Source organism: Streptomyces sp. NPDC045470 (assembly GCF_040646595.1).
GTDB lineage: Bacteria > Actinomycetota > Actinomycetes > Streptomycetales > Streptomycetaceae > Streptomyces.
Window position 1 is genome coordinate 1 of record NZ_JBEZAN010000009.1, and the last position, 230,686, is coordinate 230,686.

The 230,686-nt window shown below is 71.8% G+C and carries 177 protein-coding genes and 10 pseudogenes (1 of these 187 cut by a window edge); 73 read left to right on the forward strand and 114 right to left on the reverse strand.

The genetic code is table 11. The features are described 5' to 3' along the window. Positions 1-171 precede the first annotated feature (171 nt). The 3 genes from AB0A97_RS23975 to AB0A97_RS23985 form a co-directional block, all read right to left on the reverse strand. The gene (locus tag AB0A97_RS23975; protein ID WP_361153405.1) at positions 172-705 is read right to left on the reverse strand and encodes a GNAT family N-acetyltransferase; all 534 of its coding nucleotides are present in this window, start codon (positions 703-705) and stop codon (positions 172-174) included. Between the two features lie 685 nt (positions 706-1,390). Then, positions 1,391-1,981 (reverse strand): lytic polysaccharide monooxygenase auxiliary activity family 9 protein, encoded by a 591-nt coding sequence (locus AB0A97_RS23980; protein ID WP_361153407.1) that lies wholly within the window; start codon positions 1,979-1,981, stop codon positions 1,391-1,393. 171 nt (positions 1,982-2,152) lie between these two features. After that, entirely contained in the window at positions 2,153-2,398 is a 246-nt protein-coding gene (locus tag AB0A97_RS23985; RefSeq protein ID WP_361153410.1) for a hypothetical protein, read from the reverse strand. Positions 2,399-2,991: 593 nt separating this feature from the next. Between AB0A97_RS23985 and AB0A97_RS23990 the strand changes: the two genes are divergently transcribed. Further along, positions 2,992-4,056 (forward strand): winged helix-turn-helix domain-containing protein, encoded by a 1,065-nt coding sequence (locus AB0A97_RS23990; RefSeq protein ID WP_361153413.1) that lies wholly within the window; start codon positions 2,992-2,994, stop codon positions 4,054-4,056. Here the strand turns inward: AB0A97_RS23990 and AB0A97_RS23995 are convergent. The 3 genes from AB0A97_RS23995 to AB0A97_RS24005 form a co-directional block, all read right to left on the reverse strand. Continuing rightward, positions 4,022-4,879, reverse strand: a complete 858-nt coding sequence (locus tag AB0A97_RS23995; protein ID WP_361153415.1) for a hypothetical protein — start codon at positions 4,877-4,879, stop codon at positions 4,022-4,024. The genes AB0A97_RS23990 and AB0A97_RS23995 overlap by 35 nt on opposite strands. A gap of 88 nt (positions 4,880-4,967) precedes the next feature. Then, positions 4,968-5,405 carry a hypothetical protein gene (locus AB0A97_RS24000; protein WP_361153417.1) on the reverse strand — a complete coding sequence of 146 codons (438 nt, stop codon included), beginning with the start codon at positions 5,403-5,405 and terminating at the stop codon, positions 4,968-4,970. Between the two features lie 433 nt (positions 5,406-5,838). Beyond that, on the reverse strand, positions 5,839-5,988 hold the full coding sequence (locus AB0A97_RS24005; RefSeq protein ID WP_361153419.1) for a hypothetical protein: 150 nt from the start codon (positions 5,986-5,988) through the stop codon (positions 5,839-5,841). 83 nt (positions 5,989-6,071) lie between these two features. Here AB0A97_RS24005 and AB0A97_RS24010 point away from each other — a divergent pair, with 83 nt between their 5' ends. Further along, complete coding sequence (locus tag AB0A97_RS24010) at positions 6,072-6,674, forward strand: TetR/AcrR family transcriptional regulator (protein ID WP_361153420.1); 603 nt, start codon at positions 6,072-6,074, stop codon at positions 6,672-6,674. Positions 6,675-7,035: 361 nt separating this feature from the next. On the opposite strand, the gene AB0A97_RS24015 is transcribed toward AB0A97_RS24010, so the two are convergent. After that, positions 7,036-8,412: an amidase gene (locus tag AB0A97_RS24015; RefSeq protein WP_361153423.1), complete on the reverse strand. Its 1,377-nt coding sequence runs from the start codon at positions 8,410-8,412 to the stop codon at positions 7,036-7,038. 363 nt (positions 8,413-8,775) lie between these two features. Next, entirely contained in the window at positions 8,776-9,660 is an 885-nt protein-coding gene (locus AB0A97_RS24020) for a helix-turn-helix transcriptional regulator (protein ID WP_361153425.1), read from the reverse strand. A gap of 337 nt (positions 9,661-9,997) precedes the next feature. Here AB0A97_RS24020 and AB0A97_RS24025 point away from each other — a divergent pair, with 337 nt between their 5' ends. After that, positions 9,998-10,696 carry a type 1 glutamine amidotransferase domain-containing protein gene (locus tag AB0A97_RS24025; RefSeq protein ID WP_361153428.1) on the forward strand — a complete coding sequence of 233 codons (699 nt, stop codon included), beginning with the start codon at positions 9,998-10,000 and terminating at the stop codon, positions 10,694-10,696. 960 nt (positions 10,697-11,656) lie between these two features. On the opposite strand, the gene AB0A97_RS24030 is transcribed toward AB0A97_RS24025, so the two are convergent. Continuing rightward, complete coding sequence (locus tag AB0A97_RS24030) at positions 11,657-11,809, reverse strand: hypothetical protein (RefSeq protein ID WP_361153430.1); 153 nt, start codon at positions 11,807-11,809, stop codon at positions 11,657-11,659. 132 nt (positions 11,810-11,941) lie between these two features. On the opposite strand from AB0A97_RS24030, the gene AB0A97_RS24035 reads away from it, so the two are divergent. From AB0A97_RS24035 to AB0A97_RS24045, 3 genes are all read left to right on the forward strand, one after another. Continuing rightward, entirely contained in the window at positions 11,942-12,439 is a 498-nt protein-coding gene (locus AB0A97_RS24035) for a helix-turn-helix domain-containing protein (RefSeq protein WP_361153433.1), read from the forward strand. 94 nt (positions 12,440-12,533) lie between these two features. Further along, positions 12,534-13,382: an alpha/beta hydrolase gene (locus tag AB0A97_RS24040; RefSeq protein WP_361153435.1), complete on the forward strand. Its 849-nt coding sequence runs from the start codon at positions 12,534-12,536 to the stop codon at positions 13,380-13,382. A 16-nt stretch (positions 13,383-13,398) separates the two neighbouring features. Next, a complete protein-coding gene (locus tag AB0A97_RS24045) occupies positions 13,399-13,797 on the forward strand; it encodes a nuclear transport factor 2 family protein (protein ID WP_361153439.1) in 399 nt (132 codons plus the stop codon). A 482-nt stretch (positions 13,798-14,279) separates the two neighbouring features. Here the strand turns inward: AB0A97_RS24045 and AB0A97_RS24050 are convergent, their stop codons facing one another. After that, positions 14,280-14,837: an XRE family transcriptional regulator gene (locus AB0A97_RS24050; RefSeq protein ID WP_361153442.1), complete on the reverse strand. Its 558-nt coding sequence runs from the start codon at positions 14,835-14,837 to the stop codon at positions 14,280-14,282. A 12-nt stretch (positions 14,838-14,849) separates the two neighbouring features. Continuing rightward, the gene (locus AB0A97_RS24055) at positions 14,850-17,096 is read right to left on the reverse strand and encodes a helix-turn-helix transcriptional regulator (RefSeq protein ID WP_361153444.1); all 2,247 of its coding nucleotides are present in this window, start codon (positions 17,094-17,096) and stop codon (positions 14,850-14,852) included. A gap of 251 nt (positions 17,097-17,347) precedes the next feature. On the opposite strand from AB0A97_RS24055, the gene AB0A97_RS24060 reads away from it, so the two are divergent. Both AB0A97_RS24060 and AB0A97_RS24065 read left to right on the forward strand, forming a co-directional pair. Then, positions 17,348-17,668 carry a Ku protein gene (locus tag AB0A97_RS24060; protein WP_361153447.1) on the forward strand — a complete coding sequence of 107 codons (321 nt, stop codon included), beginning with the start codon at positions 17,348-17,350 and terminating at the stop codon, positions 17,666-17,668. A 212-nt stretch (positions 17,669-17,880) separates the two neighbouring features. Then, positions 17,881-18,465 (forward strand): hypothetical protein, encoded by a 585-nt coding sequence (locus AB0A97_RS24065; protein ID WP_361153450.1) that lies wholly within the window; start codon positions 17,881-17,883, stop codon positions 18,463-18,465. Positions 18,466-19,117: 652 nt separating this feature from the next. Here AB0A97_RS24065 and AB0A97_RS24070 read toward each other — a convergent pair. From AB0A97_RS24070 to AB0A97_RS24080, 3 genes are all read right to left on the reverse strand, one after another. Beyond that, entirely contained in the window at positions 19,118-19,522 is a 405-nt protein-coding gene (locus tag AB0A97_RS24070; RefSeq protein WP_361153452.1) for an ester cyclase, read from the reverse strand. Between the two features lie 35 nt (positions 19,523-19,557). Further along, positions 19,558-20,196 (reverse strand): TetR/AcrR family transcriptional regulator, encoded by a 639-nt coding sequence (locus AB0A97_RS24075; RefSeq protein WP_361153455.1) that lies wholly within the window; start codon positions 20,194-20,196, stop codon positions 19,558-19,560. A gap of 250 nt (positions 20,197-20,446) precedes the next feature. Further along, positions 20,447-21,292 (reverse strand): LysR family transcriptional regulator, encoded by an 846-nt coding sequence (locus tag AB0A97_RS24080; RefSeq protein WP_361153458.1) that lies wholly within the window; start codon positions 21,290-21,292, stop codon positions 20,447-20,449. Between the two features lie 137 nt (positions 21,293-21,429). On the opposite strand from AB0A97_RS24080, the gene AB0A97_RS24085 reads away from it, so the two are divergent. Together AB0A97_RS24085 and AB0A97_RS24090 are read left to right on the forward strand one after the other, a co-directional pair. Then, the gene (locus AB0A97_RS24085) at positions 21,430-22,428 is read left to right on the forward strand and encodes an MDR family oxidoreductase (RefSeq protein ID WP_361153461.1); all 999 of its coding nucleotides are present in this window, start codon (positions 21,430-21,432) and stop codon (positions 22,426-22,428) included. Positions 22,429-22,454: 26 nt separating this feature from the next. Continuing rightward, on the forward strand, positions 22,455-23,909 hold the full coding sequence (locus AB0A97_RS24090) for a CoA transferase (protein ID WP_361153463.1): 1,455 nt from the start codon (positions 22,455-22,457) through the stop codon (positions 23,907-23,909). Positions 23,910-24,098: 189 nt separating this feature from the next. Here AB0A97_RS24090 and AB0A97_RS24095 read toward each other — a convergent pair. The 3 genes and pseudogenes from AB0A97_RS24095 to AB0A97_RS24105 all read right to left on the reverse strand — a co-directional run. Continuing rightward, a pseudogene (locus AB0A97_RS24095) lies at positions 24,099-24,368 on the reverse strand (antibiotic biosynthesis monooxygenase family protein); the annotation flags it as partial. Between the two features lie 136 nt (positions 24,369-24,504). Next, complete coding sequence (locus AB0A97_RS24100) at positions 24,505-26,001, reverse strand: ATP-binding protein (protein WP_361153466.1); 1,497 nt, start codon at positions 25,999-26,001, stop codon at positions 24,505-24,507. Between the two features lie 127 nt (positions 26,002-26,128). Then, positions 26,129-26,821 (reverse strand): response regulator transcription factor, encoded by a 693-nt coding sequence (locus AB0A97_RS24105; protein WP_361153468.1) that lies wholly within the window; start codon positions 26,819-26,821, stop codon positions 26,129-26,131. A 526-nt stretch (positions 26,822-27,347) separates the two neighbouring features. Between AB0A97_RS24105 and AB0A97_RS24110 the strand changes: the two genes are divergently transcribed. Continuing rightward, positions 27,348-28,622 (forward strand): glycosyltransferase family 4 protein, encoded by a 1,275-nt coding sequence (locus AB0A97_RS24110; RefSeq protein WP_361153471.1) that lies wholly within the window; start codon positions 27,348-27,350, stop codon positions 28,620-28,622. 106 nt (positions 28,623-28,728) lie between these two features. On the opposite strand, the gene AB0A97_RS24115 is transcribed toward AB0A97_RS24110, so the two are convergent. Then, positions 28,729-29,634, reverse strand: coding sequence for a LysR family transcriptional regulator (locus AB0A97_RS24115; protein WP_361153473.1), 906 nt, complete (start codon positions 29,632-29,634; stop codon positions 28,729-28,731). Between the two features lie 83 nt (positions 29,635-29,717). Here AB0A97_RS24115 and AB0A97_RS24120 point away from each other — a divergent pair, with 83 nt between their 5' ends. After that, entirely contained in the window at positions 29,718-30,443 is a 726-nt protein-coding gene (locus AB0A97_RS24120; RefSeq protein ID WP_361153476.1) for an SDR family oxidoreductase, read from the forward strand. Between the two features lie 102 nt (positions 30,444-30,545). Here AB0A97_RS24120 and AB0A97_RS24125 read toward each other — a convergent pair whose 3' ends face one another. Further along, on the reverse strand, positions 30,546-31,715 hold the full coding sequence (locus AB0A97_RS24125) for a 4-hydroxybenzoate 3-monooxygenase (protein WP_361153479.1): 1,170 nt from the start codon (positions 31,713-31,715) through the stop codon (positions 30,546-30,548). A 275-nt stretch (positions 31,716-31,990) separates the two neighbouring features. Continuing rightward, positions 31,991-32,689, reverse strand: coding sequence for an AraC family transcriptional regulator (locus AB0A97_RS24130; RefSeq protein ID WP_361153481.1), 699 nt, complete (start codon positions 32,687-32,689; stop codon positions 31,991-31,993). 251 nt (positions 32,690-32,940) lie between these two features. Between AB0A97_RS24130 and AB0A97_RS24135 the strand changes: the two genes are divergently transcribed. Continuing rightward, entirely contained in the window at positions 32,941-33,408 is a 468-nt protein-coding gene (locus tag AB0A97_RS24135) for a hypothetical protein (RefSeq protein ID WP_361153484.1), read from the forward strand. Positions 33,409-33,596: 188 nt separating this feature from the next. Here the strand turns inward: AB0A97_RS24135 and AB0A97_RS24140 are convergent, their stop codons facing one another. Continuing rightward, positions 33,597-34,100, reverse strand: coding sequence for a hypothetical protein (locus AB0A97_RS24140; protein ID WP_361153486.1), 504 nt, complete (start codon positions 34,098-34,100; stop codon positions 33,597-33,599). After that, positions 34,097-34,840 (reverse strand): alpha/beta fold hydrolase, encoded by a 744-nt coding sequence (locus AB0A97_RS24145; RefSeq protein WP_361153977.1) that lies wholly within the window; start codon positions 34,838-34,840, stop codon positions 34,097-34,099. Before AB0A97_RS24145 ends, AB0A97_RS24140 begins: the two co-directional genes overlap by 4 nt. A 170-nt stretch (positions 34,841-35,010) precedes the next feature. On the opposite strand from AB0A97_RS24145, the gene AB0A97_RS24150 reads away from it, so the two are divergent. Continuing rightward, a complete protein-coding gene (locus AB0A97_RS24150) occupies positions 35,011-35,736 on the forward strand; it encodes a GNAT family N-acetyltransferase (RefSeq protein ID WP_361153980.1) in 726 nt (241 codons plus the stop codon). Here AB0A97_RS24150 and AB0A97_RS24155 read toward each other — a convergent pair. The 3 genes from AB0A97_RS24155 to AB0A97_RS24165 form a co-directional block, all read right to left on the reverse strand. After that, positions 35,696-36,592 carry a methyltransferase domain-containing protein gene (locus tag AB0A97_RS24155; protein WP_361153489.1) on the reverse strand — a complete coding sequence of 299 codons (897 nt, stop codon included), beginning with the start codon at positions 36,590-36,592 and terminating at the stop codon, positions 35,696-35,698. The two genes, AB0A97_RS24150 and AB0A97_RS24155, sit on opposite strands and share 41 nt — an antisense overlap. Beyond that, positions 36,570-36,695 (reverse strand): hypothetical protein, encoded by a 126-nt coding sequence (locus AB0A97_RS24160; protein ID WP_361153491.1) that lies wholly within the window; start codon positions 36,693-36,695, stop codon positions 36,570-36,572. Before AB0A97_RS24160 ends, AB0A97_RS24155 begins: the two co-directional genes overlap by 23 nt. 202 nt (positions 36,696-36,897) lie before the next feature. Beyond that, entirely contained in the window at positions 36,898-37,458 is a 561-nt protein-coding gene (locus tag AB0A97_RS24165) for a TetR/AcrR family transcriptional regulator (RefSeq protein ID WP_361153494.1), read from the reverse strand. A 93-nt stretch (positions 37,459-37,551) separates the two neighbouring features. Here AB0A97_RS24165 and AB0A97_RS24170 point away from each other — a divergent pair, with 93 nt between their 5' ends. Then, positions 37,552-39,084: an MDR family MFS transporter gene (locus tag AB0A97_RS24170; RefSeq protein ID WP_361153497.1), complete on the forward strand. Its 1,533-nt coding sequence runs from the start codon at positions 37,552-37,554 to the stop codon at positions 39,082-39,084. A gap of 40 nt (positions 39,085-39,124) precedes the next feature. Here AB0A97_RS24170 and AB0A97_RS24175 read toward each other — a convergent pair whose 3' ends face one another. From AB0A97_RS24175 to AB0A97_RS24190, 4 genes are read right to left on the reverse strand one after another with little or no spacing between them, the layout of a single operon-like run. After that, on the reverse strand, positions 39,125-39,865 hold the full coding sequence (locus tag AB0A97_RS24175; protein ID WP_361153500.1) for a glycosyltransferase: 741 nt from the start codon (positions 39,863-39,865) through the stop codon (positions 39,125-39,127). Further along, positions 39,862-40,491 carry an SAM-dependent methyltransferase gene (locus AB0A97_RS24180; RefSeq protein WP_361153502.1) on the reverse strand — a complete coding sequence of 210 codons (630 nt, stop codon included), beginning with the start codon at positions 40,489-40,491 and terminating at the stop codon, positions 39,862-39,864. The genes AB0A97_RS24175 and AB0A97_RS24180 overlap by 4 nt, the downstream gene beginning before the upstream one ends. Continuing rightward, positions 40,488-41,279, reverse strand: coding sequence for a PIG-L family deacetylase (locus AB0A97_RS24185; protein ID WP_361153505.1), 792 nt, complete (start codon positions 41,277-41,279; stop codon positions 40,488-40,490). The genes AB0A97_RS24180 and AB0A97_RS24185 overlap by 4 nt, the downstream gene beginning before the upstream one ends. Next, positions 41,276-42,277, reverse strand: a complete 1,002-nt coding sequence (locus AB0A97_RS24190) for an acyl-CoA dehydrogenase family protein (protein ID WP_361153508.1) — start codon at positions 42,275-42,277, stop codon at positions 41,276-41,278. Before AB0A97_RS24190 ends, AB0A97_RS24185 begins: the two co-directional genes overlap by 4 nt. Before the next feature lie 640 nt (positions 42,278-42,917). On the opposite strand from AB0A97_RS24190, the gene AB0A97_RS24195 reads away from it, so the two are divergent. From AB0A97_RS24195 to AB0A97_RS24225, 7 genes are all read left to right on the forward strand, one after another. Next, positions 42,918-43,826: a hypothetical protein gene (locus tag AB0A97_RS24195; RefSeq protein ID WP_361153510.1), complete on the forward strand. Its 909-nt coding sequence runs from the start codon at positions 42,918-42,920 to the stop codon at positions 43,824-43,826. Between the two features lie 129 nt (positions 43,827-43,955). Continuing rightward, a complete protein-coding gene (locus tag AB0A97_RS24200; protein WP_361153513.1) occupies positions 43,956-44,447 on the forward strand; it encodes a hypothetical protein in 492 nt (163 codons plus the stop codon). A 71-nt stretch (positions 44,448-44,518) separates the two neighbouring features. Continuing rightward, positions 44,519-45,508: a hypothetical protein gene (locus tag AB0A97_RS24205; RefSeq protein ID WP_361153516.1), complete on the forward strand. Its 990-nt coding sequence runs from the start codon at positions 44,519-44,521 to the stop codon at positions 45,506-45,508. 95 nt (positions 45,509-45,603) lie between these two features. Then, positions 45,604-46,548, forward strand: coding sequence for a TIGR03619 family F420-dependent LLM class oxidoreductase (locus AB0A97_RS24210; protein WP_361153519.1), 945 nt, complete (start codon positions 45,604-45,606; stop codon positions 46,546-46,548). 268 nt (positions 46,549-46,816) lie between these two features. Continuing rightward, positions 46,817-48,517, forward strand: coding sequence for an amidohydrolase (locus AB0A97_RS24215; RefSeq protein ID WP_361153522.1), 1,701 nt, complete (start codon positions 46,817-46,819; stop codon positions 48,515-48,517). Further along, positions 48,504-48,857, forward strand: coding sequence for a hypothetical protein (locus tag AB0A97_RS24220; RefSeq protein ID WP_361153525.1), 354 nt, complete (start codon positions 48,504-48,506; stop codon positions 48,855-48,857). The genes AB0A97_RS24215 and AB0A97_RS24220 overlap by 14 nt, the downstream gene beginning before the upstream one ends. 32 nt (positions 48,858-48,889) lie before the next feature. Then, positions 48,890-50,395 (forward strand): sodium:solute symporter family protein, encoded by a 1,506-nt coding sequence (locus AB0A97_RS24225; RefSeq protein ID WP_361153527.1) that lies wholly within the window; start codon positions 48,890-48,892, stop codon positions 50,393-50,395. A 91-nt stretch (positions 50,396-50,486) separates the two neighbouring features. Here the strand turns inward: AB0A97_RS24225 and AB0A97_RS24230 are convergent, their stop codons facing one another. The 3 genes from AB0A97_RS24230 to AB0A97_RS24240 all read right to left on the reverse strand — a co-directional run bounded on the left by AB0A97_RS24230 (position 50,487) and on the right by AB0A97_RS24240 (position 54,008). Continuing rightward, on the reverse strand, positions 50,487-51,368 hold the full coding sequence (locus AB0A97_RS24230) for a fumarylacetoacetate hydrolase family protein (protein WP_361153529.1): 882 nt from the start codon (positions 51,366-51,368) through the stop codon (positions 50,487-50,489). 119 nt (positions 51,369-51,487) lie between these two features. Continuing rightward, positions 51,488-52,375: a catechol 1,2-dioxygenase gene (locus tag AB0A97_RS24235; RefSeq protein ID WP_361153531.1), complete on the reverse strand. Its 888-nt coding sequence runs from the start codon at positions 52,373-52,375 to the stop codon at positions 51,488-51,490. Further along, on the reverse strand, positions 52,368-54,008 hold the full coding sequence (locus tag AB0A97_RS24240) for an aldehyde dehydrogenase (protein WP_361153534.1): 1,641 nt from the start codon (positions 54,006-54,008) through the stop codon (positions 52,368-52,370). The genes AB0A97_RS24235 and AB0A97_RS24240 overlap by 8 nt, the downstream gene beginning before the upstream one ends. Before the next feature lie 164 nt (positions 54,009-54,172). Here AB0A97_RS24240 and AB0A97_RS24245 point away from each other — a divergent pair. Together AB0A97_RS24245 and AB0A97_RS24250 are read left to right on the forward strand one after the other, a co-directional pair. Beyond that, positions 54,173-55,214 (forward strand): annotated as a pseudogene (locus AB0A97_RS24245) (aldehyde dehydrogenase family protein); the annotation flags it as partial. Beyond that, positions 55,202-56,012 (forward strand): annotated as a pseudogene (locus AB0A97_RS24250) (type 1 glutamine amidotransferase). The pseudogenes AB0A97_RS24245 and AB0A97_RS24250, both read left to right, overlap by 13 nt. A gap of 7 nt (positions 56,013-56,019) precedes the next feature. Here AB0A97_RS24250 and AB0A97_RS24255 read toward each other — a convergent pair. Beyond that, positions 56,020-56,595: a MarR family transcriptional regulator gene (locus AB0A97_RS24255; RefSeq protein WP_361153537.1), complete on the reverse strand. Its 576-nt coding sequence runs from the start codon at positions 56,593-56,595 to the stop codon at positions 56,020-56,022. A gap of 269 nt (positions 56,596-56,864) precedes the next feature. Here AB0A97_RS24255 and AB0A97_RS24260 point away from each other — a divergent pair, with 269 nt between their 5' ends. Then, a complete protein-coding gene (locus tag AB0A97_RS24260; protein WP_361153540.1) occupies positions 56,865-57,842 on the forward strand; it encodes an SDR family oxidoreductase in 978 nt (325 codons plus the stop codon). Between the two features lie 102 nt (positions 57,843-57,944). Here AB0A97_RS24260 and AB0A97_RS24265 read toward each other — a convergent pair whose 3' ends face one another. Next, positions 57,945-58,805: an acetoacetate decarboxylase family protein gene (locus AB0A97_RS24265; protein ID WP_361153983.1), complete on the reverse strand. Its 861-nt coding sequence runs from the start codon at positions 58,803-58,805 to the stop codon at positions 57,945-57,947. A gap of 257 nt (positions 58,806-59,062) precedes the next feature. Between AB0A97_RS24265 and AB0A97_RS24270 the strand changes: the two genes are divergently transcribed. From AB0A97_RS24270 to AB0A97_RS24280, 3 genes are all read left to right on the forward strand, one after another. Beyond that, complete coding sequence (locus AB0A97_RS24270) at positions 59,063-60,430, forward strand: glutamine synthetase family protein (RefSeq protein ID WP_361153543.1); 1,368 nt, start codon at positions 59,063-59,065, stop codon at positions 60,428-60,430. A gap of 66 nt (positions 60,431-60,496) precedes the next feature. Continuing rightward, the gene (locus AB0A97_RS24275; RefSeq protein WP_361153546.1) at positions 60,497-61,783 is read left to right on the forward strand and encodes a cytochrome P450; all 1,287 of its coding nucleotides are present in this window, start codon (positions 60,497-60,499) and stop codon (positions 61,781-61,783) included. 145 nt (positions 61,784-61,928) lie between these two features. Continuing rightward, entirely contained in the window at positions 61,929-63,020 is a 1,092-nt protein-coding gene (locus tag AB0A97_RS24280) for a DUF5954 family protein (RefSeq protein ID WP_361153549.1), read from the forward strand. Between the two features lie 91 nt (positions 63,021-63,111). Here AB0A97_RS24280 and AB0A97_RS24285 read toward each other — a convergent pair whose 3' ends face one another. The 7 genes from AB0A97_RS24285 to AB0A97_RS24315 form a co-directional block, all read right to left on the reverse strand. Beyond that, on the reverse strand, positions 63,112-64,017 hold the full coding sequence (locus tag AB0A97_RS24285; RefSeq protein ID WP_361153552.1) for a LysR family transcriptional regulator: 906 nt from the start codon (positions 64,015-64,017) through the stop codon (positions 63,112-63,114). A gap of 320 nt (positions 64,018-64,337) precedes the next feature. Then, complete coding sequence (locus AB0A97_RS24290; protein ID WP_361153554.1) at positions 64,338-65,021, reverse strand: type 1 glutamine amidotransferase domain-containing protein; 684 nt, start codon at positions 65,019-65,021, stop codon at positions 64,338-64,340. Positions 65,022-65,385: 364 nt separating this feature from the next. Then, positions 65,386-66,096, reverse strand: coding sequence for a type 1 glutamine amidotransferase domain-containing protein (locus AB0A97_RS24295; protein ID WP_361153556.1), 711 nt, complete (start codon positions 66,094-66,096; stop codon positions 65,386-65,388). After that, positions 66,087-67,298 (reverse strand): MFS transporter, encoded by a 1,212-nt coding sequence (locus tag AB0A97_RS24300; protein WP_361153559.1) that lies wholly within the window; start codon positions 67,296-67,298, stop codon positions 66,087-66,089. The genes AB0A97_RS24295 and AB0A97_RS24300 overlap by 10 nt, the downstream gene beginning before the upstream one ends. 303 nt (positions 67,299-67,601) lie before the next feature. Further along, positions 67,602-68,399, reverse strand: coding sequence for an HAD family hydrolase (locus AB0A97_RS24305; protein ID WP_361153561.1), 798 nt, complete (start codon positions 68,397-68,399; stop codon positions 67,602-67,604). Then, complete coding sequence (locus AB0A97_RS24310) at positions 68,399-68,950, reverse strand: type 1 glutamine amidotransferase domain-containing protein (RefSeq protein ID WP_361153564.1); 552 nt, start codon at positions 68,948-68,950, stop codon at positions 68,399-68,401. Before AB0A97_RS24310 ends, AB0A97_RS24305 begins: the two co-directional genes overlap by 1 nt. Before the next feature lie 84 nt (positions 68,951-69,034). Then, positions 69,035-69,844 carry a cupin domain-containing protein gene (locus AB0A97_RS24315; protein WP_361153566.1) on the reverse strand — a complete coding sequence of 270 codons (810 nt, stop codon included), beginning with the start codon at positions 69,842-69,844 and terminating at the stop codon, positions 69,035-69,037. A 561-nt stretch (positions 69,845-70,405) separates the two neighbouring features. Between AB0A97_RS24315 and dnaE the strand changes: the two genes are divergently transcribed. Further along, positions 70,406-74,005, forward strand: a complete 3,600-nt coding sequence (gene dnaE, locus AB0A97_RS24320; protein ID WP_361153569.1) for a DNA polymerase III subunit alpha — start codon at positions 70,406-70,408, stop codon at positions 74,003-74,005. Between the two features lie 62 nt (positions 74,006-74,067). Here dnaE and AB0A97_RS24325 read toward each other — a convergent pair whose 3' ends face one another. Genes AB0A97_RS24325 through AB0A97_RS24335 form a run of 3 tightly spaced genes read right to left on the reverse strand, consistent with a single transcriptional unit; the run spans position 74,068 to position 75,865 of the window. Continuing rightward, the gene (locus AB0A97_RS24325; RefSeq protein ID WP_361153571.1) at positions 74,068-74,718 is read right to left on the reverse strand and encodes a response regulator transcription factor; all 651 of its coding nucleotides are present in this window, start codon (positions 74,716-74,718) and stop codon (positions 74,068-74,070) included. Continuing rightward, positions 74,715-75,098, reverse strand: coding sequence for an ATP-binding protein (locus AB0A97_RS24330; protein WP_361153574.1), 384 nt, complete (start codon positions 75,096-75,098; stop codon positions 74,715-74,717). Before AB0A97_RS24330 ends, AB0A97_RS24325 begins: the two co-directional genes overlap by 4 nt. A 5-nt stretch (positions 75,099-75,103) precedes the next feature. After that, entirely contained in the window at positions 75,104-75,865 is a 762-nt protein-coding gene (locus AB0A97_RS24335) for a histidine kinase (protein WP_361153576.1), read from the reverse strand. 255 nt (positions 75,866-76,120) lie between these two features. Between AB0A97_RS24335 and AB0A97_RS24340 the strand changes: the two genes are divergently transcribed. The 3 genes and pseudogenes from AB0A97_RS24340 to AB0A97_RS24350 form a co-directional block, all read left to right on the forward strand. Further along, positions 76,121-76,738 (forward strand): hypothetical protein, encoded by a 618-nt coding sequence (locus tag AB0A97_RS24340; RefSeq protein WP_361153579.1) that lies wholly within the window; start codon positions 76,121-76,123, stop codon positions 76,736-76,738. A 363-nt stretch (positions 76,739-77,101) separates the two neighbouring features. After that, positions 77,102-78,208, forward strand: a complete 1,107-nt coding sequence (locus tag AB0A97_RS24345) for a tryptophan dimethylallyltransferase family protein (protein ID WP_361153581.1) — start codon at positions 77,102-77,104, stop codon at positions 78,206-78,208. Positions 78,209-78,213: 5 nt separating this feature from the next. Next, positions 78,214-79,371, forward strand: a pseudogene (locus AB0A97_RS24350) (pyridoxal phosphate-dependent aminotransferase); the annotation flags it as partial. 107 nt (positions 79,372-79,478) lie between these two features. Here the strand turns inward: AB0A97_RS24350 and AB0A97_RS24355 are convergent. From AB0A97_RS24355 to AB0A97_RS24375, 5 genes are all read right to left on the reverse strand, one after another. After that, positions 79,479-80,960: a cytochrome P450 gene (locus AB0A97_RS24355; RefSeq protein WP_361153583.1), complete on the reverse strand. Its 1,482-nt coding sequence runs from the start codon at positions 80,958-80,960 to the stop codon at positions 79,479-79,481. Continuing rightward, the gene (locus AB0A97_RS24360; RefSeq protein ID WP_361153586.1) at positions 80,957-81,580 is read right to left on the reverse strand and encodes an ATP/GTP-binding protein; all 624 of its coding nucleotides are present in this window, start codon (positions 81,578-81,580) and stop codon (positions 80,957-80,959) included. The genes AB0A97_RS24355 and AB0A97_RS24360 overlap by 4 nt, the downstream gene beginning before the upstream one ends. Then, on the reverse strand, positions 81,561-81,932 hold the full coding sequence (locus tag AB0A97_RS24365; protein WP_361153589.1) for a DUF742 domain-containing protein: 372 nt from the start codon (positions 81,930-81,932) through the stop codon (positions 81,561-81,563). Before AB0A97_RS24365 ends, AB0A97_RS24360 begins: the two co-directional genes overlap by 20 nt. Next, entirely contained in the window at positions 81,929-82,315 is a 387-nt protein-coding gene (locus AB0A97_RS24370; RefSeq protein WP_361153986.1) for a roadblock/LC7 domain-containing protein, read from the reverse strand. Before AB0A97_RS24370 ends, AB0A97_RS24365 begins: the two co-directional genes overlap by 4 nt. A gap of 66 nt (positions 82,316-82,381) precedes the next feature. Then, complete coding sequence (locus AB0A97_RS24375) at positions 82,382-83,902, reverse strand: ATP-binding protein (protein WP_361153592.1); 1,521 nt, start codon at positions 83,900-83,902, stop codon at positions 82,382-82,384. A gap of 657 nt (positions 83,903-84,559) precedes the next feature. Here AB0A97_RS24375 and bla point away from each other — a divergent pair. Further along, positions 84,560-85,480: a class A beta-lactamase gene (gene bla, locus AB0A97_RS24380; RefSeq protein ID WP_361153989.1), complete on the forward strand. Its 921-nt coding sequence runs from the start codon at positions 84,560-84,562 to the stop codon at positions 85,478-85,480. Here the strand turns inward: bla and AB0A97_RS24385 are convergent, their stop codons facing one another. The 10 genes and pseudogenes from AB0A97_RS24385 to AB0A97_RS24430 form a co-directional block, all read right to left on the reverse strand. After that, a complete protein-coding gene (locus AB0A97_RS24385) occupies positions 85,481-86,173 on the reverse strand; it encodes a nitroreductase (protein WP_361153992.1) in 693 nt (230 codons plus the stop codon). 54 nt (positions 86,174-86,227) lie between these two features. Then, positions 86,228-86,812 carry a TetR/AcrR family transcriptional regulator gene (locus AB0A97_RS24390; protein ID WP_361153595.1) on the reverse strand — a complete coding sequence of 195 codons (585 nt, stop codon included), beginning with the start codon at positions 86,810-86,812 and terminating at the stop codon, positions 86,228-86,230. A gap of 238 nt (positions 86,813-87,050) precedes the next feature. Further along, the gene (locus tag AB0A97_RS24395) at positions 87,051-88,319 is read right to left on the reverse strand and encodes an acyltransferase (RefSeq protein ID WP_361153598.1); all 1,269 of its coding nucleotides are present in this window, start codon (positions 88,317-88,319) and stop codon (positions 87,051-87,053) included. Positions 88,320-88,612: 293 nt separating this feature from the next. Next, entirely contained in the window at positions 88,613-89,530 is a 918-nt protein-coding gene (locus tag AB0A97_RS24400) for an SGNH/GDSL hydrolase family protein (RefSeq protein ID WP_361153601.1), read from the reverse strand. A gap of 125 nt (positions 89,531-89,655) precedes the next feature. Next, the gene (locus AB0A97_RS24405; protein WP_361153604.1) at positions 89,656-90,687 is read right to left on the reverse strand and encodes an epoxide hydrolase family protein; all 1,032 of its coding nucleotides are present in this window, start codon (positions 90,685-90,687) and stop codon (positions 89,656-89,658) included. 171 nt (positions 90,688-90,858) lie between these two features. Beyond that, positions 90,859-91,527 (reverse strand): TetR family transcriptional regulator, encoded by a 669-nt coding sequence (locus tag AB0A97_RS24410; RefSeq protein ID WP_361153607.1) that lies wholly within the window; start codon positions 91,525-91,527, stop codon positions 90,859-90,861. A gap of 452 nt (positions 91,528-91,979) precedes the next feature. Further along, entirely contained in the window at positions 91,980-92,717 is a 738-nt protein-coding gene (locus AB0A97_RS24415) for a phosphotransferase (RefSeq protein WP_361153610.1), read from the reverse strand. Between the two features lie 91 nt (positions 92,718-92,808). Beyond that, positions 92,809-93,401, reverse strand: a pseudogene (locus AB0A97_RS24420) (nucleotidyltransferase family protein); the annotation flags it as partial. A gap of 42 nt (positions 93,402-93,443) precedes the next feature. After that, complete coding sequence (locus AB0A97_RS24425) at positions 93,444-94,460, reverse strand: ParB N-terminal domain-containing protein (RefSeq protein WP_361153613.1); 1,017 nt, start codon at positions 94,458-94,460, stop codon at positions 93,444-93,446. Between the two features lie 781 nt (positions 94,461-95,241). Further along, positions 95,242-96,909, reverse strand: coding sequence for a sigma-70 family RNA polymerase sigma factor (locus AB0A97_RS24430; RefSeq protein WP_361153616.1), 1,668 nt, complete (start codon positions 96,907-96,909; stop codon positions 95,242-95,244). Positions 96,910-97,236: 327 nt separating this feature from the next. On the opposite strand from AB0A97_RS24430, the gene AB0A97_RS24435 reads away from it, so the two are divergent. After that, positions 97,237-98,172 carry a D-alanyl-D-alanine carboxypeptidase gene (locus AB0A97_RS24435; RefSeq protein ID WP_361153619.1) on the forward strand — a complete coding sequence of 312 codons (936 nt, stop codon included), beginning with the start codon at positions 97,237-97,239 and terminating at the stop codon, positions 98,170-98,172. A 326-nt stretch (positions 98,173-98,498) separates the two neighbouring features. Continuing rightward, complete coding sequence (locus tag AB0A97_RS24440) at positions 98,499-99,389, forward strand: CPBP family intramembrane glutamic endopeptidase (RefSeq protein WP_361153622.1); 891 nt, start codon at positions 98,499-98,501, stop codon at positions 99,387-99,389. Between the two features lie 43 nt (positions 99,390-99,432). Here the strand turns inward: AB0A97_RS24440 and AB0A97_RS24445 are convergent, their stop codons facing one another. Both AB0A97_RS24445 and hemC read right to left on the reverse strand, forming a co-directional pair. Beyond that, positions 99,433-99,987 carry a hypothetical protein gene (locus AB0A97_RS24445; protein ID WP_361153625.1) on the reverse strand — a complete coding sequence of 185 codons (555 nt, stop codon included), beginning with the start codon at positions 99,985-99,987 and terminating at the stop codon, positions 99,433-99,435. A gap of 128 nt (positions 99,988-100,115) precedes the next feature. Next, the gene (hemC, locus tag AB0A97_RS24450) at positions 100,116-101,051 is read right to left on the reverse strand and encodes a hydroxymethylbilane synthase (RefSeq protein ID WP_361153627.1); all 936 of its coding nucleotides are present in this window, start codon (positions 101,049-101,051) and stop codon (positions 100,116-100,118) included. Between the two features lie 352 nt (positions 101,052-101,403). On the opposite strand from hemC, the gene AB0A97_RS24455 reads away from it, so the two are divergent. Both AB0A97_RS24455 and AB0A97_RS24460 read left to right on the forward strand, forming a co-directional pair. Further along, entirely contained in the window at positions 101,404-102,120 is a 717-nt protein-coding gene (locus AB0A97_RS24455; protein WP_361153630.1) for an aminotransferase class IV, read from the forward strand. Between the two features lie 162 nt (positions 102,121-102,282). Then, positions 102,283-102,552, forward strand: a complete 270-nt coding sequence (locus AB0A97_RS24460; protein WP_361153632.1) for a hypothetical protein — start codon at positions 102,283-102,285, stop codon at positions 102,550-102,552. Between the two features lie 309 nt (positions 102,553-102,861). Here AB0A97_RS24460 and AB0A97_RS24465 read toward each other — a convergent pair whose 3' ends face one another. The 6 genes from AB0A97_RS24465 to AB0A97_RS24490 form a co-directional block, all read right to left on the reverse strand. After that, the gene (locus tag AB0A97_RS24465; RefSeq protein ID WP_361153635.1) at positions 102,862-103,311 is read right to left on the reverse strand and encodes a nitroreductase family deazaflavin-dependent oxidoreductase; all 450 of its coding nucleotides are present in this window, start codon (positions 103,309-103,311) and stop codon (positions 102,862-102,864) included. Between the two features lie 153 nt (positions 103,312-103,464). Beyond that, positions 103,465-104,340 (reverse strand): ABC transporter permease, encoded by an 876-nt coding sequence (locus AB0A97_RS24470; protein ID WP_361153638.1) that lies wholly within the window; start codon positions 104,338-104,340, stop codon positions 103,465-103,467. After that, on the reverse strand, positions 104,337-105,194 hold the full coding sequence (locus AB0A97_RS24475; protein ID WP_361153995.1) for an ABC transporter ATP-binding protein: 858 nt from the start codon (positions 105,192-105,194) through the stop codon (positions 104,337-104,339). The genes AB0A97_RS24470 and AB0A97_RS24475 overlap by 4 nt, the downstream gene beginning before the upstream one ends. 38 nt (positions 105,195-105,232) lie before the next feature. Further along, complete coding sequence (locus AB0A97_RS24480; RefSeq protein WP_361153641.1) at positions 105,233-105,643, reverse strand: transcriptional regulator; 411 nt, start codon at positions 105,641-105,643, stop codon at positions 105,233-105,235. Then, positions 105,640-106,125, reverse strand: a complete 486-nt coding sequence (locus AB0A97_RS24485) for a hypothetical protein (protein WP_361153644.1) — start codon at positions 106,123-106,125, stop codon at positions 105,640-105,642. The genes AB0A97_RS24480 and AB0A97_RS24485 overlap by 4 nt, the downstream gene beginning before the upstream one ends. A 664-nt stretch (positions 106,126-106,789) precedes the next feature. Then, entirely contained in the window at positions 106,790-108,277 is a 1,488-nt protein-coding gene (locus AB0A97_RS24490; RefSeq protein WP_361153646.1) for a PLP-dependent aminotransferase family protein, read from the reverse strand. Positions 108,278-108,708: 431 nt separating this feature from the next. Here AB0A97_RS24490 and AB0A97_RS24495 point away from each other — a divergent pair, with 431 nt between their 5' ends. Together AB0A97_RS24495 and AB0A97_RS24500 are read left to right on the forward strand one after the other, a co-directional pair. Beyond that, entirely contained in the window at positions 108,709-109,245 is a 537-nt protein-coding gene (locus AB0A97_RS24495; protein ID WP_361153649.1) for a hypothetical protein, read from the forward strand. Positions 109,246-109,354: 109 nt separating this feature from the next. Then, the gene (locus AB0A97_RS24500) at positions 109,355-110,326 is read left to right on the forward strand and encodes an NADP-dependent oxidoreductase (protein WP_361153651.1); all 972 of its coding nucleotides are present in this window, start codon (positions 109,355-109,357) and stop codon (positions 110,324-110,326) included. Between the two features lie 406 nt (positions 110,327-110,732). On the opposite strand, the gene AB0A97_RS24505 is transcribed toward AB0A97_RS24500, so the two are convergent. From AB0A97_RS24505 to AB0A97_RS24520, 4 genes are all read right to left on the reverse strand, one after another. After that, positions 110,733-111,158 (reverse strand): cold shock domain-containing protein, encoded by a 426-nt coding sequence (locus AB0A97_RS24505; RefSeq protein WP_361153654.1) that lies wholly within the window; start codon positions 111,156-111,158, stop codon positions 110,733-110,735. Between the two features lie 305 nt (positions 111,159-111,463). Beyond that, positions 111,464-119,527 (reverse strand): MupA/Atu3671 family FMN-dependent luciferase-like monooxygenase, encoded by an 8,064-nt coding sequence (locus AB0A97_RS24510; protein ID WP_361153657.1) that lies wholly within the window; start codon positions 119,525-119,527, stop codon positions 111,464-111,466. After that, positions 119,524-122,934, reverse strand: coding sequence for a beta-ketoacyl synthase N-terminal-like domain-containing protein (locus AB0A97_RS24515; protein WP_361153660.1), 3,411 nt, complete (start codon positions 122,932-122,934; stop codon positions 119,524-119,526). The genes AB0A97_RS24510 and AB0A97_RS24515 overlap by 4 nt, the downstream gene beginning before the upstream one ends. Further along, on the reverse strand, positions 122,931-124,217 hold the full coding sequence (locus tag AB0A97_RS24520) for an MFS transporter (RefSeq protein WP_361153662.1): 1,287 nt from the start codon (positions 124,215-124,217) through the stop codon (positions 122,931-122,933). Before AB0A97_RS24520 ends, AB0A97_RS24515 begins: the two co-directional genes overlap by 4 nt. Positions 124,218-124,680: 463 nt before the next feature. Here AB0A97_RS24520 and AB0A97_RS24525 point away from each other — a divergent pair, with 463 nt between their 5' ends. The 6 genes and pseudogenes from AB0A97_RS24525 to AB0A97_RS24550 all read left to right on the forward strand — a co-directional run bounded on the left by AB0A97_RS24525 (position 124,681) and on the right by AB0A97_RS24550 (position 130,860). Continuing rightward, positions 124,681-124,902 (forward strand): helix-turn-helix transcriptional regulator, encoded by a 222-nt coding sequence (locus tag AB0A97_RS24525; protein WP_030021569.1) that lies wholly within the window; start codon positions 124,681-124,683, stop codon positions 124,900-124,902. 517 nt (positions 124,903-125,419) lie between these two features. Continuing rightward, positions 125,420-126,643 carry a polyprenyl synthetase family protein gene (locus AB0A97_RS24530; RefSeq protein WP_361153664.1) on the forward strand — a complete coding sequence of 408 codons (1,224 nt, stop codon included), beginning with the start codon at positions 125,420-125,422 and terminating at the stop codon, positions 126,641-126,643. Then, positions 126,640-128,229 (forward strand): phytoene desaturase family protein, encoded by a 1,590-nt coding sequence (gene crtI, locus AB0A97_RS24535; RefSeq protein WP_361153667.1) that lies wholly within the window; start codon positions 126,640-126,642, stop codon positions 128,227-128,229. The genes AB0A97_RS24530 and crtI overlap by 4 nt, the downstream gene beginning before the upstream one ends. Next, positions 128,226-129,146, forward strand: a pseudogene (locus AB0A97_RS24540) (phytoene/squalene synthase family protein); the annotation flags it as partial. The gene crtI and the pseudogene AB0A97_RS24540, both read left to right, overlap by 4 nt. A gap of 39 nt (positions 129,147-129,185) precedes the next feature. Beyond that, the gene (locus tag AB0A97_RS24545; protein ID WP_361153997.1) at positions 129,186-130,193 is read left to right on the forward strand and encodes a DUF5914 domain-containing protein; all 1,008 of its coding nucleotides are present in this window, start codon (positions 129,186-129,188) and stop codon (positions 130,191-130,193) included. A gap of 106 nt (positions 130,194-130,299) precedes the next feature. Then, on the forward strand, positions 130,300-130,860 hold the full coding sequence (locus AB0A97_RS24550; RefSeq protein WP_361153670.1) for an isochorismatase family cysteine hydrolase: 561 nt from the start codon (positions 130,300-130,302) through the stop codon (positions 130,858-130,860). Between the two features lie 54 nt (positions 130,861-130,914). On the opposite strand, the gene AB0A97_RS24555 is transcribed toward AB0A97_RS24550, so the two are convergent. From AB0A97_RS24555 to ligD, 4 genes are all read right to left on the reverse strand, one after another. Next, positions 130,915-132,531, reverse strand: coding sequence for an FAD-dependent oxidoreductase (locus tag AB0A97_RS24555; RefSeq protein ID WP_361153672.1), 1,617 nt, complete (start codon positions 132,529-132,531; stop codon positions 130,915-130,917). Further along, positions 132,512-133,819 carry a lycopene cyclase family protein gene (locus AB0A97_RS24560; protein ID WP_361153675.1) on the reverse strand — a complete coding sequence of 436 codons (1,308 nt, stop codon included), beginning with the start codon at positions 133,817-133,819 and terminating at the stop codon, positions 132,512-132,514. The genes AB0A97_RS24555 and AB0A97_RS24560 overlap by 20 nt, the downstream gene beginning before the upstream one ends. Positions 133,820-134,332: 513 nt before the next feature. Next, complete coding sequence (gene snpA / locus AB0A97_RS24565) at positions 134,333-134,998, reverse strand: snapalysin (RefSeq protein ID WP_361153678.1); 666 nt, start codon at positions 134,996-134,998, stop codon at positions 134,333-134,335. A 275-nt stretch (positions 134,999-135,273) separates the two neighbouring features. Beyond that, positions 135,274-136,161, reverse strand: a complete 888-nt coding sequence (ligD, locus tag AB0A97_RS24570) for a non-homologous end-joining DNA ligase (protein WP_361153681.1) — start codon at positions 136,159-136,161, stop codon at positions 135,274-135,276. Positions 136,162-136,202: 41 nt separating this feature from the next. On the opposite strand from ligD, the gene AB0A97_RS24575 reads away from it, so the two are divergent. Together AB0A97_RS24575 and AB0A97_RS24580 are read left to right on the forward strand one after the other, a co-directional pair. Beyond that, positions 136,203-137,309 (forward strand): Ku protein, encoded by a 1,107-nt coding sequence (locus tag AB0A97_RS24575; protein WP_361153684.1) that lies wholly within the window; start codon positions 136,203-136,205, stop codon positions 137,307-137,309. A gap of 66 nt (positions 137,310-137,375) precedes the next feature. Continuing rightward, positions 137,376-137,753, forward strand: a complete 378-nt coding sequence (locus AB0A97_RS24580) for an RNA-binding S4 domain-containing protein (RefSeq protein WP_361153686.1) — start codon at positions 137,376-137,378, stop codon at positions 137,751-137,753. A 77-nt stretch (positions 137,754-137,830) separates the two neighbouring features. Here the strand turns inward: AB0A97_RS24580 and AB0A97_RS24585 are convergent, their stop codons facing one another. The 3 genes from AB0A97_RS24585 to AB0A97_RS24595 all read right to left on the reverse strand — a co-directional run bounded on the left by AB0A97_RS24585 (position 137,831) and on the right by AB0A97_RS24595 (position 140,684). After that, positions 137,831-138,244, reverse strand: a complete 414-nt coding sequence (locus AB0A97_RS24585) for a YchJ family metal-binding protein (RefSeq protein WP_361153689.1) — start codon at positions 138,242-138,244, stop codon at positions 137,831-137,833. Between the two features lie 96 nt (positions 138,245-138,340). Next, complete coding sequence (locus AB0A97_RS24590; RefSeq protein ID WP_361153692.1) at positions 138,341-139,309, reverse strand: SGNH/GDSL hydrolase family protein; 969 nt, start codon at positions 139,307-139,309, stop codon at positions 138,341-138,343. A gap of 106 nt (positions 139,310-139,415) precedes the next feature. Next, complete coding sequence (locus AB0A97_RS24595; RefSeq protein WP_361153694.1) at positions 139,416-140,684, reverse strand: serine hydrolase domain-containing protein; 1,269 nt, start codon at positions 140,682-140,684, stop codon at positions 139,416-139,418. Positions 140,685-141,124: 440 nt separating this feature from the next. On the opposite strand from AB0A97_RS24595, the gene AB0A97_RS24600 reads away from it, so the two are divergent. Beyond that, positions 141,125-141,325 (forward strand): hypothetical protein, encoded by a 201-nt coding sequence (locus tag AB0A97_RS24600; RefSeq protein WP_361153697.1) that lies wholly within the window; start codon positions 141,125-141,127, stop codon positions 141,323-141,325. 25 nt (positions 141,326-141,350) lie between these two features. Here AB0A97_RS24600 and AB0A97_RS24605 read toward each other — a convergent pair whose 3' ends face one another. Continuing rightward, positions 141,351-141,701, reverse strand: a complete 351-nt coding sequence (locus AB0A97_RS24605) for a hypothetical protein (RefSeq protein WP_361153699.1) — start codon at positions 141,699-141,701, stop codon at positions 141,351-141,353. Positions 141,702-141,884: 183 nt separating this feature from the next. Here AB0A97_RS24605 and AB0A97_RS24610 point away from each other — a divergent pair, with 183 nt between their 5' ends. Continuing rightward, positions 141,885-142,082: a hypothetical protein gene (locus AB0A97_RS24610; RefSeq protein WP_361153702.1), complete on the forward strand. Its 198-nt coding sequence runs from the start codon at positions 141,885-141,887 to the stop codon at positions 142,080-142,082. 87 nt (positions 142,083-142,169) lie between these two features. Here AB0A97_RS24610 and AB0A97_RS24615 read toward each other — a convergent pair whose 3' ends face one another. From AB0A97_RS24615 to AB0A97_RS24650, 8 genes are all read right to left on the reverse strand, one after another. Then, positions 142,170-142,391 (reverse strand): MbtH family protein, encoded by a 222-nt coding sequence (locus AB0A97_RS24615; RefSeq protein ID WP_361153705.1) that lies wholly within the window; start codon positions 142,389-142,391, stop codon positions 142,170-142,172. Further along, complete coding sequence (locus tag AB0A97_RS24620; RefSeq protein ID WP_361153707.1) at positions 142,388-163,942, reverse strand: non-ribosomal peptide synthase/polyketide synthase; 21,555 nt, start codon at positions 163,940-163,942, stop codon at positions 142,388-142,390. The genes AB0A97_RS24615 and AB0A97_RS24620 overlap by 4 nt, the downstream gene beginning before the upstream one ends. Before the next feature lie 91 nt (positions 163,943-164,033). Then, positions 164,034-164,861 (reverse strand): 2OG-Fe(II) oxygenase, encoded by an 828-nt coding sequence (locus tag AB0A97_RS24625; protein ID WP_361153709.1) that lies wholly within the window; start codon positions 164,859-164,861, stop codon positions 164,034-164,036. Positions 164,862-165,218: 357 nt separating this feature from the next. Further along, entirely contained in the window at positions 165,219-166,847 is a 1,629-nt protein-coding gene (locus AB0A97_RS24630) for an ABC transporter substrate-binding protein (protein ID WP_361153711.1), read from the reverse strand. A gap of 14 nt (positions 166,848-166,861) precedes the next feature. After that, positions 166,862-169,000 carry a hypothetical protein gene (locus AB0A97_RS24635; protein ID WP_361153713.1) on the reverse strand — a complete coding sequence of 713 codons (2,139 nt, stop codon included), beginning with the start codon at positions 168,998-169,000 and terminating at the stop codon, positions 166,862-166,864. A gap of 119 nt (positions 169,001-169,119) precedes the next feature. Continuing rightward, positions 169,120-169,605, reverse strand: coding sequence for a DNA-binding protein (locus AB0A97_RS24640; protein WP_361153715.1), 486 nt, complete (start codon positions 169,603-169,605; stop codon positions 169,120-169,122). 283 nt (positions 169,606-169,888) lie between these two features. After that, positions 169,889-171,847 carry a PAS domain S-box protein gene (locus AB0A97_RS24645; protein ID WP_361153718.1) on the reverse strand — a complete coding sequence of 653 codons (1,959 nt, stop codon included), beginning with the start codon at positions 171,845-171,847 and terminating at the stop codon, positions 169,889-169,891. Positions 171,848-172,111: 264 nt separating this feature from the next. Beyond that, positions 172,112-172,342 (reverse strand): cold shock domain-containing protein, encoded by a 231-nt coding sequence (locus tag AB0A97_RS24650; protein ID WP_361153720.1) that lies wholly within the window; start codon positions 172,340-172,342, stop codon positions 172,112-172,114. Between the two features lie 1,367 nt (positions 172,343-173,709). Between AB0A97_RS24650 and AB0A97_RS24655 the strand changes: the two genes are divergently transcribed. After that, positions 173,710-173,943 carry a cytochrome P450 gene (locus AB0A97_RS24655; RefSeq protein ID WP_361153723.1) on the forward strand — a complete coding sequence of 78 codons (234 nt, stop codon included), beginning with the start codon at positions 173,710-173,712 and terminating at the stop codon, positions 173,941-173,943. Between the two features lie 46 nt (positions 173,944-173,989). Here the strand turns inward: AB0A97_RS24655 and AB0A97_RS24660 are convergent, their stop codons facing one another. Next, entirely contained in the window at positions 173,990-174,559 is a 570-nt protein-coding gene (locus AB0A97_RS24660; protein WP_361153726.1) for a TetR/AcrR family transcriptional regulator, read from the reverse strand. A gap of 178 nt (positions 174,560-174,737) precedes the next feature. Between AB0A97_RS24660 and AB0A97_RS24665 the strand changes: the two genes are divergently transcribed. Then, positions 174,738-175,739, forward strand: coding sequence for an alpha/beta hydrolase (locus tag AB0A97_RS24665; protein ID WP_361153729.1), 1,002 nt, complete (start codon positions 174,738-174,740; stop codon positions 175,737-175,739). A 579-nt stretch (positions 175,740-176,318) separates the two neighbouring features. Here AB0A97_RS24665 and aac(3) read toward each other — a convergent pair. Further along, on the reverse strand, positions 176,319-177,185 hold the full coding sequence (gene aac(3), locus AB0A97_RS24670) for an aminoglycoside 3-N-acetyltransferase (RefSeq protein ID WP_361153732.1): 867 nt from the start codon (positions 177,183-177,185) through the stop codon (positions 176,319-176,321). A 77-nt stretch (positions 177,186-177,262) separates the two neighbouring features. Then, positions 177,263-178,174 carry a DMT family transporter gene (locus AB0A97_RS24675; RefSeq protein ID WP_361153734.1) on the reverse strand — a complete coding sequence of 304 codons (912 nt, stop codon included), beginning with the start codon at positions 178,172-178,174 and terminating at the stop codon, positions 177,263-177,265. Positions 178,175-178,509: 335 nt separating this feature from the next. Here AB0A97_RS24675 and AB0A97_RS24680 point away from each other — a divergent pair, with 335 nt between their 5' ends. Together AB0A97_RS24680 and AB0A97_RS24685 are read left to right on the forward strand one after the other, a co-directional pair. Then, entirely contained in the window at positions 178,510-178,704 is a 195-nt protein-coding gene (locus AB0A97_RS24680; RefSeq protein ID WP_030019622.1) for a hypothetical protein, read from the forward strand. 100 nt (positions 178,705-178,804) lie between these two features. Beyond that, complete coding sequence (locus AB0A97_RS24685) at positions 178,805-180,589, forward strand: ABC transporter ATP-binding protein (RefSeq protein ID WP_361153737.1); 1,785 nt, start codon at positions 178,805-178,807, stop codon at positions 180,587-180,589. Positions 180,590-180,991: 402 nt separating this feature from the next. On the opposite strand, the gene AB0A97_RS24690 is transcribed toward AB0A97_RS24685, so the two are convergent. Continuing rightward, complete coding sequence (locus AB0A97_RS24690; RefSeq protein WP_361153739.1) at positions 180,992-182,494, reverse strand: PLP-dependent aminotransferase family protein; 1,503 nt, start codon at positions 182,492-182,494, stop codon at positions 180,992-180,994. Between the two features lie 127 nt (positions 182,495-182,621). Here AB0A97_RS24690 and AB0A97_RS24695 point away from each other — a divergent pair, with 127 nt between their 5' ends. The 4 genes from AB0A97_RS24695 to AB0A97_RS24710 all read left to right on the forward strand — a co-directional run bounded on the left by AB0A97_RS24695 (position 182,622) and on the right by AB0A97_RS24710 (position 186,238). After that, entirely contained in the window at positions 182,622-183,332 is a 711-nt protein-coding gene (locus AB0A97_RS24695; RefSeq protein ID WP_361154000.1) for a hypothetical protein, read from the forward strand. 183 nt (positions 183,333-183,515) lie between these two features. Beyond that, on the forward strand, positions 183,516-184,442 hold the full coding sequence (locus AB0A97_RS24700) for an LLM class F420-dependent oxidoreductase (protein WP_361153742.1): 927 nt from the start codon (positions 183,516-183,518) through the stop codon (positions 184,440-184,442). 197 nt (positions 184,443-184,639) lie between these two features. Continuing rightward, complete coding sequence (locus tag AB0A97_RS24705) at positions 184,640-185,461, forward strand: glycerophosphodiester phosphodiesterase family protein (protein WP_361153744.1); 822 nt, start codon at positions 184,640-184,642, stop codon at positions 185,459-185,461. A 393-nt stretch (positions 185,462-185,854) separates the two neighbouring features. Next, positions 185,855-186,238: an RNA polymerase-binding protein RbpA gene (locus tag AB0A97_RS24710; RefSeq protein WP_031000331.1), complete on the forward strand. Its 384-nt coding sequence runs from the start codon at positions 185,855-185,857 to the stop codon at positions 186,236-186,238. A gap of 425 nt (positions 186,239-186,663) precedes the next feature. On the opposite strand, the gene fxsA is transcribed toward AB0A97_RS24710, so the two are convergent. Beyond that, on the reverse strand, positions 186,664-187,257 hold the full coding sequence (gene fxsA, locus AB0A97_RS24715) for an FxsA family membrane protein (RefSeq protein WP_361153747.1): 594 nt from the start codon (positions 187,255-187,257) through the stop codon (positions 186,664-186,666). A gap of 58 nt (positions 187,258-187,315) precedes the next feature. Beyond that, the gene (locus tag AB0A97_RS24720; protein ID WP_361153749.1) at positions 187,316-187,654 is read right to left on the reverse strand and encodes a VOC family protein; all 339 of its coding nucleotides are present in this window, start codon (positions 187,652-187,654) and stop codon (positions 187,316-187,318) included. A 182-nt stretch (positions 187,655-187,836) separates the two neighbouring features. On the opposite strand from AB0A97_RS24720, the gene AB0A97_RS24725 reads away from it, so the two are divergent. Next, a complete protein-coding gene (locus AB0A97_RS24725) occupies positions 187,837-188,094 on the forward strand; it encodes a hypothetical protein (RefSeq protein WP_361153753.1) in 258 nt (85 codons plus the stop codon). Positions 188,095-188,185: 91 nt separating this feature from the next. On the opposite strand, the gene AB0A97_RS24730 is transcribed toward AB0A97_RS24725, so the two are convergent. From AB0A97_RS24730 to AB0A97_RS24750, 5 genes are all read right to left on the reverse strand, one after another. Then, positions 188,186-189,151 (reverse strand): LLM class F420-dependent oxidoreductase, encoded by a 966-nt coding sequence (locus AB0A97_RS24730; protein ID WP_361153755.1) that lies wholly within the window; start codon positions 189,149-189,151, stop codon positions 188,186-188,188. Positions 189,152-189,345: 194 nt separating this feature from the next. Then, positions 189,346-190,104, reverse strand: a complete 759-nt coding sequence (locus tag AB0A97_RS24735) for a polyprenol monophosphomannose synthase (protein ID WP_361153757.1) — start codon at positions 190,102-190,104, stop codon at positions 189,346-189,348. After that, a complete protein-coding gene (gene lnt / locus AB0A97_RS24740) occupies positions 190,101-191,714 on the reverse strand; it encodes an apolipoprotein N-acyltransferase (RefSeq protein WP_361153760.1) in 1,614 nt (537 codons plus the stop codon). The genes AB0A97_RS24735 and lnt overlap by 4 nt, the downstream gene beginning before the upstream one ends. 620 nt (positions 191,715-192,334) lie before the next feature. After that, positions 192,335-193,975: an amidohydrolase gene (locus AB0A97_RS24745; protein WP_361153763.1), complete on the reverse strand. Its 1,641-nt coding sequence runs from the start codon at positions 193,973-193,975 to the stop codon at positions 192,335-192,337. A gap of 175 nt (positions 193,976-194,150) precedes the next feature. After that, positions 194,151-194,591 carry an Lrp/AsnC family transcriptional regulator gene (locus tag AB0A97_RS24750; RefSeq protein ID WP_026170119.1) on the reverse strand — a complete coding sequence of 147 codons (441 nt, stop codon included), beginning with the start codon at positions 194,589-194,591 and terminating at the stop codon, positions 194,151-194,153. Between the two features lie 207 nt (positions 194,592-194,798). On the opposite strand from AB0A97_RS24750, the gene AB0A97_RS24755 reads away from it, so the two are divergent. After that, on the forward strand, positions 194,799-195,221 hold the full coding sequence (locus AB0A97_RS24755) for a hypothetical protein (protein WP_361153765.1): 423 nt from the start codon (positions 194,799-194,801) through the stop codon (positions 195,219-195,221). 100 nt (positions 195,222-195,321) lie between these two features. Here AB0A97_RS24755 and AB0A97_RS24760 read toward each other — a convergent pair whose 3' ends face one another. Together AB0A97_RS24760 and AB0A97_RS24765 are read right to left on the reverse strand one after the other, a co-directional pair. Beyond that, on the reverse strand, positions 195,322-196,428 hold the full coding sequence (locus AB0A97_RS24760; protein WP_361153767.1) for a phosphotransferase family protein: 1,107 nt from the start codon (positions 196,426-196,428) through the stop codon (positions 195,322-195,324). Further along, positions 196,425-197,615 (reverse strand): hypothetical protein, encoded by a 1,191-nt coding sequence (locus AB0A97_RS24765; protein ID WP_361153769.1) that lies wholly within the window; start codon positions 197,613-197,615, stop codon positions 196,425-196,427. The genes AB0A97_RS24760 and AB0A97_RS24765 overlap by 4 nt, the downstream gene beginning before the upstream one ends. A gap of 312 nt (positions 197,616-197,927) precedes the next feature. Between AB0A97_RS24765 and AB0A97_RS24770 the strand changes: the two genes are divergently transcribed. Continuing rightward, a complete protein-coding gene (locus AB0A97_RS24770) occupies positions 197,928-199,127 on the forward strand; it encodes a pyridoxal-phosphate dependent enzyme (protein ID WP_361153770.1) in 1,200 nt (399 codons plus the stop codon). 110 nt (positions 199,128-199,237) lie between these two features. On the opposite strand, the gene AB0A97_RS24775 is transcribed toward AB0A97_RS24770, so the two are convergent. After that, positions 199,238-200,410: an acyl-CoA dehydrogenase family protein gene (locus tag AB0A97_RS24775; protein ID WP_361153772.1), complete on the reverse strand. Its 1,173-nt coding sequence runs from the start codon at positions 200,408-200,410 to the stop codon at positions 199,238-199,240. 529 nt (positions 200,411-200,939) lie between these two features. Between AB0A97_RS24775 and AB0A97_RS24780 the strand changes: the two genes are divergently transcribed. Then, positions 200,940-202,211, forward strand: a complete 1,272-nt coding sequence (locus AB0A97_RS24780; RefSeq protein ID WP_361153775.1) for a glycoside hydrolase family 18 protein — start codon at positions 200,940-200,942, stop codon at positions 202,209-202,211. Between the two features lie 774 nt (positions 202,212-202,985). Here the strand turns inward: AB0A97_RS24780 and AB0A97_RS24785 are convergent. The 4 genes and pseudogenes from AB0A97_RS24785 to AB0A97_RS24800 all read right to left on the reverse strand — a co-directional run bounded on the left by AB0A97_RS24785 (position 202,986) and on the right by AB0A97_RS24800 (position 209,370). Further along, complete coding sequence (locus AB0A97_RS24785) at positions 202,986-203,330, reverse strand: hypothetical protein (RefSeq protein ID WP_361153777.1); 345 nt, start codon at positions 203,328-203,330, stop codon at positions 202,986-202,988. A 266-nt stretch (positions 203,331-203,596) separates the two neighbouring features. Further along, a pseudogene (locus AB0A97_RS24790) lies at positions 203,597-206,197 on the reverse strand (PA14 domain-containing protein); the annotation flags it as partial. 279 nt (positions 206,198-206,476) lie between these two features. Further along, positions 206,477-208,135 carry a hypothetical protein gene (locus tag AB0A97_RS24795; protein WP_361153780.1) on the reverse strand — a complete coding sequence of 553 codons (1,659 nt, stop codon included), beginning with the start codon at positions 208,133-208,135 and terminating at the stop codon, positions 206,477-206,479. A gap of 575 nt (positions 208,136-208,710) precedes the next feature. After that, positions 208,711-209,370, reverse strand: a complete 660-nt coding sequence (locus AB0A97_RS24800; protein WP_361153783.1) for a TetR/AcrR family transcriptional regulator — start codon at positions 209,368-209,370, stop codon at positions 208,711-208,713. A gap of 165 nt (positions 209,371-209,535) precedes the next feature. Here AB0A97_RS24800 and AB0A97_RS24805 point away from each other — a divergent pair, with 165 nt between their 5' ends. The 10 genes from AB0A97_RS24805 to AB0A97_RS24850 all read left to right on the forward strand — a co-directional run bounded on the left by AB0A97_RS24805 (position 209,536) and on the right by AB0A97_RS24850 (position 222,204). Continuing rightward, a complete protein-coding gene (locus AB0A97_RS24805; RefSeq protein WP_361153785.1) occupies positions 209,536-210,150 on the forward strand; it encodes a DUF6230 family protein in 615 nt (204 codons plus the stop codon). Further along, positions 210,141-211,217, forward strand: coding sequence for a DUF6114 domain-containing protein (locus AB0A97_RS24810; protein ID WP_361153788.1), 1,077 nt, complete (start codon positions 210,141-210,143; stop codon positions 211,215-211,217). Before AB0A97_RS24805 ends, AB0A97_RS24810 begins: the two co-directional genes overlap by 10 nt. Continuing rightward, complete coding sequence (locus AB0A97_RS24815; RefSeq protein WP_361153790.1) at positions 211,214-212,131, forward strand: hypothetical protein; 918 nt, start codon at positions 211,214-211,216, stop codon at positions 212,129-212,131. Before AB0A97_RS24810 ends, AB0A97_RS24815 begins: the two co-directional genes overlap by 4 nt. Before the next feature lie 139 nt (positions 212,132-212,270). Beyond that, positions 212,271-213,668 (forward strand): GAF domain-containing protein, encoded by a 1,398-nt coding sequence (locus AB0A97_RS24820; RefSeq protein WP_361153793.1) that lies wholly within the window; start codon positions 212,271-212,273, stop codon positions 213,666-213,668. Next, positions 213,629-215,152 carry an aldehyde dehydrogenase gene (adh, locus tag AB0A97_RS24825; protein ID WP_361153796.1) on the forward strand — a complete coding sequence of 508 codons (1,524 nt, stop codon included), beginning with the start codon at positions 213,629-213,631 and terminating at the stop codon, positions 215,150-215,152. The genes AB0A97_RS24820 and adh overlap by 40 nt, the downstream gene beginning before the upstream one ends. A 2,486-nt stretch (positions 215,153-217,638) precedes the next feature. Beyond that, positions 217,639-217,749, forward strand: coding sequence for a keywimysin-related RiPP (locus AB0A97_RS24830; protein ID WP_361153799.1), 111 nt, complete (start codon positions 217,639-217,641; stop codon positions 217,747-217,749). A 27-nt stretch (positions 217,750-217,776) separates the two neighbouring features. Then, entirely contained in the window at positions 217,777-219,633 is a 1,857-nt protein-coding gene (locus tag AB0A97_RS24835; protein WP_361153801.1) for a lasso peptide isopeptide bond-forming cyclase, read from the forward strand. A 38-nt stretch (positions 219,634-219,671) separates the two neighbouring features. Continuing rightward, the gene (locus AB0A97_RS24840) at positions 219,672-219,926 is read left to right on the forward strand and encodes a lasso peptide biosynthesis PqqD family chaperone (RefSeq protein ID WP_361153803.1); all 255 of its coding nucleotides are present in this window, start codon (positions 219,672-219,674) and stop codon (positions 219,924-219,926) included. Next, on the forward strand, positions 219,923-220,357 hold the full coding sequence (locus AB0A97_RS24845; RefSeq protein ID WP_361153805.1) for a lasso peptide biosynthesis B2 protein: 435 nt from the start codon (positions 219,923-219,925) through the stop codon (positions 220,355-220,357). The genes AB0A97_RS24840 and AB0A97_RS24845 overlap by 4 nt, the downstream gene beginning before the upstream one ends. A 74-nt stretch (positions 220,358-220,431) precedes the next feature. Beyond that, positions 220,432-222,204, forward strand: a complete 1,773-nt coding sequence (locus AB0A97_RS24850) for an ABC transporter ATP-binding protein (RefSeq protein WP_361154003.1) — start codon at positions 220,432-220,434, stop codon at positions 222,202-222,204. Between the two features lie 234 nt (positions 222,205-222,438). Here the strand turns inward: AB0A97_RS24850 and AB0A97_RS24855 are convergent, their stop codons facing one another. From AB0A97_RS24855 to AB0A97_RS24890, 8 genes and pseudogenes are all read right to left on the reverse strand, one after another. Further along, positions 222,439-223,599, reverse strand: a complete 1,161-nt coding sequence (locus tag AB0A97_RS24855; protein ID WP_361153808.1) for an IS4 family transposase — start codon at positions 223,597-223,599, stop codon at positions 222,439-222,441. A 102-nt stretch (positions 223,600-223,701) separates the two neighbouring features. Next, complete coding sequence (locus tag AB0A97_RS24860; RefSeq protein WP_361153811.1) at positions 223,702-224,247, reverse strand: transposase; 546 nt, start codon at positions 224,245-224,247, stop codon at positions 223,702-223,704. A 73-nt stretch (positions 224,248-224,320) separates the two neighbouring features. Continuing rightward, positions 224,321-224,777: pseudogene (locus AB0A97_RS24865) on the reverse strand (DUF6328 family protein); the annotation flags it as partial. 132 nt (positions 224,778-224,909) lie between these two features. Then, the gene (locus AB0A97_RS24870; RefSeq protein WP_361154006.1) at positions 224,910-225,992 is read right to left on the reverse strand and encodes an acyl-CoA desaturase; all 1,083 of its coding nucleotides are present in this window, start codon (positions 225,990-225,992) and stop codon (positions 224,910-224,912) included. Positions 225,993-226,014: 22 nt separating this feature from the next. Next, positions 226,015-227,109 carry a ferredoxin reductase gene (locus AB0A97_RS24875; protein ID WP_361153814.1) on the reverse strand — a complete coding sequence of 365 codons (1,095 nt, stop codon included), beginning with the start codon at positions 227,107-227,109 and terminating at the stop codon, positions 226,015-226,017. Positions 227,110-227,765: 656 nt separating this feature from the next. Continuing rightward, positions 227,766-227,888: pseudogene (locus AB0A97_RS24880) on the reverse strand (leucine zipper domain-containing protein); the annotation flags it as partial. A gap of 533 nt (positions 227,889-228,421) precedes the next feature. Beyond that, the gene (locus AB0A97_RS24885; RefSeq protein ID WP_361153816.1) at positions 228,422-229,306 is read right to left on the reverse strand and encodes an alanine dehydrogenase; all 885 of its coding nucleotides are present in this window, start codon (positions 229,304-229,306) and stop codon (positions 228,422-228,424) included. 243 nt (positions 229,307-229,549) lie between these two features. Beyond that, positions 229,550-229,867 carry a hypothetical protein gene (locus tag AB0A97_RS24890; RefSeq protein ID WP_361153819.1) on the reverse strand — a complete coding sequence of 106 codons (318 nt, stop codon included), beginning with the start codon at positions 229,865-229,867 and terminating at the stop codon, positions 229,550-229,552. Between the two features lie 113 nt (positions 229,868-229,980). On the opposite strand from AB0A97_RS24890, the pseudogene AB0A97_RS24895 reads away from it, so the two are divergent. Next, positions 229,981-230,280, forward strand: a pseudogene (locus tag AB0A97_RS24895) (TetR/AcrR family transcriptional regulator C-terminal ligand-binding domain-containing protein); the annotation flags it as partial. 61 nt (positions 230,281-230,341) lie between these two features. Then, positions 230,342-230,491, forward strand: coding sequence for a hypothetical protein (locus AB0A97_RS24900; RefSeq protein WP_361153821.1), 150 nt, complete (start codon positions 230,342-230,344; stop codon positions 230,489-230,491). Between the two features lie 41 nt (positions 230,492-230,532). Here the strand turns inward: AB0A97_RS24900 and AB0A97_RS24905 are convergent, their stop codons facing one another. Then, positions 230,533-230,686 carry the 3' portion of a CsbD family protein gene (locus AB0A97_RS24905; protein ID WP_361153824.1) on the reverse strand. Its footprint extends 20 nt past the window's final position, so 154 of the gene's 174 nt are visible here — the last part of the coding sequence; its start codon lies beyond the right edge, outside the window; the stop codon is at positions 230,533-230,535.

Genomic DNA, 230,686 nt, shown 5'->3' on the forward strand with positions numbered 1-230,686 from the left:
CCCGATACGACAAGACCGCCACCATCTACCTCGCCGGACTCCACCTCGCCGCCATCTTCATCTGGTCGGCGAGATGATCCGAAGGAAAGGCCCTAGACAGGCAGCAACAGAGCCGCGGCCACCTGGACGGGGCCCGGGCATCGTCGGCCAAGCCGTTGGCCGAGAGCCGGTTCATGCCTGGAACTCGGTGAGGTCGATGGTGTGAACGCGCAGCGGACGGCCGTGGAGCGGATGTGCCGTCTCGCGTTCCAGCTCCATGCCGAGCTTGCGGAGGACGTTTTCGGAGGCGTCGTCGCCCACTTGGCTGATGCTGATGACACGGTCGAGTCCACGGTCCTGGAGCGCGAACTCCAGCGTGGCGTGGGCGGCTTCGGACGCGTACCCCTGGCCCCAGAACTGCGATCCGAGCCGCCAGCTGATCGCCACGGCGGGCAGCACCTGCGGCAGGAACCCGGGTACGGACAGGCCCGTGAAGCCGGCCAGTTCGCCCGAGGCCAGCAGCTCAACGGCGAAGAGTCCAAAACCCTCCTCGTCCCACTCCTCCTCCCAGCGCTCAATGGCCTCAGCCGTGTCGTCCAGGCCGCGCACCGAACCGTCGTCGATCCATCGCATGACCCGCGGGTCCGCGTTGATGTCCGCCATGGGCGCGAGGTCGTCGTCGTGCCACCGACGAAGCAGGAGGCGGGGGGTGCGGATCTCGGTCATGGCACCATTCTGCCGAAGGCCTGCGCCGCACTGGTAATCGGCACTCCCCCGTACCACCGCCGACCGCATACCTCCGGCGACACCGCCACGCCCCTACTGTCCCGCCCCGCCGCGCTCAGGGTTGGTGGCCGTTCAAGCACCGATGCAGAACTGTGCGCTGGCCGGGGATGTTTTCAATCAGCTGGTCTCTCGGGAGTCGGCCCGCCTGTGAGCACCAGGCAAAGCGATCGCAGTGAGTGCGTGCCCGGCCGTTGCGGCGCCTCGGCCCCCCGTGGGGGACGCGGCCCGGGCGGCAGGAAGCGACAGCACGACGCCGCTGGCCGGCATCCGGGGCGCCCGGCTGAGCCCGCCGGGCCGCCCCAGCGGCCCGGACTCCAGATGCGCCGCAACCGGGAAGGCTGCGGCGCACCGCCCTGTCCGGCTGCCGCCCAGGCCTTCGGCCTCACGAACGGCCCCGCCAAGTCGGCACCGTCCGCCCTGGTGCGCACGGCTCGGAGCTCGCCGCCGCGGACGCCCGGCACGTTCCCGGCGGGCTACTCCGGCAGAGGCCCCACTGCTGCCCGATTGCGCCTGCTCCGTCCCGGGCCCGCGCCGAAGGCCCGGCCACCGGCCTGTGACTGTTCTTCTCCCGGTCCAGGGAGGGCGCGCAGGCGGGGGCGATGTGCGTGCCCCGGCCGGGGGCGGGTCAGAAGCGCACGTCGGAGCAGGCGTAGAAGGCGTTTCCGGTGTCGGCGATGGTCCAGACGCCGAGGATGAGGTGCCGGCCGGTTTTCTGGGGCAGGACGCCGGCGTGGGTGACCGTGGAGCCGGGCAGGCGGCCGCCGAAGGGCACCGTGAGGAAGGGCTGCGGGTCCAGGTCGGCTCTGGTCAAAGGCTTGGTGGGGTCCCAGCCGTCCTTGGTGATGTAGTAGCGGAAGTCGGTGGTGGCGTGGCGGGCGGTGATCCGCCAGATGAAATTGTGACTCTGGCCTGCGGGCAGCTTGGTGGCGGGCCAGGTCCCGCCTCGCGGGTCGTCCAGTTCGGAGAAGCGTCCGATGCCGCCCGCGCAGATGCGCCCGTCGGCAGGTCCGCGCGCGGGGAACCCCTTGGACCCCTCCACGCTCGGCGGCTCCCACTGAATCTGCCCGCAGCCTCGGACGGTGCCGTTGCCGCACAGTTGCTGGCGGCTGACGGGCGAGTCGGTGTAGCCGTGGCCCTGAGCACTGCCGCTGGTGGCCAGCAGGGCTGTCCCGGCAAGGCCGAGGCCGAGGAGTAACGAGGTGAGCTTTCTGCGCATGATGGGCGCTCCCGTGGTCCGAGGCTGCGGATGGGACGGGCGCGTACCCCGACTGCCCTGCCGGGGCGAACGGTGAGGACGAGGCGGCAGTACGGAAGCAACCGGAGGACGCACATCCGATGCGGTCTAGACCAAGTTCGAGGCTAGCCCCACGCTTTGAACATGTCCATATCAATGGCGGCCGACGGTCCTGTAGCGCACCGTCGCCCAGCCGGCGACGAAAACAGCCCGGTCCCACGGTCTGCCGCCCAGCGGCCGCTCGATCGAAGTACCACCGGGCGGACCGGTGCCGATTTCCGCGGTGATGCCGTCCAGCACCTCCCGCGCAAGCAGCTCGCCGAGGGCCAGGAGGCCGGCGCGGGCCTGCGCGCCGAACGCGATCCGTTCGCGCTCACCCGGCGGTGCCCCCGCTCCCACTCCTGCAGCGTGTGCGCCTCCGCCGTCCCGCCCGCGGCCTGCCGCACCTGCTCATCACCGCGGTGTCGGCCGCCCCGATCGCGATCCCCGCCACAGGCCCAGCACATGCACCCGCTCACGCAACGCCACACCCTTGAGCGCCTGGTCGAACTCCTCACGCATCGCGGCGGGCAGGGCTCGTCGAATCCCGGCCTCACTCCGGGGCCGCTGCGGCCCCGGCGGCGGCTCTGCCGGCTGTGCGCTCACGCTTCCTCCGGTCACCGGTCGACAGGCCGGCCTCACCGGTCGACAAGCCGGCCGACTCGCCACCGCCTGGCCCACTGCCACGCCAGCGGCACCGCCGCCCCCGCGAAGAGCCGTCCACGGCACGCTGTCCCGCCGGCGACGGCCGGTCTTCCCGGACCTGTGCCTGACCACGACGACCACGACACGCGGACGCACAACGAGACAGGGCCCGGGGACCAGACCGCGACAGAGCCAGCCAGCCGACTTCAGGAGCCCGGGCAGACGGATGCCGCAGGGTTCCCCGGAGGCCAGCAGGCGTCACCAGGTACGTCGACCAGCCAGTGAGCCGGCCGTTAGGCTACGCAGACATGGGGCTCACGGGGGTGCAGATGATTCACGTCAGCGCAAACGCCGGCCTGCTCGCCGACACCCGGTTCGCGTTGTCGCCTCTGCTGGAGGCCGCCGTCACCATGCACCACCGGCACGCACCACAGCCACCGCATCATCTTCCTCCGTGGGCGAGAACCGCCCGCGACCCCGCCGTCTGGGACCGCCTTCCGCTGCTGTCGCAGATTTTCACCTCCCCCCGCTTCAGCACGACGGACTTCTTCTGCATGGATCTGCCGATCACGGCCCACCCCGACATCGACGCGGAATTGCACCATATGGCCACCGCTCCCGCCGGGCGTATCACCAAGCAGTTGTACGGCCTGCTTCGGCTGACGGTGCCACCCGGGCCTCGGGCTGACGAAGTGGTGCACCGGGCAGTCGACGACTTCCTCGTTTCCGGAGAACGTTCCTGTGCGCAGCGCATCGCCGAGGAGGTGTCCCGGTTCTGGCGTCTGTGCCTGGCTCCGTACTGGCCGGTGATAGAGGAGCGGACTCGGGCGGACATCTCGCACCGTGCCGCCATCAGCGCCAACGAAGGGCTGCGGGCCGGTCTTTCCTCGTTACATCCCGCGGTGTCGTACGCGCATGCCGCGATACGCATCGACAGTGCGGCTGAGACGGTGGTGGAGGGGTATGAGCGGTTCACCCTTGTGCCCTCCGTCTCCGCGAACCGCTGCTTCCTGGGCAGCGATCACCGCCCGGGGCGAGGGGCTTATCTCATCTATCCCGCACGTGAGACGGGCTCTCAGCGGACGCACGCGCCGAGCCAGGAGTCGTTGGGCAACGTGCTCGGGCATACCCGCCTGGCCCTGCTGGCGAGTATGGCTCGGCCGCGCACCACCACCGAGCTGGCCGAACAGCATCGCCTCAGCCCGTCGACCGTCTCGTACCACCTCTCCCGGATGTATGAGGCGGGTCTCTTGGTTCGCACGCCCGACGGCGGCAACGTCTTCTATCACCGCACCGGCGAGGCAGAGCGGCTGCTGGCCGGCCGCGGCGAGCAGAATGTCACCCGCGTCCCAGGGCCCGCCGGGCAGCTCTGAGCCACTGGTCCTTCTCGGCTTTCCACGCCCGGAATTCTCCGGGGTGGCGCCGGATGACGTCACGTTGCATACGCGTTTCCGCATCGGCCCAGACGGCCACGAGTCCGGTCTCCTCTTTGCAGCGGACATCTGACCGTGCCACGCTGATCTCCCTTGGGGAAGGCCGCGTCGAGGTTCCCCACCCGGCGTCGCCCATGGCCTTGAGGGGGGAGGTGTAGCGAAACCCCTTCTTCTTCATGCACGCACTCCACTCACCGAATACGCGCAGGACCGCACGGTCGCGCCGGGAAGCGCCGAACACCTCACGGGCCCGCCGGTTGAACAAGGACTGGTCAGCCTGGGGGACGTTTCGGAGCAGGGCCTCGTGCGCCTGCTTCCAGCACCCGCCCGCGCCGTCCTTGCCGAAGGCCGCCAACTGTTCCCGGTCCGGGAGCCTTTGCCGCGCCTGCCAAGCGGCTTCACGGCGAGCCAGCTCCGGTGGTCTCGGGGGAAGGTGATAGCCGAAACGGTCGGCGACTTCGGATTCGATGAGACCGTAACGCCGTCGGTTCGGCGGGTCCAGGTCGAGGCCGCTCGGTCTGGGCAGAGCGTTCCAGCCCATTCCGCGTTCGCCCATGCAGTCGCGGATCATGACGTCTTCGGCGGCTTCGATGGTATGTATGTCCGGAGTGGTCATCGCGTAGGCGTCGAAGGGCAAGATCAGTCGCCGTGCCTCTACCCCGACGGCAGGAGCCGAAAAGGTGCCCGCCTCTTTGTGCACCGGCGCTTTCGGCGGGGCCGACGAGCATCCGGCGGCCAGCACCAGGAGGGCGAGAGCGGCCATGGCGTAACGGGATGACACGGAATTCCTCCGGCGTTCGTGCGACATGAGCGGGGCGCCGGCTTCAGCCGGCGCCCCGCCCCGTGCCCTGTTACCTGAACTGGACGCAGCTGGCCTTGTTGTCGAAGTCGTTGTTCGTGAAGTCGTCGTCGTCGCTGTGCGGCCTGGCGGAGTACTTCTGGCCGCCGCAACCGTGCCCGTCCTCAGCGCCGTCGTACACGTCGACCCAGCGGTCCGTGTTGTTGTTCATCGAGCTCGCGCCGTTGTTGATCGTCCGGCCTGCGTGGGCACCGCCGATCCACTTGTTGTTCGCGAGGTTCCCGTCACTCTTTCGGAACGGGTAGTACCCGTTTTGGCGGTTGTCGTCCTTGAAGAGGTAGAACTTGGCTGCCCGTATACCGACCTCGGTCTCCCCGGAACCGGCGGTAGGTGCGGCTCCAGCCTGTGCCGTGCCGAGGCCGAGGACACTCACGGCGCTGAGCGAAGCGGTGCCGAGCAGGAGAAAGAGCTTGCGTTTCATCTGTGCCATCTCCGAATTCCTGTGCCGACACTCAGATCCAGCCCAGGGGCCGGGTCCGGTGGCAGCAGCGTGATCTGCGACAAGCAGAATTCAAGTGCGCGGCAAGCGGCTGGTACAGGAAATTCGAGGAGATTCGAATAGGCTGGGGAAGTCCGTGTCCGTACGGCGGCATCGCCTTCCGGCCGAAGGCGTGACGTATAGGGTGATGTCCGCCGGGCGACAGCTCCCCCGGCGTCCGGGGGCCCGGAGGGCCAGCGCGCGCAGCTTGGGCCGCGGTGGCCGGGGCGGGCGCAGGGCCGCTGGCGTCGATCACCTGCCGGTGATCTCTCCTCCGGCCGCCACGTTTTGGTGTTCGGCTCGGGAGCAGTGGTCCGATCCGCGCCCCCGCTGCACATCGGTCATGGGCAGACCAGAGCACCGATCAGGTGGCCGGAGAAAAGCTTCAGGCGGCGATGTGGGCTGCGAGCCGCTCGGCGGCTGTCCGGGGCTCGCGGCCGAGGAGTTCGGCCATCAGAGGATCGGCTTCGGCGAAGTAGCCCGCGCGGGCCGCCTGGTACCAGGTGAGGATGAGTCGGGCCGTCTGCTCCGGCACACCGACCGCGATCTGGTCGGCGACCCACTGCTCGTCGTCCAGGACGATGCGCTTGACAGTGCGACCGGTGAGGTCGGAGGGCCATGGCCGGCGCGACGCCTCCGCAATCCCGGCTGCGCGCCGACGCGCGGCGCAATTCCGCACAGATCCGCTCTGCCGCGATCGGCGCCTTCCAGGGGCAGGGTCTGACGGTGCCGCTGGAGAAGGTCGCCAAGGCCGCGGGGGTGAGCAAGGCCACGATCTTCAACCGGTTCGGCGGGCGGATCGGCCTTATCGAAGCCGTCATCGAAGAGGTCGTGGCGAGTGAGTTGTCCGCCGTCATCGAGCGCACTCGGAGCATCGACGACGTCGGCGAGCGGATCACGTACTACCTCACCGCGATCCGCGATCTCCAGTACCGCCAGCCTGCCTTCAACGACGTCCTGCTGCAGACCTATCCGCACTCGCAGCAGCTCATGAAGATCTGCCGGGTCGGAAGCGAGGCCAACGAAGAGCTCATCGTGGCGGCACGAGCCTCCGGTGCGCTGCGGCCGGAGTTCACGGCGGGCGACCTCCACGCACTCGTCGTCGACAACGCCCTCGCCCTCAAGCACGGCAAGCGGCCTCCCCGGGACGACTACGACCGCCGCACCATGTACCCCTTGGACGGAATCCGAGGGCACTCCCCCGGTTCTGACGGACGATGACTGCGCCCTTGCCCTGGTGTCGCGCGTCGCCCTGCGGGCTCGTCTCGCTCCGGCGCAGCGCGATAACCGTGCGGCCGGGTCACGGATGGATGATCCACAAGAAAGACCCCAGGGGCCCAGGGCCCGTTCAGCGCGGAGTCGGTGCGGCGTTGGTGCGAAGTGGGTGCGTCCGTCTGCCGACCACCTGAACGGCGAGTACGGCGACCTCGGCTCCGACTACGTCTTCGTCATCCTCTGGGGCCGCCTGCACAACCGCCCGCCGGCCTGCACCGCCAGTCGCCGACCAGCGTCTCCTGGCGAGGTCCGGCAAACCGCAGCGATCCCGGGATATCGGGATGAAACGCTGAGACGAAACGATCTCTCAGAAGGCGGGGCGGCGGCCTCGGACGGGGCTGACCTCCTCCAGGCGCTCCGCGAGGTCGAGGAGGAGGTCCTCGGCCCACCATCGGCTGACGAGCTGGACGCCGAGAGGCAGGCCGTCATCCGTGGCCCCGAAGGGGAGCACGACGGCCGGCAGGCCAGTCAGATTGAACGGTACGGTCGCGCGCATCACCGCGCGTGCCGGCAGGGAGACACCGTCCACGTCGAGGCGGCTGCGGCCATGAGGCGGCGCGGGAAAAGGCGTTACGGGACACAGCAGGACGTCGTGGTCGGCGAACCATGCGGCGAATCGTGTGCGCAGTTGCTCCACCTCGTCTTCGGCGGCGATGTAATCGGCCAGGGGAACCTCGGCGGATTCCAGCGTGGCCGCGATGACCGGGTGCACCTCCGTCTCACGGCCAGCGGTGACGGCGCGCAGGGCGGGCCGTATCTCCGCGGGGAACAGCGTCGCCGACAGCAGGGTGCAGTCCCGCTCGGCGAGCCATGAAAGCTCGCTCTCCCGGACGTCGTGCCCGAACTCGGTCAGCGCCGTGGCCGCCGCGGCGACCGTAGCGGCGACCTGCTGGTCGACCGCGCCGAACGCCGCGGCGGTCCAGCCGATGCGCAGCCGGCCCCGGCCGCGGGTACGGCCCGCGGCGGGCAGCGCCACGGCGTAGGGGTCGCTGCCGTCGGGCCCTTCCATGAGGGAGAGTGCCAGGCGCAGGTCGCGCACGCTGCGGGCCATGGGGCCGGCGTGCCACCAGCGGCGCGGCACGGCGGGAAAGTGCCCGGTCATCGGCAGCCTGCCGTGGGTGGGTTTGAGCGAGGCGATCCCTGTGTCGGCGGCGGGCCCGCGCACGGAGATGGCGACGTCGCTCCCGATGCCGAGCGGTGAGAGCCCGCTCGCGATGGCTGCCGACTCGCCGCCGCTGGAGCCGCCGGGAGTGCGCTGCGGATCGTAGGGATTCAGGGTCCTGCCGGTCAGGCGGTTGTCCGTCTCGGTCCAGTAGGACATCTCCGGCAGGTTGGTCTTGGCCAGCAGGACGCCGCCGGCTTGCCGAAGGCGGGCCACCAGGGTGGCATCGGTATCGGGCACCCGGTCGGCGAAGAGCCTCGACCCCCAGGTGGTGGGGGCCCCTGCGGTGTCGAAGGAGTCCTTGACCGTGAAGGGGACTCCGCTGAGCGGGCCGCCGGCCGGTCGCTCTGCGGCGTGCAGAGCCTGCTCACCGAGCACGGTCACGAAGGCGTTCACTCGGTCTGCCACCGCCTCGATCCGGTCGAGATGGGCGGCCACCACCTCGACGGCGCTCACCGTGCCCGCTGAGATCAGGCTCGCGAGGCCGACCGCGTCATGCCATACGAGATCGCTCGGCTCCATCGGCTCCAGGGTCCTTTCCTCGGCGACAGGCTTCCCGAGCCTGTCTGTTCAACTCACCCTATGAGAAGCGGCCTCACACCATTTCGGACCTCGTGCGCGGGGTCCCGGCGGGGCAGGGCGGTTGGGGAAGCACCCTGTCCAATGATCCGTGTGTGAAGGCCGGGCAGGCCACGCCTGATGCCCCGGTTGAGGGAACTGGAGGTGTTGCCCTACGGGTGCTCCGTGGACGCGACGAGCAGGCCGCCACCACGGCGAATCGGCTGCCTGGCCGACCGGGGCGCGGACCAGCGAGGCTGTGCATCACTTCCGCCGGCACCGGACTCACGTGGGACGAAGCCGCCGGGTACGGGACGAAAACCCGTGTCAATCGCGCTCTTGGGCTGTGCCGGCCCGGGGTGTTCCGGTGCCGGTGAGGGACCACATGGCCAGGAGGTCGAGTGCTTGTCCGGACGACGAGCCGGGTTCCGCGGTGTAGACGAAGAAGGTGGTGTCGGGGTCTCCCGGCAGGGTCAGCGTCTCGTACTCCACGGTCAGTTCACCGACCAGGGCATGGCGGAGGCGTTTGGAACCGTGGGTGCGCTGGTGGACCCGGTGCTTTTCCCACCAGTGGTCGAATTCCGTGCTTTTTCCGCGCAGCTCTGCGATGAGGTCGCTCGTGGCCTGGTCCTCCGTGTCTCGTCCCGCCTCCAGGCGCAGGCTTTCCACGGCGGCCCGTGCCTGGTCCTCCCAGTCGACGAACAAGGACCGGGGTTCCTCGCTGAGGAACATCCAGCGTGCGTAGTTGCGGTGTCGGACGGGCATCTGGTCGAAGTCGGTGAACAGGGCCTTGGCCATCCGGGTGGCCGCCAGGACGTCGCTGCGGCGGCCGAGGACCAGGACCGGTTCGCCGTCGAATGCGTCGACGAGTTGGTGCAGGCCGGGGCGGAGCCTTTGCACGCTCGGGCTTTGACGCCGTGACGGCGCGGTCGTCACTCCGACGAGGGTGTGAAGGTAGGTGCGTCCCGCCTCGTCGAGGCCCAGGGCGCGGCAGAGCGCGTCCACGACGCCGGGCGACGGGGCGATCGGGCGTCCTTGTTCGAGCCGGGCGTAGTAGTCGGTCGACACACCCGCCAGGCGGGCGACCTCTTCACGGCGCAGGCCCGGAACACGCCGCGTACGACTGTCCGGCGGTAGACCAGCCTGCTCGGGGTCCACTTGACTGCGCGCCTTCCGCAGAAAGCTCCCCAGCTCACGGTTGTTGTTGGCCATGCCACGCAGTATCGCAAGTGTGGGTGTTTCCCGCGTGGGCCTGTGAGTCCTAGTCTGCCGGGTCCGCTGTTGCGCAGGGCCTGCCAGGGGCGTCTGCGGAAGCCGGCGGCAGGCCATGCTGGAGGTACGTCCTGCTGGCGGGTGGCGGAGGACGGAGTGCGGCACGCGCACGGCACCAAGGGGCGGTCATGGCGTTCCCCGGACGGGCGGCCGATGAGCGGGATCACGGTCGGCGCTGCTTTGCACCTGTCGCCATTGCGTCATGCCTGGCCACTGATTTTCCCGGAGCAGGTTGCCGCCTGCTCCGGATGTCTCTTCACGGAAAAGGAACTCGTTCATGAGCAAGGGCAAGATTCTCATCGTCATGTCGGCCGCCAGCGTCTGGGAACGCACCGACGGATCGCAGTACCCGACGGGTTACTGGGCGGAGGAGCTGGCTGCTCCGCACGAGAAGTTCGTGGAGGCCGGTTACACGGTCGACTTCGCTTCTCCGGGTGGGGTGCTGCAGCCACTGGACGAGCACAGCGCCGACCCGGCGGTCGCGGGGAAGGAATGCGGCCGCCACGTGGCGCACGCCCAGAAGGCGCTGGAGGAGTTCGGCCCGCTGCTGAAGCTCGGCGAGGTCGGCATGGACGACTACGTCGCGGTGGTGCTGCCCGGCGGCCACGGCCCGGTCGTCGACCTCTTCCAGGACGCCGACCTGGGCCGTCTGCTGGCCGAGGCGGACAAGGACGGAAAGCTCATCGGCGCGGTCTGCCACGGTCCGGCCGCGCTGCTCAGCGCCAAGGACGAGGACGGCAACTGGCTCTTCGCCGGCCGCAGGATGACGGCGTTCACCGACGAGGAGGAGCAGTTGTTCGGCACCGCCGAGGGGGCTCCGTGGCTGCTGGCCTCCCGTCTGCGGGAGCTGGGCGCGGACCACGTCGAAGGGGCGGCATACCAGCAGCACAACATCACCGACGGCAACCTCTTCACCGGCCAGAACCCCGCCTCCAGTGCCAGGCTGGCCGAAGACATGATCGCCGCGCTGCGCTGATACACCTGCGCATCTGTCCACGGCCCGTCGGCAGCGGCGTACGGACGCACGCAGGGTGGGCCCTCCCCTTCGGTGCGAGGGCCCGCTCTTCGTGCGCTTCCGGTGAACGAGCCATACAGCGCCCCGCAGGTGGGTGAGTTCCGTGGAGACAGTCCCGCCGCACGACGTCCTCGGCCGTGTGGAGAAGGGGCTGCTCCTCGCCGGCCGGTGGCGGCCGGCCACGGTAGAGGCCATTCTCGCGGTGCACGACCTTGCCACGGGCCGGACACTGTGCGAGGTGGTGGCCGATGCCGCCCTGGCTGACGGGGCAGTCGTCCTCAACGCCGCACACGCGGTCCAGCGGCCAGGCCGGCTGGGCGGCAGTGCTTCCCCTCCGCCGGGGTTGAGATCCTGCGAGGTGGCGGGCGGCCTCCGGACCTGCCGCCACTTCACCCGCAGCGCACGGCGGTTGTACGGCGCCGGTGCCAGGCCCCCGGTCAGGGCCACCCCGATGTTGTACGGCGCATGACCGGCCATCAGCACCGCCTCCATGACTACCCGCGGCCGGTTCCCGTGAAGTGTGTCTTGGCTCCGGCGCCCTGTCTCTGACCACGGTGCACGGTGGCCGTGAGTGGTCCTCTGGCTGATGGTCCCAGAGGCGGACGGTTTCGCCGACCTTGAGCGGCTTGTCAATCTCCACCGAAGCGGACCTCCAGTTCCTGGCCGCGACGTCTCAGGTGGAGCTGGGGGCGTCGACCGGCCCCGCGTACACCGATCGGCTCCAGGCCGGGGCAAGGGGCGGAGGCGACCGAGAATCTGCATCTGCGCCGGCCCAGGCCCCTCCTGTCCGCGCTCGCCCAGCTCATCGTCGCCGCCGGCGTGGCCGGACTGCCACCGAGCAGGACGCCACCGCCTCCGCCGACACCGGGCCCACAGTGGTCCTGCCGCTACCCGTCCACCCCTACCGGCACAACTCCTGCCTCAACCCGACCTCCGGGCCTGTCGGGCGGAGGCGTAGGCGGCCGACGCGTCCGCAGCGGCCCGCACGCCCACGGCGACGGCGGCGGCTATCAGCGCGGACGCGGCCGCGCTCAGCCTGTCGGCGACCTGCCTGCCGGTGAAGAGGTGGTGCATGGCGCCGCCAGGCAGCGCACCGGGCGCGATGGCGGAGGAGGAGGCGACAACGACGAGCCGACGCTACAGGTAGTAACATCGTGGAACTACTTCTGATTTGAAACCACACCGGATCACCGAAGAGGAGAAGCCGTGCCCGACCACGGGAGCCGCGTCAACTTCCAGCACGGGCAGGAGTTCCTGGCCGCCATCTCCGAGCGCTGGAACTATCAGATCCTCAGGGAGGTGTTCTTCGGCGTTGGCCGCTTCGGTGAACTCAAGCGAGCTCTGGGAATCTCGGCGAACATCCTCACCGCACGACTCAACAGCCTCACCGAGCTGGGCCTGCTCACCAAGCGCGCCTACCGACCCGACAAGCCGTGGTACGAGTACGCGCTCACCGACAGCGCCCGCGAGCTCGTCGTCCCCGCCATCGCGGCCGTCACACGCTGGGCTGAGACCCACGCGACCGACACCGACACCACGGACCACCCGCTCATGCACACGACGTGCGGCAACCCGACCAATCCGTACCTAGCGTGCAGCAGCTGTCACCAGCCGGTCGAGGCCTCGACCCTGCGCCCGACGGCCGCCGAGGAGGACAGTGCCGGCCGGCGGGGAGAGCCGGCTCCCACGGCGCCGAGCGACTGAGAACCTCACCCCGGGACCTCGTAGTAGCGTTTTGCAACTAGTAGCGTTACGGTACTAGTTGCTGAACGTCTCCCGGTCACGGAGAGGACCGATCATGACCACGAATTGGCTTGAAGGAGTTACCGAGCGGCTGATCCCCACCTCGCTGGGCCTGATCAACGTGCGCGTCGGCGGCCGTCGGGACGGCCCCGCCATGGTGTGCTGGCCGAGCCTGATGATGGACGGCACCATGTGGCAGTACCAGTACGAGCACTTCGCCCCGACCCACCGCGTCATACTCATCGACAGCCCTGGACACGGCAGGTCCGACGCACTGCGCAAGATCATCGACCTCAAGGACTGCTCCGACGCGCTCGTCGAGATCCTCGACGCGCTCGGCGTCGACAAGTGCCTCCTGGTGGGCAACAGTTGGGGCGGCATGCTCGCCGGCGTCTTTCCGTCCCACCACCCGCACCGGGCTGCGGCGGCGGTCGGTATCAACTGCACCGCCTCCCTGCCCACGACGGTCGAGAGCCTCTGGGCCAGCGCGCTGTCCACCTTCCTCGCGCTGCACGCGAAAATGCCGCCGCTGGCCGCCAAGGCGGCCAAAGCAGCCTTCGCCGGCCCCACCGCCGAGGCCACCAACCCGGAGTTCATGGAGTTCACCGAGTTCGTTCTGCGCAACGACCCGAAGTCGGTCGCATGGGCGCTGCGCAGCATCCTCATAGGACGCAAGGACGAGCATCGCCGCCTGAACACCATCAGGAACGTGCCCGTCCTGATCATCGCCGGTGAGGAGGACAGCCAGTTCCCGGTCCACGTGGTGCGGAAGATGGCGGACGCCATCGAGGGCAGCACCTTCCGTGTGCTCCAGCACACCGGCCACCTCGCCGCTCGCGAGAACCCCGAAGGTGTCAACGCCGAGGTCGCCGCCTTCCTCGCTTCCCTGCCCGCAGCAGCCTGATCAGGAGACCAGCCACATGGCAGACACCACAACCGCGACGGCCGTACCCGACTGGGTCCTGAAGTTCATGGACGCCATCGACACCCTGGAGTTCGGTGAGGGTTTCGCGCCGCTGACCGAGGACACCGACATGTTCTTCGGCACCGAGCACATCCACGGCGTCGAGGCCATCAAGGCGTTCTTCGTCAAGCTCGACGAGCCACTGCACATCAACCACGAGGTCCTGGAGTACTGGGCCGCGGGCAACGGCGTCCGCCTGCTGCGCGGCGAAGCCACCATGGCCAAGAAGAGCGCGCCGGACCAGGTGGTGCGCGCCCCGTTCATGCACATCTTCTATCTCGACCAGGAAGCGCCGGTCCGCGTCCGCACACTCCGCATCACCGCGGGCCCGCTGCAGACCGACGCGGTGATGTGACCATGCCCCGGGGCCCGACAGAGAGTGCCCGGGCCCCGGCACCGAGGACGGACAGAGCGAGCGCTGTCCGCCCTCGCTGCGCATCAACCCACCCAGCGGGACGTAGACCGCGCGCGACGCCAGACGCAGGCCGTCCCGTCCAGCTCCCGGCGGGTGTCCACGTAGGCCCCGCACCTTCACACCGGCCTGGCCGGGCACCCGGCACGGTCGCGGCGGGCCGCTGGACCACCACAGCGCGCACAAAGCCTGGACGGCCGCGGCCACAGCCTTCTCGCCGCTGCGCGCCCGGCACCCCTTTCCCGACGAGGTCGCCCGAGCCCTGGCCGACGAGGCCAACCTCGCCCAGCTCACGGGGAAGGACGACTACGCCACCCAGCTCACCCCAGCCGTCGGCGCCGCCCGCTCCAGTCGCCAACTCGCGCGCTCACTCGCCAACTCGCGCGCCCAGTCACGGGGCTCGCAGGCTGTTCGGGGCGCGGCTGCTACAGGTCGAACTCCAGGTGCTCGATGTCCGTGAACCGGACTTCTTCCAGGCTTCCGGCGCGGCGGCCGCCGTCCTGGAAGTACACCTCCTTGAGCGCTTCGGCCGCGATCTCCTGGAGACGGGCGTCACCGGCCCCGGCCTCCTGGGCCTCGAAGAGGCGGGCGGCGTAGACGGGCGGCAGGGCGACGGTCAGGTGCCGGATGCGGTCCTGGTCGGTCGATCCGATCGGCGCGGTGTAGCCCATGCGGGCGCGGGCGTCGATGACGATGCCGCCCGTGCTCGCCGCCTGCGCCTTGGCCTTCGCCCGGATCTGCGGCTGCCACCGCTTCTTCACCTCGCGCTCCAGGCGCGCGGCGAGGTCCGGGCGGGGCTTTTTGATCTGGTCCTTCACGTACCGTTCGACGGTGCGCTGGGAGACCCGCAGCAGTTGGGCGACCGCCTTCGTGCCCTTGAGCTGCTTGACCAGGTATCGCATCTGCGCGCCCGCGCTCTTGGGCGCCGGGCGGGTGAACGCCTTCTGCACCGCCTTCTCCAGGCCGTCCCCGATCAGGCTCATCGTGGCCCTCTCCTACTCTCCGTTGTCGACATCGGTGACGGTGCCGTCCTTGATGTACCGGGCCAGGTTGAGCTCCGGCGCGTTGAACCGGTCCCGGACCTCCTCGCCCCACAGGACGGACTGGGTGCCCTCGTGCTTGACCAGGCCGGGGTTGATGCCGAGCTTGAAGCCGCCGGGCAGCGGCTTGCCCTCCCGGTAGGGCAGGAAGTCCAGCGGGCTCTCGCCGTTGACCGCGTAGACGACGCAGTCGGACAGGATCGCGACCGGGTACTGCCCGGTGAACGCCGCGTGCTTGATGATCTTGCGATGCAGGTTGATCCGGGTGCGGGAGATGACGGCCGCGCGGATGTCCGGCCGCCAGGTCGGGCGGGACAGGGCGCGCCACGGCTCGCCCGGCCGCCAGCCCTCGCCGCGGGGCCGCTCGCGGAGCTTGCCCAGGCCGCCCTTGACCGTCGCCTTGATCGCCATGGTGACGATCGCCAGCTCCGGGTCGCGGGCCTTGTAGCCGTCCATCGCGGCGAGGAAGTCGGCCGGGGCGAGGCCGGCGTCGACGCCGAGGTCGGCCATCGTGGCGAGGTAGGCGTCACGGAGCCGGTTGTACCAGCCGTCCAGGTAACGGCCGTTCTCGTAGCGCACCCACGCCTCGATCGGGCGCACCTCGTAGCCGAGTTCCACCGCGTACGCGACGGTGGGCGTCGCGTACCAGGCCGGGCCCTCGGGTCGCTCGCCCTTCGGCGTGAACGGGGAGGGCAGCAGGCTGCCGTCCAGCTCCACCCACTCCTTGCCGGCCTTCACCTTCGACATGTCGACATGGCTCAGGTCGACCAGCCACGAGCCGGGCAGTTTCGCATCGAACGCCGGATTCGTGACGTGCGTCGCCTCGCCGAGACCGACGTTCAGGCCGTTGGCTCCGGCGGCGAAGGCCATGTTCACGTCCAGGCCCACGAGGTTGCGGCGCAGGCACTCCTCGTCGGTCATCGGCCGCGCCCAGTCGTATGCCTCCTCGAACAGCTTTTCGCCTGGGCCGCGGACGTGGAACCGGGGCAGGTCCTTGAGGACCGGATGGCCGTCGGGGGCCTCGCACGGCGCCGGGTCGACCGGGTCCTTGCCCAGCGAACCGGGGGTCTTGTCGTCGGCCTGCCGCAGCAAACCGGTCTCCTCGTCGCGCACGGCGTAGGTGGGCGGGTGCAGGGCGGTCATCAGCTCCAGGCCGGTGACGGCGGTGGAACCGCGCGGCGTCATCACCCGGGACGCGTACGCGCCCAGCACCCGGGCGAGCTCGGCCGGCGGAAGCTGCCCGGCCGGGCCCCAGTGCCGGGTGTCCAGCGCGTTCCACGACGGGATGCACAGCTGCACGCAGGCCCGCTCCGAGCCCTGCGCGGGGCGGTAGATCCGCGCCCACGGCCCGAACCCGCGCTTCGTCAACTTCCACTGCGCGCGGGCCAACTGCTTGACGACCTTGTGGCCCTCCGGGATCCGCCCGGCGTGGCGCTCCTCCTCCGTGAGGGCGACGGGCAGGCCGTACCGCTCCAGCGCGGGTTCGGTGAGCACGATCAGCGGGTCGGCCGGCTTGCCCGGACCGGACAGCTTCGGCTGCCCGAGCTTCGCCTCCTTGAGTGTCCAGTCCACCAGAGACGGCAGGGACTTCGCGGGCACCTCCAGGACCAGGCCGCCGACGCAGTACGCCAGCACCTTCCCGCCCTCGACGTCGACGACCGCCAGCGGGCCGTTCTCGAAACGCGGGTCGATCTCCCCCGCCGGGGCCGGGGCCGCGGCCGTCTTCTTCGCACTCGGGCGGCGCGACGTCGACGATGTCGGCCTGGTGGTGTGCGCCGGATGCGGCGCGGCCGCCGGAGCAGCGGCGACGGGAGCGGAGGCAGGGGCCTGGATGTTCTCGGTCACGGTCATGTCCGCAGCGTCGGGTGCCTGGCCCGTGGACAGGGTCTGCGCCTTTGCCGGGGCGGGTGCGGTGGTGAACGTAGCCGACTCCGCAGCGTCCTGAATGGGCGCAGTGGCCTCGGCGGGGTAAAGCTCCGCGAGCTTGTCCAGCAGCCGGGCGTAGGCGTCGCGCTCCGGCGGGCGGGGCTCGGTCTTGCCGGACTCCCAGCCGGACACCGTGGCCCGGCGCACCTTCAGCGCGGTGGCCACTTCGTCGATCGTCAGGCCGTGCGCGGCACGCAGCCGCTTGCGCTCCGCCGGTAGCGGCAGCTTGGCGCGAGACGCGAGCAGGGCGTCGACCGCGTCGAACAACTCGGACATGGAACACCTCCTGGCCGACACCCTACCCATGAAGCGTACGAATCGCGTACGTTGGGCGTACGAAACGCGTATGCAGCGCGTGCGACTTGCGTTCGGAGAGTGGAAACGCGCGCAGCGGAGACGGCACGGTGCATCCGGGGACGCGTTCGTCGGCACCTGCGGACGGGCAGGGACTGAGCCGTGAACCGGCTGGCGTGCGCGTAGGCCGGGCCCGGCCTGGGCTGAAAGCCCAGCGAGAGGGCAGATCAGCTATGCCGCACTCGCTCTGGCAGGGCGCCTTGAGCTTCGGTCTGGTCACCGTGCCGACCTCCCTGCACGCCGCCACCGACCGCGGGCCGTCCGTCTCCTTCGTCCGCGTGCACAAGACCGATGGCGGACGCGTACGCTACCAGCCCACCTGCTCCCTGGAAGGTGAGGCCGAGGCGCCGACGGAAGTGGCCGGCCGCGGGTGTGGCACCGGTGAGCGCGTCGCCCCGATCACCGACGACGACCTTCAGCAGTTGCCACTGCCGCCCGCACGCTGGTCCGCGAGCCGACAGGAAGCCGAAGGAGTTCTGCCGTCGGCTGGGTGAGCGGGTGGACCGGCCATGACTGGGGCCTTCTGGCTGGGGTCGACCATGGCGGGCCGCTGACGTCTTGGGCGGGGCAGCATCATGCGCCTGCGCCGCAACGCGGGCGGCCCGCCCGAATACAACAGCGCCCCCGGTGACTGTGCCGGAACACCGCCCCGCCACTATGGCCGGACACAGGTGCACGACCTGCTCAACACCGCGGAGACAGTTGTATGACGACCACCACCTCGACCACGACGGCCGCGCGCGCCGTGACCGACACGCTCCAGCCCCGCAACGTCCTCGTGGTGGGCATGTCGGGCATCGGCCTGGCGGCCGCGGGCGACTGGACCGGCCTGCTGTGGGGCCTGCTCGGCGCGCTGTGCGCAGGGCTCATACCGGCCGGGTACATCGAGTGGCAGCGCAAGCGCGGTACCTGGGGTGACCGGCACGTCGTCGACCGTACGAAGCGCGGCCCCATCTTCCTGGTGATCCTGGCGTCCGTCGGGCTCGGGGCGCTCGTCATGGTCCTCGGCCACGCCCCGTCCGGCATCCTCGTGGCCATGCTCGCCCTGTGGGTCATGACCGTGGTCCTCCTGGCCGTCAACACGGTCTGGAAGATTTCCGTGGACTCCGCCGTCGCCGCCGCGGTCCCCGCCCTGCTCGCCGTCGTGCACTCGCCCTGGTGGCTGCTGGCCTACCTGCTCACCATCGCGGTGTGCTGGTCCCGGGTCGCGCTGACGTACCACACCGTCGCGCAGACCGTGGCCGGCGCGTCCTGCGGCGCGGTGACCGCCGCGGGGTTTCTCCTGGTCTGACCCGGCAGACAGCGGCGCCCCGGATCAAGAGGTCCGGGGCGCTGTGGCGTCCGGGCCGGCGCAGTGTGGCGGACGCACCGTCACAGGCACTCCCTTCCCGCTGGTCGCCCAGCCCCCGTCCTGGGGGTGGTCTTTTCTCCGCAGTAGGGGCAGGGCAGGCCTGAAGGGGAGCCGCGGCCGGAGGGCACGAACCCGAGCCGGGCTGTATGGGGAAGGTGATGGGCTTGCCCGTGGACGCACTCTCGCAGCACACCGGGACGCCAGCCGGCCACTCGGTGAACCGCCACGGGACGACAGCCGAGCTGACTCCGGACCTCTCCGCCAGAGGGGGAGGCGTGGGGCCCTTGGCTCCGGCAGTGCCGTGGTCCAGGCCTGGGCCCGGGTTCACGGCGGCAAGGGCAACGACAAGCTGTGGGGCATCAGGAGGGATTGAGGCGCAACTTGCATGCCGCGCTTGCCGACCGGGGCCGGGAATCCCGAGTCGGTGGCGCCGGGCGGTGCGCAGCGCGGGCCAGGCTGGTGATGCCGGGTACGTGCTGCTCGTACGCCGCGCGCAGCGCCGCCTCCTGGTCGTTGCCTGGCGGGGCCTGGGGTGCCGCGGCAGTCGTCGTACATGTCGCGTGTTGTGGGCGGTGGCGCCGCGGCCGAGGTGTCAGACGGCGCCGAGCGCGGTCATCATGCCGAGGCCGTCCGAGACGACCCAGTACTCCGTGAAGCGGCCGTCGGCGGCGCGGAAGATGTCCTGCCCGGCGAAGGAGATGCGGGCGCCGGCCGGGGCGGTGGCACCCGGGATGCCGCCGCGGTATGTGCCGTGGAAGGTCCAGTGTGCCGCCACCAGGCCGTCGCCGACGACCGGACCGACATCCATGGTGACCTTGATGTCGTCGAAGTAGTCGTACGACTGGCGGACCTGGTCGGCCATTCCCTGCGGGCCGTGCACGTCGAAGGCGGGCCAGTGGCCGACGATGCCGGGGGCGAAGATCTCCTCGGCGGCGGAGAAGTCTCCGTGCCACAGGTCGCGGAGCCAGCGACGGTAGAGCACAGCGAGGGTGTCCATGTCTTCATTTTGCGTACGTGTACGCGCAGGGTCAATCACCGGCCTCGGCCAGCGCTCGCCGTCAGGGCGGTCACCAGCACGGCGAGGTCGTCGCCGAAGTGGTCGCGGCGGTCCGCGGACCGCCAGTACGAGCGCAGCGCGGCCACCGTGGGGTACTGGGCGGGGTCCGCCTCGGCGGGCACGCTCACCTGGTACGGAGCGCGGTCCGCGGGGCGGTCGGCGTGCTGGGTGAGGTCGCCGAGGAGGAAATTCCAGACGATCCGGTTGGCGGTGGCCGCCTCCTCCAGCGACAGGCCGCAGGCGTGCCAGGCGGTGTAGATCTCCTCCAGGAGCCACAGGACCGAGGGGGCCATCAGGTCGCCCCGTCCCAGCACGTCCACGATCCAGGGTCGGGCCGCCAGTTCGTCGTGCTGCCAGGTCAGCAGGGCGAGGAGGCGGGCGCGGGGCTCGTCGGGCAGTGCGGGCCGGGGCAGGCCGGCCACGATGCGGTCCAGGAGGAGGACCAGGAGTTCGTCCTTGTCCCGTACGTGCCGGTAGATGCTCATCGGGGCGCTGCCCAGCGCCTCGGCGACCCGGCGCATGGTCAGCGCCCGGCTGCCTTCCCTGGTGACGATGTCCAGGGCTGCCTCGATGACGCGGTCGCGGGAGAGCCGGGGCGGCCGACCGCGGCGCACCGCCCGTGGGCCGTTAGCCTTCTCCCGCCCTGCGCCCCCGCCCGTGCCTGTATCTGCTGTGCTGTGCTCACTCACGGAAACAGTCTGGCATCGCGGGAATCCGGGCCCGGGGGCTGGCGACGGCCGCGCCGCATGCTCCACTCCCTACGCCGACGGGCCGGGCCCGGCGAGGGCAACGGCCCGCACTGCCGACGCTCCGCCCCGCCACTCCCCCACAGCATGAACCACCGCTCCCCGCCCCTTGCGAGTCTCAGGCAGGAGCATGGGCAAGTTCGCGGAAGCGCCGCAGGAGTGGGTCGCCCGTGCGCCGGGTCGGCCACAGCAGGTGGAGGGCGACCTGGGGGGCGTTCCGCAGGGGCAGGTAGGTGACGCGGGCGTGGGTGTGGGTCCGGGCGGCTGAGGTGGTGGTGGAGCCGATGCCGCGGCCGGCGGCGATGATGGCGAGCCATTCGTCGTAGCTGCCGCATTCGACCACCTGCGCCGGCCGGTTCTCCGGCGGCCAGTCGTCCGGGCTCGTCGCGCCGCTGACGGTGTTGACGACCAGGGGGTGCGCGGACAGCTCCGACCAGTCCAGCTCGCCGCCGGCCGTGAGCGGTGATCCGGCGGCCACCGCGGCCAGCCGGTCCTCCTGGAACAGCGGTGCGCCGGTGACGCCGGAGGCATGGACGTCGCCGCGTACCAGTGCGGCGTCGACATCGCCCGAGTGCAGGGCGGCGACGATGTCGTCGCGCCGCAGGAGGGTCGCCCTCGCGCCCGTGGCGGTTTCGAAGGCGGCCAGCAGGTCGCTGGTCCACGGGTCGGGCAAGGCCCACTGGAAGCCGATCCGCAGCCCGGCATGCCCGCCCGCGGCGGCCAGGGCCGCGTCGAGGTCGCGGAGTACACCACGCAGCCGCTCGTACAACTCCCCGCCCGTTTCGGTGAGTTCGACGCCGTTCGGGGTGCGGTCCAGCAACCGTGTCCCGACCGTCTCCTCCAGTTGCCGGACCGTACGGGACAGCGCCGGCTGGGTGATCAGCAGCTCGTGGCTGGCGGCCGTGAACGTACGCCGTTCCGCGACCGTGACGAACGCGCGCAGATGCCGCAGCTCTACCTCCATACCCCGCAGCCTAAAGGGCCCTCAGCCGCTATGCCCAGCGCGCATAGCCAGGCAGCGACAGGCATTTCCCTCACGGATCGCGGCTTCCTACCGTGGAAATCGAAGGACGACCGACCAGGAGAGGACGGGGACACGGCATGACGTCATTCACCGGCTGGATCGTGCGGGACACTGCGGACGGGCCGCGTGCGACGTACGAACAGCTCGACACCGAGATGCTGGACGATCTCGACACGAGCGTGCGGGTGCACTACTCCAGCATCAACTACAAGGACGCTCTCGCTCTGCAAGGCCGGCCCGGCGTGGTCCGCCGCCATCCGCTCGTCGCCGGCATCGACGTCACCGGGGAAGTGCTCGCCTCCCGGCACCCCCGTTGGCGGGAAGGTGACCTGGTCACCCTGGACGGCGCCGGGCTCGGTGAAGAATTGCACGGCGGGCTGGCCGGCTTGGCCGTGGTCAACGGCGACGACCTCGTCCGCGTACCCGACCCGTTCAGCCCGCGGCAGGCCGCGGCGATCGGCACGGCCGGGTTCACCGCGGCTCTGAGCCTCCTCGCGCTCGAACGGTACGGTGCGGGTCCCGAGAACGGGCCGGTGCTGGTGACCGGTGCCGGTGGCGGCGTCGGCTCGATCGCCGTGGCCTTGCTCGCCGGAGCCGGTTACGAGGTCATCGCCGCCACCGGACGTCGCGACGCGCTCGGCGGGCATCTCACGGCACTGGGAGCTGCCCGCATCGTCGACCGGGCGGAACTCACCTCTCCCGGCCGGCCGCTGGGCAAACAGCGCTGGGCAGGCGTGATCGACGCGGCCGGAGGAAGTGTCCTCGCCGGTGCGCTGGCCGGCCTGCAGCACTCCGGCGTCGCCACCACCTGCGGACTCGCCGCGGGCGCCGAATACCCCGGCAACGTCCTGCCGTTCATCCTGCGCGGCATCTGCCTTGTCGGCATCGACTCGGTCCGCACCCCCGTCAGCCGTCGCGAAGCGGCCTGGCAATGCCTTGCGCGCCACCTGCGCCCCGCGCTCCTCGACACCGTCACCCGCGTCGTCCCCCTCCCCCACGCCCAGGAAGCGGCCGCCGAACTCCTCGCCGGGAACGGCACCGGCCGCATCGTGGTCGACGCGACCCGGCAGGCCTGAGCACGCCGGTAAGGAAGGAGGAACACATGGACGCCGTCAACCCCAGGAATGCAGGCGCGTACGACGAACTCATGGCGCTGCGCGACGGCCCACGACCGGCCGTCGGCGAGGTCACGATCACCGGGTCGGACCCACTCTTCGTTTCACCGTTCCGGATCGGTGGGGCGCTCGCCGACGCGCTGGCCGCCCGCGCGGTCGCGGCCAACGATCTGTGGGAGTTGCGCACCGGCCGCCGCCAGAGGATCGCGGTCGACGTGCGCGCCGCGGCCGCGACCGCCCTCGGCGGCGAGGACATGACGCTCGTACGCGGCGCCGACGGCGAGTACCGGCCCGCGCCGCCGTCTCCCGACGTCGAGCACATGGTCGCGCTCACACAGCCCTGGCGGACCGCCGACGACCGCTGGTTCCTGCCGCACTTCAACCTTCCGCACCTCGAACGGCGGGTGCTGGACGTGCTGCGCTGCGAACCCACGCCCGCGTCGGTCCGGGCCGCGGTCCGCAGGTGGAAGGCGGACGATCTTGAGGAGGCCGTCGCTGCCGCCGAAGCGTGCGGCGGGGTGGTGCGCACGCCGGAGGAATGGCGGGCGCACCCGCACGGCCTCCACCTCGCTTCGCGTCCGGTCGTGGAGATCTCCAAGATCGGAGACAGCCCCGCCGAGCCCCTGCCCGGCGGGGCTCGCGCCGCCGAGCCGTTGTCCGGAGTCCGGGTGCTCGACCTCACCCGGATCCTCGCCGGTCCCACGGCCGCCATCAGCCTGGCCGAGCACGGGGCCGACGTACTGATGGTGACGGCACCGCAGCTGCCGCAGGTGACGCCCTTCGTCCGCGACACCAGCCACGGCAAGCGCAGTACCTACCTGGATTACACCAAGGCGGAGGAAGCCGTCCGGCTGCGCGCGCTGGCCGCGGCAGCGGATGTCTTCGTGGAGGGGTACCGGCCACATCGTATGGCGGCGCACGGCTTTGGCCCCGACGACCTCGCGCGGCTCCGCCCGGGGATGGTGTATGTGAGCGTCAACTGCTTCGGTCCGGGCGGCCCTTTCGGGATGCGCGCGGGGTGGGACCAGGTCGCGCAGGCAGTCACCGGAGCCTGCACCCTTCAGGGAGACGCGGCGAACGGCGGCCGGCCGCAGCTGACACCGGTGTACCTCTGCGACTTCCTCACCGGATTCCTGGGCGGTTACGGTGCCCTGCTCGCCCTCGCCCGGCGTGCGCGCGAGGGCGGCTCGTATCACGTACAGGTCTCGCTCTGTCAGTCCGCGACGCTCCTGCAACGCCAGGGCCTGGTCGAGGACTTCACCGAGGCTCCGGGCCGCCTGACCGCTGACGAGTTCGAGCGTTACGCCGTAACCGAAGAGGGGACCGCCTACGGCGATCTCAAGAGTCTCGGTCCCGTCATCCGGATGAGCGAAACCGCGCCACGCTGGTCGAAGGCCACACCTCGGCTCGGCAGTTCGCGGCCGGAGTGGCTGCCACGTTGAGGAGGAGGCAGCGCCACTCCCCCGGCGGCTCGGCACGTCGCGGCCGGCGCGCGTGATGAGGCGTCGTTGCCTGCCGAGGTGGTCCAGTCCGGACACCGGTGTCTCAGGCCCGGGGTCTCGCTCGTTGAGCGCGTCGAACTTGCGCACCTCGTTGCGTATGCGCGGGCTCCACTCGGCGAAGAGCGCCCTGACCTCCGGCGTGCTCAGGTGCCGGTCGAGCGCCTCTTGGGACGTCCATTGCTCCAGCACCGTGACGGTTCCGGTCGCCGCGTCCTCCACGCAGAACGAGATCAGCACGTTTCCCGGGTTCGCCGCGGCGATCGGGTACGTCGCCTGCGCCTCGGTGATGAACGTTTCGACGTCACCGGCAGGGACGAAGACCCGGCCGGCCAGGATGACGGCCGTCCGAGCAGTCGGCTCCGTACCCGCGATGGCAGCCTTTTCCTGAAGCGGATCCACTGTTCTCTTCCACCCCTTCGCGTGTGGTACAGCGAGCCCTGGACCGGCTCTGAAGACGCAAGGTAAGCCCTGACGTCGACGTCAGGGGCAAGGGCGGGCTCTTCGACGGAAGTCTGCGGCTGCTTGGTGGGGGCGATCAGCCGGCGTCGTGGGTGGCGGGGAGGTGGAGGGTGAAGGTGGTGCCGGGGCGGGGGTGGTGGGTGTGGGCGGTGAGGGTGCCGTGATGACGGTGGGCGATGTCGCGGGCGATGGCCAGGCCCAGGCCGCTCCCGCCGGTGTCGCGGCCGCGGGCCTCGTCGAGGCGGGTGAAGCGTTCGAAGACCCGTTCCAGGTCTTCGGGGGCGAGTGGGGTGCCGTCGTTGTGTACGGAGATGTCCCATCCGTGCTCGTGCGGGGTGACGGTGAGCGTGACGCGGTCGGCGGCGTGCCGGTGGGCGTTGTCGAGGAGGTTGCGCAGGAGTCGGTGGAGTTGGAGGGCGTCTCCTCGTGCGGGTGCTTCCTCGGGGAAGGGCCCGAGCACGACCGGCTGGCCGCGGTGACCGTATTCGTGCGCGAGTTCGTGGGCGAGTTCGACCAGGTCGACGACTTCCCCGGGGCCGGGGGTGTCGGGGCGGGCGAGGTAGAGGAGGTCGTCGGTGATGCGGCGGAGCCGGTCGGTGGCCCTGAGAGCGTCGTGGACGGCGTCGGTGAGGTGTTCGGGGTGGGCGAGGGCGATTTCGAGCTGGGTGTGCAGGGCCGTGAGGGGTGAGCGGAGTTCGTGGGAGGCGTCGGCGACGAAACGGCGCTGCCGGTCGGCGGCTTCTTCGAGGTGGTTCAAGGTCGTGTTGGTGGTCTCGGCCAGAGCGCGGATCCGGTCGCGGGCGACCGGGACGGGAACCCGCCGGTCCAGGTCGGTGGTGTCGGTGATGTCCGCCACTTGCGCGCGGATGGCCTCGACGGGCCTGAGGGAGCGGCGTGTGGTGATCCAGGCCGTGGCCGCCACGACCAGGGCCGCGGCCGGGACGCCGGCTTTCAGGGGGGTGTCGAGGGTGGCGACAGCCGCGTCGGCGTCGTCGGGCGGGACCAGGTGGTAGACGGTGCGCCGACACCTGCCGGGCGCGTCGGCCGGGTCGGTGCAGCGGTGGTCGGGGAGGGTGTAACGGGCGGCTACGGCGGTCAGGTCCCGGTGGAGCAGGCGATCGATGCGCTGGCGGACCCGCATCCGGACGGTCTCGGCAGCGGGATCGTCTCCCTGGGGAAGGGCAGGTTCGATCTGGGCGGGCCACTTCTGCGCGAGGCGGCGGGTCCGCTCGGCGCTGAGGGTGACGGTACGGGACCAGTTGGAGCCGGCGTCGGGCGGGGCGGGCGGCAGGAGTTCGGCGAGGCCGTCCAGGGTGACGGCGATGCCGACAGCAGGGCGTAGACGACCGCTGTCGTCGACCTCGATCTTGGGCCAGAAGCCCTGCTCGAAGACGTGGGTCTGGTCCGTGGTCGCCTCGGTCGCCGCGGTGGTACGGGCCTGCACCGCGGCGAGGCGGGCGGTTTGCCTGAGGGTCTCGTCGTAGACGTGGCCGCGCAGCCACCACGCTCCGGCCGTGAAGACGACGCAGGCGGCGAGTCCCGCGAGGATCGCGGCCCGGGCTTCGGTCGGCATCCATCGCAGCACCCCGATTCGGGGGCGATGTGCGGGGGGCGGGGGTGTTCTCTCGTCGGCGCGCCCGGTGCGGCCGGGCTGTTCCGGGCGTCCCGGGCGTCCTGGGCGTCCTGGCGGAACGGTGCGCTCAGCCACTGGTGCCCCCGGTGGGGGCGAGGCGGTAGCCGTAGCCGCGAACGGTTTCGATCGAACGGGTTCCAAAAGGGGTGTCGATCTTGCGGCGGAGAGCGGAGACGTACACCTCCACGATCGAGGCGTCACCACGGAAGGCCGGGTCCCACACCTCGTCGAGGATCTCCCCCTTGGACAGCACCCGCCCCTCGGCACGCATCAGCGCTACGAGCACACCGAACTGTTTGCCGGTGAGGTGGACGGCCGTGGTGCCGCGCCCGGCACGGCGGGTGGCCAGGTCGGCCCACAGATCCCCGTGGGACAGCACGGACGCGGTGCCGGCGCGGCCGCCGCGCCGCAGGAGGGCCCGCAGCCGGGAGAGGAGGACGACGTAGGAGAAGGGCTTGGTGAGGTAGTCGTCGGCGCCGGTGTCCAGTCCCTCGGCCTCGTCGTGCTCGCCGTCCTTCGCGGTCAGCATCAGTACGGGTGTGGTGACGCCGGCGGCCCGCAGCCGGCCGCACACCCCGTAGCCATGGAGGCGGGGCAGCATCACGTCCAGGACGATGACGTCGTGCTCCTCGGCCAGTGCCAGTGCCAGGCCGGTGACCCCGTCGGTGGCGACGTCCACGGCGTATCCCTCGGCGGTCAGGCCCCGCCGGATGGCGGGGCCGACCTGAGGATCGTCCTCCACGAGCAGAATGCGGCGCATACCTATAAGCCTGGCACACCGTTCGTCCTGGTTTCTTAAGAAAACTTCAGGGGCGCGGCGGGCCGGGCGCCGGTATCGGATCTTCAGGTTTTCTTCGGGTCGGTGTGCGCAGAATGCAGCCGTCCAGTCCTTCCGGCACTGCGTCGGGAAGCCGCGCTGCGCGAGCCTTGCCGCTGCCGCCCGTCGAGCATGCCAAACGCGGGAGGGATGACGGCCCGATCGGGATTTCGGCACCACCCGGTCAGTTCGTCGTGTCCTGGCCCACCGGGGCTGCCGCTGCCCGGCCCGGACACCCGCTCCGTTGACAAGAAACATTCCCATGCCCTGCTCCCCCGTTTCTGCCGCCTATTTCTCCTTCTGTCGCCCTCTGCCGGAACCAGGCGCAGTTGTGGTGTTCGGTTCGGGGCGCCGGTAGCAGCCCTGCCGGCCGCCCGACCTGTACGACGGTTTACCCCTTCGCGCGAGCAGGTCCGGCACGACCGGCTCACCGGCTCACATTCACGATGCATTATGAGGTTGAACGGCCATGCACATAGTTTTTCTCCTTCACAATGCCTACGGCATCGGCGGCACGATCAGAGCCACGTACAACCTCGCTTCGGTTCTGGCCGAGCAGCATGACGTGGAAATCGTCTCGGTGTTCCGGCACCGCGATGTTCCGGTCATGGGCGTGCCGGCGAAGGTGGGACTGACCCCTCTTGTGGATCTGCGTGCCGCGTCCGCCGATTTCGAGGGCGATGACCCCCGGCATGCGGAGCCCGCAAGGATCTTCCCTCGCGCGGACGGACGGCACAGGCAGTACAGCCGTCTGACGGACTCCCGCATCGGCCACTGTCTGTCGCAACTGGAGGCCGATGTGATCGTCGGGACGAGGCCCGGCCTCAACGCGCACATCGCTCGCCAGTCGCGTGCGGCCGGCATCCGCGTGGGGCAGGAGCACCTGACCTTCTCAGGGCACGGTTTCCGGCTGCGGCACGAGATACGTCATCACTACCAGTTGTTGGATGCCGTCACCACAGTGTCCGAATTCGATGCCCGATCGTATCGGCAGCTCGATTTGCCGGGCGTACGGGTGGAGGCGATACCGAACAGCGTTCCCCGGCCTTCCGTCGCGCCTGCCGACGGCGGCGGCAAGGCCATCGTCGCAGCGGGACGGCTGATTCCGCTCAAGCGGTACGACATTCTGGTCAAGGCGTTCGCCGCGGTGGTCGAGAAATACCCGGACTGGCAGCTCCGTATCTTCGGCGAAGGTGACACCACAGGAAATGAGAGGGAATCTCTCAGCAGCCTCATCAATGAACTCGGACTGGGTGAGCACACGCATCTCATGGGCAAGGCCGATCCGCTCGAACCGGAATGGGTGAAAGGTTCGATCGCCGCTTCGGCTTCTGATCGCGAGTCGTTCGGTATGACCATCGTCGAGGCGATGCGGTGTGGTCTTCCCGTTGTCTCCACGGACTGCCCTGTCGGACCACGCGAGATCATCGATGACGGTGCCGACGGTTACCTGGTGCCGCCCGGCCAGGTCGACGGCATGGCCAAGGCCCTGCTGAAGCTCGTAGGCGACGACCATCTGCGACGGAGCATGGGCGAGGCGGCGCTGAAGAACTCCGCCCGCTTCGATCCCGCACTGATAGCCGAGCGGCACCAGGATCTCTATCAGGACCTGTTGCGGCGTGGCCCCGGACGCCGTTCGATCGGTTTTCGGCGGAAAGCCGGCTTCCGCGCGCGTACCCACGCCATCGGCACCGCGCTCGCCGTGCGGTCCGCGACGCGTGCCGTGGCGGGCAAGATCCGGTAGTCCCTGAATGCCCGGGATTCCCCGGCCGATGCCTTTGGCGCTGCGGGGATTCAGCGTCGAGCCTCACGGCCCTGGTCGCCGGGGTGGACCACCAGACCGGAACGATTCAGGCCGCGGGCGCACTCCCGGAACGCTCAGTCTGCGGTGCAGGCGGCGCGGTGTCGCGGAGTTCGGCCGCTGAACGGACCAGTGATGCGATCGCCGGTGAGTGGCTGTTCGGCGACCAGGCGAGCACCGTGGTGACGTCCGGCGCGTCGGTGACGGGCACCGCGATGTGACCGGGCCACTGCCAGGCACGGCTGGAGGCAGGGATGACGAGCAGCGTTTTTCCGAGCGCTACGAGCTGCGCGAGCTGTGACTGGGTACGTACCTCCGGTCCGGGCCCGTCCGGGTAGGACCCGTCGAGCCGGGGCCATCGGGCGATGGGCAGGTCCGGCACGTTGCGGACGTCCGCCAGTGTGAGTTGACGGCGTGATGCGAGTGGATGTGCTGCGGGAAGCAGCGCGACCTGGCCTTCGACACAGAGGGCTTCGGTGTCGAAGCCGGCGAGGTCGTCGAACGGGTGGTGCATGAGTGCCACGTCGGCTCGTCCGTTGCGCAGGAGTCGTGCCTGTTCGCCGACCTCGCACAGCAGGATTTCGACCGGGACCGTGCCCGGTTCGCTCGTCAGCGTGTGGAGGAGCTGTTGCAGCAGTTCGTGGGACGCCCCGGCTTTGGTGACGAGCACCAGCGGCTGCTTCGGATCTCCGGCGCGTCGCGTGCGGCGCGCGGCGGCCGCGACCGCGTCGAGGGCTCCTCGGGCCTCGCGGAGCAGCACCCGGCCGGCGTCGGTGAGCGCGGCCCCGCGACGGTCCCGGTCGAGGAGTTGGACGCCGAGCCGCTGCTCCAACCGGCGGATCGCGCGCGAGAGCGGCGGTTGGGCGATCCCCAGCCGGTCGGCGGCACGTCCGAAGTGCAGTTCCTCGGCGACCGCGACGAAATAGCGGAGCTCGCGGGTTTCGAGATCGTCCATGGGCGGAGCTTAGCGGCTGATACCTGGCAGGTATCAGCACGTACCGGATCCGTCTTGGACAAGACGTACGCGGTGCGCCGAGCATGGACCGGGTGAACGACACGAAGACCGCGCTGGTCACCGGCGCGAACAAGGGAATCGGGCTCGCCATCGCGCAGGGCCTCGGGGCGATCGGCTTCACGGTCGCGGTGGGGGCTCGCGACGGCGCCAGGCGCAAGGAGGCCGTCGGGCGGCTGCGGGCCGCGGACATCGACGCGTTCGGTGTCGCTCTCGACGTCACCTGCGACGACAGCGTCGCCGCAGCGGCGGCGGCCATCGAACGGCGGGCAGGACGGCTCGACGTGCTGGTCAACAACGCGGGCATCTCCGGCCCGACCGACGGTGGCGCGCAGGATCCCACGACACTCGACCTGGACGTCGTCCGCACCGTACTCGATACGAACGTGTTCGGCGTCGTGCGGGTGACGAACGCGATGCTCCCGCTGCTCAGCCGCGCAGGCTCGCCGCGTATCGTCAACATGTCGGGCAACATGGGTTCGCTGACGCTGCAGACAGGTCCGATCATGGCTGCGTACGCGCCGTCGAAGTCGATGCTCAACAGCGTCACGGCCCAGTACGCCCGCCGCCTCGCCGATACGCATGTCATCGTGAACGCCGCCTGCCCTGGTTACGTCGCGACCGATTTCACCGGCTTCAACGCGCCGCGGACGCCCGCGCAGGGCGCCGCGATCGCGATCCGGCTCGCCACCCTGCCGGACGACGGGCCGCGCGGCGGCTTTTTCGACGACGAGGGCGTCATCCCCTGGTGACGGGACACGCCAGCTCGTGGCGCGTGCCCGTACGGCCGGGCCGCCTGGATGTGCGTACGGCCAGCCCCGGCGGTCGAGTCAGCAAATCAGCCTGTCGCCGGATCACCCGGACACACGATCCGTCGCCACTGGCTCCAGCAGGGCTTCCAGATTCTTTCGGGCTATCTGCTTGCGGAACTCCCCTTCATAGGAAGCGTCCCCGGAGTCGTGCACCGTCTCGGTCAGCCGGACCGCGGACGCCTGCCGCTCCCACGTGTGGTCCAGGCAGGTGTCGGAGTACCTGTCGAGCAGACGGGAATCGTGCTGCTCGACCTGCTGGATCAGCGCGCGGGCGAGCACCTCGGCGTCGTGGAGGGCGAGACTCATGCCCTGGGCGCTCATCGGGCAGATGAGGTGCGCAGCGTCCCCGAGGAGATAGAGCTTTCCGTAACTCATGGGACTGAATACCACCCCGCGAAGCGGTACGACCTGCTTGCTCGTGATCGGTCCCTTGGGTACCACGGGCTCACCGAAGCGAGCCTCCAATTCCTTCCAGATCCGCTCGTCCGGCCATTGCTCGACGGTGTCGGTGAGCGGGCACTGCAGATAGAGACGGCTCGTGTCCGCGCCGCGGGTGAATCGCGCGGCGAAGCCACGGGAGTGCACTGCCAGTACGGCCGGAGGGTCCGCCGGCACCTCCGCCATGACGGACAGCCATGCGTACCCGAACTCATGGGTGGAGCATGTGAGGACGTCGTCAGGTATGGCCGTCCTGCTGACGCCACGGTAGCCGTCGCTGCCGGCGATGAAGTCGCAATTGACGGTCTGCGTCCGGCCGTCGGCGTCGCGGTAGTGGACGAGGGGGTGCTCGGTGTCGATGCCGTGCAGCGAAATGTCTTCGGCCTCGAAGCGAAGGTCGCCGCCGTCGCGGAGGAAGACCTTGATGAGGTTCCGCACGAGGGTCCGCTGGGGGCAGAAGACGCCGTCGACATCATCCACGGCGTCCATCCTCTTCCACTGCCGCTTTTCCCCGTCGATCAGCAGCGGCAGGCCGGCATCGGAGGCACTGTGGCTGTGGCCCTCGACGACCTCACCCAACCCCCGTTCGAGCAACCTGCGCACCCCGTAGGCGTCGAGAGAGCCAGCCCTGTGCCGCTGCTCCACGTAGGCACGGCTGTACTTTTCCAGGACGACACAATCGACCCCCTTTCGCAGGAGAAAGTTGCCGAGTGCCAGCCCGGCGACTCCGCCTCCCACGATGACGACGGCTGTGTCCTTGCCAGTTTCGGTCATGTGTTTCCGAGCTCCTTGCAGAATGCGGGGCCGAACACGTCAGCGCGTGAACGGCCGTGCCGCCCGGACGGTGCGGCGTGTTGCCCTCCACACTGGACCCGGTGGGCACCGTCGCCCACCGGCGAATGCGCGCGGGATACCGGAAAGCCGCCAACCTGAGGTCACACGTTCCTGCGGGAGCCGGGCTTGTGCCTGCCCGGCTTCTTCCCATCCGGCTTCTTCCCATCCGGCTTCCGCTTGTCCGGCTTCTGCCTGTCCGGCGCGTGGGGCCGCCGTCACTTACCGTCGTTACGCAGGTCCGCCTGGTAGCTCCCAGGCGTCTGCCCGACGATCTCGGTGAACGCCTCGATGAGGCTGGTGGGGTTCGACCACCCGCATGCCATCGCGGTGTCGGTGACCGACATGCCGTTGGTGAGGTGGGCCAGGGCGTGGTGAATGCGGAGCGTGGTGCGCCACCGGTGGAAGCTCATGCCGAGTTCCGTGTGGAACAGACGGCTCAGGGTGCGTTCGCCGGCTCCCGCGACACGTCCCAGCTCCGCCAGGGTCGTGAACTGGGCAGGGTCGGCGTGCAGGAGGTCGGTGACGGCCCGGAGCCGGTCGTCGCTGGATTCGGGGAGGTGCAGTGACTGCTCGGGGGTGTCGGAGAGTTCGTCGATGACCACGGCGAGCAGCCGCTGGTGAGCGCCGGGGCGGGACTCGGGCCGGTCGCCGGTCAGCGCCAGTACGGCTTCACGCAGCAGGGAGCTGACGGCGAACACACTGGGGTGCTCCACGAGTTGGCCGCACAGGTCGACCGGAATGTTCAACAGGCGTACGTCCGTGCGGCCGTAGAATCGGTGCGAGTGGGCGAAGCCTGGCGGCGTCCACGTCATACGGTTGGCCGGGGCGACCCAGGTGCCGCGTTCGGTCGTGGTGGCCAGCGTGCCGGCGGCGGCGTACACGAGCTGGCCCTGGACGTGGGAGTGGGTGACCATGTGAGAGCCGTGCGGCAGCCATCCGGCGCCACTGGGACTGGTCTGCGGCTGCGGCTTCGAGGGCTCCGGTAACGGTCGGCGGCTTGTTGGCATCGGGGGGAAATCTTACCGGTGATGCGCCGACTGGTGCGGTGGCGGACAGGACAGTGGTTGCCTGGGCGCCGCCGGGTCCGGGAGGGTGCGGGACCGGAACGCGCGCTCGACAGCATCACACGGTGATGTCGCACCGTGCCTGACCAGGAGAGGGAGTCATGAGCGACGACGTTCTGTCGATCATTCCGGTTGATCCGCGGTGGCAGCCGGAGCGCGATGCGGTTCAGCGCGTCGTCCCGCTCGTGGAGAAGCTGGTCCCCGTTGCAGACGAGGGTGCGGGCGTGCGGATCGACGTGCGGTGGCACGGCACGGTGACTGTCGTCGACTGCGGGGGCAACCCGGAGACGATCGGCTGCCCCTTGTGCCGGGCCGCCATCGATACGGAGTGGTGGGGTGACATCCTCACGGACCGTTACTACGACGGCTTCACCACGCTCACGGTCGAGGTTCCGTGCTGCGGGGGAACAACCAGCCTGGACGCACTGGACTATGACTGGCCCCTCGGATTCGCCCGCTTCGAGCTCGCTGTCCGGAACCCCGAACGCGCCTCTTTCAACGAGGACGAGCTGACGGCATTGGCGGACGGACTGGGGCATCCCGTCAAGCAGATTCGGGCTCGTGTCTGAGCCGTGGCACTGGGCAGTTCGGCGACGCGGCAAAGCGGGTTCGGGTGGCGCGTTCAGCCGTACCGATGGTCGCGGGGCCATGCACCACGGCAAGGGGCACTGCCGCCTGCTGGGTCAGGCTCTCCCGCGGTGATTGCCGTCACCGCGGGAGGGCCTTCCCTGCTGACGCCGGTTGGTCCCGCACAGCCTCAGCCGTCGTCCTCCGGATCGTTTCTGGAGGCCCGCCGTCCCCTCGTCATCGCCAGGACGCTGCCGGCGACGGCGATCACGGCGATGGCCAGGGCGATGCTGAATCCGCCCTCCGTGTCCCAGTACACGTCTTCCAGGCTGATCAGCAGTGCCGCCTCGTCGACGACGAGGGCCAGGCCCACCCCGTAGGCCAGTCCCATCCAGGCGCGGGCCCGCGCCGTACGATCGGCCAGGCTCGCCGCGCCCACCACCGCGAGCAGCAGGATCCCCCATACGTAGTGGTGAATGTGAATCCCGCCGGCCTGCATGTCGCCGACTCCGGCCACGTCGATGTGGATGAGCCAGGTGAGCAGGCGCATCCCGCCGAAGGTGAGGGCGAACCCCCACCAGGCCAGGACGAAACCCCGGCGTTTCGGAGAGATGCCGGGCAGCAGGCGCAGCCAGGGCGAGGGACGTTTCGTGTGCCCGGACGGGGTGTGGCCGGACGACTTCGGGGACTTCATCCGGTCTCTCCCGCCGTGAACTTCTCGATCAGTGCGGCCATGGCGTCCGGCGCGCTGTAGTGGGCCGCGTGGGCCGCGCCCGGGACGTCCTCCGTGCGGCCGTCGGCGACCAGACCTGCCACGCGCCGAGTCCATGTGCCGGAGGCGATGGTGTCACCCGTTCCTCGTACGACGAGCGTGGGCGCGCGGACCTGGGACAGGTTCACCTCGAATGACTCGGCCGCGTCCCGCAGCGACCGGCGGAAGGAGGCGGCGCAGCGCAGGAGCCCGGTCACCAGGTAGTCGAACGCTGCCAGCCACAGCAGGCCGAAGGGCTCTCGGGGGGCGTCCGCGACCAGCCGCCCGAACTGGCGCCGGCCTGAGACCCGCGGTTCGAGCGCAGGGCCGACCAGCACCAGGCGGTTCACCAAGTGGGGGTGACGGGCGGCCAGGGCCGCGGCCACCTGGCAGCCGACCGAATTGGCCACGATCAGGCTGGGGCCCGAGGACAGTCGTTGGAGCAGGCGGGCCAAGGCATCGGCAAGTTGTCCGACATCAGGTGCGCGGCGGGCGGCGGCCCGCGAACGCGCGTTACCCGGCAGGTCCGGCACCACCACGGTCGCCCCGTTCGCGGCCAGTCGACGCGCGAGCGGCACGAAGTACCGTCCCGAGAGTCCGAGCCCGTGGACGAGCACCACGACGGGACGGCCCTCGTGGGGCGGAGGTCCGTATCTGCGGGCGAAGAAACCGATGTCACTCATGTGATCCACGTGCCCACCATCGCCTCCCGCTCAACACCCGGCCAGCTCGGCACGCGGGCTGGGTGATCTGCGGTGCCGTCGGCCGGGTCCGCGATGAGGCCGAGGCCGTCCCTCGAAGGCGTCCAGGCGCCTCGGCTCCGTATGCCGCGAGACCTGTGCTCGAACGCGCGATGGAGGCTGAGCGGCTGCGCCTGCGTCCTCTTCATGTGTCTGACGTCGATGCCTTGGTAGCGCTCCACGCCGATCCTCGGGTCAACCGCTTCGTCGGGGCCTGCTCGCACCGACAAACGGTGGAACGCCTCACCGCGATCGAGCGGCAGTGGGCCGAGCAGGGCCATCGCCTGTGCGCCGTCGAACTCAGGTCGAGCGGCGACTACATCGGCCGAAGCGGCTTGCGGTACTGGGAGCAGTCAGACGAAGTGGAGCTGGGGCGGACCATCCGAGCGGGACATTGGGGATGCGTGTGCCACCAAGGCCGCTCAGGCATGGCGTGTCTGGAATGGGGGTTCGCCAGGCTGGACGGCGCCTACTTCACAGCTCTCATGCGTCCGGACAACGAGGCATCGGTGAGAGTGGCCGAGCGTCTGGGGTTCTCACCGCGCCGAGAAGACCGGCCGCATGGCAAGCCCGTCACCGTGTACGCCGTGGACCGTCCAGCCGACTTCCGTCGGGAACGAAGAAGCTCGGTGTCCGTGTCGATCCGACAGGCGTACGACACGCAAGGAGCCACCATGCCCGCCCCCGGCCACTCCATCATTCCGCGCGCAGCACGGCAGGCTGGTGCTGGCGCGAGACGCTCGGGCCGCTGCGGGACCGGGGTTACGTTCCGTACGCCGAGTCTGGCGACTGGCGCGGTCAGGGGGTGCGGATGCGCTGTCCGTCGGGTCCGGCGGTGACGTGGTAGTCGCTCCACAGGGGCCAGCCCAGTTCGCTGTACGGCCGGCGCTCGCGCTGGCCGCGCACCTTCATGAAGTCGAGGCCCCCCACCATCCGGCCGGTGGCGTTGCCCTGTCCGTCGCACACCAGGCGGCACAGGCCGTCACAGTTGAACGGGGTGTCCACCGGTGTGACGATCACGCCCCCCGGGCGGACCTGGCGCAGCCATGCCTGGGGGATTTCGCGGACGGCGGCGGTGGACAGGATGCCGTCGAAGGGCGCTGCCTGCTCGTAGCCCTGTTCCCCGTCGCCGGTGACGACCGTGGGCGCCATGCCGAGTTGGGCCAGCTTGCTCTCGGCCCGGTCGGCGAGGGCCGCGTCGATGTCGACGGTGACGAGGGCTGTGGCGCCGATGCGACGGGCCAGCAGGGCGGCGTTGTAGCCGCTGCCCGTGCCGATCTCCAGGATGCGCTCGCCGGGCCGAGGGTCGAGGTGGTGCAGCATGCCCACGACGGCAGCGGGACACGAGATGGAGCTGGTGAAATCGCCGCAGTCGGTGGACCCGTCCTCGGGCCGGATCTCACCGAGGGCGATCTGGGTGATGAGCGGGGCGAGCGGCCGGTAGATCCGCTGGAGCCAGGCGTGGGGCCGCTCGGTGCGGTCCAGCACCGGGAAGCGGCCCTCCCGTCGGGCCGTGGACCAGTAGCGGTCGGGGACGAAGTGTTCGCGCGGGGTGTCGAGGAATGCCTGCCGCAGCCACGGGCGGCCCTCGAAGTAGCCCGGTCCGTAGGTGTCGATCGTCGCTGCGCACCGCCGGCGCAGCTCGGCCGCGTCCAGATGTCGAGGGGGGCTCTCAGGAGCGGCCTTCGTCGTCATCGTCGTCGTCTTCGTCCTCACCCTGCGGCGCCGGGTTACCCGGGTCGCCCGGACTTGAGAACGGGCCGCCGACCTGGCCGTCGGCCTCCTGTCGGTGTCCCATGGGCATTCCTTTCGCGCTGCTGAGACGGTCTGTGAGACGAGTGTCCCCACCCCACTTCTTGATCACTAGATCCCGTTGCTTTTGTCCGGATTCGGTTCACCCGTCAGGGTCACCCCCCATGCCGACCGGAGCCGGCCGGTGCCTGCCGGAATTCGCCGGACCGGCCGGAACCGGCCGGGACCGTCGGTGAAACGTGCCGTGGTCAGCGCACGAGGGGAAGAAGGACCGTGTCCACGATCTCTTCGAGTACGTGGTCGGGCACGGGGGCGAAGGTCGTGAGGATCTCGTGGCGCAGCAGGTCGAAGGGGAGGGACTTGATGCGTTCGGTGAGGCGTTCGGCTTTGACCTCGCCGCGGTCGACGGCCCGGTCGAAGAGTACGTCGGCGGCCTTCTCCCGTCCCGTGGCGAGGAGGTCGCCAGGACCGGCGCCGGTCTCCTGGTAGTAGCCGGCCAGGTGCACGCTCATGACGGTGATGTGCTGGACGCGGGTGGCGTTGATCGTCCGCATGAGGGTGAGAACGTCCTCGCGCAGGCTTCCCGTGTCGGGTGTGTCGACCCGCCACTGCTCCAGGACGTGGGTGATGGCCGCCCGGACGAGTTCGTCGCGGTCGGACCAGCGGCGGTAGAGCACGGGCGGGCTGGTTCCGGCGCGCTGGACGACCGCGTCCATGGTGAACCTTGCATAGCCGTTGGCGGTGAGTTCTTCCCAGGCCGCGTCAAGGAGCGCCTTCTCCAGTGCCGCTCCGCGGCGCCTCTCGGGCATCCGAACCTCCTTTAGAAAGACTTGCCTATCTTAAACTCGCGCCCTACTCTGGCGAGCGCAAGATACATGCCTATATCTTAAGGTGGCTTTTCCATGAGTGCTTCCCATAGGGCCAGGGCCGCGGGCGGGACCGAGGCCGATGCCGGGACCGGTGCCGGGGCCAGGACCGCGACCGAGGACGGCACCGCAGCGGCGGCCGGGGCCAGCCCCGCCCCGCCGGACCCCGACCGCGTCGACCCCGCCGTGTGGCGCCTGGCCTTCACCGTCATCGTCGGCGCCCTCGCCGTCGTCTTCGACACCACCATCGTCACCGTCGCCCTCAACGACCTGGCCGCGGAGCTGGGTGCTCCGCTGTCCACGATCCAGTGGGTGAGCACCGGTTATCTGCTGGCCGTGTTCGTCACCATCCCGCTCGCCGGGTGGGCCCAGTCCCGGCTCGGCGGCAAGCAACTCTGGATCGCCGCGCTGGGCACGTTCCTGCTCGGCTCGGTGCTGTGCGCGCTGGCCTGGGACGCGACCAGCCTGATCGCCTTCCGCGTCGTCCAGGGCATCGGCGGCGGCATCATGATGCCGCTCATGGCCACGCTGGTCATCCAGGCCGCCAAGGGCCGCAACATCGGCAAGGTGATGGCCACCGTCACCCTGCCCACCGCGCTCGGCCCCATCCTCGGCCCCGTACTGGGCGGGGTCGTCCTGAGTCTGGCCGACTGGCGCTGGATCTTCCTCGTCAACATCCCCTTCTGTCTCGTCGGCGGCCGGCTCGCCTGGCGCAACCTGCCCGACGACCGTCCCTCCCCCGGCAGCCCCCGTGCCCGCCTGGACATCGTCGGTCTGCTCCTGCTCTCCCCCGGCGTCGCCGCTGTCATCTACGGGTTGTCCCGGGTCGAGGGCAGCGCGGGCTTCGTCAGCGCCGAGGTGCTCGTACCGCTGGTCGGTGGGCTCGCCCTGATCGGCGGCTTCGCCGCCTGGGCACTGTCGCGCGCCGGCTCACTGGTGGACCTGCGGCTCTTCCGTCACCGTCCGCTGGCCTCCGCCGCCTCCCTGAGCTTCCTGGGCGGCATCACGCTGTACGGGGCGATGCTGCTGCTGCCGCTGTACTGGCAGCAGGTCCGCGGCGAGGACGCGCTCGGCGCCGGGCTGCTGCTCATCCCGCAGGGCGTCGGCGCCTTCGTCGCGCGCACCCGGGCCGGCCACTGCACCGACCGCATCGGCCCTCGCTGGGTGGCCTTCGCCGGGTTCGCTCTCGCCACCGCGGCCACCGTGCCGTTCGCCTTCGCCGGAGCCGGCACCAGCAAGGTGCTGCTCATGGCCGCGCTGCTCGTGCGCGGTATCGGCATGGGCGCCGCCATGGTCCCGCTCAACGGCGCCGCCTACATCGGGCTGGGCCACCAGGAGATCCCGGACGCCAGCATCATCGCCCGGGTCGCCCAGCAACTCGGCGGCTCGGTCGGCACCGCCGTACTCGCCATCGTCCTCCAGCACACCGTCGGCGACGCCCGTACTCCGGCTGCTCTGGCCGACGGCTTCGGCGACGCCTTCTGGTGGTCGGTCGCCTTCAGCGTCGTCGCCGTGCCGCTCTGTCTGCTCCTGCCCGGTCGGCCTGAGCCACAGGATCCGGCCAGGTGACAGGGGGCGGTGGTCGGTCTCAGATGACTGGGGGGTGAGGTCAGGTGGCTGGGGACGGGGTCAGGTTCTGCAGGTAGGTGCCGAATCCGTGGGGGGCCCGGGGGGTGGTGCGTCCGGAGGTGAGGACCGGGCAGTGGTCGGTTCTGAGGATGCGGGCGCCGGTGCGTTGCAACGCGGTTGCCAGCGCGTGGTCCTCGCTGTGGGTGAGGGCCGGGAAGCCGTGGGCCCGATGGTAGGCGCGGGCTGCGACGCCCAGGTTGGCGCCGTGTACGTGGGGGTGGTTCCAGGCGCGGCTGCGTTCGGGGCGTCCGGCGAAGTAGAGGGTGTGGTGGTGCTGGGCAGTGGCGGTGCTGAGGGAGGGGTGGGGGGCGATGCGTATGGTGCCCAGTACGCAGTCCCACCCGGCGACGGCCTGCTCGACCTGGTAGGTCAGCCAGGTGGCGGGAACGACGGTGTCGGCGTCGGTCGTGGCGATCCAGGCCCGTTCCGCGGCGGGCCCCAGCAGTTCGAGGCCGTGCGCGACGGCCGCGGCCCGGGCCGCGCCGACGTTGCGCCGGGTGAGCTGAACGACGTGGGCGCCGTGGTGACGAGCGAGAGCGGCGGTGTCGTCGAAGCAGGTGTCGGCGGCGACAACGGTGACCACCGGCAGGTTGCGGGCGAGCAACCGGGGGTGCTGAGTGGCGGTGTGCAGGGCGCGGAGGGCGGCGGGCAGGGCCGCTGCTTCGTTGTGGGCCGGGACGGCGACCACGAGGGCGGTGGGAGGCAGGGACGGGTGGTTCACACCAGCCCCTCGGCTGCCGCGGGAGTGGGCGTGGTGCTGCCGTCGGGCAGACGCCTGGTGAAGGTCTGCAGTACGAAGTCGGTGTCGTCCAGCCGGGTGACGGGGGCGAGTTCGGGTACGGCGGTGAGCAGTGGGGCGAGCTGGGCTCCGGTACGCAGGTGTTCGTCGGCCGGGTGGTTCCAGTGCACGGTGACGAGGGTCGCGCCGGGCTGAAGACTGTCGACGGTCCGCTGGAGCACTGTGTGCAGGGTGGCGTCGTCGAAGTAGTAGAGCAGTTCCGAGAGGACGATGAGGTCGAAGGTCCCTTCGGGCCACTGGTCCGGAATCGCCAGGGGGCGTACGTGGACGTGCGACTGGTCATGGTTGCGGGCGGCGGCCGCACGGACAGCTGCCGGCACCCGGTCGGTGGCCAGTACTTCGTCGCACCGTCCGGCCAGGAGCCGGGTCAGGACGCCGACGGAGCAGCCCGGCTCGAAGGCCCGGCGGTAGCGGCGGCGGGGCAGCGCGGCGACGGTCAGTGCGTACTTGCGCTGTTCGTACCACCGGTCCGCCAAGTGCCAGGGGTCGGCGGAGTGGGCGTACATGCCTGTGAAGTAGGACGGCGGCGTTGCCTGGCTGGTGCTCATATGAAAACCGTCTCGAAGGGGCGGGTGTGGTGGGCGAGTTCGGCGGGAGGGAGGATCACGGTGTCGGGGGCGGGGTCGGCCTTGGCCTTGGTGTCCGTGCCCGTGTCCGTGTCGAGGTTGAACGGGGTGATCTGGCTGGTGAAGTGGTGGATCGCTGCCTGTTTGCGGGCCTGCGCCCAAGAGGGCAGGGGCAGGCGGCGGGCCGTGGACCAGGGCACGCGTGGGTCGCCGGGCGAGGCCCAGTGCCACATCCATATCGGGTAGTGCCAGCACGGTGTGCCGGTCTGCCGGGCAGCGGCGGCCGCGGCACGTCCGGCTGCCTCGTGGTCGGCGTGCAGGTCGCCGGTGAACGGTGCGACGCACAGCCGGGCCCCGGTCTGCCGCAGCACCATGGCGAGCTGACGTGTCAGCCGTCTCTCATGGGCGCCGACGTCCGTGTCGGGGATGTGCAGCCGGTGCGTACGGTATGCGCGCGGGGCGAGGGCGCCGAGCGCGTGTTCGAGTTCGGCGGCCCGCAGTGCGGCGATCCGGCCCGCGGGAAGGTGCGGGTGCGAGCCTTCCCCGTCGGTGACGGTGACGAGGTGGATCGCGCCGGTGAGCTGCGCCATCGTGCCGCCGAAGCCGAGGACCTCGTCGTCGGGGTGGGCGGCGACCACCACGACCGGCCCGGACGGCGGCGGTACGGCGGGCAGCCGTGCCAGGCCGTCCCAGGCGGCCCAGTGCTCCTCCGGGGTGCCGGGTGCCTCGATGGCCGCGGCGGCCGTCTCGCGGTCGAAGGTCTCGGTCATCGTCGCGACCCGGCTTCCTGCGCCACGAGGGCGCCGAGTTCGGCGAGGTTGCGGTCGGCGTGGTGTTGGCGGATGTAAACCGTCAAATCGGCGACGTTACGGGCATGGCGCGGGTCGTGGCACAGCGGGCCCGCGCCGGTCGCCCGCCCGACCCTGTCCAGGACGTCGCGGCATGCCTGCTCCGTGATCGCCCTGACGCGCAGGCTGCGCAGCCGGGCGGTGCCCGAGGTGTCCGACGGGTCGGCGTCGATGGCCTGGGCCGCCTGCCGCAGCACGCTGTGCGCGCCGTGCAGCGCCGTGTCCACCGCGCCCAGGTGCGCGGCGGTCAGCGGGTCCGGGGTGCCGGCGGATGACTGGAAGGTGTCGGCGACGGCCCGCGCACCGCCGAGCCAGCAGGCGGCGACCCCGATGCCGCCGTGCTGGAAGCCCGGCCGGTCCAGGTAGGCCCCCACGGCACCGACGGGCCGGGCCGGCACCGCCGTGAAACGCACGTCGGGGGTGTCGCTTCCGGCCATCCCGATGGCCTGCCAGGTGCCCTCCAGTGGCGCGTACCCGGGGTGGTCGGTGCGTACGGCGAACAGCCGGCGTCCGTGCGGGGTGTCGGCGGTGACCAGGGCGTGGGTGCACGAGTGGGCGCCGGAGCAGTATGCCTTGTGCCCGTCCAGGAGCCACTGGTCGCCCTCCTCACGGGCGAGGAGGCCGGTGTTCGGTGGCTGGGCGGCCCATACACCCCAGTACTCCCCCGGTCCGGGCGGGGCGGAGCCCAGTTCCCGCAGGATGGCCGTGGCGTCGGCGTGCCCCTCGGCCAGGCGGGCCAGTGACAGGTCGGCGCGGCCGAGCGCGTACAGGGCGGCGAAGCGGTCCTGGGTCCGTCCGGCTCCCGGCAGCGGCAGGTCGTGGGCTTCGGTGTCCACCCAGGTACGGAACCGGGCGGCCACCGATCGCCGCAATTCCTCGGCGTCCGGGACGAGTCCGGTTTCCTCTCCAGCGGTTCCCATAATTCCCGCAGTCACTTCTGGTCCGACCTTTCGCGCAGCTTTACCGGCTCGGCTGTCGCCTTCCGGAAACGGTTACGGCCTGCACTCTCGTGCCGGGCCGGTTCGATCCCGAATACCCCGTGCGGGGTCTCTTATACGGCGTTGTCGCTCGGGCCACTTCTGTGCCGGCGGCTGCGCAGATGTGCGCTGACGCTTCCCGGCGATTACGGGGCCGTCCGATTCTTCTGCGGGTGGCGGAAGGCCGGTGTCCATCGCCCGCAGTTCGTCTCCGGCACCAGCAACGAGGGCCGACCGCCTACTCGGGCGGGGGCCCAGGTGCCTGGTCCGGTAAGGGCCCCCCGGTTTCCGGCCCACCGGCGTTTCGGGGCGTCCCTGTCCTGTGCCCGCTCGCCGCGGTGCCGACGAGTGGCCGGTCAGCGGTGTGCAGCAGCTGGTGGAGCCCCTGCGAACCCAAGCGGGACATGCGATGAGATGGGTTCCGTTTGTTGGACATCCGGTGCTGTTCCTCCGGAGTTCCGTTACGTGATCGTCGGAGAGCGGGCACACCCGCCTCCTGGCTTTCTCCTGCCGGAGGCGCACCCTTCCTCCAGCCCACAAGTCCCACAGCCCTGCTCACCGAACTCGATCAGTGGAGTCACGCATGTCGAAGCAGTTCACCCCTGCGCGGTGGTTTCCGTCTGGCCGCGACCGCCGCGGTGACGGTCCTGGCGGTGCTCGCGCCCGCGGCGGGAGCCCTCGCAGCCGGCGCGCCGCACCCGACGACCGGTGCCGGCTCCGCGGTACGGGGCAGGACGGCGGCCAGTACGTCCGCTCGGTCGACCTGGCCGACGGCGGTTCCGTCGCGAAGGTCTACAAGCTCGGTGACCACCACTACCGCGCGGAAGGCTTCGCGGACGGGGTGTCCTTCGGCTCCATCGAGGCCCGTCCGGACCGGCCGTACGCCGCGGGCAGCCTCAACGGGATGTACACCGCCCTGGACAGCGACGGCAACGTCGTGTCCTGGATCCAGCGGATGTCCCAGGGACACGGCGCGCACACGGCGAAGCTCGCCGACGAAGAGACCGTCTTCAAGGTGCGTCCCCTCGGCGACCAGCACCACAAGGCCGAGTTCTCGCGCGGCGGACGGGTGCTCGGCACCGTGGAGGCGGCCCGGGACAGGACGTACGGGGTCTTCCGGGGCGGCAGTGTATGGGCCGTCCTGGACCTGGGCGGCGGTATCGCCTCGTACGTCGGTCCGGCGGACATCGACGCGTGCACCGCCACCAAGACCATCGCCTCGGTACTGCCCGACGGGGGCATGACGGTGGAGCTGACCAACCGCCCGGTCCCGGCGTCCGGCCCCAACGGCCCGCAGGCCATCCTCAAGGACAAGTACGGCGTAGTGGTCGGAGGCGTGAACTTCCACCACCCGGGGCTTGCCACGCTGGGCCTGAAGATGACCGACGTCCTCAGCGGTCGGCCCAAGCTGATCGACCGCCGCCCCGCGGGCGGAGCCGCGCGGACCACGTCCTTCCCCAAGCTTCCCAAACGGTGCTCCAAGACCGCGTAGGGCGGTTCCGGTCATGAGTGACACAGGACTGGCGCGAGGGCTTATGATCACGGTCGACTGTCACAACCGAAAAAGCAGTCGGGCCGTGCTTCGGATGTGACACGGTTCGACGTCGAGGGGGAACTTCACGTGCGTATCCGTACAGGGGTGGCGTCCGCCGCCCTGGCCGGTCTGCTCGCTGTCGGCATGGCTGTCCCGGCGCAGGCCGACAGCGCCGGCACCGCGCAGGACCTCAGCACCTACAGCAGCGATTCCGCCCGCGCCGCCACCGGGGTCGGTGCCTTCCAGACCCTGGGCGACCGGGTTCACTACTCGCACACGGTGCAGGGAAACATCAACGCGCACGGCTGGTGGAAGCTGCTGCGCGGGCCGCGGGCCAAGGCCAAGGTCACGGTCTGGCTCCAGGTCAAGACCGGGTCGGGCTGGAAGACCCTGAAGAAGAACGACAAGACCGTCTGGCCCGGCGGCGGGAGCAACAAGCGCACGGCGGCGGCGTGGAAGTGCACGAACCTGATACAGAAGCACACCTTCCGCAGCATCATCGACGTCGATCTCGTCGGGTACCCGGACGACGCCTACAAGAAGATCACCGACCCGCAGACGCTGTACTGCGGCACGTGATCGAACGCTGACAGCGGCGCCGGAGGGTACCCTCCGGCGCCGCTTGTTCTTTTCGTTCGTTTGGAGCGCATGTGCTGTCCCCCACCGTGATCGTTGGCCTGCACGGGACCCTCACGCCCTTCCCGTGGTTCGACCGAGTGGTCGAGCGGGACGACGAAGGCGCCGGCAGTGCCGAAGGGGCTGAAGAGGCCGAAGGCTCTGTCGAGGAGGACGTGCTCGGCTCCGTGGTCGACCGGGCCGGTGCGTACGGCTGGCAGACCGTGAGCAGCTGGCTGACCGAGGACGGGAAGACCACGGCCGCTCACGAGCCCACCGCGTGGGCGCACGAGGAGGTCGGCGGTGATTGGACGCAGGACGGCGGAGTCCACCAGCTCGGCTGGTTGCAGGCCGGGATCCTCACGGATTCTCCGCGTCCGGGGCTCCCCCTCCGGCCGATCTCCCTGGTGCTGACCGAGGCGCTCACGCGCGTGGGCACGATGGCGTTCACCGGTGTGCATGCCGTGCTGCCGCTTGCGGCGGTCGAGCGGAACACGGCTTTCCACCTGACCGAGTTGGTGCCGTGGTTCGGCCTGGCGGACCCGGACGCCCGGCACGAGGTGGTGGTCACCGTTTCCTGCCGTACCGGTACGGGCGGGATGGATCACGGCAGGGTGGATCGCGGCGGGGCGGAACACGGTGGGGTGGGCAACCGCCGGGTGGACGACGGTGAGATGAGCGCGGGCGACGCCGAGGCCGTGTGCGAGGCGGTACGGGAGATGGCGCAGGGGACCGTGGACTTCTCCGTGCCCGCGGGCTCCTCCGGGCCCGCCGGCTTCCCCGGCTCCGGGCACCGAGGTGCTCTGCCGGGGCTGCCGGGGCTGGACCTCGATCTCGACGGTGGGGTGCACACCGTGGGGATGCGTGAGGTGATGCGCTGGGACTGCCGTACGCGGGAGTGGTCGCCTGACATCGCGGTGTGGCTGGTGGAGATGGTGGTGGAGGGGCTGCGCGGGCTGGGGCGGTCGATGCCGGTGGCCGTGACGGCTTCGCTGGCGTCTCCCGCGTCCCCTCCGGTGGCGTAGCCCGCGCGCTTCAGGGTCTTGAGGAAGGCGACGGACCGGCATATCGTTTGGGGTCAAACAATACTCCGCGAACGTGAACACGGCCGGGAGTCCGGATGACCAAGCCCCACCCCCGCATGACGCTCGTACTGACCGAGAACTGGACCATGACCGGCGGCCGGTGCGACCTCGGCGCCCTGGTGCGCTGGGCCCGCGAGGCGGAGGACGCCGGGTTCGACTCGGTCATGCTCAGCGAGCACGTCGTGCTCGGTCCGGACTCCGGCGCCAAGGGCCCGATGCCCAACCCGCGCGAGTACGCCCTGCCGGGGAACCAGGCCCCGGACACGCCGTGGCCCAGTTCCGTCGTCCTGCTCTCCGCCATGGCAGCCGTCACCGAACGGATCCGGCTCGCCGCCGCGGCCGTACTGGCCCCGCTGCGTCACCCGCTCCTCCTGGCCAAGGAGCTGGCCACACTCGACCTCCTGAGCGAGGGCCGACTTGTCGTCCTGCCGACGGTGAGCTGGAGCGAGGACGAATACGCCGCGCTCCAGGTTCCGTTCGCGCGGCGCGGCCGGCTGCTCGACGAGCACCTGGCTGCCTGGAAGCTGCTCTGGCGGCCCGGCCCCGCCACCTTCGAGGGCGAGCACTACCGCTTCCGCGAGGCCTGGCTGGAGCCGAAGCCGTACCGCGCGGGCGGTCCGGAGCTGTGGTTCGGCGGCTCGTCGCTGCACGGTGCGGTGCTGCGGCGCCTGGTGACGTACGGCCACGGCTTCAACCCGCTGGGGCGCCCCGTGCCGGGCGAGCTGGAGAAGCTGCGCGCGGCGATGGCGGAGGCGGGGCGCGACATGTCCGGGCTGGAGATGGTCGGCGGGACACGTGCCGTCTTCCCCGACGGGACGTCGGTGGCCGACCTCGGCCGAGCGCTGGAGGCCGTACCGGAGCAGATGGAGCAGGGCTTCACGACCTTCTGCATCAAGCCGTCACAGTTCACGGACGATCCGGAGGGCGTCGGGGACTTCTGCCGCGAGGTGCTGCGGCGGGTGGAGCGGCTCACCGGGTGACGCGATGGCGGCGGAGCGCGAGCCCTCACCCGGCGGGGCGCGAGCCCTCACCCGGCGATGCGGCGGGAACTCCCACCCGGCGATGCCGTGGGAAGCCCCCGGCGATGCAGCGGGAGCCCCCACCGGGCAATGCCGCGACGCCGCGCCGCCGCTCCCCCGCGAGCCGGTACCGGCAATCGGTGCACCCCTCTTGCACCGGGGACAGCTCCCGGGCTTATGTTTGGGCCCAAACGACACCGGACGGAAACCGGACGGAAAGGGGTCTTCCATGCCCGGACCCGCAGACCTCGTGCTGGTCAACGGCACCGTGCTGACCGTCGATGCCGCGTTCCGCAGCGTGCAGGCCGTCGCCGTGCGCGACGGTCTGATCGCCGCGACCGGGAGCACCGCCGAGATCCGTGCGCTCGTCGGCCCCGGTACCGAGGTCATCGACCTCGAAGGGCGCACCGCGCTCCCCGGGATCAACGACTCCCATCTGCACGCCGCCGCCTTCGGCGCCACCCGGCCGCCACTCGCGCTGGACGTCGCCTGGCCCGCCGTCTCGTCGATCGCCGGCGTACGCGAGGCCGTGCGCCGGCGGGCCGGTGACCTTCCGCCGGGCCACTGGATATTCGGCAACGGGTGGGACACCGGCTATCTCAAGGAGTGTCTGGCCGATCCGGGCCGTACCTTACGGCGCCAGGACCTGGACGAGGTGTCGCCGGAACACCCCGTGCTGCTGTACGAGTTCTCCGGGCACACGTCCTGGCTCAACTCCCGTGCCCTGGAGGCCGCGGGCATCACCGCCACCACGCCGGTACCGCCCGGCGGTGTCATCGAGACCGACGCCGAAGGCACCCCGACGGGCATCCTCCGTGAGGGCGCGCAGGACCTGGTGAACGCCGTGGTCCCGCTGATGGACGACGCCGCGCGCGAGGCCGCCGTCCGCGCCGCGATCGCGGTCTGCCACGCCGAGGGCATCACCAGCTTCACCGAGCCGGGGCTCGGCCCGGGCGGCACCTCGCTCTTCCTGGGGGTCGCGGACACCGGGACGCTCAACGTGTACGCGCGTCTGGAGGCGGCCGGTGAGCTGCGGGCGCGGGTCAGCGTGCTGCTGCTCCCCCTGGAGATGGGCGGCGCGGCACGGCACCTGCCGGACCGGCTGGCCCAGTTGGAAGGGGTGTGCGCGGCGGCCGACCCGCGGCGGCTGCGCGTACTCGGCGTCAAGCTGTTCGCGGACGGTATTCCGCCGAGCCGTACGGCCTGGATGCACGAGGAGTACGAGGGCGGCGGGTACGGCAGTCTCTGTCTGCACGGCCACAGCGACGCCCAGCGGGTCGAGGAGCTGAACGCGATCGTGCGGTACGCCCACGCCGCGGGCCACCAACTCGGCGTGCACATCACCGGGGACCACGGCATCGACGCGGTCGTCGAAGCCTTCGAGGCGGCACAGGCCGAGACCCCGCGCCCGGACGCACGCCACTACGTCATCCACGGCGACTTCGCCTCGGCCCGCTCGCTCGCCACCCTCGCCGAGCACGGCTGGGGCATCAACATGAACCCCGGGGTCAAGGACGCCACCGCGGATGCGATGGACGCGATCGTGGGGCCCGAGCGCTCCGCGTACCAGTGGCCCGTACGCAGTGCCGTGGCGGCCGGCATCCCGGTCACCGCCAGCTCGGACGCGCCCATCACCTACCCCGACTGGCGCCGGGGCGTGGCCTCGATGATGCTGCGGGAGGCGAAGGCGAGCGGGCGGCAGAGCGGCCCCGAGCAGTGCGTCGACCTGGAGACCGCGATCCGCGCGTACACCTCGAACGCCGCATGGCAGGACTTCGCGGAGAGCTGGAAGGGGACGCTGGAGCCCGGCAAGGTGGCCGACATCTGCGTCGTGGACGGTGATCTCGCGCACGCGGATCCGCACGAGATCGCGGCGATGCCGGTGGCGGCGACGGTTTTCGACGGGGAGATCGTCCATGACACCCGGTGATTCCGTGCGACCGGCCGCCCGGACGCCCGGCCAGCGGTCCACCCGGCGGTCCGTCCCGCAAGCCGCCCGGTGGTTCGCCGGGGTGCTGTCCGGCCGCTTCGCCCGCTGGGCCGTAGCCCTCTCCCCGCGGCGGAAACGGACCCTGTTCGGCTGCTGGTTCGCACTCGACGCCGTACTGGCGCTGGCACCGCCGGTGTACTGGGCCGCGGGCGATCCGCGGTTCCAGAGCGGAACCGGAATCCCGCTGTCCGTCTGCTACTTCCTCGCCCTCGGCGCGCACATCTCGGCAGGCGTCGTCGTCCTGTACGGTGTCGAGTCGGCCCGCGGCGAGATCGACTGACACCTCCTCGGCACGGAGAGGGGCTCGTCCCAGTGAATGTGTTCCTCGGCTACGGCATGGTGGTGCTCTTCTTCTGCGGAGTGCTCTGCACGCTGTACGTGCACCGCAGGCGTGACGCCGACTTCACCGACTACGCCGTCGGCGGCCGCAGCTTCGGCAGCGGCTATCAGACCATGTCGGTCCTCAACACCTGGTTTCCCGGCTCGGTCTTCGTCGCCGACGCGGGCATGGCGGCGGGCAGCGGGGTGATCGGCTTCCATCTGCTGGTCTACGGCCTGTTCGCCTACCTGCTGATGTATCTGATGTCCCGGCGGGTGTGGATGTGGGGCGAGCGGCACGGGCTGCGCACCCAGTCCGACCTGTTCGGGCTGCGCTACGGCGGAACGGCTTCGCGCACCGTGCCCGCGCTGATCCAGGTCTTGGTCAACTTCCCGATGACCGTGCTCGGGATGCAGGCCATGGGGCTGATCTTCTACTACATCTCCTTCGGGCACCTCAGCTACTCCCAGTCGGTGCTCGCGGGGGTGCTGGTCCTGGTGGCCCGCCAGTTCTGGACGGTGCGCATGGGCATGCGCGGCGTGGTCGTCACGGACTTCTACCAGGGCATGATCGCGTACGTCTTCGGGTCGGTCCTGCTGGTGGGGCTGATCGTCTACCTGGCCGTACACGGTCACGGATTCGCGCGGCTGCCCCTGGAGCGGCTGACGCTGCCGACGGGTGGCGACAGCGGCGGGCTCTATCTCTTCGCCCTGACCTTCACCGGATCGGTGGGCGGCTGGTGTCTGTCGGGGATGTTCGTCCGGCTCTTCACCGCGGACGGGGTACGGAGCGTCAAACGCTCCGCCGTGTTCGTGATGCCGGCCTCGCTCGTCTTCGCCGGGCTGCTGCTGACCGCCGCGCTGCTGTCCGGGACGTTGCCCGGTGTCTCCGACGACCCCGACCGCGCCCTGTTCACCCTGGCGCAGCACATCGGCGGCCCGTGGGTCATCATCGCGATCGCCCTGTGCGTCCTGGCCGCGCAGATCGGTATGGCCGATGGGGTGCTCCAGTCCGTGGGCACGCTCATCTCCAACGACCTGGTGGCCGTGTACCGGCCGATGGACGACAAGGGGCGGCTGCTGGCGGCGAAGGTGTCCATCGCCGTCTACACGGTGGCCGCCGCACTGGTCGCCAACATCGGGCTCAGCAACCTCATCACGCTGTCGATCATGGCGTACCAGGGGGTGGTGCAGCTCGCCGTCCCGCAGTTCCTCGGCCTCTTCTGGAAGCGCGGCAATCGCACCGGCACGGTCGCCGGGACCGTGTCCGGCTTCGTCACCGCCGCCGGGCTCTCGGCGGTCTACCCCACCTTCATTCCCTGGCTGAACGGCCTGACCTCGGGGATCGTGGGTCTGGCCGTCAACCTCGCGGTGTACGTCGCGTGTGCGTGCCTGCTCCCGCAGAGTACGGCGGAGAGGCGGCGGGTCGCCGGGCTGTTCACCGCCACCTCCGTGTCCGGTACGCCGGTGACGCGGGGCAGGGCCGCCGAGGGGGTCTAGGAAGGGCGGGGAGGCTGCAGAACAGCGGGAATGCTTAGGACTGTCGAGGAGGCCCAGGACCGGCGAGGAGGCCCAGGACCGGCGAGGAGGTCTAGGACCGGCGAGGGGGTCGGGTGCCGCGGTGTTCCCAGTCGCCGCCGAGGGCCGTGGACAAGACCTCCTCCGAGGCCGTCGGCTGTGCACCGCAGTCGTCCCGGACGGGTGTCGGGCCCGCCACGATGTGGTTGGTCAGCCGCCCCAGACCCTCCGCCTCGACCTCCACGACGTCACCCGGCCGGACGGGGCGTGAATGCGCGGGCGTGCCCGTGAGGAGGACGTCGCCGGGGACGAGGGTGATGGTCCGGGCGATGTCGGCGACGAGGTAGTGCATGTCCCACGTCATCTCGTCGGTGGAACCGTCCTGCGCCAGCTCGCCGTTGACGTACGTACGCAGGTACTTGCCGCGGAAGTCCCACCCCGTCACCAGCCCGGGGCCCAGGGGGCAGAGTGTGTCGGAGCCCTTGACCCGGAGCATCGAACCGGCGTCGGTGTCGCGGAAGTCGTGCAGGCCGTAGTCGTTGGCGACGGTGTATCCGGCGATGTGGTGGCCGGCGTCGTCCGGTGCGACGTTGCGGCACACGCGGCCGATGACGAGCGCGATCTCGCCCTCGTAGTTGAGGTACTGGCAGCCTTCGGGGCGCACCACCGCTCCCCCGTGCGCGTTGAGTGCGGAGACGGGCTTGTGGAAGTACGTGGGTGCGGGGGGCAGCGAGGCCTGGAACTCGTCGACTCTGCTGCGGTGGTTGAGGTGCACCGCGATCACTTTCGAGGGCTGTACGGGTGGCAGGTGCCGGGCGGCGGCCGCCTGCACGCGGCGGCCGTCGCCTGCGATGAGGGCTTCGCCCTCCCGTACGACGTGGACGACGGCGCCGTCGAGCAGGATGCGGCGGTATTCGCGGGTTCCGTCCTGACCAGGAGTGCGTGCTGCGTTCATGGCGCCTCCGTTTCCGGGCACGGGGTGCCCTGTTGGTGCGTCGCGCGGTGCGGGGACGTGGTGGCTCGTCGCGCCGTTCCCCGCGCCCCTTCCGGGCACGGCGCCCTCCGGAAGCGCCCTTACCCGGTCCAGCCGTCTGCCGGGCGGTCGAACCACAGGTGGATCTGTCCCGTTCCGATCGAGTTCTCGTACGCGCTGTAGGCGCGCGCGGGTGCGGTCAGGCGGTCCTCGCCCAGGGCGCCCGCCAGCATCAGGTAGTGCCCGAAGCCCGCTTCGGGCCGGTGGGCGGCGAACTCCGGCATGGTGCGCAGCACGCGGGCGTGGTCGCCGCGCAGGAACCATGCGATCCGCTGCTCGTCGGCGGCGCGCGCCTCGGGGGTGCGGAGGTGCGCGGGATCGCTCGCTTCGTGGTCGCGCAGTTCGCGCAGCGGCCAGAAGGTGTGGGACAGCGCGCCGGAGGCGGTCAGCAGCACCTTGCGGTCCGGCAGTGCGGCGATGCCGTCGGCTAGCGCGCGGCCGAGCCGGAGGTGGTCCTCGTCGTCCCCGGTCTGGCACACCCCTACGGAGATCCACCGTTTGTGGGGCAGCCCCCGGCCGAGGTACGTCCAGAGGTTGACGGTGGCGTAGTGGACCGGCAGGCAGGGGTCGTCGATCGGAGTGATCCAGGTACCGTGCCGGCCGGCGAAAGCGGCGGCGGCCCGGGCGAGTTCGGGGTCGCCGGGGAAGTCGTAGGGTATGCGGCACATGCCGCGTGGCAGTTCGTCCGAGGTGTAGAGCCCTGCCCGCCTGTCCTGCGCGGCGACGACGAATTCGACGGTGGTCGCCCAGTGCGAGTCCAGAACGACGACCGTGTCGTAGTCGAGGGCCTCGAAGACGTCCCGGCGCAGTCTGCGCAGTCCCGGTACGAGGCTGACCTCCCGTCCCCGGTTGAGCTCCCGCCGGCCGGCTTCGGGCAGGACGATGGTGGGGACGTGGGCGAGAAGACCGGCGCCGACGATCTCACCCATGGCGCTGCCATCCCTTCGGTGCCGTGACGGTGTTCTTGAGGTCGCAGTAGAAGTCGAAGCTCCAGTCGCCGCCCTCGCGCCCCGTGCCGGACTCGCGGGAGCCGCCGAAGGGCGCGGCGAGGTCACGGACGACGAAGCAGTTGATCCAGACCGTCCCGGCGACGAGCCGCGCGCCGACACGGGCCGCGCGCTCGCGGTCCCCGGTGGCCAGGGTGGCGGCCAGCCCGTAGCGGGTGTCGTTGGCCAGGGCCACGGCCTCGTCCTCGGTGCTGAAGCTCTGGAGGGTGAGTACGGGGCCGAAGATCTCCTCCTGCACGATCTCGGAGTCCTGCGCGACGTCGGTCAGCAGCGTCGGCCGGTAGTACGTGCCGCCGGTCCGCTCGTTCAGTTCGGTGTGCGGGCCGCCGCCGAGGAGCGCGGTGGCGCCTTCGGCCAGTGCGCGCCGGACGAAGCCGTCGACCCGTTCCAGGTGCCGGGGGTGGACGAGGGGGCCGATGCCGGTGGGCTCCTCGCGCGGGTCGCCCTGGACGAGGGCCCGGGCCCGGTCGGTGAAGCGCTCCAGGAAGGCGTCCCGTACGGAGTCCTCGACGAGCAGCCGGGTCGCGGCCAGACAGACCTGGCCCGCGTTGTCGTACTGCTCGACGGCCAGGTCGGCGGCCAGGTCGAGGTCGGCGTCCGCGAAGACGAGCAGGGGCGACTTGCCGCCGAGTTCGAAGCTGGTGGGCACCAGGTTCGCGGCCGCGGCACGGGCGATCCGCCGCGCCGTGGGCACGGAGCCCGTGAAGCTGATGCGGCGCACGTCCGGGTCGGACACGAGGGGCGCGCCGGCCTCGTCCCCGTACCCCTGGAGGACGTTGAGAACCCCCGGGGGCAGCCCGGCCTCGGCGGCGATGTCCGCGAGGAGCGAGGCGGTGAGCGGGGTCCATTCGGCGGGTTTGAGGATCACCGGGTCACCTGCGGCCAGCGCGGGGCCGATCTTCCAGGTGGCCAGCATCAGCGGCGCGTTCCACGGTGTGACGAGCGCGGCGGGGCCGGCCGGGTCCCAGGTCACGTGGTTGGTGTGGCCATGGGTCGCGAAGTCGTCGTGGCCGAGGGCGAGCAGGCGGTCGGCGAAGAAGCGGAGGTTGTGCGCCGCGCGGGGCACCACTCCGCGCCGGTGGGAGCGCAGCAGCGCGCCGTTGTCCGCCGTCTCGACGGCGGCGAGGTCTTCGAGGCGTGCCTCGATGCCGTCCGCGACGGCGTGCAGCAGCCGGGCGCGCTCCCGGTGGGGTGTCGCGGCCCAGCCGGGGAAGGCGGCGCGGGCGGCGGCGACGGCCGCCCGTGCCTCCTCGGCGCCGCCCCGGGCGATCTCGGCGAGTGGGGTGCCGTCGAGGGGTGAGCGGTCGGTGAAGGTGGTGGTGGAGGCGAGGCGTTCGCCGCCGATCCAGTGACGGGTGTCGACGGGAACTCCGGCGACCGTGGTGGTGAAGCCGGTGGTCGGGGCGGTGGCTCCGGTGGTGGCGGAGGTGGCTCCGGACGCGATGCCGGTGCCTCCGGGCGTGGTGGCGGTGGGGTGCGGGCGGTCCCGGCGCTCCGACGGTTCCGGGGCTGCCGGGTGCGCCGGGGAGCCCGGTGCGGGCGCGGGGCGAGCCATCACAGCCTCCAATTCGTTTGAGGCCAAACAAAATAGGCGGCCCCGCTCCAGGCGGTCAACCCCTTCCCTGACGGCCCCTCATGACTATCATTTGACCCCAAACATCACGCCGGAGCCTCGCCCCGAAAGAGGCGGAAGAGACGGGTGCGACGGGAGAGATGCCCATGCCGGACAGTGACACCAGCCACGACACCTGGCTGCGCCGGGCGGACCGACGGGTGCCGCCCACCCGCCACCGCACCGCGGGCGCGGACGGCTCGGGCACGACCTTCCGCGCCCTGTCCCCGCGCGACGGCCGTGAGCCGGCCGTCGTCGCGGGCGCCGGCGAGCGGGAGGTCGACCGGGCGGTCCCCGCGGCCCGGCGCGCCTTCGACGCGGGCCCCTGCCCCCGTCTCTCCCCCGCCGCGCGCGGGCGGGTCCTGCCGCGCCTCGCCGACCTGACCGAGGAGCACCGGCCGGACCTCGCCCTGGCCGTCAGCCTGGAGAACGGTAAGCCGGTCAGCGAGGTGTACGGCATCGAGCTGCCCGCCGCCATCGCCACGTTCCACTGGCACCATCCGGAACTCCCCGCTCTCGCCCGCCTCCTGGAAGCTCGCTCCTGCGCTCGCCGCCGGCTGTACGGCCGTACTGAAGCCGTCCGAGCTGACACGGCTGCCCGAGCTGCCACCGCTGTCCGCGCTGCTCCTCGGCCGGCTCGCGGACGAGGCGGGGCAGCCGCCGGGGGTGCTCAACGTGGTCGCGGGCGACGGCCCCCTGGCGGGGCGCGCACTCGGCCTGCACCCGGACGTGGACGTCCTCGCCTTCACCGGATCGACGGCCGTGGGACGCCACTTCCTGCGCCCTGCAGCCGACTCCGACCTCAAGCGTCTCCGGCTCGAACGGGGCGACAAATCACCGAACATCGCGCTGCCCGACGCACCCGACCTGGAGACAGGCGCGGTGGCAGGCGCGGCTCGCGCGCGTTCCGTACTCGCCCACGTACGAGCCGGACGGGAGGCGGGCGCCCGGTTGCGCACCGGCGGCACCCGCCTGGACCGCGCACTCGGCGGCAGCTACCTGGAGCCGACCGTCTTCGACCGGGTCACGCCGGACATGCGGCTCGCCCGGGAAGAGTTCGGCGGTTACAAGCAGTCGGGCAACGGGCGCGACAAGTCCGTATACGCGCTGGAGAAGAACACCGCGCTCAAGACGACATGGATCCCAGTGGTGAACACGTCGCGCGACGGCGCCCGTCCCCTCGTCGCCCCCCTCAGCGTTGCTCCGCTTCGGCCTCGTCGCTGCGGTACGGCGCCGCGGTGACCGCGCGGGCGCTGTCGGAAGCTGTGCCGCGCGCGGGCGGCGAACCGTTCGTGCTGCATCCGGGCCTGCCGGAGGTGGCGGACGAGCGGCCGGCCCGCTGCGACGGCGTGCTGCTGCCGGGCGGCGGTGACCTGGCACCGCACCTCTACGACACGGGCGCCGAGGTCCACGACAGGGACCACGACGTCGACGCGGAGCAGGACGCGTTCGATCTCGCGGTGGCGCGGTACGCGCTGGCGAGCCGGTTGCCGCTGCCGGCTGTCTGCCGCGGGCTCCAGGTCGTCGACGTCGCCCTCGGCGGAACGCTGCGCCAGGACAGGGGCGGCCGGGGGCACGACCACCGGCACCTGATCCACCATGTCGCGCTCGCGGCGGGCTCGACGGTCGCGAGGGCGATGACGAGAGCAGCGGCTGCGGCTGTGTCCGTGTCCGTGTCCGTGCCTGTTGGCTGGGGCTGGAGATTGGGCTGGGGAAACCGACAAGGTGGAGGTGTCATGCTGTCACCACCAGTGCACGGACCGGCTGGGCGAAGGGCTCGCCGTCACCTGGCGCGCCGCGGACGGCACCGTGGAAGCCCTCGAACTGCCGGGCCGCCGCGCGTGGCGCGTGGCGGTGCAGTGGCACCCCGAGGACACGGCGGCAGCCGATCCCGCCCAGCAGGGCCTGTTCGACGCGTTGGCCGAGGCGTGGGGGCGGTTCCCCTGAGGGCGGTTCAGCTCCGGGAGGGGCGGCGTCCGCTGCGTCGCGGACGGGGGTCGGCCCCGTCGAGAAGGGCGAGCCGCCGTTCCTCCCCGTTCTCCTCCGTCTGCACCACGATCTTCCGCAGCAGGTCGGCCAGTGTCCTGCACTCCTCGTCGGTCAGCCGGTCGGAGACGAAGACCTCCTCCGCGTTGAAGGCGGGAAACACCTCGGCCATCAGTTGCTCGCCCCGGTCCGTCAGCCGCAGCAGCACCAGGCGCCCGTCGGAGGGGTGGCTGTTGCGTTCGAGGAGGCCCCGGCTCTGGAGGGTGCGGCACACCCCCGTCAAGGTGCCCTTGGAAATGCCCGCCTCCGCCGCCACATGGCGGGTCTCCGTCTCGCCCCAGATCCACACGACCCACAGCACGACGAACGAGGTCCAGGACAGTTCGGCGCCCCGCAGTACGGAGTTCTCGAAGTGCTGACGCACGGCCGCGGCGGCGCGGTAGATGTTCGCCACTGCGACCATCTGTACGTGCCGGATCGGTGTGTCGCCCAGTTTGGCCTGTACGGCCTTCTCGGTCTCCCGGATGGAACGGTGCTCCGTCACGTCGTGTTCTCCCACGTCTCTCGCCGTCGCCGGCAATCCCCTGCCGCGTTCCGTGCGCCCCCGTAAGACCGTTGCCGTTCGCGATCCTTACGGACTCAAACGATAACCCGCACCGCCCTGGCCCATCCGCTCTCTCCCGAAGGCAGTTTCCGGAAGCACCCTTACGGCTGCCGGAAGCACCCTTCCAGCAGCCCTCGGCGCCCGTGGGCCCGCTGCCTTCGCCGTACCCAGCACACCGTCGCACGCCAGCCAGCGAAAGGGAGTTCCGCATGCCCCGGCCCGCCCGACCCACCCGGCCTGATGAGCCGGCCCGGAACGATCAGCCCACCCGACCCGACCAGCCCGACCGATCCGACCAGCCCGACCGATCCGACCAGCCCGACCGATCCGACCAGCCCGACCGATCCGACCAGCCCGACCAGACAGGCCCGACCGACCAGCCCGGCCGGACCGCCCCCAGCGACCGGCCTGTCCTGCTCGTGGCCGGGGCCAGCAGCGGGATCGGCGCCGCCGTCGCCGCGCGCGGTACGGACGGAGGGGCGCGCGTCGCCGTGTGCGCCCGGCGCGCCGGTGCGCTGCGCGCGGTCGCGGACGCGTGCGGAGCGACGCCCTACGTCGCCGACGTGACCGTACGCGGCGAGGTCGACGAACTGGTCGCGGCCGTGGTGCGGGACCACGGCCGGCTGGACGGCGTGGTCGCCAACGCCGGGACCATACGGCCCGGCGGCCTGCTCGACCTCAGCGACGAGGACTGGGACGCCACGCTGCGCACCAACCTCACCTCCGTCTTCCTGCTCGCCCGCGCGGCCCTTCCCCACCTGGCGGCCGCGCGGGGCGCGTTCGTCACCGTGGGCTCCGTCGCCGGGCTGCGCGCCGCCGCGGGCGCGAGCGCGTACGCCGCGTCCAAGGCGGGGGCCGGCATGCTGACGAGCGTCATCGCCGCGGAGTTCGGGCCGCACGGAGTACGTGCCAACACGGTCTGCCCCGGCTGGACGCGCACGGAGATGGCGGACGAGGAGATGCGGGAGTTCACCGGCGGGCTTTCCTTGGACGCGGCGTACGCGCAGGCCACGGTGCTGGTGCCGCAACGGCGCGCAGCGGCGGCCGAGGAGGTGGCGGACGCCGTGCTGTGGCTCCTCGGGCCACGGTCGTCGTACGTCAACGGGGCGACGCTGACCGTGGACGGCGGCCTGACCTCGGTCGACGCGGGGCGGGTGCCGTTCGACTTCCACGTGACGCCGCGGTGAATCCGTACCCCTGACGGACACCGCGCACCGGTACCGCCGACAGGTACCAGGGACAGGTGACGCAGACGTTCTTGTGGCGCCGCGAGGCGCGGGCGCGTACCGCTACGCGCCCGCCCCCTCCGACATGCCCGCACCTCCTGGCGCGCCCGCACCCCGCTCCAGCACCGTCCCCCCGTCCCAGCACACCCCCACCTGACGGTAGTAGGCCCCGATCGGCTCCACGACGGCGAGAGCCGCCAACTCCTCCGTGGGCGACTCGAACAGGTCCAGCTCCGCGTCCGCCGCCCACGCCTGCCCTCCCTGGAAGGAAGCGGCTCCGCTCTCGACCAGCTCGTCCAGCGCGAGTCCCGTCCCGTCGATCGAGGGCAGCACGCGGTGATGGGCCATCGGGTGGGCGTTCACGAAGCCGCCCGTCGCCGACGGTTCGCGCAGCGTGGCGACCACCTGTGCCAGCCGCCGGTCCCCCGCCGCGAGCGTCGCGCCGAAGACGGCGCCGGGCTCGATGCGGGGTGCCGGCCCGTACGGGTGCGGCCTGGTCAGGTGGATGGAGCCGAGCTTCTTCGGGTAGCCCTGGTGGATCCCGCGAGCGAGGGCGAAGTCCTTGTCGACCCAGATGTGGACACAGCGCGAGTACGTTCGACCGCGGTAGCCGCAGCGTACGACCGCGAAGCACTCCTTGTACTGGCTGCGGACCGGGTCGAGCAACTCCTCCTTCCCCGCGCCGCAGGACTGCCAGTCCGCCCAGATCAGCGCGACGGCACCCGGGTCCTCGGCCGCGGGGACGAGCGGCTCGGGGAGGAGTTCGCGCACCCGGGCTGGGTCGGTGCGGTATTCGACGGTGAGCAGGTCGCCCGAGTAGTACCAGGGCGGGGACGGGATCAGCGAGGCCCGCCCCGTGGCGGTCCGGGGCGGGAAGAAGCCCCGGACAGCCGCTGCGACCGAAGTGGTGGACTCGGAGGACACGGTGGGCTCGTCGGCCTCGGCGGGCACGGCGGACTCGATGGGCACAGCGACTCCTCGGGCTCCTCGGATTTCTCTCTCGACATGTCGTTTGGGCCCGTACGGTATGCCCTCGCCCCCGGGTTGTCACGAGCGAGCGAGCCGGTCGCGCCACCGGTCCGCCGCCCCCTCTTGCGCGGCACCCACACCCTCCATAATGTTCGACCCCAAACGACTTCCGAGTGAGCCCGCGCACAGTCCCCGCAGGAAGGCTGGACAGGGTGAGCGAACAGAGCCCGGCACACAGCGACCAGGCCCGGCAGGCCGTCGCGGCACTGCGAGCACAGGACATCGACGTGGTGCGCGTCGTCTACCCCGATCTGCTCGGCGCCGACCGCGCCCGCGACATCCTCGTCAGCCATCTGCCGGCCGCCGCGCACCACGGTCTGGCGTTCTGCCGCGCGGTCTACCACACCAGCCCCCAGAGCGACACCGTTCCCATGCCGGGGGGCCTCTCGGCAGGGATGCCGGACATCTCGGTCCGGCCCGACCTGGACACCCTGCACCGACTCCCCTGGGAACCCGGCGTCGCCTGGTGCCTGGGCGAGGCCCTCGACCCGGCAACCGGGCGCCCGGCCCCCGAATCCCCGCGCGACCTGCTGCGCCGCGTCCTCGACCGGATCGGCGCGGAACCGTACCCGGTGGTCGGCCCCGAGCTGGAGTACTACCTGTGCGAACGGGACGAGAGCGCCGTCACCGGCTGGTCTCCGTACGGGCGGGCTCCGGGCAACGTCTACAGCGCGGGGCTGCGCGGCGACCCCGACGGTCATCTGCTGCGCACCCTGCGGCACCTGAAGGAACTGGAGATCGGCGCGACGGCCGGCAACCGCGAGTTCGGCAGCGGTCAGTTCGAGATCAACCTCGGCCATTCGGCGGCGCTCGACGCCGCCGACCGCGCGTTCCGCTTCAAGGCGGCCGTCAAGGAGATAGCCCGCACGGAAGGACGGCTGGCCACCTTCATGGCCAGGCCCTTCAACGAAGAGGGCGGCTCCGGCTTCCACCTGCACCTGTCGATGGTGGACGCGGACGGGCGCAACGTCTTCGAAGGCCGCCACGAGGGCGACCCGCACGGCCTGTCCGCCGCCGCGCGGCACGCGACCGCCGGCGTCCTCACCCACGCGCCCGCGCTCACCGCGCTGCTGAATCCGACCGTCAACTCCTACAAGCGCTTCGGCCCGGACAGCCTCGCCCCGTGGCTGATCGACTGGGGACTGGACAACCGCAGCGCCATGGTGCGCATACCGCCCGAGCGCGGCGACGGCACCCGCCTGGAACTGCGCCTCGGTGACGCCACGGCCAACCCGTACCTCGCCGTCGCGGGCGCGATCGCCGCCGTGGGGCTCGGCCTGCGGGAAAAGCGCGAGCCGCCCGAGCCGCTGGAAGGCTACGGCTATCGGGAAGACACCGCGGCGCGGCTGCCGGGCACGCTCACCGAGGCGCTGGACGCGCTGGAGAACGACACGGAGTTGACGGACATGCTGGGAGTCGACTTCACCCATTCCTTCCTCACGTACAAGCGCAATGAAATCCAGCGGTTCCGGCAATACGTCACCGACTGGGAATTCAAGGAGTACGCCTTTCTCCTGTGACAGGCCCCGCCCGCGCCGGGTCCCTTCGTGTGCCGCCCTCCTCGTCTTCCCCACAAGGACAGCCCCATGACCACCGCTTCGGCCGTATTCCCCGCACCCCACCCCCTCCCCCTCGACGCAGTCGACCTCACCGACCACGACAACTTCACCGACGGCACGCTGTGCTGGCGGATGTTCGACACACTGCGCCGTGAGGACCCCGTCCACTGGCAGCCGGAGGCCGCGCCCGACAGCGGCTTCTGGGCCGTCACCCGGCACGCCGACATCGTGCGCGCCGGCCGCGACCCCGACACGTTCACCTCCACCCGGTTCACCAACCTCGAAGAGGTCGACGAGCGGCACCGCGAGGCCCGCCGCTCCCTCCTGGAGACCGACGGACCACGCCACCGGGCCATGCGCAGGCTGTTGCAGCAGGAGTTCACTCCGCGTGCCGTCGCCACGTACGAGGTGTTCCTCCGCGGGCTGACCGCACGGACCCTCGACGCGGCGCTCGCCAAGGGCCGCTTCGACTTCGTCCAGGAGGTCGCGGCCGACATCCCGATCAACGTCCTCGCCCGGATGCTCGGCGTCCCCGAGCACGACACCCAGCGGCTGATCGACTGGGGCAACCGCATCATCGGCAACACCGACCCGGACTACGCGGACGTACTGCTCGGCACCGCGGAGAGCGAGCGCTACCGTGACCTGCCCTTCCGCAGCCCCGCGGCACTGGAGGTCTTCGCGTACGGGCGGGAGCTGGCGGCGCGGCGCCGGACTGCCGGCGGCGACGACCTGGTGAGCCGGCTCGTCAACCGGACGCCGCCCGACGGGGTGCCGCTGTCGGCGCGGGACTTCGACAACTACTTCCTGCTGCTGGTCGTCGCGGGCAACGAGACCACCCGGCACGCCATCTCGCACGCCATGCTCGCCCTGATCAACCACCCGGAACAGCGCGAGAAACTGCGCCGCGACCCGTCCTTGATGCCGGGCGCCGTCGAGGAGTTCCTGCGCTGGTCCTCCCCCGTCCACCATTTCCGACGCACCGCCACCCGCGACACCGAACTGGGCGGCAGGCGGATAGCGGAGGGCGAGAAGGTCGTCCTCTGGTTCGCCTCGGGCAACCGCGACGAGACGGTCTTCGACGCCCCGTACCGCTTCGACGTCACCCGCACCGCCAACGACCACCTCACCTTCGGCAAGGGCGGTCCGCACTTCTGTCTGGGCAGCTCACTGGCCCGGCTGGAGCTGCGTGTCATGTTCGAGGAACTCCTCCCCCGCCTCTCCGACGTCCGCCTCACCGCCGAGCCCCGGCGCGTCCGCTCCAACTTCGTCAACGGCCTCAAGACGCTGCCGGTCGAGATCACCTTGGCGTAGGAGCCTGTCCCGTGACCGCGTGCGTCCGGGAGCGCGCGCCGCAGGACGCCGGGCGGGAGCGACGGACGGGAATGACGGGCGCGATTGACGGGCCGGAATCAGGAAAACCGTGCCGCGCACCCGCCGCGATCGACAGGATGAGGGCATGGGTCATGAGGACGTGGGTCGGGGCCGGATGTGGCCGATCGTGGTGCGGCATCCGGAGGATCCGGTGGAGGCGGTCATGGAGGCCGACGCGCGCGACGCCAAGCTGGAGACCGCGGCGATACTGGTGCGGGGCCCGCTGTTCGGGGTGGCCGCGCAGGACGCCGGCCAGGCACCACGGTGGCGGGTGGTGGTCGCGGTGGACGCCGGCTGTCCGCAGCAGGCCCGGGACAGCCTCAACTCGTTGCTGTGGCGCCGCGCGAAGGACGAGGCCCAGGACCGGGAGGAGCGGCGTGCCCTGCTGGCGGCGGTCGCCCGGCTGGAGAGCGAATGCGTCGACGAACTCACCGTGCTCACGACCCGCTACCGGATCGTGCGGGCGGAGGAGTACGCGGGGACGGGTCCGGACGGCATCGAGCAGCCCCGCCCGACCGACCCCGAACCCACCGTGCCCGACTGGAGCCGCAGCGCCAGGGAGCCGATCGACAGCGGGCTGGTGCTGGATCCCGAGGCGCCGGTCACGCCCACCCAGGCCGCGGAACGCCTGATGCTGCGCGGCCTGGCGTACAGCGGCGTCCGGTTCCCCGAAGACGTGCGCGCCGACTCCCGTGGGGCGTTGAAGACCCACCCCGACGTGATGTTGCTGCCCACGGCCTTCAGGGTCGTGGAGCGGAACGACTCAGGGTGGGAATCAAGCAGTGGCCTGCACCCCAGTGCGCACGCGGCCCGCAGGTCGCTGGACTTCGCCCTGACGTGGTTGCAGCCGCGCCTGAAGGGGCTCATCCCTTGGGACGCCGACAACATGACCACCGATGCCCGTACGGTGGCTGCCGAGGGCACCGACCCTGCCGCCGGGGAGCTGGCCGAGTACGTCCGGGCCGCTGACCGGCTCCGGGCCGAACGTGTCAACCAGGTCGAGGTCAGGGGTACGGTCCATCGGATCTGCCGTGCCCGCCGGCTGCTGCGCTGGGGTCCGGACGGGCCGGAAGGGGCACGCCCGTCCGACGCCAACAGTCATCCCCCGGAGCGCATGCACCCCCGTATCGATGAGGACGGCACCATCCATCACGAACAGGAGAACGACGCGCCGTGAACGTCTGCCGTCCGGGACGCGCCTCACCCGACCGTCCCGGACGGCCGACTTCGGAGGAGTTTCGAGGAGAGCCGCGGCGGACCTACGGCGGCTATCCCCATGTCCGGGCCTTCCGCAGGAGATGGCCGTGGAGCAGGGACAGGTCGGGGTGGCACAGGCTTCCGTCCCGGGTGGCGAGGTAGAAGGTGTTGATGGGCGGGATCTCGGGCTCCAGCAGTTTGACGACCTCGCCTTGCCGGAGGGCGTCGGCCGCCAGGTAGGTGGGCAGTACGGAGATCCCCGCGGAGGACTTGACCGCGGCCAGTACCCCCCGCAGGTCCGGGATGACGACGGAAGGCGCCGAGGTGGGGCGCACTCCGAAGACGGTGAGCCAGTAACGGCGGATGATCGGCAGCGACTCGGCGTAAGCGATCAGCGGATACTTGTCGAGGACGGCCGCCGGCCCCTGCTTCATGATCTGCCCGGGCGGTACACCGTCGGCCAGTTCGGGGGAGGCGAGCATCGCGAACTCCTCGTCGACCAGCGTCGTGGCGCTGATCCCGCGCAGCCGAGGCCGGACGGTCGACAGGACGAGGTCGTAGTCACCGGCCGTCAGGCGGTCCAGGAGGTCGTCGGCGAGACCGAAGCGGAAGTTGATCCGCAGACCGTCGGCGATGAGATCGCTGACCGCTGCCACGACACGGGAGGTGATCAGCTCCGCCGGCCCGCCGACACACAGCGGACGGCTCTCGGAACTGCCGCCGAAGAGCCGCTCGACCACGCCCCCGAGGGCATCGACCGGTCCCTGCACGTCGCGGATGAGCAGATCGGCGGCGCAGGTCGGGACGACACCCTGGGGAACGCGTTCGAAGAGCACCTTGCCGAACGTACGTTCAAGATTGCGGACCTGGTGCGTGACGGTCGGCTGCGAAAGCTCCAGACTCTGCGCCGCCTTGGTGAAGGAACCCAGACGGTAGACGGTCACGAACGTCCTGAGCCAGCTCAGTTGCACGACCATGCTCGGCGCCCCCCGCGCTTGCCCTGCTGATGCCTGCGTCCCCCGGAGCGGACTCGGCTGATGACTGGTACGGCCTCGCTGCGTGGTGATACATGGTGCGCGAGGATGCCAGGCTGGGCGTTGGGGGGCTGCCGGGATCCTCGCAGCTATGGTGCGGCACAAGGGGCGGCCGCGTCGGCGACGCACGGGAAGTCGGTGCACAGGGCGACGAATATACGTCTATGGGCCTACCTCAGCAGGTCCGGGAGCACGAGAAGCGGTCGTACCCGTACCGGCCCTGTGACAACATCCCGGGACGACGGTGCGGGCGAGCACCGAGGTCAGGAGGAGGCGGCCGCCAACTGCTCCAGCACCAGCTCGGCGACCCGCACCGCGGAAGCGGGGTTCTGGCCGGTGACGAGCCGCTGGTCGGCTACGGCGTGCGCGGCGAAGTTCCCGGCTTTGGTGATCTTCGCGCCGCGCTCGGCGAGCTTGCTCTCCAGCAGGTAGGGCACCACTTCGGTCAGTCCGACGGCGGCCTCCTCCTCGTTGGTGAAGGTCGAGACCTGCTTGCCGTCCACCAGGTACGAACCGTCACCGAGCCGGACATTGACCAGCCCGGCCGGGCCGTGGCAGACCGCGGCAACGACACCGCCCTGCTCGTAGATCCCGGCGGCCAGCTCGGCCAGCACCTCCGACTCGGCCAGGTCCCACATGGCACCATGTCCGCCCGCGTAGAAGATGACGTCGTAATCGGCGGCCGTCAGGTCACCGGGAGCGGCGGTGGCGGACAGGGCGGTCTCGATATCCGGGTCGGCGAGGAAGTCGGCCTGCACCTGGTCTCCGGGGTCGAAACCGTCCTGCGGCGGGGCACCGCCCTGTACGGACACGAAGTCGAGGTCGTACCCCGCCTTGCGGAAAACGGCGGCAGGGTGCGCCACTTCCGGGATGTAGAAGCCGGTCTTTCGACCGGTGTCGCCGAGGTGGCCATGGCTGGTGAGTGCGAACAGTACCTTCTTGGTCATGACATTTTCTCCGGTTGACGAGAGGTTACGGATGAGCCGGTGGACGCGTTCGGCTCCCGTCCGTCGAATGTAGGCATCGGGGCAAGTCGGTCGCCAATAGCGGGTTTCATGCCCCCCATAGAGATGTGTATGAGGTGTGATGAGACGTGACGAGGTGCCGACAGGGCGCGCTGCGGCCGGGCGGGTGGCCCGGTTCTCCGCGGATGCCACGGAATTGGGCAGGCGCGAAGAGCACATTCTTCGGGATATCGAGACATCAGGACTGCGGGACATCGGGACATCGGGACTACGGGATTGCGGGAGTGCGGGACTGCGGTCTTGGGCGACCGGTCATTGCCCGTTGCACTTCGGCCGTCGATTACGGTCACCGCTCCGGGTGCTTCAGGAGCAATGCGGCCATGCGGTCCCCGAGTTCGGCGGACGACTGCGGGTTCTGCCCGGTGACCAGGCGCCCGCTGACCACCACGTGCGGCGACCGGTCGGGAGCGGCGGAGAAGCTCGCACCGGCCTCCTCCAGCGCGGTCTGCAACGGGAACGGTACGACGTCGGCCAGCCCGCGCATGCTCTCCGACGCGTTCGAGAACGCGGTCAGTTCGCGGCCGGCCACCAGGTGGCTGCCGTCCGAGAGCGTCAGGTCGACAAGCACCGCGGGACCATGGCAGATCGCCGCGAGGACCCCGCCGGACTCGTACACCTGCCGGCCGATGGCGTGCAGCACCGGGTGCCCCCGGAAGTCCCACATCGTGCCGTGCCCGCCGACGTAGAGCACGCCCGCGTAGTCGCCCGGTTCCACCTGTTCCGGCCTCGGTGTCCGGGAGAGCCGGCCGCCGCCGTCCGGGTCCGCCATGAAGGCCCGCTGGGCGGGGTCGGCGGGATCGTGGCCGACGACCGGCGGCCGGCCGCCCCGTACGGAGACGAAGTCCACGGTGTGGCCGTCGGCACGCAGCCGGTGCCAGGGGACGGCGGTTTCCCCCAGATGGAACCCCGTGGGAGAGCCGGTACGGCCCAGGACCTCATGGCTGGTCAGGACGAAGAGCACCTTTTTCGCGGCCTGCATGGCCGGCATCACGGGCATGACGAACTCCGGGTGAGGACGGCCACGGTGAGGCCGGCGACGAGGGTGGCGAGGAGGAGGACGGTCAGCATGGGCCGGTAGCCGAGCTGCGCGGCGGCGAGCTGCCCGGCCGACGCGCCGATGAACAGGACGAAGGTGTTGACCGCGCCCGCCGTCCCGCGCGCATGCGGCGCGAGTTCATGCAGCAGCCCGACGAGCCCCGGCACGATCAGACCGGTGCCGGCCACGAAGATCACGCTGACGCCGATCAGTACCCCGGTCAGGGCAGTGGCCTGCGCCAGCAAGGCCAGCAGCAGTCCGGCCGCCGCCGTCAGGTACCCGGCGACGGCGAGCGTACGCGGCCCCTTTGCGCCGAACCGGCGGTTCACCAGTGGCCCCGCCAGGAGCCCCACCGCCCCGACCGCCTGCACCAGCAGCAACTGGTCCGCGTCGTACCCGGACGTCTCCCGCAGCTCCCGCTCCAGTACCGCGTAAAAGGCGACGAAACTCCCGAACACGGTCAGCGCGGACCCGAACACCGCGGCGGGCCCCTTGGTACGTACGAGCCCCGACGCCGCCTTGGCGACCTCGCGGGCCGAAGCCGCCGAACCGGCCGAACCCGGCGGCAGCAGTCGCCACAAGATCGCGGCGGCCACCGCGTACACGATCGCCGCAGGCCAGAACGCCGCCCGCCAGTCGGCGTGCTCCGCCATCAGCTGGCCGAACACCTGCCCGGCGATGCCCGCCCCCAGCAGGCCGGTCGTGAGAAGAGAGAGCGCGACCGGCCGTCGGGCGGCAGGCGCCCGTTCGGTCACGTACGCGAGCGCGGCGGGCGCGAAGGTCGCGGCCGCGAACCCCTGTAGGACGCGCCCGGTCAGGAACCAGCCGAAGTCCGGGGCAGCGGAAGTCACTGCGGTGATCACGGCCGTGGCCAGGGCGCCGGCCGCGAGTACGGGCCGCCGCCCGACCCGGTCGGACAAGGGCCCGAAGACCAGGAAGCCGATGGCGTAGGCGAAGGAGAACGCAGCGCCTGTCCAGGCGGCGGACGCGGCGTCGACGCCGTAGGCGGTCCGGACACGGCCGGCGATCGGGATCGCGAGGTAGAGCTGCGCGGGGATGGCGAAGGCCATCGCCACCAGCAGCGCGAGCTGAACGGAGAATCCGGGCCGTCGGCGGTGACGGGGGCCGGGGCGAGTGGGGCGAGGGGTGGTGGCGGTGAGCATGCGGGTCCTCTGGTCCTCTTGAGAGAGCCGAGCGGTCGGGTGGTCCGACTCGGACGTGCGGGGCGGCAGGCAGCGGAGCGAGCGAGCCGTACGGGGGCCGCGCAGGAACGGAACGCGGCCCCCGACTGCCGCAGTGGCACCGCGCAGGGGAACGCGCGCTGCCCCGTTGACGTTGCGGGCGGCTGGGTACGGGCAGCAGCAGCCCGGCCTGTGTGCGCATGCCCGTACCGGGCCGCAACCGCCCCTTCGGGCGGCCCCCTTTGACCGGTGCCTCTCTGGTCGGCGCCTGTGTGAAGCAGAGCCTCAGACGTCGGCCAACAGAGCCTCGACCCCGCCCAGTTCCAGCCCCTCGATCCCGTACCGAGCCGCTTCCGACCGATGCTCGGGTGTCTGATACCCCCACTGCGCCCATCGGGCCCGGACCCCCACCGCCGCCACCTTCCGTACGTTGGGCAGGTTGTCGTCCACGAACGTCACGGCGTCCAGCGGCACGCCCCGTCGCGCGCACGCCCTCTGGAGGGCCGCCGCCTTGTCGCGGCACTCTCCGAAGACCTCGGCAACGGTCTGTTCCAGGCCGTTCCGCCTCAGGATGGAGCGGACCGAGGGCTCGTCCTTCGCCGTCACGACGACCACGTCCCCGGTGCGCCGCAGCAGTTCCGGCACGCCGGGATACAACGTGTGCAGCCCGAGCCAGAAGTCCGGCTCCGCCGCCCGGAACCACTCCCGCGCCTCCGACGCCGCCGTCGTGAACCGCTCGACGCGCTCCCTCGGCAGCGAGCCGAAGAGCCGGTCGAAGTCCGCCTGTGAGGTGATGCTGTCGGCCTCGGGCAGATGAGCCACCAGAAAGTGGTCCAGCAGCCGCGCGTAGTCCCGCACCGCGCGGAACCGCTCGGTGAACGCCCCGGGCAGCCGCTCCAGCTGCCCCGGGCCGGGCACGGTCCGGTCGTGCGGACGTTCCCCGAGCCAGGTGACCAGGGCGCATTCTTCCAGGGCGTCACAGATGACCCCGTCGAAGTCGAGCGCGAGCAGGCCCTCGCGGGTGCCGGCCCGGTCGGGACGGTACGGGTCCGTCCCGACGACGGTGTGGTGGCTGCGGCCCATCAGGCGCTGTCCTTCTCCGCGATCTTCTGCGCGGTCTCGAACACGGCGCGCATGAACGCTCCCATGTACCCGTAGTACGAGCAGGTGATGATGTTGCCGTCCACGATGACGTCGCTCTCGACGACCTCGGCGCCCGCGTTGACCACGTCGTCGCGCAACCCGATGTACGCGCATGCCTTCCGGTTCCGCAGCACTCCGGCGCTCACCATGATCCAGGGCCCGTGACAGAGCCCGGCGACCACCTTGCCCGCCTCGGCCATGCCCGCGACGAAGTCCAGCACGCTGCGGACCTGGCGCACCCGGTCCGGCGCCTCGTGACCGCCGGTGAGGATCACGGCGTCGTACAGGTCCACCGACAGGTCCTCGTACGCGATGAGCGGCCGTGCCGTCTTGTCCATCGGCAGCGGGACGCCGTACTTGCCGGTCGTCGGGTCGCCGTTCTTGGTGGCGATGTCGACGTGCCAGCCCTCTTCGAGAAGGCGGTAGTAGGTGAAGACGACGTCGTGGTCCTGGAAACCCTGGCCGGTGATGATGACAGCGCTTTGAGACATTGCTACTCCCCCGTGGTTCTTACTCGCTCGCTACTGGCTGCTGGCTGTTTTCCGCTTGCTTCTCTGCTTCGCGACTCGCTGCTGTCAGGCGGTCCGGGCCCGGGCGCTTGCGACGCTGACGCACAGATACTGCTTGTCGGTGTGCACCCGCCGGGCGTCCTCCGGACGGCCGGTCAGAATTTCCAGGTCCGCATAGACAGCACCGGACACGCAGAGCGGAATGTGGAACAGGTCCTCCGCCCGCCGCCGGTAGAACACGTCCATGCCGGTACGCAGCTCGAACCGGAACCGCCCGTCCGGGGTGCGCGCCCGCATCCGCGTGTGCGGAAAGGACAGCACCTTGCGCATCGGGTGCTTCGACGCGTCGAGAGAGTTCGACTCGTACGCCGTCCCGGCCCGGTTGTAGTCGTCCTTCAGCCGCATCAGGTCGAACTTGTTCCGCGGCGACTCGACCTCGATCAGTTCCAGCGGTTCGTCGCCCGCGTTCCGCGTTCCGTGGAACGCTCCGGGCGCGATCCGTACGATGCTGCCCTGCCGCAGCGGAATGGAGGTGCCGTCCAGACCCGCCGTCACGCCCTGGCCGCCCAGGCAGAGCAGGTACGTGAGCTTGCGCGGGTGCAGATGGACGGAGGTGCTGTGCGGGGCGTCGATGTGCAGCGCCCAGCAGTCGAAGAGCTCGTCCACGTAGGCCCGGTACTCGTAACCCCAGGGCTTGGGAATCACCTCGTCCAGATGCGAGTCCTCGTCGAACTGCTCGTTCCCGAAGCGGGCGCCGCCCCGCAGCAGCCGCTTGAGTTCGGCGATGTCCGCGGGCCCCGCGTCCAGGCGGGCAAACCGGTCCTGGCCGTCATGGGACGTGTTCTGAACGATTGTTGTCGCAGGCGTGATCGCCATGTTTTTCTTTCCCCCGTTTAACTGTCGCCAATTACCGAAAGCCCCACCTGGAGCTGCACGGCAATCTCAGCGCCTCAACTGAAGCAGCGAGCGCAACGAAGGTCAAATAGGAACTTCTGGCGGGGGCCATGAAGATTCCTTGTTGACGGGAATCTGATGTTCCGGCACCCGCCGCCACCAGGAACCCCTAGCCGAAACGGTCGACCCACGCCGGCCACCGAACGGCCAACTGGCCAAAAACACTGCTCCATCAATGCCCGCTTACCGCGCGACCAGGCCCCCGGGAAGTGGCCGCCATCGGACAACAATCCCTACCGCAGGCCGCCCGACCCGGCAAGACCGCACAGCCCCCCCCGCCAGGCCGTGAGTGCGGGACTGACCCTGGTGCGCGACACCGACGACGCGGCGCCACGCCGTCCCCGAGGCTCCTTCTTCTGCGATCTTGCAGGTCACCAATTCCCCGCGGCGAAAGATCTCGACCGAGGCGCGCAGGAAGGATTTTTCGAACGGCGGACACGGCTAGGGTTGGGCCTCTCTTCGGCTAGCGGAGGTGCCCGGACGGTGACCGACAGCTTTGTTCATCTGCACAATCACACCGAATATTCCATGCTCGACGGCGCGCAGAAGCTCAAACCCATGTTCGCCGAAGTCGCACGCCAGTCGATGCCCGCCGTCGCGATGAGCGATCACGGCAACATGTTCGGTGCCTATGAGTTCCACCAGGTGTCCAAAGGCTTCGACGGCGTCAAACCGATCATCGGCATCGAGGCGTACGTCGCCCCGTCCTCGCGCCGCCACCGTAAGCAGGAATTCTGGGGGCCGGGCGGGCAGCGCGCCATGTCGGACGACGGCGAGGGATCGAAAGACGTCTCCGGCGGCGGCCGGTTCACCCACATGACGATGTGGGCCCGGAACGTCCAGGGACTGCGCAACCTCTTCTACCTGTCCACCGAAGCCAGTTACAGCGGACAATTCCCGGCCGGCAAGCCCCGCATGGACATGGAGCTGATCGGCGAGCACGCCGAGGGCATCATCGCGACGACCGGCTGCCCGTCCGGCGCGATCCAGACCCGGCTGCGGCTGAACCAGTACGCCGAGGCCCGCGAGGTCGCCGCCGCCTACCAGGACATCTTCGGCCGCGAGAACTACTTCCTGGAGCTGATGGACCACGGCCTGTCCATCGAACGGGACGTCCGGGACGGGCTGCTGCGCCTGGCCGAGGACCTGGACATCCCCCTGCTGGCCACCAATGACGCGCACTACATCCACGAGGACCAGGCGGACGCCCACGACAACCTGCTGTGCATCGGCGTCGGAAAGAACAAGGCCGACGAGAAACGCTTCAGGTTCCAGGGCGGCGGTTATTACCTGAAGACCGCACAGGAGATGCGCGCCCTGTTCTCCGAAATTCCCGCAGCGTGCGACAACACCCTGCTGATCGCGGAACGCATCGAGTCGTACAACGAAGTCTTCGACTACGTCGACGAGATGCCGCAGTACCCCGACGTGCCCGAGGGGGAAACCCAGGAGTCGTGGCTGCGCAAGGAGGTCCTGAAGGGCCTCGCCACACGCTACGGCGATCCCGTCCCCGCCGAGGTCATGGAACGTTTCGAGACCGAGATGACGGTCATCGGGCCCATGGGATTCTCCAGCTACTTCCTCGTGGTCGCGGACATCTGCAAATACGCGCGTGACAACGGCGTGCCGGTCGGCCCGGGACGCGGTTCGGCCACCGGTTCCATCGTCGCCTACGCCACCCGTATCACCGAGCTGTGCCCCCTGGAGCACGGCCTGCTCTTCGAACGGTTCCTGAACCCCGAGCGCATCAATCCGCCGGATGTCGACCTCGACTTCGACGACCGCCAGCGCGACAAGATGGTGCGCTACGTCACCGACAAGTACGGCGACGCGTTCACCGCCATGGTGAACACGTTCGGCAAGATCAAGGCCAAGAACGCGATCAAAGACTCCTCGCGCATCCTCGGCTACCCGTTCAGCCACGGCGAGCGGATCACCAAAGCACTGCCGCCGGACATCATGGGCAAGTCCATCCCCCTGGACGGCATCTTCGACCCCGAGCACCCGCGGTACGGCGAGGCCGGCGAGATCCGGCAGATGTACGAGAACGAGCCGGACGTCAAAAAGGTCATCGACACGGCCAAAGGCGTCGAGGGCCTGACCCGCGGCACCGGCGTGCACGCGGCCGCGGTGATCCTTTCCAAGACCAAGCTGACGGACCGCATCCCGCTGCACATGCGGGCCGCCGACGGCGTGAAGATCACCGGCTTCGACTATCCGTCCTGCGAGGCCATGGGCCTGGTCAAGATGGATTTCCTGGGACTGCGCAACCTGGGCGTCATCGACCACGCGCTGCAGAACATCCGCGAGAACCGCGGCGTCAAGCTGGCCACCGTCGACCCGATGGACGGCGATCCCGGGAAAGTCGTCATCCCCCTCGACGACGAGAAGACCTTCGAACTCCTCGGCCGCGGCGACACCTTCGGCGTCTTCCAGCTCGACGGCGGCGGCATGCGCGCCCTGCTGAAACTGATGGAACCCTCGCGATTCGAAGACATCGCGGCGGCCCTCGCCCTGTACCGGCCCGGCCCGATGGCCGCCAACGCGCACACCAACTACGCGCTGCGGCAGAACGGCAAGCAGGAGCCGGACCCGATCCACCCCGAGCTGAAGGAAATCCTCGACCCGATCCTGGGCTCCACCCACCACCTGCTCATCTTCCAGGAGCAGATCATGGCCATCGCCAGGACCCTGGCCGGGTACACCCTCGGCGGCGCCGACATGCTGCGCCGCGCGATGGGCAAGAAAAAGCCCGAAGTGCTGGCCGCGGAGTGGGAGAAGTTCCACGCCGGCATGCGGACGAACGGCTACTCCGAGGAGGCCGTCAAGGCCATCTGGGACGTCATGCTCCCGTTCTCCGGATACGCGTTCAACAAGTCCCACACCGCCGGGTACGGTCTGGTCTCCTACTGGACCGCCTACCTGAAGGCGAACTACCCGGCCGAATACATGGCCGCACTGCTGACCTCCGTCGGAGACGACAAGGACAAGGCGGGCATCTACCTGGCCGACGCGCGCAAGCTGGGCGTCACCGTCATGCCGCCCGACGTCAACGAGTCCGTCGCGGAGTTCGCGGCCATCGGTGACGACGTGCGTTTCGGTCTCCGCTCGGTACGCAATGTCGGCGACCACGTCATCGAAACCATCATCGCGGCCCGTAAGACCAAGGGAAAGTTCGCCTCCTTCGCCGATTTCCTCGACAAGGCCGAGCTGCCCGCGCTCAACAAGCGGGCGGTCGAATCCCTCATCAAGGCCGGCGCGTTCGACTCCCTCGGCCATACCCGTAAAGGTCTGACCGCCGCGCACGAACCGGCCATCGACGCGGTCGTGCCGCTCAAGAAGGCCGCCGCCTACGGACAGGACGACCTGTTCGCCGGACTGGGAGGTGACGAAGGCGGCGGGGACACCGGATTCGGCCTCGACGTGAAGATCGACGAGAGTGAATGGCCGCGTAAACAGCTGCTCTCCACCGAGCGGGAGATGCTCGGCATGTATGTCTCGGCGCACCCTCTGGACGGCACCGAGCACATCCTTTCCGCCAACCGGGACACCACCATTCCCGAGCTGGTGGCCTCCGGCCGCACCGAAGGCGTGGTGCGCCTGGCCGGACTGATCACCAGCGTCCAGCCGAAGACGACCAAGCAGGGCAACGCCTGGGCGATCGTCAATCTGGCCGACCGTGACGGCACCATCGAGGTGCTGTTCTTTCCCGCCACCTACCAACTGGTCGTGGGCGCCCTGGTCGAGGACAGCGTGGTGTCGGTCCAGGGACGTGTCAACGACCGTGACGGCGCGATCAGCATCTTCGGGCAGGAGCTGAACGTCCTCGACATCACCTCGGCGGAACGCACCGGAGCAGCACCCGTGCAGCTCAGCCTGCCCTATCACCGCGTCAACGGGCCCACGCTCAAGGAACTGAAGCGCATCATGGGGGCGCACCCCGGGGACAACCCCGTCCACCTCGCGGTACGCGGAGTACAGAAGACGATCGTGTACCAGCTCCACACCAGGGTGAACCCGGCCACGCTCGCCTCCGAGATCAAGGGCTCCTTCGGGCCGGACGCGTGGCAAGGCGTGGTGTGAGCGGGCCGGACCGCACGGACGAAGAGATCCACCCATGGGGCCGTCCCTCCGCGGACTTCCGGTCACACCAGGCCCAGGTCCCGGGCGCGCAGGGCGGCCTGGGTGCGGTCGCGCAGGCCGAGGCGGCCGAGGATGCGGGAGACGTGGTTCTTCACGGTGCCTTCGCTGAGGTGGAGCTGGGCGGCGATCTCCCGGTTGGTCCGGCCCTGGGCCACCAGGCGCAGGATGTCGATCTCGCGTGGGCTGAGGGCGACGCCCGGCTCCGCCCCAGGGCCCGGGCCGGGCAGGCAGGCGGCGAGGTGGCGGGTCACGGAGGCGTCGAGCTGGGTGACGCCCGCGTGTGCGAGCCGGACCGCGTGGGCCAGTTCATCGGCCGGCAGGTCCTTGAGCAGGTAACCGCAGGCGCCCGCGCGCAGCGCCTGGACGACGTACTCCTTGTCGTCGAACGTCGTCAGCATCACCGCACGGCACTCCGGCGCCTCGCCGCGCAGGACGGCGACCGCCTCGACGCCGCCCATCCCGGGCATCCGGACGTCCATCAGCACGACGTCCGGGCCCAGTTCGAGCACCTTGGCGACGGCTTCGCGGCCGTCCACCGCCGTGCCGACGACCGAGATGCCCGGCCGGATGGAGAGCAGCGAGGCGATGCCGTCCCGGATGAGCCGCTGGTCGTCCACGACCAGTACGCGGACCGGCGCCGTCGCCTCGCTCATGTCACGCCTTCCTCGCGGTGGCCCCGCGGCACCGTCACCGTCAGCCGGGTCCCCTGGCCCGGACCGCTGTCGATGTGCACACTCCCGCCCACCAGGCGCACCCGTTCCCGCATGCCGATCAGTCCGAACCCGGTGGCGGCCCCGTCCGGGATGAAGCCGTGGCCGTCGTCGGACACCACGAGGCGTGCCGCGTCCGCTGTCAGGACCACCGCCACCGTGACCCGCGATGCCTGCGCGTGCCGGCGCGCGTTGGTCAGGCCCTCCTGTGCGGCCCGGTAGAGCGCGGTCAGCTCCGCCGGGCCGTAGCCGTCCTCGGTGCCGTCCACCTGCACGGTGACGTGGGGCCGGGCCTCGCCGTCGCGCGCCAGGCCTGTGAGCAACGCCGTCAGCGGCCTGTGCGGCTCCTCGTCCCGCAGTCCCGCACGGACTGCCGTACGTCGCCCAGCGCGCGCTTCACCGACAGGCGCGCCTCGTCGACCGCTCGCTGGGCGGAGTCGGGCTGCAGGACCCGGAACTCGGAGGCGATCTGCAACTGTACGGAGACGGCGGTGAGGTGGTGCGCGAGGCTGTCGTGGATGTCCCGCGCGAGGCGGTTGCGCTCGGCCGCCGCGGACAGTTCGGCGACCTGCGCGGCGTACCGCTCCAAGGCGCGCCGTCCGCGCTGTTCACCGACGGCGACGGCCGCCATGGAGAGCGCGAGGACGAGGCCGGCGCAGCGCATCAGCAGGTCGGACAGGCGCTCCACGTCGCGGTGCCAGCCGGGCTCGGTCAGCACGTACCCGGTGAGGAGCCCGGCCACGCACAGCGCCGCCAGCGCGAGGGCGAGGCCGCGCCCGTAGACGAAGTAGGCGGTGAACGGCAGGAGTACGAAGAGGGCCTGGGCCAGCCCCGACTCGTCGAGGGCGACCACTCCCGCGATCAGTCCGGCCCGCGCGAGCATCGGCAGGCATGCCCGGACGGGGGCGGTGCGCCGTTCCACGGTCTCCAGGGCGGCCAGCGCCGCGAGCCCCGCGGCGAAACCGGCCGGGCGCCACAGCGGCGGGCCGGGGCCGGGGGCGAGGCCGGCCACCGTGTAGTAGAGACCGCCGACCAGCACCGCGGCGTACAGCAGGGGCGACACCCACGGCACCGGTACGTACGTGGCCATGCGCCCTCCCCTTCGTGCCTGCTGACCAGGCTAGGCGGGCGGCGGCCGGGGGGCGAGGGGCGCGGGGCGGCCTCCGGCGGACGTGGCCGTGCGGCACGTGCCGACCAGTTGTACGGCGGCGGTGCGTCAGGTGACTTCCGGCGGTGCTTCTCGCCGTTCTTCACCTGCCGAGGACGCTCGGCGGCTCCTTAACGTTCTCGGTCCCGGCCTGCGAAGTGCTGGGCCGGGACGGCCCTTCGACGATGGGAGCGCACCGTGCCCACACCCCTTTCCGACCGGCTCACCTGCGTCGGCGCACTGTCCGGCACCCTGGCCGGGCTCTTCGTCGCCCTGCCCGCACTCGTCGAGCTCTTCACCGGGGAGACCGCGACGACCAGCTTTTTCCTCGCCCTGTCCCCCGCACTCTCCCTGCCGTTGCTGGCCGCGCTGCACCGGCGTCAGGGCGCGGTCACCGGTCGCTTCGGGGAGACGGCCTACGCCGTCAGCCTCATCGGACTCGGCCTGTTCGGCGGCGCTGCGTTCGCCTCGAACCTCGTGCTGTTCTTCTTCGACGACGCGGTCGTCGAGAAGGCACTGACAGGCCCCACGGTCCCGGCGTTCATCGGCTCCGCGGCTGTCTTCGCCGTGAGCTGCGCGCTGTTCGGGGCGGCGATGGTCCGGGCCCGGGTGTTTGCGCGGGTCCCGTCATGGGCGTACGCGACCGTGCTGCCCCTTTTCGCCTTCCTGACCGCCCTGTCCGATTCCGCGCTCACCGGCGTCCTGCACATCGCGGTCGGCGCCACCTTGATCTGGCTCGCCTCCGCCCTGTGGCAGCCCGCCGGGGTGACCGCCCCACGAGCGGGGGTCCTCACCGGGCGCCCCGGTCCCGGCTGAACCCGGTGACGGCAGCCCTGGCGAGCGCCGGCGCACGCATCCGTCCGTCGGAGGCGTGCGCCATCGCTGGACGGACGCCGCGCACGCCCCTTGTGCGCCGGTGGCGGCCGGCGGAAAGATAGTTAATGGTGAAAGTACCCCGGGCGCAGGAAAAGGCCCGCAACCGACGGAGGTAAGGGGCGGTACACGGGTGACCGCCCCAGGGCACAAAAAGGTGCCGGGGTACACGGGCGGCTGATCGGGCCGTCAATCCCTTGTCACACGGTGAGTCAGGAGCTTCTTCCCCTACTGGTACTGGCCGATCGGCCGGCGGAGCAAGCGTGCGGTACGGCGGGAACCGGCGAGTGCCAGGGGAGGAATGACATGTCGTCTCTGCGGTCGGCGCCACCCATCTCTGCGAGCACGACGTTCTCAGACTACGCAATCACCACCGCAACACGTCTTCTCCGCAGCGCGGACCTGGACGTCGAGCAGGGCACCAGGGCGCTGCGGAGAATGCTGTCGCCGTGGGGCGCGAGGCGGATAGGGACGCGTCCCGGCTGGCACTCGGACGTCTGCGCCGACGGATCGCCGATCGAGTTCTCCGCGGCCTTTTCGCGAGAGGGCCTGCAGCTCCGGGTGCTCGTGGAGGCATTGCCCGACCGGCCGAGTCCGTCGTCGGCGCAGCGAGCGGCGCTCGCTCTCACCCGTGGGCTGATCCGGGATTTCGGCGCCGTCGGCGACCGGCTGGCGGAGGTGTCGGACCTGTTCCTGCCGGACGAGGACCCCACCGGCTTCGCCATGATGCACGCCGCCGCCCTCACGCCGGCCGGTGGCCCCGAGTTCAAGGTCTACCTCAATCCGAACGCCGATGCCGACCTGACCGGCATCGAGCGGACGCGTGCGGCACTGGACCGGCTGGGGTTCGCCAAGGCGTGGACGGCGGTCAGGGAATACGCGGGCCGGGGATTCGACCTCGACAGAATCGTCTACTTCGGTCTCGACCTGACCGACGGCCCCCAGTCCCGCGTGAAGGTGTACTTCCGGCACTACGACGCCTCGCCGGCGGAACTCGACGCCCGTATGGAGATCTCGCTCCAGCACGAGGCCGGGTTCCTGGGGGCGTTCTGCCGTCAGCTCACCGACAGCGACGGCGAGGTGCGGGCCCAGCCGCTCGTCAGCAATCTGACGTTCACGACCGCCGGCGGACATCAGCCGGTGTCCGCGACGCTGTACGTCCCGCTGTGGCTGCACGCGGCGAGCGACCGGACCGTCCGGGACCGCGTCAGCTCGGTCATGAGCGGAATGGGTCTTCCCGCCGACCGCTATCGGACGCTGCTGAACCGGATGGCCCGGCGCCCGCTCTCGTCCGGCCGTGGCATCCACACGTACGCGTCAGCGCGTGTGCAGCACGGCCGGCCCCGCCTGACCACGTACTGGTCGCCGGAACTCTACGACCGGTACCCGCCTGCCCGCTATCAACGGGGGTGAACGCCATGGCGCTGCCCGACGCGCCCCGGCCGCTGTTCGACGACACGCAGGTCCGGCCCGCTCTGCTGCGCCGGCGATCGCCGCTGCGCTGGGGTGCTCATCCGCCCGGTGTCATCCCGCTGACGGCGGCCGAGCCGGATTTTCCCGGCCCTCCGGTGGTCACGGACGCCATCATGTCGGCTGTCGCCGACGGTTACTTCCCTTACGCGTCGCCCACGGAATGCGGTGAGCTTCAAGAAGCCTTCTCCGACGTGGCCGAGACCCGTTACGGGATCGGCCATCACCCCGACCGTGTGGTGCCGGCCCCGGGCACCGCGGCCGCGCTCTGGGGGGCGGTGCACCTCCTGTGCGGAAAAGGGGACGAGTGCGTGGTGCTGGACCCGGTCGACCTGTTGTTCGGGCAAGCCGTCGATGCCGCGGGGGCCCGGCGGGTGCACTGCCCGATGGACAAGAGCACCGGGCGGCTGGACCCGGACCGGCTCGCCTCTCTGATCACTGAGCGCACCGCCTTGATCTGCCTGTGCAATCCGCACAACCCGCTGGGCACGGTGTTCACCGAATCGACCCTCCGGGCGGTGGCGGAGACGGCGGGTGCCCACCGCATCCCGGTCCTCTGCGACGAGGTGTGGAGCGAGATCGTGTATCCGCCCGGGAAACACGTCAGCCTGGCGAGCCTGGACACGGAGACCAGCCGACGCGTCTACACGGTGACCGGCCTGTCCAAGACGTTCGCGTTACCGGGGCTGCGGACGGGGTTCGTGATCGCCCCGACCCGGCGGGCGGCGGACGCACTGCGGCTCACGTTCGAGCGGCTGGGCGCCACGTACAGCATGGCCCCTCTCACCCAGGCCGGCGCCCTGGCCGCCCTGCGCCACGGGTGGCCCTGGAGAGACGCCTTCCTGGAACATCTGCACAAGGTACGGGATTACAGCGTGGACCGGTTGAACGCCATTCCCGGAATTTCGTGCACCCGCCCGGAAGGAACGTACGTCCTGTTCCCCGACGTGTCCGCGACCGGAATGACCAGTCGGGCAATGGGCGAATTCCTGCTGTCCCGGGCCCGGGTGGCGGTGGTGCCCGGCACACCGGAATGGTTCGGCCCGGCTGCCGAGGGCAATGTCCGGATCAGTTTCGCCACGTCCCGGGCCGTCATGGAAGAGGCCTTGCAGCGCATCGCGAGGGCCGTTGGACAACACGTCACCGGTGGCCCGGTCCCGCTCCAGGCCACCGGAACGCAGCGTCAGGGCGTCCCTCCCCTACCCCGGGGAAGTCAGCCCCGCAGCCACGCCTTCAACGAGTTCCACCATCCCGTACGCCTCCTTCGGGCGGGAACCGGCAAGGACACCACCGACGGCAACGGAACAGCGGGCTCGGCCGCGGGCGCCGCACCACCGTCCGGGCCGCTCCCCTGATCGCGCCCGGTCTCCGCGAGGGCACGCGCCGGGCCGGCGGACGCGGCGGAACTCCGCGACCGGGACGCGGCGAACGTCACCGGGAGGCTGGTCAGGTGCCGTGTCATCCACCCTGATGTCCAGCGCAGTTGATCCTCGGGAATGCACAGCCGTACGTCGGGGAGCCTCGCCAGCAGCGTGTCGATACCGGTGTCGGCGATGGCGCGGCCGATGTTCTGGCCGGGGCACTCCTGGGGACCGCTGCTGAAGGCGAGATGCGAGCGGTTCCCGAGCAGCGGGACCGAGGGGTCCGGGCGGACGGCCGGATCGTGGTTCCCGGCGGCCAGGCCGAGCAGCAGCATGTCCCCCGCCTCGATCTTCTGGCCCCCGACCTCCGTGGCCACGGCGGCCCAGCGGCCGGGGATGGTCATCAGCGGCGGTTCGCTCCACAGCACCTGCTCCACCACGTCGGGCAAGGTCATCTGCCCGCCGGCCAGCGACGCGTGGCACCGGGGGTCGGTCAGCACCATCCGCAGGGTGCTCTTGAGGAGATTGACCGTGGTCTCGTTGGCGGCGATGAGGATGACCCGCAGGTGATTCCACACCTCCTCGTCGGTCAGCCCCGAGGAGTGTTCGATCAGCCAGGACGTGATGTCGTGACTATGACTCCCGCGCTTGCGCCGCACGAGTTCGGTGAGGGTCTCCACGATGAACGCGTTGCTGGCCACCGAGGTCTCGGTGCCCGCCACCATGTCCCGGCTGGCCGCGACCAGCCGCGGCCCGTACTCGTCGGGCATGCCCAGCAACTGCGTCAGGACGAGCATGGGCAGGTGTTCGCAGAACTCCTCGGCCAGGTCCGCCTCCCCGCGCTCGGCGAAGCCGTCGATCAGTTGGTGCGTGAAGCGGGTGATGTGCCGCCGGATACCGCGGCGGTTGAAGCGCTCCAGGCTGTCGGTGACCGCCAGGCGCAGCCGGCTGCGCTCCTCGCCGTCCAGGAACAGGCAGACCGGCTGCCAGGCGATCATCGGGAGCAGCGGGGAGTCCGGGGGGACCCGCCCTTCCCTGAACCAGCGCCAGTTGCGGGAGTCGCGGCTGAAGCGGGCGGGGGTACCGGCGACCTCCAGGATCTCGCGGTACCCGAGGACGAGCCAGGCCGGGAGGTCGCCGTCGAGCAGGACGGGCGCGACGGACCCGTGCCGGGCGCGCAGCCGCTCGTACAGGCCCATGGGGTCTTCGGCCGCCTCGGGTCCGAAGAGCCGCGCCAGTCCGTCCGTGGCGCCGAACCGGGCGTGGGCCGGGCACTGCGGCGGCGGGGTGGGTGCCCACGCGGTGCGGGACTGTTCGTGGGGAGAGGAGGTCACCGTCGCTCCGGGGTCGTCGTGGTGAGGGCGTGCAGATAGCGCATGAGGGTCAGCAGGCCGTCGCGGCTGGAGACGCGTTCGCGGGCATCGCAGTCGATCACCGGCACGCCGTCGGGGATGTCCAGGGCCTGCCGGAGCTCGGACGCCGGGTACGAGGGGGCGTCCGGAAAGGCGTTGATGGCGACGATGAAGGGCACCCCGCGTTCCTCCAGCCGGCCCATCACGTCGAAACTGTCCTCCAGCCGCCGGGTGTCGATGAGGACCACGGCGCCCAGTGCGCCTTCGAAGAGCCCGTTCCACAGGAACCAGAACCGTTGCTGGCCCGGAGTGCCGAAGACGTAGAGCACCAGCTCGTCGCTGAGGGTGATCCGGCCGAAGTCCATCGCCACGGTGGTCTCGTTCTTGCGCTCGACACCGGCGAGGTCGTCCACCCCGGCGCCGGCCTGCGTCATGATCTCCTCGGTGGTGAGCGGCCTGATCTCGCTGACCGATCCCACCAGGGTGGTCTTGCCGACCCCGAAGCCGCCGACGATCACCACTTTCACGGCGGTGGTGACCGAGGCCGGCAAGGTGTCTTCGTGCCGGGGGCCGACGACGGGTTCAGAGATTCTGTAGTCCATGCATCACCGCCTCCAAGAGTTCGACGTCGGGCAGCGACTGGGTCAGCGCCGACGCCCGGGCTTCGACGTGCCCGCTCGCCAGGAGGTCCGTGAGCAGCACGGTGATCACGGAGACCGGCAGATGGAGGTACGCGGAGAGTTCGGCCACGGACAGCGGGTAGTCGCATATGCGGACGATGGCGGCGAGTTCGGGCTGCATGCCCGGGCCGGGCTCGTTGCGGCTCACGATCAGCGTGACCATGTCCAGGGAGGAGTGCCGCTCGGGCACCTGCCGGCCGGACGTGATGACGTAGAGCCGCTCGGGGCCGCCCTCTTCCCAGGCCCGGTGCTGTTCCTGCTCCGGGTCGCTCATGGGACCTGCCGGTCCGCCCGCGGCGGGCTGCTGAGGTGCTGGCCGATCCGGGCGACCAGGTCACGCATCCGCTGCCCTATGAGGCCGGCGTCCACGTCGTCGTCGGCGAGCACCGCCAGATAGGCTCCCGCGCCGGCCGCCATCAGGTAGAAGAATCCGCCGTCGACCTCGACGACGACGAGTTTCATCCGGCCGTCGCCCCGCGGGAACTCCGAGGCGATGGCCGCCGACAGGCTCTGCAGTCCGGCACAGGCGGCGGCGAGGCGGTCGGCGGTGTCGTTCTCCGTACCGAACTGCGCCATGCACAAGCCGTCCGAGGACAGCACCACGACATTACGGGTCTGCGGCACGCTGGACGCCAACTCCTCCAGCATCCAGTCCATGTTGAGCCGCTGCTTTGTCGCCACTTGCTCACTCTTCCTTGTCTGCTGGCTCATCTGCCGGCTCGGTCACTGCTCGGGCTCTTCGTCGCCCGTACTTCGGGAGCGCCGCGCCGGGGCCTCCGCCGGAGACGCGCCGGTATCACCGCCGGATGCGCCGTCGGAGGCACCGTCGAGGAATGCGGACATCCACAGCCCGGCCGGTGCGGAACGGCCGCCCGACGCCGGGGGGCGGGGGGCAGCGGCGGAGGGCGTTGCCTGCTGCGGCCGTGCGGACGGGATCACGGACCGGGTGCGCCGCCTGCGCTGCGGAAGCCCGTTGGGGGTGCGGGGCCCGTCGGCGGGCACCGGCTCCTCGGCGGCCGCTTCGGCCCGGTGCTTCGGGCCGCTGGGGCGGCGGGGCGGCGGCAGGCTGGGGGCCTTGGCCAAAGCTCCGCCGGGCACCGGGGTCACGGTGATCAGCTCCGGCGGTACGACCAGGACCACCCGTACGCCGCCGTACGCGGAGACGCGCAGCGAGACCTTGAAGTGATTCGTGTGGGACAGCCGGCCGACCACGGCCAGGCCGAGTCGCGGGGACTCCCCCAGGTCGTCCAGGTCCAGTCCGCCGCCGGAGCGTTGTGCCAGGGCCCGCTCGGCGCGGATGCGGGCCTCGTCGGTCAGACCGAGCCCGGCGTCCTCGATCTCGACGGCCACACCGGACTGCACCTCGGTCGCGGTCAGGTGGACGCGGGTCTGCGGCGGTGAGTAGCGGGTGGCGTTGTCCAGCAGCTCGGCCACGGCGTGGATCAGCGGCTCGGCCGCACGGCCGAGAACGCCGACATCGGCCACCGAGTGCAGGTCGACGCGCTGGTAGTCGGTGATCCGGGACATGGCACCGCGCAACACGTTGAACAGCGGGATGTCCTTCTGCCACTGCCGCCCCGGCCGGGCACCGCCGAGGACGGCGATGCTGTCCGCCAGCCGGCCGATCAGCGCGGTCCGGTGATCGAGGTGCAGCAGGTCGCCGAAGACGTGCGGGTCCTGGCCGTGCCGGTCCTCCATCTCGCGCAGCTCCAGCGCCTGTTGGTGCACGATGGCCTGGACGCGCCGGGCGATGTTGACGAAGGCCCGCTGGGCGGCGTCACGCAGGTCCTCCTCGGCCTCCACGGCCTGGAGGACGTAGCGCAGCACCGCGTGGTGCGCGGCTTCGAACCGGGGGCTCACCCGGGACGCCTGGGCGGTGCTGCGCAGTACGTCCTCGACCGAATTTCCCTGCTGGAGCCGCGCCATGGCCGCAGGCAGGGTCTCCTTGGCCATCCGTACCGTCTCGACCTCCTGCTCGGCCAACTGCCGTTGCAGGGCGGCCTCTCTCTCGGCGTACTGCCTGCGCAGCGCGTCCATCGCGCGGCTCCGGCGCGCGGCCTTGAAGTCCGCGGCAGCCACGGCCGCGGTCGCCAGGACGCCGATCCAGACGACGTGGGCACGGGTTGCCGAAGGCAGCAACGGAACAGCCACGGCCACACATATGGCCAGGAGCAGGGGCGGCAGCGGCCACCTCGCGGTGGAGGCCGGCCCCGGCCTTCCGGGTGACGCATCAGCACGAACCATCGGCAGCCTCAGAGCACTAAGGGAAGGGACAGGACGTCGTACACGGAATTCACTTACGCAGGAAAGGCGGCGGGAAATGCGACGGGCGACCGTTGGTTCGCACACACCGAACAATCACCGCAGGGCACGCCGAGCCGACCTGCCGCGCGCGGTTTCCGGGTTCCTGAACCCCGGACACCCCGCACGGTGGCGACCTCACGACAGTCACCGGCGTCATGCCGCAACTGCCACAACTCGCTGCGCGGCAGTGAGCATAGCGGGGCCCGATTGGCTCCGAGGGGCATGTGCACAGCACACATGAATGCACTCACGTACGAACGTCAGCAGAATCGTTTGGCGCTAGCCATTCCAAGGAATCGCGGTAAGGCGTGGCGATTGCGAAGTGAATGCCCGGATTTACTTGTACGGCCCGGAATTTCGATCAACGGCAGCGCCGCACGGAGAGCGCCGTCGGTAGCGACGCTCTGCCCTCGTCCGAGAGGACGACCGGTGGCAAGCCGATGACCGTCGCGCCTGCTCACACCTGACGCTCGGCGGCCATGCCCAACGCCCTGGCCCCTTCTGCCCGTTCCGGGAACGATCGACGTGGCCGGGCCGCCGCCCCCTCGCGGCCGTACCATCGCCGCAAGTCGCCGAACGCATCTGCGGAGGAAAACTGTGACGGTTTCGCGATCACCCCTGTCGCGCCGCGCGCTCCTGGGAGCGGCGGCGTTCGTGCCGCTGGCCGCATGCACGAGCGGCGGGGCCGACGCATCCCCGACCGCTCCCGCCCCGCCCTCCATGGCTCCCGAACGCCGACAGCACCGGCCCCTGGACGAGTTGGAGCGGGAGTACGGCGCGCGTCTGGGGGTGTACGCACTGGCCACCGGCACGGGTGCGACCGTGACGCACCGGGCGGACGAACGGTTCGCGTTCTGCTCCACGTTCAAGGGGCTGGCGGCCGCGGCGGTCCTGCACGGTAATCCGCTGTCGCATCTGGACACGGTCGTCACGTACGGCGAAGACGATCTGCTGAAGCACTCCCCCGTCACCGGGAAGCACGTGGCCACGGGAATGTCGATCCGTCGACTGTGCGATGCGGCGGTCCGCCACAGCGACGGAACGGCCGGGAACCTGCTGCTCCGGGATCTCGGCGGGCCGGGGAAACTGACGGCGTTCGCCCGCGGTATCGGCGATCCGGTCACCCGGATGGACCGGATCGAGCCCGCGATCACGGAAGCCACTCCGGGAGACCCGCGCGACACCACATCTCCCCGCGCATTCGGCACGGACTACCGAAAGCTCGTGCTGGGGAGCGTACTATCGGCCGGCAAACGCGGGTTTCTCCGCGATCTGTTGGTACGGAACACCACCGGAGCACAGCGTATTCGGGCCGGCGTCCCGAAGGGCTGGACCGTGGCTGACAAGACCGGGACCGGGGACTACGGCACGCTCAACGACATCGCCATCGCGTGGCCTGCTGAATCCGTACCGCCGCTCGTCATCTCGATCCTGTCCAGCAAGCCCGAGAAGGACGCCGCGTACGACCAGAACCTCCTTGCCCGGGCCGCGGAATACGTGGTGGCCGCGCTTACGTGATCAACCGTGGAAGCGGGTGGTCTCGTGCAGTTCGGCGCGGCGGACGGTGATGTTGTTGATGGGGGCGGAGGTGTCCGCGTATCCGAAGGAGATGCCGAACAGCAGCTTGTTGTGACGCGTGCCGTCGCTGTCGAGGCCCAGTGATTCACGGACGGTATCGGCGTAAAAGCTCAGGAGGCCTTGCGGGCAGCTGGCGATCCCGTACGCCGTCATGGCCAGCAGGAGCGTCTGCCCGTACATGCCGAGATCGGCGGCCATACGTTCTTCGGCGTTGGGCGGCAGGAACAGCAGCGCGACATGCGGAGCCCCGTAGAAGTTCAGGCTTTCCGCGGTGAATGCCGCGCGCTCTTCATGGTCGTCTCGGCCGATGCCGAGTGCGCCGTACATCGCCGCGCCCGCCTCGTGGCGACGCTGCGCGTACGCACCGGTGTACAAGTCGTCCCGGTAAGGGAAGTCCAGTGACATGCGCTGATCGGCGTGTGCGGCGGTCAGGTCCGCGCTCAGCCGGTCCCTGGCCGTGCCGCTGACCACTTCGACCTGCCAGGGCTGTGTGTTGGAATTGGAGGGAGCCGCGCCGGCCAGGGAGAAGACGGCGCGCACGGTGTCCTCGGGCACGGCTTCCGGGGTGAAGGCACGGGTCGCGCGCCGGGCGCGTATCAGGTGTTCGGCGTGGGCGGGCGCACAGGTGGCCATGCTCATGGGTTTCTCTTTTCGTACGGGTGCGGATGCTCGCGACCGATTCGGTGGTCACTGCTCCAGAAAGGAGTCGATGAGGCGATCGGCCGCTTCTTTCAGCGCGGTGGCCGACTTCTCGGGCGCGTAGAACTGGGTGGTGACGCTGGCGCCTTCCACCAGCATCTGGAGCATGTAGCCCAGGGTGCGGTGATCGCGCACAGGCAACTGCGAGACGATTTCCGTCAGCAGTTCCAGGTAATCGACCTTCAGTTCTTCGACGGCGACGCGTACCGGGTGGGTGCGGTCGGGGAACTCGACGGACGCGTTCACCAGCGGGCAGCCCCGGTATCCGGGCTCACTGATCTGGTCGGCGATGGCCGCGATGACGTGACGGAGTTGCGCCGCGGGGTCGTCCGGGCAGGCGGCGCGTGCCGTCTCCAGCCAGACGCGGGAGGGCACCGCCTTCGCTTTCACATAAGCCAGCGCGAGGCCGTCCTTGGACGCGAAGTTGCGGTAGATGCTCGGCTTTCCGACGCCCGACCGCTCCGCGATCTCGGCCACCCCCGCCGAACGGATGCCTTCCTGGTAGAAGAGCTCGCACGCGGTCTCCCACACACGCCGGCCCGCCGGCGAGCGCTGCTGCTGTTCGTCTGCCATCGGAACTCCGGTTCACGCTCGACAACGCAGGCGTACCGATCGGTACGCGCTAGACGGTACCGATCGGTACGCGGGGCGTCAAACGGTGCCGGAGAAGGCGAAGGAGGGAGCGTTGCGCGGACGGTGAGCCGATTTCCGCGGACAGCGGTGGTGGGGCAAGCGACAGAGGCGGGTTGCAGTGACAGGTGGCCGGTGACAGATGACCGGTCACCTGTCACCGGTGACAGCCGGGTGGCGGTCAGCCTGAACCGGCGGTGAGTTGCGTGAGATCCACCGAGTCGGCGCCCGGGGCCGGTGCCGGCACAAGGAGGCAGACACCGGCTACGGCTGCGAGCACCGCGGCCAGGCCGGCCGCACCCGTACGCCCCCTGGCCCAGCGGGCCTTGAACCGTACCGGGTCCTCCACCAGCACCTTGGACAGCCACCCGGCGGCGAGGGAGACCGCGAGGAGGACCGCCGTACGGGCCCAACCGCCGAAACCGAGGACGTCCTCGGTGAGGAGCAGGTAGATCGGCCAGTGCCAGAGGTAGAGGCTGTAGGAGACGGCGCCCAGTGAGCGCAGGGGCTTGCTTCCCAGGAGACGGCCGACCGGTCCGGCCGGGGTGTGCGCGAGCAGGGCGATCAGCAGGGCGGCGGCCAGAGCGTGGAGGAAGAGGCCGCCACGGAAGAGGAAGGAGTCGCCCGGACCGCCGGTCAGGCACCAGTAGGCGCCAAGGCCGCACACCAGGGCGGCACAGAGGCCGTCGGCCAGGCGGCCGGGCGTCCTCGACAGCAGACGGCGTACCGGATCGGTCGCCATCAGAGCGCCCAGCAGCAGCGAGAAGGCCCGGGTGTCGGTGCCCTCGTACACGCGCGTGGTGTCCGGACCGTGCGCGAGGGCGACCATGACCACCAGGGAGAGGACGGCACCGGCGGCGGCGACCACGGGCACGAGACGGCGGGTGGCGCGCCTTCTGGCGAGGACCGCGACCACCACCGGCCAGACGACGTAGAACTGCCACTCGACCCCGATGCTCCACAGGTGACTGAAGACGCGGGTGTCGCCGTCGTTCCAGTAGCCGACCTGGTCGCTGATGAAGTGCCAGTTCGTCGCTTGGAGCGCGGCCCACGGGCCGTCCTCCAGGGCGAAGCCCAGCAGGTACGAGGGCCCGGCCGCCCGGACGAGGAGCAGGACGGCGACGATCATCACGGTCAGCGCGGGCAGCAGACGGCGTACCCGGCGTTCCCAGAAGGCCGCGAGGCCGACCGTACCGTTCCGCTTCGCGGCCTCCTTGAGCAACAGGCCGGTGATGAGGAAGCCGGACAGGACGAAGAAGAGGTCCACGCCGAGGAAACCGCCGCCGAAGTGCCCGGCGTGGAAGAACAGCACCCCCAGGACGGCGAGGCCGCGCAGACCGTCCAGGGGGGTGATGTGCCGCCCGGTCGCGCGCGGTCCGGGGCGGCCGTGGCGGCGGGAAGGCAGCGGAGAGGGCGGCGGGGAGGGCGGTGTGGCCGCAGACGTCGGCATGAACGGGTCCTTCTGGGGGTGGCTAGGAGGGCAGCGAGGTGCGGGAGGCTGGCGCTCGGGGCAGGCGGAGGTCGGCCGTAGCCAGTCGTCGCTCCGGGCAGGCGGCGGCCGGCGGCAGGGCTGTCGCCCGGGGCAGCGAACCGGCCGCCGCGCAGCCTCGGCTACGGCACGAAGAACGGCCTATGGAAGCGGCGGCAGCAGCAACACCGGGACCGGCTGACGCAGCGGCAGCCGCAGCCGCTGCGGCAGGGCAGGGGCCGCGGCGGCAGTCACATACCTGGAGCCGTACGGGCTCACCCGCATTTGAGCTGGCCGTAGACCTTGTCGCCGGTCCACGAGCCCTTCGCCCACCGGTCCGCGGAAGCGGGCGTGAAGGAGTACTGCTTGCTCAGCTGCTGCCCGAACCAGTTGGCGAACGCCGCGGAGCCCTGCTGGCAGGAGTGGATGCCGTCCTTGCTGCGCTGGGCCTTCGCCGCGGCGCCGTCGATGCCCCACAGCGCGGAGGCGTCGAGGAAACGGATCTGACCCGGGTTCTTCCCGGCCGCCTCCTTGGCCGCCTTCGGCGCCGACGCGATGGCCGCCTCGTGCCCCTTGTAGAACTCGTCGATCTTGAACGGTGGGGCCGAGACGATGACGAGTTCGGCGCCCGCGTCCTTCGCGGCCTTCGCGAGGCGCTCGTACGAGCTGCTCTGCTGGGCGGGGGTTCCCCAGTCGTAGGTGGTGACCTGGTAGGCGATGACGTCCGGGTGGAAGGAGCCGACCGCCTTGGACAGGTCCTTGAAGGTGCTGTCGGCGAAGTCGGCGGTGGGCCCCTCCCCCTTGACGACCGTGCCGCCGCCCGCGGAAGCGATGGACTTGAACTCCACGCCGCCGACCTTCATGGCGGCCCCCAGGGCGGGCGCCTCCGCCTCGGCTATCGAGTCGCCCATCCAGAGCAGCTTGGAGAGGTGCTTCCCGCCCTTGTTCTCCGCGGGCGACGCGGCGGCGGACGCCGCGGCACCGTCGTCCTTGCCGGACTCCGCGTTGCCGCAGCCGGTGAGGGCGAGAAGGGAGGCGCCCACGACGAGGACGGCCCCGGCGGCCATGCCCGGCGACTTGAGCCCTCCGGAGCGCCGCACCGGGGCGGCGAGTGCGGCGGACGGGGTGGATGTGGCGGGCGTGGCGGACTGCTGCGAGGGGGACGGGGTCTGGTCCATGTGCTTGCTGTGCATGCTTCGAGGCAATCACGGCGCACAGGCGATACCGGCGCCTGTCATCTGCCGCTCACATACCGCGGAAACGCCCGTCATACGGCGCTCACACGGTGACCGCAATCCGGGTCCGGCCGTCTCTTCGATCACCGGTGGGTGCGGAAGGACTCGGTGAGGTCGTGCGCGAGGAGTTCGGGTTCCTCGTGGGCGGCGAAGTGTCCGCCCCGGGGCATGCGGGTGTACCTGGCGACGTAGTACGTGCGCTCGGCCCGGCTACGGGGCGGCCGGGTGAGGTCGGCCGGGAACAGAGCGACGGCGGTGGGGACGTCGACCCGCTCGACCCTCCTCGTCAGTCCCTGGGCGTACTCGTAGCAGGGCCGGAAGGACGTCGAGACGTTACGGGTGAACCAGTAGAGCGACGCCTGCGTGAGGAGGAAGTCGTCACTGAACCGGGATGACAGGTCTCCACCGCAGTCGCTCGACGCACGGTACTTCTCGACGAGCCAGGCCGGCAGCCCGGCCGGCGAGTCGGCAAGGCCGTAGCTCAGTGTGAGCGGGCGGGTGCTCTGCTGGTACAGGTACCCGCCATCCGCCGCGGACCACGCCGCGACGGAATCGAGGTACTCCCGCTCCTCGGGAGTGACACCGGCCGCGTCGTAGGCGACCGCCGTCAGATGGATGCCCACCACGGCCTCGGGGTGCGCCTCGCCGGGCCGGGAGGTGATGCCGGCGCCCAGGTCGCGCCCGTGCGCCGCGTAGCGCTCGTATCCGAGTTCGTCGCGCAGGAGACGGTGCCAGATCTCATGCGTCTGTGGGGACTCCGTGAGCGAGGGCCGCTGGGGTGAGAAGGCGAACCCGGGCAGCGAGGGGACGATGACGGTGAACGCGTCGGCGGCGTCGCCCCCGTACCGCGACGGCGTGGCCAGGCGGCGGGCGAGGGCGGTCAGTTCGAGGAAGGAGCTGGGCCACCCGTTGGTCAGGATGAGCGGCAGGGCGCCAGGGCGTTCGCCGTCGAAGCGGAGGTGGTGGACGGGGGTGCCGTCGATGTCCGCGAGGTGCGACGGCAGCGCGTTGATGGTGGCTTCGTGAGCCCGCCAGTCGTATGTGGAGGCCCGTGGGTGACGAGGCGCCGCAGTTCGCCGGGGTCGGTGCCGGCCTCCCCTTCGTCGGTGGGCCAAGGGGTCGGCCAGCGGGTGTGGAGCAGTCGTGAGCGCAGGTCGTCCAGCTCCGCCTCGGTGACGGCGAGCATGGGCGGGCGGATGGGCGTGTGGCGGGTCACAGGGGCCTCCATGGCTCCGTTCTCACCTGACGGGGGTGATGACAGGCGCCCCGGTCACATTCCCGGGCGGTCATATTCCTGGCCGGTCGGCCGGGCCGAGTGTCCGGGCGATCGCGTCGCGCGTCGCCTCGCGCGACTCCGGCGCGGCCATGAGGAGCGCATGCATGATCCCCCCTCCAGCAGGGCGTCGAGGCGGGCTGTCCCGTCCGGACCGGCGAAACGGGCGAGAACGCTGCGGCTGTCCTCCGTCCACGTCTGTGTCAGGGTGCGCGGTCCGGGGGTCGCGGAGGGCGGCCAGGTGCGACTCGAAGCCGAGGACCGCGCTGCGGTGCCGGGCGGGGCCTTCATGGACGAGGCCGACCAGGACGTCGACGAAGTGCTCGTGCGTTTCGATGTCCTTGAACCGGTTCTCGAACACCCTGGCCTGCCGCTCGACATGCCGGGCGAACGCCTGCGCCTGGAGACCGGTCAGGCTGGCGAAGTGGTAGGTGACCGACCCGAGTGGCACGTCCGCCCGGGCGGCGATGTGCCGATGCGCCGTCCCCGCCACTCCGTACTCCGCGATGACGTAGAGGGTGACGTCCAGGATGCGTGTCCTGCGGTCGGGGTCGTTGCGACGGGTCCACCGCCCGCCACCTGGTTCGGCGGGCCGGCATTCACCACTGACCGCTTCCTCGGCGGTCTTGCCTTCGGGCGGGCCCGTCGACGGCAGATCGTATGCAGTATGCGTACAACGCACGAGCAGAGCCGTACGCCTCCTCCTTGCTCCTCGACCCCTACCGCAACGCTCTCCCTACGCCGACCTGCGGCAGCCCCGGAACGCTCGCGTGACCAGGAAACTCATCGCGAGAGCCACAGCGGCGAGCAGGGCCGGGGGCGCCCGGACGCCATGCCACCGGAGTACGTGCGCACCAGGCGGTCCGCGGCGGCGGCCAGGCCGAACCGCCGCACGAATCCACGGGCCCGCGCCCCCTGGCGCCCCGGCCGGGCAACCCGTGGAGGCGGCCAGCGAGCACCAGGTTCTCGGTCGCGGTGGCATCGGGTCGGTGCCGGGTTTCTGGGCCACGGGTCCGATCGCCCGGCGTAGCCGGTCCGGGTGGGCCGCCACGTCGATTCCGGCGACGCGAGCCGATCCCGAGTCTGCGGCCGCCGATCGGGAGGCAAGCGCGCCTCCGTCGAGACGCGGCTCCGTCAGCGGAGCGCGCGGGCCAGCAGGTCGCGGTGAGCACCGACCCACGCGAAGGCGTCCCGGACCTCCGTGACCGCGCCGGCGTCGCGGAGGCGGACCATCGCCGGGTCTCCCGCCCGGGCGGCGGCCTCGATGCCCCGTCGGCACCGGTCCTGCCACCACAGGATCGCGGGGATGAGCCCGTCCCGGTCGGTCAGGCCGTACGTGTCGGCGACCAGCCGCAACCGCCGCGCGCTGTCGGCGACATCCTTGACTCGCGGCCCGAGGCGGATGTACTGCCAGCACACGTGAGCGACATCGTGGACGCGTTCGCCCGGCGCCGCCAGGTCCCAGTCGATGAAGGCCACCGGGCGCAGGGTGCCGCCGGCAGGGCGGTAGACCGTGTTCCTGGGCGCGAGGTCGTTGTGGCAGACGACTTCGTGCGCTCCGGCCAGTGCGGTGCCGGCCGTCAGGTCGTGGAACTCGCGTACGAGCCGGGTGACCCGCTCCAGGGACTCCGCCGCGTGCACGGCCGGCGGCTGCTCGCGTGCCCAGGCCACGTGTCCGTCCAGGTAGGTCAGGGTTTCGCGCCCGTCCTCGTCGATGCCGAGGTACCGCGGCGCGCCGGGCCAGCCGTGGGCCTCGAAGAGCTTCAACAGTTCGCCGACGAAGACGGTGGCGGCCGAGGCAGGACGGCGCACCGTGGCGCCGACCCGTACGACGTGCTGGACGAAGCCGCCCGGCAGCGGCGTTTCAGACATTCTGCCGCTGCGGAGGGCTGCCGGTCGTTACGCCCGTGGCGTCCGGGATACCTGTGGCATCCGCCGTGCTCGTGCCACCCGTGCCGCTCGACGCGGGCCATTCGAGGACGGTCAGTTCGGGCCACTGCTCCTGCACCGGGCCGCCTTCGCCTCGTAGACCGACCGCGGCGCGAGGACGGGGTTGGGGCGGACGACGAGGTTGAACACGTCCGACAGTCCGTGCGGCGCGTACACCCGCCACCGGCCGTCCTGCTCCGTGCGCACGCCCAGGCAGCAGGTCGTCGCGGCGAAACGGTCGATGGCGTCCTCGGTGGAGTCGTGCGGCGGGCAGGCCACGCCGAACTTGTCCTCGTACCAGAGGTGGACGCGCGCCTCGTTGCGGATCTCGACCTCGGCGGGCAGCCCGGTGAAGACCTCGCGTCCGGCCTCGATGACCGCGTCCTCCGCCTCCCAGGAGAGGGCCGTGTCGTCGAAGTAGAAGACGTCGTAGTCCTTGATGCCGGCCGTCGGCGGCCTGCCCGTGACCACGTTCCACACGGTCTGGAAAAGGCATCCCGCCGTCACGTACCACCCGGGCAGGCCCAGCGTCGCGGTACGCGACAGCACCTCCGTCAACACGTCGTTGCGGGAGAGCGTCGCACGCAGGGAGTCGAGTTGCCGGTCGCGAGGGAGTCTGCTGATCACCGGCCTTGCCTACCACATTGCGCCCGGCTCACGCCCAGGCCCTTACATCCCTCGCACCCCGGCCGGCGCGGCGGCATCGCGTTCGGCGGCGCGATGGGCCAGTTCCGACCAGTTGTCGGCGTAGGCGCGGGCCAACTGGGCGACGGTTCGCCGGTGGCCCTGCGGGAGGCCGTCCGTGATCTTCTCCCACTCCTCCGGGCTGACGGTGTGGATGCCGAGCAGCCGCAGCAGGGTGCGGCCGGTGTCGCTGTAGCGCAGGGCCGGGTCGCCCATGAGCCGGTTCACGACCCGGCGCCGGTCCGCCACGGGCATCCTGGTGCGCGCCGCCGGACCCCCGGATGCCGGGCGGAGCCCTTGCCCTGGGGGACTGCCGGGACCGCGCCCCTGCTGCCCGCCGCGCTTGCCACGCGCCGCGAGCAGGGGCTCTTCACCGCGGCGGATCCGGTTGCGTACGTCGCGCGCCGTCTCCGGGGAGATGCCGGTCCGCTGCGCGATCTGCCGGAGTGACAGGTCCGGGTCCGCGGCGATGAGTTCGGCGGCCAGCCTGCGGCCCTGGGCGCCGTCGAGCGGGCGGAAGCGGCCGTCCTGGCCGACGCGTCCGCGTTCGGCCGCGCCGCCCGGCATCCGACGGCGGACCTTGGCCACCGTCGCCGGTGCCACTCCCGTGATCGAGGCGATCATCCGGTTCGACCAGATCGGGTGCGAGGCGATGATGCGCTCGGCCGCGCGCTTGCGGTCGGCCTTGGTCAGCGGCAGGCCGTGGCCCGTGTTGGACTCGACGGCGAGGACGAAGGCGTCCGCGTCGTCGCCGTCGAAGAACCGTACGGGGATGGTGGACCAGCCGCGCCGCTCGGCAGCCCGTACCCGGTGTGCGCCGTCGATGACGCGCAGCGTGCCACGGTGGACGATGATGGGTGGCAGCGGTGCGTCGGCGACCGCCAGCAGTTCGATGTGCTCCTGGTTCTCCCCCGAAATCCTCGGCGAATCGCTCACCGACAAGGCACTGATCTCGACGTCGACGACCGTGTGCAGGTCGACCTGCGACTGCCCAGGTTCCACTTGCCCCTCCTCGGTCCGTAATTCCCGTTCGCTCTCCGGCTCCGGAGCGGCGGACGGTTCACGGGTGGGCCCGGTCCCGCCCCCGTACTGCCGGAAGGGCGACCGGTTGGGTGCCGTACCGTTTCTGCCTTTCGGGCTCTTACATCTTTCGGGCTTTTGCGCCTTTCAGCCCATTGCATCTTTCCGACTGTCGGCTTTTCGATCTGCGGACCTTCCAGCCTTGTGGCCTTGTGGTCTTGACCTTGACCTTGACCTTTTGGCCGGAAATTGCGAAAAGGCGGAGGGCGGGAACGGTTCCGGAGCGGCAGAGCGCATCCGCTCGTACGCGCTCCCCCGCTCCGGCCCCGCTCGGCGCGGCGGGCCGGAAACCGGTGGCCCGTCCCCAAGCCGACGGCCCGACGCCGCACCGCCACGGCCGGGTTGTCCCAGGTGGCCGTGGTCGTACGACATCTCCGGCCGGAACCCGCCCGGCTTCCCGTGCCGGGCGTACATGGCTCGAAGATGCCGTTGTGCTGCTGATGCTGAGCCGGTGCGCCGGAGCGGGGAAGGGGGCTCTTGTCCAGGACTTGTCCAGCACTTGTCCGGACTGCTCAGGGCGGGGAGCAGCCCTGTATTCGGACAATTCCGTGGGGACTTGTCCGATGAGAATTTCCTTGAAGTCTCCCGGAGCCGCACGGGTCCCCATCCGCACGGGTCCACAGCCGGACGACTCCGTACGGGGCGGGGAGGGCGGCCGGTCGGCCCCGCGCCCGTACGGATACGTCTTCGCCTCCGTACTCGGCTAGCTCCGCGCGCCGAACACCTGCGTCCACGTCGGCCCGCCGGACGTGTCGTGGGTGCCTATGCCGATTTCCTTGAAGTCGCAGTTGAGGATGTTCGCCCGGTGACCGGGACTGTTCATCCAGCTCTTCATCACCTCGTCGGCGGAACGCTGCCCCCTGGCGATGTTCTCGCCGTACGTGCTCCACCGGTATCCGGCGGCCGTGATGCGGTCCCCCGGGTCCGTACCGTCCGGGCTGGTGTGGTCGAAATAGTTTCTGGCGTCCATGTCCTGGGAGTGACGCCGGGCGGCGGTGACGAGCTGGTCGTTGGCGCGGACGGGTGAACAGCCCTGTTTGGCGCGCTCGGAATTGACCAGCGTGGTGACCTGCTGGGCGAACGCCGACCCGCCGCTTCCGGAACCCGAGGCCGGGACGGGGGCGGGGGCGGCGGAGGACGGGCGCGGAGCCGGGGCGGCCGGTTCGGAGGGCGCCCGCTTCTTCCTCGGGGTGTGCGGCTCCTTGGAGGACGACGCGGACGGAGTCGGGGTGGGGCTCGGACTGTGGCTCGCCTCGGAGGGAGACGGGGTGGGTGTGGTCGCCGAGGGCGTGCCCAGGGGGGCCGACCGGGGTTCCGTCGCGGCACGTGAGGTGCCGGGTTCGTCGTCCGGGCCGCCGGTGATCAACGGCAGCGCGCCGCCCACCGTGGCGAGGGCGGCCGCCGCCACGGCGGCCGCGGTGACGGCGCGACGGCGGCGGACCCGGCGGCTCTCCCGTAGTGCGTCACGGAGCTGGGCCCGGCCGCCTCCCGTGGCCGGGCCGGTGGCCGGAGACGGCGCCGCGCCGCCTGCGGTCGCCGGCATGGCGGAGGCGGACTGCTGGGAAGCGGCGGCCGCGAGGACCGGGGCCTCCATGGTGTCCGGCGCGAGGGCGGCGGCCAGCGGCACCAGGGCCAGGCCGACGAGCAGCCGGTCGGCGGGGACCAGCCCGGACGAGAAGGAGGAACAGACCGTGCATTCGCGGGCGTGCCGCGCGATGCGCTTGCGCCACAGCGCGGAGGGCACCCCGTCCCACTGTTCGGTCACCGTGTCCAGCAGCACGCACCGCGGCGTGGCGGACAGCGCGCGGACGACCACGCGGGAGGCTTCGAGCTGGGACTTCATCCGCTGTACCCGTACGGCCGTGTGCTGGGGTGTCAGCTCCATCGCGGCGGCGACCTCCGCGCGGGACAGTTCGCCGGCCGCTTCCAGCCACCACAGGGAGAGCAGGGCGCGGTCTCCCTCGTCGAGCCAGCGGGTGGCTTCGGCGACCTCCCGGCGCTGTCCGGAAAGGCCGAGGCGGACGATGGTCAGTCCCACGAAGTCGGCGCGGGGGTCGGGGATCTCGTACGCGTCGTCCAGGCCACCGGCGACGGGGGCGGCCTGGTCCTGCCGCCAGTGCGCCCGTATCTGGTTCATCGTGATGGCCACCAGCCAGGACCGGAAGCTGCCCGGGTCACGGAGGTCGCCGAGGCTGCCGAGGGCCCGGAGCATCGTCTCCTGCGCCACGTCGTCAACGTCCGCGTGGCCGTGCAACGCGCGTCCCACGATGTTGTACACCAGGGGCATGGACGCGGTGACGAGCTGGTCCCTGGCCTGCCCGTCCCCCGCCTGCGCGGCCGCAATCACCGCAGGATCGAGTTCGCTGCTCACGCTCTGTCCACTCTCTTTCGGCTCGGGCTTGTTCCGTCCCACGTACAGGAGATGCTGCGGGGGCGAGGCCGATAACAGAAATCGAGCAATCGTCCGTCAGATGCGTACGCGGTCGCACAGGGCGGGCGCGCTGTCCTCCGGGAGGGGCGAAGGGATGCGCCGGAGGTACACCGCCAGGAGCGGCCTTGCCCCACCCGCTCCCGAAATGTCGGGGGAAAGGTTGGGGGAAATGCGTCGCCGGGTGCATCCTTCGGCGTAACTCGTGCGTCTCACGAGAAAGCCACCCTCTCATGTGGCCGTACAGAAGCGGCATTTGGAGAAAACACGTTGAAAACTGGCATCAAGGGCGTACGTCGCCTGTCCGCGACGGCCGTCACCGCCGCGGGAGCCGTTCTGCTGACCGGGACGTTCGCCGCCCCGGCCCAGGCCGCGGCGCCCCAGGCCGCCCCGGCGAAGGCCGCGGTCAAGGCCGCGGCCCCCAAGGCCCCCGCGATCACCGCGGCGGGCGGTTTCGTGATGAACAACGGCAACGGCAAGACAGCCTTCGCCAAGGCGGCGGACAGCCGCCGTTCCATGGGTTCCACCACCAAGATCATGACGGCTCAGGTGGTGCTGTCCCAGAAGAAGCTCAACCTGGACACCAAGGTCACGATCGACAAGGCGTACAGCGACTACATCGTCGCCAAGACCGCCTCGTCGGCCCGGCTCATCGTCGGTGACAAGGTCACTGTCCGCCAGCTCCTGTACGGGCTGATGCTTCCGTCCGGCTGCGACGCGGCGTACGCGCTGGCCGACAAGTTCGGCAGCGGGTCCACGCGGGCGGCGCGGGTGAAGTCGTTCATCGGCCAGATGAACACCGCGGCGAAGAACCTCGGTCTGAAGAACACGCACTTCGACTCGTTCGACGGCATCGGCAACGGTGCGAACTACTCGACGCCGCGTGATCTGACGAAGCTGGCCTCCAGCGCGATGAAGAACGCCACGTTCCGCAGCGTCGTGGGCACCAAGTCCACCAAGCAGAAGGTCACGACGAAGAGCGGCGGCTACCGCTTCATGTCGTGGACCAACACCAACAACCTGCTCGGCAGCTACGCCGGCACCATCGGCGTCAAGACGGGCTCGGGTCCGGAGGCCAAGTACTGCCTGGTCTTCGCGGCCACCCGGAAGGGCAAGACGGTCATCGGTACGGTCCTCGCCTCCTCCTCGGTGGCCAACCGCACCGCCGACGCGAAGAAGCTGCTGGACTACGGCTTGAAGGTGTGACGTAGGGAGAGGGCCTGCCCGCGGCTTCCTGCCGCGGGCAGGCCCTTTCCCATGCCGCCCTCCGGGACGGCGGGACCCGGTGGTGTCCTCCGGTGGTGGGGGTGCCCCCAGGCGGGGACGGGGGCGGGCCGCATTCTCCGCGCGGGGGCGCACCTCTAGCGTCCTTGCTCATGACCAACTCCGCACGGACGCTTCCTCCCTCGCCCCCTCCGCCACCGGGCCCGCCCCCGCCACCGGACTCGCCTTCGACTCCGCAGCCGCCTTCGCTCCCGGCCCGGCCCTCCTCCCCGGCTCCGCGCCGTCGCGGGCTCCTGGTGTTCCTCGCCGTGGCCAACCTGGGCATGTGGGCAGCCATGGCGCCCCTCCTGCTCACGGGATTCCGGCGGGAGAGCGCCCGGTCGGTGACCGGCACGCTGGAGGAGGTGTGCATCTCGGCCGCGATGTTCGCCCCGGCGCTCGCCGCGGTCCTCGTCGTCCGGTACGTGGACCGCGCCGGCCGGCTACGGGACGTCCTCGCCTTACGGTGGCCCCGGCCCCACGGCCGCACCGTGCGCTCCTGCCTGCTGGCCCTCGCGATCCCGGCGGCGCTGACCGCCGTAGCGCTCGGCGTCGGAACCGTGGCCGGGCACTATCCCTTCGGTGTGCGGTGGGAGGGGCTCGCTCCCTGGGCCGCCGCCATGCTGCTCCAGATGCTGGTCTCCCTGCCGCTGTTCTTCGGCGAGGAACTGGGCTGGCAGGGCTACCTCTTCCCCCGTCTGGCACGGGACGGCAGGGGCGCGCGCCTGGTGTGGGCGTACGTGGGCACCGGCGCCGCCTTCGCGCTGTGGCACCTGCCGACCCTGCTGATGGGCGGACAGTATCCCGGCCGGCCCTGGTACGTGTCCGTACCCGCCATGGTGATCACCTGTGCACTCATCCTTCCGGTCTTCACCTGGCTGCGGCTGTGCTCCGCGTCGGTGGTGCCCGCGGTCCTCGGCCACACCTTCGTGAGCACGGCGGGCGTGGGCATGGTCAAGGTGTTCGCCTCGCCGGACGCTCCCTTGGACCCCCTGCACATGGGGCTGACCGGCTGGCCCGGCTGGATCGTCACGGCCGCGTTCGTCGGCTTCCTCGCGCTGACCGGGCGGCTCCGGCCGTCCACGTACGCCCCGGGCGGCCGCCGGCACCCCTCCGCGCCCCGCCCGTACCCGGGTGCCGGAGCCGCCGTGGCCCGGTGAGCAGGCTCGGGGCGAAGCCGTCAATCATGGGCCGGGAGAGCTGTCACTGGTCGGGGGTGGCCGGCACGGACCCGTGGTGGCCGAGGCGGGAGGCGACAGGCCGGCCGGAGGCCACGGAGGCAGCGGATTTCATGCGTTCCTCGTCGTACTGCTTCCAGTCGGCGGGCGGCCAGGTCGCCTCGGGGGCCGCGAGCGAACGGTCGATGTGCTCCCGCAGCCCCTCACCGAAGAAGTCGGACACCTGCCGTACCAGCTTCAGCGCCTCGATGGTGCCCGAGCTGAGGGGCCTGGCCATCCGGTCGGTGCCGCCCGGCACACTGCGCGGGGCGACGTGCGCGTGGTGCGCCGCCCGCAGCGCGTGGCTGTGCAGGCCGGCGCACGCGTAACCGACCGCCAGGGCGATCCGCCGCACCGCGTCGTCCACCCCGCGGGTCAGCTCGCCGGCGCCCAGGAGCGTCTGGTGCGGGCTGCCGGGCCCTTCGAGTCCGTCCGCCGTGCGGGGCGGAAGCTTTTTCTCCTCGGCGTCGAGCAGCCGGTGCGCCCGTTCCATGACGGTCGCGACGAAGGCCAGCTCTTCCAGGTCGATGGAGTGGGTCATGGCGGTCCTCCCGTGCCGTGTGCGTACAACGGCACCGTAGGGACGGCCGGTCCCATACATGACCCGATCCGCCAAAAGCAGACCCATTGGAGTTACGGACGGACCTCCTCCGGTACGCCGACGGCCCGTCAGTGCGCGATGGAGTCGATGAGGTCGCGTGCTCCCTGGCGCAGCAGCGCGACGGCGACGGACGTGCCCAGGGTGGCCGGGTCGAGCGGCCCGGCCCACTCGTGGGCATTGAGCACGGTCTTGCCGTCGGGGGTGAACACGCAGGCGCGCAGCGACAGTTCGCCGCGACGTTCGGTCTTCGCGTACCCGGCGATCGGCGAGTTGCAGTGGCCCTGCAGCACGTGCAGGAACATGCGTTCGGCGGTCGCCTCCCGGAAGGCGTCGCGGTCGCCGAGCGCGCTGACCGCGTCAATGGTGCCGGTGTCGTCCTCGCGGCACTGGAGGGCGAGGATGCCGGCGCCGATGGGCGGGCACATCGTCTCGGCCGACAGGATCTCGGTGATGACGTCGCGGCGGCCGATGCGCTCCAGGCCGGAGACGGCCAGCAGAAGGGCGTCGGCGTCCCCCGCGTGCAGTTTCTCCAGACGGCGGTTGGCGTTGCCGCGCATCGGCACGCACTCCAGGTGCGGATACGAGGCGGCGAGCTGCGCGACACGGCGTACGGAGGACGTGCCGACGCGCGTGCCGTCGGGCAGCCGGTCGAGGGTGCTCCCGCCGGGGTGGACGAGGGCGTCGCGGATGTCGTCGCGCTTGAGGAAGGCCGCGAAGGTCGTACCGGCGGGCAGGGGGCGGTCGGCCGGGATGTCCTTGACGCAGTGCACGGCGAGGTCCGCCTCCCCGTCCAGCAGCGCGGCGTCCACTTCCTTGGTGAAAGCGCCCTTGCCGCCGAGTGCGGACAGGTCGCCCATCCAGCGGTCGCCGGACGTCGTGACGGGCACGACCTCCGTACGGACTCCGGGGTGCCGGGCGGCCAGTTCACCGCGGACGCGCTCCACTTGGGCGAGCGCCATGGGCGAGGAACGCGAGACGATGCGGATCAGTTCAGGGGCGGACATGGCGTACACCCTAGGGCGTCGGGGCCCGGGTCCGGCTCGGCGGACACTTGGACACGGGGCGGGGACGGAAGGGGGAATCGGGGGCAGGAGGCGGAACGGAGCGGGCCGGGTGGGTACGGCGGGTAGGGGACGGCGAGAGATGCCGGGCATCGTGTCCTCGTCGTCGTCCTCGTCCGGCGCTGTCCTCGTCCGGCGCACTCCTCGCCCGGCGCAGTCCTCGTCCGGCGCCCGCTCTGTGCTGTTCAGGCCACCGCGGCGCCGCCTAGGGCGACGATCGTGGACGCTTTTCCCGATCCCTACATAGACATCGACGGTCACGGGGCCGAGGCGGACGCCGCTGCTGTTCGCGCTGATGAGCGGGTACGGGCACTTCACCGCCATGCAGGTCAGGGACGGCCGGGTGCGCGGGATGGGGTTCCACCTCGCCCGGTTGGACGCGGCCACCCGTGAACTCTTCGGTGAGCGGCTGGACGGTGACCTGGTCCGCGAACGGGTCCGGCACGCACTGGGCCGGGAAGCCTTGCGCGACGCTTCCGTCCGGGTGTACGTCTACCGCCCGCAGCCGGGTGACGGGCCGGTCACGCTGGTGACCGTACAGCCGCCCGCGCCCGAGCCCGCGGCCGCGCAACGGCTCCGCAGCGTTCCGTACCAGCGGCCGGCCGCCCGCATCAAGCACCTGGGTGAGTTCGGGCAGGGCCTCCACCTGCGGCGGGTCACGGCGGCCGGGTTCGACGAGGGCCTGCTGGTGGCGTCGGACGGCACGGTCGCCGAGGGCACCATCACCAACGTCGGTTTCGTCGCGGGCGACACGGTCGTCTGGCCGGACGCGCCCGCTCTGGCAGGCACCGCGATGCTGGTACTCCGTCAGGAGCTGGAACGGGCCGACGTGCCCTGGCGCGAGCAAGCCGTGCACCTCGACGACCTGGCGTCCTTCGACGGCGCCTTCGTCAGCAACTCGCGTGGCGTCGCCGCTGTCGCGCTCGTCGACCACGTCCCTTTCCCCGTGGACGCCGGGCTGGTCGGTACCGTCACGGGCTTGTATGCGGCCGCGCCGTGGGACGTCATCTGAAACTGACGGTTGGTGAGGCTCTGACGGGTGGTGAGGCGGGGCCGTGGAGAGCGGGCCGCAGGGGCGTCGTCACCCCGTTCGCCCGTCCCGGCGTGCGGACCGGCGAAGGCTGGGTCAAGGTCATCTCGTCAGGTCCACCCACCTCAGTCTCAGGAGAGTCACATGCTTCGTAACGTCGCGATCACCCTCGCCGGTGTCACGGCGGCCGGTTTCCTGGCCGCCGGGCCCGCCGCCGCCGACTCGGGCGGTGGCGCCGCCGCGGCAGGCGCGTACGGCTCCGGCGGCTACTCGTCGGAGAACACCCTCGGCGGGTACCGCCACTACAACGTCGGCGGCCCCACGGGTGTCACCGCCACCGGCGCCGCCTACGCCCACAGCAAGGCGAGCGGCGAGTTCGACTACGGCCGCTACTTCAAGGCCGTCTGGCGCTGACCCGGACACACGTCGGCCGCCGACGGACGCGCCCCGCGTCCTTCCACGGCGCGGGGGCGCGCAGGCACCGTCCGGTCGCACGCCGACGGCCCCGTGGCACCGGCTGTCACCTCCCCTTCACGCACGTGTCCGGACGCCCTTCACCGGGCATCCCGACGGCGGCCGCTGCCACACGCCAAGCCTGCCGCACGGCTCCAGCACTCCGTAGCGGATGACGGAACGCAGACGGAGCGGCCCCTGCCGGAAGCTTTCGGCGGGGGCCGCTCCGCTGCCCGGGCATCGGCGCCGGTCAGCCGTTCCCGTGCACCGTCAGCTGTGGCTCCGCTCCGGGGTCTCCAGGACCAGGACGGGAATCTCACGGTCGGTCTTCTGCTGGTAGTCGGCGTAGTCGGGGAACGCCTCGACCGCGCGTCCCCACCACAACGCCTTCTCCTCGCCCGTCACCTCACGGGCCACCAGGTCCATGCGGACGGGCCCGTCCTGCAACTCCACCCGGGGGTCCGCCACGATGTTGTGGTACCAGACCGGATGCTTGGGAGCACCGCCCAGCGAGGCGACGACGGCGTAGCTGCCCTCGTGCTCCACCCGCATCAGCGGGGACTTGCGGAGCTTGCCCGACTTGGCGCCACGGGTCGTCAGGACGATGACCGGCAGGCCCCGCATCGTCGTCCCCTTGGTACCGCCGCTGCTCTCGTACAGCTCGACCTGGTCACGTACCCACTTCTCCGGGCTCGGCTCGTACTCGCCCTCAAGTGGCATGGCATCCGTCCCATCGTCGCATCGTCGTCCGCCCGAGCGGGCGTGGTGTCGTACGGTTCCGCCCACGGGCGGAACCGACCTGACCTTTCCTCAACACAGGGGGCGTACGCAATCTTCCCGCGGGGTGTCGTGGCCGGTGGCGGGCCCGGAGAGCTACCGCGCCGCCGACGCCCCCGCTCCGCTCATGGCTGCCTTGTGCTGGCGGCCCGCCAGGCGGGAACCGGATTCGCGTCGGGTGGTCCTGCGCAACAGCGGTACGGCGAGGAGGAAGCCGACGACGGCCCACGCGGTGAGGACCAGGGCGACCGTGGGAAGCTGCCAGGAGCCCGACACCTCGGCGGCGACCGCGCTCTCCGGCAGCAACGCCGACCGCAGCCCCTGGGCCAGCCACTTGAGCGGGAACACCGAGGCTATCTGCTGCACGAGCTGCGGCATCCGGGACAACGGGAACATCGTCCCGGAGATCATGAGCAGCGCCATGGAGGGCAGCACGATCAGGGCCAGCGCCTCACGCGGGTTGGGCAGGACGGCGCCGATGGCGGCGCCGAGCGGCACGACCGCGAGCAGTCCGAGGCCGGTGACCCAGAGCAGGGTGAGCCACTGTGCGGGGCCGGCCGGCAGCGGGCCGTCGGCCAGCGCCGCGCCCGCCGCGAGCAGCACGACGAGACTGCCGACGGCCGTGCCCAGGATCAGCAGCGCCTTGGCCACCAGGTACGCCGGTATGCCGCCCGGTGTGGCCCGCAGCCGCAGCAGCGCGCCCTCTTCACGTTCCGTGACGAGCATCTGCGGGACGGTCAGCACGCCGAGCTGGAAGAGCAGATAGGCGCAGAACCCGACCATCATCAGGTGGCCCATCGACAGCTCCGTGCCGGGTACGGTGCCGCTGATGGTCATGGCGAGCACGACGGCCACCACGACGTTCGCCAGATGGCCGCTCAGCTCCTTCTTGCTGCGCAGGAGTTGGCGCAGCTCGATGCCTCCGCGCCGGACCCCCGCCCGCAGAATGCGCTGCGGTCCCGTCCCCCTCATGCGGCACTGTCCTCTCGGTCCCCGGAGTCCCCTGGGTGTCGGTTCTCGGTGTTCACCATGTGCAGGTAGGTGTCCTCCAGTGTCGGGCGGCGCACCTCCAGGTCGGCTATCGGTCCGCCGATGTCGCGGTGCAGTTCCCACACCAACCGGGAAGGGTCTTCGGTGCGTTCCCTGCGCGGGGTGCCGTCCCGGGCCGTCCAGCGCACCTCGGCGCGCGCCGCGGCCTGCCGGGCCAGTTCGGCCGGGGTGCCGCAGACGCGGATGCGCCCGTCGACCAGCACGGCGATGCGGTCGGCGAGGCGTTCGGCCTCGATGAGGTCGTGGGTGGTGAGCAGGACCGTGACGCCTTCGTCGACGGCGAGCTTCTCGACCAGGACGTGGAAGTCGTAGCGCGCCTCCGGGTCGAAGCCGGTGGTGGGCTCGTCGAGGAAGAGCAGCTCGGGGCGGCCGACGATGCCGAGGGCGACGTCGAGGCGGCGGCGTTGGCCGCCGGAGAGCCTGCTCACCAGTTGGTCCGTCTGCGCGGTGAGGCCGACGACGTCGAGCAGGTCCTTCGGGTCGCGCGGGTCGGGGTAGTACTCGGCGAAGTGTCCGACCAGCTCGCCCACCCGCCACCTGCCGTGGTCACGCCAGGACTGCAGGACGAGGCCGAGCCGTCCGCGCCAGGCGTCGTCGCCGCGCACCGGGTCCGTGCCGAGCACGTGCACGTCGCCCGACGAGCGCCGGCGGAAGCCTTCGAGTATCTCGACGGTGGTGGTCTTCCCGGCGCCGTTCGGCCCGAGCAGGGCGAAGATTTCGCCGCGGTGGATGTCCAGGTCGACGCCTTGCAGCACTTCCCTGGGGCCGTAGGTCATGCGCAGGTCGCGGACCTGCACCACGGGTTCGGGCGCGGTCACCGGCGGGCCTCCGTTCGCATGGACTGGTTGCTCGCCGGGCCCGTACCGGCGGAGCGGGTACGGGGCGTGGCGTCTTCGGGCGGAGGGGTCGCATCCCCGGGAGACGGGCCCTTGGCGGCTCCTTCGACGATGGCCCGCAGTGCTGCCACATGTCCCTCGAATGCGGTCCGGCCCCGGTCGGTGAGCCGGACCTTCGTCCGGCGCTTGCGTCCGCCGCCCTCCTTCTGGACCTCCAGGTACTGGGCCTCCTCCAGCGTGTGGAGCTGTTTGGAGAGCGCCGAGTCGCTGAGCGAGAGGCTGTCCCGGATGAACGGGAAGTCCGCCCATTCGGTGGCGGCGAGCAGCGCGACCACCGAGAGCCGGGTGGACGGGTGGATCAGTTCGTCGAATCCGGTGGGGGTACTCATCGACGGCTCCCATAGTGGCGCATCGGGGCGAAGGCCCATCGGTTGGCGGGCGCGGTGACGAGCAGGAAGAGGCCGGCGCATATCGTGGCCTGCACCAGGCTGCCGTACGGCATGTCCGCCCACTCGACCAGCCAGGAGGTGAGCCCGATGCTCGTCCCGCCCAGGGCAGCGGCCACGACGAACACGGCGTACACGCGCCAGGTGTAGCGCGAGCGGTGCAGCCGCACCCGCGACTTGCGGCTCGACCGCACCCCCAAGGCGGCCAGGGCGCCCACATACGCCACCAGGATCACCCAGAGCGACCAGCTTGGGAGGTCGAGCCCGCTGACGGCCAGGTAGGCCCACATCACCGCCGCGATCGGCAGGTACCCCCGACGCCCTGTCACGGTGCAGCGTTCCAATTCGTCGTAGACCCGCTCCTGCGGGACGCGGATTCTCTGCAGGTCAGCCCATGCCTGCTCGGCGTCCATCGGTGTGCCCATGCACATCGCCCCCCTGAAACCTTGACGTGCCGAATCTCCGGCGGCCGATACCCGGCCGCCGACTTTCCCACTAGGAAAGTTAGCGCAGACTTTCCCGGCGGGCAAGTCGAAACGGCGATGTCGACGGATGAGCCGTGCGGAAGGGCCCGTCACGGCAAGGACCGCAGGCGACGAGGTAGTTCACGCGGACTGCCCTTCGAGCACGCGCCCGCCGACCGCCCACGAATCCGAGCCCGGCCGAACCGCCGCCCATGCCAGGCTGACGCGTATAGGAGATCACCCACATCACGCATCGGCACGCCGCAGCTACGACATCGTGGCCGAGGAGTACGCGGCCCGGATGCGCGACGAACTCGCCGGAAACCCCCTCGACCGCGCGCTTCTCGCCGTTCTCCTGGAGCGGACGGAACCGGGCGGAACGGTTGCCGGACTGGGCTGCGGCCCGGGCACGTGGCGGCCTGGCTCGCCGGGCACGGTGTACACACAGTCGGCAACGACCTGTCCGCGGGCATGGTCGAGGCCGGTCGTCGGCGGTTCGCGCAGGTGGAGTTCCGGGAGGACGACCTGCTCTCACCGCGCGGGACGGCCCCCGGGCCCGTCGGAGCCGCTGCCGTCAGACGACGGTCCGGTCGACGCCATGGACGGTCGGCTTCGCCGATGCGGCTCAGGCGATCCAGTGCGGTCGGCTGGTGGCCGCCGAGGACGGGAGGCCGTCCGCGAGCGCCGTGGCCATGCGGTGCACTGCCTCACGGAGGGTGTCGGGAGGGGCGGTGTAAGGGATGCGGAGGCGCTGCGTGAAGACGCCCGGGTCGGTGGCGAAGTAGGCGCCGCCCTCGATCCGTACCCCGTAGTCCAGTGCTCGTTCGGCCAGCTCCGCGGCTATGGGTTCGCCCAGGTCGGCCCACAGGGACAGGCCGCCGGGCGGCTGTTGCCAGGTCCAGTGCGGGAGGTGTTCGGCCAGGGCGGCGGTGAGGGCGGCGCGTTGGGTACGCAACTGCTCCAAGCGGGTCGGCAGCAGCTCGGCGGACCGGTCCAGCAGGTCCAGGGCCACGAGTTGGTCCAGGACCGAGCCGCCCATGTCGGTGGCGATCCGCTGCCCGGCGAGTTCGGTGACGAGCTGGGCGGGTGCGCGCAGCCAGCCGATGCGCAGGCCCGCCCAGTGGGTCTTGCTCATCGAACCGGTGGTGATGACCTGGCCGCTCCCTCCCGGGGCGGCGAAGGAGGCGAAGGGCTGCGGGGCGGGGCCGTCGAGGGCGAGGTCGCTCAGGGTCTCGTCGACGACCAGCCAGGTCGCGGAGTGCTGGGCGGCGTGCAGGATGGCGGTGCGCTGCCCCGCGGGCATGAGGCAGCCGGTCGGGTTGTGGAAGTCGGGGATCAGGTAGGCCAGGCGGTGCACGGACCGGCGCAGGGACGAGGTGACGGTCTCGGTGTCCCAGCCGGCCTCGGTCACGGGGAGCGGCACGGTACGCAGCCGGGCGCGCCGCAGGGCTTCCAGGGCGTTCGGGTAGGACGGGTTCTCGACCAGGACCCGGTCGCCGGGGCGGCACAGCAGGCCGAGGACGAGCGTGAGCGCGTGCTGCGCGCCGGAGGTCACCAGGATTTGGTCGGGCACGGTGGCCAGGCCCCGTCGGGTGAAGCGTGCGGCGATGGCGGCGCGCAGTTCCGGCAGGCCGTACGGGTGGTAGCCGGGCGTGCCGACGTGCTCGGCGAGCTGGGGTGACACCCTGGCGAGGGCGTCGGCGAGGGTCCGGTGCGGCAGGGCGGGCGCGGCCCTGGCCAGGTCGATCGCGGTGTCCCGGGGCCCGAGGAGCCGTGTCACGCCGTGGGGCGTACGGCCTGCGGGCAGGGCCGTCCAGGTGCCCGAGCCCTGTCGGCTGTGCGCGAACCCGCTCTCGCGCAGCAGGTCGTAGACGGCCGTGACGGTGGCCCGGCTGACGCCGAGGGCCGGGGCGAGTTCGCGTTCGGCGGGGAGTCTGACGTGCAGCGCGATGCGCCCGTCCAGGATCAGCTCACTGATCGCCTGCGCCAAGTGGCGGTAGGCGGGCCGGGCCCGCGCGGGGTCGGGGAGCAGCGCGGCCAGGTGCCCGCTGCCCAGAGTGCGGCCCGCGTGCCCTGTGCCGTTCAGGGGTTGGGACGGCCCGGAACCTGCCATGCCCCTCGCCCTCGCCTCCCCGGCACCTCCTGGGGCCGTCCTGTCGCTCCGCTCAGCCAGACCACTTCCCCGGCAATGGCCATGTTCTGCCAGCCGATCACTGTACAGAGTCGCTCCGGTGGCCTGGAGAACACTCGGGCCGGCACACGGCGAGCAGGACGAAAAGGTGGAGGCGGCCGGGCATGCGGCTCGAACGGACGGATTCGGTGGGTGAAGGGGGCTCGGTGAGCTCGATGGGCTCGGTGGACGGGGAACGTGCCGGGCGGCATCGGCCCGGGAAGGGGCGACGGGAGCGCTCGCCCTCCGGGCTCAGGGCGAGGGCGAGCAGGCCCCCGCACTCCCTCACGTACGTGCCGTTCGGCGAACGTCCACTGAGGCGCCTGCCTCAGCTCTTCGCCGGCCTGGCCCTGTACGGATTCAGCCTGTCGGTCATGATCAGGGCCTCGCTGGGCGTCAATCCGTGGAGCGTCCTGTACGAGGGGCTGGCCCGCCACACGTCGCTGAGCTTCGGCACGATCAGTGCCGTCGTGGGCGTGCTCGTACTGCTGCTGTGGGTCCCGTTGAGGCAGCGGCCGACGTTCGGCACCGGGACCAACATCGTCGTCCTGGCCTGCGCGTCCGACCTCGGGCTGCACGTCCTCCCCCAGCATCCGGGGTTTCCCGCACGTATCGGGCTGCTCGCCGGCGGCATCCTGCTGAACGGTCTGTCCGTCGCCCTCTACGTGGGCGCGCGGTACGGTCCCGGCCCCCGGGACGGCCTGATGACCGGCATGTCGGCCGCGACCGGGCGCTCCCTCCGTTCCGTCCGTACGCTGATCGAGGTCGCCGTACTGGCCGTGGGCTGGCTGCTGGGCGGCGGCGTGGGGGCCGGCACCGTGCTGTACGCCCTCGCGGTCGGCCCGGTCACGCAGTTCTTCGTCCCCCGGTGCGCCTACCGGAGCCCGGCCCGAGACCGGACGTGCGGATGACGGAGGTGTGCGCGCGCCCGTTCGCGGCTGCTCCGGTACTTTCCGTACGGCGATGATCAATCGATCCGGCCGTGCGGAACGGCCCGCCCCCGCCCCCAGGAGACCCGGCATGAGCAGCGAACCGACCATGCGCATCATCACTCAGGACACCGTCGGCGGTCCCGAGGTGCTGTACCCGACCCAGGCGCCCCGGCCGGCGCCGCTGCCCACCGAGGTTCTCGTACGGGTGCGGTCCGCCGGAGTGAACCCGGTCGACTGGAAGACCCGCCAGGGCGGCGGTATGGCCGCGGTCCTCGGCGACCCGCCGTTCTCGGTGGGCTGGGACGTCAGCGGGGTCGTGGAGGAGGTCGGCTTCGGCGTGCACACGCTCAAGGTGGGCGACGAGGTGTACGGCATGCCGTGGTTCCCACGGCAGGCCGGGGCCTACGGCGAGTACGTGACCGCGCCCTCGCGGCACTTCGCGCGCAAGCCGGCCGCGCTCGACCACGACCACGCGGCCGCCGTGCCACTGGCCGCGCTGACGGCCTGGCAGTGCCTGGTGGACGCGGCGCACGTCGAGGCGGGCCGGCGGGTACTGATCCACGCGGCGGCGGGTGGCGTCGGGCACTTCGCGGTGCAGTTCGCCAAGCACCTGGGCGCGCAGGTCATCGGTACGGCCCGGGCGGCCAAACACGACTGGCTGCACGCGCTCGGCGCGGACGAACTGGTCGATTACACCCAGGAGCGCTTCGAGGAGGTGGTGCGTGACGTGGATGTCGTCATCGACCTCGTGGGGGACGAGCACGACGCGACCAGCACCCGTTCGCTGCGTACGCTGCGGTCCGGCGGCACGCTGATCGCCGTTCCCTCCGGGGCCTCGCCCGAGCTGGTGGAGGCCGCCCGTGCCCAGGGGGTGCGGGCGAGCGGCTTCCTGGTGGAGCCGGACGGGGCGGCGCTGGCCCGTATCGGTGGGCTCATCGACGAGGGGGCGGTGTCGGTGGAGGTCGAGGACGTCCTGCCGCTGGCCGAGGCCGCCGAGGCGCACCGCAGGGGCGAGGAGGGCCGCACGCGCGGGAAGCTGGTGCTGCGCGTGGCGTCGTGAGGACCGCGGCGCCGCGGAGTGAACTCTCCGGCTGCCGCAATGCGGAATATCGGCGGTGGCCCGGAAGAAAAATTCGTGGGACATCACTGCCGGGCGCCGATGCCCGGAGCCGGCGGATCCAACAACGGGATATCGGCATTTCTTCGTGGCGGCGGAGGTGACAGGAGGCGGGAGCAGGGTGCGGTGCACCGCCGGTCTCCGTCCGTCATGGAGATCGCCGACCGCCGTCGACACGGCATACGAGTGCACGTATACCGTCGACGTTCACCTCATCGGCTCTCCGCCGTCTGCCGTACGGACGAAACGGCGGAGGTACGCAGCCGACGGCCCGCGGCGAGTGCGATCCGACGAACCAAGGGCCCGGAAGCCCGGCGGTCCGGCAGACCGGCACTTTGCCGGGAGCGTCCTACGCGTCGACCCATTCGTGGGACTGCGCCTGCTTGAGAAGACGCTGGCGGGCCTGGAGGATCTGCTCGCCGGTCATGCTCGGCACGCCGGTCACCAGCAGTTCGGTCACCTCGTCGAGGAACTCCTGGGCGGAGAGGGTGTCACACAGGACACCGTCCTCGAAATTCCCGTCGCTCGCGGCGCTCTGCGCGCGGTGCGCGCTGCCGGAGCGGCCGGGGGCGCCTTCCAGGAAACGCACTTCGGACGCCTTGGGGCCCCGGTCGCCCTCGTCCACCAGGAATTCGACCTTGACACCGGGGGCCATCAGCCCCTTGTCGAATTCCAGGTCGTTCACATGCACGAAGACGTCTTCTCCGCCGTCGTCCGGCACCACGAATCCGTAGCCGCGTACCTCGTCGAAACGAATGACCTTGCCCGAAACCATCACTGTGCCCCAGACCCCAATTCCACAACTGCCCGCAAATTCCGCACCCCGTCACCGTCGTCCCGGCGGCGCCCCGTTCCCACCGGCTGGGCCGGCAGAGGTCATCGCCCGAGGAGGAGACGATTCGGTGGATGTCCCGCCCATACTATTGCCGAGCGGCGGCGGAACGTCCAGCCCGGTGTCCGCCCCCGCGCGGCCCCGGCGTACGCGGGCGGCCGTCGGGGCGGGTCCGGACGGGCCGGCACGGTACCGGTCCGTCGGTACGGCACCGTCCCGACGGAACGATGCCGTACCGACGCGACGCGTCAGTCGGCCAGCGCGGCCCGCACCTCCTCGGCGAGCAGGTTCACGTAGGCGTCGGCCCAGCCCTCGACCGTGCTGTGCTCCCACAGGTCGGTCGAGTACTCCATGTAGCCGGTCAGCGTGTCGCCCGCCGGGATCAGCCCGATGCTGAGGTCCGTACGGGCGGCCGGGACGGCCAGGTCCTCGACCACGGCGGCCACGCCGGGCAGCTCGATGTCCGTCTGCAGCGAACTCTGGTACGCGAACCCGAACGGCACGTGGTCCGGCACCTCGACCCCCATCTCCTCCCGCAGCGGCTCGACGAGCCTGCGCAGCGACACGATGTGGTCGATGCCCTCGATCGAGGTGTGCGCGACCTGCCGTACGAGGTCGGTGAAGGTCCCGACCCCGTCGAGCCGGATACGCAGCGGGAGGCCCACGGCCGTGCAGGCCATCAGCGACTCGAAGGCGCGGCGCTCACGGTTGGCGTAGGCGACGTTCGCCACGACGTCCGTCCGCCCGGAGAGCTTGCCGATCAGCCGGCCCAGGGCGGCGGTCGTGACCGCGTACGGTGTCGTACCGCACTTCCTGGCCAGCCGTTCCACGTCGGTCAGCAGGCCGGAGTCCACGGAGAAGAGCACGACACGGCCCTGTCCGCTCAGGGTTTCCGGGCGCGGCCGGTCCAGCGGCAGCGCCAGCTCGAAGGGCGCTCCGTCCAGTTCCCTGGCCCAGTACTTCAGGAGGCGCTGGTCCGGCCGTTCCGGTGCGGTCTCCCGCTGCCAGCGCGCGTATTCGGTCGGCTGCGGCACCGTACTGGCCAGCGTGTGCGGCGTCCCGGTCGCCGCGGCACCGTAGAGGGCGGCGAAGTCGCTCAGCAGGACGCTGACCGCCCAGCCGTCGCAGGTGGAGTGGTGCAGCACGAAGAACAGCACCCAGGTCGACGGGCCGCTGCGCACCAGCCGGAGCTTGGGCGCCACCCCCTCGCCGAAGTCGAACCGGGTGGCGGCGGCCTGTGCGCTGATCTGCTCGATCTCGGCGTCCATGGCCTCGGCGGCCACCGCCGTTCCGGCACGGGTGTTCCGGCCGGTGGTCAGGTCCTCGACCTGGAGATCGACCGGCCGCGGCCGCAGGATCTCCTGCCACCACTGCCCGTCCTCCTTCACGAACCGGGTACGCAGCGACTCGTGGCGGGCGATGAGCTGACTGAGCGCGGTACGCAGCGCCGGCAGGTCCAGGCCGCCGGTGAGGGTGATGCGCAGGGCGACGTTGAAGACGTGCGGCGTGGGGTGGTCGTCCTGGGCGATGAACCCCTGCTGCTGGTAGGTGGCCGGCGCGCGGTCGACCACGTCCGTGGCACCGTCCGGTCCCGCGTCCGCACCGGTGTCAGTACCGGTGTCGGCACCGCTCCGCCCCCCGGTACCGGCGTCGGAACCGGTACCGGCACCGGCACCGGCGCGGGTCTCAGCGTCCACCCGGGGGCTCTCGGAGCGCCCGGCCTCGGCGTCCTCGGAGGGCGCGTCGGTCCCGGTGTCGCCGGCCAGGTATGCCGCCATGGCCCGTACCGTCGGCTCCTGGTAGAAGCGCACCATCGGGTACTCCTGGCCGAACACCTCCCGGGCCCGGTTGACCAGCCGGATCGCGGCGATCGAGTGACCGCCGAGGTCGAAGAAGGAGGCGTCGGGTCCGATGGCGTCGGCCGTGAGGTCGAAGGCGTCGGCCCAGAGGGCCCGGAGACGGTGTTCGATCCGGTCCCGGAGGCCGGGTTCGGGTCCGTCGGCGGACGAGGCGGGAGCGGGTGCCGTCTGCCGGGCTTCCTGCCCCGGCCTCCCAGAAACGGGCGCGGGAACAGGCGCGGAAGCCGGCGTGAACGCGGGCGCGGGTCGCGCGGCCGTGACGATCTCCGGGTCCGGCAGCGCGGCGCGGTCCATCTTCCCGTTGCCCCCGAGCGGCAGTGCGGTGAGGACCGCCCAGGACCGCGGTACGAGGTACTCCGGCAGCCGGGCCGCGAGTTCGCGGGCCAGCCGGTCGGCGTACGTCCGGCGGCCGGCCGCGGTGGTGGTGTCGTCCGCGTCCCGGTCCGCCGGTACGGCGTACGCGGCGAGGTAGGCCTCGCCGCGGCTGTCGCGGCGGGCCACCACGGCGGCTTCGCGCACGCCGTCCAGACCGTTGAGTGCGCGGGCCGCTTCCTCCGGTTCGACGCGGTAGCCGCGGATCTTCACCTGGTCGTCGGCACGGCCGCGGAACTCCAGTGCCCCGTCCTCGGTCCAGCGCACCAGGTCACCGGTGCGGTAGAAGCGGGTTCCGGCCGACGGTGCGCCCGCGCCGGACGCCCCGGGCGACCCAGCCGTGGTCGCGCCCTCAAGGGCCTTCGCACCGGACTCCGCACCGACCGGGTCCGGACCGAAGCGGTCGTCGGCCGACGCGGGGACGCCCAGGTATCCCCGGGCGATGCCCGGCCCGCCGACGTACAGCTCGCCCACCGTGCCGAGCGGCACCGGCGCGCCGGACGCGTCGAGGACCCGCACGCTGACGTTGTCGGCGGGGCGGCCGATCGGGATCGGTCCCGAACCGGTGCCGGGCGTGCGCGGGCCGACGGTCTGGGTGGTGCACAGCACGGTCGTCTCGGTCGGTCCGTAGACGTTGACCGTCTCGTACGGCACGTCCGGGTGCGGCCGGGTGCGCATCACGTCACCGCCCAGCAGCAGGTGGCGCAGCGGCGGCTGCTCGGCCGGCGGCAGGGTGAGCAGTGCCTCGCCCAGAGCGGTGGGCAGGATCGAGAAGGTCACGTGCTGCTGCGCGTACCAGCGGGCCAGTTCCGCGGTGTCCGCACGGACCGTGTCGTCGGCGATGACGAGTGACGCTCCTGCGGTCAGCGCGGGCCAGATCTCCAGGACGGACGCGTCGAAGCTCTGGCTGCACACCAGCGCGCTGCGGTCGGCCGAGGTGAAGGCGAAGCGCTTGTGGTGCCACTGGCAGAGATCGACGACCGCGCTGTGGGGCACCGCGACGCCCTTGGGCTTGCCCGTGCTGCCGGAGGTGTAGATGACGTAGCACAGGGACTCGGGCCCGGCGGCGTCCGACGGCACCTTCTTCGTACGGTCGGTGGTGCGGTTCTCGGCGGCGACGTCGATGACGGCCAGGCCGTCGGGCAGATCCAGCTCATCGGCCCGGGAGCCGGTGCTCAGCAGGAGCCGAGCGCCGCTTTCCGCGATCACCGTGGCGGCCCGGGCCCGTCCCAGCGACGGGTCCAGGGGGACGTACGCCAGGCCGGACTTGAGCACCGCGAGCATGGCGACGACGAGGTCGGTGGAGCGGGGCAGCCACAGGGCCACCACGTCGTCCGCACCGTCCGCGGTCGCTGTCGCCGTGGTGCCGGACCGTTCGCGGACGACGGCGGCCAGCCGTTCGGCCCGGGCGTCCAGTTCGCGGTAGCTGAGGCGGTCGTCACCGTGGTGGACGGCGGTCCGGTACGGGGCGTCCGCCGCGCGCCGGGCGACGAGTTCGTGGACGGTGGCGCGCGCCACCGGGCGGACCGGGCCCTGCTGCCATGCGGCGGGCACCGGCTGGGCTGCCGGCTCGACCGGCGGGACGGTGACCATGCCCCGCTGTCGGGCAGCGGTTGTCGTCGCCGGCTGTTCGGGCGAGGGCGTCACGGCCTGCGCGGTCTCCTGCCGCGCCGGCGTGGCGCCGAGGCGGGACAGTGGTGTCCCCGGTTCCCGTACGGCCGCTTCGAGCAGGTCACGGAAGGTACGGAAGAAGCCGTCCACGGTGTCCGCGTCGAACAGGTCGGTGTTGTACTCCAGGTGGCAGCGGATGCCTTCGGGCTGGTCGGTGAAGTACACCGCGAGGTCCGTGAGGGCCTTGTCGGGCCCCGCGTCGATCACGGTGGCCCGAACGCCGGGCAGGTCGAAGCGGAACGGGTCGCTGCTCTCGAACTCCGCGAGCACCTGGAAGACCGGCGTACGGTCGGTGGTACGCGCCGGAGCCAGCTCCCGCACCACCGCCTCGAAGGGCACGTCCGCGTGGTCGTACGCGTCCAGGGCGACGCCTCGTACGCGGTCGAGGAACGTGCCGAACTCCGGGTCGCCGGACAGGTCGAAGCGGAGCGCGAGGGTGTTGACGAAGAAGCCGAGCAGGTCCTCGGTGCCCTGGGGGCGGTCCGAGATCGGGGTGCCGACGACGATGTCCCGCTGGCCCGTGACCCGGTGGAGCATCGCGGTGAAGCCGGCGAGCAGCGTCATGAAGAGGGTGCCGCGCCGCTGCCTGCTCAGGTCGCGCAGCCGATCGGACAGTTCGGGGGCGAGCCGGTGGAAGACGGCCCGTCCGTTGGAGGTCATGGCCGCGGGGCGGGGGCGGTCGCAGGGCAGTTCCAGTACGGGGAGCTCGCCGCCGAGCGTGTCGAGCCAGTACCTCAGGTCCACGGCGCCCGCCGGGTCGTCCAGCGCGCGGAGCTGGGCGCGGGCGTGATCGGCGTACGTGCCGGTCAGCGCCGGAAGTCCCGCGTCGGAGCCGCGGTGCGCGGCCCGGTAGAGGGCGGACAGGTCGCGCGCCAGGACGGTGGCGGAGGCGGCGTCCACGACGATGTGGTGCAGGGAGAAGACCAGGACGTGGCGCTCCTCCCCCAGCTTGACCAGCCGGGTGACGAACAGCGGCCCGTCGACGAGGTCGAAGCGCCGGGCGCTCTCGTCCGCCAGGACGGCACGGACCGCGGCGTCCGCGGCCTCCTCGCCGTCGGCGCCCGCGCCCGTGCGGTCGAGCACCGCGAAGTCGGGTGCGGACGGCGGCAGGACGAGCTGGCAGGGCGCGTCGTCGATCTCCCGGAAGACGGTCCGCAGGCCCTCGTGCCGCGCCACCAGCTCGCCCAGCGCCGTACGCAGCGCCGGGACGTCGAGCGGGCCGTCGAGGCGGATGGCCTTGGTCTCGTTGTAGGCGGTACGGCCCGGCAGCATCCGTTCGAGGAACCAGATGCGCTGCTGTCCGGGCGACAGCGGGGCGGCGCTTACGTGTGACACGGACGTACGCGCGCCCGCGCTCGCTCCCGTGCTCGTATCCGTATTCACGCCCGCATCCGCGCCCGCTTGCGCAGCTGTGAGCGCGTCCGCGCCCGGCGCGTGGTAGCGGCGGCGCAGCGCGTCGATGTGGGTGAGGCCGGTGCGCAGCGCGCCCGGCTGGACGCCGAAGTCGACGAGCGAGACGATCTCGTCGGCGCCCGCCGCGCTCACCGCGTCCACCACGGAAGCGACGGTTTCGGGCGTGCCGATGAGCGCCCGCTGGTCGCAGTAGCGGTCGTAGGCGCGGCGGAAGAGCACGTCGAGGTCGTCCTCGCTGAGCGCGGACAGGTCGACGTTGTGGCCGAGGCTGTTGGCGACATTGCCGAACAGGGAGAGCGAGGCGCGCATGTACCGTGCCAGGGGCTCGTACGCCTCGGCGCGCGCGGTGCGGTGGTCGGCCGCGAGGTAGGTGTGCAGCAGGACGGCCACCCGCCCGGCGTCCGGGTCCAGGCCGTGCTCGGCGCGGGTGCGGCGGTACAGCGCGATGTTCTCGGCGAGCTGTTCGACGCTCTGGGTCATCAGGTTGGTGACCACGCCGACGTCGTTCCGGGCGGCGGCCACGTACGAGGCGGGGTTGCCGACCACCGCCGTGTACATCGGCGGCGCGTCCTGGACGGGGCGCGGGAACAGGCGTACCTCGGTCTCGCCGTCGCCGCCGGTGCGCCGCACGGCCTCGCCGCGCCAGAGCCGGCGGACCTGCTCCACCTGCTCGTACATCATCTCCTTGTGGCGGCCGAAGTGCTCGGGGAAGAAGACGAAGTCGTTGGCGTGCCAGCCGCTGGCGCAGCCGATGCCGACCCGGCCGCCGGAGAGGTTGTCGGCCATCGACCACTCCTCCGCGACCCGGACCGGGTCGTGCAGGGGCAGGACGACCGATCCCGCGTTGAGGCGGACGTGCCGGGTCTCACGGGCGAGGGCGGCGGCGAGCACGACCGGGTTGGGAAACAGGCCGCCGAAGGAGTGGAAGTGCCGTTCGGGCATCCAGAGCGCGTGGAATCCGTGCTGGTCGGCGAAGCGGGCGGTCTCCAGGATGTGGTCGTACTTGCCCGGAGCGGCAGCCGGGGAGCCGGCATCGGCACCGGCTTCGGCTTCGGCTTCCTCCTGGGGGTAGTCGCCGAAGAAGTAGATGCTGAAGTCGGGAGCGCGGCGTGCGGCCACGGCCGTACGGCTGCCGGGCTCGGTCCTCGGCGCCGGAGCCTGCGCGACCGCCGGAGCCTGCGCACCTGCCGGAGGCTGCGTGACCTCAGGAAGCCGTACGATCCCCGGCCCCTGCGTGGCCGTCGGCCCCTGCGTCGCTACGGGAATCTGCGCCCTCGTCGGAGCCTGCGCCTGCGGCGGAGTTTGTGCCTGCGCCGGAGCCTGCCCGCCCGGCGTCGGCAGCACCTTCGGACCGCCGGGGAAGAAGCCCGCCGCCCGCAGGTCCCGCATCGACCCGCGGACCGCGTCGGCGATGAACGCGATGTCGCCGTCCGAGTGGGCGGTCGACAGGAAGAAGTTGCGCCATTCCCAGACGTGCACCCCGCGCAGCATCAGGTGGTGGTACAGCAGCTCCATGTCGGCGCGGTGCTCGAAGCGGAACTGGGAGCCGAAGTGGCTCACGCTCAGCGGGAACTCCTCGTCCTCGAAGAAACGATTCAGCGAGTCCGCGAGGCCGGCGGTACGGGCGTTCAGCCGCTCCTGGAGTCGTGGGCTGTGCTCCTTCAGGTGCGTCAGCACGGCCCGCGCGGCGACCATCGAGACCGGGTGCTGGATGTACGTACCGCCGAAGAAGGTGGTGTCGGCGGGCGGGTAGCTGGCGTCCCCGTACTGCCAGAAGCCGCCGTCCACACCGTCCATGATGTCCGCGCGGCCCGCGATGGCGCCGATCGGGAAGCCGCCGCCGAGCAGTTTGCCGTACGTCGCGAGGTCGGGGGTGACCCCGTAGAGCTCCTGGGCGCCGCGCGGCGCCGGACGGAAGCCCGTCAGCATCTCGTCGAACATCAGCACGATGCCGTGGCGGCGGGTCAGCTCGCGCAACTGCCGTACGAAACCGACGGGGCGCAGCGACGGGTGGCGGCTCTGTACGGGTTCGATGATGACCGCGGCGATGTCGTCCGCGTGCTCGGCGATGACCTCCAGGCTCGCGTCACTGCCGTAGTCGAGGACCAGCAGGTCGGCGACGCTGGCGGACGGGATGCCGGTGGAGACCGGGACGGTGATCCGGTCGGCGCCGGTGCCGGCGGAGCGGCCCAGGACGTTGTCGGCGTGGCCGTGGTAGGCGCCGTGGAAGGTGACGATGCGGCGGCGGCCGGTGGCGGCGCGGGCGAGCCGGATCGCGGCGGAGTTCGCCTCGGTACCGGAGTTGGCGAACGCCACGCGTTCCATGCCGGTCAGCTCCGCCAGCAGCTCGGCGGCCTCGCCGGTCTCGACGTTGCGCGGGCCGAGCTGGATGCCCCGGGAGAGGTGTTCGCGGACGGCCTCGCTCACGAAGTCCGGCTCGTGGCCGAAGAGCAGCACGCCGAAGCCCATGGTGATGTCGACATAGCGATTGCCGTCGATGTCTTCCAGCCGGGAGCCGTGGGCCCGGCGGCCGGCGATCGGGTACAGCATCTCCTTCGTCTTGCTGCGGAACCCGACGACGGCCCGGCTGTCGGCCAGCACCCGGCGGTAGCGCTGGGCGATCTCCTTGGACGTGGCGGTCTTGGCCGTGTAACGGCGCACCAGGTCGTCGAGGTGGGCCTGCTGGGACGCGGAGGCGGAGCCGCCGACCATGCCGGAGGCGCGGGAGACGGTCACCCGGGGGCCGTGCACGCGTTGCCGACGCTCGGCGGACGGCTCCTGCGCGGCGCCGTTCGCCGACGGGGCGACGGCCTGATCGCCCGCCGCCGGCTGATCCGCGGTCCCGGCCGGAGCCGCGGCCCCGGTCCCGGCCGGACTTCCGGTCGCACTCCCGCTTCCGGTCGCGGCCTCGATCCGCTCCGCGATGCTGCGGGAGAGGTCGGACATCGCGGCCAGGTTCTGGTCCACCGCAGCGGCGGCGGCGCTCGGCCCGGTCATTTCCCTCCCGCCTTCCCGTTGGCCACCACGCCGCCGGTCAGGGCGCTCGTCGCCTGCGCGGTCAGCAGTTGGGAGAGCTGGCTCATCTGGGTCATCATCTGCAACTGGATCTGCGACAACTGCTGCACCTGGCGGACGAGGTCGGTCAGTTCCGCGCGTGTCACGGGCTGCGACGAGTCGGACGGCTCGGCAGGCGCGGGAACGGGCGCGGGCGTGGACTCGGGGGCGCGGACCGGCTCGGGCGCGGGCGCGCGGACCGGCTCGGGCATGCCGATGGGCTCCGGCATGCCGATGGGCTCGGGCCTGCTGACGGGTTCCGGCGCGCGCACGGGCTCGGCGGGCGCCGCAGCGGCCGGCTCGTGCCGTACGGGCTCGGCGGCGACCGGTTCGTCCCGTACGGGCCCCGCCGCACCGCCCGCCATCCGCCCCACGATCAGCTCCGTGAGCTGCGCCGGGGTGCTCGCCTCCTCGAACAGCTCCCGCATCGCGACCTTGACCTGGTGGTCCTGCTCCAGCTCGCGCAGCACGCTGATCATCTGCAGCGAGTCCGCACCGAGGTCGAAGAAGGATGTGTCGCCCGTGATCGCGTCGGCGTCGTGCCCGAGGTGCTTGGCGACCAACTCGATGACGTGCCCGAGCACCCTCTCGAACACTGCCTCGTCCTGTGCCACGTCTTCCTCTTCTCTCGCTGGTTCTCTCGCTGGTTCGCCGGTCCGGACGGCCCGGACGGCTGTCGGCTCCGGCCCCGTCCAGAACGTCTTGTGCTGGAAGCGGTAGCCGGGCAGCCAGGTCCTGCGGCCTCCGCTGCCGGCGGTGAGCGCCGGCCAGTCGAGGTCCGCGCCCGCGCAGTGGAGCTGGGCCACCGCGCCCCAGAAGGCGCCGGGTCCGGCGCCGCGGCGCAGCGTCGGTACCGCCCGCACGCCGGGGAGCGCGGCACGGGCCAGTCCGCTGAGTGTGGTGTGCGGGCCGATCTCGACCAGCGCGGCGGAGCCGGTTTCGCCGAGTGTGCGCAGTACGGCGTCGTAGCGGACCGGCCGGCGTGTCTGCCGTACGAAGTAGTCGGCGTCCGGTGCCCAGCCCGGCTCGTGCAGGCGCCCGTCGAGGCAACTGACGAAACCGGTCGTGACCGGGCGGAAGGTGACGCCGTCGAGCAGGTCCCGGAACTTGTCCAGGATCGGGTCGGTGAGCGCGGTGTGGAAGGCGCGCGTCACCGGGAGCCGTTCCGCGGGGATGCCGCGCTCCTCCAGCCGGGTCAGCAGCCGGTCGACGGCCGTGACGGGGCCGGCGAGCACGTGCCGCTGCGCCCCGTTGACGACGGCCAGTTCGAGGCCGGTGATCTCGTCGGCCAGGTTCTGGACGGTGTCCAGGTCCGCCGAGACGGCGGCCATGGCACCGCGGGCGCAGTGGTCCTGCATCAGGCGTCCGCGCTCCGCGGTGATGCGCAGGCCGTCTTCGACGGACAGCGCGCCCGCCGCGCAGAGGGCGGCGTACTCGCCGACGCTGTGCCCGGCGACGATGTCCGGCGTGATGCCGGCGTGGCGCCACAGCCCGGTGAGGGCGTACTGCAGGGCGAAGAGGGCCGGCTGGGCGTTCCGTGTGTTCTCCGTGACGGTACGGTCCGCACCGGGGTCGAGCAGGGCGTCGAGCAGGGAGCTGCCGTACAGCTCCTGGTGGTGGCGGTCGCAGGTGTGGAGCAGGTCGCGGACGACGGCGAAGCGCTCGTACAGCGGTCGTGCCATGCCGGGGTACGGGCTGCCCTGTCCCGTGAACTGGAAGACGACGCCCGGCCGTCCCTCCCGGGGTGCCTCACCGGTCGTCACGGCGGCTGCGGCGGGGCCGCCGGTGCCCGCGAGCCAGCCGTCCAGGGCCGCGGCGAGGTCCGCGGGGGTCGTGCCGCGGGCTGCCAGGCGGTGCCGGTGGTGGGCCCGGCCCGCCGCGGTGGTCACCAGGTCGGCGAGGTCGGTCCCGGGGTGCCGGGTCAGGTGGTCGCGTACGGCGTGGGCGTTGGCCGTGAGGGCCTCGGCGGACTGGCCGGACAGGACCAGGACGTCCGGTGCGGTCACGGTGGCGGCGCGGGGCGCGGGTTCGGGGGCCTGCTCCACGATGATGTGGGCGTTGGTGCCGCCGACGCCCAGGGACGAGACGCCCGCGCGGCGCGGTGTGTCCCCCTGGGGCCACGGGCGCGCCTCTTCGGGGATGTAGAAGGGGCTGTGGTCGAGATCGAGGGCGGGGTTGGGCTCCCGGAAGTTGGCCATCGGCGGGATGACGCCGTGTTTGAGGACGAGCAGGGCCTTGATGAAGCTGGCGATGCCCGAGCACACGTCGAGGTGGCCGATGTTGGCCTTGGTCGAGCCGAGCGCGCAGTACCCGGTCCGGTCGGTGTCGGTGCGGTACGCGGAGACGGCGCCGTCGAACTCGATCGGGTCGCCCTTCAGCGTGCCCGTACCGTGTGTCTCCAGGTAGCCGACGGTGTCCGCGCCGATGCCGGCGTGGTCCAGCGCGCGGCGGATGGCGCCGCGCTGGCCGACCGCGCTCGGGGCGGTGTAGGTCTGCTTGTCCGCGCCGTCGTTGTTGACGCCCCAGCCGCGTATGACGCCATGGACGGTGTCGCCGTCGGCGAGGGCCCGGTCCAGGCGCTTGAGGACGACGGCGGCGACGCCGGTGCCGCCCACCGTGCCGTCCGCGCGGGCGTCGAAGGCGCGCAGGTAGCCGCTCTTGGAGAGGATGGAGCCCTTGACGTACTGGTAGCCCAGCACCTGCGGCACATGGATGGCCGTGGCGCCGGCCAGCGCGATGTCGCTGTCGCCGATCATCACCGACTGCGCGGCGAGCTGCACGGCTACGAGGGAGCTGGAGCAGGCGGTCTGGACGCTGATGGCCGGGCCGGTGAGGTTGAGGCGGAAGGAGGCGCGGGTGGCGGTGAAGTCGGCGTAGTTGCCGACCAGGACCTGCATCCTGGAGAGCCAGTCGTCGCCGACCGGTCCCTTCAGGACGTTGTTCAGCAGGTAGTTCTCCAAGGTGTAGAGGTGGTAGCCGGTGCTGGCGAAGACACCGGTGCGCAGTCCGCCCCGTTCGCGCGGATATCCCGAGTCCTCCAGGGCGTGGTAGGCGCATTCCAGGAACATCCGGTGCTGCGGGTCGGTGAGCTGCGCCTCCCGGACGCTCATCCCGAAGAACCCGGCGTCGAACCGGTCGATGCCGGACAGGATGCCGCTGGCGCCGACGAAGTCGTCCGCCCGGTACTTCTCGGCGGGGACGCCGGCCGCGGCCAGTTCCTCGTCGGTGAAGCGCCGTACGCAGTCCAGGCCGTCCCGGATGACGTGCCAGAACTCCTCGGGGGTGTCCGCTCCGGGGAAGCGGAAGGCCATGCCGATGACCGCGACGCGCGAGTCGGCCGGTACGTTCATGAGGTGCCGCCCTCCGCGGCGGAGGAGACCTCCCGGCCGGACGCCGGGCCGCCGCTCTCCCGGGCCGGTGGTCGGTTCGGGAACAGGGAGCGTCCCCTGGCCAGCACGACGAGCAGGGCGACGCACAGGACGATGGCCAAGCCCTGGAACGCGCTCACCACCTGTAGGGGCGAGAAGCGCTCCAGCAGCGCCGCGCTGACGATCATGCCGAGGCCGAAGCCGCTGTTCTCGGCCGAAGCGGAGAGCCCGAAGAGGCGTCCGCGCTGCTCGTCGGGGGCGGCCTGCAGCCGGGAGACGTACGCGATCTCCGTGAACCCGTCGGCCATGCCGGCGACGAGCGCGGCGGCCGCGGCCGGAACAGCCGGCAGGCCGCTGAAGACCACGATGAACGCCGCCGACATCACGATGGAGCCGATCGCGAAGGCGCGCTCCCCCGGCGACCAGCCGGTCTTGCTGGTACGCCGCGAGCACACCTGCTGGGCCACGATGTTGCCGATCGCCCAGGTCGCCCAGAACTGGCTGATGAAGGTGGCCGGATGCGAAGGATCCAGGGCGCTGGAGTAGATGGGCAGGGCGACGTTGTGCGAGGACGAGCCGAGGCCGTCGGCCGCGCGGACCGCGACCATGACCGCCAGCAGCGGTGCCGCCTTGAGCAGCGCGAAGGAAGCCCAGCGGCCGGTGCCCGCGTCGTCCGCCGCCGCGCCGTCGGCCGTGCTCGGTTCGGCGACGGCCCGGGTGCGGATGGGCAGCAGGAAGAGGACCGTCGCGGAGACCGTGAAGGTGATGGCGTCCAGCACGAAGGCGGTGGTGTAGCCGAACTCCGCGACGACCACGCCCGCCGAGGCGAACCCGGCGATCATGGCCAGTGAACGGCCGGTGACCAGCAGGCCGTTGGCCCTGGTCCGCAGGTCGGCTCCGACGATCTCCGGGACGCTGCTGCGCAGGGCCACCTGGGAGAGGGTCGAGCAGGCGCCGGTCACCACGGCGAGCGCGAACAGCAGGGTGACGCGCGCTCCGTCGGGTGCCAGGAGCAGCAGCGCCAAGGCGACCGCCTGGGTGAGGTCCGCGCACACCATCAGCCGTTTGCGGTCGTAACGCGACACCAGCCGGCCGCTGACGAAACCGGACAGTACGCTGGTGATCAGCCGTACGGCCATGAACAGGCCCGCGGTCAGCGCGCTGCCCGTGACCTGGTAGACGAAGACGTTCAGCGCCACCATGTTCAGGTAACTGCCGTACGCCGATACGGCATTGCCGACGACGAGCAGCCGGAAGTGCCCCACTCTCTTGTTCCCCCTCAACGCCCTGTGCCGGCCTGGTCCACCACACGGACGGCGGAGGACGAAAGTACGCACTTACGGTCACCCGGTTCGCGGTACGCCTGGAGACGCATCATCCGGTGACTTGACCCGCGCTCGGCCGCGCGTGTAGGGGCATGGTGCGGACGGCCGCGGCCTCCTTGCGTTTTGCCGCGTCCGTGGTTAGATCAAGCCGCATGTCACGGGGGATGTGCTGCCCCCGCGGCACCGTCGGCAGTTCCGCTCCGTACCCGCGGGAGGGCGCACCATGTCCGGTCCCGCTCGGGCCGTCTTTCCGGCGTTGAGCCGACGAGCACCGCGCAGCGCGGCGGCCGTACAACGGCCTTGCCCCGCTCCATCCGCTCCGCCCGCGCCGCCGGACCGATCGTCCTGACGCCGCGGGCCGCCGGATCTTCCCTGCTCCACCATCACCCCCTTGGAGGAAGAGATGTCGGACCACAGCGCGCCCACCATGCCGCCACTGCTGTCCCCCCGGGAGCGAGAGGTACTGTCGCACATCGCGGACGGCCTGACGTACGACCAGACGGCCAGGCGTCTGGGCATCAGCGTCCATACGGTCAGCACCTACTTGCGCCGTATACGGGCCAAGCACCCGGCTCCGACCCTCGCTCATCTCGTACGTCTCCAGTTGGCGCAGAACAGCGGCTGACGGTCCGCGGGTCCGGGCGCGTCCGCGGCGGCGCGCCCGCGTTGGCTGAATCTCGCCCGTTCAATGGCCGGTATCCGGACAACCTCACGGGAGTGTGTCCGCTGCCTTGCCGTCCGCCGGTGCTACGAGCCGGTGTGCGAACGATGGGCGCCATCCGGTTTCGCGGGGCGGCGGCGGGTACCCGCCGCCGGACGCCGAAGCCGAGCGGAGGGCGCCCGTTGGCCATGGACGGCTCATCACCGGCACGGCCGGACGGAGCAGGGGAAGCGGGCGCGCACGCGCCGACGGGCACCACCCGCCCCGGACCGCCGCCGTGCTCCACGGCGGTCACCGGCGTCCCCCGAAGGGACCAGGCCCGGACGTGGCGTCCCGACGACCCGCGGGTCCCGTGGTGAACTGCGGGCACGGGCGCCGGCGTCGCCGGACACGCGACCGGCCCGCCCGGCGACGCGTCCGAGGGGTGGCCGCGGTCCATGTGAGGCAGCGCCCACCGGCCGGTTCGACGGAAGGACGGGTGATGCGCCGTATCCGGACAGCGGACGACCAGGGCGCGGACCGGGCCCGGGCGGTGGACGCGGACGTCGCGGGCGCCGTCGAACGGGTGCTGGACGAGGTGCTCGGTGCGCGGCTCGCCGAGGCCGCGGCGGCCGACGCCCTGTTCGGCCGTGACATCGCCGAACGCGTCGCGCGCTTCACGCTGGGCGGCGGCAAGCGGCTGCGCGGCCGGTTCGTGTGGTGGGGCCTGCGGGTCTGCGGTGGCGGCGGTGAGACGGCGGGCGCCGCGCTGCGGCTGGCCGCCGCACTCGAACTCGTCCAGACCTGTGCGCTGGTGCACGACGACGTGATGGACGGCGCCGAGCTGCGCAGGGGCAGGCCCGCTCTGCACGCCGAGCTGCGGGGGCAGTACGCCCGCCGGCCCGGCCAGGACCGTTCCGACCGGTCGGCGGAAACGTTCGCCCGGCCGGCGGAGACGTTCGGCCGGTCCGCGGCGATCCTGGCCGGTGACCTCGCGCTGGCCTGGGCCGACGACACCGTCATGGACACCCGCTTCCCCGCCCCCGCGCGGTCCGCGGTGCACGCTCTGTGGCGGACCATGCGGACCGAGATGGTCGCCGGCCAGTACCTCGACCTGCACGGCCAGGCCACCGCGTGCCGCTCCCCCGCCCGCGCGGTCCGCACCGCCCGCCTCAAGAGCGCCCGCTACTCGGTCGAACGGCCGCTGCTGATGGGCGCCGCGCTGGCCGGCGCAGACGACCGGACCGCCGGTGCGCTGCGCTCGGCGGGCCGCTGCGCCGGGCTCGCCTTCCAGCTCCACGACGACCTGCTGGGGGTGTTCGGCGACCCGGAGGAGACCGGGAAACCGTCCGGTGACGACATTCGCGAAGGCAAGCTGACCTACCTCACCGCGGTCGCCCGCGCCCGGGCGGAAGCCGCCGGCGACGACGGGGCCCTCGGCGTCCTCGACGCGGCACTGGGCGACCCGGGCCTCTCGGCCGCCGCCGTGGACCGCGTACGGGACGTGTTCGTCTCGACCGGGGCCCGTGCCGCGCTGGAGGACAAGGTCGAGATCCTCGCCGACCGGAGTGTGGCGCACCTGGCCGACGTCCGCGCCGCCGACCCGGCCGCCCTCCGCCACCTGCACGCGCTGCTCCGGGCCACGGCCGGTGCCCGTACGCACGCCCCGCCGGGCGGCCCTCCCGCAACGGTGCCCGTCGTGGCGGCCCGCGCAGGTGAGCGGTGAAGTCCGTCCCCGGCCGCACCGACCACGTCGTCGTCATCGGTGCCGGGCTGTCCGGGCTGTCCGCCGCGCTGCATCTGCTCGGCGCCGGGCGGCGGGTGACCGTGGTCGAGCGCGACCTCCGGCCCGGCGGCCGGTGCGGCCGCCTCGAACGCGGCGGCTACCTGATCGACACCGGGCCGACCGTGCTGACCATGCCGGACCTCGCCGAGGAGGCGTTCGCCGCGGTCGGCGCCTCGATGGCCGGGCGGCTGGACCTGGTGCCCCTGCACCCCGCCTACCGCGCCCGGTTCGCCGACGGCAGCACGCTCGACGTGCACACCGGCGCGGAGGCCATGGAGGCCGAGATCGAACGGTTCGCCGGGGCCCGGGAGGCCGTGGGCTACCGGCGGCTGCGCTCCTGGCTGAGCCGCCTGCACACGGTCCAGATGCGGCGCTTCATCGACGCCAACTTCGACTCGCCGCTGCATCTGCTCCACCCCGACCTCGCCCGCCTCGCGGCGCTCGGCGGCTTCGGCCGGCTCGACGCCCGTATCGGCCGGTTCCTGGCCGACGAGCGGGTGCGCCGCGTCTTCTCCTTCCAGTCCCTGTACGCGGGTGTGCCGCCGGCCCGTGCGCTCGCCGCGTACGCCGTCATCGCCTACATGGACACGGTGGCCGGCGTGTACTTCCCGCGCGGCGGGATGTACGCGCTGCCCCGCGCCATGGCGGACGCCGCGGCCGAGGCGGGCGGGGAGTTCCGGTACGGGTGCGAGGTGCGCGCGCTGGAACGTTCAGGCGACCGGGTCACCGCCGTCGTCACCGACGCCGGACGCGTCCCGTGCGACGCGGTGGTGCTCACCGCCGACCTGCCCGAGGCGTACCGCCTGCTCGGCCGCACCCCGCGCCGCCCCCTGCCGCTGCGCCGCTCCCCCTCGGCCGTCGTCCTGCACGCGGGCACGCCCGCGACCTGGCCGGAGCCGGGTCACCACACCCTCTCGTTCGGCGCCGCCTGGCACCGGACGTTCCACGAACTGACTCGTACCGGCACGCTGATGAGCGACCCCTCGCTGCTGCTGACCCGGCCGACCGCCACCGACCCGTCGCTCGCCCCGCCGGGCCGCCATCTGCACTACGTCCTCGCGCCCTGCCCCAACACCGACATCGGGCCCGGCGCGCACGCCTGGCGTGACCTCGGCCCCCGCTACCGCGCCGCGCTCCTCGCCGAACTGGACCGGCGCGGCTTCACCGGCCTGGACACGGCGGCCGAGGAGGAGTGCCTGGTCACCCCCGCGGACTGGACCCGCCAAGGGCACGGCGCAGGCACCCCGTTCTCCGCCGCCCACACCTTCGCGCAGACCGGTCCTTTCCGCCCCCGCAACCTCGTGCGCGGCACCGAGAACGCCGTACTGGCCGGGTGCGGCACCACCCCGGGCGTCGGGGTGCCCACCGTGCTGGTATCGGGGAAGCTGGCCGCCGCACGGGTGACCGGCGGCGGTCCCACGAGGCCCGCCAGGGTGACCGACCTCGGCGCGCGCCACCGCCCCGCCCGTACGCCCGGAGGCACCTCGGCACCGGAGGGCCCCCGCACCCCGGAGGAGGCCCCGTGACCGCCCGGGAACTCGACGCCGCGGGCATCACCGACCCCGCGCTGCGCGCCGCCTACGCCCACTGCCGCCGGCTCAACGCCCGGCACGGCAAGACGTACTTCCTGGCCACCAGGCTGCTGCCGGTCGCCCGCCGGCCCGCCGTGCACGCCCTGTACGGGTTCGCCCGCTGGGCGGACGACATCGTCGACAGCCTGGACGCCGACGCCACGCCCGAGGAACGCGCCACCGCCCTGCGTGCCCTGGAGACGCAGTTGAACGCGGGCCTCGCCCGGAGCGGCGGCGACGAACCGGTCGTACGGGCGCTCGCGCACACCAGCGCCGTCTACGGCATCGACCCGGCGTACTTCACCGCCTTCATGGCCTCCATGCGCGCCGACCTGGAGGTGACCGACTACCCGACCTACGACGACCTGCGCCGGTACATGTACGGCTCGGCCGAGGTCATCGGTCTCCAGATGCTGCCGGTCCTCGGCACGGTCACGCCGCGCGAGGAGGCCGCGCCGCACGCCGCCGCGCTCGGAGCGGCGTTCCAGCTCACCAACTTCCTGCGGGACGTGGGCGAGGACCTGGACCGGGGCCGCGTCTACCTCCCCGCCGACCTGCTGGCCGCGCACGACGTGGACCGGGAACTGCTCCGGTGGAGCCGGCTGACCGGCGGTGCGGACGCCCGGATCACCGCGGCGCTGCGGGCCGCCGCCGACCTCACCCGTGGCGTGTACCGCCGGGCCGCGCCCGGCGTCGCCATGCTCGACCCGGTGTCCCGGCCGTGCATCCGTACCGCCTTCATCCTCTACCGCGGCATCCTGGACGCCGTGGAGGCCGACGGCTACGCGGTCCTGCACCGCCGCGCCGTCGTCTCGCGCCCGGTCCGCGCGACCGTGGCCCTGGACGGACTGGTACGGGTCACGGCGGCCCGCACGGCAGAACGCACCGCGACACGCCCGGGAGGAATCACCGTGGACGCTCCCCGCCGCCCCGCCGGACGCGGCCGGTACCCGCTGAGCCTGCGCCGGCGCCCCGTCGCGTGGGAGCGCCAGCGGCCCACCTGGCGGGACGCCGCGCCCGGCGTGATCGCCGGCGCGCTGGAGCGTGCCAGGTCCCGGCCGTCCGGCAACTGGTACGCCGTGGGCGCCACGCGGGAGGTCGGCCGGGACCGCCCGCTGGGACGGACCGTCGCCGGGACGGAGGTGGTGCTGTGGCGCGCCGCCGACGGACGGCTGCGCGGCGGCCCCGGCGCCTGCCCGCATCTGGGCGCGCCCCTGAAGGACAGTCCGGTGCGGTGCGGCACCCTCGTCTGCCACTGGCACGGACTCGCCCTGGACGGCGGCCCCTTCGCCGGGTGGGAGCCGTACCCGGTGTACGACGACGGGGTGCTGGTCTGGGTACGTCTGGACCGGGCGGGCGGCGAGGAGCCGCTGGCCAGGCCCCGTGTCCCGCGGCGTCCGGACACCGCCGGCACCGTGGCGTCCGTGTACACCGGCGTCGGACGCTGCGAACCGGACGACGTGGTCGCCAACCGGCTCGACCCGTGGCACGGCGCCTGGTTCCACCCGTACTCCTTCGTCGACCTGACCGTGACGGACGGTCCGGCGGGCCCGGAGGACGCTTTGACGGTGGACGTCTCCTTCAAGGTGGCCGGGCGGCTGGTCGTCCCGGTCCGCGCGGAGTTCACCGCGCCCGGGCCGCGCACCGTGGTCATGCGCATCACCGAGGGCGAGGGCGCGGGATCCGTCGTGGAGACCCACGCCACCCCGCTCGGCGCCGATGCCTGCGGCCGCCCGCGCACCGCCGTCGTGGAAGCGGTCGTCGCCGCCTCCGCCCGCCCGGGATTCGCGGTGGCCCGCGCGGCCGCTCCCCTGCTGCGTCCGCTGATGCGGGCGACGGCGGGGCGTCTGTGGCGCGACGACATGGCGTACGCGGAGCGGCGGTGGGAGCTGCGCAGTTCGGGGCGCTTTCCCGGTTGAGGGGCCGTGTCGAGGGGCCGCGTAGGATGCGAACGGCCGGGCCCCACCGGCCCGTTCCGATGCCGGCCCGTTCGGGCGCCGGACCGACTTCGTTCCCGGAGACGACATGAGCAGCGCTCTTCTTGTGATGGACGTCCAACGGGCCATCGTGGACCTCGCCGACGACGGCTCCGGTTACCTGCCGCGCCTGCGCAGGGCGATCGACGGGGCCCGGGCGGCGGACATACCCGTGATCTACGTGGTCATCGCGCTGCGTTCCGGTTTCCCCGAAGTCGGCACGCGGAACCGGCCGCTGGCCGCCATCGCGGAGGCCGGCCTGTTCGTGGAGGGCGCGCCGGGCACCGAGATCCACCCCGAGGTGGCGCCCCGGCCGGGCGAGGTGGTGGTCACCAAGCGGCGGGCGAGCGCGTTCTCGGGCAGCGATCTCGACGTGGTGCTGCGGGCGCGTGGCATCGACAGCCTCGTCCTGACCGGCATCGCCACCAGCGCCGTGGTGCTGTCCACCCTGTGCCAGGCGAACGACCTGGACTTCGGCCTCACCGTCCTGCCCGACGCCTGTCTGGACACCGATCCGGAGCTGCACCGGGTCCTCGTCGAGCGACTGTTCCCGCAGTGGGCGGATGTCGTCACCGTCGACGACTGGGTCAAGGCGATCGCTCCTCGGTAGCGGCAGGCGCCGAAGGGCGTCTTCGGTCCGCTCCGGCACCGGACGCTGCCGAGTTCACGGTCTCCCTCTCCCCCCGCCCAGCAGTCGCGCCAGTCCGCGCAGCACCGCCGAGCGGCCGCGGTCCGGGACCGTCCACAGGGTCTGGCCGCGCACGCCCCACCGCTCCAGCAGGGTGTTGGCGGCGAGGAAGCCCGTGGTGGCCGCGCGTTCCATCAGGGCCACCGGCAGGTCGGTGCGTACGAGGTCGCCGGCGACCGTCACGGCCGGGTCGGGGGTGCGTACGGTGGGACGGTCGTGATAGCCGCCCACCGGGAACAGGGGGCAGTCCGCGTGCCACTCGTGCCGGGCGTCGACGGCCTTCGCCCGGCCCGTCTCCGGGTAGACGCGCCGGAGTTGGCCGATCAGCCGGTCCTGTTGCGCCTGCCGGGCGGTGTCCGTGGCGAGCGCGTACGCGTGCAGTTCCACCACCGAGCCGCCGTTACGGGAGGCCCACCGGGCCGCCTCCCCTTCCCAGCGCTCCAGCACGCTGACGTTGTCGAGCGGGCCGTAGCCGCTGGTGCCGAGGAAACCGGGCCGGTCAGGGGCCACCGGGCGGTCGAGCCAGAGCCGGGAGACGAGGAACGGCGGTGCGGTACGCAGCCGCGACATCCGTGCGCGCCATCGCGGGTCGCCCAGCCCCGGTGAGGCGGCGACCAGGCGGCGCAGCCCGGTCACGTCGAGGGCGAGCACGACCGCGTCGTGGCGCGTAGCGCCGTGGCCGCCTCGTACGGTCACCCCCGCACTGCCCGGGCCGGACTCCACGGACTCCACCGCGCATCCGGTCCGGAGGGTGACGCCGTGCCCGGTCAGGTAACGTCCCAGCGGTTCCCAGAGTGCCTGCGGGAACGGCTCGCCGGGGACGTCGAACAGCAGCCCTTCGCTGGAGCCGAGGAAGTAGATGTGGAACATCAGGGCCATCTCGGCGGCCGACAGTTCCCCGGGGTCGGCGAAGAAGCTGCGGGAGAACACCTCGAACGCCAGGTGGTGCGCGGCCTCGGGAAAGCGGATGCGGTCCAGCAGTTGGCGCGCGCTGACGCCGTCCAGGCGCTCGTACACGCCGGGGGTCCGTACGTCGAGCAACGGCAGGGCGGCGCGCGGGTTCATCCGGGCCATCTCGCGCAGGGTGAACGTCGGGCTGAGCGCGGCGAAGCCGACGGCGCTCCACGGGGGTGTGCGCGGGACGTGGGCGAAGCTGTCCTGGAGGCCGCTGCTGTGGCGCAGCGGATAGTCGGGCAGCCCGGTGAGCGCGGCCAGCGCCGGGTCGGCGCGCCGCAGCAGTCCGCGCAGGTTGTAGTACTGGCGGAAGAAGGCGTGGAAGCCGCGGGTCATGGTCGCCCCGGAGCCGTCGGCGAGGCGGACCGGCCGTCCGGCGAGCCGGCCGCCGAGCCCCGGTTCCCGCTCGTACAGCGTGACCCGGACGCCCCGTTCGGCGAGTCCGGTGGCCGCGGCCAGTCCGGCGATGCCGCCGCCGATCACCGCGGCGTGCGGTGCCTCGCCGGTGATCCTCGCCCGGCCCGGCGCCGGCGGCACGACACGGGCGCGCCGGTCCCGGCCCCGGCGCGGCGCGGTGGGGGGACGCCGGGCGGCGGCCGGGAGTACGGCCGGGGCGGCTTCATCCGGGAGGGTCGTCATCGGACGGTCCGTTCCTGTGCGGGGCCGGGGCGGTGTCCGGCGCGGGGGTCGGGGCGACGGCCGGTGCGGTCTTCGGCGTGCCGCTCTCCGTACGGGCCGGGCGTACGGACGGACGGCGGCGCAGCCCCGGCAGCTCGGCCACGGTGCGCAGCATGGGCAGGACGGGGGTGTGCAGACCGATCGACAGGTCCTCGCGCAGCCGGGTGCCGCCGTCCAGGAAGCGCAGCAGCCGTTCCATCGGTACGCCGCGGAACAGCCCGGTGAAGAAGTCGGCGCCGTCGATGCGTCCGCGGTCGAGGGCGCGCAGCAGGACGGCGTCCATCAGCCGGGAGCGCGCGGTGTGCGGAGGCGGCGGGGCCGGGGCGCGGCCCCGGTGGAAGGCGGCGGCGATGGCCCGGGTCTGGCGCTGGACGGCGGCGAAGGTGTAGCCGGTCGACGGCCGGGTGGCGCCGCCCGCGGCACCGATCCGGAAGACGCCGGGCCCCGCGCCGCGGGGGAAGCGCGCGTCGGTCATCGGGATGACGCCCTGTTCGGAGGCGGTGATCCGGTACGGGCCGAGCGGGCGGACCTCCGTGAGGTAGTGGCGCAGCGCACGGTGGTAGGCGGCCTCGTCGAGCGGGGCGGCGGAGAATTCGGTGTACTCGACCAACGCCTCGTGCGGGCCGAGCGGGAGGACGTAGCCGAAGGAGAGCCCGTGGTCCGGCTGTGGGGTGCGGAAGTCCATCAGGTCGGCGGTCGCGGGGTCGAACTCGGGCCGTTCGGTGCGGACGAACCAGCCGTGGAAGTGCTGGAGCAGGGTGGTGCGGGCGGGCGGCAGGGCGGGCAGCGGCCGGGAGTCGAAGACCCAGCGGGCCCGGAGCCGTACGGGGGCGCCCTCCGCCGTCGTACCGCGGACCTCGGCGCCGCCCGGCAGCGTACGCACGTCGTCCACGACGGCCGTCACCCGGCGTGCCGAGGGGGTGTCCGCGAGCCGGTCACCGACCAGTTCCTCGAACGCGCCGGAGCGCAGCATTTTGTACCGCAGCGGTGCCGGGCGCCCGGTCAGCGGCGCTCCGTCGGTCCCGTGGACGCGGAGCCGGTCCCAGGAGGCCGCCAGCACGCCGTCGTACTCGCCGTCCGGCCGCTCCCAGTAGCACCAGGTGCGTTCGGGGGGCCTGAGCGGTCCCGGTGGCGCGTCCACGACGGTCACCTGGGGGCAGCGGGCACCGGGCGGCGGGGCGCAGAGCCGGTGGGCGAGGGAGAGTCCCGCGGCGCCGCCGCCCACGACGGCCACCTCCGTGTCGTACACGCCGACTCCCTCCCGTACCGCCCGGCACCGCACCGACGGGTCCGTCACGTCTGCGGGTGCCCGCCCGGCCGGGTTCCACCGGCCCCGGGGCCGCCTTCCGACCGCCGGCTCCGGGCCGGGGATCTTCGTCATGATCCTTACCACGCCGGCCGGGCGGCGGCCGGTCCGTGACACGCGCGGCGGCGGGCCCGGGGCGTCCGTACGGAAACGGAGAAAGCCCCGGCCAGACGGGGGGAGCTGGCCGGGGCGGTCCGGAACGGGCGGGGACACCGGTCATCGTCGACGAATCGACGAAGGGTCCGCACGGCCCGTGATCAATTGAACGATAAAGCATCGATGCCCTCTACACCAAATCAGATCGTTGTGACGCATATCGCTCCCCGCCGGTCACACCCGGTGCACCCGGCCGTCCGTACGCCCGTACGTCCCGTACGCATGCGTCTGCCGCGCGGCAGGGGCCGGTCCCCGCCGCGCGGCAGTCGTCAGCAGATCAGGAGATCAGCAGGTCAGGGGTCAGGAGACCGGGGCGAGCTGCGCCACCAGGCCGTTGCGCCACAGGGCGTCCACCCGGGCGCGCTCCTGCGCGTTCGGGTTGGTGTTCTGGCAGGAGGGGCCGGGGCCGCCACCCGACATCAGCTCGCTGCACGGGCCCGAGTAGTGGTCGGGCAGGCCGAGGACGTGACCCGTCTCGTGGGCCACCACGCGGGTCGAGTTGTACTGCTGGTTCTGCCGGTAGTCGAGGAAGATGTAGCCCCGGCCGTGGCCGTCGGTGCTCGCGTAGGAGCCGCGGGGGTCGTTGCCCTCCCGGTACGAGAAGTCTCCCCTGGAGCCTTCCTGGAGCTTCACGTTGTTCACCGAGCTGTTCCAGATCTGCGTGCTGCGCGCTATCTGGCTGCGGAAGGTGGGGGCGCTGCTCGCGTTGTACGTGACGGTGACGGCCTTGACGCCGGGCGTCGCCGCGCGCTTGGCGGCGGCTGCCTTCATGACAGCCTGGAAGAACGCCTTGTTGGCCGCGGACTCCTCGGCCGAGCCGGTGTACTTGGCTATGGAGGCCGGGGTGGAGACGCTCGCGCCGGAGGGGGCGGCCGGCGCGGAGGCGGCGGTGGCGGGGACGGTACCGAGGGAGGCGGCCAGACCGAGGCCGAGCACGGCGGTGAGGACCGTACGGGTGGGTCTCACGGGGGAACCTCGTCATCCGTGGGAGGGATTTGGTACCGGGATTGTGAAGGAATCAAGGTCCGCTGCGGATGACAGCTTTTGGTGATAGTGCCGTGACATCGCCCCGGGTGTCCGGGTGCGCGGGCGGGCGCAACTCCCTTGTCACCCAAGGTTCATGACAGGGCGAAGGCGCCGTTCACACCGTTGGCATGGGAATGTGGCACCTGCCCATGTCATCACCGGCTACGTCGAATGACGTATTCCGTACGCGTTCGACGCGGGCGCGGGCCCGGACGTCAGCAGGGCAGCGGGCGCGCCCGATTGAGGTTGAGCAGGGGCGCGAGCAGGTCGCCGTGGCGCTCACGGCGCTCGGCGACGGCGTCGAAGAGGAACGTGAGCTGCTCCGGGTCCGTACAGGCCTCGATCTCGTCCCAGGTCACGGGGGCGGAGACGGTCGGCAGCTCGCGGGCGCGCACCGTGTAGGGAGCGGCGGTGGTCTTGGAGGCCGAGTTCTGCGAGAAGTCGATGAAGACCTTGCCCGGCCGCAGGGCCTTGGTCATCCGGTGCACGACATGGCCGGGCAGGGTTTGCTCCGCCTCGACGGCGATCGCCTTGGCGTACGCCGTGACGTCGTCCGAGGGTGTCGGCTCGATCGGCACGAGGATGTGCAGGCCCTTCGAGCCGCTGGTCTTCGCGTAGACGTTGAGGCCGTCGGCCGCCAGGCGCTCGCGCAGCCACCGGGCCACCCCGCAGCACTCCACGATCGTGGCCGGCTCCCCCGGGTCGAGGTCGAACACCAGGCGGTCGGCGATGCGGGGCGCGGCGGCGGTCCACTGCGGGGTGTGCAGCTCGACGACGAGGTTGGCGGCCCACATCAGGGTCGGTACGTCGCGGACCAGCACCTGCTGCCGGGACTTCGCCGTGCTGCCGGGCACCTCGGTGGTCTTCACCCATGCGGGCGTCCCGGGCGGCACGTTCTTGGTGAAGAACTGCTGGCCGTCGGGCCCGTCGGGATACCGCAGGAAGGAGACGGGCCGGTCGTGGACGTGGGCGAGGAGGGCGCCCGCGGTGGTGGCGTAGTAGTGCAGCAGCTCGCCCTTGGTGGTGCCGGTCCGCGGATACAGGACCTTGTCCAGGTTGGTGAGCGACAGCCGCCGCCCCTCCACGACGGTGATTGGCGACATACGATGACCATCCCATACAAATGCCACGGCAAGGATGAGACATGCGATCTGTTTGGAACGGGTCTATCTCCTTCGGGCTGGTCAGCATCCCCGTGAAGACCTACAGCGCGACCGAGCGCACCGCCTCCGTCTCGTTCGTCCGCATCCACGAGAAGGACGGCGGCCGGATCCACTACCGCAAGGTGTGCGAGCTGGACGGCGAGGAGGTCCCCAACGAGGAGGTCGGCAAGGGCTACCAGGCCGCGGACGACACGATCGTGCCGATCACCGACGAGGACCTGGCCAAGCTGCCGCTGCCGACGACCAAGACCCTGACCATCCTGGCCTTCGTGGGCGCGGACGAGATCGACCCGCTCCAGTTCGACAAGTCCTACTTCCTGGGGCCCAACGGCGTCGCCGCCGCCAAGCCGTACGCCCTGCTGCGGGACGCGCTGGAGCACCAGGAGAAGGTCGCGATCGGCAAGGTCGCCATGCACGGGCGGGAGACGCTGGCCATGCTCCGGTCGCACGACGGGGCGATCGCCATGCACACCCTGCTCTGGCCGGACCAGGTCCGCTCGGCGCGCACCGTCGCCCCGAGCGACAAGGTCGAGATCCGGGAGAACGAGCTGACCCTCGCCGAGACCCTGATGGACTCGCTCGGCGACCTGGACGAGTCCGAGCTGCACGACGACTACCGGGAGGCCGTCGAGGAGCTGGTCTCCGCGAAGCTGGAGGGCGGCGAGCCGACCGCTCCCCGGGCCGCGCCCGGCGCCGGCGGCAAGGTCATCGACCTGATGGCCGCGCTGGAGAACAGCGTCCGCGCGGCGCGCGAATCGCGCGGGGAGGGCGGGGGCGGCGGGGCCGAGGCGGAGCAGGACGAGGAGTCGGCGTCGGTCACGCCGATCGGGAGCCGCAAGACGGCGAAGAAGACCGCGGCGAAGGCCGCGTCCGGCAGCGGCGCCAAGAAGACGGCAGCGGCCCGTAAGACGTCCGGACCGGCCGCCAAGAAGACCGCTTCCGGCAAGGCGTCGGGCGGTTCCGGCACGAAGAAGACGGCCGGGAACGGCGGCTCGGGCGGCAAGAAGACCGCGGCGAAGCCGTCCACGGCCAAGTCCGCCGCGAAGAAGAGCAGCGCCAAGCGGAGCGGGAAGAAGGCGTCGGCCTGAGACACCCCGCGCGAGCGGTTCCGACAGGGGTCCTCCGGCGGCCCCCGGTGGCCTTAAGGTCGGTGCATGGCTTCAGACGAGGGAACGGTGCGCGTCGACAGCTGGATCTGGTCCGTCCGGCTGACCAAGACGCGTTCGGCGGCCGCGACGGCCTGCCGTGGCGGACATGTACGGGTCAACGGGGAGCGGGCTAAGGCCGCCCAGGCGGTGCGGCCGGGCGACGAGGTCCGGCTGCGGCACGCCGGGCGCGAGCGCGTCGTGGTGGTCTCGCGCCTGGTGCGCAAGCGGGTCGGCGCCGCGGTCGCCGCGGAGTGCTTCGTCGACAACAGTCCCCCGCCGCCGCCCCGTGAGGAGATCGCCGCGGTCGGTCACCGCGACCGCGGCGCCGGGCGGCCCACCAAGCGCGACCGGCGCGAGCTGGAGCAGTTGCGCGGCAGCCGCTGAGCCCGGCGGGGACGGATGCGCCGCCGGGCAGCGGTACGGGAGGGCTCAGTGGCTTCCCGTACGGCCGCCCGGCGCGCTCACAGCTCGCTCAGGTACACCCAGGCGCCCTCGTCCCGCACGAAGCGGCTGTTCTCCTCCTGGACGCCGGGCTCTCCGTTCAGCGTGTAGTGCGCCCGGAACCGGACGGTGCCTTCGCTGTGGAAGGCGCTGCCGCCCGTCGTGGCGACGATCTCCAGTCGCGTCCACCGCTGCTTCGGCTCGAAGTCCAGGTCCGCCGGGCGGGTCGCGGGGTGCCAGGTGCGCAGCAGGTACGGTGCGTCACCGGCCGCGAAGGCGCTGTAGCGCGAGCGCATCAGCCGCTCGGCGGTGGGGGCGGCCGCCTGTCCCTGGTGGAAGCGGGCGCAGCACTCTCCGTAGGACGCCTGGAGTCCGCAGGGGCAGGGGGCGGAGGGGTCGATCGCCGTTCGTCGGCGCGCGTGGTTCTTGGACACTCCTAGATTGTGACCGTTACGGGAGGCCGCACGACCGGTACCCCCCTTGAGCTGCCCCGCACCCGGCTCTCCCGCCTGTCTCGCACAGCTCTCTCGTCAGCCGGCCGTGCTCCGCAGCCAGCCGTCGACCGTGGCCGTCACGGCGCGTGCGAAGCGGTCGATGCCCGGCGACCGTACGGGGCACGGGCGGGGTGTGGTGGTGGTCGGGGCCAGGCAGAAGTGCAGGGCGTCGTCGGTGCGGTGCAGGTCGGTGACGCCGCCGCCGGGGGCCGGGTGGGTGCAGTACGCGGGGTGCGCGCGCTCGTAGGCGTCGCAGGGCAGTTGGCGAGTCCACCGGTAGCGGTCGTCGGCGGGGCTGAGCGTGCGGCCCGCGTCCGCGTACAGGTCGCCGGACGCGGCGGCGCGGTCGGCGTAGACGGCGTTCACCCTGCGTATCCGGTCCGGATGGAAGGCGTCGGGTGCCTGGGAGGCCCAGACGATCTTCGGGCGGGCGAGGCCGACAGCCCGGGCGGCCGTGGCGATCTCCTCGGTCAGCGCCCGCGCGTCGGCGGCGTACCGGTCGTAGTAGCCCGCCGTGCCGTAGGTGGCGCCCGCCATGCAGGGGGTGTAGCCCCAGGCGTTTCCCCAGAACTGGAGGATCACGACGCGCGGGCGCACCGTCCGTACCAGTGCGGCCGCCTTGTCCCCGGCGGGGACCAGCGACTTTCCCCGCCAGGCCGTCAGGTAGTCGCACAGTGTCGTGCCGGGGTGCGGCGCGCTGTGCAACTGCACCCGGCCGGTCGCGCGGAGCCGTTCCGCGAGCGCCTTCTGGCTCTCCACGGCCAAGGAGTCGCCGAGGTAGATCGCGGGGACGGCGCGGGCGGGCGGTCCGGGCCGCGCGCTCTGCGCCGCCCCGTCCGGCGGCGGCGTGGTGGCGCTGCCGCCGGGTGCCGGGGTGGTCACGGCCGGGCGCGGGCCGGAGGGCGTGTCCGTGGGGTCGGAGGCGAAGACGACACTCCAGCCGAGGGCTCCGACCAGGGCCAGGGCCAGCACACCGAGCAGCGGTACCACCCAGCGCTGGGTCATCGGGCCGCCCCTGTTCGCGCGTACGGCCGGTGGCTCATGTCAGGTGCACTGCACAACCGGCACGGGCAGACCAGCCAAGCACACCGCGCCCCACGGGAGAAGACCGCTACCCGAAGAGGGCGGCCGGCAGCCGGAGGTCCGGCCGCTGCCCGGCCGGCGCGGATGCCGGTGCGAGTGCGGGTGCCGGTGCGGATGCGGGTGCCTTGCCGCAGAACTCCGCCTCGATCACGTTCACGTACAGCGTCTCGTCCGTCAGCCAGTCACCGTTCATGTTCAACGTCAGTTGGTGGCCGCCGTCCCGCGTACCGAGCGAGAAGGACATCGAGCCGTTGGTCCTGCCGGTCTTGCCGACCACCTGTACGCCACAGGACAGCACGGCGGTCTCCACACCGAGCCCGAAGCCGACGCCCTCCCCCGCCGGCACCTCGCTGAGCAGTTCCGTCATCTGCGCGCGAGGCAGCAACGCGCCGCCCAGCAGGGCCCGGTGGAACCGGTTGAGGTCGCCGAGGGTGGAGATCATGTCGCCCGCCGCCCCCAGCCAGGTCATGTTCTGCTCGGTGGCGTCGTGGACCGGCGCGTCGGGGGCCGGGTCGTGCAGCCGGGTGTACGCGACGGGGTGCGGGTCCGGCATGGTGGCCCGGCTCCCCGGGAACGACGTACCGCGCAGCTTCAGCGGCTCGATGACCCGGCGTGTCACCTCCCGGGCGTACGAACGGCCCGTCACCTTCTCGATGACCAGGCCGGCGAGGACGAAGTTGGTGTTCGAGTACCGGGCCCGCGTCCCCGGCGCGGACGTCGGCGGGTACGTCATCGCTATGGCCACCAGCTCCTGGGGCGTGTGGTTGTCGTAGCGGTGTTCGGGGAAGCGGCTGCCGGAGGAGTTGGTCCGGAAGTCCGGGTCCTCGGTGAAGTCGGGCAGGCCGCTGGTGTGGTGGAGCAACTGACGCAGGGTGATCGTGCGGCCGTCGTTCCCCCGGCCCCGCACCAGGCCCGGCAGCCACGTCTCCACGGTGTCGTCCAGGCGCAGTCTCCGCTCCGCCTCCAGTTGGAGGAGGACGGTGGCGATGAACGGTTTGGTGATGCTCGCCGCCCGGAAACGGTCGTCGGCCGAGCGGGCCCGCCCCGTACCGGTGTCCGCGACACCCGCCGAACCGAACCACCGCTGGCCGCCGTCCCGGACCTCGGCCGCCACACCGGGCAGCCCGGCCACGTCCACCAGCCGGCGCAGCGCCTCCTGGGTCGCCGCGTGCCCGTGCGCATGCCCGTGCCCCGGCGCGGCGGGCTCCGCCGCGTACGCGGGCGCCGATCCCGGGACGCCCACCGCCGCAGTAGTGGCCAGGGCGGTCAGAACGGTCCGTACGGTCCGCTGCGTCATCGGTCAGCCTCCGGGAGCCGAAGGGGCCACGCGCCCCCTGCGGCGTCAATGACGCCGAGGGGACAGCGGAGGTTGACCGTGCGGGGCGGCGTCCGGCGCCGTGTCCGGAAGCGTGCGGACCCTGTCCCGGACAAGCCCGGACAGCTCACCGGTGGACGGCGCGGGTACGGAGTCGGCAGGGTCGGCGGGGAGCCCGGGAACGCGGAGCGGAGCGGGGCGCCCTGCTACGGGGGTGCGGACAGCGCGGCCGACGGCCTGCCGGCGAGCGCGCGGGTGCGGCGGCGGACACTGCCCGCCGGGCGTCTCTCCCCTGCGCGGTCCCGGGCCGGTCCTGATCGGCACGCCGTGCGGCGCTGCCGGACCGGCCCCATGATGGAAGCAGCGGAGGCACTGCCGGCCGGCGGGACTCTCCGGACCCGAGCGATCTTTCGGGAGGCGCCATGGGCAAGGACAGCACTCCGGGCTCCGACGAGGCCCGCGCGGCGAGGCTGCGGGAGCTGTACACGGGCGGAGAGCGCCCGTTCGATCCGGAGGACCTGGTCATGGCCAGGGGACTGGAACCGACGCCGGAGCGGGTCGAGGAGGCCCGCAAGCTCATCGAGGAGAAGGGGGCCGCGGCGATCGAACGGTATCTGCCGTAGCGGTGCCGCGAGCGGGGCGTACCGCTCAGTTCGGTGACACCAGGGCGGCGACGCGCGCACGGTAGGCGGCGCTGTCCTCCCGGCTCAGCGGGAGCCGGCCGTCGCCCGCGAGGTGCGACGGGAGGTAGGTGGCCTGCTTGACGGCCTGGGACAGCGGACCCGGCAGGTTGAGCAGGAGCTGGCCCTGTTCGGCGGTCTCGATGACCATCCACGCGTCGGAACCGCGGTCGTCGGGAGCGGTCGGCTCGATGGTGCTGACGGCCGTCACGGTCAGGGTGGGCGGCACGTCGGCGGGGACCGGTGTGCCGTCCGTCGTCGTTACGTCGGTCGTCGTCGGTATGTCGGTTCCCGTCGTGTTCTCGTTCTCCGTATTCATGTTCCCTCCCTAACAACCGGGTACGGGTCCGGGCCAGCGGTCGCGCCGAGTCGTGTCTCACAGTGGCCGGGGGAATGCGGGCGGGGACCGCGGAAGGAAAGGTGGCCCACGGACATGCGCCGCAGAAGAGACCCGGCCGGAGTGACCCGTCCGACACGCGCCGAAGGAGTCCGATCACCGATCATGGCCCGCATGGACGAGGACATCCACACCACCGGTCCGGCGCCGGACGCGGCCCGGCGTACGCACGACCGGGAGCGGCGGCGGGCACGTCTGGTGCTCGCGGGGCGCGCCGAGAGTGCGGCGGACCTGGCGATGCTGATCGACGCCCTGGGGCTCGACCCCCGGGAGGACCACGAGTCGTCGGAGCGGCGGGAGTGAGGCGGGGGCCGGCGAGCGGCTGAGCCCCTGCCCCTGTGCCGTCCGGCGCGGGCCCGTACCGGTCGGTCCGCCGGGGATCCGTACCGGTCAGTCCGGCGTGGCCGCGTCCATCCTGTCGGCGAGGGATTTCGGGCGCATGTCCGTCCAGTGCTCCGTCACGTGGTCCAGGCAGCCCTGCCGCGTGTCCTCACCGTGCACGACGGTCCAGCCGCCGGGCAGCTCGGCCGCGGCGGGCCACAGAGAGAACTGGTTCTCGTCGTTGACGAGGACGAGGTAGGCGGCGTCCGGGTTCTCGAACGGGTTGGTCATGGCGTGCGGCTCCTTGGCGGGTGTGTCGGGGTGCGGTCACGGACCGGTCGTTCTTCGGGACAGGGTCCGTCCGGGTGGTCGTACGGCCGTGTCGCCCTGTCCAGTGCGGTGGCGATCACGGGCCCGATCCGGGCGAGGGCGTGCGGCTGCATCATGTGCCCGTGCTCGCAGCATGCGTCGTGGGTGAGCACGGCACCGGAGACGTACGGCTGCCAGCCCTCCGCCGACCAGTGCGGTTCGCCGCGTTCGGGCTCCGCCTTGAAGAGCAGCAGGTCGCCCTCGAAGACGGCGGGCCGGAAGGTGTACCAGCGCAGCCGGGTGTTGTCGGTCAGGGTCTCCGCCAAGGCCGTCACCAGGGGTTCCGCCAGCAGGGCGGCCAGTGCGCTGCCCTGGCCGCGCAGGATCTCCGCCGCCCGGGCGGCGTCGGGCGCCTCCCGCGTGTCGGCGCAGCCGACCGAGTCGACGAACAGGGCGGCCACGTCCTGGGCCGTGTGGTGCGGGAGTGCACGGCCGGGGTCGACGGGAAGGGGCGCGGAGTCCAGGAGGGCCAGGAAGGCCACGTTCTCGCCCTGTTCCTGGAGGCGGACGGCCATGGCGTGGGCGACAGCGCCCCCGAAGGACCAGCCGAGCAGGTGGTAGGGGCCGGTGGGCTGGACGGTGCGGATCTGCTCCAGGTAGTCGGCGGCCATGTCCGCGATGGTCGCCGGGCGGGCGCCGGGTTCGGTCAGTCCGCGTGCCTGGAGTCCGTAGACGGGACGGTCGTCCAGGTGGCGCATGAGTCCGGCGTACGGCCAGCTGATGCCCGACGCGGGATGGACGCAGAACAGCGGCGGGCGGCTGCCACGTGGGCGCAGCGGCAGCAGGACGTCCAGGGCACCGGCGGTCGAGGCGGCCCCGCCGTCCGCCGCCGTACCCTCACCCGCCGCAGTGCCCCCGTCCACCGCCGTTCCCCCGCCGTCCCCCGTGTCCAGGGCCCGTACCAGTCCGGCGGGCGACTGGGCCGCGAACAGGGCGCGCAGGCCCGGGTCGGCGCCGAAGACCGCGCGGACGCGGCTGGTGAGGCGGGCCGCCAGCAGCGAGTCGCCGCCGAGGTCGAAGAAGCCGTCGTCCGGGCCCACGGAGGGCAGGCCGAGCACTTCGGCGAAGAGCGCGCTCATCAGCTCCTCGGGCGGCGTGCCCGGCGGCCGGCCGCCCTCCGTCGCGGTGAAGACGGGGGCGGGCAACGCTCGCCGGTCCAGTTTGCCGTTGGCGGTCAGCGGCAGTACGTCCAGGAGGACGACGGCGGCCGGAACCATGAACCGGGGCAGCCGTTCCCGCAGGAAGCTCCGTACCCGGGCGGGGTGCGGCTCCGTACCGGGAGCGGGCACGGCGTACGCGACGAGCTGCCGGCGGCCGGGGCTGTCCTCGCGGACGGCCACGGCGGCACGCGCCACGTCCGGGTGGGCGAGCACCGCGGCCTGCACCTCACCCAGCTCGATCCGTACACCGTTGATCTTCACCTGGTCGTCCACCCGGCCGAGGTACTCCACGACACCGTCCGGGCGGTACCGCCCCAGGTCGCCGGTCCGGTACATGCGTGCGCCGGGCGGGCCGTACGGATCGGCGACGAAGCGTTCGGCGGTGAGCGCCGGGCGGCGCAGGTAGCCGCGGGCCAGACCGGCGCCGGTCAGGTGGATCTCGCCCGGTACACCCGGCGGAACCGGGCGCAGGGCGGCGTCCAGGACGTGTACGCGGGTGTTCCAGACGGGCCGTCCGGCGGCTACGTCGGGGCCGTGCGCGACGGCGTGCAGACTGTCGCCGCTGGCTTCGGACGCGCCGTAGAAATTGACCAGACGGGCGTCCGGGAGAGCTTCGGCGAACCGCTGGGAGAGGGCGGGCGGCAGGGCCTCGCCGCTGGTCACCCACAGGCGGCAGGTCGTCAGCAGGCCGGTGTCGCCGTCCAGGAGGGCAGCCAGCAGGCTGGGCACGACAGTGATGCGGGTGGCGCGGTGGCGGGCCGCGAGGGAGGCCAGTCCGGCCGGGCTGCGGGCGGTGAGGGAGTCCGCGAGGACGACCGGCGCGCCGTGCAGCAGGGCGCCGAGGAGTTCGGTGGTGCCGTCGATGAAGCTCAGGGTGGTCTTGGCGAGCACCGGCTGCCCGGCATGCCAGGGGTAGGTGCGGCCGCACCACAGCAGGCGGTTGACGCATCCCCGGTGCAGGCCGACGACGCCCTTGGGGGTGCCGGTGGAGCCGGAGGTGTAGATGACGTACGCGGGATGCAGCGGCTTGAGGGGGGCGCGCCGGTCGGTGTCGGTGAGGTCGGCGTCCCCGGCCGGCCCGTCGTCGCGATCGCCGTCCGCCGCGTCGTCCAGGACGAGGCGCGGGACGTCCGTGACGGGCAGCCCCGGCGCGGTGGCGCGGTCGGTGACCAGGAGGACGGGACGGGTGTCACCGAGCATGAAGGCGAGGCGTCCGGCGGGGTAGCCGGGGTCCAGGAACAGGTAGGCGGCGCCCGCCTTGAGCACGGCGAGGACGGCGGTGACCATGGCGGGGGTGCGGGGCAGCGCCAGCCCGACGACGCTTTCGGGCCCGGCTCCGCGGGCGACGAGCAGGCGGGCCAGGCGGTTCGCCGAGGCGTTCAGCCCGGCGTAGGTGAGGGTGCGGTCGTCGCAGATCAGGGCGGGCGCGTCGGGGGTGGCGGCCGCCTGGTCCTCGAAGAGGCGCGGCAGGACCAGGTCGGGGACGCCGTGCGCGGTGTCGTTCAGGGCGCGCAGCGTGTGCCGTTCGCGGGTGGTGAGGAGCTCCGCCCGGCTGATCCGCAGGCCGGGGTCGTCCGCCGCGGTGTCGGTGATCCGGCGCAGCCGGGCCGCGAAGGCTTCGACGGTGGGGCGGTCGAAGAGGTCGGTGCTGAACTCGATCTTCGCCTCGACACCGGCGGGGGTGCCGTCGGGTGCGCGGTGTTCGGTGGCGTTGATCTCCATGTCGAGCCGGGCGGTCCCGGTGCCGGCGGGCAGCGGTGTGACGGTGACGCCGGGCAGTTCCCGTTCACGGACGGTGGCGGGCTGCCAGGTCAGCAGCGTCTGGAAGAGCGGGTGGCGGGCGGCCGTGCGGGGCGGGTTGAGCGCTTCCACGACACGGTCGAAGGGGACGTCCTGGTGGGCGTACGCGGCGAGGTTCACCTCCCGTACCCGGGTGATCAGTTCGCGGAAGGTCGGGTCGCCGGAGGTGTCGGTCCGCAGGACGAGGGTGTTGACGAAGAAGCCCACGACGTCGTCGAGCGCCTGGTCGGTCCGCCCGGCGGCCGGGGTGCCGAGGGGGATGTCGGTCCCGGCGCCCAGCCGGGTCAGCAGCGCCGCCAGCGCGGCCTGGACGACCATGAACACGGTCGCCCCGCAGTCCCGGGCGAGTGCGGCGAGCCGCTGGTGAGCGGTCGCGTCCCAGGAGAAGGCCAGCACCTCGCCGCGTCCCGCGGGGACGGCCGGGCGCGGCCGGTCGGTGGGCAGGGTGAGCTGGTCGGGCAGGCCGCGCAGGTGCTCGGTCCAGTACGCGAGCTGTTCGGCGAGGAGGCTGTTCGGATCGGCGGGGTCGCCGAGGAGTTCGTGCTGCCAGAGGGCGTAGTCGGCGTACTGGACGGGCAGGTGCGGCAGGCTGGGCGGGCGGCCGGCACGGCGGGCGGCGTAGGCGTGGGCCAGGTCGCGCCACAGGGGGCCGAGCGACCAGCCGTCGGCGGCGATGTGGTGGAGGACGAGGACCAGGACGTGCTCCTCGGGGCCGAGGACGAGCAGGTCGGCGCGGAGCGGGAGTTCGCGGGTCAGGTCGGCGGAGCGGCGGGCCGCCGCGCTGACCCGTTCCGTCACCTCGGCTTCGTCCCAGCCGGTCGCGTCCGTGACGGTCACGACGGCGAGCGCGGCGTCCCGGCCGAGCACCGTCTGCCGTGGTACGCCGTCGGTCTCGGGCAGTACGGTCCGCAGCACCTCGTGCCGTTCCGTCACGTCCACCAGCGCGGTGCGCAGCGCGGTGGCGTCCAGCGGGCCGGTGAGCCGCATGGCCAGCGGGATGTTGTACGTGGCGCTCGGTCCCTCCATGCGGTGCAGGAACCAGAGGCGGCGCTGTGCGGGGGACAGCGGTACCGCCTCCGGCCGGGGCATCCGGCGCAGTGCGGGCCGGGCCCGACGGGTGGTGCGCAGCCGTCCGGCCGTACCGGCGACGGTCGGGGAGGCGAAGAAGGTGCGGAGGTCGAGTTCGGTGCCGAGGGCGGAGCGGATGCGTCCGGCCAGCCGGGTGGCCAGCAGGGAGTCACCGCCGAGGTCGAAGAAGCTGTCGTCCGGGCTGACCGAGGGCAGCCGCAGCACCTCGGCGAACAGGCCGCACAGCACCTCTTCCTCGGGTGTGCGCGGCGCACGTCCGGCGAGTGACGGAGGGAAGGCGGGGCCGGGGAGGGCGTGCCGGTCGAGCTTGCCGGCGGCCGTCAGCGGGAGCGTGTCCAGGAGGACGACGGCGGCCGGGACCAGGTGCTCGGGCAGCCGGGCGCGCAGGAACTCCCGCAGGGCGCCCGGTGCGGGAGCCGGGTGCCGCGGTGCGGCGACCACGTATCCGACGAGCCGCGCGGTGCCCGACGCGTCCGTACGGACGGCGACGGCGGCGCGGGCGACGGCGGGATGCGTGGTGAGGGCGGCCTCCACCTCGCCCGGTTCGATCCGGACGCCCCGTACCTTCACCTGGTCGTCGGCCCGCCCGACGAACTCGAGCTGACCGTCGAGGCGCCACCGCGCCAGGTCGCCCGTCCGGTACATCCGCTCCCCTGCCGCACCGAACGGACACGCCACGAACCGCTCCGCCGTCAGCCCGGGACGGTTCAGATACCCGCGCGCCGGTCCGGCGCCCGCCAGGTACAGCTCCCCCGCGACGCCCGGCGGTACCGGCCGCAGCGCCGCGTCCAGCACGTAGGCCCGGCTGTGCGTGACGGGCGCGCCGATCGGCGGGATGCCGTCGCCGCAGAGGGGTTCGCTGAGGGTGGCGCAGATCGTCGCCTCGGTCGGGCCGTACGCGTTGATCATGCGGCGGCCGGGCGACCAGCGGGCCACCAGCCCGGCCGTGCCCGCCTCGCCCCCGATGACCAGGGTCTCCAGGTCGGGCAGCGGCGCGTACGGGACGGTGTCCAGCACCGACGGCGGTACGAGGCAGTGGGTGACGCGCTCCCGGGCCAGGAACTCCGCGAGCGCGTCGCCGCCGAGCGGACCGGGCGGCGGCACGACCAGGGCGGCGCCGGACGCGAAAGCCATCAGCGTCTCCATGAGCGACGCGTCGAAGCCGGGCGAGGCGAGCTGGAGCACCCGGCTGCCGGGTCGCAGGCCGAAGCGGGCCACCTGGGCGGTGGCGAGGGCGTGCAGGCCCGTGTGGGTGACCACGACGCCCTTGGGCGGGCCGGTCGAGCCGGAGGTGTGGATGACGTAGGCCGGGTGCGCGGGCAGGAGCGGTGTGCGCCGGTCGCCGTCGGCGAGGTCGTGGTCCGGCTGCCCGGCGAGGGACCGGAGTGTGGCGTCGGCGTCCAGGACCAGGCACGGCGGCCCGTCCGGCGGCAGCCTGCGGGCGGCGTCGGCGGTGGTCACGACGAGTACGGGGGCGGCGTCCCGCAGCAGGTACGCGATCCGCTCGTGCGGCAGCGCGGGGTCCACGGGGAGGTGTGCGGCGCCCGTCTTGGCCACCGCCAGGACGGCGCGGACGGCCGTGGCGGACCGCGGCAGGACGAGGGCGACGACGCGCTCCGGGCCCGCGCCGTGGCGGATCAGGAGGTGGGCAAGGCGGTTGGCGTCGGTGTTGGCCGCCGCGTACGTCGTCGTCCGGTCCGCTTCGACGACGGCCGGCGCGTCGGGGTCCCCGGCGACCCGTGCCTCGAACAGCGCGGGGAGCAGCCCCGTCGGCAGTCCGCGGGCGGGGCCGCTCCACCGGTGCAGCAGCAGTCGGCGCTCGCCCGCGGAGAGGATGTCCGCCTCGCCGATGGGCCGCTCGGGCCGTGCGAGGACCGCCGTCAGGAGCCGGCGCAGCCGTACGGCCAGGGTTTCGACGGTGCCGTGGTCGAAGAGGGCGGTGGCGAACTCCACCGAACCGTCGATCCCGGCGGGCCGCCCGCCGGGCCCCCGCCGTTCGGTGAGGCGGAAGGAGAGGTCGAACTTGGCGGTGCCGGTGTGCGCCTCGTCGCGCCGGACCGCGACTCCGGGGAGGGTCAGCGCGTCGCCGGATGCCGCCTCCACGGCCAGGGCGACCTGGAAGAGCGGGTTGCGGCCGGCGGCACGGTCCGGGTTCAGCGCCTCGACGAGCCGTTCGAAGGGCACGTCCTGGTGCGCGTAGGCCCGCAGGTCACGCTCCCGTACCCGCCGTACCAGCTCGTGGAACGACGGGTCGCCGGAGGTGTCGGTGCGCAGCACCAGCGTGTTGACGAAGAAGCCGACGAGATCGTCCAGCGCGGCGTCGGTCCGGCCGGCGACGGGGGTGCCCAACGGTACGTCCGTCCCTGCTCCGAGCCGGGTCAGCAGGGCCGCGACGGCGGCCTGCGCCACCATGAACACGCTCGCCCCGTGCTGTCGGGCCAGCTCCGTGACGCGGCCGTGCAGTTCCGTGTCCCAGCGGAACGCCACGACCGCGCCCCGGTGGCCGGTGGCAGCCGGACGCGTACGGTCGTAAGGCAGCGTCAACTGGTGGGGGGCATTGCGCAGTTCCTCCCGCCAGAACTCGACGTGCCGTGCCGCGCTCCCGCCGTCCTCCAGCGCCTCCCGTTGCCACAGTGCGAAGTCGGCGTACTGCACCGGCAACCTGTCCCAGCCCGGGGCGCGGCCGGCCGCCCGTGCCTCGTACGCCGTCACCACGTCCCGCCACAGCGGCGCCAGCGACCAGCCGTCCGCCGCGATGTGATGCACCACGACCACGAGCACCGACTCGTCTCCGGCGCACGAGAACAGCTCGGCGCGGAACGGGTGGTCCTTCGCCAGGTCGAACGCGTGGCGCGTCGCGCGGCGTACCGCTCGCGCCAGCGCGTCGGCGGACCGGTGCGCGGCCGGCGTCCGGACGAGGAAGGGGCCGCGGGCCGGGCGCGGCACCTGGTACGGCTCGCCGTCCGCCGCCTCGGCGTACACCGTCCGCAGCACCTCGTGCCGCTCCAGTACGTCCCCCAGCGCCGCGTCCAGCGCGTCGGCGTCCAGCGCGCCGCGCAGTCGCAGCACCAGCGGGACGTTGTACGTCGCGTCGGGTCCCGTCATCCGGTGCAGCGTCCAGAGCCGCCGCTGGCCGGACGACAGCGGCACGCGGGCGGGCCGGGGCAGCGGGCGGAGCGCCGGGCGCCGGGCCACGGCGCCGAGCCGGGTGGCCAGGGCGGCGGGGGTGGGCGTCTCGAAGACGGCGCGGAGTCCGAGTTCCGCGCCCAGGACGGTGCGGACCCGGTTGACCAGCCGGGTGGCGAGCAGGGAATGGCCGCCGAGCGCGAAGAAGCCGTCCTCGGCGCCGACCTCGGGCACACCGAGCACCTCGGCGAACAGGCCGCGGAGCACTTCTTCTTCGGGTGTGCGGGCCGGGCGGGAAGGACGGGGGGTACGGCCGGCGGGCCGGTCGCCGGCGTCCGGGGCCGGCAGGGCCCTGCGGTCCAGCTTGCCGCTGGCCGTCAGCGGCAGGTCGTCCAGGAACACGATCGCGGCCGGGAGCAGGTGGCCGGGAAGCCGGGCGCCGAGGAAGGCGTGCACGTCGGGGAGGTCCGGCGCGCTGCCGTCCGGCTGCCGTGGGGTGGCGTCGGCGGGCACCGCGTACGCCACGAGCCGCCGGTCGCCCGGCCGGTCCTCGCGCGCCACGACGGCGGCACGCGCGACACCGGGATGGGCGGTGAGGACCGCCTCCACCTCACCCGGCTCGATCCGGAAACCCCGCACCTTCACCTGATCGTCGGCCCGCCCGACGAAGACCACCTGCCCGTCGGCACGCCACCGCACCAGATCACCCGTCCGGTACATCCGCTCCCCCGCCACCCCGAACGGACACGCCACGAACCGCTCCGCCGTCCACCCCGGACGGTTCAGATACCCGCGCGCCAGCCCGGCCCCCGCCACGTACAACTCCCCCAACACACCCGGCGCCACCGGCCGCAACCCCGCATCCAGCACATACACCCGCGTACCGGCGATCGGCGTCCCGACAGCCGGCGCACCACCCACCGTCAGCGGCCCGGTCATCGTCACGCACACCGTCGCCTCCGTCGGCCCGTACGCGTTGACCATCGAGCGGCCCGGCGCCCAGCGCTCCACCAGTGCGGCGGGACAGGTCTCGCCCGCCGCCACGAGCGTGACGCCCTCGGGGAGGCTGCCGGGGGCGAGCGCCGCCAGGGACGAGGGCGGCAGGGTCAGGTGGGTCACGCCGTGCGCGGCCACGGTCGCGGCCAGGGGGGTGCCCGGCAGCAGGCGGTCCGGGGGCACGGTGACGAGACAGGCGCCCGTGAGCAGGGCCAGGCACAGTTCCCAGAACGACGCGTCGAAACTGGGCGAGGCGAAGGCCAGCACCCGGCTGCCGACCCCCGCGCCGAGGCGTTCGCGCTGCGTCGCGGCGAGGGCGGCGACGCCGCGGTGGGAGACCAGTACCCCCTTCGGCGTCCCGGAGGAGCCGGAGGTGTGGATCACGTAGGCGGGGCCGTCGGGGAGGGCGGGGGCCGTCCGCTCGGCGTCGGTGAGGCCGGTGTCCGGCAGGTCCGCGAGGGCACGCTCCGTGGCGTCCGAGTCCAGGAGGAGGCGGGGTACGGACGTGCCGGGCAGCGCGGCGCCGGTCGCGTGGTCGGTGATCAGGAGGGCGGGGGCCGCGTCGCGGAGCAGGAAGGCGATGCGCGCGGGCGGGTGGGCGGGGTCGAGGGGGAGGTGGGCGGCGCCTGTCTTGAGGACGGCGAGCACGGCTGTGACCAGGTCGGCGGAGCGCGGCAAGGCCAGGGCCACCACGCCTTCCGGGCCCGCGCCCCGGGCGGCCAGCAGCCGGGCCAGGCGGTTGGCGCGGGCGTCCAGTTCCGCGTAGGTGAGCCGGGCGTCCGGTGAGGTGACCGCCGGTGCGCCGGGGGTGCGGGCCGCCTGGGCCTCGAAGAGTTCGGGCAGCGTCGCGGCGGGCAGGGCGCGGAAGGTGTGGTCCGCGGTACCCAGCAGTGCGTCCCGCTCGGCGGAGGTCAGGATCTCCAGGCTGCCGATGGGCCGGTCAAAATCCGTAACGGCCGCTTCCAGCAGCCTGCGCAGGCGCGTGAGCAGCCCTTCGACGGTGGCCCGGTCGAACAGGGCCGTGCGGAACTCCGCCTCCCCCTCGATTCCGGCCGGAGCCCGCCCGGCGTCCCGGCACTCCCGTACGGTGACGGTCAGATCCATCTTCGCGGTGCCGGTGGAGACATGGACCTCCTCGGCCTCGGCGCCCGGGAGGCCGTACCCGGCACGATCCGTCCCGTTCGCCGCGAGGGCGACCTGGAAGAGCGGGTTGCGGCCGGCCGAGCGGCCCGGGTTCAGCACCTCGACCAGCCGCTCGAACGGTACGTCCTGATGGTCGTAGGCCCGCAGGCCCGTCTCCCGCACCCGGTCCACCAAGGCGCCGAACGACGGGTCGCCGGAGGTGTCGGTACGCAGCACCAGTGTGTTGACGAAGAAGCCGACCACCTCGTCCAGCGCCGCGTCACCACGGCCCGCGACCGGCACCCCCAGCGGAATGTCCGTCCCCGCCCCCAACCGGGTGAACAGCGCCGCCAGCGCGGCCTGCACCACCATGAACACACTCGCCCCGCGCTCCCGGGCCAGCTTCACCACCCGGCCGTGCAACTCCGCGTCCCACCGGTACCGGACCACCGCGCCCCGGTGGTCGGTGGCCGCCGGGCGCGGGCGGTCGTACGGCAAGGCCAGTTCCTCCGGCAGGCCGTGCAATTCCCGCCGCCAGAACGCCGTCTGCCGCGCCATCACGTCACCACCGGACGCCAGCGCGTCCCGCTGCCACAGCGCGAAGTCCGCGTACTGCACCGGCAGCGCGCGCCAGTCCGGCGCTCCCCCGCCCGTCCGCGCCTCGTACGCCGTCACCACGTCCCGCCACAGCGGCGCCAGCGACCAGCCGTCCGCCGCGATGTGATGGACGAGGAGGACCAGCAGCGACTCGTCCTGCGGGCCCCGGAACAGCTCGGCGCGGAACGGCAGTTCACGGGTCAGGTCGAAGGCGTACCGCACCGAACGGGCCACCTCGGGCGCGTCGGCTGCCACGTTGCCGGCCGACGTCACCGTCAGGTACGGCCGCTCCGCGTCGTGGTCGCGCACCACCTGGTACGGCTCGCCGTCCGCCGCCTCGGCGAACACCGTGCGCAACGCCTCGTGCCGCCCCACCACGTCGCCCAGCGCGGCGGCCAGCGCCCCGGAATCCACCGCGCCGCGCAGCCGCAGCACCAGCGGCACGTTGTACGTCGCGTCGGGCCCGTCCAACCGGTGCAGGAACCACAGGCGTCGCTGCGCCGACGACAGCGGCAGCCGGGCAGGGCGTTCGGCCCGTACGACGGCGGGCCGGGCGGCCGCGGCGCCGCCGACGCGCCGCGCCAGCGCGGCCGGGGTACGCGCTTCGAACAGGGCGCGGAGGGGCAGCTCCCGGCTCAGCGCCGCGCGGGCCAGGCTGACGAGCCGGGTCGCGAGGAGGGAGTGCCCGCCCAGTGCGAAGAAGTCGTCCTCGGCTCCCACCTCCGGCAGGCCGAGCACGTCGGCGAACAGACCGCACAGGATCTCCTCACGGGCGTCGCGCGGGCCACGCCCCGTGCTGGTCCCGCCGGGCGCGGGGAGAGCACTCCGGTCCAGCTTGCCGTGGGTGGTGAGGGGCAGCGTGTCCAGGACGACGACCGCGGAGGGCACCAGGTACGCGGGCAGCCGCTCGCCCACGTACTCGCGCAGTGCGCCGGGCGCCGGAGTGTGCCCGGGCGCGGGCACCGCGTACGCCACGAGCCGCCGGTCGCCCGGCCGGTCCTCGCGCGCCACGACGGCGGCACGCGCGACACCGGGATGGGCGGTGAGGACCGCCTCCACCTCACCCGGCTCGATCCGGAAACCCCGCACCTTCACCTGATCGTCGGCCCGCCCGACGAACTCCACCTGCCCGTCGGCACGCCACCGCACCAGATCACCCGTCCGGTACATCCGCTCCCCCGCCACCCCGAACGGACACGCCACGAACCGCTCCGCCGTCCACCCCGGACGGTTCAGATACCCGCGCGCCAGCCCGGCCCCCGCCACGTACAACTCCCCCAACACACCCGGCGCCACCGGCCGCAACCCCGCATCCAGCACATACACCCGCGTACCGGCGATCGGCATCCCGACAGCCGGCGCACCACCCACCGTCAGCGGCCCGGTCATCGTCACGCACACCGTCGCCTCCGTCGGCCCGTACACGTTCACCAGGCGATGCGTGGCGGCCCACCGGGCCGCCAGGTCCGCGGGACACGGCTCACCGGCCACCGCGAGCGCGACGCTCCGCGGCAGCGCACCGGACGGCAGTCCGGCGAGCACGCTCGGTGGCAGCTTCAGGTGGGTCACGCCGAACCGCGCCACGGCGCCGGCCAGTTCCCCGCCCGCGAGGAGCGTGCCGGAGGGGGCGATCGCCAGGGTGGCCCCGGAGAGGAGCGCGGTGCACAGGTCGGACACCGAGGCGTCGAAGCTCAGCGAGGCGAAGAGCAGGACGACGCTGCCGGGTCCGGTGCCGAAGCGCGCGGTCTGTGCTGCCGCGAGTGCGGCGATGCCCTCGTGCGGGACCTGCACGCCCTTCGGCCCGCCGGTCGAGCCGGACGTGTGGAGGATGTAGGCGAGGTGTCGGGGCCGCAGGGGCGCGGTGCGCTCGGAGTCCCGGACGAGGGTGTCCGGGAGGCTGTCGAGCAGGGCTCGCGTGTCCGGGCCGTCCAGGACGAGACGGGGTTCCGGGCCCGGTGGCAGGGTTCGGGCGGTGGCGGCGTCGGTGAGCAGCAGCACCGGCCGGGTGTCGCGCAGCAGGCAGGTGATCCGCTCGGCCGGGTGGGCCGGGTCCAGGGGTACGTAGGCGGCTCCGGCCTTCAGGACGGCGAGGACCGCGACGATCAGTCCGGCGGAGCGTGGCAGGGCGAGGGCCACCGCCCGCTCGGGGCCCGCGCCGTGCCGGACGGCCAGACGTGCCAGCCGGTTGGCTGCCGCGTCGAGTTCGGCGTAGGTGAGGGTGGTACCGGCGCTCCGTACCGCCGTGGCCCGGGGGGTCCGTGCCACCTGAGCCGCGAAGAGAGCGGGCCAGGTCCGCGGTGCGGGGGCGGGTTCCGGGGCGGCGCTCCAGGTGTGGAGGACGCGGGTGTGCTCACCGGGCGAGAGGACGGGGAGCTCTCCCACGGGCCGGTCCGGGTCGTCCGCCGCTGCCTTCAGGACACGTACCAGGCGGTGCAGTGTGGCGGTCACGGCCCTGCTGTCGAACAGGTCGGAGCGGTGGCCCAGCCGGAGGCCCAGCCGTTCTCCGGGGAGGACGGCGAGGCTCAGCGAATAGTGGGTTCCGGAGGTGATCCGGGGTGCCGAGGCCCGCAGCGGACCCGTACCGGTGCCGAGGGGGCCGGACGGGAGGTTCTCGAAGACGAGGAGGGTGTCGAAGAGCTGGTCGTGCCCGCAGAGCCGGTGCAGTCGGGTGAGGCCGATGTGCTGGTGGGGCAGCAGCCCGGCCTGTTCGTCTTGGAGGCGGATCAGGATCTGGGTGAAGGACCGGGCCGGGTCGAGACGCACCCGTACCGGCAGGGTGTTGTTGCACATCCCGACCATGCCCTCGACGCCCGGCATGTCCGCGGGCCGTCCGGAGACCGTGGCGCCGAAGAGGACGTCGTCCTGCCCGGTGAGGCCGCGTAGGACCACGGCCCAGGCTCCTTGCAGGACGGTGTTCAGCGTCAGGCCGTGACGGCGGGCCAGCGCGCGCAGGGACGTGGTCAGCCCGGTGGACAGCGTGGCCTGGACGTGTCCGTGTCGCGCGCTCGCGTCGGCGGCCCGTCCGGGCGCCACGAGGGTCGGGCCTTCCACACCGGAGAGGGCCTGCCGCCAGGCGGCCTCGGCCGCCGTACGGTCCTGTCCGGCGACCCGGCGCAGATACTCCCGGTACGGCACCGGGTCGCTCAGACCCGAGGCATCGCCTCCCGCCTTGTGGACCGCGAGCAGGTCCCGCAGCACCAGCGGCCCGGACCAGCCGTCCAGGATCAGGTGCTGGACCGTCAGCAGCAGCCGGTGCCGGGCGGGTCCGAGGCGCAGCAGGGCGAACCGGAGCAGCGGGCCGCGGGCCGGGTCGAAGCGGGTGGCGCGGGCCTCGGCGGCGATGCGGTCCGCGCGGACGGCCTGTCCGTCGCCGGTGAGGTCCGTGAGGTCGTGCTCGGTCCACGGGAGGGGCACGGCTCGCGGGTGCGGCACCACCTGGACGGGGGTGCGCAGACCGTCGTGCCGGAAGGCGACACGCAGGGCGGGGTGCCGGTCGAGTACGGCCTGTGCCGCCGCGCGCAACGCGCCCGGAGCGAGGGGGCCGTGCAGGTCCACGGCGAGCTGGCTGGTGTAGACGTCCGGGGCCTGCTCGTCGTACAGGGCGTGGAAGAGCAGCCCTTCCTGGAGCGGGGTGAGGGGCCAGACGTCGGCGAGGCCGGGGCAGTCGTGCGTCAGCCGTGCGGTCTCGTCCTCGGTGAGGGGGACGAGGGGGAAGTCGGCGGGCGTACGGCCGTCCGCGTCCGGTGCCGCGGCCCGCTCCGAGAGCGCGGTGAGCAGGCCGGACCAGGTGTCCGCGAGGTCGCGTACCTCGTCCTCGGTGAACAGGGCGCCGGGCCAGGACCAGGTCGCCGTCAGGACCGGCCCGCCGGGGCCGCCCTCGGTCAGCGCGTCCAGCGTCAGGAGGTGGGTGGCGGGCTGTCCGGGGTCGGCGCCGCCGGTGATGCCGCCGGAGCCCGGGACCGGCGCCCAGTCCCCGGGCTGCTGCGGGAGGCGGCCGAGGTGGTTGAAGGCGATCAGGGGGCGCGCGCCGCCCGCGAGGGCCGGGGCCGTCTGGGGGTTGAGGTGGCGCAGCAGGCCGTAGCCGAGGCCGTTGCCGGGGACGGCGCGCAGTTGTTCCTTGACGCGCCGGTAGGCCCGGTCCAGTGCGGGTCCGCCGGAGCGGAGCCGGGCGGCGTCGGTGGTGCCCGGGTCGAGGCGTACGGGATGGACGCTGGTGAGCCAGCCGACGGTCCGCGCCAGGTCGACGGTCTCCGCCGTACCGGTGTCCGCCTCCCTCCCGTCCCCCGGGTCCTCACGGCCGTGCCGTTCGATGTCGAGCAGGACGGTGGTGTCCGGGCAGCCCGTACGGCGTCGGCGCCACTCGGTGACAGCCAGACCGAGAGCGGTGATCAGAAGGTCGTCGGTCGTGCCGTGGAGGGCGGCGGGCACCGGGCCGAGCAGCGGAGCCGTCTGCTCCGGCGGCAGAGCCAGGGTCAGCCGCCGCACCGTGCTCGTCAGGTCCCGGGACGGGTCGTACGGGAGGCGGGACAGGGGTGGTTCGGCGGTGTCGGTCATGCCGGTCCACAGGGGGAGTTCGGCGAGCCGGTCGTGCTGCTGGGCGAGGTCGGTGAGCCGCTGGGACCAGGCACGCAGTGAGGTGCCGACCGGTTCGAGCGCGGGGCGGCGGCCGGCCGCGGCGGCTTCCCAGGCGGCGCGCAGGTCGGGCAGCAGCACCCGCCAGGAGACGCCGTCGACGGCGAGGTGGTGGACGGTCAGCAGCAGTTGCCCCGGCCTGACGGGACCGGCGTCGAACCAGACGGCCTGGAGGAGGCCCCCGGCCCGTCCCGACTCCGGGTCCAGGCGGTCCCGCGCGGCGTCCTTGTGGCGGCGTACGGCGGCGTCGAGCGCGGCGTCGTCCAGCTCCGTGACGTCGACGCGGCGGACGAGATCCGCGTCGGTAACCGTGTCGGTGCCGGTGCCCGCTCCGGTGCTCCCGGCCGTACCGGACTCCGCTCCCGGCGGGGCGACCTCCACGGTCCACGCCACTCCCCCCACCCGGCTCAACCGCAGCCGCAGCGCGTCATGGTGGCCGATCACCGTGCGCAGCGCGGTGGCCAGGTGCCGGATGCCGAGACCGGGCGGCACCTGCACCAGGACCGACTGGTGACAGCCCGCCACCGGCCCGCCGGACTCCCGGAGAGCGTGCATGACGGGAGTGAGGGGCAGCGGGCCGCTGTCGTGGCCGGTGGGTACGGCGGGTGCGGGCCGCGCCGCGCCCGCCCGTGCGGCGAGGCCTGCGACGGTGCGGTGGCGGAAGACGTCACGCGGGGTCAGGGCGAGCCCCGCCCGCCGGGCCCGGCCGACGAGCTGGACGGCGATGACGCTGTCGCCGCCGAGCTCGAAGAAGTCCTCGTCCGCGCCTGCCGTGCCGGTGCCGAGGCCGAGCACCTCGGCGAAGAGGCGGGACAGGGTCCGCTCGCGGTCGTCCCGGGGCGCCCGGTGTGCGGAGGCCGCCGTGTGGTCGGGCCGTGGGAGGCGGGCGCGGTCCAGTTTGCCCGCGGTGGTCAGCGGCAGCGCGTCGAGGACGACGACCGCGGCGGGGACCATGTGGTCCGGCAGCCGTCCGGCCGTGTACCGTCGCAGCTCCCGCGGGTCGGCGGCCCGTCCGGCGGCAGGGGTCACGTACGCGACCAGTCGCCGGTCGCCCGGCCGGTCCTCGCGGGCGACGACCGCTGCCGTGCCGACCGCGGGGTGCGACGTCAGCGCGGCCCGTACCTCCCCCGGTTCGATGCGGAAGCCCCGTACCTTCACCTGCTCGTCCGCGCGGCCCACGAACTCCAGCGAACCGTCGGCGCGTCGGCGGACCACGTCCCCGGTCCGGTACATCCGCTCCCCCGGCGGCCCGTACGGGCAGGCCACGAAGCGCTCGGCGGTGAGCGCGCTCCGGCCCAGGTAGCCGCGCGTCACCCCGGTGCCCGCGAGGTACAGTGCCGCCGCCGCGTCCGGTGGGGCCGGGCGCAGCGCGTCGTCCAGGACGTAGGCACGGGTGCCGCCCAGTGGCCGGCCGAGCGGCAGGGCCCGGGTGTCCGGCAGGGGCCCGTCGAGGAATCCGGTGAGGGCGAACACCGTGGTCTCGGTGGGGCCGTACGCGTGGACGAAGCGCGCGCCGGGCAGCAGTTCCCGGCCCTCCCGCGCGGTGCGGGGCAGCAGCACTTCGGCGCCCAGTTCCACCCGGCGCAAGGCCAGTTCTCCGGCGAGGCCGGGCTCTTCGCGGAGGGCGTGCGTCAGTTGCCCGAAGGCGGTCGGCGTCTGGTGGAGCTGGGTGACGCCTTCTTGCACGAGCAGTCGCAGCAGTTCCCCCGGGGAACGGCTTTCCTCGTACGGCACCACGACCAGGCGGCCGCCGTGCAGGAGTGGTCCCCACATCTCCCAGACCGAGAGGTCGAAGGTGTGGGAGTGGAGCAGCGCCGTGACGTCGTCGGCGCGGAAGTCCAGGTGCGGGGCGTCGCGGAAGAGGCGGGCGACGGCACGGTGCGGGACCACCACGCCCTTGGGTTCGCCGGTGGAACCGGAGGTGTGGATGACGTAGGCGGGGTGGGCGGGCAGCAGCGGGCAGGCGCGCTCGTGGTCGTGTACGGGGGCGTCGGAGCACCGGCGGAGGGCGTCGGTAAGCTCCGGGCCGTCCCAGGTGAGGTGCGGCACGGGTGGCACGGCCGCCGGGGTGCGGGTGGTGAGCAGCAGCACCGGGCGGGCGGCACGCAGGATCTTGTCGTTGCGTTCGGCGGGGTGGCCGGGTTCCAGGGGCACGTAGGCCGCACCGGTCTTCAGCACCGCGAGTACGGCGATGACGAGGTCCGCCGAGCGCGGCAGCTCCAGTGCCACGAACTGTTCGGGCCCGGCGCCCCGCTCGATGAGCGCCCGTGCCAGCCGGTTGGCGGCGGCGTCGAGCGCGCCGAACGTCAGGGTGGTGTCGCGGAAGGTCACGGCCGGGGCGCCGGGTGTACGGGCCGCCTGGCGCGCGAACAGCTCCGGCAGCAGGGCGTGCCGGCCGTACGGGCCGGTGGCGGTGTCACACTCCTCTGCCGTGCGTACGTCCAGGTCACCGATCGGCCGGTCGGGGTCGGCTGTCCCGTCCGCCAGCAGGTTCCGCAGCCGTTCCAGGAAGGCTTCCACCGTGGCGTGGTCGAATAGGTCGGCGTCGAAGTGGGCGACGCCGGTCAGGGTGCCCGTCCCGGCGGGTGCGCCGGGCGTCTCCGTGACGCTGATCTCCAGGTCGGTGACGAGGGTGCCGGTGTCCAGCTCCCGTGCCTCGGCGGTGACACCGGACAGGGCGGGGGCGGCGGCCGGGGTGTGCTGCCAGACCAGCATCGTCCGGAACAGCGGGTGGCGGTCGCCCGGACGGTCCGCGCGCAGGGCCTCGACGACCCGTTCGACGGGCACGTCCTGGTGGGCGTACGCCTCCAGGCCGGTCTCGCGTACCCGGGTGAGGAGCGTACGGAAGTCCGGCGCGCCCGACGTGTCGACGCGCAGCACCAGCGTGTTGACGAAGAAGCCGATCAGGTCGTGCAGCGCCTCGTCGGTGCGTCCCGCGACGGGGGTGCCGACCGGGATGTCCTCGCCCGCGCCCAGCCGCGTCAGGAGTGCGGCGAGCCCCGCCTGCACCACCATGGACGGGGTCGCGCCGCACTCCCGCGCCAGCGCGCGCACCGCTTGCGCAAGCCCGCTGTCCCACTGGAAGCGGCAGGTCCCGCTGCGCCCGGTGGGCGTGTCCGGGCGCGGCCGGTCGCAGGGCAGGGCGATGCGGTCCGGTAGTCCGGCCAGCTTCTTCGTCCAGTAGGCGAGTTGGGTGGCGGCCGTGGTGCTGCCGGTTCCGTCGTCCGCGTCGAGCAGGTCGCGCTGCCACAGCGTGTAGTCGGCGTACTGCACGCGCAGCGGGGCCCAGGACGGCGGGCATCCGTGCCGGCGCTCCTCGTAGGCGTGCGAGAGGTCGCGCCACAGCGGGGCCAGGGACCAGCCGTCCGCCGCGATGTGGTGCAGCGTCAGGGACAGGATGTGCTCCTCCGGACCCAGGACGAACAGGCAGGCGCGTACGGGCGGTTCGGCCGCGAGGTCGAACCCTTGGCGCGCGGCCTCGTCGACCAGGCGGTGCGCGGCATCCGGAGTGGTCCCGGTGACGGTCAGCCTGAGCCGCACGGCCTCCGGGGGCAGTACGGACTGACGCGGCCCCCGGCCGTCCTCCGGGAAGACCGTGCGCAGGGCCTCGTGGCGCGTCACGACATCACGCAGCGCCGCTTCCAGTGCCTGCCGGTCGAGCCGTCCGGAGAGTCCGAGGGTGAGCGGCACATGGTGGGTGGGGCGCGGTCCTTCCAGGCGGTGCAGGAACCACATCCGGCGCTGGGCGAAGGACAGCGGCAGCTCGGCGGGGCGCGGGGACCGGGCCGTCAGCGCGGGACGGCAGGTAGACCCGCCGGTGAGCCGCGCGGCCAGGCCCGCCGGGGTCGGTGACTCGAACACCGCGCGCAGGCCCAGCTCCGTACCGAAGGCCGACCGCACCCGGTTCACCAGCCCGGTGGCCAGCAGCGAATGCCCGCCGAGGCGGAAGAAATCCTGGTCGGGGCCGACTTCGGCGAGGGACAGGGTCTCCGCGAAGAGACCGCACAGGATGTCCTCCCGGGCGTCGCGCGGTGCGCGTCCGCCGGGGGCACGGTGGGTGACGTCCGTGTCCGGCTGGGGCAGCGCCCGCCGGTCCAGCTTGCCGTTCACCGTCATCGGCAGCGCGTCGAGGACCAGGACGGTGGAGGGGACCAGGTGGTGCGGCAGCCGGGCCGCGACGGTGTCGCGTACGGCGGTGCCCAGCGCCGCGTCGGCCCGGCGCCGGGCCGGTTCGCCGGTCAGCGCCCGCAGGGAGCGCAGGTCGCCGCGGGCGCGTACCGCCGGGAGGTGGACATCGGTGTACGCCATGACGGGTGCCGTTCCGGACGGCGCGCTCCCGCCCTCCTCCCCGCCCCGCAGGAACACGGCGTCCAGGCTGCCGTCGTCCGCCTCGGACCAGGTGACGAGCGCCTGGTAACCCGCCGTGTCCGCGAGCTCGTGCAGTTCTTCCGGATCGACGGCGGGCTCTCGTCCGGAGCCGGCCGGACCGTATGCGGCCAAGCGCCCGTTGGGGATGCCGCTCACCCGCAGGGCTCCGGGGCGGCCGGTGCGCAGCCGCTTCGCCAGCGACGGCAGGCCGGGCACCTCGCTCCCCCACCGCACGCGGGGCGCGTCGGCGAGGGAGACCACGGGGGCCGGGCCTTTGCGCAGCACCACGTCGTACCGGTAGCGGCTCATCTCGTTGTGGTGCCGCCCGCGTTTGACGCGGACGTCCACCGCGCTCACCCCGGGCAGCGGCCCGTGCGGCAGGGCGGTGAAGAAGCCGGGGGCGATCAGCAGTTCCTGGTCGCGCGCGAGGCTCCGCCGGGCCGCCGCGGCCAGTTCCGCGTCGTCCGGGGCCGCGCCTCGGGCCGCCGCGCGTCGCCGTTGCAGTGCGGTGTGGAAGTGGCGGTTCAGCCGGAGGTCGCGCACGTCGCCGACGAAGAGGGCGCCACCGGGCGCGAGGCGGTCGAGGGCGCCGCGCAGCACGGCGAGGAGGTAGTCCGCGTCGGGGAAGTACTGGGCGACGGAGTTCAGTACGACGACGTCGAAGCCGCCCTCCGGCAGGTCTCGCAGGTCGTCGGCGGCCTGGCAGGTCAGGGTGGTGCGGGCGGCCAGTGCGGGGTCCGCCGCGAGCGCGCCGCGCAGTCCGGCGACGGCTTCGGCGGACAGGTCGGTGCCCCGGTAGCTCTCGCAGTGCGGGGCGAGCCGGGCCAGGAGGAGCCCGGTGCCGACGCCGATCTCCAGGATCCGCCGGGGCCGCAGGGCCCGCACCCGGTCGGCGGTGGCGTCCCGCCATTCACGCATCTGCTCCGGCGGAATCGGCCGTCCGTCGGCGCTGTTCCGCCACCCCGCGAAGTCCTCGCCCAGGGCAGCGGGCCGGCGTCCGGAGGCCGCGTACAGGTCGTCGTACACCTGCCGCCAGGCCGCCAGGGCCGCGTCGGTGTCCGCCGCGCGCCCGGTGCCCCCGTGGTACGACTTCGTACGCGGGTACGGCTGCGGCACGACGTAACCGACCAGGCTGGGCCCTCCGTCCGCGTCCCGGCGTACGGCCACCGCGGCCTGGGCGACGTCCGGGTGGGCCGCGAGGGCGGACTCCACCTCCCCCGGCTCGACACGGAAGCCGCGGATCTTGAGCTGGTCGTCGGAGCGGCCGGCGAACTCCAGACGGCCGCCGGGCCCGCGCCGCACCAGGTCGCCGGTCCGGTACATCCGCGCGCCGGGCGGGCCGGACGGGCAGGCCACGAAGCGTCCGGCGGTCAGTCCGGGACGGTTCAGGTAGCCGCGCGCCAGCCCGCCGCCCGCCACGTACAGTTCGCCCGTGCCGCCGGGCGGCACCTCGCCCAGCCGGTCGTCCAGCACGTACAGCGTGAGGTCCGGAACCGGCTCCCCGATGACGCTCGGCGCGCCGGGGCGGGCGCCGGCCCGGTCACAGGCGGCGTAGGTGGCGTGCACGGTGGTCTCGGTCGTGCCGTACATGTCGACGAGCAGCGGCGCGTCGTCGGGGTGCCGGTCGTACCAGCCGGCGAGCCGGGCGGGGTCGAGTGCCTCTCCGGCGAGGACGACCACGCGCAGCGGCGCGTCCCGCAGGACGTCGGGGCGCTCGCCGTCGGCGGTCATCAGCGCGGCGAAGGCGGTCGGTGTCTGGCACAGGACGGTGACCCGCTCGCGGGCCAGCAGTGCCAGGAACTCGGCGGGCACCCGGCCGGCCCGGTACGACACGATCACGAGCCGCCCCCCGGTCAGCAGCGCGCCGAACATCTCCCACACCGAGACGTCGAAGGCGCAGGAGTGGAAGAGGGTCCAGGTGTCGTCCGGGCCGAAGCCGAACCAGTGCGCGGTGGAGGTGAGCAGCCGGACGACGTTGGCGTGGGTGACCACGACGCCCTTGGGGGTGCCGGTGGAGCCCGATGTGTGGATGACGTACGCGCAGTCGCGCGGGTCCGGCCGTCCGCCGCGGTCGGTGTCGGTGACGGGCGCGGGCGAAGCCTGGTCCAGGAGACGCCGCGTACGGTCGTCGTCCAGCAGGACCACGGGGACGCCGCTCGCGGCGGGCAGCGCGCCCGCCACCTCGCGCGCCGTCAGTACGGCAGCGGGCGCCGCGTCCCGCAGCAGGAACGCGATCCGCTCGGCCGGGTACCCGGGGTCCACCGGCAGGTAGGCCGCACCGCACTTGAGCACCGCCAGGACGGCCACGACCAGGTCCGCCGTACGCGGCAGCGCCAGCGCCACCACCTGCCGGGGGCCGACGCCCCGGCCGAGGAGCACCCGGGACAGCCGGTTGGCGGCGGCTTCCACCTGCGCGTACGTCATCCGTACGGTCTCGTCCGCCACGGCGACGGCGTCGGGCGTCCGGTCCGCCTGCCGGGTGAACAGCTCGCCCAGCGTCGCCGGCGGGGCACCCTGGCCGGTGCCCGAGGCACCGCCCGGCACTGCGCCGGGCAGTCGGCCGGCCTGCTCTTCGAACGTCACTTCGGTAGACCTCTCGCACAACGGGCGCGTGTCGGGACGGCGCTTCGCCGCCGGCGGTGCCGGGCGCGGCGGGGCCCGCGGCCCCGGCCGGTCAGCTCCAGTACCGCAGGGGCTCGTCGGTCCCCTTGCAGGCGATGAACGCCGCCATGCCGACGCGGTGCCCGTCCCGGGCCGGGGTGACGGCGTGCAGCATCCGGGAGCTGAAGATGATCAGGTCGCCCGCCTGTGGGCGGATCACGTGGACCGGGGGTTCCACGGTCGCCGGATCCAGCCCCTCGACCTCCAGGATCGTGCGGGTCTCCGCGCTCGTGGGCTCGCGCCGCCAGAGCTGGAGGTCGCCGCCCTCCTCGGGCACCCGGAGATAGACGTTGGCGGCCAGTTGCTCGGTCACCCCCGCGATCTCCGGGGCGTCCGTCTCCTGCTCGATGCGGTCGTTGTGCGGAAGGAAGGCCGAGGTTGTCGGGTGGAACACCCGCAGCGCGCCGACGAAACACGGCCGGCCGCGCAGGCGGAGCAGGTCGGCGCCGGCCGGCCAGCATTCCTGGAGCAGCAGACGTACCTGGTCCACCGGGGACAGATACGGCGCGAACAGCGCGCGTACCTCGTGGATCGAGGGCAGCGCGGCATCGTGGTAACGGGCCGTCAGTTCGGGATTCCACGCCGTGTCGATGTGCGGCAGGTGCACGCGTCCCACCGTACTCGTCCATTTCTTGTGATAATTTCCCAGCGCTTTGTGCCGCACGGCTTTACGGGCCGCTTCCGCCGCGATCCGCCGGTCGCAGAAGCCGGGTACGTGAATGGCGGTGATCTCCCGGCGAGCCAGCCGCAGCAGGGAATCCCGGGTCAGTTCACGGGCGAAGTCACCTTCCGCGGCGGCACCCGCGACGCCTGCGCCGGGCCCGGAAACAGTCGAAGTCACATCGTCACACTCCACTCAGCGGTGCACAGCCGGGGACTCCGTCGGCCGTCCGGCACCACGCCGCACGGCCGCCCCTGCCCCGGCAACGGGAATACCGGGGTTGTGCGGGAGGATATGAGCACTGCCCCTGGCCTTTTTGCGCCCGATCGCCTGCACACCGCTTCCGGAAAACCGCGGGCACGTCCGGGACCAGGTTCTCCCGGCGCGCGGCCCGCCACACCGCGCTCACCGGCAGCCCGCCCCATCGGGGGAACCCGCGAACCGGCTCTGGACGAGTGCCGGTGGAACGACGTTCCGACAAACTGCGGAGATGAAGGAAAGCCCGGCCCGGTCCGTCCGGGGCCGGGCCGGTCCTCCTCAGCCGGTGCCGCTGGGCACCGCGCAGTCGGCCGGCTGGGGTTTCCTCTCCGGCCAGCCCAGCCCCACGAACGCCACCCGGCGGGTGCCCGGGTCGAGCTTCACGACGGCCACCGGTTTGTCGTAGGCGTTGCCCCCGTTGGTCAGGCAGATCCAGCCGCTCGTGCCCCGCACCCGGTACCGGGCCTCCAGCCGTGGCCACTGGGCGGCGACGCGTTCCCGTGTCGGCACCGCCGTGCCGACGGCCTGGGCGTTGGCCAGGAAGACGGCCGAGGCGATGGTGCGTACGCCGTCGTGGACCAGCATCGTGCGGGAGTCCTCCAGGGTCACCGGCCCGATGTCACCGCCGGGTTGCCGATCGATCAGGCGGCGGAGTTCCCGCAGCTCGCCCTGCGGCTCCGTCAGGTACGCCGGCCGGTCCCCGGCCGCCGGCGCCTTGCCGGTGTCCGCCCGCCGTTCCTTCTCCCAGGTGCGCAGGGACGCGTCCCAGGCGTCCGGGTGCCCCGGGGCCGCGTACTGCACGGTGATCGTGGCGCCCGCCCCGTCGTCGCCGCGCAGTGCCTCCCAGTCGCCCCGGCTCATGTACCGGTCCAGCGTCGCCGCACCCGATCCGCTGACGACGGTGTACTTCTTCCCGTGGCACGGGACCTCGGCCAGTTTCAGGGCGAACAGCCGCAGATGGGCCGGGCGCCCCGCGAAATAGACGACCCGCGCGTCGGACGCACAGATGTTGTGCCCTATCGTCGTGAAGTCGTTTCCGGTGTCGCCCAGGTCGTTGATGCCGGGCGAGGTGAACGGCTGGTCCTTCGGGCCGGGCGGTCCGGGTTCCGGCCGGCTGAACGCCTTGGCGAGCGACTCGTCGTAGATGTCGTTCGGGCGGAGGTCCTTGACCAGGACGGTTTCCGCGTCCCGGAGTCCGCCGTGGAAATTGGCGAGCGCGGCCGCCTGCTGCCGGTTGGTGGGAATGACCCGGGCCAGTCCCGGATACGGGAGCGAGCCGCTTCGGTCGTCGGGATTGGCGAGGTCATCGGCGCTGACCCTGCTGGCGAGCACCGGAATCCGCAGTGTGCCGGTCAGCCGGGCGACGGCCTTCTTCGTGTGGTCGAGGCTGAGGTTGAAGCCGGTGACGGCACGCAGGTTGTCGCGCGGGGAGTCCGCCATCGCCGCGAGCCGGTCCACCACCTTTTCCTGCTGCGCGTAATCGGCACCGGGATTGGCCAGCACCAGGCGCAGCAGCGGTTTGTTCTCCGAGCGGTTGGCCCGGTACTGCGCCAGATAAGCGCCCTGCAGTTCGCTGCGGAGCTGGGCGCTTTCAGCGTCGGTCTTCGGCTGCAACGGCAGCATCATCGCGATACTGACGATGTCCGATTCCCCGGCGATGCGCTTGTTCTCCCGGCCGATCGCGTCGGCCACCTGATGGATCTCCGGGGTCCCGAAGTCGTAACCGGAGCCGTTGACACCGATGCATTCACCGGCGCTCCGCTCGACTCCCTCGGCGCAGAATTCGGGGGCCCCGATCCGGCCCGGAATGATGACGGCGAGGGGAACGACCACGGCCAGTACGACGAGCACCGTGCAGGCCTTGCGGATCCAGGTGGCCCAGAACGTGTTGTACAGCCAGTTCAGCAACGCCGCACCCTCCCTTAGCCGATGTGTCTCGTGCAGGTGCACGGTCTGAGCGGCTGCTTGTTGGCGAGCCGGTCCCGCCAGTCGCGGGCCGTCTGCGTCAGCGTGCCGGCCCCGGCGGCGGGTTCCTCCCCCAGCCGTTCCAGCAGCTTGGGCAGGGCGTCGGCCACGGCCTCGTCGAGCGGTTCCGTCCGGTCCTCACAGAGCCGTACGGCGTGCAGCAGCCGGTCGATGCGCTTGTGCCGCACGTCACCGGTCACCTCTGCCTCGCCCAGTGCCCGCGCGATCCGGTCGTCGGTACGGCCGAGCAGCGGCGCCTCGGCGATGGCCAGGAGTTCGTCGCACCAGACCCGTGCGCTGCGGGTGAGGAAGGTGCGGTCGAGGTAGTCCGTGACCGCCTCGGCGTCGCCGACCGCCAGGTGGTGGTGCATGCCGTGCGCGGCGGCGGAGCCGAAGAGTTCGTCGGCCTCGTCGGCCTCCAGGGCGCGGTAGTGGTCCCGCAGCAGGGTGTGGTCGCCGAGCCAGGCCGCGCCGTTCGCGCGCAGCCGGTGCAGGCGCCGCATGAGCAGGCGGCGCAGGCCGAGGTCGCCGATGAAGTGCCGGGGGCAGTGCGGCCAGCCACTGTCCCGCAGCAGCTCGGCGATGCGGTAGGCGGACAGGCGCTCGTCCCGGCCCGCCTGCACCTCGTGCATCAGGGTCTGGGCGCACTCCGCGTCGTGGGCCACCGACAGGTGGCTGAGCAGGTCGAGCCAGTGCCCGCGCTGCTCCGGCGGGAGATCCTCCGGAGGCTGCCGGACGACGAGGTCGTCCAGCAGGAGGTCCGCGACCGGGCGTCCCTCCGCGTCCTCCCCGGCGCGCACCCGCGCCTCCAGCAGGGCCCAGTCGGTGTCCGCGCCGGGCTCCCGGAACGTCAGCGCCGCGGTCGCCTCGCCCAGCCGGGTCACGAACAGCGGGCGCCCGCCGCTCAGCCGGTGGATGCCGCTGTCGATGCGGAGCTGGGCGGCGTTGTCACCCAGCGCCCGCCGGACCTGGAGGCGGGCCGTCTCCCTGGACTGCTGGTCGCGCGTGAGCATCGGCATCCGGACCAGGAGGACGCCGCGCGACAGGGGCGTCAGACCGGGTACACCGCCGGAGGGACGGCTCCACCGCGGCAGGCCGCCGTCGGAGGGCCGCCAGCTGACGGGCGCGTCGTCGTCCGTACCCCCGGCGCCTCCGACGTGGTGCAGGAAGCGCCCGCCGTCCTCCCGCCGGGCGGTCGCCATGACCACCAGCCGGTCGTGATGCCCCCGCTCGCGGTCTTCCAGCACCGGTCTCAGCAGCCGTCTGCCGAGGGCGTTGTCCGCGTGGTCGAGCAGCAGGGCGGGCCGCCCGGCCCGGGACAGCCGGCCCAGCAGCGACACGTACGCGGCTTCGATGTCCTGCCGCAGCGCGCGGAAGAGAAAGCCCTCGGCGACCTCGCGTGCTTCACCGCCCTGCTGGAAGTGCGAGGCCAGCGAGTGCAGCCCCAGCTTCGGATGGCCGCCCGCGCCCGTGTACTCGCCGTAGCACGCCGCCAGCAGGGCTTTGCCCTCCTGGGAGGTGCGGGCGAGCAGTTCGTCGAGTACGGCGTTGATGAACGGTACGGCCCCCGGGTGGGCCACCAGCCCCGCGACGACGCCTACGTAGGCCCTGCCCGCCCGGTTCAGCACCCCCCGCCAGAAGGAGCCGCGCGGCAGCAGTTTGTCGTGCCGTTGCACCTCGCTGACCAGGGTGGCGGTGTCGGCGAGCGGATCGCTGGCCGCGACCGCCGCGAGGCCCGCGTACAGGCGCGGGGTGGCGACCGCTCCGCCGTCGCCCTGCCAGGCGCCGAACTGCTGGGCCACCTCGCGCAGCACCTCCGTCGGCACCGAGCGCGTCTGCGGGTGCTGCTCCGCCTGCTCCCGGTACACCGGGAGTCCGCAGTCGATGTGCGCCGTCGGTACGTGGCGGCCGAATTCGCCCCGTACACACCGCAGGAACCGGCCCTTGCCCGTGCCGGGCCCGCCGACGAGCAGAACGACGGGCAGGTCGGGACCGTGCAGCGGCTTGCGGTTGCGGCCCGCACGGGTCTTGCCGAGCAGCCTGGCCACCAAACCGTCGTCGTCGAGCAGCTTGTCGAATCCGAGATCGTCAGGCACGGGTCCCCCGATGTGTCACCGACCGTACCGCTGGTGATGCCACGTCAGGTTAGTGCAGAGGCCCGGCCTTCAGGGAGGGTTGCTCCCGGCCGAACCTCCGGCACGGCCGCCGCCGTCCGCTACTCCTCTTCGGTCTCTCCCGTGTCGCGGACACGGCCGGACAGCCGCTCGTACCGTTGTCGGGCCGCCTGCGGGGTGCCCAGCCCCAGCCCGAAGGCCACCTCGGGCCAGGTCATGCCGCGTCCGCGGGCCATCCGCAGCAGGCCGGCCTCCAGCTCGTCCAGCTCGCCGCGCACCAGCGGCAGCAGGCTCAACGCCGCGGTGATGTCCGCCCGGTCCACCTCCGGTTCGCCCTCTTCGAGCCGTGCCGCCCCGCTCATCAGGAACGCCACCAGCCGTACGGCCTCGTGCGGGCCGAGGACGGACGGATGCCGCTGCCGCGCCCGCTGTTCCTCGGTGGCCGCGTGCCGCTCCGCGACCCGGAACAGCGCCGCGTGCACCCGCTGCGCACGAGCCTGCTGCGCGTCCGGCAGCGGGAAGGGGTCCGTGTCGGGATGCTGTTCGGGCTGTTCGGGCTGTCCGGGCTGTTCGGAGGCCGATGTCATGGAGTCAGCATGGGACCGACACGAAAACACGTCAACGCTTTATTGTGAACGACTTGTTTGCCCGCGTTGATGCCGGCACGGTCGGCGCTGTCACGGAGTGGGCGGGCCGGGGCGCCGTCGTCACCGGCCTTCCGCCGCCGAACGACCCCGGCCCGCCTGGGGCCTCGTTCATCTTCCCCGAGGAACGAGGCGAGTCGATACTGCCCACCGCCCCGCGCCCCATGCGTACGACCGCGACGATCACCCGGTCGGCGCAGCCCGCCGAACTGCCCTGCTCCCGCCCTCAGGAGGCGGGTTCGGCCACTCCCGACACCTCGTGCCCGCCGCCCGCGTCCATGTCGCGTTGCCGGGCACCGGCGGCCAGGGCCGGAGCCGTCCGGAGCGTGAACCAGACGGTCTTGCCGACGGCGTCGGGGCGCGTGCCCCAGGCGTCGGCGAGGGCTTCGACGAGCATCAGGCCGCGGCCGTTCTCCTCGGCGGTGTCCGCGACCCGGGCCCGGGGCCGGGGCGTACTGCCGTCCACGACCTCCACGCCCAACTCCCGGGCGCTGTACCAGACGCGCAGCGTCAGCGGCCCCCGCGCGTGGCAGACGGCGTTGGTCAGCAGTTCCGACGACAGCAGCAGCGCCGTGTCGGCGAGCGTCGCCAGGCCCCACGCCCGCAGGGTACGGAGCAGGAAGCGGCGGCCTTCCGGGACCGAGGACGGCGTGCCGGGCAGGTCCACCGCCGCAGTGTCCAGCGGCGCGGCAGGGAAGCCGACCAACAGGAGGGTGACGTCGTCGGCGTACGTGGCGGTGTCCGGGAGCAGGGTGTGCAGGACGCGGTCGGCGGCCTCCTCCAGGTCCACCGTGGTGGTGAAGACCTCGCCCAGGGTGGCGGTGAGCAGGTCCAGTTGGGTCCCGATGTCGCTGCGCGGCGTCTCCACCAGGCCGTCGGTGTACAGGGCCAGCGTCGTACCGGCCCGCAGGGGCAGGCGGACCTCCTGATGCGGTACGCCGCCCACGCCGAGGGGGATGCCGGTCGGCACCGGCAGCGCGCCGACCGTCGCGTCCGGGGCGACGAGCCAGACCGGCAGGTGCCCGGCCGAGCAGGCGGTCACCTCGCCGAGCGCCGGGTCGGCTTCCAAGTAGGTGCAGGTGACGAATTGTTCCGGCAGCCCGCGGGTGAACGTGTCGAGCGTCTGGATCAGCTCGCACGGCGGCGTTCCGGCGAGCGCCAGCGCCCGGGCGGCGGAACGGAGCTGGCCCATGACCACGGCCGCGTCCAGGCCGCGCCCCATGACGTCCCCGATGATCACGCCGACCCGGCCGGCGCCCAGGTCGATCAGGTCGAGCCAGTCGCCGCCCACGCCCTGCCCCTGGGTGGAGGGGAGGTAGCGGGTGGCGGCGCGGGCTCCGGGGATCTGCTCGGAGGCACCCATCAGCCGCAGGGCCAGGGCGATGTGCCGCTGCTGCGCGTACAGTTCGGCGAGTTCCCGCTCGGCCTTCTTGCGGTCGGTGATGTTCCGCATGGTGGAGCAGGCGCCGGTGATGACGCTGTCCCGGTTGCGGATCGGCCACAGGGTCACGTCGACGTCCAGCATCCGGCCGTCGCCGGTGGCCCGGCGGGTCTCGTAGTGCTCGATCCGCTCGCCCCGGCCGATCCGCTCCAGCAGACCGGCCTCCTCGTCCTTCAGCTCCGGCGGGATCAGCAGCCCGATGTGCTGCCCCACCACCTCCCCGGCCAGGTAGCCGTACATCCGCTGCGCCGCCGTGTTCCAGAAGGTGATCTGGCCGTCGAGCCTCTTGATGAGGATCGCGTCCTGGGACGATTCCACCACCACCGCCAGCTCGTCGCTCCGCGCGTCCGCCTTCTTGCGGTCGGTGATGTCCCGGGTGATGGAACAGGCGGCGTGCACGACACCCCGCCGGGAGCGGACCGGCCACAGGGACACGTCCACGTCCAGCACCCGGCCGCCGCTCGTGACCCGCCGCGTCTTGTGGTGCTCGATCCGCTCACCCCGGCCGATCCGCTCCAGCAGACCGGCCTCCTCGTCCTTCAGACCCGGCGGGATCAGCAGCCCGATGTGCCGGCCGACCATCTCCTCGGCCCGGTACCCGTACAACCGCTGCGCCGCCGCGTTCCAGAACGTGACCTGCCCGTCCAGCGTCTTGGTCAGGATCGCGTCCTGCGAACACTCCACCAGCCCCCGGAACAGCTCCTGCTCGCCCGCGCCGTTCCGCGGGGCCTCCACTGCCGTCATCCGTGCCTCACTTCATGACGCATCGACGCCCCGGGCAACGAGAGTGACGACCTCCCGTCACGGCACCCGCAGTCGGCCCGAGTACGCCCCGCCGCCGTGTCCCGCAAACCCTTGCCTGCGAGAGTGCGGATATTGGAGCATGCGCCGTCCAGCGCCATCAGCTTTGTTCGCTTTTGGACAACACTGGACTGCACCTTTCTGCTTTCCCGCCCGGTTGCGCTGGAAATCGTGAGGCAGTCGCACAGCGCAGCCGGACGGCCACCGTCAGCCGGGGAAACGGCAGCGGCCCGGGAGACGGTAGATGTTCTCCGCCCGGATGCCCTCGAAGTCCTCGACGAGGTTGAAGGAGACGCGCTCCCCCGTCGTCAGGGTGCGGGCCGGTTCGTCCCCCTGGATCGCCGAACGGTAGGCGAGGACGTCCGGTCCTCCGCCGGTCTGGGCGACCAGGCCGGCACCTCGTTCGTGGTCGAACCACTTGACGACGCCATGGGGCACAGCAATCACCTCTGTCGGGTGGAGCGGGCGGGACATCCCACGGGTGCCCTCTCACCGGTGGTTAAGGGGGCGCATTCGCGGGCGCACGTAGCTCGGGCCCGGCGCCCGGCACGGCCCGCACCCAGGCGCACGCCGTCCTGGCGCCGGAGTCTGTGCCGGAGCCCGGCCGCCGCAGCGCGGCGATGTCCGTACCGCCCACGGTCCGCAACACCCCCGGCGTATGAACAGACTGTGTGAACTACTGCGACAAAGGGGAAATAGCTGTCAGGGACGGGGCGTTGCGTGAGTGGTTGCGGCTGCGGCCGGGGCAGCGGTGGACGCGACGCCGTGAGACGTCACGGAGGAAAGCGCGAGACGTCACGGAGGAAAGGCGGAACCCGGTGCAGAGCACGCCGCAGTCGTCCGACGGTATCCCGCGCCGCCCCGGCACCCGCCCCCCTCGATCGAACTGCCCTTGCCGCCGCCGGGCACCATGGGACCGCCCGCGGAGTACGTCCGGCTGCGCCGGGAGTGCCCCGTGGCGCGGCTGCGCGACGAGGACACGCCAAGCTGGTTCCTGACCCGGTACGACGACGTCCGGGCGGTCATCGGGGACGCGCGGCTGATCAGGCCGACCATCAACGGCTGGTCCTTCCAGCCGGAGCAGGACCGGCCGGACGGCCCGGAACTGATCACGATGATGGAGATGGAGGGCCCGCGGCGCAGGGCCCTGTCCGAGGCGTTCAACGCCCGGTCCGTGCGGCGCCGTCTGCCGCGGCTCCGCGCGGACGCCGAGCGGTTGCTGGACACGTTCACCGACGGGGGCCCGCCCGCCGATCTGGTCGCCGGGTACACCGAGCCGTTCCCGCTCCTGGTGATGTGCGAGTCGGTGGGCATTCCGTACGAGGACCGCGACTACTACCTCCCCCTGGCGGACGTGGCACTGGGAGCGCTGCTCACCCTGGCGGAGGCGCGGCGGGTCACCCCGCTGCTGCGGGACTACGTCCGGTCGTTGATCGTCCGAAAGCGGCGGGAGCCCGCCGGCGACATCCTCAGTGATCTGGTCCGCCGGTGTGACCACGGTGAGCTGGACGAGGAGAGCGTGCTGGGCTTCGGGCTGTCGATGCTCGTCGCCGGTTACCGGACCACGACCATGTTCCTGTCCGACGCCGTCGTGGCGCTGCTGGCCGAGCCGGAACAGTACGCCCGCCTGCGGGACGACCGCGCTCTGCTGCCCAGTGCGGTGGAGGAGTTCCTGCGCTACGTACCGGTGATGAACGGTGTGGTGGTGCTGCAGGCCGTCGAGGACTTCGAAGTGGGCGGGCAGACGATCCGGGCGGGGGACGCGGTCCTTCCGGCGCTGGGCCTCCGCCAACCTCGACGAGACCGTGTTCACCGCTCCGGAGCGGCTCGACCTGGGCCGGCGGCCGAACCCGCACCTCACGTTCGGCCGGGGCGCGCACAACTGCATCGGCGCGCACCTGGCGCGTGCGGAGCTGACCGTGGGCCTGGAAGCGCTGCTGGACCGCTTCCCGCACCTGCACCTGGCGGCGGGACAGAGCCCCACCTGGGACGACACATCCCCCGCCAAGTCGCCGCTCACCCTGCCGGTCGACTGGTGACGTCCCCGCCGGCGCGGGCGCGCCGCCTCCCGCCCGCCTCGGCCGGTCAGGCCACGCCCGCCGCGTCGAGCAGTGCGGCCGCCGTGGTCACGGCCAGCCCGGCCAGGCTCTCCACCCGTGCCCCGGCGCGCGCGCTCGCGCCGTCGAAGACCAGGGTCAGTTGACGCGCCAGCAGTTCGGGGTCGCGCGCCCCGCCCCGCTCGGCCTCGGCACGGAAGGCGTCGGTCAGATGCCGCTTCACTTCCTCGGCGACGATGCTCGCCGGGTGTCCGGGGTCCTTGAGTTCGACCTGTGCGGCCAGGAAGGGGCAGCCCCGGTAGTCGGCCGTCTCCGCCAGCTTTTCGAGCCGTTCGAAGACGTACAGGATGCGTGTGCGCGGCGGGCCCGCTTCGACGGTACGCAGGGCGAGCTGTTCCTCGTAGGCGGGGGCGCGCCGCCGCAGACTGGCCGCGAAGACCTCGTCCTTGCTGTCGAAGAGCTGGTACATCGAGCGCTTGGAGACCCCGGCCGTCCTGCACAGGGCCTCGACCCCGATGGAGGCGCCCTCGCGGTAGAAGAGTTCGGCCGCCGCGTCGAGCAGCCGGTCCCGGGTGGACGCTGTGCCGGTACTGGACATACGAGGAGAGTACCGCGTCGGTCGCGCCGACCGTGCCGCGTGGAAACTGACCGGTATACCCCCGAGTACAGCACCAGGGCTTCCGACGGTCTACGGTTCTCCTGAGGAAACCGATCGGTTTCCTCCGCTGGACGACAGGCGACGGCGTCAGCCGACGCCCCGAGCTGCCGGAGGACACGTGACCGTCACCGTCAAGCACCGCTCCGTGGAAGTCAACGGAGTCACACTGCACATCGCCGAGCAGGGCGAGGGGCCGCTGGTCCTGCTGCTGCACGGGTTCCCGGAGAGCTGGTACTCCTGGCGCCACCAGTTCGGCCCGCTCGCCGCGGCCGGATACCGGGTGGTGGCGCCGGACCAGCGCGGCTACGCCCGCAGCGAGCAGCCCGACGACCCCGACGCGTACAGCCTGCTGCACCTGGCCGGCGACGTGATCGCCCTGATCCACGCCCTCGGCGAGGAACGGGCCGTCGTCGTCGGCCACGACTGGGGCGCGCCCGTCGCCTGGGTGACGGCCATGCTCCGCCCGGATGTCGTACGGGCCGTGGCAGGGCTCAGCGTGCCGCCCATCCTGCCCGCGGGCATGGCACCGCCGGAGGTCACGCGGCGGCTCTACGGAGACGGCTTCTACCAGTGCTACTTCCAGCAGCCGGGCGTCGCCGACGCGGAGCTGGCACGGGACCCGGCCTCGACGTTCCGCCGCATCCTGGCCAGCGGCTCGGGCGACAACCCCGCCACCACCGCTCCGCGCCCCTGGATCGTTCCCGACGGCGTGACCCTCATCGACTCGGTCCCCGAACCGGAGCGACTGCCCGCCTGGCTCACCCCGGACGACATCGACGCGTTCGTCCGCGACTACGCGGGCCACGGGGAGCGGGCGTTCACCGGCCCCCTCAACTGGTACCGGAACATCGGACGGAACAACGAGCTGCTGGCCGCTTTCCGGGGCCGCGGCATCGACCAGCCCGCGCTGTACGTCGGCGGGGACCGCGACATGGTGATGTCGCTGCACGGCATCGGCGAACTCCTCGCCTCGCTCAAGACGGTCGCGCCGAAGCTGCACCGCAGCATCACCCTCCCCGGCTGCGGACACTGGACCCAGCAGGAACGGCCCGCCGAAGTCAACGCCGCGCTGCTCGACTTCCTGGGCCACCTGCCCGGCCCGTCACCGGTCCAGGGCTGACGTCACCCGCTGTCCGGCCGGGTAGTTCCGCCGCCCGTCCGCGCGTCACCCACGGTCCGTTCGCGTCGGCTGAGCCGGCCGCGTCGCACCGTGGACACAGTGCGCGCGGCCGGCGGCGGGGCTCGCCCTCCGCTGCACGGCACAGCCCGGCCTTCTCCCGGGCCCGCCAGGAAGCCCGGCTGGCGACCGGTACGGGGATCAGGGCGGCCGGGGCGTACGGGTGGTCGCGCCAGGTCGCCCGGAGGGGGCCGGTTCATGCGCGGACCGTGTCCCCGCCCCCTCTGTCCCGGATCGCCGATGAGGTGGTCGAGAGCCGTCGTCTCGCCGGTCACCTCGGTGACGGCGGCCAACTCGTCCCAGTGGTCGGGGCAGTCGGCGAACCGGGACCGCTGGACCAGGCCCAGGGCCGGTCGTCGAGGAGGACGAGCAGGTCCTCCGCGAGCTCCTCGTCCCTGGTCACCGGGCAGAAGTCGCGCGCCCCCCGCCGAGGTGTCGCGGTTCGCCACCGGGCCACGTGCAGCTGCGCCGGTCAGTTCCGCAGGAGCGGGAAGTCCGCTTCGGTGACCCGACGCCATGTGATCATCCGCCGGGCCCCTTCGCCCGGCCCAGCTTCTCCTCCATCCAGGCCACGCCGAAGGCCACCACGTCACGGGCTTCGAAGAGATGGCTGTCGGCCGCCCCCACCGTCCCCCTGCGTCCGATGCCCGCGGCGCGCATGTCCCGCCCGATGATGTCGAACGCTTCCGTTCCCTCGGGCACGAGGGCGGAGTAGTCGAACGCCCCGTCCTCCGAGTCGATGTCGTGGAACCGCCGCCAGACCCGCTCCCCGTCGACGAGGATCGGCTGCTCGTAGTCCACGAACCGCTTGCCGGGCGCTTCGGCCAGGGCCTCGGCGTGGTGCAGGAGCGTGAGAGCGTCCAGCGGGGCGCCCAGCAGAAGCACCCGGCCGCCCGTCGCGACCAGCCGCGCCAGCGGGCTGTCGGCGCCGTGCGGGTCGTCCCACGGGTGGTCGGCCATCAACGCGGCGGCCGCCGCGCCGAGCGCCGCGAAGCTCGCGTCGGGGTGGCGGCTGCGGACGGCTCCGGGCATGCGGCGCAGCGCTTCCGGAAGGCGCCCGTTGTTGTGGTCCGCCTCGCTCAGCACGGGGTCGTACGCCGGGTGTTCGGCCCTCAGGGCGTCCTGCCAGGCCTGCGGCCAGGTGGTGAAGTCGTACGGCGGGGCGTCGTTCCAGCCGCAGGTCACCATCAGGGTTCCCCGCTCGCCCACGACGTCGCGGAGGGCGCCGATGACCGTCTCCGGCCCGCCTGCCACGTAGCCGACGGCGGACATCCGCGTATGGAACATCACGGTGTCACCTTCGCCGAGGCCGAGCGCGGTCAGGTCCCGGGCGAGGCGGGCCCGGGTGACCGGGCCGTCGGAGCGCTTGAGCAAGGCGAGTTCGTCCATGGACGGGAAGGTAGCCGTCCCCCACGGTCCGCGGCACCGCATTTCCGCGTCCGCCCCCGGCCGTCCCGGCACGCCGGTCAGTCACCGGACCGCCCGTCCGCGGACGCCTCTCTCCCTTCGCCGCCCCCTTCCCCGTCCCCTCCCTCCGTGTCGGCCCGGGGCAGCACCACGACACCCCACGTGACCATGACCGCTCCGAGCCCTTCGAGGATCAGCCACCAGCCGGTGCGGACCCGCTCCCCGTACACCACGATCCCGAGGGCCAGACTGACCAGCGCCTCACCCAGGGTGAGTGCGGGCTGCGACGCCACCAGCGGGCCGGACTCCATGGCGTTGGCCAGCAGGAACAGTGCGCACGCGCCCGCCGCCACGAAGGCGTACGTCTGCCAGCCGGCGAAGAACGCGCCGGGCCCGTGCCGGTCGAAGGTGTCGGTCGCCGCCTTCATCAGCGTCGCGGTCAGGGCGTAACCGATCGCGGAGGCGGAGCTGAACAGGGCCGCACGGGCCTTGCCCCGGGGCCTCGGCAGGGCGGCCAGCACGCAGGCGGCCATGACGCCCCCGGAGACGAGCAGCGTCAGCACCCACTTCCCGACGGGCACCTCGGTGCTGCCGCCGGACGGGGCGGCCGCGGCCAGCCCCAGACCGAGGCCGGCGGCCACCATGACCGAGGCCGCCCAGCCGATCGCGGGCAACCGCCGCCGCGCCACCGCACTGGCGACGAGCAGCGTGAACGGCAGCTCGGTGACGAGGATGGGCTGCACCAGCGACAGCGAACCCAGTGTCAGCGCCAGGGCCTGGCACGCCGCGGCGCCGACGATGACGGCGATCCCGCCCAGCCACGCCGGGCTGCGCAACAGGTGCCGGAACAGCCGGACGCTGAAAGCGTCGCCCGGCGGCACCTTGCGGGCCGCGATCCGCTGGAGCACGGTACCGGTGGCGTTGGCCACGGCCGTCAACAGGGCGAACAGCGCGGAGAGCACAGCTGTCACGGAGGGCTCCTGTTGTCCGGCGCGGGCGGTCACCGGCCGCCGCTGCCCCCACGGTGCCAGACCCGCCGCCCGGCCCGGTACCGCGCCACCGCGAGCCCCGGGTCCGCGCCGCCACGCCCACCGGACGGCCCCACCCGCCCAGCCCGCTGCGGTCTCCGCCACTAGCGACCTGACCTGCAATTATGTGGCCCTTGGGGGCCATCCGGGCAGTTGTGTTGCGCCGGCCGGGGGGTTTCGCCGGTGAATCACCCGTTCGCGGCTTTTTGCGGCTTGATACTTGCTGTGAGGCTGGAAGGACTCATGGTGACCGTCCCCACCACCGAGGAGAGAACTCCATGATTCTGTCCATCTCCGGCGTCGTTCTGCTCGGCATCATCGTTTTCCTGTTCTTCCGCAAGGACGGGCTCAAGGTGTCCCACGCCCTGGTCTGCGCCCTGTTCGGTTTCTACCTCGCGGGCTCCGCGATCGCCCCGAGCATCAAGGCCGGCGGGGCGAGCCTGGCCAACCTCCTGGGCGGCATCAAGCTCTGACCTCCGGTCCGCTCCCCCGCGCCCGTCCGGCGGGCGGCGCCCGGCCGCCCGTGGTCCCCGGCGGGCGCAGCGGCCTCCGCACGATCCCCCAGGAGATGATGTGGCCCGGCGTCCACTGCCCCGCATCCTGACCGACAGCGCGCCGATCGCGCGCGGGCGCGAGTTCGCGCGTACCGCGGCGGACGGTGCGGCCGACGTGTTCCACCCGCTGATCACCATCAGCCGGGGGCTGCGCCGGCTGCTGGCCGCCGGGCGCCGACGCTGGTCCGACACGCCCAAGGAGCGGCGCGGCTCGCTGCTGTTCGTCGCCGCCGGCAGCGTCCTGGCGGTGGCGCTCGTCCCGTACGGGCCGGTGCTCGCGCTGGTCACGGTGATGGCGGCGGCAGCCTGGGCGGGCCGGGAGCAGCAGCCGGCCGAGGAGCCCGCCGCCGGTCCGGGGGAAGCGGAGACCGGCCGCCTGCAGGCGCTGTACGAGGCGCTGGTGCCGTACTTCGCGATCGAGGGCGATCCCAGTCCCCTGTACGCCCACGACGGGGACTGGGAGAGCGCCTTCACCGAGTACGCGTTCGACGAGGCCGGGCGCCCGGCCCGGCTGACGCTGCGGTACCCGGCGTACTTCACCGACGGCGACGCGGCGTCCCGGGCCCGTATCGAGCAGGTGCTGTACGCGAAGTCGGGGCGCGGCAGGGAGTACCACTTCGCGTGGGACGAGGAGTCGAACCAGTTGACGCTGACGGTGCTGCCGCCGCTGCCGACCGACATCGCGGCGCAGCGGTTCGTGACGACGCACGGCGAGACGGTCCTCGGTTTCACCGATGCCGGCGCCGTCCAGCGGACGCTGCCGGTGGAGGCCGGCGAGGAGACGCGTGACGTGCCGCCCGTCGTGTGGCGGACCGGCCTGCGGTCGACCGAGCCGCACCTGCTCGTACTGGGGCAGCCGGGCGTCGGCGTCACGACGCTGCTGCGGTCCATCGCGCTGCAAGCGCTGCCGTACGGCGACGTCCTGGTGATCGACGGCGGCGGGACCGGCGAGTACGCGTGTCTGGCGGGGCGGACCGGCGTGATGGGCGTCGAGTCCGGGCTGTCGGGGGCGCTGGCGACGCTGGAGTGGGCGGCGCACGAGACCGAGCGGCGGCTGATCGCCGCCAACCGCGCGCGGCAGGCCGGGCGGCAGGCTCCGGACGACATCCGCTGGCCGCTGTGGATTCTTCTGGACCGGCCCACCGCACTGGCCCATCTCGCGGTGGCCGAAGGGCGGGACGACCCGCAGCACCTGCTGCACGTGCCGTTGCGGCACGGCCGGGCGGCCTTCGTCACGGTGGTGGTGGCCGACCAGCTCGACAGTGCCGGACTGCTGAGCGAGCCGGTGCTGACGCACACCCGGGCCAGAGTCATACTGGGACCGGCCACGCCGGAGGACGTGCAGGCGGTGCTCGGCGCGCCGCCGAACACCACACCGGCCACCGACGTACCGCCGGGGCGCGGCTACGCGCGGCTGGGCACCGGACCGGTGCTCCGCCTCCAGGTCCCGGCCACACCCGACCCGTACGACGACGCCACGAGCGAGACGCACCGGCAGGCCGTACTGGACCTGCTTCCGGAACCCGCGGCTCCGATGGAGGAGGACGCGACCGAAGACCTGAGCGCGGCAGCCGGCCTGGCCAGGTCGGACGGCACGGGCGGGCCGGATGACGCCGTCGCGGGCGGGACGGGGGGCACCGTCCCGGGCCCGGAGGGCAGGACCGTCGCGGGTGGCGCCGTCGGGGTGGACGTCCTGTTCGGCACCGTCGGTCCGGCCGCGCCGTCCGCCCCCGAGGAGATCACCGAGCCGTCCGGGCCGGCACCGGCACACCGCACGGCCGACGCGGGGCGCGCGGAGGGCTGAGCGCGTCGCCGGCAGCACGGCGGGCGACGCCCGCCGAGGCCCGGTCAGCGACCGCGCCTCAGCCACGCCGCCCAGCGACCGGCGCCCCGCCGCACACGGCGCGGGCACTGCTGAAGCGGCCGTCGCCCCACCGCACCCGCCGTCCCGCTCTCGCCGGACTTTCCCCACGGATGTCCGATGTACAGCCCGGGGCGGCCCCGGGGAGCCGGCACGAATCCGCCGATCAGCAGGATCGATCCGGCTCATGGGCCCCGGCCGACGGCCCTGCCGTGCGCTCCGGCGGGGGCCACTCCCTGGATGTCCGACGCGGACTTCACCGTCCTCGACCCGTCGCCACGGACCGGCGTACCGGCACGAGATGACCGCTGACCACGCCAAGGGCGGGACCGTGCCCGCACCGCCTCACGCCACAAAGCTGTGCGGCGTCTCCACCTCGCCGGCGGCCGTTCCGCTCGCCACGTGCCGGGCGGCGGCGGCCAGTCGGGACGCGGCCTCGTCGGCGACGGCTCCGCTGACGGTGAAGGGCAGCCGGACGAAACCCTCGAACGCGCCGTCCACGCCGAACCGCGGCCCCGAGGGCACCCGTACACCGAGCCGCTCCCCCGCCTCCGCGATCCGCGAGCCGGAGAGGCCGCCGGTGCGTGCCCACAGGGTGAGGCCGCCGTCCGGCACGCTGAACTCCCAGTCGGGCAGGTGGCGTCGGAGCGCGGCGACGATCGCGTCGCGGTTCTCGCGGGCCTGGTCGCGGCGGATCTCCACGGCCTGCTCCCAGCCGTCGCCCTCCAGGAGCGAGACGATGGCGAGCTGTTCGAGGACCGGCGAGCCGAGGTCGGCGAAGGCGCGGGCGGCGACGAGGCTGCGGATGAGGTCGGGGGCGGCCCGTACCCAGCCGATGCGCATCCCCGCCCAGAACGCCTTGCTGACGGAGCCGACCGTGATGACGTTGCTGCCCGCCGGGTCGAAGGCGCAGACGGACCGCGGCATCCCGATGTCGTCCAGGCGGAGTTCGGCCATGGTCTCGTCGACGACCAGGACCGTGCCGGCCGCGCGGGCGGCGTCCACCAGGCGGCGGCGCTGGTCCTCGGTGGCGAGGGTGCCGGTCGGGTTGTGGAAGTCGGCGACGACGTACGCCATACGGGGCGCGGCGTCCCGCATGACCTGGCGCCAGGCCGGGATGTCCCAGCCGGCGAGGCGGTCGGCGAGGGCGACGGGGACGAGCCGGGCGCCGGCGTCGCGCATCAGCTGGAGGATGTTGGCGTACGACGGGGAGTCGACCGCGACCCGTTCGCCGGGCCGGGTGATCTGGCGGCAGATGGCGGCCACCGCGCCCATGGCGCCGGTGGTGACCATGATCTGTTCGGGCATCGTGGGGATGCCGCGGGCGGTGTAGCGGTCGGCGAGCGCCTGGCGCAGGGCCGGCAGGCCGGCCGGGTAGTCGCCGTGGGTGTGCGCGTACAGCGGGAGATGTTCCATGGCGCCCTGCACACCGCGCGTCAGCCAGGGCTCGGGGGCCGGGAGGGCCGCGCAGCCGAGGTCGATCATGGAGCTGGCCGCCTCCGGGGGCAGCGGTTCCAGGCCGCGGGTGGGCAGCGGGTTGCCCGCGGGGACGGCGGTCCAGCTGCCGGAGCCTCGGCGGGACTCCAGGAACCCTTCGGCGCGCAGCGCTTCATAGGCCGCGGCGACGGTGGTGCGGCTCACGGAGAGTGCGGCGGCCAGTTCGCGTTCCGCGGGCAGACGGGCGGCGACCGGTACCCGGCCTTCCAGGACGAGGAGGCGGACGCCGTCCGCGAGGCCGCGGTAGGCGGGGATGCGGCGGCCGGCCGGTGCCACGGCGTCGCGGGTGTCCTGCGACCGGAGCAGCCGGGCGAGTTGCGACGCCCCCACCGCTGAAGTCCACTGCGCCATCGTGAGCAGTCCACCTTTCCCGGATTGGCCCTGGAAACTGATCATCTCCGAGCCACAGAGTGTCACGAGCCAGTCCAATCATGCCAGGAGGGGGAAGATTTTGTTCAGCACCCGGAGGTCCGGCGCCATGGAGGGCGCGAGCGACAGCAAGGCGGACGCGACGTCCGGCCGCCGCGCGGACCCCACGCCCGGTCGGCGACTGCCGCGCCGCCTCGTCCACCTCTACACCGGACTGGTCCTGTACGGCCTCAGCATGGGACTACAGTTGCGCGCCGGACTCGGCCTGGAGCCGTGGAGCGTCCTCAACCAGGGCATTTCCCGGCATACCGGCCTGTCGATCGGCACCGTCACGATCGTCTCCGGCGTACTGATCCTGCTGCTGTGGATTCCGCTGCGGCAGCGTCCCGGGCTCGGGACGGTGTCCAACGTCGTGATCCTCGGCCTCGTCATGGACGCGACGCTCACCCTCGTACCGGAGATCACCACGCTCGCCGCCCGCATCCCCCTGCTCGTCTTCGCGATCCTGCTGAACGGCATGGCGACGGGGCTCTACATCTCCGCCCGCTTCGGGCCCGGCCCGCGGGACGGCCTGATGACCGGCCTGCACCGCCGTACGGGCCGGCCGCTGCGGCTCGTCCGTACCTGCATCGAGGTCGCGGTGCTCACCGTCGGCTTCCTCCTCGGGGGCTCGGTGGGTGTGGGCACCGTGCTGTACGCACTGGCCATCGGGCCGCTGGCCCAGTTCTCGCTGCGCTTCTTCACGATCGGCGGGCAGCGCGGCCGCGTGGTGGCGTCGTCCGAGCCCGTTGCCGCTTCCGCGCCCGCGCCCCGCCCCTGACCCCACGGCCCTCGGCCACCGTCGCAGCCTCCTGGGCGCAACTCCCTTACCCTTGTACCGATTTATCGCCTCACGTCCCCGGCCCCGCCCGCGCCGACTGTTACGCTCCCCCTATCAACCACCCCTCTGACCTGGCCTTTTACTGCCCGGCGACGAGGGGTGCAGCAACCGAGGGGAGCGACTGTGAAGATCGGGATCAACGTCCTCAACTACGGGGAGGGCACCACCCCCGAAAGCATCGAGACGTGGGTGCGCGGCGCCGAGGAGCTGGGCTACCACCTGGCGATGATCTCCGACCATGTGACGCTGCCCCCGGAGGTCGCGGGCGCCTTCCCGCCGCCGTTCTACGACCCGTTCACCACGCTGGCCTGGCTCGCGGGCCGGACCAGCACCATCGAGCTGGGCACGACGGTCGTCGTCCTCCCGTACCGCCACCCCTTGCAGACCGCACGCGTGACCGCGAACCTGGACCGGTTCAGCGGCGGGCGGCTGGTGTTCGGCGTGGGCCTCGGCTGGTCGCAGCAGGAGTACGCGGCGCTCGGCGTCGACTACGCGTCCCGCGGCCGGATCACCGACGAGTACCTCGCCTGCATCAAGGAACACTGGACGCGGCCGGTGGTCTCCTTCCAGGGTGAGCACGTCGCCTACACGGACATCACCACAGGACCCGGCCCGGTCCGCGACCCGCACCCGCCGGTCTGGGTCGGCGGCCTCAGCGACGCCGCGCTGCGCCGGGCCGGGCGGTTCGGGGACGCCTGGCATCCGTACACGCTGGGCGCGGACACGATCCGCGAGCGGCTGCCGGTCCTGGAGGCCGCGGCGGAAGCGGCCGGCCGGCCGACGCCCGCGGTGACACCCCGGATCGCCCTGCACCTCACGGAGCGGCCGGTGGAGTCGGAGTCCCGGCTGCCGGGCCACGGCACGGTCGACCAGGTACGCGCCGACCTGGAGGCGCTGGCGGAGCTGGGCGTCCCGTACGTCGTTCTCGACACGTTCCTGTCCAGCTACGCCGGTCCGGTTCCGCCCGAGGAGAGCCCCCGGCACGACCTCGCCCAGTTGGAGACGGCGGCGGAGCGCATCCTCGATCTTCCGGGTGAGACGCTGCGCTGAGGGCGGCGGGCCGGGGCGGCGGGCGAGGACGGCGGGCGCCCCGGCGCCGTACCGCGCGTGCGCCACGCCGCGCCGCGCAGGGAGCACGCCACGCAGGCAGCACGGCGTACGCCCACCGAGCCGCACCACCGCCGACCGGCCGAGGCCGTGGCCGGTTGCCGACGGCCGGCCGGCCCGTCCTGTATATCCTCTGGCCAATGCGCTCCCAGCAGTTGACCACCCGCGGGTTGCCCGTACGGCACCCCTTCCTCGACCACCCGGCCCCGCTCGCCTTCGCCCACCGGGGCGGCGCCGCGGACGGGCTGGAGAACACCGCCGCGGCCTTCCGGCGCGCGGTGGCGCTCGGCTACCGCTACCTGGAGACCGACGTGCACGCCACGTCGGACGGCCGGCTCGTGGCGTTCCACGACGCCACGCTGGACCGGGTCACCGACCGGGGCGGGGCGATCGGCCGGCTCCCCTGGCAGACCGTCCGCCGGGCCCGGGTGGCGGGCCGGGAGCCACTGCCGCTCTTCGAGGAGCTGCTGGAGGAGTTTCCGCGGGCCCGGTGGAACGTCGACATCAAGGCGGAGGCGGCGCTCCGGCCACTGCTGGACCTGCTGCGCCGTACGGACGCCTGGGACCGGGTGTGCGTCGGCTCGTTCTCGGAGGCCCGCGTCGCGCGGGCCCAGCGGCTGGCCGGCCCGCGGCTGGCGACCTCGCTCGGCACGCGCGGCGTACTGGGGCTGCGGATGCGCTCGTACGGCCGGGGTGTGCCCCTGGACCGGCTGCTGGGGGCTGCGGTCCGGCGCAATGCGGTGTGTGTGCAGGTGCCGGAGCGGCAGTCCGGCATCCGCGTGGTCGATCCACTGCTGATCCGGGCCGCGCACGCGTGGCGTTTGCAGGTGCACGTGTGGACGGTGAATGATCCACGGCAGATGGCGGCCCTGCTGGACCTCGGCGTCGACGGAATCATGACCGACGACATCGGCGCCCTGCGGGAGGTGCTCACCGCCCGGGGGTCCTGGCCCGCGGAGTGAGGCCCGCACCCTCTCGGAAGGGCCGTCCGCACCGCCCTGACGAGCCGTTACCGGAGTGGGGCGGTCGCGCCGAGGGGGACCCTGATTTAGGCGTGGGGGCTGCGGGCCGGTAGTGTACGCCTTTGGCTCACCAGGCGGACCGTTACTGCGCGCTGAACTGTGGAAAGCGCTGGGTGACATCTGCTGCCAGATGTGACAAACCGGGCATTGGTGGGTACAACAAGGGGCGGCACGAAGGAAGGCAGCGGCGCGCAGCGCCTCCATCAGGCGGTGGTGGGCGACGAGTGGGCACATCTCCCGGTGACGGGAATCTTCACCGCCGACCGGACGTTGACCGGATGACGACGACAGCGACACCTGTCCTGTGGGCGACAAGCCCGGGAGGCACGATTCATGAGTGAGCGAGCTCTTCGCGGCACGCGACTTGTGGTGACCAGCTACGAGACCGACCGCGGCATCGACCTGGCCCCGCGCCAGGCGGTGGAGTACGCATGCCAGAACGGACATCGATTCGAGATGCCGTTCTCGGTAGAGGCCGAGATTCCATCCGAGTGGGAGTGCAAGGTTTGTGGTGCACAAGCCCTCCTGGTGGATGGCGATGGCCCTGAGGAAAAGAAGGGCAAGCCCGCGCGTACGCACTGGGACATGCTCATGGAGCGGCGCACCCGCGAGGAGCTGGAGGAAGTGCTGGCCGAACGGCTGGCCGTCCTGCGCTCCGGCACCATGAACATTGCCGTGCATCCGCGCGACAACAACAACAATCGCAAGTCCGCCTGACGAACGGACGCGCGAACGGGCCGGGGCCACTGCACCACGCAGTGGCCCCGGCCCGTTTCCACGTCCGCATGCGGGCCCCGGTGTGCGTCAGGTCACCCCCCACCTGCGGAATCATCCGCGGAGCCGAAGCGCTGCAACGGGTGCGGGTGCCGGTGGGACAGTGTCCCCGGGCCTCACCATGTGCCCGTGGGGACGATCGTTCGGCTGAAGCCCCACGGAGCCTTCCGCCGAGAGGCGACCGCCATCGGTATCCGCACCCTCGGACCGCCCCGGCCGGTTCCCCCCGACTGGCCGGGGCTTCCTCATGCCCGCCTCTCGCCCCCTGCGGACCTCGCCCGCCCGCGCCACCACACGGCGTGACCGCTCGCACACCTGCTGTACGCCTGCGCGGCCAATCCGCCCTGTTCCGCTCCCAGTTACCGCGCTCAGCGCGTCAGCGGCGGATCCTCACGCCGCGGGGCGGGCCCCTCGTCCTCGCGTACGACCTCACCCTGGACGACCTTGCCGTCCGGCTGGTGCATACGGGCCTGCTGGAAGGCGTCGCCGAGGGAGCCCGGCGTACGGCGCGTCTGGCGGGACAGGAAGCGCTCAGCGCGGCGGTGGAGCAGTTTGCGGGTGGGCGGGAAGAGGCAGAGCAGCCCGGCGACGTCGGTGACCAGGCCGGGGAACATCAGCAGCAGCCCGCCGAGCATCGGCAGCGTGTTCCCGCTGCCCGAGGACGCCCGCTCCCCCGGTTTCGCGGACGCGCCCGAGGAGGCCGCGGGGTCCCCGCCCGCCTGCATGGTCTCCGTGAGGTTCTTCCAGGCCCGCCGGCCCGCGCGCTTGATCACGTACCCGCCGGCGACCACACCGGCCAGCAGCAGCAGAAGCACCGTCAGGCCGCCCGCGGCGTCAGCGACCAGGGTCAGCAGCCAGATCTCCAGCACCAGCCAGGCGGCGATGCCCAAGGGGACGAACCGGCGGGCGCGCGAGCGCTGGGGCGGACGGGACCGGGGCGGCGGCGTGGCTGCGAACGTCATGGTTCAAGTGTGCCTGGCCACGGCCGCCGCGCCCGCCCGCGGGTGGCCTCCGGGCGCCTCACGCGCCCTCGAAGACGATCAGACAGAACTCGTTGCCCTCCGGGTCGGCGAGGACCGTGGTCGGGCAGCCCGCGTCGTCGAACGGGCCGCGCAGGACCCGGGCGCCCAGGGCCAGCACCCTGCTCAGCCCGGGTTCCATGGCGGGCACCCGCAGGTCGAGGTGCATCCGGTTCTTGCCCTGCTTGGGCTCGGGCACCTGCTGGAGGAGCAGCTCGGGGCCGCGGCCCTCCGGGTCCGTCAGAGCGGTGTAGGGCGGTGTGGTGCGCGTGATCCGGTAGCCGAGGGCCTGGCTCCAGAAGTCCGCCAGCGCCTCCCGGTCGGCACAGTCCAGCACCATGACCAGCTCTTTCGGTGTCACCGCCGCCATCGCCGTCTCCTCCTGCCCTTACCTCTCCGTACGGCCGCTTCCGTACAGCCACTCCGTACGGTCCTGATCACTTCGGAACGCATGTGGCCGCTCCTGTCGGGCACCCGTACCGGACACTCCTACCCGCCCCTCTCACAAGGAGGCCGAACACGATGGACAAGCGCAGCGAGACACCGGAGCAGCGCGGCAGCGCCGTTCCCCGGGACCTGCCGGACCAGCAGGCGGACCCGCACGGCGGCACGCCGGACCCGTGGGAGGGCCGAACCCCGGACGGCGAGGACGACGGGGACGACGGCTCGGAGCACACCGACGTGCCCGACACCGACGTCTCCGGCACGGGCCGCCGCGGCGCGGCGCACGACCGCGACACGCAGGCCGACGACCCGACGCCGGACGAGCCCGCCGACTGATGCGGCGGGCCCGCGCGCCGGGCGGCGCGCTTCCCTGCCGGGCGGTCCGGGAGCCCCGCGGTCCATCGGTTCCGCAGGGCTCCCAGCGCGCTCAGAGCTCCCGCAGCGCGGGTAGCAGCTTCTTCCCCGCCCAGTCGAAGAACTCGCGCTGGTGGCCGCCGCCGACCTGGACCACGGCGACCTCCGTGAAGCCGGCCTCCGCGTACGGACGCACCGCCTCGACGAAGTCGTCCACGTTGTCGCCGCAGGGAATCGTCCCGGCCACGTCCTCCGGCCGGACGAACTGGGTGGCCCCGGCGAACCCGGCCGGGTCCGGCAGCTCGGAATTGACCTTCCAGCCGCCGGCGAACCAGCGGAACTGGTCGTGGGCGCGGCGTACCGCGGCGTCCCGGTCGGGGTCATAGCAGATGGGAAGCTGGCCCACCCGCGGCTTGCCCTGGCCGCCGTGCTTCTCGAAGGAACTGATCAGCTCACCCTTCGGCTCGGTCGCGATGACCAGGTCGCCGAGACGGCCGGCGATCTCGCAGGACCGCTCCCCCGACACGGCCACCCCGATCGGCGGGGCCTGGTCGGGCAGGTCCCAGAGCTTGGCGGAGTCCACGTCGAAGTGGTTGCCGTGGTAGCTGACGGTGCCGCCTTCGAAGAGCGCCCGGATGATCTCCAGGGCCTCGGTGAACATCTCGTGCCGGGTGGTCTTGCCCGGCCAGCCGCGTCCGACGACGTGCTCGTTGAGGTTCTCGCCCGCGCCCAGGCCCAGGCGGAAGCGGCCGCCGGAGAGCAGTTGCATGGTCGCGGCCTTCTGCGCGACGACCGCCGGGTGGTAGCGCACCGTCGGGCAGGTCACATACGTCATCAGCGGGATGCGGGAGGTGGCCTGCGCCGCCGCGCCCAGCACGCTCCAGGCGTAGGGGGCGTGGCCCTGGGACTCCAGCCAGGGGGCATAGTGGTCGGAGGTCACCGAGAAGTCGAACCCGGTCTCCTCGGCCCGGACGACGTGGTCGACGAGATCACGCGGGCCGGCTTGCTCAGTCATCATCGTGTAGCCGATTTGCACCATATGGCGCGAGTTTCCCGATCATGTGACCGCAAAACTCGGTCGTGGTGATGATGCCCGGCCGGGTCCGGAAGACTCCGCCCGACCGGCCTAGTGTGTGCGCTCGCGAACGTCGGGCGCGCCCGCTGCCGTCGGCCGGGGCCGACAGCAGCCGGGGGCGAGGGCCGGGCCCCTCCCGGGAGCCCGGCGCCCCGCTCTCAGCGTCCGCGGAGCTTGTTCACCCGGGAGCCGACGCCCCAGCCGGTGACCCGCCACAGGGCCTCCACCACGATGTCCTTGCTCATCTTGCTGTCGCCGCGCTCGCGTTCGACGAAGGTGATGGGGACCTCGACGACGTGGAAGCCGCTCTCGACGGCGCGGCGCGCCAGGTCGACCTGGAAGCAGTAGCCCTGCGAGGAGACCTCGTCCAGGCCGAGCCCTTCCAGGGTCTCCTTGCGGAAGGCCCGGTAGCCGCCCGTGACGTCGCGCAGCGGTACGTCCAGCATGGCCCGGCAGTACGTGCTGCCGCCGCGGGAGAGGTACTCGCGGTGCTTGGGCCAGTTGACCACCCGGCCGCCGGGCACCCAGCGGGAGCCGAGCACCAGGTCGGCGCCCTTGAGGGCGGTGAGCAGCCGCGGCAGCTCCTCGGGGCGGTGGGAGCCGTCCGCGTCCATCTCCACCAGGACACCGAAACCGTGCTCGATGCCCCAGCGGAAGCCCGCCAGATAGGCGGCGCCGAGCCCTTCCTTGCCCTTGCGGTGCAGCACCTGGACATGGTCGTCCGCCGCCGCCAGCTCGTCGGCGATCTTGCCCGTACCGTCCGGGCTGTTGTCGTCCGCGACGAGGATGTGCGCCTCGGGCACGGAGGTCCGTACCCGCGAGACGATCGGTTTGATGTTCTCCGCCTCGTTGTAGGTCGGAATGATCACCAAGGTGGTCCCGAGCGGACCGTACTTCCGCTGACCGCCGTCTGTCACTGCTGCCCCTTCTCGTCCTTCGTACGCCCGCGCCGGCCGATGACTGTCGCGGCGACGCAGGACAGAAGCCCCACGATAGCGAGCACCCACTCGGGAATGGCACCGACGCGGTCGGCCACCGTCTTTTCGTCACGCAGCGGCAGGCTCGCCTGCAGCACCCCTCGGGTGAACTCCGGGATCTTGTGGGTGACCGTACCGTCCGGTGCCACCACCGCGCTGATCCCGCTGGTGGCCGCCGTGACGACGGCACGGCCGTGTTCCACGGCGCGCAGCTTGGACATCGCGAGCTGCTGCTCGGGCTGTCCGGTGCGGCCGTAGGTGGCGTTGTTGGTCTGAACGACGAGGGCGCGGGCGCCCGCGTTCACGGTGTCGTGGACGATCTCGTCGTAGGCGACCTCGAAGCAGATGACGTCGCCGAGCCGGGCCGACCCGAGGTCGAGGACGCCGGTGTGGTCGCCGGGGTAGAAGTCGCGCGGCACCCGCTGGAACCGTGTAATGATCTTGCTGAGCTGCTCCCGGAACGGCACGTACTCGCCGAACGGCACCGGGTGCTGCTTGGTGTACGAGGCGCCGGGGCCCTTCTTCGGGTCCCAGACGATGCCCTGGTTGAAGACGTAGCCCGGCTTGTCCGGGTGGTCGACCAGGGCGCCGACGAGGACGGGAACACCGATCGCCTTGACCGCCTCGTCGATACGGTCGTACGCCTGCGGGTAGCGGAACGGGTCCAGGTCCGAGGCGTTCTCGGGCCAGATCACCAGGTCCGGCTTCCTGGCCTTGCCCGCCTTCACGTCGGCGGCCAGTTGCTCCGTGGCGGTGGCGTGGTTGTCCAGGATCTGCATCGGGCGGCCGAGGAAGTCCATGCCGGGCCGCTGCACGTTGCCCTGGACCACGGCGATGTCCACCCGGTCGTCCGCGTCGGTGTGCACCGGGACCAGGAGTCCCGACACCGTGACCGCGGCGGCCAGGCCGACGGCCACCACGGCGGGCAGGGCCGCCCGTACCGACCTGCCGGGCCCGCGGCGCAGCCGCCACAGGACGACGGCCGCCGCGGCCAGCAGAGCGCCGCTCAGGGCGACGGCGAAGGTCACCAGGGGCGCGCCGCCCAGGGCCGCGAGCGAGGTGAAGGGCGAGCCGGTGTTGGCGAAGGCGAGCCGTCCCCACGGGAAGCCGCCGAAGGGCACCCGGTCGCGGACCCACTCCTCGGTGACCCACAGACAGGCGGCCCATACGGGCGCGTACTTCACACGGGAGGTGACGGCGAGGCCCGCACCGAGCAGGACCGTGTACAGAGCCTGCACGAGGGCCAGCCCGAACACCGCGTCCCAGCCGACGACGTGCAGCCACTTCAGCAGCATGAAGAAGAACGGCAGCCCGAACGCGAGCCCGGTCCAGGCACCCTGACGGGCCGTCCTGCCACGGGTGAGCAGGCCGAGGGCCGCGACGCCGACGAGGGACAGCGGCCACAGGTCGAACGGCGGGAAGGCCAGCGCCAGGGCGAGACCGCTCAGCACGGCGAGCACCGTACGCGGCGCCTCGCGGCGGACCAGCGCCGCGAACCGGCGGCCGCGCCCTGGCACGGCTGGTGCGGGGGTGTCGGAGCCCGATGGCACGGTCCCGGCCTTCCTTGCAGGTCGTGCGGTGGTGTCGGGCACGGTCGCGGCCTTCCTTGCAGGTCATGCGGTGGTGTGCAGACCGTACAACGGGGTCGCGCGATTGCGGACCGGGGGTGCCGACAGGTATGAGCTGCGCCGCCCGCGTGCGGCGGGGAAGAGGGAGCGGGCACCGTCCCGCGGTGCGGATCGGGGCCCGGCGCCCTTCGGGCCGACCTGGGACCCGCTGGCTGCGGGTCGACCGAAAGCCGTTGTCTACTGAGCAACCGGGCCCCACCCGGGTCGCACCTTCCCCCTGGCTCTCGGCGAGCAGGGAGGGACCCCCATCCGGACGAAACCTTTCCGTCGTCCCCGTTCCGCAGGTGCTGGACCTGGCTCCCAGTGGCGGAGTGCCGGTACGGCACACCGTCCCATGGCCCAGCTGCGTTCGACGACTGCGCGGAGGTCTCCCGGTCTGACGTCCTGTGGTGGACCCGGCCGAACCTACCGGCCGCCGACCGTCTGCTGTCAACAGTTGCCCGGACCGCGTGGTTTTCGCGTCGCCCCAGGCCGGCGCCCGCTCTCCCAGGTGGGGCAGGCGCCTCCGGGCGCGTCCCGAGGGGGTACGCGCCCGCGTGAAGTCACTCGTTCGGCCGCCCGTACACCGTGCGACCGCCGACCACCGTCCACAGGCAGCCGGGCAGGTCCCGGCCGGGGGTCAGGTCGGGCAGGCCCGGGGTGCCGGAGCGGGGGTCGGTGGACCAGCGCTCGACCCGCTCGTCGGGAGCCTGTACGACGAGGTCGCCGGTGCGCCAGACCGCGTAGTCGGCGGGTGCGCCGGGCACCAGGACGCCCGCGTCGTCGCGGCCGATCGCCCGCCAGCCGCCGCGGGTGTGGGCGGTGAAGGCCGCGCGGGCGGAGATGCCGTGCTCGCGGGTGCGGTGGAAGACGGCGGCCCGCACGGTGCCCCACGGGTCCAGCGGGGTGACGGGGCTGTCGGAGCCGAGAGCGAGCGGGACGCCGGCCCGCAGCAGCGCGGCGTACGGGTTGAGGGTGCGGGCGCGCCCGGCGCCGAGCCGGGTGGCGTACATGCCGTCCTCGCCGCCCCAGGCCGCGTCGAAGGCGGGCTGTACGGAAGCGGTGAGGGCGAACTCGGCGAAGGCCGCGACGGTGGCCTCGGTGAGCATCTCGGCATGCTCCACGCGGTGCCGGGCGGCCCGGATCCGGCCCAGGCCGACGCGGTCGGCGGCGGCCCGTACGCCGTCGGTGACGGCGGTCAGCGCGGCGTCGCCGATGGCGTGGAACCCGGCCTGGAGGCCGGCCTCGGTGCAGGCCGCGACGTGGGCGGCGACCGCGTCGGCGTCCAGATGGGCGGTGCCGGTGTGGCCGGCGTCGGCGTACGGGGCGTGCAGGTGGGCGGTGTGCGAGCCGAGGGAGCCGTCGGCGAAGAGGTCACCGGCGGCGCCGATCGCGCCGAGGGCGCGAATCCGGTCGGCGTCCTTTGCGCTCGTGACGGTCTCGGCCCAGTAGCCGACGACGCGCGGCCCTGGCCCGTGTGCGGCGCGGGCCAGCAGGGCGGTGAGGTCGTCCTCGCTGGAGATGTCGGGCCCCGCGCACTCGTGGAGGGTGCCGATGCCCCGGGAGGCCGCGTGGGCCAGGGCCGCGGCCTGGGCGGCGTCGCGCTGGGCGGGGGTGACGGTGGCGTACGCGGCGGCCCGCACGGCGTGGTGCGCGTCGCCGGTCAGCGGCTGCTCGGCATGGAATCCGGGCAGGTCACGGATGCCGGGGACGAGGTCGAGGAGGGCGGTGGTGACGACCGCGGAGTGCACGTCGACCCGGGTCAGGTAGAGCGGGCGGCCGCCGGTGGCCGCGTCCAGCTCGGCGCGGGACGGCGGCCGGCCCTCGGGCCAGGCGGCGGCGTCCCAGCCGTGCCCCAGGAGGATCCGGTCGGCCGGGCGGGCTGCCGCGTACTCCCGTACCCGGGCCAGCGCGTCCGGGAGCGCACGGGCTGCGGACAGGTCCAGGCCGGTGAGTGCGAGGCCGGTGGCCGTCGTGTGCACGTGTGCGTCCGTGAACGCGGGGGTGACGAGCGCGCCGTCGAGGTGGACGACCTCGTCCACGCCGTCGGCGAAGGAGTCGGCGGCGCCCTCCTCGCCCACCCAGGCGATGCTGTCGCCCTCGACCACCATGGCGGTGGCGAAGGGGTCGGCGGGACTGTGGACCTCTCCACCGCGCAGCAGGACGGTACGGGGCCGGGCCGGGCCGGGGGTGCGCTCACTCATAGCGGACAGTTTGGCCCCTGCGGGCGGCGGGCCCGCGCGCGGGGTCAGGGTCTTGACGCGCGGCGCCCGCGCGCCGGAGCGCCCTGGGCCCGGCGCACGCCCGGGGCACACGCCTCGGGCGCCCCGGGCGGGTGCCGGTGCGCGCCGGACGGGTGCCCGTGCGCCCCGGCGGGCGTCAGATGCGCGGCGGCCGGGCCTCGTACGGCGTGGAGAGCACGACCGTGGTCCGGGTGGAGACCCCGGCCAGCGTGCGGATACGGGTCAGCAGGTGTTCCAGCTCCAGGGGCGTGGCCACCCGCACCTTCAGGATGTAGTTCTCGTCACCCGCGACGCTGTGACACGCCTCCAGCTCGGGCACCTCGGCCAGACGGTCGGCGATGTCGTCCGGGGCGCTGGGGTCGAAGGGTTTCACCGAGATGAACGCGGTCAACGGCAGCCCCACCGCCTCCGGGTCCACGATGGCGGCATAGCCGCGAATGACACCGCGCTGCTCCAGGCGGCGCACCCGCTGGTGCACCGCCGAAGTGGACAGGCCGGTGGCCTTGCCCAGGTCGGTGTAGCTCATCCGCCCGTCCTTGACGAGCAGATCCACGATTTGTCGGTCCAACTCCTCCACCCGATCAACCTACTGTGCTCGGGCGCGTGTGCGCACCGTACGCCGGATCGTGGACGCGCCCGCGCTGCCCGTGTGACCAACACCACACGTGTGCCCCCGTATCCTGCGGGGCTCGGCGATTATGCGCGGGGCATGAGGGGAATTGCTGGTCTTGGCCGAGCCGCCCGTCACAGGAAGCCGGCGGCCCGTACGGCCCACCCGAGGGGGATGACCATCATGCGACGTCTGAAGACCGAATCCGTGCCGCTCGGCCTCGATGCCCAGGAGGACGACGGTCCCGGCTTCGCCGGCGAGGACGATCCGTACGACTCCTTCGAGACCATGGAGATCTTCCGGGTGACCTGCCCGGACTGCGCCCAGCCGATCGCGATGCTGGCCGACGAGGACACCCTGCCCGAGCACGCGCTGTGCCCGACGCCCTGGAACCCGTTCTGCCTGTCGGTGTGCGAGGGCTCGGGGCGGCCGGTGGCCGACGCTCCCGCGGCGGACGACTCGCTGGAGGCCCAGGAGCAGGACGCCGGCGTGCTGCTGACCCTGCCGGAGGGGCTGGACTGGCGCCGGCAGCCGTTCTCGCACGTGGGCGGGCCGGGTACGCGGCCGACACGCGTGCCCCGGATGCGCCGGCCCTGAGGCCCGCGTCCGTCCGGCGGGAGCGGACGGCCGCTCCCGCGCCGTCCCGGCACCGCTTCCGGAGCGCCGCGGCACCACTGCCCGGCCTCCGTGACGGCCCTCACCAGTGCCGGTAGCGGCCCTCGATCATCGCCTCCAGTGCGGCCCGGTGCATGATCAGCGCGTCCGGGTCGGCGGGTGCGGGCATCTCCCCGAAATGGACCTGGCGGTACGCCACGCGCAGCATGACGACGGCGTGCCGCAGGGCCGCGTAGAGGATGTGGAAGTCCATGGCGCGCGGTGGGTGACCGGCGAGCCGGGCGTATCGTTCCTCCACATGGTCGCGGCGCAGCAGACCGGGCAGCCCCCGCTGACCGCCGCTCTCCGCCAGGTCCTGGAAGAACCGGTGCAGATAGATCAGCCAGCCGAGGTCGAGTTCGCGCGGGCCGGGCACGGCCATTTCCCAGTCCAGCACGGCGGCGGGCGTGAAACCGTCGTAGACGATGTTGCCGATCCGCGCGTCGCCCCAGGTCAGTACGGTCTCGTCGGCTTCTTCCGGCTCCGTCGGCCAGTGGTCGGCGAGCCAGGCGAAGCCGCGCTCGATCAGCGGGGACGGCTCCTGTCCGGCGACGACCCAGGCGTAGTACGCCCGTTGGGCCGTCACATGCCGCCGCAGTGCGCTCCCGCCGCCGGGCAGGGCGAGGAACTCCGTCTCCCCGACGGGCACCTGGTCGTGGATCCGGGCGAGGACGGAGACCGTGCCCGCTTCCAGGTCCGCGCGCTGCGCGTCGGTAGCGGCGTGCAGCCAACTCCCCTCGTACGTGTAAGGCATGACGTCCGGCGGTACGCGGCCCTCGGCGCGCTCCATCACGAAGAACGGCGCGCCGAGCGGCCCCGGGTCCTCCTCCAGCCACAGGGTGCGCGGCACGGGCACGTCGGTGTGCTCGGCCACCAGGCGCAGCGTGCGGTACTGGCGGGCCATGTCATAGGTGGGGAATACCGTGTAAGCGGCAGGGTCGGCGGCCAGGCGCAAGGCGCAGGAGCGGACGGGCGGACGGGGGTGGTCGATGTCGAAGAGCAGGGTCTCGCTGGACATGCCGTTGGAGGCGGGGACGGTCGCGGAGACCGCGCGGGCACCGGGCAGGCGGGTGGCCAGCCACGCCGACAGCCGTCGGGTCAGCTCGACCGGGTCGCGGGTGGTGGTGCGGGGCCGGGACGCACCGCTCATGACCGCCCCTCCGGGGAGGCCGGCGCCTCCGGACGGTCCGGTGCCGCCTCGGGCGGTGCCCCGGCGGCCGCCGCCACGTCGGCGTGTCCCCTGAACCCGCTGGGATCGTGGCGGCCGAAGCTGCCGTGTTCGAAGATCCCGTACCCGGTACGGCCGTCGAGCGTGAAGCGGGCCGCGTGATCGGTGACCCCGTGGGCCGCCCGCGGATGGGCGGCGGGGTCGGCGAGGTCGTAGGTGCGGCGGTCGGTCCAGCCGCGTCCGCGCCAGGTACCGTGCTGCCAGTCGTCGGCGGGCGGATAACCCGCGCCGACGGCCAGGGGCGACGAGGTGAGGATCTCGGCGGCGAGTTCGAGCGGCTTGCGGGACGGGTCGGTGAGGTGCAGCACGGCGCGCTCGGGGTGGCGGGTGCCCGGCCGGTAGGTGATGTCGGCGTGCGGCCAGCCGAGTTGGACGTCGTGGGTGCCGTTGCGCACGAGCAGGGCCTCATTGAGCGTACGGTGCCCGTCGGCGTCCTCCTGGACGACGACCATCACGAACCGGTCGTCGAAGCGGACCGGGCACCAGATCCAGTGGAAGCCCTCCGGCCGCGCCTCCTCGGCGGCCCGCCCGCCGTCCTCGCCGGGTATCGGCCGCACGCCCCAGCTGCGGTCCCGGGTGCCGGTCCACTCCCCCGCCGTGACGGTCAGTTGCTCGCCGCCGGCGCGGATGGTGCCGGTGCAGGTGCCCGCCTGGACGAACCGGCGGCCTTCGAGGACGAGCCGTCCGCCGCGGTACTGGGTGTGGTGCGGTTCCCAGACGGCGGGGAAGGCGGCGTGCCACACGAGATCGCAGGAGAGCCCGCCGGGGACGGCCGGGTCGGCGGCGCAGTGCAGCCGGAGCCGTTCGAGGGGCCGGTCGACGGTGATCGTCAGCGGTCCGACGGTGAGGGCCAGGCGGTCGTCGGTGAGCGCGTCGGAGGCCCGTACGGCGTGCAGACGGTCATCGAGCCGCAAGGTGGCGTAGGCGTCGATGACACCGGTGTTGGGGTAGACGCCGAGGCCGGCGACGAGCAGTGCGCGGCCGGTGTGGTCCATGACGTGGAAGATGCAGCGGTCGTAGGCGTTGCGGTCACCGGTGGCGACGTACCGCATGGACAGCGGCACTTGGTGGACCGGGTATTCGTCGAGCGCGATCGGCCGGTCGGTCACGGGACACCTCCTGGACGCGCGGGCGGGCGCGGTCCGGTGGCCTCCGGGGCGCGCGGTTCCGTCTCGGCGGCGACCGTTTCCGCGGCAGGAATTGACGGTACGTCAGGAGTAGGCGCGGGACCATAGCCGTGCCCTCGCCCGGACGAGGAGCCCAGGGCCAAAGCGGCGCCGCGCCACGGCACCGCCCTCCCCCGGCTGCCGGCGGACACGGAGCCGCCCGCTGCGCTGTACGACGGACACACCGCCGTACAGTGGGAGGCGTAAGCCATCGCGGACACCGGCGACATAACGGTGACGGAACGAGGGGGCACCATGACGACGGCCGGCGCCGCACAGGACCCGAGCAGCCTGCACTGCCTGCGCTGTGGCCTGGAGGTGAGAGGTTTCACCGGCTGCCCCCGGTGCGCGGCGGAGGACATCGGGGTCAACGCGATGCCGCCGCTGGCCGACCTGGCGGGCCTGGAGCTGTCCTCGTACCCGGGCGGCCCGTGGGGCTGGCCGGAAACCCTGCCGGTCAGCGGCCCGCCGGTGACGCTCGGCGAGGGCGACACCCCCACCATACGGCTGCGCACCGACCCGGCCGCGCTCGGCGACGGGCTCGCGCCGGAGTGCGGCAGCGAGTTGTGGGTCAAGTACGAGGGCGGCAACCCGACCGGCTCGCACAAGGACCGGGCGATGGCGGTGGGCGTGGCCGCCGCGCTGGAGACCGGTGCCGACACCGTCGTCGCCGCGTCGTCCGGCAACGCGGGCGCGGCGGCGGCCGCCTACGCGGGCCGGGCCGGGCTGCGGTGCGTGGTCTTCACCGACGAGGGCGTACCGCCCGCGCTGGCCGCGCAGATGGACCTGCTGGGTGCCGAGCAGGTGCCGTGCGAAGGCGGTTTCCTGGCCCGCAACGCCGCGATGGCGCGGGCCGTCGAGGAGCACGGCTGGTATCCGCTCACGAGTTTCTCCGCGCCCTCCCCCGGCGGCAATCCGTACGCCGACGAGGGCTACAAGTCGGTGGCGTACGAGCTGGCGCGCGACTTCGCCGGGCGGCGGATCGGCGCGGTCGTCGTACCGACCTGCCGGGCCGACCTGCTGTCCGGGATCGAGCGCGGCTTCCGGGAGCTGTCCGCGGCCGGCCTGGTGTCCGCGGTGCCGCGGATGGTGGCCGCCGAGCCCGCCGGCGCGGCGCCCTTCACCGCCGCCCTGCGCCACGCCGACCGCGCGGCCCAGGAGCGTACGCGTGTGGAGAGCCACCCCACCGCCGCCTTCTCGCTCGGCGAGGAACGCCCGTGCTGGCAGGGACTGGACGCGCTGTGGCGATCCGGCGGCACGGCCGTCGCCGTGGCCGAGAAGGAGTTCGTGGCCGAACAGCGGCGCCTCGCCGAGCAGGGCCTGCTGCTGGAGACGTCCTCCGCCGTGGCGGTCTCCGTCGCCCGCCGGATGCTGCGCGAGCTGCCGGAACTGGTGGTGGCGATCGGCACGGCGACGGGCATGAAGGAGCTGGGGTCCGGCCCGGCGGGCGGGTGACGGCACCGCGGGGCTCATCGCCCCCCGCGGCGGGCGGCTCTCCGACCGTCCGCCGCCGCCCCGACCCGCCATTTCCTACGGAGCCGCCGTACGGATTCCCTCCCCTGCCCTCAGCGGGACTCGGGCCCCGCCAGGTGCCGCGCGACGACCATGCGCTGGATCTGGTTGGTGCCCTCGACGATCTGGAGCACCTTGGCCTCGCGCATGTAGCGCTCGGCCGGGAAGTCGAGCGTGTAGCCGTACCCGCCGAGCAGCTGGACGGCGTCCGTCGTGACGCGCATCGCGGCATCCGTGCAGAACAGCTTGGCCATCGCCGCTTCCTTCGAGAACGGCAGGCCGGCGTCCTTGCGGCGGGCGGCGGCCAGATAGAGCGAGCGGCCGGCCTCGATCTGGGTGGCCATGTCGGCGATCATGAAGCGCAGGCCCTGGAAGTCGGCGATCGGACGGCCGAACTGCTGCCGGGATGCGGCGTACTCCAGCGCCTCGTCCAGCGCGGCCTGGGCGACGCCGATCGCGCAGGCGGCGATCCCGAGGCGACCGGAGTCCAGGGCGGACAGGGCGATGGTGAAGCCCTGGCCCTCGTCCCCGATACGGCGCGCGTCGGGAACCCGTACGCCGTCGAAGTGCAACTGGGCCGTGGGCGAGCCCTTCATGCCCATCTTGCGCTCGGGCGCGGCGGCGGTCAGCCCTTCCGCGTCACCGGGCACCAGGAAGGCCGTGATGCCGCGGGCGCCCTTGTCGCCGGTCCGCGCCAGCACGGTGTAGAAGTCGGCGACACCGCCGTGGGTGATCCACGCCTTGGTGCCGTCCAGGGTCCAGGTGTCCCCGTCCCGTACCGCCCGGGTGGTCAGGGAGGCGGCGTCGGAGCCGGACGCGGGCTCGGAGAGGCAGTAGGCGCCGAGCAGACCGCCGCCGAGCATGGCGGGCAGGTGGGCGGCGCGCTGTTCCTTCGTGCCGAACTCGGCGAGCGCGTGGCAGGCGAGGGTGTGCACGCTGACGCCGAGCCCCACGGTCAGCCGTGCGGCCGCCAGCTCCTCCAGGACCTGGAGGTACACCTCGTAGGGCTGGTCTCCGCCGCCGAACTCCTCCGCGTACGGGAGGGAGAGCAGACCGGACTCGGAGAGCAGGGCGAAGGTCTCCCGGGGGAACCGTGCCGCTTCCTCCTGCTCGGCGGCGACCGGCTTGATCTCACGGTCGAGGAGATCCCGCACCAGTGCCAGCAGATCGCGGGCCTCCTCCGTGGGCAGCCTGCGGTCCACCGGCCGGGGGCCGTACTCGGTCATGGCGGCGCTCTCCTCCCTGTCGGGCGCTGCGACGGCGCCCGCGAGGGTGAGGCGGCGCCGCCGGTCATTCGCACAGTGCTCAGCAGATGATCCCCCACCGGGTCGCGGAGGGCGGTGACCTGCAGCTGTGGCGCTGTGAGTATGCCCGATCGACAGCTTCACGTCACTGGTTGATCGAGATCTTGTTCCGCTCGGCCGGAACTTCGTCAGCCCCGGAACCGGCGGCCCTTCACCGCCATCAGACCCGGCCGAAACTCGACCCCGCCACCTTCCCCGCCGCCTACGCCACCCCACACGCCCTCCCTTACGCCCTCCCGTCACTCCCCCCGTCCCCTATACGCCCTCCCGTCACTCCCCCGCCCCCTCCCGGCCGCCGGGGGCTGTACGCACGCGCCACGAAATTGGTCCAAACCATTGACCACACTGGTCTAGTCCTTCTACGTTCTCCCCCGCAACACTCAACGCGTTCATGCCAATTCGGAACGCGTGTCCGTCCCGCACCGCCCTCGCCCCCCTCCGAGGAGACGACATGCCCAGACCCATCCGTACGCGATCACCTCGTCGACTGATCGCCGCCACCACCGCGCTGTGTACGGCCGCCCTGGCCGGCACCCTCTTCGCCGGCACGGCCGCCGCCGACCCCACCGGCAGCGCCGCCCCCGCGACCGCGCCGACCGCACCCGCCGCCACCCGGGCAGCCGGCGACAAGGTCGTCGGCTACTTCACCAACTGGGGCGTCTACGACCGCAATTACCACGTCAAGAACATCCAGACGTCCGGTTCCGCCGACAAACTGACCCACATCAACTACGCCTTCGGCAACGTCCAGGGCGGCAAGTGCACCATCGGCGACGCGTACGCCGACTACGACAAGGCGTACACCGCGGACCAGAGCGTCGACGGCAAGGCCGACACCTGGGACGCGGGCGCACTGCGCGGCAACTTCAACCAGCTGCGCAAGCTCAAGAAACTGCACCCGAACCTCAAGGTGATCTGGTCCTTCGGCGGCTGGACCTGGTCCGGCGGCTTCGCCCAGGCCGCCAAGAACCCCAACGCGTTCGCGCAGTCCTGCCTGGACCTCGTCCAGGACAAGCGCTGGGCCGATGTCTTCGACGGCATCGACATCGACTGGGAGTACCCGAACGCCTGCGGCCTGACCTGCGACACCAGCGGCCGGGAAGCGTTCACCAACCTCGCCAAGGCGCTGCGCTCCAAGTTCGGCAGCAAGCTGGTGACGGCGGCCATCAGCGCCGACGCCTCGGCCGGCGGCAAGCTGGACGCCGCCGACTACAAGGGCGCCGCGCAGTACCTCGACTGGTACAACCCCATGACGTACGACTACTTCGGCGCCTGGGACGCGAAGGGACCGACGGCCCCGCACTCGCCGCTGACCCCGTACAACGGCATCCCGAAGGCCGGTTTCAACACCACCGACACCATCAAGAAGCTCAAGACCCTGGGCGTCCCCGCCAACAAGCTCCTGCTGGGCCTCGGCTTCTACGGACGCGGCTGGCAGGGCGTGACACAGGACGCGCCGGGCGGCACGGCGACCGGCGCGGCACCGGGCAAGTACGAGGCCGGCATCGAGGACTACAAGCTCCTCAAGACCCGCTGCCCGGCAACCGGCAAGGTCGGCGGCACGGCCTACGCCAAGTGCGGCAGCCAGTGGTGGAGCTACGACACCCCGGAAACCATCGGCACCAAGATGGCTTACAAGAACCAGCAGGGCCTGGGCGGCACGTTCTTCTGGGAACTGAGCGGCGACACGGCGAACGGTGAACTGATCAAGTCCATCAAGTAGCCACCCAAGCAGCGCCTCCGGACTGGGCGCGCCCCCTCGCCAGACGCAAGGTCAGGGAATGCCGTAGCGACAGTCTCCGCACAATGGCGCTGAAGCCGGGCCCGTTCTCCACGGGCCCGGCCTCGCCATCTCCATCAACTCCCCTTACCAACGCAGACTCCCCTGTACCGCCCACCCCAGGTCGACCAAGCCACGTCATCGAACTGATCCCGCCCCCACGGGAATACAGAGCCCGACGCTCCGGAAGCGCGTTAGGGTACCGCCGGAACCACACCCTCGGCCGCCGCAGAAACGGCCCCACCGAGGGTTAGGGTACCGCCGGAACCACACCCTCGGCCGCCGCAGAAACGGCCCCACCGAGGCCCAGCCCCCTGAGACACGCCACCCTCCCCTCCCCACCTCAAGACCCACCTCCCGCTCACACCCCGAACGGAGCAGCCCGTCAATGCCTCCACATATGCCGGTTATGCCGAATTCCGTGAAAGTAAGTAAAATCCACAGCACCGCCTGCTGAAGCCGCTGGTCAGGGCCTGTGGTCCCCGCGGGTGCGGGGGTGGTCCCGCCTTGTCGCTGCCCTTCTTCGCCTTCTTCCAGTGGTCCCTGCGCGTGCCGGTCCACCCCCAGCGGCATTGCCAACCGGATCGGGGGGCCCTCGCGGTCCCCCGCACGAAACCGTTCCACCCCAGAACGCTATCCCCGTCGATACTTTCGGGAGCGGCCGCGAAGAGCTTAACGAGCCGGGGCAACGAGGCCGTTCGGTTCTGTCTGTGCGCGTCAGTTGAAGATGACCGACCGCAGCTTGAGGCGTTCTGAGGCGCCGCCGGTGCGTGGCCGCAGGCGGAAGGAGTCGCCCTGGCAGTCGGTGCCGGTGAAGACGGTCGCCCAGGCATCGGTGCGGTTCTTCGGCGAGTGGCCGGGCTCCGGGTTCTCCTGGCCGACGCCGTGGAGGTTGATGCAGCGACCACTGGGCGGGTTGTTGAGGAAGCCGCTGGCCTCGTCCCCCTCGACAGTCACGTAGGAGAAACGGAACTGTCCTGTAGCCGCGGAAGCCGAACCAGGAGTGGCGGCCAGGAGCACGGCGGCACCGAGGGCGGCGGTGATGGCGGAGCGAAGACGCATCTGCGGGTCTTTCTGCAGGTGGGAAAGTTGCCGCAGGCACCTCTTCCCCCTTCGGCAGACGCGCACCCATGCATCACCCCCAGGAGTGACGGAGAAACGTGCCTGCATTGCCCCGAACGGCGTCGGCGGTATGTCGGCGCACTGGCTGTGCACGCCCCCGCCTGGCGGCGGTCCACAGCGGAACGGCGTTCCGGCGTAGGGCGCTTCGGGCGCTCCCGTGCGTCCCGGGCCAGTCGTAGGACCCGGGACGCGCGGGGCCGTCAGCCTCCCGCCGCCGCTCCGGCGGCGATGACCTCGCGGTTGACGGCGCGGATGCGGGCGGGGTCGACCTTGAGCTCGCGCCGGTCGTACGTCCAGAATCCGTTGAGTTCGTTCTCCAGGTCGGAGACCTGCGTGTAGACCGAGCCGGACAGTTGCTCGCCTGCCTGGCGCAGGTAGTACCGCCGGGTGTTGTCGACGTACTTCCGGGTCAGCGCCTCCGGGTCGGCCACCCCGCTGTAGATCACGGTGGGGGTGCCGGGCCACATGTGGCCGGGGGTGCGCAAGGTGAAGCCGCCGTGTTCGCCGTCCATGGCGGCCCGGCGGTCGTCGGGTGCGGGCGGGTCGACGTTGTTGTAGTCATGGTGATCGATGATGTCGCCCTTGCCCGAATCTCCCTTGGAGTCGCAGCAGTTGACGCCACTGTGCGCGTTGACGACGCGTGTGGGGTCGGTCGCCTTGACGGCCTCGGCGAGCCGGCCGGTGGCGGCGCGGTCCCACTCGCCCCAGCCCTCGTTGAAGACGACGTAGCCGCCGACAGCCGGTGAGTTGTGCGTCTGCTTCATCATCTCCTTGCCCTGGTCGGTGAACGCCTGCTGCCCCCGCTCGTCGGTGATGGTGCCGGAGACGAAGTCCTGCCACACCAGCAGTCCGATGCGGTCCGCGTGGTAGTACCACCGGGGCGACTCGACCTTGATGTGCTTGCGCACCGCGTTGAAGCCGAGCCGCTTCTGTCCCTCCAGATCGAAGCGGAGCGCGGCGTCGCTGGGCTGGGTGTGGAGGCCGTCCGGCCAGAAGCCCTGGTCCAGCATGGCGAGGGAGAAGAAGGGCCTGCCGTTCAGGACGAGCTTGGGGTGGCCGCCGACCTTCTGTACGCCGATGGAGCGCATCCCGAAGTAGCTCTTGACGGAGTCCTTCGGCCCACCGTCGCGCAGGGTGACTTCGAGGTCGTACAGGTAGGGGTCGTCCGGCGACCACAGGTGCTGGTTCCGCACCTTCAGGTTCAGGCTGGTGTTGGCCGCTCCGGTGACCCTGCCGACCACCCGCCCCTTCTTGTCACGCGCCACGGCCGTGACCTTCGCCCGCGAGGAAGCGTTGTGGGACTCCGCCGTCACCTTGAGAGCGCTGCTGCCGATGTCGGGAGTGCTGACGATCCTGTCGACGGCCGTCCTGGCGACGGGTTCCATCCAGACGGTCTGCCAGATGCCGGAGGACTGGGTGTAGAAGATGCCCCCGGGGTGCGGCGTCTGCTTGCCCTTCGGCTGGTTGGCGCCGCCGGTGTCGGTGACGCCGACGATGATCTCCTGCTGGCCGCCCTTCTTCAGCGCGTCGGTGATGTCGGCGCTGAATCCGGTGTAACCGCCGGTGTGCCGGGCCACCTGCTTGCCGTTGACCCATACCCGCGCCTCGTAGTCGACGGCGCCGAAGTTGAGTTTGAGGCGTCGCGCGTTGCCGACGTGCCAGCTCTTGGGGACGGTGACGAGCCTGCGGTAGAACATGTGGTCCTCGTGCCGCTCGATCCCGGAGAGCTGCGACTCGACGGGGAACGGCACCGTGACCGTTTCGGCCAGCCGCTTGCCGAACGGGGGCTGCTCGTCCTTACGGGCGCCGGCGAACTCCCAACGGCCGTTGAGGTTCTGCCACGCCGCCCGCTTCTCCTGCGGGCGGGGGTACTCGGGCAGCGGGTTGTTCGGATCGATCTTGTCGCCCCACTCGGTGGTCAGCCGGTGGGTGGAGAGGTTCCCGACAGCGCGGATCACCACGGGGACGGGCTTCCCGCCGCTGGTGAGCCCGCCCTTGCCGTCGTAGCCGAAGCGCACCCGCTGCCCCTTCTGGACGGGCCCGGCCAGTGTGAGGACCACGGAGCGCGGGTCGTCCCCGTCCCCGACGACCGACTCCACAGGCATCTGCGTGGTGTCGACCTCCAGCATCAGGTGGTCCTTGAGCGCCTCGGCCCCATGGACCTCGCCCTCGAACGTCGCCCGCAGCCGGCGCCCGTCGGCGCCGACGGTGAGGTCCACCGGATACGGCTCGAAGCCGTCCGGCAGGGTGAAGGCCGACTCCGGGACCGGCTGCCTCTTGACGTCCGGACTCTGCCAGCTCAGCACCATGTTGGAACCGCCGGTGTCCTGGAACATCTCGAACCGGAAGTCGTACTGCCGGCCGGCGGTGAGTTCGAGGGGTTCGCTCTTGACTTCGACGTCCCAGTCGGGCAACCAGTGGTCGATGACCGGCTTGCCGTCGATGAAGAACCGGAAGCCGTTGTCCCCCTTGGCGAAGAAGGTGAACTTCCCGCTCTCGGGCACCTCGATCCTGCCGCTCCACCGCGCCGTGGTGTGTTCGGTGCGCCCGGTGGCGAAGCGGAAGACGGAGCTCAGGTCCGGGAAGTCGACGGCCGGTTCCACGGTCGTCCCGCCGAGCTCGGCGAAGTCGCGGGCACCGGGCGCGGACATCCGGAAGTACTCGCCTTTGAGGCCGTGTTCGTCCGCGCTCGGGGTTTCCGCCGCCCGCGCGGGCGGCGCGAGGCTGCTGACGGGCAGCGATACGGCGAAGGCGAACAGTAATGCGCTGAACAGCAGGTGGGAGAAGGAGCGCCGAGGGCGCCTCATGCGGTGTCTCCAGTGGGGACCTCTGACACGCGGGCTCAGGCCACGCGAAGAAGGAAACATAGTCAAACAGTTAGACACACTCCGCACCGCAAAACAACAGTTCTACACGGCAATTGCCCAGCCGGGCACCGCTCATCGAGGCCGACCAGTCGCCAGTCACCGGATACCGGACGCCGGACGCCGGATGCAAGAGTGCCGCCTTGCCCGTACCACCGGGGCGGTACGGGCAAGGCGGCAAGACGGCAACGTGCCGAGCCGTGTCGGTCGGACGACGTACGGCTAGCGGGCGGCGGACGAAAGACGGCCGGCGGCGAGCTGCCACTCTCGGTGCAGGGTGCCCAGCGGGATGCGCTTCTGGAAGAGCGGGGTACCGAAGACCGTCAGCTGGGTCTGGAGCGAACCCGACAGATCCAGTCCTCCGAAAGCCTTCCAGTCGGCCGTGGCGGAGCCCTTTCCGTCGGAGGAGCCGGCGATCACGGCACCGCCTTCACCGCGCAGATACGGAGCGAGGTCGGCGCTCACCCCGGCCATGCCGTACAGGCCGACGCCCGCTTCGGCGCCGAGCGCGGCCTTGACGCGGCCCGCTGCCGTCACGGTGGCCTGCACCGGGGTGGCGGTCAGGCCGGATTCGCCGACCGGCTTCCAGCCTTCGGCCCAGGTGTAACTCCCACCGACCCGGAAGCCGCCCTTGAGGTCCTGCTTGACATCGACACTGATCCTGCCGTCGGCCTCCACCGCGAGATAGCAGGTGAGATCGAGGTTGACGACGACGGGTACCGGGCCGACCTGGATGACCGGGTCCGCGTGCAGCTTGGCGAACGGCATCCGCAGCGGCTTGTCCTTGCCGGTCGACGCGGCGGCCTGACCCTTGAACCTCCACTGGGAGGACCAGTCACCCGAAAGTCCGATGTACGCGCCGCGGGGAGCCGTGCCGGTGGCGGTGCCGGAGTCGGCGGAGTCCGCGTGGGTACGGTTGCCGTTGTAGCCGAACTCCACCTTCGGGGAGAGCTGGACGAAGCCGGAGACCGAGGCGGCGGCACTGGCCGGGGCGCCCTCGGCGGTGGCGACCGACGCGCCGACGTCGAGGCGCAGACTGCCCAGGGGCAGCGTGGCGCCATGGGGGCCGAACCGGCGCTCGCCGTTCTTCGCCCAGGACACCTTTACGCCCTTGACCAGCGGCTCGACCGAGATGCCCGCCGGATCGACGGGCACCTTCCCGTCCGCCTCGTCCTTGCCCAGCAGCGCGTCGAGCGTGGCTGGGGCGGTGTTGACCTCCGTGCCCTGGCGCGTCGTGGCCAGCACCTTGGTGACCTTGGCCAGTACACCGTCGGGGGCGCCGGGGGCGGGCGCGCTCGCGATGACGTCACCGACAGCCACAGCCGAATTCTTCCCGGGAGCGGGAGCGGTGGGCTTGGGCAGCTCGGGAAGCTTCCGGGGCCGCCCCTCGGAACCGGAATCGGGACCGGAACCGGCATCGGCGGAAGGCACGAGGGCGGATGACGTGGGGGTGGACGAGGGCGCAGAGGCGACCGGAGGCTTCTTCGGGGAGACCGCCGCCGGGCCGGCGATGACCGCGCGCCCGCTGTGGCGGTCGTACGAGGCGACCCGCAGCGAGGACTTGTGCGCCACACGCCCGTCACGGGAGGGACGTGCCACGGCGGTGGCGCCGGCCGGAGTGGACGGCGCCGGGGCCGCGGTGACCGGCAGCCGCCGCCCGCCGCCTGCGCTGCCACCCTTGGCAGTGTCGGCCGCAGCGTCCAATTCGGCGGCCGGGGCCGCGGCTTTCTCACCGCCGTCACCGGTACCGGCGGCCTCGGCGGCACCACCGGCGCCACCGGCACTGCCGGATTGCCCGCTACCGGCCGACGAACACCCCGCGGCCAGCAGGGAGATGGTGGTCAAGGCAGGTATGAGTGCCTGCTTGGTGATCTTGTGCAAAGTGGGCCCTAGGGGACGTGGGGTGGGGTACGCCACGACGGAGTCGGCTCCGTGGGCAGCGCCTCACGACGACAGGACGCTCGCGACGATGCGCGAAACGGATCTGCGTGATCATGCCATGACTCCGACGTACGAGGGAATCGCCCCCTGCCCAGCGATTGGCCCGTACCAAAGACCATGTTTCACAATAAACAAATGTCGCGCCTTTACCCGCCCCGGCGCTCACCTCATCCCCTCCCCCATCAAGCCACGCGCTCAGGGGCGTTGGCGGGAAACTGAGCAGGGTCGCGTGCTACGGCAAGACAAGAGACACAAGGCCGTACCCCCAGAGAAAAAGCCTCCAGGGATACGGTGGTTGCCTTGGTGAACCGAGTCGAACATTCAATGGGTGCGGGTGCTGACTTTGTCGAGAATCCCGTCGGCGGGTTCCGTCAGAGCGGCGGAAAACTCCCCGCCACGCCGCACCCGTCAACAACCGGCCGTGCCCCACACCCACCACAACCAGCCCTGACCCACACCTGTCACCATCATCCCTGGCCCACCCCCGCCAACACGACCCCAGGCCCCGGCGCACGTCAGGGAACAGGCGGCCGGCTGGGCGCCGGACAGGTGGGCTCGTACTGCTCGATCAGCCGTAAGGTGTCCCCGAGCCCCCGGACCAGCAGCGAGCCGACCGTCTCCCGGTCCAGTTCCTGCCGTGCGATCCATTCGAGGGTGACGCCCTCGACGCTGGAGAGCCAGCCGACCAGCGCCGTACGGGCCAGTGCGGGGATGTCCTCACGGCCCCAGGCAGCGTGCGCGATGGTACCGAGCAGCCGTTCCCGGACCTCCGCCCGGATCGCGAGCACCTGCGCGTCGAAGCCGACGCCGCCCGTGACGATGGCGCGGTAGGCCGCCTGGTGGTGCTGGGCGTAGCGCAGATAGCCGTCGATCGTGTGCTGGACCCGCTCCACAGGCGGCAGGTCGTGGGTGCTCGCGGCGCGCCGGACCAGTTCCGCGACGGCGTCCTCGATGATGGCGAGGTAGTAGCCGCGCTTGTTCTTGAAGTAGTAGTAGATCAGGCCCTTGGCGACACCGGCCTGGCGGGCGATGTCGTCCATGGACAGGGCGTCGTAGGAGGTGTCGGCGAACAGTCTCCTTCCGGTGGCGATCAGTTCGGCACGACGTGCCTGCGAACGCTCGGTGACGCGGGCGACCCGTGGGACACCGGGTCCGCGCTGTTGACTATTATTCAATTCGAGCCCTAGTCTCCAACTGCCGCGGATTTTCCGCAGTATGGCAGAAGTACGCCACCTGCGGCTTCGTCCCGTGGCAGCTCCACCAGGCACTTCCCTCGCGCGCTCGCACGTGTCCACGGCTGCGCACGGCAGCCGTCCCATCGCTGCCCCGGGGAGGAAGCAGTGAGCAAGAAAAGGCGGCCGTTGCCGCAGGGACGCACCTCCTGGAAGAAGACCGCGGTCACGGCGATCCCCGCGGTGCTCGCGGTCGGCGCGATGGCCTCGGTGATGGCCGAGGGCGCACTGGCCGCGTCGTTCGCCGTATCGGGCACCAACTTCCAGGTCTCGTCGGGCAAGCTCACCAGCCAGGGGCTGGCCTCGTACGTACACACCGACCGCGACGTGGGAGGCAAGGGCCACCCCGTCGCGCTGCTCGGGCTGGGCAAGGCCACACTGAGCGACATCTGTCAAGCGGCCGAGGTCAAGACACCGCTGGGCACCGTGGTGTTCAAGCTGACCGCCGGCGGCGACGCCGGGCAGGTCACCGCCGACAGCCTCGTCATCGACGCCGAGGACCTGGTGGGCGACGCGCGCTTCGGTACGGCGCAGATCGGGCGGGACGCCTCCACCCTCGACCAGGTGCCCGGCGTCCAGGGCGAGAAGGGCAAGTTCGGCCTTCAGGCCGGGGACATCGAGGTCGCCGGGGTCAGATCCCACGCGTGGTCCGCCACCGGCGGCAACTTCCGCCTCAAGGGTCTGCGGCTGGACGTGAGTCTGGACGGCAAGAAGTGCTTCTGACCACCCGGCGCCCGGCCGTCCGGCTCCCCTGGCCCGAGCGGCGGGCGGCGTTCCGCGACTGGCGGCGGACCCGGCCGTTCTGGGCCGGGCTGCTGCTGATCCTGGGCGGCGCGGAACTGCTGCTCGTACCGCTGTCGCCGCTGACCGTACTGATCAGCCTCGGCCTGGGCGGGCTGGCCGCGATCGGCATCGGGCTGGCGCTGATCGTGGCCGGGCTGTTCCTGTGGCTGCGCCCGGCAGCGCACCATTACGTGAGTCTGCACGCGCTGATCCTGTCCGTCCTGTCCTTCGCCGCGACCAACCTGGGCGGCTTCCTGCTGGGGATGGGGCTGGGCATCGCGGGCAGCGCGATGGGGTTCGGGTGGACGCCGCTGCGGGAGGAGGCGGAGGAGAACGAGGAAGATGAGGGGGACGGAGACGAGGGGGACGGGAGACCCGCCTCGCCCCTCCCGCAGAAGGACACAGCCGCGCCCGGCACGGACGACAAGGATGACAAGGGCCGGAACAGAACACTCGCCGTAACACTGCCGTTCGTCCTGATCGCGGCTGTCGGCACCCCCGCCGAACCCGCGCACGCGGCGGCGGCCGGTATCCCCGCCCCGCCCGTCCCGCCGACGGTGACCACGACCATGTTCGCGCCGAAGGGCTTCATGCTGGCCGGTGTCACCGAGGTGCAGACGGCGGACGGGCCGGTCAGGGCGATGGTCCTCCGTATGAAGGCCGCATCCCTCACGGACTACCGGCTGACCACCCGTGACGCGGGCGGCCCACAACTCAGCCTCGGCGCCCGCAGCCTGGATCTCAGCGGCAATGTGACGCTCTACCTCACCAAGTTCAGCGGCTGTCTGGAAGGGCTGATCTGTCTGACCTTCACCCCGGACACCCTCCCGGTGCCGCCCGTCGTGCCGCCTTTCGTCTTCATGACCGACGTGGACGCCGAACAGGCCCTGGTCACCTCCGACCTGATCGTCGCGGACGGACTGACCCTCGACGCCGGGCCGACAGCGGGGCCGGGAACCGGACCGGGAACGGGGACGGAAGCCGAGCCGGGAGCGGGGACGGCATGATCGGACTGCCGGCCGCGCTGTTCTGGGCGTACGCCATCGGCTCGACGTTCGCGCTCTCCGCCGCCCGGCAGCTACAGTTCCTCGAACGCCGAGCCGCCGACCGCACCGGGCTGCCCGCACGGCTCGCCCCGCGTCTCGTCAGCCGCGCCGCGAACCCGTACCTGTGTCTGACGCTCCTGTACGCGGCGGTGCTGCTGGTGCCCACCGGCCTGTTCCTGATGTGGCAGAACCCGTCCTGGGCGACGATGCACATCGCCGACGGGCACCGCGGCGTCTGGGCGGGCTTCCCCCTCCTCTACGCAGGCGGCGTCGTGATCGCAGCCCTTCTCGGCTTCCTGCTCGCGCAGGCACTGTGCCTGGTCGGCGCGGGCTACTGGGCGTACCTGAACTGCGTCGGCGGCTCCTTCCTGCTCTTCGGCACCCTCGTACACGGCTGGGACGGCCAGGGCTACCGCCGCTTCCTGACGACGGACGGCGCCGCGCTGCGCGCCTGGCCGGAGGAGAGCGTCGTCAACAACGTCCTGCGCTTCCTCACCTCCGGCACCTTCCTCACCCTCCTGTTCCTCGGAGCCGCCGTCATCGGCACGATGCTGCTGGTGGAGATCGGCTGGCTGGCCGAAGGGTGGCTCCTGCCGGGTGGTGCCCAGGACCGCAAGGTCCCGCGCCTCCTCGCCGTAGCCGTCGCGGGAGCCGGTCTCTACGGGCTGCCGCTGGCCGGCGCCGTCCTGGCGAGCACGCTGGTCCGCTTCCTCGGCTACCCCGTCGGCCTCACGGCCTTCGCCGCCGTGGCAGGAACGCTTCTCCTGCCGCGCCGCTCCCCCGTCCGCGGGCTGTACGGGCTGGTGGGCCTCCCGAAAGCGCATTGGCGGGCCACGTCGGACCTCGTTCCCGCGAGCCGGGCGGCCCCCACCTGACCGTACGCACGGCCCCGGCCCGCAACCACGACATCGCCCCCGCCTCCCCCGGCCCTGCCCCCGGCCTTTACTGCGCCACCCCGTACGAGCACCATCGGCGTACGGGACGGGGGCAGGAACCGCAACGGAGAGGTGACGCGTGGTCAACCCTTGGCTGGCGATGGGGACGGGAACCGACCCCGCGGAGCACACCCGCACCCTGCGGCACGCCCACGAGACGTTCCTGGCGGGCGGGCCGGTGGCGCAGCCCGTGCGCCAGGTGGTGGCCGACTCCTGGCGCCGGTCGGCGTCCGCGCGCGCGACACTCGACGGGCCCGCGCCGATCGACCTCGACGAGCCGGAACTGCGCGCCTACCGCGACGGACACCCGCTGGCCCGCGCCATGCCCGTCTTCCGCGACCTCCTGGGCACCATCGCCCACGACGGCGCCCACGTCCTCGCCGTCTGCGACCCGCAGGGCCGGATGCTCTGGGTCGAAGGTCACCCGGGCGTCCGCCGCCATGCGGAGCGCATGAACTTCGTGCCCGGCGCGCGCTGGGACGAACGGCACGCCGGTACGAACGCGCCCGGCACCGCGCTGGCCGCCGACCACGCCGTACAGATCTTCGCGACCGAGCACTACAACAAGCGCGTACAGCAGTGGACGTGCGCGGCGGCGCCCCTGCACGACCTGCGGACGGGGCGGCTGCTGGGCGCCGTGGACATCACCGGCGGCGACCACCTAGCCAGCCCGCACAGCCTGGCCCTCGTCCAGGCCACCGCCCGTGCCGCCGAAGCACACCTGGCCTCGTACGCGAAGTACGCGAAACACCCGGCACCCGCGGTACACCTGACCGTGCTCGCCCGGGACGAGGCCCTCCTCACCACCGACGGCCGGACCCTGCGGCTCGGCCGCCGGCACAGCGAGATCGTCCTGCTGCTGGCCCGGCACCCGGAAGGACTGACAGGCGACCAACTGGCCACGCTGCTCTACGGCGAACGTGACGTGCGGCCGGTGACGCTGCGCGCGGAGCTGTCCCGGCTGCGCCACGTCGTGGGTCCGCTGCTCGCCTCACGCCCGTACCGCCTGACCAGAACCGTCGAGACGGACGCGGACGCCGTGGAGACGGACCTGACCGCCGACGACCTGCCGGCCGCGCTCCGCGGCTACCGCGGCCCTCTTCTCCCCCGCTCCGAGGCCCCCGGTGTCCGCCGCCTCCGTTCCCTCCTCGAAGACCGGCTACGGCGCTCCGTCCTCACCCACCGCACTCCGGAAACGTTACGCCTGTGGGCCGACACCCCCTGGGGCGAACACGACCTGGAGGTCTGGGAGGCCCTGGCGGCCACCGCCCTGCCCGGAGACACCGGACCGGCCTCCACCGCGACACGGCTCCGCACGGCGTACGCGCTCCCGCCGCCCTCGCAACGTCCCCGCAACGCTCCCGCCCCTAGCCTGCGCACCGGCGCCCCGCCGCGGGAGCGGGGGCGCGACCGACCCGACAGCGATGGGGAGCTCTCATGGCCCGTTACGCGAACCCTGGTGCCGCCGATGCCGTGATGGCGTACCGGCCTCGCTACGACCACTGGATCGGCGGCGCATACGTACCGCCCGCCAAGGGGCAGTACTTCGAGAACCCGACCCCGGTCACCGGGCAGCCGTTCACCGAGATCGCCCGCGGTACGGCCGAGGACGTGGAACGCGCCCTCGACGCCGCCCACGCCGCCGCGCCCGCCTGGGGACGTACCTCGCCCGCCGAACGCGCCCGGATCCTCAACAAGATCGCCGACCGTATGGAGGACAACCTCCAGTCCCTCGCGGTCGCCGAAACCTGGGAGAACGGCAAGCCCGTCCGCGAGTCGCTGGCCGCCGACCTCCCCCTCGCCATCGACCACTTCCGCTACTTCGCCGGCGCCGTCCGCGCCCAGGAGGGCAGCCTCTCCCAGCTGGACGACGACACCGTCGCGTACCACTTCCACGAGCCGCTCGGCGTCGTCGCCCAGATCATCCCCTGGAACTTCCCGATCCTCATGGCCGCCTGGAAACTGGCCCCCGCCCTCGCCGCGGGCAACGCCGCCGTCCTCAAGCCCGCCGAGCAGACGCCCGCCTCCATCCACTACTGGATGAGCCTGGTCGCCGACCTGCTGCCGCCCGGCGTCGTCAACATCGTCAACGGCTTCGGCGTGGAGGCCGGCAAGCCCCTCGCCGCCAGCCCGCGCGTCGCGAAGATCTCCTTCACCGGCGAGACCACGACCGGCCGCCTGATCATGCAGTACGCCTCGGAGAACCTGAAGCCGGTCACCCTCGAACTGGGCGGCAAGAGCCCCAACCTGTTCTTCGCCGACGTCTCCGCAGCCGACGACGACTTCCTCGACAAGGCCCTGGAAGGCTTCACCATGTTCGCCCTCAACCAGGGCGAAGTCTGCACGTGCCCCTCCCGCGCCCTCATCCAGCAGGGCCACTACCAGGACTTCTTGGCCGCCGGCGTCGCCCGCACCGAACAGATCGTCCAGGGCCACCCCCTGGACACCGACACGATGATCGGCGCCCAGGCATCCAACGACCAGCTCGAAAAGATCCTCTCCTACCTCGACATCGGCCAGAAGGAAGGCGCCCGCGTCCTCACCGGCGGCACCCGCGCCGAACTCGGCGGCGAGCTGGAAGGCGGCTACTACGTCCGCCCCACCATCCTCGAAGGCACCAACGACATGCGCGTCTTCCAGGAGGAAATCTTCGGCCCGGTCGTCGCCGTCACCCCCTTCACCGACTTCGACCACGCCATGACCCTCGCCAACGACACCCTCTACGGCCTCGGCGCCGGTGTCTGGACCCGCGACACCAACACCGCCTACCGCGCCGGCCGCACCATCCAGGCCGGCCGCGTCTGGACCAACTGCTACCACGCCTACCCGGCCCACGCCGCCTTCGGCGGCTACAAGCAGTCGGGCATCGGGCGCGAGACGCACAGGATGATGCTGGATCACTATCAGCAGACGAAGAACTTGCTGGTGTCGTATTCGCCGAAGAAGCTGGGCCTCTTCTGAGCCCATGAAAGAGGCGCCTGACCTGGGCTTATGCCCGTCAGGCGCCTTCCGCTGGACTCACCCAGAGCCAGGCCCGGTTTGCGCTACACCTCCCAGTTCCTCCCACCGCCACACCCGTCCTGACCAGCTCTTCCGGACCAGTCACGGACCAAAACCGCGCTTCACCCCGCAGGAGCGCCTCCTCCGCTTAGTACTCCAGCAGCGGATCGTGTCCTGAGGTGCGTTTTCGGTAGTGGCAGCGGCGGGCGACGGCTGGGTCGCTGCTCGCCCTGGCACTCCGGTGGCCGACTCACTCCCCGCAACCTGGGAGTCGAGGTGACAGAGAGCAGAGCATTGTCGATTACGGATATAAAATTTGGGCTTCGCAGCCAAAGTTCGCATGATTCAGCTATTTAGATGCTTTTATTCATTCTCTAGATTGTGCCGGTGCGTCGCCCTTCCCTACATTGAGGGGTATCAGGTGGAAAATCTCTCCACCTGAAAACCGAACTAAGTGCACCATGCGCACCACGGACACTGCACGGACCTTCCTGGTCGCGGCGATCGCCGTGGCCGGCCTCGCCCTCACTCCCGCCCTCGCCTTCGCCCAGCCCGGTACGGGCGGCGCACCGACCCGCACCGCTGCGGGGGCCCCGGCGCCAACGGGGTCGGAACCCCCGGGGGCATCGGCGGCACCGGTGACGCCGCGGGTGCCAACGGCAACGAAGGCACCGGAGGTGCCGGAGGCAACGCCACCGGTATCGCAACCGTCGGCGGGCCAACGGCCATGGCGGCAACGGCGGCTATGGCGGTGCGGTCAAGCTCGGCGGCACCGGTGGCAAGGGCGGTGTCGGCGATGCCGGCGCCGGTATGGCCGGCGGCAAGGGCGGCCACAGGGGTGCAGCCGTCGTCGCCGGCGACCACACGGGCGGCAAGGGCGGCGACGCCGGGGGCGCGGCCAGCCCGGTGTTGCCCCGGTAAGCCCGGAGGCAACGGCACCGACGCCACGGCGTTCGCGGACGGCACCACCGGCTCCACCGGCGCTGCTGGCAAGACCAACTGCCCTGCTGAACACCTGCGGTGAGCGGTTCGCCGCAGGAGGACAGTAGCTCCGGCCCGGAGCTACGCACCGGGTGACTGCTGCGCACTGACGGGTAGCCGACGGAGTGCGGGCCCCGACAAGCGCCCGGCTGAGATCTCTTAGCTGGGCGCTTCCGTCGTATGCGATATGCACGCACACTGGCCCGTGCGGCCAGAGGCCCCGGTGCCGACTCGCAGCTCAGCGTCCGTGGGCCTCTCACGCCGGTGTCCTGATATCAGGGTCTCTGACGTGGGCTTACGCCAGGCTGTGTGTCGCAGCGGGTGCGAGGTACCCGGAACGCGAACCGCAAAGGCGCAGGACACTTTCGCGCGAGTCGCCACTCGGTGAGGCAGATGACGGGCGCGGGTCGCGGAGCCTGCAGCTCCGGCTGGTACACGCCGCGCTCCTCTCGACGCGGCCGGCGAGCGACAAGGTGGAAGATCTCATGGTGCCCGTACCGGGTACCGCAGGTGCGGCACTTCTCGCCGGGGATGGTGAGGGCGACACGGAGGGTAGCGCCGCACTGGCAGGCGACCCGTACCCGGCGTTCTGCTTGTTCACCGGCTCGCCGGGCCCGTCGATGAAGACGTTGACCCGGCTGCCGACTCGCACGACGTGTCCTGCGCCTTTGCCGTCCGTCTCCCGGGCGCCTCGCACACGCCGCGCCCCACGATCCGACCTACGCGCAGGCCGGAGACCCTGGCGCCAGGACACCGAAATGAGAGACCCGCGGCCGCTGATCCGCGAGTCGGCACCCGGCATCTGCCATTTCCAAGATCCCCGACAGCGCCAGGCTCTGACTGTGACGGCGGACTTTCGATGTGTCTCGTGGTCCCTGACTGCTTAAGGGGTCTAGGACACTTGGCCGACTCCAGCCCCATTTCCGGCCCGAGCGTCCCCGGCCACACACTGTCACGGCACACCCAACAGCGGGTCCGCCTGCCGTGGCGCACCCTCGTCGGACCGGTAGATGCCCGCGGCCTCGTCACCGGCCCAGACGGCGGCGGACGTGGCGCACGAGCCTCGGAGACCTGGAGGAACCTCGCCTCTGCTGCGCTATGCACCTGATTCATAGTCTGCCACGGCCAAGTACCACTACTGCGCCACAGTCACTGGCACGCGACCCTCCCGCATGAGGAGACACCGCACCCATCGGAAACACCACGACACCAAATGGTCACGCTTCCCCCGCAGACAAACAGCATAGAAACAATTATGCAATCTTTCGCTCGGGTGCACTACTTCATATTAAATGACTTCTCCATTTTCCATTGCGCATCACAGGTGACTCACAGCTAGCCTTTGACATGCGCCTCCGCTCTTCGGTTCCAGGTTCCCGACGGGCCTGGACGCGGGCGACCACGAGTCGGCGCGCCGACAGGTGGCCATTCCTGGAGAGCGGCGCTCACCACATCGAGGAGACGTCATGAAGAAGGCTTACGAAGCCCCGACGCTCGTACGACTGGGTTCATTCCGGCAGAAGACCGGGCTGCTCGCGCGGCACGGAAACGACCGTCTCGTTCTGAGCAAGAACTGACGGTCCACGGCTCGTTGAATCGAAGCCATGACTGAATCGCACGAAAGTGCGGGTCCGGGCCGCGGCGACGCGCATTTCGCGGTTTTCACCGACCGCGAGGACGCGGCTGCCGCGGCCCGCTCCGTCACCCGCCCAGGAGCCCGCGTCCTCCCGCACCCCTCGGGGCGGCCCTGGCTGGTCGGCCGGTGGCACGACGAGGAGATCGTGGCCGCCCGTGTGGGGACGGCCGCCGTCGCGGCGGTCGGTTGCTGCCCGCTCGACACTGCCGAACTGGAGCGCCGGGCCGGACGGTTGCGGGACCTCGCCGACCTCGACGTTCTGGCACGCACGCTGCCCGGCAGCTGCCACCTCGTGGCGGTACTCGACGGCCGGATCAGGGTGCAGGGAACCGCGTCCGGCCTCCGACTGGTGTTCCACGCCGCCATCGGCGGTGTGCAGGTGGCAGCTACCCGGGCCGATATTCTCGCTGCCGCGCTCGGCACCGGGCCCGATGAGGAGCAGTTGGCGGTCCGGCTGTTGTGGCCCGTCCCGCATCCGCTGTGCGAGACGTCAGTCTGGCGTGGGGTCACCGCCGTGCCTCCGCAGGACGCGCTGATCATCTCGGCGGACGGGCGTACGTCACGCCGGTCGCGCTGGTGGACACCGCCTGAGCCGGACCGACCGCTCGCCGAGAACGCGCCCCTCGTCCGCGAGGCACTCACCGAGGCCGTCGATGCCCGTACGCGGCACGGCGGCGTGGTCAGTTGCGACCTGTCGGGCGGCCTGGACTCCACGTCCATCTGTTTCCTGGCGGACCGGTCGCCGTCCCGGGTGGTGGCCAGCACCTGGCCGGGGCGCGATCCCGCCGACACCGACCTGTACTGGGCCGAACAGGCCGCCACGTTCCTGCCCGATGTCGAGCACGTGGTGTGGGACGCTGATGCCTCCCCGCTGGTCTACACCGACCTGCTCGGTATCGACGATCTGCTGGACGAACCGACTATCGGTGTCATGGATCGGTCACGGGTCCTGCATCACCTGCCGGGCCTGGCGCGGCGGGGCAGCCGGCTGCATCTGACCGGCATCGGAGGCGATAACGTGGCCTGGTGCTCCGAGGCGTACTACCACCGGTTGGTGCGGACCCGCCCGCTGTTCGCACTGAAGCAATTGCGCGGTTTCCGGGCGCTGTGGCAATGGCCTCTCGGCGGCACGGTGCGCGCCCTCGCCGACACCCGCCCGTACGGCAAGTGGCTGGCGGACTCCGGCCATCGCTTGCGTGACCCGCTGCCCACGTCTGTCAGCAGCGGTCTCGGCTGGGGCGTGCCACCGCGCCTTTTCGACTGGGTCACCCCCGAGGCCGAGCGGATGGCCGAACAGGCACTGGGCGCGGCCGCCCAGTGTGCGGTGCCCCTGCATCCGGACCGCGGCCTGCACACTGATCTGGAACAGATCCGGTCCTGCACACGCATCGTCCGGCAATGGGACCGCATGGCGGCCGGGGCCGGGCTGCCCATGGCCTCACCGTTCTTCGACGACCGTGTGATCGAAGCGTGCCTCGCGGTGCGCCCCGGCGAACGGGTGTCCCCCTGGCGGTACAAACCCCTTCTGACCGCCGCCATGCAGGGAGTCGTACCGCAGATCTGCCTGCAGCGCACCAACAAGGCCCAGGCTTCCATGGACGCCTCCAACGGGCTGCGGGAACACCGCGGTGACCTGATGGCGCTGTGGGAGAACTCGCACCTGGAGCGCCTGGGCCTGGTGGACGGCGCCGTTCTGCGCCGGCTTGCGCAACGTCCCTCCGCGCCAGGACTGAGGGACGCGATCCTGTACTCGACCATCGCCTGCGAAGTGTGGCTGCGCGGCCTCTCACAGGTCACAGCAGGCCAGGCCGGTACGGCTCGCTAGCGCACTCCCCGTCGGCTCACGAAAGAAGGTGTTCTCTCATGGCACTGCGGTTCGGCGCCAATGTCTCCATGGCGAAGACCGATTACGGCACGGTTCTCCTGGATGAGCGCGGTGGTGATTACTGGGAGTTGAGCCCGAGCGGCACACTCGTGGTGACTACGCTACTGGCGGGTGGTGACGAAGGGGCGGCGGCCGACGCGCTGGTGGCCGAGTACGACATCGACCGGTCCCGGGCGGCGCAGGATGTCGCCTCCCTGGTGCGGGAGTTGCGGACGGCGGGGCTGGCCGAATGACGACACCGAGCGCCCTGGACCGGCCAGCCGGTGTTCCCCTCGCCCGGCGCCTGGCGGCACGTCTCGTCCTGGTCCCCGCCGTCGCCCTGTCCTTCTTGCCGCCCCGCCGGCTGCGCGCCGTGCTCGGCCTCGTGTGCCGCGGGGCCGAACCGGCCTCCGCCACCCAGGCCAAGCATGCGCGGGATGCGATGTGTGCCGTGAGCCTGCGCTGCGCCGGGCCGCCCGGATGTCTGCCCCGCTCGCTGGGAGCCGCACTGCTGTGCCGGCTGGGCGGAAGCTGGCCGACCTGGTGCACCGGGGTGCGCATGGTGCCGCCCTTCACCGCACATGCCTGGATCGAGGTGGCGGGGCACCCGGTGGACGAAGGCGTACCGGACGACTACTTCACCCGGCTGGTGACGGTCGCCCCGGTCAGCCGGCCGGACCGGTGACCGACCCCGCCACCGCGGCGTGCGAGGAGGCGCCGCCCGGTGGTGACCGCTCCACCCGGGTCGCGATCGCCACCATGTACCGGCTCACCGCCGACCACCGGCCCTCCGTCGTCGTCGCCACGATGCTCACGCTGGCGGGCTCGGCCCTCGGCCTGGCCCAGCCACTCGTCGCCCAGCGGATCGTCGACGCACACGGGCACGGCCCGGTACCCTGGCCCTTGCTGCTGGCCTTGGCGGTGCTGTTCCTCACCGAAGCGGCGACCGGCTCGGTGGGACGCTTCGTCCTGGAGCGCATGGGCGAGGGCATCGTCAGGGGGCTGCGCCACGGCCTGGTGGCGCGGCTGCTCCGACTGGAGATGAAGGAGTACGACCGGCACCGGAGCGGCGATCTGATCTCCCGCGTGACCACGGACACCACCCTGCTGCGGGAAGTGGTCTCCCAGGCCCTGGTCGACCTGGTGACCGGAGCTCTCGCCGCCGTCGGGGCCGTCGTCCTGATGGCACTGATCGATCCGTTGCTGCTGCTCCTGATCGCCGCGACCGTGTCCCTCGCCGCCCTGATCGTGGCCTCCCTGCTGAAAGGCATCCGAGCGGCGTCCGAACGCCTGCAGAATGCGATCGGCGCGATCGCCGCCGATCTGGAACGGGCGCTCGGCGCCCTGCCGATGGTACGGGTGCACCGTGCCGAAGAACGCGAGGGACAGCGCATCGGAGTACGCGTCGAATCGGCGTACGGCGCGGGCGTGCGCACCGCGAAACTGGCGTCGGTGATGAGCCCGGCGGTCGAACTCGCCGTTCAGGGTTCCTTTCTGATCGTCCTGGTCATCGGCGGTCTGCGGGTGAGCGGGCAGGCCAACTCCCTCGGTGATCTGGTGGCCTTCCTGCTGTACGCCTCCTATCTGGTGATGCCGCTTTCCTCGGTGTTCCGGGCGGTCGGCCTCATCCAGCGCGGCATGGGCGCCTACCGGCGGATCGAACAGGTCCTGTCCCTGCCCGCGGAACCCTCCCGACCCCTCACCGCGTCCGCCGGCGTGCGGACGTCCACGGCGCCGACGGGGACGGGCCGGCCGCCGGCCCTGGCTCTGCGGGACGTCGGCTTCGGCTACGACCCGCATCGGCCGGTGCTGCGCGGCGTCTCCCTCACCGTCCCGCGCCAACGGCAGGTCGCCCTGGTGGGCCGGTCGGGAGCGGGCAAGAGCACCATCTTCGCGCTGGTGGCCAGGTTCTACGAACCGGACACCGGGACGCTTCTGTTCGACGGGCAACCCGCGGGCGAGCTGAGCCGCGGGGAATGCCGGGCCCGTATCGCCGTCGTCGACCAGAACACCCACGTCGTGCACGGCTCACTGCGGGACAACCTCACCTATGCCGTACCCGACGCCGACGAGTCCGAGATCCGTCGCGTCGTCGAACTCGCCCAACTGGAAGACGTCGTGCGGAGGCTGCCCGGCGGTCTGTCCGGCGTACTCGGCGAGCGAGGGGGCACGCTCTCGGCCGGGGAACGGCAACGGATCGCCCTGGCCCGGGCCCTGCTCGCCCGCCCGGCCCTCCTTCTGCTCGACGAGCCGACCTCCCACCTCGACGCCGTCAACGAGGCCGCGCTGACCACGGTCATGAGGGACGTCTCGGCGGAATGCGCCCTCTTGGTGATCGCGCACCGGCTGTCGACGGTGCGGCACGCCGACCGGATCGTCGTCCTGTCGGGCGGCCGGGCCGTCGCCTCCGGAAGGCACGAGGAACTCCTGGCGGAGAGTCCCGTCTACCGCACACTGGCCGCCGGCCAGATGCCGCAACCGGCCGGCACGCCGCCCATCACCACAGACGCCGGGCGATTTCGGCGGCAGTGACCGTGCCTAGAGGCAATGCTGTTGCTTTACGACCTTGCGGGTTGAGGTCTGCGGATGCGGACGGCTCGTGCTCCGGCGAGGGTGGGTTGGGGCCAGGTACGGTGTCCGGCACGTTTGAGCCGGTAGTTGGACATCTTGCGTTTGACGACGCGGGGCTGGCTGCGCAGGCGTCTGACCGGCAGGAGCCGTTGCAGCAGGTCGTGCTGGAACAGGATCAGGGTTCTGACCAGGAGGTCAGGGGGAAAAACTGCCCGGCGTGACGGTCACGCTGCGACGGGCCGAGCGCAGGGTCTCGGTGAAGGAGATCCGGTCCGGATCCAGGTGCTGGGTGGCGGCGGTTCTCCACATCAGCTCGCGCAGGGCCCGGTGGACCAGCAGATGCGCCCAGATCTGCTGGACCACGCCGTCGGGGGCCTTGCTGCTGAGCACGGTGCGGGCACCTCGCTGGTGGGTCTTGAGCTCGGCGAAGACCGCTTCGGCCTCCCAGCGCTCGTGGTACAGCGCGGCCAGCTGCCGGGCCGGATACCGTCGGCCGTCCAGCAGACTGGTCACCAGCCGGTACTCCCCGGCCGCCCGGCCGGTGCCGTTCAGCTGGTAGGCCAGCACCCGGACGGTGACCGGATCGCTGCGGGCGGGGTCGGTGCAGGCATGGATGCGGGACAGCCAGGAGCCGTCCCGCAGCCGCCGGTCGACGGGCAGCACGCGGTTGGCGGGCACCCGCCACAGCAGATCGGCACCCGTGGCGGTGAAGGCCCGCCATAGCGGCACCCCGAGGAACTCCCGGTCGGCCAGGACCAGCTGGCCTGGGCCGCAGGAGCGGGGCAGGCGGCCGACCAGGGTGACCTCCCCGGTGCGGCAGCCGGCCAGCTCCGCATCCAGCACCAGATGGGTGCCGGTCTCCACCAGGCAGGCCATCCGCACCTGCGGGAAAGAGCTCCGGTCCGGGCCCCGGCTGTTACCCGGGCGGCCGGAGGCGGCCTCGTTGGCCGGCGTGTCGGCGACGTCCCAGCAGGTGCCGTCCACGGCCATGAGCCGCAGCCCCCGCCAGAACGCCCCCGGCGTTTCTGCGGTGGCCAGCGGTTCGGCGGTGGTGGTGAACAGCACCCTCAGCGGCTCGGTCCCCAGCCGCTGCCGGGCCCTGAACAGTGACGACCTTGCCGGGATATGCCAGTCGCCCAGCAGCCCCAGGCTCCGCAGCCCCTCGACCAAGTGCCGCATGACCTCAAGGTACGGAGCCGGTGAAAACAGGGCGAGCCCGAGCACGAAGTAGACCACCAGCCGGGCCGGCAGCAGGCGCTTGCGACGCTCCACCCGGCCGCAGGCGGCCACCACCCGATCCACCAGCCCCGGCGGATACACCCAGGTCAGCAACCCCAAGCCCGACAGCTCAGACACATTCGCAGGCACACGCACCACCCCCGACGGCCACTACCAAGCAGCCTACGCCCGCAGGTAAAGCAACAGCATTGTGCCTAGAGGGTGTCTGAGAAGCCCCGTTCAGGGCAGGACCCGTGCTGTGCGGTGCAGTAGGAGCATGATCATGGCCAGGTAGATCGCGTTCTCCTGACTGGCGGCGAGGTACTCGTAGTCCTTGGAGAGCCTGCGATAGCGGCCCAGCCAGGCGAAACTACGCTCTGCTACCCAGCGGCGCGGGACCACCGCAAAGAGCGGTACCTCGCGAGGCGGGGCGTCGGCCCTGGCCCAGGTGCCGCGGAAGCCGCCGTCTTTGCGTCGCACGATCTGGAGGGTGATCCCGGTCTCTTCGCGCACCCAGGCCAGGAAGTCCCGGCCCCGGCAGCCCTGGTCCGCCCACAGGTGCCGCAAGCGGGGGAACTTGCCGGCGCACCGGGCCAACAGCACCGCGGCACCATCGCGGTCGCGGACGTTGGCTGGGCTGACACAGACGGCCAGGACCAGACCGAGCGTGTCGACCAGGAGGTGGCGTTTGATGCCCGGCACCTTCTTGGCTCCGCCATACCCATGCCGGCCACCCCGCTCGGTGGCCCGGACGCTCTGGCTGTCCAACAGCCACGGGACCTCCACCGGCGGCGCCTTGGCCTGAGCCGGTAGCCGCCGTCGGATCCGCTCGGGCCTCGGCCCGAGCGGCGTGCCACCCGACGAGTTGCGGCAACAGCTCCCGCAGTCCGCCGCACACCAATAGGGTCGCGCTCCGCGCGATCACATCCTCGACCCGGCCGAGCACCACGTCGACGACGAGCAGCACCGAGCCGGCGAGGGCCAGCATCAGGACACTCATGCCCGCCCCTGCGAGCCTGGAGGAGGTCTGCACGATTTCGGGCCCCGCGCTGCAACAGCGTGCGGTGCAGCGCGGCCAGCGTGGTGGACAGGGCCGTCGCGAGCACCGCGAGCGGCAGCGTGGTGATGTACATCGCGCGCTGCGCCGTGTCGAGTGTGGGAAAGCGGGCGGTGAAGGCCAGCGTCAGCAAGAGAGCGAACAGGGTCTGGACGCCGGTCTGGATGATCCGCAGCTCCTGGAGCAGCTCGCCGAAATCGCGGTCGGCCCGCTCCAGTGTCGGCTCCTCGCGCGGCGTACGGTGACTCTCCTCAGCCATGCTCCAGCAAGCTGCCCGGCCTACGCCGAACCGTCGCCGGGCCGGGAGGCGCATTTCGGGCCCGCGAGGCGTGCGGGCACCCCGCCCCAGGGCTCACTCGCCGAACGAGCACCTGGATTCGGTCCGGGCGGCTCATTTCCCCGGTATGGCGAAGCGCAGGATGCGCCCCCAGGTGGAGCCGTACTGTCGCCACAACGGCCCGGTGACGTAAGGAATGCCGTACTTCTCGCAGAGTTCCCGCACGCGCGGGGCGATCTCGGCGTAGCGGTTGCTGGGCAGGTCGGGGAAGGCGTGGTGCTCGATCTGGTGGCCGAGGTTGCCGCTGAGGATGTGGAAGAGCGGGCCGCCCTCGATGTTGGCCGAGCCCTGGATCTGCCGCAGGTACCACTGCCCACGCGTCTCGCCCTCGATGTGCTCCTCGGTGAAGGTCTGGACGTCGCCGGGGAAGTGGCCGCAGAAGATGATGGTGTTGGCCCACAGGTTGCGCACGGTGTTGGCGGTGAGGTTGCCGAGCAGGCAGGGCAGGGCGGAGGGCCCGGCGAGAAGCGGGAAGAGGACATAGTCCTTGGCGAGTTGGCGGGTGGCCTTGGACAGGAACCCGCTCAGGCCGGCCGCGAGGGACCGCCATGTCTTGCGTCCCGCGGCGACGGCATCGGGCTCCAGGTCGTACAGCGCGATGCCCCACTCGAAGAGCGGGGCGAGGACGAGATTGTAGAGCGGCTGGGCGAGATGGCGCGGGCGCCAGCGCTGGTCGCCGCTCATCCGGAAGACGACGTATCCGAGGTCCCGGTCGCGGTCGACGACGTTGGTCCAGGTGTGATGCAGGTGGTTATGGGTGTGCTTCCATGCCTCGGCGGGGGTGAGGAAGTCCCACTCCCAGGTGGCCGAGTGGATGGCCGGGTCACCCATCCAGTCCCACTGGCCGTGCAGGATGTTGTGGCCCAGCTCCATGTTCTCCAGGATCTTGGCGACGGAGAGCATGGCCGTACCCGCCGCCCAGGCGGGTGGGAACAGCGAGACGGCCAGAGCCATCCGGCCTCCCGCCTCCAGGCCACGCTGGCCGGCCATCACGGTACGGATGTAACGGGCGTCGTCGGCGCCGCGCGCGGCGATGACCTCGGAGCGGATGCGGTCGAGTTCCGCACCGAATTCCTCACCGAGATCCTTGCCGAGGTGCTTGCCGGGGGTCGTCTCGGTGGAATCGAGCGGGGTCACAGTCACGGGGACTCCTTGGTGGCTAGGCGTCAAGGGCCAGTGGTCCGACCGCGGCCGAGACACAGGTCTGGATCACCTGGCCGGTCCGTTCGTGGACTTCACCGGTACGCAGGTCGCGCACGCGGCCGTACGTCAGGGGGGTGAGGCAGCCGAAGCAGATCCCACGTCGGCACCCGTACGGCATCGCCACGCCCGCCGACTCGCCTACGACGAGAAGCGGGGTCGTGGCGTCCGCCGTGCTCTCGGCACCGGTGCGCGTGAACAGTACCCGGCAGCCGGGGCCGGGGCCGGCGTCGGGCTCCGGCGGCACGACCGGCGTAAGGCCGAAGCGCTCCACGTGGAGACGCTCGGCAAGGCCCTCACTGCCCCAGTGGTCCTCCACTGTGTCGAGCAGGCCGGCCGGGCCACAGACCCAGGTCTCGCGCTCCCGCCAGTCGGGGCAGAGCCGACCCAGATCTTCCGGGGCCAGCCTGCCGTGCTGCCGGGAGTGGTGTTCGTGATAGTCCAGCCATTCCCACTTCCGCTGCGATGCGAGCAGTTCGGAGCTGAAGATGCTGTCCCGGGCGCGGGGCGCGCTGTGCACCAGCACGACGTCGGGGTGCGGGGCTCGGCGACTCATGAACGTACGCAGCATGCCCATGACCGGGGTGATGCCGCTGCCTGCGGTGACCATCAGGATTCTGGGCGGAAGTTGGTCCGGGAAGACGAACTCCCCTTGCGCCGGGCCGAGTCGAAGGACAGTGCCCGGAAAGGTCCGATGGGCCAGCCGAGGCGACACCGTACCGTCGGGCACCGCCTTGACGGTGATCGTCAGGAGCCCGTCCTCTCGACCTGGCACCGAGGTGAGGGAGTACGTGCGCCAATGCCATACGCCGTCCACCTCGACGCCGACCGGCAGGTACTGCCCCGCGCGGTGCCCCGACCACCCCCGGCCGGGCCGGAGGGTGAGCGTGCTGGCGTCCGCGGTCTCCGGGCTCACCGCTGTCACCCGCCCCACCGGGAAGCGGGCATCGAGGAGGGGGTTCACCAGTCCGAGATAGTCGTCCGGGGTGAGCGGGCTGGTTAGCCAGGAGACGGCGGTCAGCAATCCACGTACGAGAGCCGGTACGGCAGGCATCCACAGAGTCCTCTCGCCTCACAGCACGAGGAGTGCTGCGCACGTCGAGTCGTCCCGGGCCCGGCTGAGGCAACGAAACCACGACTGCGCGAACCGACGCGCGGCCAGGAGGCACATCCCGCCACACGCGAGCTGCGGAATCCGGCGAGCGCGTATCCGCACAGCGCGATGGACTGCGAGGACATGCCAGGACAGACCAGGTAGAACTGGCCGGAAGGCGACGTCGATTCCACGCCGCCCGACCGCTGCATGAAGCGGCCGCAACTCCGGTCCGCGCCGGGCTCTCATTGAGCACACGAAAACCGCTCCTGTTCCCGGGTCTCCCCGGGAGCAGGAGCGACTTCGCCATACCTGACGGCACGTCAGGATGCTTGCCAAGCGCGCGTCAGACGTGCGTCGCGCGTGTCGGACGATCGCGCCACCTCGGGCGGCCCGGAACGGTCAACCGCTCAAGGCTTCCTCGGCGTAGGGCCGCGTCGGCCAATTGTCCCGCCGCTCCTGGGCCACCTCCGCACGGCTGCCGGCCAGCTCTTCAGGCAGGGAGGCCGAGCGCGCGGGGGCCGGTTCGGGGACGGCAGGCTCCGGTATCACGGCCCCTACGGAGAGCTCAGCGCGCCAGTCGCTCCGGCGCACGAGCCGCCCGTCGGACTCGGCACCGCTGTTCCCACCCTGACCTGGAAGCATTCCGCGGCCCGGCGCAGCGGCCAGCCGTCGTCGACGACGCACCGGGCCAGCCGCAGACGGCCGGTCGGGGTCAGCGGGGCGTTACGGTGGATCACGAGGGCCTCCTGCACTCGGCGGTAGACGTCGCAATCCGCACCGAGCCAGAAGGCCTTCACCTCTTTCAAGCACCCATCGCGGACGCGTCACCTGTCACCAACGTCCCGGAACAGCACACCAGGTCGAGTGAGTTGAGGCGACCTGGAATCCGACCACAGGATGCGACCGACTGGCCATGAAGTCGCCCGGGTAGCGGCCGGGATGGCTGGCCCGCCAGTGCGTACGGGCCGTGTGGACGATGCCGTTGCCATTGACGTCAAGGCCGAAGTCGCTAGCTTCCGCCTCCAGGCCAAGGCGCCGCATCGCGTCGTACGGGCGGCACAGGAGCCACGGGGGGGGCTGTTGCCGAACCACTGCCGGAGTCGCTGTACCGCCTCCGGGCGGCCGGTCCGCTCCGTTTCGCGCGGCAGGATCTTGTGCAGGCCGGAGAAGACGCCCGCTCCTGGACAGCCGCACGGGCCTTATCACGCCGAGGCCGATACGACGACAGTGACAGCGACAGGCCCTACGGCCCGGTCCGTGAGTCGGGGACCTACGGCGTCCGGTCGTGCGGGTAGGCGGTGGCCCGGTGCTGGAAGGAGAGGATCTTCGGGTTCTGGACGACGCCGTCGCGGATCTCGATCGCCTTACTGATCGTGGCGTCGGCCTCCCATTCCCCGGGGCCTTCGAGGACTCTGCGCACATACGGGAGGACGGCCTCGCTGATTTCCCACGTAGCCGAATCCCACAGATGCGACGGGCTGTGGTCGACGGCGTAGTAGTGGCAGCCGGCACCAATGGTGGTCATCGGCTCGCCGAAGGTGGCCGGGTACGCCCACTCGAAGCCCATGCCTTCGTCGCACGACACGTCCACGAAGTAGGTCCCCGGCCGGAACAGATCCAGCTCCTTGTCCGTGACGAATGTCAGCGGCGCGTCGGTGTCCTGCCTTATGCAGTTGACGACGATGTCGAACCCGGACAGGTACTCGGCGAGCGGTACCGGACCAACAGGGGTCAGGGCCTGGAGGCGGGTCGGATCGTCCGGCTGCTCCTGGAAATGGCCCATCACCACGGACGGCATCGGCGAGGCGACCGCCACCGCATCGCGCTGGGTGAGCACCGTGACGTCGGACACGCCCATGGCGCCCAGGCCCGTCACCGCTCCACGCGCCGTCGCACCGAAGCTGATGACCACCGCGCGCAGACGCCGGCCGTAGCTGCCGGTCGCACCGCCGAGCTGCAGCGCGTGCAGGACGGAGCAGTAGCCGGCCAGCTCGTTGTTCTTGTGGAAGACGTGCACGCTGAAGTCGCCCGTGGCGGTCCAACGGTTCATGGCCTCCCAGGCGATCACGGTCAGCCGCCGGTCGATGCCGAGCTGGGTCAGCTCCTCGTCCTGCACGCAGTGCGGCCATCCCCACAGCACCTGGCCTGTGCGCATCGCGGGACATCCTCGTACATCGGCTTGGGCAGCAGCAGTACGTCGCTGCCGGTCATCAGCCACCCGCGGGAGCGCAGGCCGGCCACGAAGGGGCGCAGCGCCTCGTCGTCGAGGCCGAAGCGGAGGCCATAGCCGTGCTCGAGGAAGATGCACTCGCGTATATCGGAGTCGATGCGGTCGAGATGGCGGGGGCGCAGCGGAAGGCGGAACTCTTTCTCCTTGTGGCGCCCAGGGCCATCAGGCTCATGCGTCGCTTCCCCGCTGGTCGCCCTGCGCCTGGCCGACGTGCTTCCGGGAGCGCACCTCGTACCGGCGTACGCGCTCGGTCAGGGACAGCGGGGTCTCGTCCAGGCCGGCGGCGGACCCGCTGGCCAGCCGGGCGCACACACCCCGGCAGGCCAGTGTGGGACCGTCACCGCTGCGGGAGACCACCAGGCCGTCCGCGGTCGGTGCGCTCCGGTAGTCGGTGCCGCAGATAACGCAGGTCAGCCCGAAGAGCATCTCTTCGGTCGGTGCCGAGCGGCTGTTGCAGCGGCTGTAGATGGAGGATTGCGAATACATCAGTCCCACGTCCTCGGGAGCCGACGGGCCCCCGGGCTTGCCGTTCGCCGAGAGCGACACCGAAAGGGATGACGGCATACGAGATACGCCCGGTACTGTCACCGTACTCCGGTATGCGACCGGTTCGAACCACCGTTCTCAGCACGACGCAGCCCGCACGATCACCTCGGTTGCGGCCGGGAGGGCGGGCGGGTGTCGATACAGCGCCGGCCGCCGACCCCGACGGCGAGGCGGCGCGCGGCCGGTGCCCCGCCGCCCGCGCCGAACGGGTCCGGGGCATGCTCGACCGGGCCCGCGCCCGCGGCGAGGAACTCCTGTACATGTCGGATGTGCTGGACGTCGTCCTGACACCGACCTGTGCCCGGGTGCTGTTCGGCGTCGGGCCGTTGACACCGGACTGCATCGACGACCTGGTCGACCGCGTGCTCGTCACACGGGCAGAGGGCTGGTCTCGGCCACCAAACTTTCGGCGCGATGCGCAAGAAGGCCCCCGGTGGCGGATCGAACACGGGCCGTGGGAACACGAACGAGGCCGGTATGCGCCAGACCGCGGTGGACCTGATGGTGGTCGTCGAGTACGGAGTGAGCATTCCCGTGCTCGGCGCCGATGCCCGGACCATGTGATCGCGGCGCCGAAGCGGATTTCCGGAGCGTCTCCGCACCGGTCAGCGTTTGAAGGCCTTCCTGGCCTTGGCGGCAGCTTGCTTGAGGTTGCCCATCGAGCGGTCCGACCGGCCTTCGCGCTGCGTCTGCCTGTTGCGGGCGGTCCGGCCGAGGGTCTCCTTGATCCTGCCTTTGGCTGTCTGGGCCTTGGTCCTG

What these genes read in the sequence shown, in the direction of transcription:
- AB0A97_RS24815 (WP_361153790.1), top strand. Translation starts at nt 211,214, where the DNA reads ATGATCGGACTGCCGGCCGCGCTGTTCTGGGCGTACGCCATCGGCTCG.
- AB0A97_RS24090 (WP_361153463.1), top strand. Translation starts at nt 22,455, where the DNA reads ATGGACGCCGTCAACCCCAGGAATGCAGGCGCGTACGACGAACTCATG.
- AB0A97_RS24465 (WP_361153635.1), bottom strand. Translation starts at nt 103,311, where the DNA reads ATGCCACTTGAGGGCGAGTACGAGCCGAGCCCGGAGAAGTGGGTACGT.
- AB0A97_RS24150 (WP_361153980.1), top strand. Translation starts at nt 35,011, where the DNA reads ATGGAGGCTGAGCGGCTGCGCCTGCGTCCTCTTCATGTGTCTGACGTC.
- AB0A97_RS24115 (WP_361153473.1), bottom strand. Translation starts at nt 29,634, where the DNA reads ATGGACGATCTCGAAACCCGCGAGCTCCGCTATTTCGTCGCGGTCGCC.
- AB0A97_RS24890 (WP_361153819.1), bottom strand. Translation starts at nt 229,867, where the DNA reads ATGTATTCGCAATCCTCCATCTACAGCCGCTGCAACAGCCGCTCGGCA.
- AB0A97_RS24285 (WP_361153552.1), bottom strand. Translation starts at nt 64,017, where the DNA reads ATGGTCGTGCAACTGAGCTGGCTCAGGACGTTCGTGACCGTCTACCGT.
- AB0A97_RS24190 (WP_361153508.1), bottom strand. Translation starts at nt 42,277, where the DNA reads ATGGGAACCGCTGGAGAGGAAACCGGACTCGTCCCGGACGCCGAGGAA.
- AB0A97_RS24605 (WP_361153699.1), bottom strand. Translation starts at nt 141,701, where the DNA reads ATGAATACGGAGAACGAGAACACGACGGGAACCGACATACCGACGACG.
- AB0A97_RS24055 (WP_361153444.1), bottom strand. Translation starts at nt 17,096, where the DNA reads ATGTCCGAGTTGTTCGACGCGGTCGACGCCCTGCTCGCGTCTCGCGCC.
- AB0A97_RS24525 (WP_030021569.1), top strand. Translation starts at nt 124,681, where the DNA reads ATGTCGGACCACAGCGCGCCCACCATGCCGCCACTGCTGTCCCCCCGG.
- AB0A97_RS24010 (WP_361153420.1), top strand. Translation starts at nt 6,072, where the DNA reads ATGGCCGGCGCGACGCCTCCGCAATCCCGGCTGCGCGCCGACGCGCGG.
- AB0A97_RS24170 (WP_361153497.1), top strand. Translation starts at nt 37,552, where the DNA reads ATGAGTGCTTCCCATAGGGCCAGGGCCGCGGGCGGGACCGAGGCCGAT.
- AB0A97_RS24615 (WP_361153705.1), bottom strand. Translation starts at nt 142,391, where the DNA reads ATGACCAACCCGTTCGAGAACCCGGACGCCGCCTACCTCGTCCTCGTC.
- AB0A97_RS24850 (WP_361154003.1), top strand. Translation starts at nt 220,432, where the DNA reads ATGTACCGGCTCACCGCCGACCACCGGCCCTCCGTCGTCGTCGCCACG.
- AB0A97_RS24730 (WP_361153755.1), bottom strand. Translation starts at nt 189,151, where the DNA reads ATGGTGCAAATCGGCTACACGATGATGACTGAGCAAGCCGGCCCGCGT.
- AB0A97_RS24495 (WP_361153649.1), top strand. Translation starts at nt 108,709, where the DNA reads ATGATCAGGGCCTCGCTGGGCGTCAATCCGTGGAGCGTCCTGTACGAG.
- AB0A97_RS23990 (WP_361153413.1), top strand. Translation starts at nt 2,992, where the DNA reads ATGGGGCTCACGGGGGTGCAGATGATTCACGTCAGCGCAAACGCCGGC.
- AB0A97_RS24785 (WP_361153777.1), bottom strand. Translation starts at nt 203,330, where the DNA reads ATGCGTCTTCGCTCCGCCATCACCGCCGCCCTCGGTGCCGCCGTGCTC.
- AB0A97_RS24760 (WP_361153767.1), bottom strand. Translation starts at nt 196,428, where the DNA reads ATGAGCGGTGCGTCCCGGCCCCGCACCACCACCCGCGACCCGGTCGAG.
- AB0A97_RS24575 (WP_361153684.1), top strand. Translation starts at nt 136,203, where the DNA reads ATGCGATCTGTTTGGAACGGGTCTATCTCCTTCGGGCTGGTCAGCATC.
- AB0A97_RS24385 (WP_361153992.1), bottom strand. Translation starts at nt 86,173, where the DNA reads ATGGCCACCTGTGCGCCCGCCCACGCCGAACACCTGATACGCGCCCGG.
- AB0A97_RS24230 (WP_361153529.1), bottom strand. Translation starts at nt 51,368, where the DNA reads ATGAACGCAGCACGCACTCCTGGTCAGGACGGAACCCGCGAATACCGC.
- AB0A97_RS24300 (WP_361153559.1), bottom strand. Translation starts at nt 67,298, where the DNA reads ATGCTCACCGCCACCACCCCTCGCCCCACTCGCCCCGGCCCCCGTCAC.
- fxsA (WP_361153747.1), bottom strand. Translation starts at nt 187,257, where the DNA reads ATGACGTTCGCAGCCACGCCGCCGCCCCGGTCCCGTCCGCCCCAGCGC.
- AB0A97_RS24845 (WP_361153805.1), top strand. Translation starts at nt 219,923, where the DNA reads ATGACGACACCGAGCGCCCTGGACCGGCCAGCCGGTGTTCCCCTCGCC.
- AB0A97_RS24755 (WP_361153765.1), top strand. Translation starts at nt 194,799, where the DNA reads ATGACCATCATGCGACGTCTGAAGACCGAATCCGTGCCGCTCGGCCTC.
- AB0A97_RS24240 (WP_361153534.1), bottom strand. Translation starts at nt 54,008, where the DNA reads ATGGCTCGCCCCGCGCCCGCACCGGGCTCCCCGGCGCACCCGGCAGCC.
- AB0A97_RS24290 (WP_361153554.1), bottom strand. Translation starts at nt 65,021, where the DNA reads ATGACCAAGAAGGTACTGTTCGCACTCACCAGCCATGGCCACCTCGGC.
- AB0A97_RS24510 (WP_361153657.1), bottom strand. Translation starts at nt 119,527, where the DNA reads ATGACCGGGCCGAGCGCCGCCGCCGCTGCGGTGGACCAGAACCTGGCC.
- AB0A97_RS24235 (WP_361153531.1), bottom strand. Translation starts at nt 52,375, where the DNA reads ATGGGTGAGATCGTCGGCGCCGGTCTTCTCGCCCACGTCCCCACCATC.
- AB0A97_RS24485 (WP_361153644.1), bottom strand. Translation starts at nt 106,125, where the DNA reads ATGGGCACACCGATGGACGCCGAGCAGGCATGGGCTGACCTGCAGAGA.
- AB0A97_RS24475 (WP_361153995.1), bottom strand. Translation starts at nt 105,194, where the DNA reads ATGACCTACGGCCCCAGGGAAGTGCTGCAAGGCGTCGACCTGGACATC.
- AB0A97_RS24365 (WP_361153589.1), bottom strand. Translation starts at nt 81,932, where the DNA reads ATGAGCGACCCGGAGCAGGAACAGCACCGGGCCTGGGAAGAGGGCGGC.
- AB0A97_RS24335 (WP_361153576.1), bottom strand. Translation starts at nt 75,865, where the DNA reads ATGGCCACGTACGTACCGGTGCCGTGGGTGTCGCCCCTGCTGTACGCC.
- AB0A97_RS24390 (WP_361153595.1), bottom strand. Translation starts at nt 86,812, where the DNA reads ATGGCAGACGAACAGCAGCAGCGCTCGCCGGCGGGCCGGCGTGTGTGG.
- AB0A97_RS24195 (WP_361153510.1), top strand. Translation starts at nt 42,918, where the DNA reads ATGTCGAAGCAGTTCACCCCTGCGCGGTGGTTTCCGTCTGGCCGCGAC.
- AB0A97_RS24770 (WP_361153770.1), top strand. Translation starts at nt 197,928, where the DNA reads ATGACGACGGCCGGCGCCGCACAGGACCCGAGCAGCCTGCACTGCCTG.
- AB0A97_RS24000 (WP_361153417.1), bottom strand. Translation starts at nt 5,405, where the DNA reads ATGGCACAGATGAAACGCAAGCTCTTTCTCCTGCTCGGCACCGCTTCG.
- AB0A97_RS24020 (WP_361153425.1), bottom strand. Translation starts at nt 9,660, where the DNA reads ATGGCCAACAACAACCGTGAGCTGGGGAGCTTTCTGCGGAAGGCGCGC.
- AB0A97_RS24070 (WP_361153452.1), bottom strand. Translation starts at nt 19,522, where the DNA reads ATGGACACCCTCGCTGTGCTCTACCGTCGCTGGCTCCGCGACCTGTGG.
- AB0A97_RS24500 (WP_361153651.1), top strand. Translation starts at nt 109,355, where the DNA reads ATGAGCAGCGAACCGACCATGCGCATCATCACTCAGGACACCGTCGGC.
- AB0A97_RS24705 (WP_361153744.1), top strand. Translation starts at nt 184,640, where the DNA reads ATGCGCTCCCAGCAGTTGACCACCCGCGGGTTGCCCGTACGGCACCCC.
- AB0A97_RS23975 (WP_361153405.1), bottom strand. Translation starts at nt 705, where the DNA reads ATGACCGAGATCCGCACCCCCCGCCTCCTGCTTCGTCGGTGGCACGAC.
- AB0A97_RS24130 (WP_361153481.1), bottom strand. Translation starts at nt 32,689, where the DNA reads ATGGTCACCCACTCCCACGTCCAGGGCCAGCTCGTGTACGCCGCCGCC.
- AB0A97_RS24875 (WP_361153814.1), bottom strand. Translation starts at nt 227,109, where the DNA reads ATGCCTGCCGTACCGGCTCTCGTACGTGGATTGCTGACCGCCGTCTCC.
- AB0A97_RS24310 (WP_361153564.1), bottom strand. Translation starts at nt 68,950, where the DNA reads ATGTCTCAAAGCGCTGTCATCATCACCGGCCAGGGTTTCCAGGACCAC.
- AB0A97_RS24835 (WP_361153801.1), top strand. Translation starts at nt 217,777, where the DNA reads ATGACTGAATCGCACGAAAGTGCGGGTCCGGGCCGCGGCGACGCGCAT.
- AB0A97_RS24220 (WP_361153525.1), top strand. Translation starts at nt 48,504, where the DNA reads ATGACACCCGGTGATTCCGTGCGACCGGCCGCCCGGACGCCCGGCCAG.
- AB0A97_RS24455 (WP_361153630.1), top strand. Translation starts at nt 101,404, where the DNA reads ATGAGCGGGTACGGGCACTTCACCGCCATGCAGGTCAGGGACGGCCGG.
- AB0A97_RS24110 (WP_361153471.1), top strand. Translation starts at nt 27,348, where the DNA reads ATGCACATAGTTTTTCTCCTTCACAATGCCTACGGCATCGGCGGCACG.
- AB0A97_RS24305 (WP_361153561.1), bottom strand. Translation starts at nt 68,399, where the DNA reads ATGGGCCGCAGCCACCACACCGTCGTCGGGACGGACCCGTACCGTCCC.
- AB0A97_RS24395 (WP_361153598.1), bottom strand. Translation starts at nt 88,319, where the DNA reads ATGCCGACGTCTGCGGCCACACCGCCCTCCCCGCCGCCCTCTCCGCTG.
- AB0A97_RS24280 (WP_361153549.1), top strand. Translation starts at nt 61,929, where the DNA reads ATGGGTCATGAGGACGTGGGTCGGGGCCGGATGTGGCCGATCGTGGTG.
- hemC (WP_361153627.1), bottom strand. Translation starts at nt 101,051, where the DNA reads ATGTCCGCCCCTGAACTGATCCGCATCGTCTCGCGTTCCTCGCCCATG.
- AB0A97_RS24780 (WP_361153775.1), top strand. Translation starts at nt 200,940, where the DNA reads ATGCCCAGACCCATCCGTACGCGATCACCTCGTCGACTGATCGCCGCC.
- AB0A97_RS24550 (WP_361153670.1), top strand. Translation starts at nt 130,300, where the DNA reads ATGAGCAGCGCTCTTCTTGTGATGGACGTCCAACGGGCCATCGTGGAC.
- AB0A97_RS24015 (WP_361153423.1), bottom strand. Translation starts at nt 8,412, where the DNA reads ATGGAGCCGAGCGATCTCGTATGGCATGACGCGGTCGGCCTCGCGAGC.
- AB0A97_RS24555 (WP_361153672.1), bottom strand. Translation starts at nt 132,531, where the DNA reads ATGACGACCCTCCCGGATGAAGCCGCCCCGGCCGTACTCCCGGCCGCC.
- AB0A97_RS24120 (WP_361153476.1), top strand. Translation starts at nt 29,718, where the DNA reads ATGGACCGGGTGAACGACACGAAGACCGCGCTGGTCACCGGCGCGAAC.
- AB0A97_RS24445 (WP_361153625.1), bottom strand. Translation starts at nt 99,987, where the DNA reads ATGACCCACTCCATCGACCTGGAAGAGCTGGCCTTCGTCGCGACCGTC.
- AB0A97_RS24325 (WP_361153571.1), bottom strand. Translation starts at nt 74,718, where the DNA reads ATGAGCGAGGCGACGGCGCCGGTCCGCGTACTGGTCGTGGACGACCAG.
- adh (WP_361153796.1), top strand. Translation starts at nt 213,629, where the DNA reads ATGGCCCGTTACGCGAACCCTGGTGCCGCCGATGCCGTGATGGCGTAC.
- AB0A97_RS24645 (WP_361153718.1), bottom strand. Translation starts at nt 171,847, where the DNA reads ATGACGGCAGTGGAGGCCCCGCGGAACGGCGCGGGCGAGCAGGAGCTG.
- AB0A97_RS24165 (WP_361153494.1), bottom strand. Translation starts at nt 37,458, where the DNA reads ATGCCCGAGAGGCGCCGCGGAGCGGCACTGGAGAAGGCGCTCCTTGAC.
- AB0A97_RS24085 (WP_361153461.1), top strand. Translation starts at nt 21,430, where the DNA reads ATGACGTCATTCACCGGCTGGATCGTGCGGGACACTGCGGACGGGCCG.
- AB0A97_RS24100 (WP_361153466.1), bottom strand. Translation starts at nt 26,001, where the DNA reads ATGCCGACCGAAGCCCGGGCCGCGATCCTCGCGGGACTCGCCGCCTGC.
- AB0A97_RS24180 (WP_361153502.1), bottom strand. Translation starts at nt 40,491, where the DNA reads ATGAGCACCAGCCAGGCAACGCCGCCGTCCTACTTCACAGGCATGTAC.
- AB0A97_RS24295 (WP_361153556.1), bottom strand. Translation starts at nt 66,096, where the DNA reads ATGCCCGTGATGCCGGCCATGCAGGCCGCGAAAAAGGTGCTCTTCGTC.
- AB0A97_RS24400 (WP_361153601.1), bottom strand. Translation starts at nt 89,530, where the DNA reads ATGCACAGCAAGCACATGGACCAGACCCCGTCCCCCTCGCAGCAGTCC.
- AB0A97_RS24125 (WP_361153479.1), bottom strand. Translation starts at nt 31,715, where the DNA reads ATGACCGAAACTGGCAAGGACACAGCCGTCGTCATCGTGGGAGGCGGA.
- AB0A97_RS24710 (WP_031000331.1), top strand. Translation starts at nt 185,855, where the DNA reads ATGAGTGAGCGAGCTCTTCGCGGCACGCGACTTGTGGTGACCAGCTAC.
- AB0A97_RS24840 (WP_361153803.1), top strand. Translation starts at nt 219,672, where the DNA reads ATGGCACTGCGGTTCGGCGCCAATGTCTCCATGGCGAAGACCGATTAC.
- AB0A97_RS24600 (WP_361153697.1), top strand. Translation starts at nt 141,125, where the DNA reads ATGGGCAAGGACAGCACTCCGGGCTCCGACGAGGCCCGCGCGGCGAGG.
- AB0A97_RS24725 (WP_361153753.1), top strand. Translation starts at nt 187,837, where the DNA reads ATGGACAAGCGCAGCGAGACACCGGAGCAGCGCGGCAGCGCCGTTCCC.
- AB0A97_RS24060 (WP_361153447.1), top strand. Translation starts at nt 17,348, where the DNA reads ATGCCGCACTCGCTCTGGCAGGGCGCCTTGAGCTTCGGTCTGGTCACC.
- AB0A97_RS24515 (WP_361153660.1), bottom strand. Translation starts at nt 122,934, where the DNA reads ATGAACGTACCGGCCGACTCGCGCGTCGCGGTCATCGGCATGGCCTTC.
- AB0A97_RS24900 (WP_361153821.1), top strand. Translation starts at nt 230,342, where the DNA reads ATGCGCAAGAAGGCCCCCGGTGGCGGATCGAACACGGGCCGTGGGAAC.
- AB0A97_RS24530 (WP_361153664.1), top strand. Translation starts at nt 125,420, where the DNA reads ATGCGCCGTATCCGGACAGCGGACGACCAGGGCGCGGACCGGGCCCGG.
- AB0A97_RS24610 (WP_361153702.1), top strand. Translation starts at nt 141,885, where the DNA reads ATGGCCCGCATGGACGAGGACATCCACACCACCGGTCCGGCGCCGGAC.
- AB0A97_RS24370 (WP_361153986.1), bottom strand. Translation starts at nt 82,315, where the DNA reads ATGGACTGGATGCTGGAGGAGTTGGCGTCCAGCGTGCCGCAGACCCGT.
- AB0A97_RS24415 (WP_361153610.1), bottom strand. Translation starts at nt 92,717, where the DNA reads ATGTCTGAAACGCCGCTGCCGGGCGGCTTCGTCCAGCACGTCGTACGG.
- AB0A97_RS24580 (WP_361153686.1), top strand. Translation starts at nt 137,376, where the DNA reads ATGGCTTCAGACGAGGGAACGGTGCGCGTCGACAGCTGGATCTGGTCC.
- AB0A97_RS24315 (WP_361153566.1), bottom strand. Translation starts at nt 69,844, where the DNA reads ATGGCGATCACGCCTGCGACAACAATCGTTCAGAACACGTCCCATGAC.
- AB0A97_RS24215 (WP_361153522.1), top strand. Translation starts at nt 46,817, where the DNA reads ATGCCCGGACCCGCAGACCTCGTGCTGGTCAACGGCACCGTGCTGACC.
- AB0A97_RS24885 (WP_361153816.1), bottom strand. Translation starts at nt 229,306, where the DNA reads ATGCGCACAGGCCAGGTGCTGTGGGGATGGCCGCACTGCGTGCAGGAC.
- AB0A97_RS24680 (WP_030019622.1), top strand. Translation starts at nt 178,510, where the DNA reads ATGATTCTGTCCATCTCCGGCGTCGTTCTGCTCGGCATCATCGTTTTC.
- AB0A97_RS24480 (WP_361153641.1), bottom strand. Translation starts at nt 105,643, where the DNA reads ATGAGTACCCCCACCGGATTCGACGAACTGATCCACCCGTCCACCCGG.
- AB0A97_RS24830 (WP_361153799.1), top strand. Translation starts at nt 217,639, where the DNA reads ATGAAGAAGGCTTACGAAGCCCCGACGCTCGTACGACTGGGTTCATTC.
- AB0A97_RS24460 (WP_361153632.1), top strand. Translation starts at nt 102,283, where the DNA reads ATGCTTCGTAACGTCGCGATCACCCTCGCCGGTGTCACGGCGGCCGGT.
- AB0A97_RS24345 (WP_361153581.1), top strand. Translation starts at nt 77,102, where the DNA reads ATGTCGTCTCTGCGGTCGGCGCCACCCATCTCTGCGAGCACGACGTTC.
- AB0A97_RS24145 (WP_361153977.1), bottom strand. Translation starts at nt 34,840, where the DNA reads ATGAGTGACATCGGTTTCTTCGCCCGCAGATACGGACCTCCGCCCCAC.
- AB0A97_RS24470 (WP_361153638.1), bottom strand. Translation starts at nt 104,340, where the DNA reads ATGAGGGGGACGGGACCGCAGCGCATTCTGCGGGCGGGGGTCCGGCGC.
- AB0A97_RS24590 (WP_361153692.1), bottom strand. Translation starts at nt 139,309, where the DNA reads ATGACCCAGCGCTGGGTGGTACCGCTGCTCGGTGTGCTGGCCCTGGCC.
- AB0A97_RS24690 (WP_361153739.1), bottom strand. Translation starts at nt 182,494, where the DNA reads ATGGCGCAGTGGACTTCAGCGGTGGGGGCGTCGCAACTCGCCCGGCTG.
- AB0A97_RS24135 (WP_361153484.1), top strand. Translation starts at nt 32,941, where the DNA reads ATGAGCGACGACGTTCTGTCGATCATTCCGGTTGATCCGCGGTGGCAG.
- AB0A97_RS24045 (WP_361153439.1), top strand. Translation starts at nt 13,399, where the DNA reads ATGGCAGACACCACAACCGCGACGGCCGTACCCGACTGGGTCCTGAAG.
- AB0A97_RS24160 (WP_361153491.1), bottom strand. Translation starts at nt 36,695, where the DNA reads ATGGGACACCGACAGGAGGCCGACGGCCAGGTCGGCGGCCCGTTCTCA.
- AB0A97_RS24660 (WP_361153726.1), bottom strand. Translation starts at nt 174,559, where the DNA reads ATGTCCAGTACCGGCACAGCGTCCACCCGGGACCGGCTGCTCGACGCG.
- AB0A97_RS24140 (WP_361153486.1), bottom strand. Translation starts at nt 34,100, where the DNA reads ATGAAGTCCCCGAAGTCGTCCGGCCACACCCCGTCCGGGCACACGAAA.
- AB0A97_RS24595 (WP_361153694.1), bottom strand. Translation starts at nt 140,684, where the DNA reads ATGACGCAGCGGACCGTACGGACCGTTCTGACCGCCCTGGCCACTACT.
- AB0A97_RS24155 (WP_361153489.1), bottom strand. Translation starts at nt 36,592, where the DNA reads ATGACGACGAAGGCCGCTCCTGAGAGCCCCCCTCGACATCTGGACGCG.
- AB0A97_RS24210 (WP_361153519.1), top strand. Translation starts at nt 45,604, where the DNA reads ATGACCAAGCCCCACCCCCGCATGACGCTCGTACTGACCGAGAACTGG.
- AB0A97_RS24260 (WP_361153540.1), top strand. Translation starts at nt 56,865, where the DNA reads ATGCCCCGGCCCGCCCGACCCACCCGGCCTGATGAGCCGGCCCGGAAC.
- AB0A97_RS24080 (WP_361153458.1), bottom strand. Translation starts at nt 21,292, where the DNA reads ATGGAGGTAGAGCTGCGGCATCTGCGCGCGTTCGTCACGGTCGCGGAA.
- AB0A97_RS24775 (WP_361153772.1), bottom strand. Translation starts at nt 200,410, where the DNA reads ATGACCGAGTACGGCCCCCGGCCGGTGGACCGCAGGCTGCCCACGGAG.
- AB0A97_RS24720 (WP_361153749.1), bottom strand. Translation starts at nt 187,654, where the DNA reads ATGGTGCTGGACTGTGCCGACCGGGAGGCGCTGGCGGACTTCTGGAGC.
- AB0A97_RS24050 (WP_361153442.1), bottom strand. Translation starts at nt 14,837, where the DNA reads ATGAGCCTGATCGGGGACGGCCTGGAGAAGGCGGTGCAGAAGGCGTTC.
- AB0A97_RS24030 (WP_361153430.1), bottom strand. Translation starts at nt 11,809, where the DNA reads ATGCACCACCTCTTCACCGGCAGGCAGGTCGCCGACAGGCTGAGCGCG.
- AB0A97_RS24105 (WP_361153468.1), bottom strand. Translation starts at nt 26,821, where the DNA reads ATGCGCCGCATTCTGCTCGTGGAGGACGATCCTCAGGTCGGCCCCGCC.
- AB0A97_RS24745 (WP_361153763.1), bottom strand. Translation starts at nt 193,975, where the DNA reads ATGAGTGAGCGCACCCCCGGCCCGGCCCGGCCCCGTACCGTCCTGCTG.
- AB0A97_RS24025 (WP_361153428.1), top strand. Translation starts at nt 9,998, where the DNA reads ATGAGCAAGGGCAAGATTCTCATCGTCATGTCGGCCGCCAGCGTCTGG.
- AB0A97_RS24640 (WP_361153715.1), bottom strand. Translation starts at nt 169,605, where the DNA reads ATGACATCGGCCTCCGAACAGCCCGGACAGCCCGAACAGCCCGAACAG.
- AB0A97_RS24375 (WP_361153592.1), bottom strand. Translation starts at nt 83,902, where the DNA reads ATGGTTCGTGCTGATGCGTCACCCGGAAGGCCGGGGCCGGCCTCCACC.
- AB0A97_RS24065 (WP_361153450.1), top strand. Translation starts at nt 17,881, where the DNA reads ATGACGACCACCACCTCGACCACGACGGCCGCGCGCGCCGTGACCGAC.
- AB0A97_RS23995 (WP_361153415.1), bottom strand. Translation starts at nt 4,879, where the DNA reads ATGGCCGCTCTCGCCCTCCTGGTGCTGGCCGCCGGATGCTCGTCGGCC.
- AB0A97_RS24695 (WP_361154000.1), top strand. Translation starts at nt 182,622, where the DNA reads ATGGAGGGCGCGAGCGACAGCAAGGCGGACGCGACGTCCGGCCGCCGC.
- AB0A97_RS23980 (WP_361153407.1), bottom strand. Translation starts at nt 1,981, where the DNA reads ATGCGCAGAAAGCTCACCTCGTTACTCCTCGGCCTCGGCCTTGCCGGG.
- AB0A97_RS24040 (WP_361153435.1), top strand. Translation starts at nt 12,534, where the DNA reads ATGACCACGAATTGGCTTGAAGGAGTTACCGAGCGGCTGATCCCCACC.
- AB0A97_RS24360 (WP_361153586.1), bottom strand. Translation starts at nt 81,580, where the DNA reads ATGGACTACAGAATCTCTGAACCCGTCGTCGGCCCCCGGCACGAAGAC.
- AB0A97_RS24275 (WP_361153546.1), top strand. Translation starts at nt 60,497, where the DNA reads ATGACCACCGCTTCGGCCGTATTCCCCGCACCCCACCCCCTCCCCCTC.
- AB0A97_RS24185 (WP_361153505.1), bottom strand. Translation starts at nt 41,279, where the DNA reads ATGACCGAGACCTTCGACCGCGAGACGGCCGCCGCGGCCATCGAGGCA.
- ligD (WP_361153681.1), bottom strand. Translation starts at nt 136,161, where the DNA reads ATGTCGCCAATCACCGTCGTGGAGGGGCGGCGGCTGTCGCTCACCAAC.
- AB0A97_RS24505 (WP_361153654.1), bottom strand. Translation starts at nt 111,158, where the DNA reads ATGGTTTCGGGCAAGGTCATTCGTTTCGACGAGGTACGCGGCTACGGA.
- AB0A97_RS24490 (WP_361153646.1), bottom strand. Translation starts at nt 108,277, where the DNA reads ATGGCAGGTTCCGGGCCGTCCCAACCCCTGAACGGCACAGGGCACGCG.